This is a genomic window from Pigmentiphaga sp. MLSB6-MA01 (assembly GCF_058793475.1).
On record NZ_JBXAFV010000002.1, the window covers coordinates 223207 to 452350 of the forward strand.

Sequence of the window (229144 nt, forward strand, 5' to 3'; positions counted from 1 at the left end):
AAAAGGATGGAACGCCCGCCTGCGCGCCTGGTTCGCCGCCATGCTGGATGGACTGCTCGACCAGGTCATGCTGCACGACATGCTCTTCCACGATCCGCATCCGGCCAGCCGCGAGCTCATGAAGGACAATCCCATCATCACGCAGCTCGAAACCCTGCTGGAAGCCGGCGCCGAGGCCGGCGCCTGGCGCGTGGCCGACAGCCACGCGATGGCGATCATGATGTTCCATTCCATGCACGGACTGGCCGACGATGCCGTCGCGCGCGGCTCCACGACGGGGCGGGCGCGCATCGTGCGCCGCTTGACCGATACTTTTGCCGCGGCGTTGCGCGCCTGTTGACACCACGCATCGCCACCAATGACTCCAATACCCGCCGCCCCCGCCACGCCGATCCCGCAAACCGCTCCGGCGTTCGATTTCCGTCCCCTGCTGATCGCCTACATGACCTGCACCATGGCGATGATGGGCTTCGTCTCGGTCATCGGTCCCATCGCGCGGCTGCTGCACCTGGCGGCATGGCAGGCCGGCGCCGTCATCACCGTGGGCGGCGTGCTGTGGATGCTGCTGGCCCGGACCTGGGGCGCCGCCAGCGACCGGCTGGGCCGGCGCCGCGTGCTGCTGGCGGGCGTGGGCGGCTTCGCGGTGAGTTACTGGGCCATGTGCGCCGTCGCCATCGTCTCGCTCTACCTCCTTCCCGCGGCCAACCTGTTCTTCGCCGGCCTCGTCCTGACCCGGGGCGCGGTGGGTGCATTCTTCGCGGCCATCCCTTCGGTCAGCCAGGCCCTGGTGGCCGATCGCCTCCCCGCCGAGCGGCGGGCAGCCGCCATGGCCTCGCTGGGCGCGGCCAATGCCATCGGCCTGGTGCTGGGACCGGCCGTCGTCGCGGCGCTCACGCCGCTGGGCCTGTCGCTGCCCCTTGCCCTGATCGCGGTGCTCCCCCTGCTCGGGCTGGCGCTGCTCTGGAAAGCACTGCCCGACTCGCGCCCCGCCCACGGCACCGCCACGGCGGGACTGCGCCTGGCCGACCCCAGGCTGCGCCGGCCGATGGCCGTCGCCTTTGTCGGCATGTTCTGCGTTTCCATGGCGCAGATCACCGTGGGCTTTTTCGCCATCGATCAGTTGGGCCTCGCGCCCGAGGCCGCGGCCCGCACCGCCGGCCTGGCCCTGGCGATGGTGGGCGTAGCGCTCATCGTCGCGCAGTTGGCGGTGCGCCGGCTGGGCTGGAGCACCCGACGCCTGATCCGCGCCGGCGCGCTCATCGGCGCGGCGGGTTTCGGCGCCGTTCCCTTCGCCAGCAGCGGCGTCATGCTGGAAGCCGCGTTCTTCGTCGCCGCGGCGGGCATGGGATGGATGTTTCCGGCCTTCGCCGCGATGGCATCGAACGCCGTGGCGGCGCACGAACAAGGCGCGGCCGCCGGGTCGGTGGGCGCCGCGCAGGGCCTGGGCATCGTCCTGGGGCCGCTGGTGGGCACCCTCCTGTACGAAGCCGGCCCGGGCGTCCCTTACGCGCTGGCCGCCCTCCTGCTGGTACTGGTCGCGGCCTGGCCCGCTCGGATCAGGGCCTGACGGCCCTTCCGCGCCGCCCCATCGTTCTGCTACAGCCCGAACATCAGCGAACGGTGAACCGCGGCGCCCGCCATCGCGCCGTCGCCCACCGCCGCCGCCACCGAGCCGGCGGGCCGGCCCGTGTCGCCGCATGCGAACACACCCGGCACGCTCGTGGCCTTGGTCGCATCGGTCTTGATCGTGCTGCCCCACGGCCCTTCTTCCATCACGCAGCCCAGTTGCTCGGCCAGCCCCGACGACCGGATCCGGGCCGCGATGAACAGGCCGTCCAGCGCATGGGCCTTGCCGTCCCGCATGACCACCGCCACACCGTCGCCATCGAGCCGCGCCACCTTCCCCCGCACGATGGCCACGCCACGCCCGGCCAGCAGCGCGAGCTGCTGGGCATCGGGCTCGAAGGCATCGTTCAGGAACAGCGTCGTCGCGCCCCAGTCGGGCAACATCAGCGCCTGGTGCATGGACATCTCGGACAATGCCAGCACGCCGATGCGGCCCTGCTGCAACTCGTAGCCATGGCAATACGGGCAATGGAACACGTGGGTTCCCCAGCGCTGGGCGAGTCCCGGCAGATCCGGCAGCTCGTCTTTCACGCCCGTCGCCAGCACGAGACGCCGCGCCTTGCGCACCTGCGTTCCCACCGACACGGCGAACCCGTCGCCCGCCTGCGCCACCGCATCCGCGCGCGCATCCAGCCACGCCACGGTCTCGTACTTGCGCAACTGGTCCCGGGCAATGGCGGCGATGTCCGCCCCCGCTTCGCCGTCGCGTGTCAGGAAACCATGCGACAACGGGGCGTACCGGTTGCGACGCTCGCCGGCATCGATCACGAGCACGAGGCGCCGGGCACGGGCCAGTTGCAAGCCCGCCGACAGCCCCGCGTAGCTTCCGCCGATGATGATCACGTCGTAATCCATGCGCTCTCCTTGCTTCGCCAATTTCACGTATCTTTAAATGATACATAAAAATCCGGGACGAGGGCCCGATACCCCTTCAGGGTCCGGGGCCATCCTTATCCTGGCGTTTTCAAGGCTGCGGATGGTCCGCCAGGCCCCACGGGGCCGAGCGGCAGATCTGGTCGAATTCCCTGGCGAGGTCGGCCAGCGTCACCGCGCCCAATCGCCGGACGAGCAAGGCTTCCGCCTCTTCCAGCGCACCGGCCAGCGCGGCGTTGACGACACGTTCGACCGCGCAGTCGGGATGGACATGGTCCGCGCCGATCGCGAAGATCCTGGGCCCCCCCACCGCGCGGTGGATGTCCAGCAGCGTGACGGTGGCCAGATCGCAGTTCAGCCGCCAGCCGCCTCGATGGCCCTTCTCGGACTGCACGTAGCCCGCCTTGCGCAGGCCCGCCATGGTCCGGCGGACCACGGCGGCGTTGGTGCCCAGCATCTGGGCTATCTGGGCGGACGTCACGGACTGGCCGTCCCTGGCCATGTGCAGCAGCACGTGCAGCATCCGGGAAAGGCGGCTATCGGTTCTCACGCGTGGGTCTTGTCGGGGGCATGATCGGATTCATGCCCGGACGATAACGCATCTTTGCCACCACGCCCGCGTGGTCCTAGGCGCGGCCCTCCTGCCCGATGCCGTCCAGCTCCGCCATGGCATCTGCGGGCAGGACCAGCGCGGCGGCCGCCAGATTCTCTCGCAGATGCCCCAGCGAAGACGTCCCCGGTATCAGCAGCAGGTTGGGCGCGCGCGCCAGCAGCCAGGCGAGCGCGACCTGCATCGGCGTCGCCGCCAGCCGCTCCGCCACGCGGTCCAGGATGCCCGATTGCAGCGGCGAGAAGCCGCCCAACGGGAAGAAAGGCACGTAGGCGATGCCCTGGCTGCCCAATTGATCGATCAGCGCATCGTCCGCGCGGTGCGCCAGGTTGTAATGATTCTGCACGCATACGATGGGCGCGATGCGCCGGGCCTGGGCCACTTGCGCGGCCGTCGCATTGCTCAGGCCCAGGTGGCGGATCAGCCCCTGCCGCTGCAATTGCGCCAGCGCGGCGAACGGCGCCTCGATCGACCCTTCCGACGGCGCATGCACGTCGCCCATGATGCGCAGGTTCACCACGTCCAGCACGTCCAGGCCGAGATTGCGCAGATTGTCGTGCACGGCCCGTGTCAGCTGTTCGGGACTCTGCGCCGGGTTCCACGAGGCATCGGGCCCGCGCACCGCGCCGACCTTGGTCACGATGGTCAGGTCCCGGTAGGGATGCAGGGCTTCGCGAATCAACTGATTGGTGACGTGAGGACCGTAGAAATCGCTGGTGTCGACGTGGTCGACGCCGGCCTCGATCGCGGCGCGCAGCACGGCCAGCGCCGCGGCGCGGTCCCGGGGCGGCCCGAACACTCCCGGCCCTGCCAGTTGCATCGCGCCGTAGCCCATGCGGCGCACGGGACGGTCCCCCAGGGCAAAACTGCCCGCCTGCTTCAGATCGGTCATGGCATTTCTCCGGAAAGCGTGGATGGCTCACACTATAGACATCGCCGCGCCGATCGATAATCTGGTGTAATCAGCACAGGCCGTACGGAATTCCGCACAATGCAAGCACCGCTCCAAGACTTGTTCGCGTTCCTGGCCGTGGTTCGCGCCGGGGGCTTTCGCGAAGGCGCCCGCGCCAGCGGCTCGTCGGCCTCCAGCCTGAGCGAGGCGGTGCGGCGGCTGGAAGCCCGGCTGGGCGTCAGGCTGCTTCATCGCACCACCCGCAGCGTGACGCCGACCGAAGCCGGCGCGCGGCTGGTCGAACGGCTGGTACCCGCGCTGGGCGAAGTGGAAACCGCGCTCGACGTCGTCAACGGATTCCGCGACCGGCCTGCCGGCACCCTGCGCCTGAACGTCCCGCTCAGCGCCGCGCGCCTGGTGCTCTCTCCCCTCGTCACGCCCTTCCTGCAAGCCTATCCCGACATCAAGCTCGAGATCGTGGTCGAAGACGGTTTCGTGGACCTGCTCGCCGCCGGCTGCGACGCCGGCATCCGCTACGACGAACGACTTGAACAAGACATGATCGCGATCCCCATCGGCCCGCGCTGGCAGCGCTTCGCCACCGCCGCCGCGCCCGCCTATCTGGCGGCGCACGGCCGGCCCCGGCATCCACGCGACCTGCTCGGCCACATCTGCCTGCGCGGCCAGTTCGCCAGCGGCGCCCAGCCCGCCTGGGAATACGAACGCAAGGGGGAAGTCCTGCGCGTGGAACCCACCGGACCGCTGCTGGTCAGCCTGGGCAGCGGCGTCGATCTCGCCGTCCAGGCAGCGCGGGACGGGCTGGGCATCATCCACCTGTTCGAGGGCTGGCTGCAGCCCGACCTGGACAACGGCACGCTGGAACCCCTGCTCAAGTCCTGGTGGCGTCCGTTCACCGGCCCGTTCCTTTATTATTCCGGCCGCCGGCACCTGCCGTCGCCCCTGCGGGCCTTCATCGACTTCGTCCGCGCGCACGAAAGCGCCAGCCCGCCAACCCGAAAACCCATCCCACGATGACCACGATGCCCATCGACACGCCTCCGCCCCCTCCAGGCCGCGACGACTCGCGCCGCAGCGACGGCGCATGGCGGGTCTTCCTGGTCTTCCTGCGGCTGGGGCTGACCTCGTTCGGCGGCCCTGTCGCGCACCTGGGCTATTTCCGCGCCGAATTCGTCGAGCGCCGCCGCTGGCTGGACGACCGCAGCTATTCGGACCTCGTGGCCTTGTGCCAATTCCTGCCGGGGCCAGCCAGCAGCCAGGTCGGCATGGCGCTGGGGCTGCGGCGCGCCGGGTGGCCCGGCCTGCTCGCCGCGTGGTCGGGCTTTACCCTGCCTTCGGCCCTCGTCCTGGTCCTGTTCGCCTACGGCATGGCCGGCTACCGCGACATGGCCGCCTCCGGCTGGGTGCACGGCTTGAAGATCGTGGCCGTGGCGGTGGTCGCGCAGGCGGTCTGGGGCATGGCCCGGTCGCTGTGTCCCGACCGGGCGCGGGCGGGGCTGGCCATGCTGGCCGCGCTGGCGACACTGGCTGCCCCCTCGGCTGCGGGACAGGTCGCCACCATCGCGGCCTGCGGCCTCCTCGGCCGGTGGTTGCTGGACCTGCCCGCGCCTGCCCCGGCTCCCGCCCATCCCTACCCGATCTCCCCCCGTGCCGGTGTCGCGGCCCTGTTGCTGTTCGCGCTGCCGCTGGCCCTGCTGCCGGCCTGGGCCGCCGCGAGTGCGTCCGCGCTCGTCGCGTTCTTCGATGGCGTCTATCGCGCCGGCGCGCTGGTCTTCGGCGGCGGGCACGTGGTCCTGCCGCTGCTGCAAGCCACGGTCGTGCCCACCGGCCTCGTCGACAATGCGGATTTCCTCGCGGGCTACGGCGCGGCGCAGGCCGTGCCCGGGCCGCTGTTCACCTTCGCCGCCTATCTGGGTGCCGTGGCGCAGGGGCCGCTGCATGGCTGGGCCGGCGGCCTGGCCGCGCTGGCCGCGATTTTCCTGCCCGCGCTGCTGGTGCTCGTGGGCGTATTGCCTTTCTGGGAGCGCCTGCGCCAGCGGCGCGACATCCAGACCGCATTGGCGGGCGTCAACGCGGGCGTGGTCGGCATCCTGCTGGCGGCCCTTTACGATCCTGTCTGGACCAGCGCCATCCAGGGCCGCGCCGATTTCGCGCTGGCGCTGGCCGCCTTCGGGCTGCTGGTCGTGGGCCGCGTGCCGCCCGTCGCGGTCGTGGCGCTGGCGGCACTGGGAGGCTGGCTGCTGGCGGGCTGAGGGCCCGGGGTCAGGTCCCCGCTGGCTGCCCCCCTTCCATCGCCACGCGCACCGGCGGTGCCTCGCCCTGCTTGTCCTGCCCGAAATAGACCACCATGTGCGGGTAAGGCAACTCGATGCCGGCGGCGTGGAAATGCTGCTTCACCAGGCGGTTGTAGCCCCGCTGCACCGCCCACTGCATGCCCGGCCGGGTCTTGATCAACACGCGTATGGTCACGCCCTTCTCGTTGACGGCCGTGACGCCCGGAATACTGATCTCCTCCAGGATTTCCGGCGCCAGCACCTCGTCGGTCATCAGCTCCGCAAAGGCATTGCGCAGGTGCTGCATGGCGTCGTCGACGCTTTCCCGGTGCGAGACCGTGTATTCGCCCAGGTGGTAGGAGAAGTCCCGCATATGGTTGGACACCACGTCCACCGACGAGAACGGCACCAGGTGGTAGCCGCCGTCCAGGGTCCTGATGCCCACCGAGCGAATGGTCATCTTCTCGACCGTGCCGAATACGCCGGCCACCTGGACGACGTCGTTCTCGTTCATGCCGTTCTCGAGCTGGATGAAAACGCCGGTGATGATGTCCTGGACGAGCTTCTGCGCGCCAAAGCCCACGGCAAGCCCGACCACGCCGGCGCCCGCGATCAGGGGCGCCACGTCGATGCCGATCTGCGACAACACCACCATGACCGTCATGGCCACGATCACGATCAACGCCGCATTGCGGAACAGCGACAACAGCGTCTTCTCGCGCGCGGTAGGCATGCGTCCACCCTCGCGCAGATTCAGCCTGTGCTCGATGATGCTGGCCACCACCGTCCACGCCAGCGCCGCCGCCAGCAGCACGATGGCCACGTTCACCGCCACGCCTATCGCCGCCGCGCCGGCATCCGAGGCGATCCAGCGCGACAGGTTGAACGCGCGCCAGGCATCCAGTACCAGCAGCACCACCACGATGCGGACCGCCCAGCCCGCGAAGCGGATTGTCGCCGGCACATAGGAATTCAGGCGGCTCTCCAGCATGGGCAGGCGGGCGCGCAACTCGTCGGAAACGCGGACAGGCCTGGCCAGCAGCGCGTTCAGCAGCACGATGACCAGGCTGCCCAGGCCCGTGGCCAGCAAGGTCTGCAGCGTGGCCGCCACCATGAAGGGCAGCGCGTTGGCGGGATCGATCTGGCTGACCACCAGCAGCACGGTGAAATACCCGATGCCCAGCCAGTGCCAGACCCGCGCCAGCAGGCGCGGCGAGGTACCCAGGAAAGTCGTCCTGCGGGAGCCGCTGTGCTCCAGCTTCTCGCGCACCCGCTGGCGGTTGCGCCAGATCACGCCCACCGCATAGACGTAGACCCCCAGCATGATCACCAGCGCGGCCAGCCGGCCCAGCGCGGGAGACAGGGCCGCCGCCAGCACCGGGTCGACCAGCATGGTGCCGTAGCCCGCCGCCATGACCAGCACGATCAGCCAGCGGTTCCAATACCGGGCCATCTCGTTCGACATGGGCAGGAGACGCAGGTGCGGATAACGCGTCGAGAACACGGTACGAACCAGGACCTTGGTGATCTCGACCGCCAGGAAGGCCTTCAGGAACACGGCCACCAGCGGGTCGACGGCAACGCCCTCCGGCCCGCCCCGGACGCCGGCCGCATACGCCGCCGCGGCGGCAAGCACCACCACCAGCGCATCGATGACCACCGCGCCGATGATCGCGCCCGCCCGCCGGTACAAGACCGGCATGCCCAAGGGCGTGTCGGTCCGGGGCGATGCCGTCGCGTCCCATCCCAGGCCGGCCACCCAATCGTCGATACGCCGATAGATCCACAACGCCACCAGCCGCAGCAAGACAAAGGCGACGATGGCCGTCACGACCGACATGGCCAGCGGTTGCAAGGCCCGCGCCTCGTCGCTATCCATGGACGGGCCATCGCCCGCGGCCATGGCCCGCAGGTCCGCGGTACCCTGCCCCAGGTCGGACACCAGGCTGGACAGGAAGCGCTGCGTGCCATCCGCCAGCCGCGCGCGCAGCGTCGGCGGCTCGTGCCCCGGCGGCGCCTCGGCGGCGGCCCCACCTTTCTTGGCCGAGGATGCGGAGTCATGCGCGCGCAGTTGGTCGATCAGCGCCTGCCGGCTGGCCGGGTTTTCCAGCAAGTCCGCCAGCGCGGCCGGCGTGGGCGCCGGTGCCGCGGCGGCCGCCGCGGCCACTGCCGCACGAGCCGACACCAGTGTCGCCAGCAGCAGTATCAGGAATGCGAGGTGGGTCAACCAGGGCTTCGACAGCCTGCGACGGCTCAGCGAGACGTCGCGGTGGGATTGCAGGGGAAGCGTGCATGCCGTCGTTGCGAGTCGAACCACTAGGGGGTCTCCTGGAGGGAAGAAACGGTAAAAGACGCGGGCTGGCGCCCGCTCATGACGCAACAGGGTAAAACACCCGGGGGCCGCAGACAAATCGCCACGCCCAGGCCGGCCGCGCGAAAACCGGCCGGCCCTCGTGCCGGCTACGCCCCGGCCAGGGTGTTCTTGTGGATCATGCCGGCCTTCATGATGAGCATCATGTTCCGGTCCGGATCACCGATGAGATCGATGTTCCGCAGCGGATCGCCGTCTAGCACCAGCAGGTCGGCGTGGGCGCCTGCCTCGATCACGCCCAGCCTGCCGGGGTAGGGATTGCGCGGCCCCGACAGGGCCAGCAGTTCGGCGCTGAGGCTGGTGGCCATGCGCAGCACCTCGGCGGCATCGATCCAGCGCGCGAGTTTGGCAAGCTGCCTGCCCTGGCCCGCGGTGCCGGCCGGGTTGAACAGGATGTCGGTTCCCCAGGCCATCCTGACCTTGTGCTTCTGCCCCCATTCGAAGCAGCGCACGGTACCTTCGGCGATCATCTTGCGCTGGGCCTGCGCCGCGGGGCTGCCATGCGGATTGGCATCCTCGTCGGCCAGGAAGGGCTGGATGCTCCACCACGCGCCCTGGTCGGCCATGCGCCGCACGGTGTCCTCGTCCGCCAACTGGCCATGTTCGATGGATTTCACGCCGCACGCCAGCGCGCGCCGGATGCCCGCGGGCGTATAGACATGGGCGCAGACATAGGTGCCCCAATCGGCGGCCGCCGCCACCGCGGCCCGCATCTCCGCCTCGGAATACTGGATGCTGTCCAGGGGATCGAAATCCGACGATACGCCGCCGCCCGCCATGATCTTGATCTGGCTCGCCCCCAGCATCAATTGTTCGCGCACGCGCCGCAGGACCTCGGCCTCGCCGTCGGCAATGGCCGAGATGCCCGCCTGTTCGGCCGTGCTGAGCGTGGTACCCGCCGTTCGCGGCAGGTCCGAACGCTGGCGGAAGTCCCCGTGTCCGGACGTCTGCGAGATCATTGCGCCGCTGGGATAGATGCGCGGCCCGGGCAGGCGCCCCTCGTCGATCGCGCGCTTCAGCGCGAAGGCTGGCCCGCCCACGTCGCGTATCGTGGTGAAACCGCGCATCACCGTGCGCTCGGCCTCTTGCGCCGCGACCAGATGCACATAGGGAATGTCGGCGGTCAGCGCGACCAGTTGCGGAATGCCGGCCAGGATCGCGTGCCAGTGCGCATCGATCAGGCCCGGCATCAGCGTGCGGCCGCCGCAATCGATGACGTCGGCCCCGGCCACCGGCTCCGAGGCCGGCGGCATGGCCTTGATCATCGCGCCCTCGACCAGCACGCCGCGGCCCTCGATCAGCCGGCCTCCCCGGCCGTCGAAAATCCGCGCGTTCCGCAGCAGCACGGGGCGGCCCGCCGGTTGCGCGAAGGCGGGCGCCGCCAGCCCCAGGGCCGGCGCGGCCAGGCTCGCGGCGATGCCACACAGGACCGAGCGCCGGGTCATTCCCTGGTCGATGCGCCGGAACAGGCCGAGCGCGTCGGGACCATGGCAGGCGCAGCGCAGGCCATGGGCGATGTTGTGCCTGGGCGGACGAGACGGCATGGGATTTCCTCCAAGAGCGAGACGCGTTGCATGGTTGCCCCCGCCAGCCGGCGAATTCCGGCGCAAGGAGCGGAGTGTCGACGATCGCGCGGTGGACGTAGACTGGACCGATCCCCGTCAACCGGACGCACGCGATGCACACCTTATCCTGCTCCCCGCCCCGCCACAACTTCCCGGCACTGGACACCCCCGCCGCGCCGCCGGCCGTCCACCACGACTGGCAGGCCGTCGAGCAGGCGCTGGGCGAGCAAGGACATGCCGTCCTGCCCGCGCTGCTCGATCCGGCCGGATGCGCGCGGCTTGCCGCGCTCTACCGCCAGGACGCGCTGTTCCGCAGCCGCATCGTGATGAGCCGCCACGGATTCGGCCGCGGCGAATACAAGTACTTCGCCTATCCCCTGCCTTCCCCGCTGCACGATCTGCGTCATGCGCTGTATCCGCGGCTGGCGCCCATCGCCAATCGCTGGAGCCGCCTGATGAAGCAGGATACGCGGTACCCCGACGATCTGGACACCTTCCTGGCACGCTGCCACGGGGCCGGCCAGCTCCGCCCGACGCCGCTCATCCTGGAATACGGCGCCGGCGACTACAATTGCCTGCACCAGGATCTCTACGGTGAACGGGTCTTCCCGCTACAGGTGGCCATCCTGCTGTCCGAGCCGGGACGCGACTTCACCGGCGGCGAATTCGTCATGACGGAAACCGCCAGCGACGGCCAGCGCGCCGACGTCATCGCGCTGCGCCAGGGCGACGCGGTGGTATTCGCCGTCAACCAGCGGCCCGCGCCGGGCCGGCGCGGCGGCGTACGCAAGGTGGCGATGCGCCACGGCGTCAGCCGGATCCACAGCGGCAGGCGGTACACCGTGGGGCTGATATTCCACGACGCGCGCTAGCGCAGGACCATGCAGACACTCGATCTCTTCTCCGACCCGGCCTCTGGCCAGCCCGAGCCCATGGGACCGCGGGCGTTCCTGCTGCGCGGCTTCGCCCTGCCCCGCGTCGACCAATTGCTGCCCGCCATCGCCGGTGTCGCCGAGGCCGCGCCGTTCCGCCAGATGGTGACGCCCGGCGGCTTCACCATGTCGGTCGCGCTGACCAACTGCGGCGCGCTGGGCTGGACAACCGACCGCCACGGCTACCGGTATTCGCGCACCGACCCGGCCACCGGCCTTCCCTGGCCCGCCATGCCGGCGGTCTTCGCCACGCTGGCCCGGGAAGCCGCCGACGCCGCGGGCTTCCCGGGCTTCGAACCCGACGCCTGCCTGATCAACCGCTACCTGCCCGGCGCGCGGATGTCATTGCATCAGGACAAGAACGAACGCGACTTCGACGCCCCCATCGTCTCGGTGTCCCTGGGCATGCCGGCGGTCTTCCTGTTCGGCGGCCACCAGCGCTCGGACAAGGCGGCCCGGCTCGAACTTCATCACGGCGACATCGCGGTCTGGGGCGGCCCGGACCGCCTGCGCTACCACGGCGTGATGCCGCTGGCCGGCGTCCCCCATCCGGTCCTGGGCAGCCAGCGCGTCAACTTCACGTTCAGGAAGGCGGGGTGAGTCGCGCCGGAATTCGCGCGCAAGAAACGGAGCGCTTGCGCCCGGACTATTCTCTATCCTGAGGCCATGACCACGAACACCGGAACATCCGCCATGGATACGCGCCTTCCGCCACCAGCCGCCTACGCCACCGACGACGCCCGCTGGCGGGCGGTCCAGGCGCGCGACGCCGGCGCCGATCCCCATTTCGTCTATGCCGTGCGCACGACCGGCGTGTACTGCCGCCCCGGTTCCCGGGCGCGGCTGCCCCGCCGCGCCAACGTTGAATTTTTCGACTCGCCGCGGGACGCCGAGGCGGCCGGCTACCGCGCCAGCCGGCGGCTGCGGGACGGACCCGATGCCGCCCGCGAACGCGCGGCGCTGATCGCCCGTGCCTGCCAGCTGATCGAAAGCGCCGAAACGCCCCCCGGCCTCGCGGAGCTGGCCGCCCAGGCGGGCATGAGCCCCTACCACTTCCACCGCGTATTCAAGGCGGAAACCGGCCTGACGCCCAAGGCCTACGCGTCGGCCCGGCGCGCCCGTCGGTTGCGCGAGGAACTGGGCGAGCCCGACGCCTCGGTCACCGATGCCATCTACGAGGCGGGATTCAATTCCAACAGCCGGTTCTACGAAACGTCCGACCAGTTGCTGGGCATGCGGGCGCGCGACTACCGCGCCGGGGGCGCGGGCGCCGTCATCCGCTTCGCGGTGGGCCAGTGTTCGCTCGGCGCCATCCTGGTCGCGCAAAGCCAGCGCGGCATCTGCGCCATCCTGCTGGGCGACGATCCGGAAACATTGGTACGCGACCTGCAGGACCAATTTCCCAAGGCCACGCTGATCGGTGGCGACGCGGATTTCGAGCAACTGGTGGCCCAGGTGGTCGGGTTCATCGAAGCCCCTTCGATCGGACTGAACCTGCCGCTGGACGTGCGCGGCACCGCCTTCCAGGAACGCGTCTGGCAGGCCCTGCGCGAGATCCCGCCGGGCCGGACCGCCAGCTACGCCGAGATCGCACAGCGCATCGGCGCGCCCCGGGCCGTGCGTGCCGTCGCCCAGGCCTGCGGCGCCAACCGCATCGCCGTGGCCATCCCGTGCCACCGGGTCATCCGGCGCGACGGCGACCTGTCAGGCTACCGCTGGGGCGTGGACCGCAAACGCGCGCTGCTCGGCCGCGAAGGGAAATGACGGCGCGGTCCTAGCGCACCGGCAAGAAAGAGAACAGCATCAGGTTCTGCGCGTAGTTGATGCCCAACCGGCGCGAATTCTCGCCCAGCAGATTGGCGATCAGGTCCAGGCGGCCGATGACCGCGCCGAACTCGCGCTCGAAGCTCAGGTTGACCTGTTTGTCCGTCCACTCGTTGGCCAGCAGCAGCGGCTCGCCCTTGGCATCACGCCGGGTGCCCAGCAGCCAGGCCGCCGCCTCGACATTGCGGGCCGCGTTGTAGACCCTGCCGCCGTCCAGCAGGTCGAAGGCGTAGAAACGCGTCTTGCCGTCGTGCGCCGCGACGATGGTGTCGGCCATCCCGTAGATGAACGCGGCGACGCGGTCGCCCGTATAGGCAGGATCGAGCGACACCGCCAGGATCTCGACGTCGCCCAGTCCCTGGAGCCCGGCGGGTGGCGTGCGGGCATCGATGGACCGCCTGACCGTCTCGGCGGCGACCTCCATCGAGGGCTTGCCCGACTTGCGCCATTCGCGCGGGTTCCGCTTGTAGAGCTTGGTCATCAGCGCCATCAGGCTCGACAGGTTGTCGCGCATGGCGATGGTCAGGGTCCGGTTGAAGTCGGTCTGCATCATCTGGTCCGAGGACATGTCCTCGGTACCCCGCGACTCGTAGCCGGGGCGGGGCATCGCGGTGTACTGGGCACAGCCGGCCAGAAGGGAAAAAGCCACCGCCGCCGCGCCCGCCATCCTGAACCTGGTCATGCGGGATCCGTTCGTCGCGTTGCCGGGAGGATAACCCAACGCGCGGCGATTTCCGCGCCGTTGTGAAACAGGTTTTCACAACAATGGTGAACGGATCACGCGGGACCACGGACTCTCGATCGGAGAAATGCGCATGATGCGCAAGCCTCCTGTTAAAAGACCGGACGACAGGCATGAGCATGCGGCGCGAGCATCGCCATGCCCGCCATTCACTACTCTTGCTGTATCCCCGCTTCGCGCACGACCCTCGCCCACGCCGGCAGCTCTTCCTTCAGGATGGCGCTGACTTCCTCCGGCGTGCTCGGCGTGATTTCGATGCCAAATGCCTTCCCTTGCTCATGAGTGGCCGGCTGGCGCAGGAAATCCGCGACTTCAAGATTGATGCGGTCGATGATCGGCCTGGGGGTTCCCGCCGGCGCGAACAGGCCAACCCAGATCGATACCCCGAAACCGGGGATGGTCTCGTTGAGCGTAGGCAACTCCGGCATCGCCTCGGTACGCTTGGCACTGGTCGCGCCCAGCACGCGCAGATTGCCGGCCTTGGCCATGGGCAAGGCCGAAGCGCCCCCCTCGAACATCATGTCGACCTGCCCGCCGCGCAAATCGGTGATGGCCGGCGCGCTTCCCTTATAAGGCACGTGCAGGATATTCGTGCCGGTGCTGACCTTGAACATCTCGGCGGTGAAATGATGACCGCTGCCATGGCCGGTGGAGGCATAGGTCAACTTGCCCGGTTTCGCCTTGGCCAGCGCGATCAACTCCCCGACCGTTCTGGCGGGAACCGAATTGTTCACCACCAGGTAGAAAGGTGTTCGGAACAACAAACCGACGGGAGAAAAATCAGCGACCGGATCGTACGGCACGCTCTTCTTCGACACGACATTCAAGACCATGGCGCTTTGCGCCCCGACAAAGAACGTATAGCCATCCGGCGCGGCCTTGGCCACCGCCTCGGCGCCAATAGCCTGGCTGGCGCCCGGCTTGTTCTCGACCACGATTTGCCTGCCTAGGCGCGCCGATAGATGCCTGGCCATCGAGCGTGTAAAGGTATCGACGAGTCCGCCCGCGGTCTGGGCCACGACGAAAGTAAGCGGCCGGGTCGGATAACCGGCTTCGGCAGTGCCTTGCGCCCACGCTCCTGCCGGTACGAACGGCGTCAACGCCGACGCCAGAAATAAAATGCTGGTACGGGATCTATTCGAAGATTTTTTCTCGATGCATGCCATGGCGACTCCCCCTTTTTTAATTTGATTTTCGGCTGGGAATCATACGTGGATTAGCGCGATGCATTATTCGCTTTGTTCGATCAAGAGATAGAGTTTATTTGTTTCCCCACCCGGCGTTTACCCGCTTTAATTTCCCGGCCCCGGCCCGCATCGAGCCGGCAGATTCGGTAATCAGACAATCCAGGCATGCGATCGCAGAAACCCATGAACACCGACGAGAAATCCGCAATTCAATCGGCGGCCGATGCCGCGGCGGCCGCGTCTCGGCACCTGCCCGTCAACGAGCGCGCGGATGCCATCGAGTACGCCATGGCGGAAGCCTTGGAAAAAACCGCGGTCAAATCGACCATTTACACCTCGGGCGAATGGGACCCCACCGCGCCCCGTCCCCGGGCCTATGTCCCCGGCGAACATCTGCTGATGGACGAAGATCCCCGCTTGCAGAAAATGCCGGCCAAACCGACGTTGTCCGATTTTTTCGAAAAACGCTTCCGCCCGGCGAAACAGCATTTATTGCAGAGCGCCGCGCTTGCCAAAGAAGCTGGACACGATGAGAAAGTCATTCTGGCCTGTCTGCTGCATGACATATCCGTCGTCGGCTTCATCCAGTCCGACCATGGCTACTGGGGGGCGCAGATGGTCGAGCCCTACGTCGACGAAGAAATCGCGTGGGCCATCCGCTACCATCAGGCATTGAGATTCTTTCCGGACCCCGAGGTCGGCTACGAATATCCCGAGTTGTATGTCAAGTATTTCGGCCGTGGTTATGTACCGTCCACCGCGATGCAGGAAGCCCACGCCTACGCGCGCAAGCACAAGTGGTACATGACCGCGCGCCTGATCACCATCAACGACATCTACTCCTTCGACGACAGGAAAACCGTCGAGCTGGAAGAATTCACCGACATCATCGGCAGGAATTTCCGCCAGCCCAAGGAAGGCCTCGGCAACGACCACAGCAGTTCGGCGCATATGTGGCGCACCATCATTGCGCCGACTCGATTCCTATAGGGCATCCGGCCGTCCGCGAAGCCTCCCATCCTGCCCGCATGCCCCGCAACAGACGAGGAGACACGCTAAATCCGCGCTCATCCCGAAACTAGGTGGTGGCCACCAGCAGTTCCTCGGCATTGGCCGGCGGACGCAGGCCATCCGCGCGGTCTGAAAAATACCGCCGTGCCAGTTCGTCGGCCGAAACGTGCCGCGCCTCCTTGAACCCCTGCCCGCGGGCCAGGTCCAGGATCTCCATCGGCCGGAAGAAACTCAAGAACGGCGTCCCGCTCGCGCGCGCGCCTTTCTCCGCCATTTCCAGGCCGGGACGCACCTCGGCGTCGGCCATGCCCAGCGGCAACAGGAACGTCATCGCGAACGTGGACCCGGACGCCAGCGTCGCGATCTGGCGCAGCGTGGCGGCATTGGCCTCTTTCGTCAGATACATGCTGACCCCCGTGGACACCACGACCGCGGGCTTGCCGCCATCGAAACCGGCCGCCGTCAACCTGCCCCACCAGGACTCCCCGGCCTCGAAATCCACCGGCACGAAACGTAGCCAGTCCGGCACGCCCAACCCCAGTTCGAGCAGCCGCCGGCGCTTCCAGGCCTGCGGCCCTGGCCGGTCGATCTCGAACACCCGCAGCCGCGCCGCCACGTCCGGCCGGCGCTGCGCGAAACTGTCCAGTCCGGCTCCCAGGATGACGTACTGTTCCAGCCCACGGCCCGCCTGTTCGGCCACCAGGTCCTCGATGAAACGGGCCCGGGCCACGATGGACGCGCGGAAAGGCCGGGTGAACCCCTGGTCCATGTCCCCGCGGCGCTGCCAGCCCGGCTCCGGATCCAGCAGGCGCAGGCCGATCTCGTCGTCCAGTACGTGCGGCGGCGCGTCGACCTCGACATGCAGGGCGCGCCACAAGGCCACCCGCGCCGCGGTGCTGTCGGGTGCCACATCCCGTTCGTTGTTCATGTTCTCCACCCTCTTGCGCGACCATCGCGGCCTTGTTTGCTAGATTACTGGCAACCTGGGAATTCCGCTCCGATCCCGTCAACCTCCGCATCTGCCTGCGCGCCCTGCGCTACCTGCCGGTCACCGGGCAGGCCCGGCCCGGGACGTCGACGCCGGGCCGCCATCGCGCAAGCGCATCGTGATCGCCGCGCCCAGCGCCGCCGCCATCCCGCCCACCAGGAATACCTGGGCATGGCCGAAGTGATCGGCGATCCACCCTGCAAGCGGCCCGGTCACCCCGTAGGCCAGATCCTGGAACGCGGCAAAACCGCCTATGGCGGTCCCGCGCAAATGCATCGGCACACGCCGGACCGCTTCCAGCCCCATTGCCGGGAACACCATCGAGCATCCCATGCCCGTCAGCAGCGCGCCCGCCATCGCGACCTCCGGCCCCGGGGCCAGCCAGAGCAGCGCCTGCCCCACCGCCTCCACCAGCAGCGACGCCAGCGCCACCGGCACGCCGCCGATGCGATCGGGCAGGGAACCGAACAATATCCGGACCGCGACGAACCCCAGGCCGAAGCACGTCAGCCCATAGCCGGCGCCTTCCCAACCCTGCGCGAGGAAATACAACGGGAAGAACGCGCCCAACGCGGCGAAACCTATGCCTTGCAAGCCGACCACGACACCGGGCCGCCAGATGCGCCCGAGCACCTGCGCGAACGGCGGACGCCGGCCCGCCTGCGCCGGCACCGCGGGCGCGAGCGGCCACAGCATCAGCGCGCCCAGCAGCGGCAGCGCGATGCAGATCGCCATCAGGCCCGGGAATCCCCGCTCCTGCAACAGCCACAACCCCAGCGGACCGCCAGCCGCGAACGCGCCGTACATGCCCATGCCGAACACGGCCATTACCAGCCCGGAACGCGCCGGCCCCATCATGGCCATGCTCCAGGCCAGCATGCCGACCAGAGCGAGACTCTCGCCCAGGCCCAGCAGCAGCCGGCCCGCGAGCAGGAGCGCATAGGACACCATGCCATGGCCCAGCATCGGCAGTGATGATGCCAGGCATAGCAGCGCGGCCAACGCATACAGGGCCAGTCCGCGGAACATGCCCGACTTGCCGCCGCGCTCGTCGGCCAGCCGGCCCGCCCAGCCACGGCTCAGAATGGTGGAAAGAAACGCGATGCCAACGGCCAGGCCCGAGGCAACATTGCCCATGCCCAGCGTGTGCGAGACATGCACCGCCACGGCCGGCATCGCCATGGCCACGGCCAGATAGCTCAGGAACAGCGCCGTGGTCATCCAGACCAGCCGGCGCAAGGGGGAATACTGCAGGACGTTCGACATCGACCGCCGCTCCTTGGGAGTCAGGGCGGCACGGCGCGGAGGGATGGAGGGGAACGATGAACGACGCAGCGCCAACGCACACCGCCAGCCGGCCACGGGTGCCGCTGGTGATGCGTTGGTTGACGTAAACGCTTACGGCTGCGTCCGAAAAAACACGGAAGGACGCGTGCGATGGGTATCTTATCCCTTCCCCGTGCCTGCCGGCAACGACATGCCAGGACCCGCCGGGATTCTTGCCTGGAATTCAAATGTCTTTGGCCGGCGATGGGCTTTATCCACCCACGCAAAGCCGGCAGAATGCAAGGCATCTCACGCCATCCAGGAGTTTTCCATGAGCATCCCTTCCTTCGGCGTCGGCACTTTCCGCCTGACCGGCCAGACCGTCATCGACTCGGTGAGCAATGCCCTGGAACTGGGCTACCGCGCCATCGACACCGCGCAGATCTACGGTAATGAGGCCGAGGTCGGCCAGGCGGTTGCCCAGAGCGGCGTCAAGCGCGCCGACCTCTTCCTGACCACCAAGATCTGGACCGACAACTACGCCCGGGACAAGCTCGCGCCCAGCCTGCGCGGCAGCCTGGACAAACTGCGCACCGACTACGTGGACCTGACCCTGATCCACTGGCCGGCGCCGGGCAACGGCGTCGAGCTGCACGAAACCATGACGGCGCTGGCCGAGGCCAGGGCGCTGGGCCTGACCCGGCAGATCGGCATCTCCAACTTCAACATCGCGCTGACGAAGGAAGCCATCGCGGCGGTCGGCAAGGACCAGATCGCCACCAACCAGATCGAGCTCAGTCCCTACCTGCAGAACCGCAAGCTGACCGCGTTCCTGAAGGAACAAGGCATTACCGTGACGTCCTACATGACGCTGGCCTACGGCAAAGTGCTGAAGGATCCGGTACTGGCCGCGATCGCCGCCAGGCACCATGCCACCGTCGCGCAAGTCGCGCTGGCCTGGGCGCTGCAACTCGGCTATGCGGTGATCCCCTCTTCCACCAGGCGCGAGAACCTGGCCAGCAACCTGCTCGCCCGCGACCTCGCGCTCGATGCCGACGACATGGCACGGATCGCCGCGCTGGAACACAATGGCCGCGAAGTCGATCCCCAGGGGCTCGCGCCCGAGTGGGACTAAGGGCAACGCCGCGTATCCGCGGCCGCCCGATTGCACGATACGGCGAAGGTTCACATATACAATTGAGGCCATTTTCTTTCCCAGCCTCATGCAGAACGTCGCCAACCCGTCATCTCGGCAACCGGGCACCCGGGACGTCCGCGTCCTGGCCCGCGGACTCACGATACTCTCCGCTTTTGAGCCGGAGAACGGCTGGTTGACCAACTCCGAACTGGCCGCGCTCACCGGCCTGCCCAAGCCCACCGTCTCGCGGCTGACCTCCAATCTGCTCGAGGCGGGCTACCTGGAATATTCGGCCCAGCGGGCCGCCTACCGCCTGGGCATGCCGGTCCTCGCGCTGGGTTTCGCCGCGGCCTCCCACAGCGATTTCGTCGTGCTGGCCCGGCCGCTGATGCAACAGTTCGCCGACGAGCACCGCGTCTCGGTGGTCCTGGCCTCCCCCGACGCCAGCAGCATGGTATGCAACGAGGTCGCCCATAGCCGCGAGATGCTGTTCACGCTGCGCGTGCGCGCGGGCTCGCGCCTGCGCATCGACCGCTCGGCCTTGGGCAGGGCACTGGTCGGCGCCATGGGCGATGCCGAGCGCCTGGCCTATCTCGAGAAGCTCAGCGTTGCCGATCCGTCGGCCTGGGAGCCGCTGAACCGGGAAGTGCCTCATGCCATCGCCCAGATGGCCAGCCAGGGCTATTGCGTGGCGGCGGGCACGCTGGAGGAAGGAACCAACGGCGTAGCGCTCGTGATCGACACCCCCGAGGGGCCGCACACCTATGCGCTGGGCTGCGCCGCGCCCTCGAACGCACTGGCGATCACGCGGCTCAAGCAGGAAGTCGCCCCGGGGCTGCTGGCGCTCAAGGCCAGGCTGGAAGCCGAGCTCAGCGCCGGCCAGGCGGAGTAGGCATGGTCAGGACCCGCCAACCGGCTACCGAGCCGTCCCAGGCCACCGACATCCAGGTCGACTCGCTGCGCCGGGGCCTGGAGATCCTCCGGCTGTTCGACGTGCGCCACCGCCGCCTGTCGCTGGACGACATCTCGAACAGGCTCGGCCTGACCCGAGCGACCACCGACAAGCTCGTCCAGACCTTGCTGAACCACCATTTCCTGCAATCGCTGGGCAACGACGTCTACCAGCCGCATGTCGCCTGCCTGGCGCTGGGACGCGCGGTCAAGCGCCGCCTGCCCACCGCCCAGGCGGCACGGCCGCTGATGCTCGAACTGTCCCAGCGCCATGGCGTCCACGTGACGCTGACCACGCGCGACCGGCTGCACATGCTGGTGGTCGAGCACTGCGTTCCCTCGGGCAAGGTCCGCCTGGGGCTGACCACCGGTTCGCGCTTCTCCATGGTCGCGTCCGCGTCCGGGCGCGCCTACCTGTGGGGGCAACCCGAGGAACAGCGCCGCGTCCTGCTGGCCCAGATCGAGGACGAGGCCGGCGCGGGCATGCGGCGGCAGATCGCCGACACCCACGCGGCCTTCCAGGAACTGGACAGGAACGGCTGGTGCTATCTGGCCTCGCCGGTCGCCAACCAGACCGCCTCCATCGCCACGCCGGTGCACGCCGGTGCCAGCGTGGAGTTCGCCCTGGCGGCCATGGCCGTGGGCGCCAGCCTGACGGAAAAAAACCTGCGCCAGCAGGTGGCGCCCGAACTCTTCGCCGTGGCCCAGCGCATCGCCCTCGAGAAAGACGCCGGCCGCTAGGGTCCTGCCCGGCGTCCCTCGTCCAGCGAACCCAGCGCGTCGCGCACCGCCTGGAGATGTTCCTCCGAAGCGTGGGCGATGGCCTGGAACGCGGCCACGACGTCCAGGTGGGTCGCCAGGGTATGTTGCTCCGCATCGCGCAACAGGCGCTTGTGCATGCGCATGGCCTGCGCGGGATGCCGGGCGATGCGGCGGGCCAGGCCATCGGCCCGTGCGCGCAGTTCGTCGTCGGGCACGACATCCGACACCAGGCCGATGCGCAGGGCCTCGTCGGCATCGATGGGGTCGGCCGTGAAGGCCAGCTCCATGGCCTTGGACCGGCCGACCAGGCGGGGAAGCATCCACGCCCCGCCGTCTCCCGCGACGATACCCAGCCGCGCGAAGCTGACCGAGAAACGCGCGCTGCGCGCCGCGACGCGTATGTCGCAGAAGCAGGCAAGATCGCACCCCGCGCCATAGGCCGGCCCGTTGACCGCGGCGATGACGGGGATCTCCGTCTCGCTCAGGGCCAGCGGCACCTGATGCACCGTGTCACGGTAGCGCGCCTGCACCTGGGCCACGGAACCGGCCGAGAACATGTCGCGCCGCGCCATCTGCCTCAGGTCGCCGCCCGCGCAGAACGCCCTGCCCTGGCCGGTGATGACCAGCACGCGCGCGGCGGGATCCGCATTGGCGCGGCGGATGTGGCCGGCCAGCTCCAGGAATTGCCCGGTGCTGGAAAAACGGTTCAGCGTGTCGGGATGGCTGAGCGTCAGGGTGACGACGCCGTCCTGGTCCTCGCGCTGGACGAACCCCTGGCCCGCGGTCATGGCTAGGCTCCGATCCAGCGCGGCGGGCGCTTTTCGGCGAAGGCGCGCGGGCCCTCGACGGCATCCGCGCTGGCATAGACGCGCTCGTGGAACTTGCAGGCCGCCTCGAAGCCGCGATCGCACCCCAGGTCCATCGCCGCCCCCACGCTCTTCTTGGCCGCCCATACGGTCAACGGCGCGTTGTCGGCGATCGTACGGGCGACCGCCTGTGCCCGCTCGCGCACCGCGGCGGGCGTCGCCTCCACGTAGTTGACGAACCCCAGTTGATGGAAACGTTCGATGGGATGCAGGTCTCCCGTCATCATCATCTCCAGCAGGAAGGGCTGCGGCAGCATCCACAGCATCGGCACCCCCCACGGCGAACCCCGCCCCACCTTGGCCTCGGAGATACCCCCGCGCGTTCCCCGCAGGCCGACCCGGATGTCGCTGTTGGCCGCCAGGACCATGCCGCCCGCGGTGAAGTGGCCGGTCATCGCGGCGATGATGGGCTTGGACACCCGCCGCATCCGCTGGTGGAACGGATCACGCAGCAACTCCAGCATGTCCTTGCCCGATTCCGCGCGTACCCTTGCGGCTTCCTTCAGGTCCATGCCGGCCGAGAACGTCCCGCAATCGGCCGAGGTCAGCACGACCGCGCGCACGGCCTCGTCGCGGTCGACCTCGTCCCAGAGATCCAGCAGCCGTTCGCAGACCGCGATCGACAGCGCGTTGCGCTGGTCCGGCCGGTTGATGCGGATCGTGGCGATGCCGGATGCCAGCGCGTACTGCACGGGGGCTTCGGTGGGTGTCGTCATGTCAGGCCTCCTGGATACGGGAAAACGGCTCGAGGGATTGCGCCACGCTTGCCGCTCACTCGGGCCTGATGTCGGCGGCGTTGGTAAGCCTGGCGTAGTGCCGGCTTTCCTCGGCGATGTACTTGCCGAATTCGGCCGGTGCCATCGGGAGCAACAGTTCGTAGCCCACGCCGTCCACCTGCTTGCGCAGCTCGGGTTGTTCGAGCACGGCGCGGACCTCGCGATTGAGCCGGTCGATGATCTCGGGCGAGGTTCCCGTGGGCGCGAACAGGCCGTTCCAGTTGCCGATCTCGAAACCCGGCAGCACCTCCTTCATGGCGGGCACCCCGGGCAGCTTGGCCGAGCGGTCCGGCGTGATGGCCAGCGCCTTGAGCTTGCCCGTGGTCATGTAGGCAAGACCGGTCGAGAAATCGATGAACATCATCTGCGTCTGGCCGCCCAGCAGTTCGGCGATGGCCTGGCCGTAGGCCTTGTACGGAATGGCGTTGATCTCGGTCTTCGTCATCACGCGGAAGGTGCTGCCGGTGATGCGCGTGGTGCTGTTGGCGTAAGGAAAGGACAGCTTGCCGGGGTGCTCCTTGGCATATGCGATCAGCTCGGCCACCGAGTTGACCGGCACCGAGGGATTGACCACCAGCGCATGCGGCACGCCGCCCACGATGGCCACCGGCGCGAAGTCCTTCAGGCCGTCGTAGGACACCTTCTTGAAGAAATACTGGTTCGCTACCTGGGTCGTGTTCGTGCCGAACAACAGGGTGTAGCCGTCCGGCTGCGCGCGCGCGACGTACTCGCTGCCTATCATGCCCGTGGCACCCGGCCGGTTCTGGACCACCATGGACTGGCCCAGGCGCTTGCCCAGCGCTTCCGCGACGACGCGCGCCACGGCATCGGTCGGGCTGCCCGCGGCGAACGGCACGACGATCGTGACCGGCTTCTCGGGATAGGCGGCGCGGGCCGCCGGCAGCCCCTGTACGGCAAGGGCCAGGGTGCACAGGCCCATCGATAGCAAGGGTTTCATCATTTGTCTCCTGCGGGGGTGGAATCGTTCGGACGGGTCTTTACCATGCGCAGCGGCGAGTAGGTCAGCACGGTCTCGCCGCGCTGGTTGACCACGCGGTTGGCGGTGCGCACCAGGCCCCGGTCGGCCTTGCTCGTTGCCCTGGCCTCGACCACTTCGCATTCGACGTGGATGGTGTCGCCGGCATTGGTGGGCTTGTGCACCTTGATGTCCGCCTCCATGAACGCCATGCCCGTGCGCTGCATGGTGCTCTGCATCAGCAGGCCCTCGGCCATGCAGAAGACCAGCGAACCTGGCGCCGGGCGCGACCCGATGATGGACTGCGAGGCGATGTAGTCCAGGTTGGTGAACATTTCCTCCACCATGCCCACCGTCCCGATGAACAAGGTGATGTCCGCCTCGGTGATGGTCCGCCCCAGGGTGCGGAAGCGATAACCGATCTCGACATCGTCCCAATAGAACCCCATTCCCAGGACCTCCAGCCCGTTGGCGTCGGTCGTGATTGCTCTACGCATGCCTTTCTCCTCCTGGTTCGCTGACTGTTTTTCTGTTCAAAGCACGCCGGCTTCGCGCAGCGCCGCCAATTGTCCGGGGGTCACGCCCACCGACCGCAGGACCTCGTCGGTGTGCTCGCCCAGCAGCGGCGGCGCGCTTCCCGGCTCCAGCGGCGTGGCCGAGAAGCGCATGGGATTGCGCACCGTCGGCACCCGGCCATAGCGCGGATGCCACAGCTCGGCGCGCATGCCCCGCGCGACGACGTGTTCGTCGGCAAAGACCTGGTCCATGCGGTTGATGGGGCCGCCCGGCACCTGGGCGCGTTCGAGCAGCGAGGTCCAATCGGCCAGGCTGCGCGAACGCGTGACCGGTACCAGCCAGGCGTCCATCTCGGTCCGGTTGCGCACCCGGGCGGCAATGGTCGCGAAACGCGGATCGGTGCCGACCTCGGCGTGGCCCACCGCCTCGCACAGGCGACGGAACTGGGTGTCGTTTCCGACGGCAAGGACCAGATGACCGTCCGCCGCCGGATAGACGGCATACGGCGCGATGTTGGGATGGCCGCTGCCCATGCGCTGCGGCACCTGGCCGCTGACCAGGTAGTTCATCGACTGGTTCACCAGCGAGCCGACCATGCAGTCCAGCAGGCTGATGTCGATGTGCTGGCCGCCGTGGCCCCGGTCCCGGTGCTGCAAGGCGGCCAGGATGGCGGTGGTGGCGTACATGCCGGCCAGCAGGTCGGCCACCGCCACCCCCGCCCGCTGCGGCCCGCCGCCGGGCAGGTCGTCGCGCTCGCCCGTCACGCTCATCAGGCCGCCCATGCCCTGGATCAGGTAGTCGTAGCCCGCGCGATCCTTGTAGGGACCGGTCTGGCCGAAGCCGGTCACCGAGCAATAGACCAGTTGCGGATTGATCTCGCGCAGCGAGTCGTAATCGAGTCCGTATTTCTTCAGCCCGCCGACCTTGTAGTTCTCCACGAACACGTCGGCGCCCCGCGCCAGGTCCCGGACGATGCGCTGACCGCGCGCATCGGAGAAATCGACGGCCACCGATTTCTTGCCGCGGTTGCAACTCATGAAATAGGCGGCGTCGCCGTCTTCCCCCGTGCGCTCGTCGGCCAGGAACGGCGGCCCCATCTGCCGGGTGTCGTCGCCGACGCCCGGCTTTTCTATCTTGATGACCTCCGCCCCCAGGTCGGCCAGGTTCTGCGTGGCCCAGGGGCCGGCCAGGATGCGGGAAAGGTCCACGACGCGAAGGTGGCTCAGCGGCTTGTTCATGGTGGTCTCGGTGCGGCCGGCGCTCGCCGGCTCGGAATGGAAGGTCATGGCGCGGCGTCGTAGTCGACCTCGACGATGAGATCGCCCTCGCGAACGCTCTCTCCACGCGCATGGCGCAAGGCCCGCACGGTGCCGGCCTGATGGGCGGTAATGGCATGCTCCATCTTCATGGCCTCGATGATGGCCAGCGTGTCGCCGGGCTGGACCCGGTCGCCCGGACGCACCGACAGCGCCGCGACGACGCCCGACATCGGTGCCGTGGCCAACCGGTCCGCATCGGCGCCGTCAAGCTCGCGGATCCTGCGCGGGCGCACGGTGTAGTGATCGCCGCCCACCTGCACATGCCAGCCGGATTCGGACGGACAAGCTTCCCAGCCGCGTCCATCGGCCCGTCCTCGCAGCCCCGACGCGTCGCGCACGACGCGCGACACCTTGCCGGCCGCCGCCACGTCCACACCCTGGCCGTCGGCCGCCGCGAAACCCGCCGCGACCGGCTCCTGGTCCAGCTCGAAATGCACGCGTCCCAATGATGCGCCGGCATCGAGGCAATGCCGGTCCATCGCGCCCTGCCCGGCTCCCCGCGTCCACGGCGAACCCTGCTCAGCGATGACGGGAAAGTGCAGCGCGGCTCCCACCGCCACGGCCGCTTCGCGGCTGCGCGGCGCCAGCAGGTCCTTGCGCTCGTCCAGGTAGCGCGTATGGACATGCCCGGACCTGACCGCCGGATCGTCCAGCACGCGCGACAGATACCCCACGTTGGCGGCCACGCCCAGCAATACGGTGTCGTCCAGCCCGGCCCTGAGCGCATCCAGCGCGGCCTGGCGATCGCCGGCATGGGCGATGATCTTGGCCACCATGGGGTCATAGAAAGGCGGCACCTCACCCGAGGCGTCCAGCGCCGTGTCCACCCGCAGGCCGGCGGGCCATCGCGCGCGGGCCACCGTGCCCGGCGACGGCCGGAAGTCCTGCGCCGGATCCTCGGCGTAGACACGCGCCTCGATGGCATGGCCAAGGCATGCGATGGCGGACTGCGCCAGCGGCAAGGGTTCGCCCGCCGCCACCCGCAATTGCCATTCCACGAGATCCAGGCCCGTGACGGCCTCGGTGACCGGATGCTCGACCTGCAGGCGCGTATTCACCTCCAGGAAGTAGCACTGGAGATCGCGGCCGACGATGAACTCGAAGGTCCCGGCATTGCGGTAGTTCAGGCTGCGCGCGCCTTGCAGCGCCGCCTCCAGCAGGCGCTGGCGCGCCTCGGCCGGCAGGTCCGGCGCGGGCGCCTCTTCCACCACTTTCTGATGGCGGCGCTGGAGCGAGCATTCGCGCTCGAAAAGGTGTACCGCCCCGCCCCGGCCGTCGCCGAATATCTGCACCTCGATGTGGCGCGGCTGATCGATGTAGCGCTCGACGATCATGCGGCCGTCGCCGAAGCTGCTACGCGCCACCCGGATCGCGGACTCGATCGCGCCCGCCAGTCCTTCATGGCGCGTGATGACCTGCATGCCCTTGCCACCGCCACCGGCCGACGGCTTGAGCAAGACCGGCAGGTCGATGGCGCGCACCTGCGCCTCGATCTGCCCGGGGTCGTCGCTGGCCTCGTCGGTGCCCGGCACCACGGGGACGCCCGCGGCGCGCATCAGCGCCTTGGCCCGCGCCTTGTCACCCAGCATGGCAATGGTCTCGGGCGCGGGCCCGATGAACACCAGCCCCGCCCGCTCGACGGCGGTGGCGAATCCGCTGTTCTCGGACAGGAAGCCGTAACCGGGATGCACGGCTTCACAGTTCGTACGCAAGGCCGCTTCGACCAGTTTGTCGATGCGCAGGTAGCTGTCTCCGGCCGGCCCCGGCCCCAGGCAAACCGTTTCCACCGCACCGCCCAGATGGGCCGCGGCGGCGTCCGCCCCGGAATGGACCGCCACATACTCGATGCCCAGGCGGCGGCACGTGCGCGCGATGCGCCGGGCGATCTCGCCCCGGTTCGCGATCAGGATTCTCTTCCACATGTCCTACATCCTGAAAATGCCGAAGCGTGTCGATTCCCCGGGGCTGCCCGCCGCCAGCGCCAGGCCCAGCGTCAGCCACGCGCGCGTATCGGCGGGCTCGATCACACTGTCCACCCACAAGCGCGATGCCGCATGCAGGGCCGTGCTCTCGGCATCGTAGACGGCGCGCACCGGGGCCTTGAAGGCCTCGGCCTCGTCGGCGGAAAACGCCTTGCCCTGGCGCGCCAGTTGCTCGGCGCGCACCAGGGCCAGCACCGTGGCCGCCTGCTCGCCCCCCATCACCGAGGTCCTGGCATTCGGCCACATCGCCATCAGGCGCGGCCCGAAGGCGCGCCCGCACATCGCATAGGCGCCGGCGCCATAGCTGCCGCCTATGACCACGCTGAACTTGGGCACGCGCGCCGTGGACACCGCGTTGACCATCTTGGCGCCGTCCTTGGCGATCCCGCCCTGCTCGTACTGCACGCCGACCATGAAGCCGCTGATGTTGTGCAGGAATACCAGCGGGATGTTCTCCTGGCAGCACAGCTCGATGAAGTTGGTGGCCTTCTGCGCGCTCTGGCCGAACAGCACCCCGTCGTTGGCCAGGATGCCGACCGGATACCCGCCTATCGCGCCCGTGCCGCAGATCAGGCTGGCGCCGTAGCGTTCCCGGTAGGCCACGAACTCGCTGCCGTCCAGCAGCCGCGCAAGCACGTCCCGGATCGGGATGGCCTGCTTGGGGTTGGCGGGAATCAGCCCCGGCAGTTCGGCCGGATCGTGGCGCGGCGCAACCGGAACACGCGGCGGCGCCGGCAAGGCGCCAGCCTTGCCACGCGCCACGATGTCCCGGACCAGCGCCAGCGCGTGCAGTTCGTCGTGCGCGAAATGATCGGCGACGCCGGACAGGCGCGTATGGATGTCGGCCCCGCCCAGCGCCTGCGCATCGACCCGTTCGCCGGTGGCCGCCTGCACCAGTTGCGGCCCGCCCAGGTAGATGGTGCCGGCCTGGTCGACGATGACGGTTTCGTCGCACATCGCCGGGATGTAGGCGCCGCCCGCCGTGCATGCGCCCAGCACGGCCGCGACCTGCTTCAGGCCCAGGGCGGACATCTCGGCGATGTTGCGGAAGATCTTGCCGAAGTGGTGCTCGTCGGGAAAGATGTCCCCCTGCAGCGGCAGGTAGGCGCCGCCCGAATCCACCAGGTAGACGCACGGCAGGCCGTTCTCGCGGGCCACCGCCTGCGCGCGCAACTGCTTCTTGATGGTGAGCGGATAGTAGGTGCCGCCCTTGACCGTGGCATCGTTGGCCATGACCACGCAGGCGCGGCCGGCCACCATTCCGATGCCGGTGATCATGCCCGCGCCCGGCGACTGGCCGTCGTACAAGCCGTCGGCCGCCAGTTGCCCGATCTCCAGGAACGGCGTTGCGGGATCCAGCAAGGTATTGATCCGTTCGCGCGGCAGCAGCTTGCCGCGCGCCAGATGCGTCTGGCGCGCGCGTTCGCCGCCCCCCTCGACGGCACGCTGGCGCGCGGCATCCAGCGGCACGCGCAATTCGGCGTAGGCCGCGGCGTTGGCGGCGAACTCCTTGCCGTCGGTGCGTGTACGGGAAGACAGGATGGCCATGGCGTCGGATCGTCAGGAAGGGGTCTCGGCGCCGCGCACCGGCAGGCGCATCAAGGCATAGCCCAGCGACTTGCCGGTCTGGTCCAGCCGCAGGGTACGCGTGGCGCCGCCCCCCAGGGCGTGTCGCATCACCACGACCACCGCGCCGATGTTGTCCATGGGATGGCATTCCACCTCGCCCCGCACCCAGTCGCCGTAGATCCGCTTCACGTCGGCCGGCGTCACGCTGGCGCGCAGCCACGTATATTCCCGCGGCCCGCGGGCGACCAGGCCGACGGAGCAGACGTCCCCCTTGTCCCCGGACCGCACGTAGGCGATATCTTTCACTTGCAGTGTCATCGGCATGCTCCTCAAGCCACCAGGATCTCGGTCTTCTGTTCGACGGCGTCGCGCGGGATCAGCGTCGGCCACAGCGCGATCACGGGACGCGGCTTCATCGGCGTGCCGAACGAGGTGCCCCCAGGCCCCATGATCCACAGATTCGTCCCGGCCCGCCGCACCTTGTCGGCTTCCTCCTGGGTGCGCGTGCGCACCGCGCAGCGCAGCCCCACCTCGGGCAGTTCGTTGGCCCACTCCCGGCCGGCGAATGCCGCCGCGGGTCCATGCAGGGTGTTCAGGCCGACGAAATCGAAATGCACCTGGTCGGCCGCCAGCCCCATGCGCTCGAAACGCTCGAGCAGGGTCTCGCGCGCCTTCACGGCACGGTCGTAGGCGTTGGGCCATGGGAAAAAAGCCATCGTCTCCCCTATCCATCCATCCTGGTAACCCACCACCATCTTCCACTGGTCGGGCGCGGGCTCCCCCCGCATGCCGCTGACGCGGACGCGGTCCTGGCCTTCGTCATTCAGCGTGAGGGACGTGAAATCGGCCACCGCGTCGGGCATCAGATAGCGGCGGGGATCGCCGATTTCGTAGACGAGGTGTTCCTTGACCGTCCACTGATCGACCCGGCCGCCGCTACCAGGCAGCTTGGTGACGGTGGCATCGCCGGTCTCGTCGACCTCCAGGATGGGAAAGCCGACACGGCCCATGTGCGGCATTTCCGCAAACCGCGACGACATGCCGCCCGAGCAGCCCGCCGCGCACTCGACGATGTGCCCCAGCGTCACCGCCGCGGCATACCGGTCCACGTGCGCGGCGTCGCGGCGCCAGCCGAATTCGTGGGCCAGAGGGCCGACGTACAGCGCATTGTCCGATACCCGTCCGGCGATGACGACGTCGGCGCCGCCGGCCAGCCCCTCGCTGATTCCCGAGCTGTCGGTATACACGTTCGCGCAGACCACGCGATCGCGAATGGCCGCGAAATCCTCGTCGCCCGTATCGAGATTGCGCAGCGGCACGCCTTGCGCGACCAGCTCATCCAGCTTGCCCAGCATGTCGTCGCCCTCGACCAGGGCGATGCGGGAGCCGGCCAGTCCCGCCTGGCGGGCCCCCTCGGCGATCCGGTCGGCCGCGGCGCGCGGATTGACGCCACCGCCGTTGGAAATCAGGCGCGTGCCGGCGGCCTTCGCCTTCGGCAACAACGCGATCATGGCCTGCACCGCATCCGGCACGTAGCCGGCGTCGGGCCGCTTGAGCTTCTGCCGCTGCAGCAACGCCATGGTCAGCTCGGCCAGGTAGTCGAAGCACAGGTAGTCCAGGTTCGCCCGTTCCAGCAGTTCTTCCGCGGGGTCCAGCGCGTCGCCCCAGAAGCCCGACCCGGCACCCATCCGCACGATGCGGCCCATATCTGCCTCCATTTCTAATTTCATTTTACTTTATCTAATTTCATTATATTTTTCATTCGACGAAAACGTCAAGCACGAGATCCAGGCTCGACATCGGGCAACATCGAATTGGGGGGGTGGGGAGGGAACTGGCCGCCGGGCGAGCGGCAGGCGTACCACTGGGCCGCGCCGCAGCACCTGGGCGACGGCCGGTGCTCGGACACGCCGGTCGAAGATGGCCACGGCCTGGCGGCCGCAATGGCTGGAGGACACGCCAGGCTGAGACGCCTTGCCCGCGCGCCCTTGACCCGGCGCCCGCTACGAACGGTCGAACGCGATCCCCGTGGCCCCCTCCAGTTCGCGCAACAGCTCACCCTGGAAAGCCACGTCGCGCGCCGCGGGATGCGGGTCGAGCTGCTGCTGGTGGTGCCAGTATCCGCCGCTCTCGCCGGCCCGCGGATCGTTGCCGGCGGCCAGCCACTCCTGCGTCAGGTGGCCCAGGCGCAGGTCGTCGGGCGCGTTGGGGCCCCCCATCTTCGTCGGCACCCACCCCGGATCGACCGCGCTGGCGACGACTCCGGGCCACAACCGGGCAACCGCCATCGCCAGCGCCGTCACGAACAGCTTGCTGTCCGAATAGGACACCGACTCGCCGCGCCCGTGCCAGTCCAGGCCGCCCAGCTCCGGGCGGCCATCGAAGTGCATGCCGCTGCTCAGGTACACCAGGCGATCCGGCCGGGTGACGAGGGCCGTCAGGACATAGGGCGCGATCACATTGACCGGCAGTATCTGCCGCCCGGTATAGACCCCGGCGTTGTGGATGACCGCATCCATCCGGCCGAGCCGGTTCACCTGGGCGGCGACGTCCTCGGCCTGTCCCTGGTCGGACAGGTCGCCGACCACTGCCCGGGCGCCCCGGTTCAACAGGTCCTGGACCGCATCGAGCCGCTGGCGGCCGCGCACATGAAGCACGACCTCGTGGCCGTCTGCGAGCAGCGTGCCGGCGGCGGCCCGGCCCAGCCCGTCGGCCGAGCCCGTGATGAAGATTCGAGACATTGTCAGCTCCTATGGGAATCAGGACCTCATCGCCGCCAGCGCGTCGGCGGCCTGCTCCAGCCCGCCCAGGATGGTGTCCGCGACACGCGGCGAAAAATCCCGCGGCAGCGCCGCCTGCGCCTCGGCAATGGCCGCGGGCGTGCGGAACAGGATTTCCTCGATAAGCGCCCCGGCCGTCGGCGCGTAGCCGACCAGCCGCGCCGTGCTGTCGAAGTGGCGGCGCTGGATGCCGTGCATCTCATAGTGCCGGTTCTTGCCCAGCAGCGCCATCGCCAGCTTGATCTCGCGGGGCGACCATTGGTTGGCCCGCTCTCCCAATACCGGGTAGGCCGACATCACGTCGTACAACGGGGTCAGGCAAAAACGGCCGCGCGGCAGGAGATGGATGCTGAAGTTCTTGGCATGGCCGTCGGGCGCGCGCAGCAGCCAGAACAGGACCTGCGCGGCCATCAAGGCCTTCATGTCGGCGTCGGCGTGCACCGATTGCCGCAGCGTGGCGAACAAGGCCTTGAGCCCCGGCCCGCCCTCGTTCTCGTATTTGCGCAGCGGCGAGCATCCCGCCACCTGGCAGAAGTCCTCCTGCGGCAGCCGCATGATCCACCGGCCATCGGGCGCGATCCGCCGGTCGAAGCGTTCGACCACCAGCACGCGCTGCTTGCCGAAGGTCGCGATGTCGGCCCCGGCCACGTCCAGTCCATAGGCTTTCAGCAGCCGCAGGCACAACCATTCGTTGTCGACCGAAGTGGTGAAATCCGCCTGCCGGCCGCCCATCAATCCCAGCGGCAGCTTGAAGATGTGGCTCGTGGGCGTGGCGCCGCGCGGCGCGTGCCATTGGCCGTTCCACCGCAGGAAGGCGGTCTTCTCTTGCGCGCCCGCCAGCGAAATGCGGAAATCCGCATCCGGATCTCCCTGGGCGCCGAAGGCGCGCGGCGACACGGTTTCGATCAGATGCCGTTCGATGTCCTCGTCGGACAAGGGGACGCCGTCGATGCGATCGTGGCCGCCCGGCGACTCATGCTCGTCCAGGATCTGCACCGCCCCCACGCAGTCGCTGCCCACCGCCTTCAGCAGATCGAAGGGATCGGTCGAACCGGTCCGGAAACGCTCGGCCACACGGCGGCGGATCACGTCGCTGTCGGGCAGGAGGTTGTCGAAATAGTTGGCGACCCTCTCGCCTTTCAGCGGCAGGTTGTGCAGGTTGAACGGCAGCGACAGCGAGAGTGGCCGGCCGATGTCGGCGCCGGTCCAGTCCGCGTCGTAGTGCAGTTCCATCTCGCCCCGCGCGGGGATCGTCCAGCGGCCGACGCGGATGCCATTGGTCCAGATGTGCAGGCTGCGGCCATGCGATCGACGGCCCATGTCACCAGTCCGCGTGTACAGTGGACGGTGGCGCCTGGCCGCCGCGCGGCCCCAGGGTCAGTTCCAATCCGAGCGCGGCGCACCACGCCAACAGTTGCTCCAGGCTCAGTTCATCGGCGTGCAGCTCCAGGTGGGACACCCGCGACTGGCTCAGGCCGATGCGGCCGGCCAGGGCCGACTGGGTCATGCCCCGGGACTTGCGGGCGGCCTGCAATACCGCGCCCAGTTGCGTGGCGGTCACCAGGACTTGAGGGGGCATGGACATGGCAAAATACCTGGAATCCGAATAAATTCATAATATTTGCAATACAGATATGTGTCAAATATCTGATATCCAAATATTTCATGATCCTCCCGCCGCCATGACCGAACACGCCATCATCGCCGCCACGCCCGAGCCCCGGACCCGGGAAAGCCTGGCCAGCGGCCTGTCCCGGCTGGGCGTCACGCCCGGCATGACCCTGCTCGTGCACTGCGCCTTGAGCCGGCTCGGCTGGGTCTCGGGCGGAGCGCAAACCGTCGTGCGCGCCCTGCTCGACGCCGTGGGCCCGGCCGGCACGGTGGTGATGCCCGCGCAGTCATCGCAACTGAGCGATCCCGCCAACTGGCAGGCGCCCGCCGTCCCGCCGGCCTGGATAGCAACGATCCAGGCCACGCTGCCGCCGTTCGACCCACGCACCACGCCGACGCGCGGCATGGGCGCGGTGGCGGAACTGTTCCGGACCTGGCCCGGCGCCCGCCGCAGCCCCCATCCCCTGTGCTCCTTCGCCGCGCTGGGCCCGCTGGCCGAATCGATCACGGCCACCCAGGCGCTGGGCGATCCTTTCGGCCACGGCGGGCCGCTGGGATGCCTGTATCGGGAACGCGCCGGCATCCTTCTGCTGGGTACCGGCTTCGACGCGTGCACGGCCCTCCACATGGCCGAGGCCCTGGCCTCGCCCCCGCCGCCCAGGATCTCCGAAGGCGCCCCCGTATGGATGGACGGCCAGCGACGCTGGGTGGCCTTCGACCTGCCCGCCGGCGATGCGGACCGCTTCCCGTCCCTGGGCGAGGCACTCGTCCGGCAGGGACTGGCCAGGACCGGACAGGTCGGCTCCGCGTCCTGCCACCTGCTGGACCTGCGGGCGGTGGTGGACGCGGCGGCCCGGCTCATGACGGAAACGAACCGTTGAACCCGGGGCCAGGATTTTTTTCCAGCCGACCGATCCGTTTTCCCCGTCCGATTCGTCTTGGCGGTACCGGACACGCCCGTGCCGGTTCCAACCCTGAAGGAATCCTCGCCATGACCACCGCCGCCCAGCAAGCCGTGACCCTCGTCAACGTCCTGTCGGTCCACCCCGGCAAGCAGCAGGAACTGCTCGCCTCGCTGCGCCAGAACACGGAAACCGTCATCAGGACGCTGCCGGGCTGGATCGCGACCCGCCTGATCGCCAGCGGCGACGGCAAGCGCATCGTGATCCACTCCCAATGGGACAGCGCCGCCGACGTCGAGGCCATGCGCGCCGATCCGCGCATGCAGGCCTATTTCCCGACCATCCGCGACCTCGCCTCATTCGACTCCATCCTGGGCACGGACGTACTCTCGCACCATCGCTGACAGGAAGACCATGACCCAGGACGACTCGTTCGCTGCCCTGCTGGCCGGCATGCGGCCCCGGCTGCACCGCTATTGCGCCCGCATGACCGGCTCGACCATCGATGGCGAGGACGTCGTCCAGGAGACGCTCATCAAGGCCCTGGCCGCCCGCCCGGCCGCCGCCGGCATCGCCAACATAGAAGGCTGGCTGTTCCGCATCGCGCACAACGCCAGCCTGGACTTCCTGCGCGCCCGGGCCCGGGCCCGGGAAGTGCCCTTGACCGAAGAGATGGAACCCGGCGCCGAAGGCCCCCAACCCGACATCGTCGCGGTAGGGTTCCGGACCTTCCTGCGACTGGCGGTCCTCCAGCGCTGCGCCGTCATCCTCAAGGACGTCCTGGGCCATTCCGTCGAAGAGATCGCCCAGGTGGCGGACTGCAGCGTGCCGGCCGCCAAATCCGCGCTGCAACGCGGCAGGCAGCGGCTTCGCGAACTGGTGGCCCAGGGCGGGGACCAGCACAGTCCCGTGCCGCTGTCGGACGGCGACCACGAGCGCCTGCGGCACTATGTCGCCCACTTCCAGGCCGGCGACTTCGACGCGATACGCCGCATGCTGGCCGACGACGCCCGCCTGGATCTCGTCAACCGCCTCAAGCTGCAAGGCCGCAAGGAAGTAGACTTCTATTTCACCCGCTACGCCGAAGCGGTGCATTGGCGCTTCGCGCCGGGCGCGGTCGAAGGACGGCCGGCGATGCTGGTCTACGACGCCCGCGGCCCCATGGACCGCCCCGCCCACTTCGTGCTGCTCACGTGGCGCGCGGAAGACGTGGCCCGGATCCAGGACTACCTGTTCGCGCCCTATGTGATGGAAGCCGCCGACTGGGTGCGGCTCGACGCCCTTTCCTGAAGGCCCCGCCATGCACAAAGCCACCATCGTCTCCACCGACACCAACTACCTGCATCGCATCCAGGCCGGTCCCTTCGGCCTGGACACCGACGAACCCAAGGCCCTGGGCGGCCAGGGCGGCGCCCCGGCGCCCTTCGACTACTACCTGGCGTCGCTGTCCGCCTGCACCGCGATCACCCTGCGCATGTACGCGCAGCGCAAGGGCTGGGACCTGGGCGAATTCCGCGCCGAGCTGGCCCTGCGCTTCGACGAGCAGGGCACGGCGCACATCCACCGCAAGCTGTATTCGGACCAGCCGCTCACCGCCGAACAATGGAAACGGCTGCTGGAGATCGTGGCCAACACGCCAGTCACCAAGGTCATGCGCAACGGCGCGGTGATCACCAGCGAAGCCCCCGCGGCGGGGGCCTAGATTCCATGGCCTACCTGTGGCTCAAGGCGGCGCATCTGACCGCGCTGATGGTCTGGATAGGCGGCATGCTGGCCGTGGCGCTGGCCCTGCGCGCCACCTCGCCGCGCCGCGAGGAACTGCGCGCCGGCGGCGCCCTGCCCCTGCTGGGAACGGTGCGCCGCTGGGACCACTACGTGACGTCTCCCGCCATGCTGCTGGCCTGGGCCCTGGGCCTGGCGCTGGCGTTCCAGGGCGGCTGGTTCGGCCAGCCCTGGCTGTGGGCCAAGCTCGTCCTGGCGTTGCTGCTGGCCGCCGTGCATGGGCGGCTGGCGGGCGGCCTGCGCAAACGGCTGCGTGACGACATTCCGGTCGTGACGGCCTGGCGGCATGCACCAGGCGCGATCGTGGCGCTGGTGGCGGCCATCGTCGCGCTGGTCGTCGTCAAGCCGTTCGCGTAGCCGCCTGCGTCCTAGTCGAACTGGCCCTGGGTCTCGGGCGCGACCTTGGCGCCCACCAGATAGACCACCGCCAGCAAGGCCGAGGTGATGGCCAGGACATGGGGAATATCCTGCGGCGAACCGCTCAGGAGCGAAACCACCGTGGGCATCATGCCGCCGACGGCGAAGCCGATGTTCCAGGACAACCCCGTGCCGCTGGCGCGCATCTTGGCCGGGAAGCGTTCGTTCAGGAAGATCATGACGGGCGCGATGATGGCACCGCCCAAGAGGGCGATGGCCGAGGCGATCATCGTGATCCGCGGCAGGGACGCGGGCTTGGCGATGAGCAGGAACAGGTACGGCAGCAGCACCAGGCAGAAGACACCCAGCGCGTAGAAGGTCTTCTTGCGGCCGATGATGTCGCTCAGGGCACCGAAGGCCAGCGCGCCGACGATGGTGCCAACCGAGCTGATCATCAGGATCAGCGCCGAACTTTCGTGCGGCACGTTCGCGACCAGTTTCAGCAGCGTCGGCAGATAGCCGGCGGTGATGTAGTAGGTCGCGCCGCCGCCGAAGGTGATCAGCAGGTTGACCAGCAGCACGTTGCGGTACTCGCCCGCGAACAGCGTCTTGAGCGGCGAAGCCTGCCTGGCCGCCCCGTCTTTCTGCCTGGCGCGCTCGGCCTGGATCTTCTTGAAGGAAGGCGTTTCATCCAGCAGCCGGTACATCACCAGGCCGAAAACCGTGCTGATCAGGCCCGAGAAAAACATGACGCGCCAGCCGATCTGGTCGAAGCGGTCGCCGGGAAATACGTAGGACAGCGCGAAGTACACGATGGAGGCCATCAGCGCACCCATGCCGGCGCCGCCGCTACCCACCAGCCCCGACATCAGGCCGCGGTGGCGCGGCGCGATCGACTCCGTGCCTATCGTGTGCGTCGAGGCCACGATGCCGCCCACGAACAGGCCCTGCACGATGCGCAGCGCCAGGAAGATGACGGGCGCGGCCATCCCGGCCTGGTGGATGGTCGGCAAGAGGCCGAACGCCGCCGTGCTCAGTCCCACGCCGACCATGGAAATCATCAACGCCCGCTTGCGGCCGTGCTTGTCCGCATAGGCGCCGAACACGGCCGACCCCAGGGGCCGCACCAGCAGCGCCACCGCGAACGAAGCGTAGACCGCCGCCAGCGACAGGGTCGGCTTGTCCGAGGGAAAGAACAGCCGCCCGATGATGGGCGCCACGTACAGCAGGATGAACAGGTCGAACAGGTCCAGCGCCCACCCGAAGGTGGACGCCAGGCCCGCCATGAAGGCCTTGCGCGACTGCGCGGGATCGGCCGCGGACTCGGGGTCAGCGGCGCCGGGTACGGTATCCGTGGTGGTAGTCATGATGTCTCCATTGTTGGAATGAGGCGGCGCCCTGGTTCAGCGGCCCGTCCACTGCGGCTTGCGCTTGGCGTGGAACGCCTCGACGCCTTCCCGGAAATCCTCGGAGGTGCGCAGGCGGCTATAGCAATGGCCTTCGAGTTCGATGGCGATGGACAGCGGCGAATCTTCCGAGTCGTTCAGCAGCTTCTTGACCGTGCGCTGTGCCAGCGGCGAGAACCCGCGCAGTTCGTCCACCAGCTTGTCGGTGGCGGCCTCGAGCTGGCCGTCGGCCACGCACTCGACCACGAAGCCCCAGTCGTAGGCCTGCTGGCCCGGAATGCGGCGCGAACGCATCACGACGTCCTTGGTACGGGCGATGCCGATCATGCTTTGCAGGCGCGCCGAACCGCCCGACCCGGGAATCTGTCCCAGTTTCTGCTCGGGCAGCGCGTATTGCGCCGTCACGCTGGCGATACGGAAGTCGCAGGCGAGCGAGATCTCGAACCCCACGCCGAAGCAATAGCCGCGGTTGGCGGCGATCACGGGCTTGGCGCAGCGGGCCGGCGCGGCGATGTTCCAGGCCAGCCTGGACACATGTTCGGGCGTCGCCTCCAGGAAGCCGCGGATGTCGCCGCCGCTGGAGAAATGCTCGCCTTCGGCCCGCAACACGATCACGCGCACGCGCGGATCTTCGTCCAGCGCCTCGAACACCAGGCGCAGTTGCTCGCGCTCGGGCATGGTGATGATGTTGAAAGGCGGGCGCTTCAGGACGATGTCGGCGCGCTCGCGCTCCGCATCGACGATGACGTCGAAGCCGTCGAGTTGTTCGAGCAGGGTGTGGGCGGGATGGTTGAGCTTGGGCATGGAGATATCCTTCAGTGGGTCATGCACGGAATTTCGGGATCAGGAACGGTCGGGCTCGAACTCGCCGGCAGTGAGCTTGCGGCGCAGGATCTTCCCCACCGGGGACTTGGGAATCTCGCTGACGAAGACGTACTCGCGCGGGCGCTTGAAATTGGCAAGATCGGTGCCCCGGCAATACGCGTCCAGCGCTTCGCCGTCGACGGCGTCCTTGCGCTTGATGAACGCGACGACGCGCTGGCCCCAGCGCTCGTCGCTCAGGCCGGCGACGGCCACCTCGTCCACGGCCGGATGCAGGGACAGTACCGACTCGATGTCGACCGGCGAGATGTTCTCGCCACCGCTGATGATCATGTCGTCTACCCGGCCGGTCACGTGCAGCTCGCCGTCCTCGTCCAGGTAGCCGGTGTCCCCGGTGAAGTACCAACCGTCGTGCAGCGACTTGGCGTCGGCGTCGGGCCGGTTCCAGTAACCCTCGAACGCCTCGTCCCCGGCCAGGTCGGCGATGATCTGCCCTTCCGTTCCACGCGGCGCCAGCTCATCGGGATCGGTCGTCTCCAGCCGCACCAGGCGCAGGCGCGTATTGATGCCCGCGCGGCCCGCGCTGCCGGGCTTGCGGCGCGCATCGGGGTTGATGGCCATGGTGTAGACCTCGGAACTGCCGTAGTGGTTGACGAACAGCTCGGGCCGGAACGCCTCGTCCAGGCGCAGCAGCAGCGCGTCGTGCATGGGCGCCCCGGCGAAGCCGAGCTTGCGGATGCTGGAGATGTCGGTGCCCGCGAAGTCCGCGTGCGCCAGCAGGTCGTGATAGAGCGTCGGCACCAGGTACAGGTTGCTGACCCGCTCGCGCTGGATCACCCCGAGCGCGGCCGCCGGGGAAAAACGCGGCAGGCACACGAAGCACCCGTCCACCAGCGCCATCGCCAGCAGCGAACGCACGCCCATGGTGTGATAGAGCGGCATCACGCCCAGCGTGCATTCGCCTATCCCGTACTGGTTCTGCGCCACGTGGCCAAGCGCGGCCGCCCGCTCCTGGCGATGGCGGCGCGGCACGCCCTTGGGCTTGCCGGTCGTTCCCGACGTGTAGAGCATCAGCGAGATGTCGTCCGCCGTGGCGCGCGGGCCGGCCATCCAGGGCCCGGCGGCCAGCAGGCCGGCATACGTGTGGGTCGCCTGCCCGTCCGCGCCGACCACGATGCGCGGCACACCCGCGGCCTCGCCCGCTTGCGCCACGGCGTCGGCGCTGACTTCTTCGTAGACGATGGCCCGGGCCGAGGCGTCGATCAGGCAGTAATCGATTTCCTCGGGCTTGGCGCGCCAGTTCAGCGGCGTGACGATCACGCCCAGGAACTGGCAGGCCCAGTGCAGCGTGGCCATTTCCAGGCGGTTCTGCAACACCGCCAACAAATGGTCGCCGCGCCCGAGCCCCAACTCGTCCAAGCCTTGCGCCACGCGCAGGATCTGCTCCAGCCATGCGGCGTAGGTCAGGCGGGTATCGCCGTCCACCACCGCGATCGCGTCCGGATTGCGCTCCACGCTCTGCAAGAATGTACGTCCCAAATCCAGCATCAGATGCCTCCTATGTGTTCTTGTTGCGCGCGGCGGCCACGTCGAGGACGGCCTGCACGATGGGCGTGTATCCGGTGCACCGGCACAGGTGTCCCGACAGCATGTCCCGCACCTGCTGCTCGGTCGGATCCGGCACCCGTTCCAGGAAGTCGTCGCACGACATCAGGATGCCCGCGGTGCAGAAGCCGCATTGCAGCGCGTGGTGCCGCCGGAAGGCCTGTTGCAGGTCGCCCAGCTCGCCCTCGCGCGCCAGGCCCTCGACCGTGTCCACCTTGCGGCCATCCACCTGGACGGCCAGCGTCAGGCAGGAGCGGCCGGCCACGCCGTCGATGCGCACGGTGCAGGCGCCGCACACCCCGTGCTCGCACCCCACGTGGGTGCCGGTGGCGCCCAGCTCGTGCCGCAGGAAATCCGACAGCAGCATGCGGCTCTCGGCCGTACCCTCGCGCTGCCTGCCGTTCAGCGTGCAGCGGATGCGATGGGTCTTTTCCATGTTCATGGCGTGTCTCCTTGCGCCCGCGCCGCGGCGGCCGCGATGGCCCGGGCCGCCAGTTGCCGCACCAACCGCCGGCGGTAGGCGGCGCTGGCGTGCGCGTCGTCCTGCGCGCCCAGCGTCCAGGCGAAATCGTTGATGGCGGTTTCCAGGTCCCGTTGCTGCAGGCGCGGCCATTGCACGACGGTCGGCCGGTCCGCCACGCCTCCCACGCCCAGGCGGATGGTGTCCTTGCTGACCGCGGCCGCGCAGGCGGCGATGGCGAAATCGCCGTGGCGCAGCGAGAACTCCTCGAACGCGTAGCCCGTGCCCGCGACGCCCAGCGGATAGCGCACGCAGGCGATCAGTTCGTCGCCGGCGCGGGCCGTCGTGAGCATGCCCTGGAAGAAATCCCTGGCCGGCAAGGTCCGGCGGCCGCGCCTGGACGACAGCACCACTTCGCCGCCCAGCAGCGCCAGGCACAGCGGCAGCTCCGCGCTGGGGTCGGCGTGCGCGACCGAGCCGCACACGGTGCCCCGGTTGCGCACCTGGAAATGCGAGATGTGGGGAAAGGCGCAGGCCAGCAGCGGCACCTCGCTGGCCAGGTCCGGCCGCCACTCCACGCTGGCCTGGGTGGCCGCGGCCCCGACCTCCAGCATGCGCCCCGCCACCTTCACGTAGTCCAGCGCGTCGCAGCGCGAGACGTCCAGCAGCACCGATGGCTGCGCCAGTCGCATGTTCAGCACCGTGATCAGCGACTGCCCGCCCGCCAGGATGCGGGCCTCGTCGCCATGCCGCGCCAGCAGGTCGCAGGCCTGCGCCTCGTCGTCCAGGCGCACGTAATCGAAAACCGCCGGCTTCATGCCACCCCCTTCCATCCGAGCCGCGCCAGCAGCTTGCGCCACCAGCCGCGCGATCCGGTCTGGGTCGGCTGCCCGCTGGCCTGCCGGCCCAGTTGTTCAAACAATTGCGCCAGGACGATCTTGGCCGCTCCTTCCAGCATGCGGCTGCCCACGGCGGCCACCTTGCCGCTGACCTCGGCGCTGTAGTCGTAGAGGAGGCGCGTGCCGCCTTCGTTGGGCTCGAGCCGCACCTTGCCGCTGCCGCGCGCGGCGCCCAGCGACGAGCTGCCCGAACCGGCCAGGCGCAGGGAATGCGGCGGATCGAGTTCCGACAGCGCGATCTCGGCCGCGTAGCGGGCCTTGATCATGCCCACGCCCACCGTCACGTCGGCGCGATAGCGGTTCTCGCCGATTGCCTCCAGCGAATGACAGCCCGGTACCACCTTGGCCAGGGCCCTCGGATCGAGCAGCACGTTGAAGACGACTTCGGGCGTCGCGGCGATCTGCACACTGCCGGTGGCGGACAGGGCCTTGCCCGAACCGCTTCCCGGCGCGGCGGGGCTCGCGGACGGCGCCGAGGCCTCGCGCGCGCCGGCGCTGGGCGGCGGATCGTCGAATCCGATCAGTTCCATGACCTTGAGCGGCGTCAGCGGCAGCCGGATGTCGCAGGCGCCCCGGATCGGCGCCAGGGCATCCGCGACGGCATTGGCCACGCACACCGGCGTGCTCATGTTGTTGCCCTCGCCCAGGCCCTTGGCGCCCAGCGGCGTGAACGGCGACGGCGTTTCCAGGTGGACGATGACGGGATCGGGCACCTCGCAGGTGGTCGGCACCAGGTAATCGGCGAAGGTGCCGGACTGGAAGCTGCCGTCGCCTCCGTAGCGGAACTCCTCCATCAACGCGGCGCCCAGCCCCTGGGCGAAGGCTCCGCGGATCTGGCCGTCCGCCAGCGCCGGGTTGAGCAGCTTGCCCGCGTCATGCGTGGTGACATAGCGATCGATGCGCACGCGCCCGGTGTCGCGGTCGATCTCGACCGCGCAGATATCGAAGGCGAACCCGTAGGCGGCCGAGGTGTTGACGCGGTCCTGCTCGTCCGGAGCCGTCAGTTGGGGCGGCGTCCAGAATTCGGTCACCCGCAGTCCCGGCGACTCGCCCTCCGGCAACTGGCCCGGCGCCCAGTGCGCGCTGCTGGCCGCGCGCGCGAACGCCAGCATCTTGCCCGGCACGTCCGGCAGGCCCACCTTGCCACCGGCGAACACCACGTCGGCCGGGTCGCACGCCAGTTGATGGGCCACGATGCGCGCCACCTTGTCGCGCAGCCGGCTGGCCGCCAGATGCACGGTGCCCGCCACCGCGCCGGCGAAACGGCTGGAATAGTTGCCCGCGGCGACCGACCACGCATCCTTCTGCGTGTCGAAATCCACGTTCACGGCCACCTGCTGCGGCACGAGGCCGAACACGTCCGCGACGACCTGCGCGCACACGGTCATGTGTCCCTGCCCCGCCGGCGAGGAAGCCACCACCACCGTCACTCCGCCCAGCGGATCGATGCTGACGGTGGCGCTGGCGGTGGCGCCGTTCTTGGGGCCGGCCTTGGCGCGCTGCTCCGCCGTCATGACCGTGCTGATGTAGCCCATGTTGGAGATGGACGGCTCCACGATCGCGGCATAGCCGATGCCATACAACCGGCCCTCGGCCCGGGCGGTGTCGCGCCGTTGCAGCAGTTCGTCCAGTCCGCCCTCGCGTTCGGCCATCTCGACCGCCAGCGGATAGTTGCCGGAGTCCAGCAAGGCGCCCGCCGCGGCGCGGTAAGGAAACGCCTCGGGCTGCACGAAATTGCGCCGGTACACCGCCAGCGGATCGATGCCCAGTTGCTGCGCGATGCGCTGCACCAGGCGCTCCAGCGCGAAATACACCTGGGGGCCGCCGAAACCGCGCACCAGCCCGGCGGGCGTGCGATTGGTCAGCACCACGCGGTTGCGAACCTTCAGGTGGGGGATCGCATAGGCGCCGGTCAGGCAGCCGTGCATGCGATAGAACGTCGCCGGCTCGGGGGCGCGCAGATAGCCGCCCACGTCGTCGAACTGGTCGTAGGACAACGCGCCGATCCGCCCTTCGCCGTCCACGGCGGCCTCGATCGTGCACAGGCGGGACGTCGCCGAGGTCGCGGCCACCAGATGCTCCAGGCGATCCTCCACCCACTTCACCGGCGCGCCCGCCTTGCGGGAAGCCAGGCACATCAGCACGACGTAGGGAAAGACGCTCTGCTTCACGCCGAAGCTGCCGCCCGAGTCCCGGGGCAACTTGTGCCGCAGGCGCGTGCCGGGAATCTTCAGCGCCAGCGCCATGACCGAATGCAGCGAGAACGGTCCCATGAAATTGGAACTGACCTCGTAGCCCTCGTCGCCCGCCAGGTGTTCGGCGATCACCACCGCCCCTTCGATGGGCGTGCAGGAATTTCTCGGATAGAGGACGGTGAGCTGGATACGGTGTTCCGCCGCCTCGAAGGCGGCGTCCGGCTCGCCATAGCTGAAACTGCGGTCGCTGACGACGTTGCTGCCCACCGCCGGATGCAGCACCGGCGCGCCCTCGGCAATGGCCGCCTCGATCTCCACGGCCACGGGCAGCACCTCGTACTCGACCCGGATCAGCTCCAGCGCATCTTCGGCGACATAGCGGTCCTCGGCCACGACGACGGCGACCGGCTCGCCCACGTAGCGCACACGGTCCTGGGCCAGCGACCAATGTTCCATGGGCGACTTCACGCCCACGACGAAGGGCTGCGACCAGCGCTTCACGTCGGCCCCCGTCAACACCGACCTGACCCCCGGGAATGCCTCGGCGGCGCCCGTATCGATGCCCAGCACCCGGGCGTGGGCATGGGGCGACCGCAGGATGGCCGCGTGCAGCGTACCCGGCTTGACCGGCAGATCGTCGCCATAGGCGCCGCGCCCCGACAATAGCGCCGTGTCTTCGACCCGCTCCAGCCGGCGCCCGACGAACGGCGCATCGGCCACGGGCAGAACGCCCGCGTCACTCATGCAAGCACCACATGTGTCTTCCTCCTGTTCCGGGCATGCCGCCTTCAGGCGGTCTGCGCGAGGAGAAAGATAAGCGGCACCCTGCCCGCGGCCGTTACCGCCGCATCGGCTCACTTACCATAGAGTCTGATTTTTCAGTTTCCCGACGGGAAAACCGCCCGCCAGCCGGTGGTCAGCGCCCGTCCCTGGCCGGTTCGAGCAGGTCCACCACGCGGCGATACTCGGTGGGCGTGGTGCCCAGGTGCTCGCGGAAGAAGCGGGTGAAATGGCCGGGCGCGGAAAAGCCCATGTCGTAGGCCAGGTCCGCGATGGGCGTCTGGCCCGCGGTCAGCGCGGTGATGGCCGCTTCCATGCGCAGCACGTTGGCGTACACGCGCGGCGTCAGCTTGGTCGTCTTGCGGAACAGTTCGAAAAAATGCGCCCGGGACAGGCCGCACTCGGCCGCCAGCACGTCCATGTCCAGCGACTGCCCGATGTTCTCGCGCATGCGGCTGATCGCCTTGCGGATGCGCACGTCGCCGTGATGCTGCCGCAGGGTGCCCAGCAGCGACTGGTAACTGCGCCATTCGGAATGATGTTCGATCGTGGCGATCATCAGTTCGAACAGGCGCTCCTCCAACTGGCCGGACGGCAGCTCCGCCATCAGCAGCATGTCGCGGGCCAGCGCATCGGCCAGCTTGCGCGCCGCCGGCGACAGGGCGACACAGGGTTGCTGGAAGAAATGGGGATGCGCGCTGACCGTCAGCGCCTGCTGGATGCCAGCCAGCCAGCCGGGTTCGATGTACAGCGCCAGGATGACCGTGCGCTGCACCTCCGCGCCGTTATGGCTGTACGAATGCGGTTCCCAGGCGTTGATCAGGACGGCGCTGTCGTCCGTCAGCGGCTGCGGCTGGCCGCGCACCGAGAAATACGTGTCCGCGCCGAAGGCCTTGATCAGCACGTGGCAATGGTGATGCGCATGCGACACCAGGAGCATGTTCATGTCGAGCAATGCGACGCGCCCGAACTTTCCCTGCAGGATCCTGATCGCTGCGGACATGAGGTCCCCCCCTACGCGCTGACGCGCGCTCCCCGGGGGGCGGCACTGGCGGACCGGCGGAGCCGGATCCGCGGGGCCCTGGGCAGGGGGTGGTGTTCTGCAGGGGAAGCTGACATGGGGAATGCTCCACGTGACCGTATGCGACAGGAGGCCTGGGTGCTCCTTGTGTTACCGAGCGAGTCATTGGATTTTAATATAACCCCGCTGGAAAACCAGGCTGGGCACCGGCGTCCTAGGGGCTCAGGGCCCACTCCGCCGCGTGGAGCGCATGCAGGCGCGTGGTGTCGAACAGGGGCGCGTCCACATGTCCGGGCTCCACCAGCAGCGAGATTTCGGTGCAGCCCAGGATGATGGCCTGCGCGCCGTTGTCCCGCAGGCGGCGGATGATGGATAGATAGGCCGCGCGCGACGCGTCCAGGATGCGGCCCAGGCAAAGCTCTTCGTAGATGATGCGATGCACCGTGGCGCGGTCGGCCTCGTCCGGGACCAGGACCGTCAAGCCGTGCCGCTTTTCCAGGCGGGCCCGATAGAAATCCTGTTCCATCGTGAAACGCGTACCCAGCAGCCCGACGGTGGCATATCCTTCGGCGCCCAGGGCCTGCGCGGTCGGATCGGCGATGTGCAGCAGCGGAATGGCCACCGCCTGCTCGATCTGCGCCGCCACCTTGTGCATCGTGTTGGTACACAGCACGATGCCTGCGGCGCCGGCCCGCTCCAGCCGCTGCGCGGCGTCCGCCAGCACCGCGCCCGCCCGCTCCCACTGGCCGGCGTGCTGCAACTGCTCGATCTCGTGGAAATCCACGCTGTACAGCACCAGCCGCGCCGAGTGCAGGCCGCCCAGGCGCTGTTTGACGGCTTCGTTGATCTGCCGGTAATAGGGAATGGTGGATTCCCAGCTCATTCCGCCTATCAGGCCCAGGGTCTTCATATCTGCTCCAGCGCCGGACATCGGCGGCCCGTGGATTGCGCCAACATTTTGTAATGAATTTGTTCGGCCAGTGCAATCGACATCCCGCCCCGCGGCCGCGATCGGCCTGGCGGATTGCTTATCATAGGGGCCGTTCCCGGCATCACAACGACAACGATCCATGGGCCAAGCCTTCCAGGAGCTATCGGCATGGCAGGTCATGCTGGCAGGCCTGCTGTTCTTCGGTGGTATCTACCTGCTGTTCGGCGCCGCGACCTGGCTGCTTACCCGCCACCTGCTGCCCGCGCTGGGCCTCGGACGTCCGCTGGACCCCCGCCCGCTCGCGCCGGGCCAGTTGCGCCGCGAATTACTCCAATCGGGCATGTCCATCCTGCTGTTCGGCACCGGCATGATCTTTCCGTGGGGCCTGCTGCAACTGGGCTGGGCCCGGCTGGATCCCGCCGCCAGCGGGGGGAAGATCGCGCTGGAGATCCTGGCCCTGGTGGCCTGGAACGACGTGCACTTCTGGATCAACCACCGCCTGCTGCATACGAAGCTGCTGCGCCGCTTCCACCTTCCCCATCACCGCTCCATCGTCACGACGCCGTTCTCGACCTACAGTTTTCATCCGATCGAGGCCCTGATGCTGGGCAACGTCATCCTGCTGCCCATGGTGGTGCACGACTTCAGTTTCTGGTCGCTGGCCTCGGTGCCGCTGTTCAGCCTGTTCTTCAACTGCATCGGCCACGCCAACTACGACTTCTTCCCCCGGGTGTCCTACGCCCACTGGTTCGCCGCGAGCCGCCGGCATCATCTGCACCATGCCTGCTTCAACGGGAACTACGGGTTCCAGTTCACCTTCATGGACCGCCTGTTCCGCACGCGCCTGCGGGCGGACGCGGCGGCGCTCCTGTTGAAGGTCCATGAACGCAGGGCCGCGGACGGCCATGAATAGCGGACGCCCCCTGCTGCCCACGCTGCGCAACCGCCGCGACTGGCAAAGCCTGCTGTACCTGGCCGCCCTGCCGGCACTGGCCGCCTGGCAATGGCGCCACGGTTTTTCGCTGCCGCTCTACGCGCTGATGCTGTTCCTGACCCTGGGCATAGGCGTCATCCACCACAACCACACCCACGTGCGGATGTGGCGTGGCCGCCGGGCCAACCGCGCCACCGATTTCTGGATCACGCTATTGCAGGGACACCCGACCTTCGTGTTCCATCCCGCGCACGTGGCCAACCACCATCGCCACCGGCATGGTCCGCAAGACATCGCGCGCACTTATCGCTTCGGCGGCGACACCAATCACCTGTGGGGCTATCTGGCACACCCCGTACAGGCAGTCTGGGTGCTCTACCCCGCTTTCGTCCGCTGGCTGTGCCGCCTGTATCGGCACTGGCCCGGCGCCTGGCGCTACTGCATGGCCCAGTACGCCGCCTGGCTGGGCCTGTGGGCCGGGCTGCTGGCGCTGAACCCGGCCAAGGCCCTGGTGTTCGTGATCGTGCCGCAACTGCACGGCCTGCACTGGCTGCTGGCGACCAACTACCTGCAACACGCGCATGCCGACGGCGGCCCCGCGCGCGGCCGCGCGCTGGGCTATGCCCGCAACTTCGAAGGATTGGTCAACCCGCTGCTGTTCAACATCGGCCTGCACACCGCCCACCATGAACACTCGCGCGCCCACTGGTCCGAGCTGACCGGCCTGCACCACCGGCGCTACCGGCATCGCGTGCCGGTAGCGCTGAGCGAACGCGGCCTCGCGCCCTACATGTTCCGCGTCTTCATCCTGGGGACCTTCAGCGCGCGCTTTCGCTCGCGGCCCCTGATGACACAGGCCACGCCACGCTAGGCCGCCGCGCCCTTCAAGAGAACCCCATGCCCATCGCCTTCGACCGCGTCTACCTGCAAAGCGCCGGCTACTTCATGCCCGGCCAGCCGGTGTCCAACGATGAACTGGACCGCTACATCGCGCCCCTGAACCGCATCTCCGGACGCATCAAGCAGCGCATCCTGGCCGAGAACGGCATCAAGCAGCGCTACTACGCCATCGACGCCGAGGGCGCCACCGTGTACAGCAACGCCAGGATGGCCGTCCATGCCATCCAGGACTGCCTGCGGCGCGCCGACGCCCGCCTGGCCGACGTGTCGCTGCTGGCCAGCGGCAGCTCGGGCGGCGACGCCCTGATGCCCGGCTTCGCCAACATGATCCAGGGCGAACTGGCCGCCCACCCCATGGAAACGCTATCGGTGCACGGCATCTGCGCCGCCGGCGTCTCGGCCATCCAGGCCGCCGCCCAGGCCGTGGAAATGGGCGGCCACGACCGCGCCCTGGCGGTGGCCAGTGAACTACCCTCGCGGCTGTTCAAACGTTCACGCTTCACCGCGCGCGGCTACGATGCCGACTTCGACTCCCACTTCCTGCGCTGGATGCTGTCGGACGGCGCCGGCGCGCTGCTGCTGGGCAACGCGGGCTCGGCGCTGCCCGGCGCCTCGCGGGGCATGCGCCTGAAACTGAAATGGGTGCACCAGCGCTCGTTCTCGGGCGACTATCCGGTATGCATGCAACTGGGCCTGTCGGCGGACCGCGAACGCGTGCACCTGGACTACCCCTCGTGGACCGAGGCGGAAGCCGACGGCGCGCTGGCGCTGCGCCAGGACATCCGCCTGCTGCCCCACCTGTTCGACATCGGCATCCACGAGTACGCCCGTCTCGCGCGGGACGGCTGGGTCCGGTCCGACCGGATCGATCACTTCCTGTGCCACTACTCGTCCGAGAAATTCATCCCCGTCGTCAAGGACCTGCTGGAGAAAGCCGGCCTGGAAATCCCGCACGAACGCTGGTACAGCAACCTCGCCTGGCGCGGCAATACCGGCGCCGCGTCCATCCTGATCATGCTGGCCGAATTCCTGGAGACGCGCGCCGTGGAACCCGGCCAGCAGATCCTTTGCTACATCCCCGAGTCCGGGCGCTTCACCACCGCCTACATGCTGTGGGAAGTGGAAAGCCTGGATGCCGCGCCCGCCACGGCTACCGCTCCACGCGTGACGCGCGTGGCCGACGCGCCCGACACCGACCCCATCGCCCCGCCCCATGACCCGGCCACCGCATCGCCGGAACTGGGGCCGCTGCTGACCGAACTGGCCTCCATCTGGCACGACTACCGCTCGCGCGTCTGGCGCACTCCCGTCGTGCACAAGCTGCGCACCCGCCGCTTCCAGGCCGCCGACTACCTGACCTGGATGGAAAACTGGATTCCCCAGGTCCGCGAAGGCAGCAAATGGATGCGCGAGGGCGTGGCCTCGCTGGGGCTGGACTACCAGCCCCTGGCCGCCTTGATCGAGACCCATGCGGGAGAAGAACAGAATGACTTCAAGATCCTGTTCCAGGACTACCGGAACGCCGGCGGCCGCATCGACGACCTCGACGCCCTGCGCCGCAACCCTGGCGGCGAGGCCTTGAACGCCTACCTGCACGGTCTGGCCGCCACGCGCGATCCGATCGGTCTCCTGGGCGCCATCTACATCATCGAAGGCACCGGCCAGCGCATCATCCCCGCCCTGCTGCCGCTGCTCAAGGCCAGCCTGCCGCTGCCGCCGGACACCTACCGCTTCCTGGAATACCACGGCCACAACGACGAAAACCACCTGGCCCGCTGGCTGGCCGCCGTCGAACTGGCCCTGGACTGCGACCCCGCCGGGAACGCCGCCCGGCGCATCATCGACACCGCCCGCCACACCGCGGCCCTGTACCTGCTGCAATTCCACCACGTCATGGAGGACGAGTCCGCATGAGAAAAGACCTCCACGCTTGCCGCTTCGCGTCGGCGCGGCCCCCCGAGGGGGCGCTTTTTCATCCTGGGGCGGCCCGGCGATGAAAAAAATCCCCGACTTCCTGGCCAAGGCGCACGACCCCGCCGACCCCAATCCCTGGCTGGCCCTGTACCTGGACCGCAGCACCCCCCTGCCCGACGAGGTCAAGAAAAGCTGGCTGACCGATTCCAGCAGCAACTCGCGCCAGTACCTGTTGCCCCTGCTGCGCCCCATCGCGCGCGGCTTCATCATCCTGATCCAGGTGCTCAAGATCTTCCTGCCGCGCAGTTGGTCGCACTCCCGGCTGCTGCACCGCGTGCTGGCGTGGGGGCTCACGCGCTTCGTCTCGCCCGAGGCGAACTGGCTGATCCTGCGCCACTTCCACCTGGGGGCGCAGATCCTGGCATTCATCGCGGCGAACTCACCGGTGCCGATCACCACCACGCCGCTGGAACCGAGGAACATCGACGACCTGAAGGACGACCTGTTCGTCAAACACGATCTGAACCTGTTCAACTTCGTCATCCGCCTGAACCAGGCCCTGCGCGACACCGGTGTCGAGATGCACCCACCGGCCCGCGTGGATTTTTCCATGATCCGCGACCCGGGCCTGCGGCTGGAGGACATGCCGCGCACACGGCTGAACTTCCTGGACCTGCAAAGCGCGATCGAACTCTTCACGCCGCTGTACCAGCTGATGCTGACCGACAACGACTTCTGGCGCGCCGCCAACTCGCTGCAACTGGACGAGACCATAGGCATCTACGCCGCCAGGCTGATGGGCGCACCGGAGCATCTCATCCTGGTCAACAACAAGCATCCGCTGGTGCCGATGTCGACTTTGCGGGCGGGGTACCGGCTGGTGCTGCATGGCCTGTCGACGGAGATGCTGCACAGCCTGTTGATGGACAGGAAAGCCGCGCGTGAAGGAGACGCGTAGGCACCGCCCAGCCATCCGGCCGCCGGCGCCCGGCCTCCCGGCCTCAGTGCGTCATCCGTGCCGCGATCAGGAACCGCGACACCATGTTGTAAGCCGCCACCGTGACCAGGATGTCGACCTTCTGGTGCTCGCTCATCCCCCGCGTGGCGCGCTCGTACAGCTCGTCTGGCACCGCGATGTCGCGGGTCATCGCATCGGCCAGCTCCAGGGCAATGGCCTGCGCCTCGGTGAAGGCGGGGGAGCCCGGCTTGAAATCGCGCACCGCGTCGATCGCCTCCCGCGACACGCCGGCCTTCAAGGCATGCGGCACGTGAGCCTCGAATTCGTAGTGGGCGCCGTTCAGGATCGCCACCCGCAGGATGATCAGCTCCCGCACGCCCGGATCGATGCTGTTGCGATTGCGTACCGCCGAGAGCAGTTGCTCCCAGCCATGCGCCACTGGCGGACTGTTCAGCAGCACCTGGTACAACAACGACACCTGGCCGCGCTCCGCGATCAGTTGGGCCTCTTGCTTGGCCAGTTCGGGACGGGTACCGGGTTCGATCGGGGGGATGCGCATGCTGCGGGAACTCCTGTGGAAACGTCGGACGATGGGAGGCGCCAAGATAGCACTATCGATCGACGAGTGTTCAGGCGCTCCGCGCGTAATACCCCAGGAACATGGCGACAGCCGAATCGGCCACCCGCTCCCGGTCGGCCCGCGCCAACGGCGGCTGCCCGAGAGTGACCTGGGGCCAGAACGCGAAACTCTTCACCAAGCCTTCCAACTGGTGGCCCGCGAAGCCCGGATCCACCGGGGCCAGGCGCCCGTCATGCATGGCCGCCTGTATCCAGGCGGTCACGCCGCTTCCCTTCTCGTCCATCCGGCAAACGATGTCCTGGGCCCGATCCGGGGCATGGATGATTTCGGCCATGGCCACCCGCGCCAGCGCGATGAAATTCGGATCGCCCAGCAGTTCCAGCTTCTGCATCAATAGCTGGCGCAGTTGCTGCGTCAGGGGAAGATCGGACCGGTAGGGTAAATCGACGCTGGCGGCGCTGCTCGCCCACAGCTGTTCGAGCATCAGCGCGAACAGTTCTTCCTTGCTCGGAAAGTGGTTGTAGACAGTGCGCTTGGACACGCCCGCCGCCTGGGCGATGCGGTCCATGCTGGTCGCCTCGTAGCCGGCGGTGCGGAACTCCTCCACCGCCGCGCGCACGATGTCCTCGCGTTTACGTTCGGTCAGCCGCTTCGTCGGCCGGGAGGTGCGCGGATGTTGATCTTCGGGTGACATGCCACGAATTTTACACTGTGCAGTGTACTTTTTGAAAAATGGAAACTACACTGTGCAGTGTAATTAATGCCACGTATTCCATGAAGCGCCTGTTCCTCGTCATCCTGCTCGGAATCTTCGCCGTGACCGCCATCGCCACCTGCCATCGCCCAGCCCTGCCCAGCTACCCGGAATCGCCGCAGCACCGCGACGGACGCTTCCACAATCCGGTCCCGCGCCCCGCGATCGGCTTGTGGCAGGGACTGAAACTGGCCTGGACCTTCTTTTTCGCCAAACCGGACGGCACCGTTCCCGATACGCCCATCCCGGTGCGCGCCCTGGATCGTGCGCAGCTTGAAGCGGCGCCCGACCACAGCCTATATCGCCTGGGGCATTCGACCGTGCTGATGAAGCTGCGGGGGCGCTACTGGCTGACGGATCCCGTGTTTTCCAGGCGCGCCTCGCCGGTGCAATGGGCCGGCCCGGCACGCTTCCATGCGCCGCCCATCGCCATCGAGGATCTGCCACCGATCGCGGGCGTCATCCTCTCGCACAACCACTACGATCACCTCGACCACGCCGCGGTCGCGCAACTGGACGCCAAGACCACCCGATTCATCACCCCGCTGGGCGTCGGCGACCAGTTGATCGCCTGGGGTATCGATCCCGCCAAGGTGGAACAGTTGGACTGGTGGCAGTCGGCCGACATCGATGGCCTGCGCCTGACCGCCACGCCCGCCCAGCACTTTTCCGGCCGGGGCCTGACGGACAGCGACCGCAGCCTCTGGGCCTCCTGGGTCATCCAGGACGCCGGCCTGCGTGTCTTCTTCAGCGGCGACAGCGGCTACTTCGACGGTTTCAAGAAGATAGGCGATGCCTATGGCCCCTTCGACCTGACCTTGATGGAAACCGGCGCCTACGATGAGCGCTGGGCTTTCGTGCACATGCAGCCCGAACAGACGCTGCAGGCGCATCTCGATCTGCGCGGCCGCTGGCTGCTTCCGATCCACAACGGCACGTTCGACCTGGCATTGCATCCCTGGGAACAGCCATTCGAACGCATCCTGGCATTGGCTGCCGCGCACCGGGTGGCGCTGACCACCCCGGTCATGGGCGAGCGGATCGACATGCGTGCGCCCGGACCCGGCACGCCATGGTGGCGCAAGGCGCTGCGCGCCGAAGGTCCGACGCCATCCACATCCCAGGCGATCGTGCGCTAAAGCTCCAGTGCCTCCTTCAACAGCGCAACCCGGGGATTGGCCGGCCCCTTGCGAACGATCAACGCCACCACGCTGGCAGGCGGCTCGGGCACGACGCGTATCTGCTTGACCGAGCCCGCCCGCAACGCGCTGTGATGAAGCAGCGCCACGTCCGGCACGATGCCTATGCCCAGGCCGGCGCCCACGAACTGGACGCTGGTGGTCGGACTGGTCGACTCGATCACCGGCACGGGCACCGGGACGCCGGCATGGGTGAAGCAGTCCTCGATCAGCTTGCGGCCCATCGAGCCTTCCACCGGCATCACCCACGGCTCCTGCGACAAACGGGTCCACTCCACGCGCCGCGCGCGCGCCAGCGGGTGGCCCGGGGACGCGACCACGGCGAACTGCGCCTCGAACAACTTGATGTACTCGAAGGCATCGGTATCGGATTCCAGCATCTGTACCGGAAAAGTGGTGACCAACGCATCGAGTTCGCCCCGGGCAAGCGCGTCGATCAGCGCGGGGACGCGGTCTTCCAGCAGTTGCACCCGCACGGGTAGTTCCTGCTGCACCAGCTTCGCCACCACGCCCGGCATATAGGTCTGCGCCAGGAATGGCGGCGCGCCTATCCGCACCTGGGCCATGAAGCGATCGACCGCCACGGCCTCGCTGCGCAGGTGGTGCAACTCTTCCAGCAGCAGGGTGGCGCCGCGCAGCACGACGCTGCCCCGGTCGGTCGGCGTCAGGCCGCGCGCCGTGCGCACGAACAAGGGGAAGCCGAACGCGCTCTCGATCTCCGTCAGCGCCTTGCTGATGGCCGGTTGCGTCAGGTTGAGCGACTGGCCCGCCGCGCGCAGGCTGCCCGTGGCCTGCACCTCCTTCAACAGACGCAGGTGGCGAAAGCGCAGCTTGGCTACCAGATGGTCGGGTTCGATCACTTCGCTTCTCCGCAGACATCAAACATAAAGCTATCACTCTATGAAAATATATTACTTTTATATTTACGACAGTTCGCTATCCTTCACGCATTCCTATACCAAGCATCACAAGGAGACGACATGGAACGCCGCACCTTCTGCCTGGGCGCCCTGGGCGCCGGAATGATGCTCGACCACGCGGCGTGGGCCGCGCCCGCCTATCCTTCGAAAGCGGTGCGCATCGTCGTGCCCTACGCCGCCGGCGGCGGACCCGACATCATGATGCGGCAATTCGGCCCTTTGCTGGGCGCCGCGCTGGGCCAGCCCATCGTGGTCGACAACAAGGTCGGCGCGGGCGGCGTGCTGGCCGCCCAGCACGTCGCGCAGGCGCCGGCCGACGGCTACACCGCGCTGATGGGGTCGAACTCGCACCTGATCCAGAAGGCCTTGCAGCCCAGCCTGATGTTCGACCCGGTCAACGATTTCGCGCCGGTCACCGCCATCGCGACCTCCCCCACCGTGCTGGTCGTCTCCGCAAGCTCGCCCTACCACAGCCTGCAAGACCTCGTTGCCGCCTTGCGCGCCAGCTCCAGGAAGTTGAACTACGCCTCGGGCGGCATCGGATCGGGCGCGCATCTGGGCGGCGCCACTTTCGTGTCGTTGCTGAAGGTCGAAGCGGTGCACATTCCGTTCAAGGGTTCGGTGGAAATTCCCATCTCGCTCCAGCGCGGCGACACTGACTTCGCCTTCACCATCGCGGGCACCGCCATTCCCCAGGTCAAGAGCGGCAAGCTGCGCGCCCTGGCCGTGACCAGCCGCGAGCCCCTGGCCGAGCTGCCCGGCGTTCCCCCTCTGTACGAACTGCTGCACAGCGACCTGGCGGTCCAGGAGTTCTGGTTCGGCATCTGGCTGCCCAGGAAATCGCCCGCCGAAACGGTCGACAGGCTCTTTGCCGCGACCACGGCGGCGCTCAAGGATCCGTCGGTCAAGGGCTTGTTCGAAGCGGCCGGCAACCGCGTGATCCAGAGCGCCAGCCCACAGGCCGACGCCGCCTTCGTACGCGACGAATATCGCAAGTGGGCCGACATCATCAAACTGACCGGCATCACCGCCGGCTGAACGGAAAAGCTTCATGTCCAAGCCACTCGAAGGCGTGCGCGTGCTGGATCTGTCGCACGTGATCGCCGGCCCCCTGGCCTCGTTCTACCTGGCGCAGCTGGGCGCCGAAGTCATCAAGGTGGAGCCGCCGCTGGCGGGCGAGGTGCTGCGCTCGATGAAAGAAGGCGCCGACACCGACACGCCCACCGGCTTCGCCGCCCTGAACGCCGGCAAGCAGTCGCTGGCGCTGGACATCCGGAGCGCGCAAGGCGCCGAACTGTTGCGCACCCTGGCCGCGTCCGCCGATGTCTTCATCGAGAACTTCCGGCCCGGCGTGGTCGCGCGCCACGGACTGGACTACGCATCGATCCAGGCCGTGAAACCTGACATCGTCTACTGCTCCATCTCCGGTTTCGGCCAGCAAGGCGACTGGTCGCAGCGCGGCGCCTACGACCACGTCGTGCAGGCCCTGACCGGCATGATGATGATGTCCGGCGAAGGCCACGACGCGCCGCCGCTCAAGGTCGGCTTTCCCGTCATCGACGTCGCCGTCGGCATGCTGGGGGCGCTGTCCATCGTCTCGGCGCTGCATCGCCGGTCGCGCGACGGCAACGGCCAGTACATCGACGCCTCCATGGTGCAGGCTTCCCTGATGCTGATGTACACCAACACCTGCGCCTACCTGACCGACGGTACCCCCACGCGCCGCGTCGGCAACCGCGGCTACACGGGCAGCCCCGCGGCCGACACCTATCCGTGCGCGGACGGCTGGCTGGCGGTGGCCGCGAACACGCCGGCCCAGTTCCGCAAGCTGGCCGCCGTCCTCGGGGTCGAGGAGCTGTGCGGCGACGCGCGGGCGCTGGACCTGGCCGCGTTCAACGCTCCCAATGGCTTCGTCGTGCCGAACGACCGCGAATACGTCGCGCAGCGCCTGCGGCAGGCCTTCGCGGCCCACAGCGCGGCGCGCCTCGAGGAACGCCTGAGCCAGGTGGGCGTGCCCGCGGCCCGCGTAAGAAAGCTGGAGGAATTCCTGGACGAGGCCGATGCCACCGGCTGCGTGAACCTGCCGGACTATCGCTTCCACCAGGGCGGCGGCGAAGTCCGCACCCGGGGCATCGGTTTCCACTTCGACCAGGACGGCGGCCCCAGCCCCGACGGCGCGCCCGCGCTGGGCGAAGGCACCCACGCCGTACTGGCCGAAGCCGGCCTGGACGAAGCGTCCATCGCCGAACTGGAACGCGCCGGGATCATCCGCACACACGCCAAGGCGGCCGCGCCCCAGGCGTCCTGACAACCTCGACCAATCCGAGAACCTATGACACCTCTCCTGCAAGGCCGCATCGCCATCGTCACCGGAGCCGGCCGCGGCCTGGGCCGCTCCCATGCCCTGGAACTCGCCCGCCATGGCGCCAGGGTCCTGGTCAACGACATGGGCGCCGACCGGCCCGGCTCCGAGGCCCAGGCCGTCGTGGACGCCATTCGCGCGGCCGGCGGGCAGGCCCACACAAACGGCGCCGACGTGACGGATCCCCAGCAGGTCCAGGCCATGGTGCAACAGGCCGTGGCGCAGTGGGGCCGGGTCGACATCCTGGTGAACAACGCCGGCATCCTGCGCGACAAAAGCTTCGCCAAGATGAGCCTGGAGGATTTCCGGCTCGTCATGGAGGTCCACCTGATGGGCTCGGTCCACTGCACCCACGCCGTGTGGAACGCCATGCGCGAACAAAACTACGGGCGCATCGTGATGACGACCTCGTCCTCCGGCCTGTACGGCAACTTCGGACAGGCCAACTACGGCGCGGCGAAGATGGCCCTGGTCGGCCTGATGCAGACCCTGGCCCTGGAAGGCGAGAAGTATGGCGTGCGGGTGAACTGCCTAGCCCCCACGGCCGCCACGGCCATGACCGAAGGACTGCTGGAACAGGAAGCGCTGGACCTGCTGTCGCCCACCTCGGTCAGCCCCGCCCTGGTGGCCCTGGTCGCCGAAAACGCCCCGACCCGCACCATCCTGATGGCCGGCGCCGGCAGCTTCGAACAAGCCAACATCACCATGACCCAGGGCATCTGCCTGAGCGGCGCCGAGCTGTCGGCCAACGTCCTGGCCCGGCGGCTGGACGAAGTGGCCGACCGCCGGGGGGAAGTCGTTCCCGCCACCGGCTTCGACCAATTGCGCCATGAAATCGCCAAGGCCCAGGCGCAGCGCCAGCCCGCCCCCTCCTCGGTCTGACCGAACACCATGGCAACCCGAGAAGTCGTCGTCCTGTCGGGCGTGCGCACCCCCATAGGCAGTTTCGGCAAAAGCCTGAAGGACGTCGCGCCCGCCACGCTCGCCACCGAGGTCCTGCGCGCCGCCGTCGCGCGCGCGAATATCGAACCGGCCCAGGTCGAGCATGTCTGCTTCGGCCAGGTCATCAATACCGAACCCCGCGACCTGTACTTGTCGCGCATCGCCGCCATCGAGGGCGGCTGCGGCCAGGAAACGCCGGCCTTCAACGTCAACCGTTTATGCGGATCGGGCCTGCAGGCCATCGTGTCCGCGTCGCAGTCCATCCTGCTTGGCGACTGCGCCACGGCGGTCGCCGGCGGCGCCGAAAGCATGTCGCGCGCCCCGTACGCCAGCCAGGCCATGCGCGCAGGCGCGCGCCTGGGCGACACCCCGATGGTGGATACGCTGCTGGGCGCGCTGCACGACCCCTTCCACCGCATCCACATGGGCATGACGGCAGAGAACGTCGCCCGGCAATACGGCATCACGCGCGGGGAACAGGATGCGCTGGCCGTCGAAAGCCATCGCCGCGCGGCACGGGCCAACGCCGAAGGCCGCTTCGCCTCGCAGCTCGTCCCGGTCACGGTGCCGGGCCGCAAGGGCAGCACCACTTTCGCCCAGGACGAGCACATCCGCGGCGACGTCAGCCTGAGCGACCTGGCGGCCCTGCGGCCCGCGTTCGCGCCGGACGACGGCACCGTCACGGCCGGCAACGCCTCGGGTATCAATGACGGCGCCGCCGCGCTCGTACTGATGGAACGCGCCCGCGCGCAAGCCTGCGGCGCGCGGCCCCTGGCCCGGCTGGTGGCCTATGCCCATGCGGGCGTCGATCCGCGCTACATGGGCATGGGCCCCGTTCCCGCCACGCGCGCCGTGCTGGACAAGGCGGGCCTTTGCGTGGACGATATCGACGTCGTCGAATCCAACGAGGCCTTCGCGGCGCAGGCCTGCGCGGTCGCCCGCGAGCTTGGACTGGACCCCGCCAAGGTCAATCCCAACGGATCGGGCATCGCGCTGGGCCATCCGGTGGGCGCGACGGGCGCCATCATCACCGTCAAGGCCTTGCACGAACTCCAGCGCATCGGCGGCCGGTATGCGCTGGTCACCATGTGCATAGGTGGCGGCCAGGGCATCGCCGCCATCTTCGAACGGATCTGATCATGGCCAGCCGTCCCCCTGTTTCATTCGACTCCGTACAGGCGCTCATGCGCTTCGTGGGGAAACCCGCGATCGTCTCCGAGTCCATCGTCGTGGACCAGGAGATGATCGACCGGTTCGGACAGGTCACGCGCGACAACCAATGGATCCATATGGACCCGGCGCGCGCGCGGGCCGAGTCGCCATATGGGCAGACCATCGCCCATGGCTTCCTCGTGCTGTCCCTGCTGACGTATTGGCAAGCGAGCTGCGTCGCCTTTCCCGGCGCGGCCATGGCGTTGAACTACGGCTTCGACAAGATCCGCTTCACGGCCCCCGTGCCTTCCGGGGCCCACGTCTCGGCCCGGTTCGCCTTGGCCGACGTAAAGGAAACCCGGCCCGGCGAGGCCCGTTGTTCGTGGGACGTCACGGTCGAGGTCGAGGGTGCGCCGCGGCCGTCGGTCCATGCGGCGTGGCAGATCATGGTCCGCTACGAGGGCGGGGAGCCGGCTTGACTTCGCCAGGACCGTGGCCGAGGCCTTGAGTCGCCCGAGCGCTCAGCCTCCGGCATGCATGTCCCGGAACAACCGGGGAGACATCCCGAACCGGCGTTCGAAGGCCTCGGCAAAACGCGCCGCCGGAAACAGCCCCACCTGCACCGCCACCGACTTCAACGACAGCCCCCGGGACAGCAGCATGCGAGCGGCATCCAGCCGCGCGGTCTCGACGAAGCGGGCCGGCGTCACGCCCGTCGCCGCGACGAACCTGCGGTGGAAGGTACGTTCGGCCAGCCCCGCACGGGCCGCCAGCGCCGGCACGTCCAGCGGCTCCTGGAGATGGCCCTGTATCCACGCGATCAGCTCGCCAAAGGGGCTGTCGGCCCGGGCCTGCGCCTGGAGCACGGGACTGAACTGGGACTGATAGCCCGGACGGCGGGCGTACAGCACCAGCCGCTGCGCGACCTCGCCGGCGACCTTCGCGCCCAGGTCGGCGGCGACCATCGCCAGGGCCATGTCGATGCCGGTCGTCACGCCGGCCGAGGTCCAAAGGTGTCCGTCCACGACATACAGGGAATCGGGGTCCACCTCCACCTTGGGAAAGGCCTTGGCCAAAGGCGTGCAGGCATCCCAGTGAGTGGCGACGCGGCGGCCATCGACCAATCCAAGCGCCGCCAGGACGAAGATGCCGGAACAGATCGAGCCCCACCGCCCGGCCCTGCCGGCAAGCCGCGCGAGCAACGGCCCCAAGGCCGGATCGGCCATCGCCCGCAGCAGCGGCTCCCGCTCGGCGCCCACGACCAGCAGCGTATCGATCGACGGCGCAGCCGGCGCATCGATGCCGCGTGTCTCGACGACAATGCCGCTGCTGCTCGCCACCGGTCCACCCTGGCCCGATAGCAGTTCGATTTCATAGAACGGTGCCTCGCCGCCCAAGGCGTGGTTGGCGCCACTGAAGACGGCTCCCGGCCCGGACACATCCAGAATCTCGAACCCTGGATAGACGACGAATACGATGTGGCGCATTGGCAGAAATTAATGTATTTTTGACATTTCCGCCATGCCATGAAGCGAGTAGATTGAGACCTGACAGCCGATGCTCCCGGCTCGGAGAATCCCGATCATGCTCAACCCCCACGTCATCCGGGGTGGACTGGCACTCCTCGTGCTCGCGCTGGCGGGCGTCGCGGTTTGGCTGCTCAGCCTGCCACCGGCGCCCGCCCTGGGCGCCACGCCGCCGGTCGCGACGAGCGAAATGGACGCCCTGCTGGCCGCCTTGAAACCGCCCGGACACAAACGCCCCCTGGTGGCGGTCGTGGCCCTCAACGACGCCACCGAAACCACCGACTACCTGATGCCGACCGGCATCCTGCGGCGCGCCGGCGTGGCCGACGTCGTGACACTGGCGACCGGACAAGGTCCGGTCAGGCTTTTCCCGGCGCTGACCGTCCAGGCCGACGCCACCATCGCGCACTTCGACGCGCGGCATCCAGCGGGCGCCGACTACGTCATCGTGCCCGCCATGAGCCGCGACGACGATCCGGCCGTGCTGGCCTGGCTCAGGGAGCAGTCCCGCAAAGGCGCGATCATCCTGGGCGTGTGCGCGGGGGCCAAGGTCGTCGCCGCGGCCGGCCTGCTGGAGGGCAGGCGCGCGACCACCCATTGGTACTACCTGCGGGACATGCTGAGCAAGCACCCTGCCATCACCTATGTCGCCAACCGGCGCGTGGTGGCGGACCGGGGCGTCGCGACCAGCACCGGCATCTCCGCGTCGATGCCCATGATGCTGATCCTGATCGAGGCCATGGCCGGACGGCGGAAGGCCGAAGCGGTGGCCCGCGACCTGGGCCTGCCCTCGTGGGACCTGCGCCACGCCAGCCACGCCTTCACGCTGACCCGGCCTTTCGCGGCGACGGTGCTCGGCAACGTGCTGGCATTCTGGAACCGGGAACGGATAGGCGTGGCACTCGAGCCCGGCATGGACGAAGTTTCGCTGGCCCTGGTCGCCGACGCCTGGTCACGCACCTATCGGTCGCGGGCCGTGACGTTCGCGCAAGCCTCTCAAGCGGTCGAAACCCGCAACCAGGTTCGCGTCATTCCGGAAGCGGTGTCAGCCGACCGGCCTTCGGCCAGCCACACGGCCGCCTTCACCGACCAGCGCCCGGCACAAGCGCTGGACCAGACGCTGCGAGCCATCGCCGGACGCTACGGCGCCCGCACCGCCAACGTCGTCGCCCTGCAACTCGAATATCCCTGGAGCGCCTCGCCATGATCCCCATCCTTACCGCATTTGAACACTCGCCCGACGGCGGCCGGGGCCTGGCGCGCGACATGCGCATACGCTGGGCGCTGGAGGAAGTGGGCCAGCCCTACCATGTCCGCCTGCTTTCGTTCGAGGCGATGAAACAGCCCGAACACCTCGCGCGCCACCCCTTCGGGCAGATCCCGGCCTATGAAGAAGGCGATTTCGCGCTGTTCGAATCAGGCGGCATCGTGTTCCACATCGCCGAACGCCATGGCAGCCTGCTTCCCCGCGATCCCCATGCGCGGAGGCGCGCCATCATGTGGATGTTCGCGGCGCTCAACACGGTGGAGCCATCGGTTTTCGAGCGCGTGCTTGCCAGGATCCTCGAGCGGGACGCCCCCTGGCACGACAGCCGCCTGCGTGTACTCGAAGACCGCATCCGGGACCGGGTGGGACACCTTGCCCGCCACCTGGGCGACGCCGCCTGGCTGGACGGCGACTTCAGCGCCGGTGACCTCCTGATGGTGACGGTACTGCGCTGGCTGAACAGCTCGAACATACTGGACGATTATCCGACCATCGCCGCCTATGTCGCCCGCGGCGAAGCGCGGCCGGCCTTCCAGCGCGCCTTCGCGGCACAACTGGCGGACTTCAACAAAGGCTCCGCCCCGGCCCCCTGAACCGGGCGCGGACCCGCAACCGGGACGGCGCGGCATACACTGTCGGTCAACCCCTCTTTTCGCGGGTCTCGCGCCCCGCCCTATCGTGACCGACACGTCCTTCACCTCCCTGCCCCTTTTGCCCGCCTTGCTGGACAACCTGCAAGGCCTGGGCTTCGAACAGATGACGCCCATCCAGGCGCAGGGCCTGCCGCTCATCCTGGAGGGCCGTGATCTGATCGCCCAGGCCAAGACCGGCAGCGGCAAGACCGCGGCCTTCGGCCTGGGCATGCTGCAGAAACTGGACGTCGACCGCCTGGTTCCGCAGGCGCTGGTCGTCTGCCCCACCCGCGAACTGGCCGACCAGGTCGCCCAGGAACTGCGCCGGCTGGCCCGCCTGATCCCCAACGTCAAGATCCTGACCCTGTGCGGCGGCACCGCCGCCCGCCCCCAGGCCGAATCGCTGGCCCGCGGCACCCATCTGGTCGTGGGCACGCCCGGCCGTCTCCAGGACCACCTGGAACGCGGCACCCTGGACCTGTCCGCCCTGCACACCCTGGTGCTGGACGAGGCCGACCGCATGGTGGACATGGGCTTCTACGACGACATCGTCGCCATCGCCTCGCACTGTCCCGCCAAGCGCCAGACCCTGCTGTTCTCGGCCACCTACCCCGACAACATCCGCAAGCTCAGCGCCCGCTTCCTGCGCAATCCCGCTGAAGTCAAGGTCGAGGCCCAGCACGACGCCAGCCGCATCGAACAGGTCTTCTACGAAATCGACGAAGACGAAAGACTGGACGCCGTCGTCACCCTGCTGGCCCACTACCGACCCGTCTCCACCCTGGCCTTCTGCAACACCAAGATCCGCAGCCACGAACTGGTCGAACGCCTGCGCGCCGAAGGCATCAGCGCGCAGGCGCTCAACGGCGACCTGGAACAGCGCGAGCGCGACGAAATCCTGATCCAGTTCGGCAACCAGAGCTGCGCCGTCCTGGTCGCCACCGACGTCGCCGCCCGCGGCCTGGACATCCAGAACCTGGGCGCCGTGATCAACGTGGACGTGACCAAGGACACCGAGGTCCACATACACCGCATCGGCCGCAGCGGGCGTGGCGACCAGAAGGGGCTGGCCCTCAGCCTCTGCTCGCCCGAGGAAATGCGCTGGGCCAACCTGATCGAGCAATACCAGGGTTCGCCCCTGAAATGGGGCGATCTGAAGTCGCTGCGAACCAAGGCCGACCGGCCATTGCGGGCGCGCATGGTTACCTTGTGCATACAAGGGGGGAAGAAAGACAAGCTGCGGCCCGGGGACTTGCTGGGTGCGCTGACCGGAGATGGCGGGTTGGTATTCGATCAGGTCGGGAAAATCAACATCACCGAGTTCAATGCTTATGTGGCGCTGGACCGGCAGATAGCCAAGCAGGCGTTCTCGCGGATTTCCAATAGCAATATCAAGGGGCGGCGGTTCCGGATGCGGTTCCTGGAGGAGTTCTGAACTCCTCCGGATCGGGTGATCAGCAATCGATCAGATAGATTCCGCTATGCGGCAACGCCATCCAGAAAGCCGATCACCTCGGCGATCCGGCCGCCCTCGTCCAGCCTGACCACGTCGGTTCCCCTGGCCACCGATGCCTCGGCGCCATTGCGCAGCGTCCAGCTGAACCGGACGAAATGCCCATGCCCGTCCGGCTCCCCCTCCAACGCAAAACGATGGCCGGCAAACTGCGCCATGGCGCTGTCCATCATGGCTTGCAATGCCTCATGCCCCTTGCCCGACATGAGCGGATCGGTATAGACCGCGTCCGGACGCCATGCGGACGATAATGCGGCGGACCGCTGGCCGGGCGCTCCGTTCCAGGTTTCCAGATAGGCCTTCGCGACGATCTTCGGATCGGACATGATTTCAATCTCCTGTAGTTGGCCAGGAGAATGATGGGCCGGATGGAAAGACGAATCGATTACCTCTGAGGTAATCTCCCGCCAGCGGACCAACACCATGCAACCCGAGCACAGGAGTCACACGTGAGCACCGAGACAGTCGGCGACCTGACGCGCGCCTGGCGCAAACGCCGGGGGATCAGCCAGCTGGACCTCGCGCTCGATGCCGACGTGTCCGCGCGCCACCTGAGCTTCGTCGAAAGCGGACGTGCCAGCGCCAGCCGCGAACTGCTCTTGCGGCTGGGCGAGCAACTGACCATGCCGCTGCGCGACCGCAATCGCCTGCTCGTCGCGGGCGGCTACGCGCCGGTTTTCAACGCACGCACGCTGGACGATCCGGACATGGAACCCGCGCTGGCGGCGATTTCCTCCGTGCTCGATGCCAGCGCCCCCTACCCCGCCCTGGTGGTCGATCCATGGTGGAATCTGGTCCGCGCGAATCAACCCGCGCGGAAACTGCTCGAAGGCCTGCCGCCCCGCCTGACCACGGCGCCGATCAATGTATTGCGCGCCACGCTGGACCCCGAAGGCCTGGCACCCCGCATCGCCAACCTGACCGAGTGGCGGCATCATCTGCTTGCCCGGCTACGTGCGGACTTTACCGCCAGCGGCAACGCCGGACTCCTGGCACTGCACGATGAACTGGCCGCGATTCCGGTACCCGCCGGCAAGGCGCCGCCGGCGCAAGCGGCACGCATCGCCGTTCCGCTGATGCTGAGCATTCCCGGCGGCCCCGTGCTGTCACTGATTTCCACCACGACGGTATTCGGCACCGCGAACGACGTCACCCTTGCGGAATTGACACTGGAGAATTTCTTTCCGGCCGACCCCGCGACCCGGGATTTTTTTCTGGCCCATAAGTAAACAAAGGGAAAAACCGGCTGGCGACCGTCATTTGCCCCCTTTTTCATCATTGATTGCCACATCAACTCTTTTAGAATCAATACCTTGATGAAACCGGAATGACACCGCCGCCCACACCCTTGCCGCGCGAGAAGATCACGAATGCAGAATGAAGCTGTTTTGGATCATCGTCTTTTTGGGGGCCATGGCGTAAGCAGCTCGCTGCCGCGCCAGGGCCCGCGTGGCCGGAAAATGCCCCCCATCGTGTTCCGGCTGACCCTGGGCCTGGCCCTGGCCTGGCTGGCGCTGGTGGCCGGCCTGGGCTGGTGGACCTCGCAGCGGATCGTGAACGCGCGGCTGGACAACGTGGCCGCCAGCGCCGAATACGAAGCCAGGACCACCGCGCGCGTGGTCGACCGCCTGTTCACCGAAATGGTCAGCGTAGCCAACATGGTGGCGCGCCAGGGCCAGGTCATCCAGCTCGCCGCCCGCTACCGCACCGACCTGCCCGGCGCCGCCGAACTGACGCGCCAGCAACGCGCCGCACAGTTCACGCAAGACCCGCTGGTACGCCGGGTCGGCGACTACATGAACGCGCTGGCCAGCGATCTGCGCTATGCCCGCATCTACATGAACAACATGTCGGATGACACCGTCACCGCCAGCAACTGGGCCGAATCCGACAGCATCGTGGGCATGATCTACTCGGGCCGAACCTACCTGATCGACGCGCTGCGCCACGGCACGGGCCAGCAATTCGGCATCGCCCGCCTCAACAACAGCCCCTCGTATTTCGTCAGCAGCCGCATCGAAGACGCCAACGACGCGCCGCAGGGCTCGGTCACGGTGAAATTCGACGCGCCCGAGATGGCCGCCTACCTGGTCGGACGGCACATTGCCCTGATCGTGAACCGCCAGGGCCGCGTGATCACCGCCTCGTCCGAAGCCTTCATGCTGCGCAACCTGGCCGCGCTCCTGCCCCCCGGCACCGTGCTGCCACCCGACGGCGGCGAAGAGCCCGGCAAGCCCATGGACACGCATCCGATCGCGAACGCCGGCCCCGATGCCGGCCAATGGCTCATCGACGGCAAGCCCTACCTGATACGGCGCCAGCCGCTGACCAACCCCCAATACCAGTTGATCACCCTGGCCACGCTCGACCACGTGGCGCCCATGCGCACGCAGCACCTGTACACCGCCGGACTGGTGGCGGTGGTCGGCCTGGTCCTGATCCTGCTGTCCGGCCAGGCTGCCGGACAAATGGTGATGCGCCGCCAGGAAGAACAATACGCGGCCAACTACGACGCCCTGACCGGCCTGCCCAACCGCCGCGCCGTCCTGGCCGAACTGGACCGCCTGTTCACCCTGGCGAAAGAAACCCAGCGATGGGTACTGGTCGCCTTCATCGACCTGGATGGCTTCAAGACCATCAACGACACCTACGGACACGTGGTCGGCGACAAATTCCTGATCGAGGTCGGCCAACGCATGTCCGCCGGCCTGCGCAAGAACGACATGCTGGGCCGGCTGGGCGGCGACGAATTCGTCGTGATCGGACTGGTCGACCCGCCCCAGCCCGACGACCCGGACGGCCCGGTCGAGACCATGCGCCGCCGGCTCGCGCCGCTGCTGACCGGCACCTACACCTTTGCCGAGTGCAGCTTCGACTATCCCGGCGCCAGCTTCGGCATCGCCAGCGTCGATCCCTCCGCCAGTTCGCTGCAAGCCGTGCTCAAGGTGGCCGACCAGCTCATGTATGCCGACAAACAAGCACGCCGAACCCAACGAACGACATGATCCTGCCAACCGTGCTCGCGCTCCTCGCGGCCTTCACCTTCGCCGCGAACAACGCCACACTGCGCCGCGGGGTCGTCGATGGGACCTTGTCCCAGGCCATGGTCGTCACCCTGCTGCTCGGCACGGTACTGGTCTGGATCGCGGTGCTGGCCGCCGGGGGTACCAGCCAATTGCAGGCGCTTCCGCTACGCTCGACGCTGCTCTTCTCCGCCGCCGGCCTGCTGCACTTCGGCTTCGGCCGCTATTGCAACTACCGCGCGACGCGCGCCATGGGCACCGTGCTGGTCGGGCCCGTGCAGCAGACCAGCGTGCTGATCACGCTGGTGCTGGCCATCGTGCTTCTGGGCGAGCGGCTGACCGCGATGCATATCGTCGGCATCGTGCTGATCATGGCGGCGCCGATGCTGGCGGCCCGGGCGCATGCTCCGGCCTCCTTTCGTCCATTCAAACCAGCGCCCGACGCTGAACCGGCCAAGTCCGGAGCGAAGCCCACGGCCGGAGGCTTCCAGCCCAAGCTGGGCGAAGGCTACCTGTTCGCCACCCTTTCGGCGCTGGCGTACGGTTCAAGCCCCATCCTGGTCCGCCAGGCCATGGTAGAGGGAAGCGGGATGGCCGGAGGCCTGGCCGGCGCCGCCGTGGCCTATACCGCCGCGACCGCAGGCGTGGTGGCCCTCGTCATCTGCCAGGGCGGCCTGGGCCGGTCGCTGACCATGTCGCGCCCCACGCTCGGATGGTATTCGGTCGCGGGCGTGACCGCCGTGGCATCGCAGATCTTCGTCTACATGGCGCTTGCCATCGCGCCAGCCTCGGTCGTGATCCCGATACAGCGAACGTCGCTCGTCATGCGGGTGTGGTTCGCGCGGGTGCTGAATCCGGAGTTGGAGTCGTTCGATGGGCCGGTGTTGCTGGCGACGGTTGTGTCCTTGGTGGGGGCGGTGGCGTTGGCGGCGGATCCGGGGTGGTTTGGGATGAAATAGCGAGCGTCACGCGCGGCGCAATCGCCCGCCCAGGACTGCCAGTCCAAGCGCGGCACTCCCCATCGCGGCCCCGACCCAACCAACAGCCGGCAGTCCGTGGCCCAGCTTGATCGGCAGCCCGGCAAACAGCGGAGCCAGCGTCAGGCCAGCCTGGAAAGCGGACGAATTCGTTGCCCCGGCGAGCATCGGCGCATCGGACGCGATCGCGTAGACCCGGCCCCAAACAGCCGGATTCAACAGAAAACCCGCCACGCCAAGCAGGAACACCAACGCCACGGTTGCCGGCCAATGCGAGGCCAGCAGCGCCAACGCGGCGGATACCAGAATCACGCCAACGATGCCCGCGACAAGCGTGGCAAACGGACGAGAATCAGCGGTTCGCCCGCCTATCGTCAATCCGACGAATGCGCCAACGCCGAACAGCGTCAGCACGGCGGGCAGCCAATCAACGGGCAAACCACTCACGTCGAGCAACAACGCTCCCAGATAGCCGAACGTTCCCATGTAGGCGGCCGTGGTTGCTGCCGTCGTGGCATACGCTACCCATAGAACGGGACGCTTCATGGCCCGCAACTCGGTCTTGAGATCAGGCATGGTGGCATTGCCGGAAACATGCCTGGGCAAGGCAACGAGACAGCCCATCGCAGAAACAGCAGTGACGGCCACGACAGCCCAAAACCCTCCGCGCCAACCAATAAGATCGCTGATGAATGTCCCCGCCGGGCCCCCCAGGACCATGGCCGCGGTCAGACCGCTGACGACGATGGAAAGCGCCTTGGCTCGACGATCACGACGCGAAACCTGCACCGCAGTCGCCGCCGCAACGGCCCAGAAACAGGCATACGCCAACCCCATCGCAAAGCGGGCGACAAGAATCAACCCATAGCCCTGAGCAAACAGGCTGCATGCCGTTGCCGCAATGAAGGCCATCTGGCTGGCGAACAGCGTACCGCGCTTGGGCCAGCGCAGCGCCAGAATGGCGAATGGCGGCCCGCCGATCAACGCGCCCACGGCGAACGCGGAAATCAGGGCGCCTGCCGTAGGCAGCGTGATTTCCAAATCCGCCGCGATCATCGGGAGAATTCCTCCCATCAGGAACTCAGCACTGCCCATCGCGAACAGACTGACAGCAAGAACATAGACAGTCGAAGGAATGGCCTTGGCGCGTTTGTTCTCCTCCATGAGGTTTTCTTCGAGCAACCTGCTCATGCCCACACCTGCTTGAGCAAGGCCGCCGACAAATAAAGCCCGCACCCGAAAACCGCATGTGTTGCCAGGCCGCGCATACGGCTCTTCAACGGCGCAGGCGTGCGGGATGAGGCGACGCCCGCGCCCATAGCCGGCTGCATGACGAACCAGGGAGCCATGACCGTTGCCACGCCCACAGCCAGGGCGGGCAGCCATGCGGGATCGTGCAGCCACGCCGCACCGCAAATGCCCACCAGCAAAGCCGCGAACACGATGCCGACGGCGTAATGAATCGCCCATCCCAACGGCGATTCGCCGGGTATGGACTTGGCCTTGGCTATGCTCGCATGTGCGAACCTGCCCCGGCACAGATGCCCCGCCCACCTGCCAACCAACGCGTAGTCCAGCGTGGGAACACCCAAGCCCTTCAGGATCATGGACCAAACGTCCAGCACCACTGTCGCGCCGATCCCGACCAGAACCACCCTTGCCGCTTCGCTCGCCGATACCATGCCCATTCCTTTTCGATTGATGAAACCGTCGTTTGAAGGCATGATAGAAGTTGAAGTCAACTTCAAGTCAAGGGGTGCAGCGTGGATATCTCAGAAGTCGCCCGGCGCACCGGCGTGCCTTCCTCGACATTGCGGTTCTACGAGAAAAAGGGCTTGATCACCGCGACCCGTTCCGCCGGCGAACGCCGGAGGTTCATGCCCGGCGTGCTCGATCAGTTGGCGCTGATCGCACTCGGGCAGGCCGGAGGCCTGTCGTTGGATGAAATCGGTGCCATGCTCTCCCCTGCCGATGCGCCAAAGGTGGACAGGAAGGTTTTGTCGGCCAAGGCCGATGAGATCGACGCGACCATCAAGCGGCTACGCGCCATGAGCGAGGGCTTGCGCCATGCCGCGGAATGCCCTGCGGTCAACCATGCGCAATGTCCGACGTTTCAGCGTTTGCTCAAGGTTGCTGCGGCGGGAAGGTTGAAACAGCGCAAGGGGACGGGTCGTCTTGCGGGTCTGGGGTAGCTATCGACGTCGCAGCATACTCTTGAAATCAGGATGAATGGCACAGCTAGCGATGGTAGTGCTGCCTATCACAAGTCAAGAAAGCAATTACAAAATTGGACAAACCACTGATCACTGAGCCTGTTACCGACCAAGCGTTGGGACTAAACCAATCACTATTCATCCGCACTTCCCTCGACTCAGAGGTGCCCTCTGAAACTACGGAGGTACCTCGCCTCATCTAGTACTGTCTATCCGCGCCAATGTTTCTTCCAACAAGCCCCTATCCGCCGCACGCTTGGCATCGGTGCGCTGGGCCAGATTGTGCAGCTTGCGCCTCACGGCCGGCAAACCGGTCGCATGCGGAAGTCCTATCAAATTGAAGTCCGGCCGCTGATCCTCGACGGATCGTAGGAACGCACACGAAGGCTCATCCAACCATTCGGCTACGCGCACCAACAGGCGTCCATGAACATCCAACAAAGCTTCGGCTTTAATAGGCTCAGCCGTCATCCCCTTGAAATGCGCCTCGAAAGTCGCCGCGAAATCCGCAGGCACGCGAGGAGCAAGCACCTCCCACGCGGGCTTGGGGCTGCAAATCAGGTAGACGAGGAGGGTTCGCCAGAGCATCTGATCTGCCCGTTCGTCTGCCAGCAACAAATCAACATCGAAAAGATCGCGCGGATGCTGTCTCGACAACGCCGCAGCTAGCTTGCCAGCATAGAGATCGGCGAAGCTCAGCACTTGCATTGAGGCAAAACCAAACGCCTCCTCGACCCTCGGGCGCACCACCATATTTCGCGTCGGATGCACGGCGCCGCGCATTACCGGCGTCGTCTCGATCTGCACGCGAGCACGGCCACGACTGGCGACCAGCCGCGTGACGCCTGCGCCCTCACCCGCCGACAACTGCACCTGCAGTTGCAGGGGCCTGGCTCGCAGCACATCTGCCAAGCGCCTGAGCGCCTCGGCGATTAGTTTTGCATCTTCAGCATAGTCATGCACCGGCAGCCAGGCCAAATCGATGTCCACCGACAAGCGCGGCAAGTCATGCTCGAACAAGTTGATGGCCGTACCGCCCTTGAGCGCGAAACGCGGCTCCTGGCTAAGCACCGGCAGGATCTCGACCAATAGCCTCACGCGATCGGTGTAGCGGCGATCCCAATGATCAAGCCAGGTGCTCATCGAGGTCTCCCGGCAAAGTAATCTGGTAAGTTGGATGCAGGCGCCCGCCTGGCACCAGCGCGCGTTTGCCTCGGCCCAGATCGACACCATCCAGCGATACATGCGACAGCCACACGTGCCGGTGGCGTTCGGCCAGCGCCAGAAACAGCCGTTTGGCCTTGATACTGCGACAGTGACGCAGCATCAGGCCGACCCGCTGCGGACGCAGTGTAGTCATGGCCTGCATCAGCGCATCCACTTCATAGACTAACGTCGCATCCACAACACCGTCGCATAGCTCCAGCATGGCCCGCTCAGGTGTGGCACAGACCAGGGCCTCGGAGCCGCTCGCCGCTCGATGCCAGGCTAGCCCTTGCTCGGCCAGCGTCTTCTCGGGCATGTCCTTCGTGGGCGGCAAAGGCGAGAGATCGAAGGGGCCTCGGCCCAGGAACTCGAAACGCTGCTCCAGCGGCAATTTGCCCAGCCAGCCCGGTGGCCGCACCGGCCCATATAGGGTGATTGTTCCAGCATCGCCCAGACGTAAGTAGTGTTCGTACCCCTCCAGGCTCAGGGCGAAACGGCCGCCGACATACAGCGGCATTCCCTCCCCGGCCTGCAAGCTGCTCACCACTCCCTCCCACTGCAGGCGGCCGCCCCTACGCATGTAAACGCCGCGTGCAGGCGACACTAGCCAGCCGCTGCCCACATAGCGGGCGACGAGACTATTGGAATAGCCGTGTGCCCGCAGCCAACGGCTCGATATCAGGCGCGTGTCGCCCAGCTCGGCCAGGAGAAGGTTCAGTTTCCCATGATTTTGATCACTCATAGTGCTCAAAATACATTTTTTATGAACCCCCGACAAGTCGAAATAGTTCGATTGAGACAAAAAAAGATCACTTTTAGTGATCTTTTTTTGAGAAAATCAAACTGGTCCATATTCGGTGAGAAGTGATGCGCGAGAGTTCCCCCGATACTATGCCGGAGTCATTCACCTACCCCACTCGATCATCAATGAGCCACGTAAGTCCGCGTGGTTAAAGGGATTTGCGGTGATCGAAATAGTGCCTTACCGTCGCCTTTACCGTCTGCATCAGACACCTTTTGCTGGCGCGGGAGATGGGGCGATTGGCAGGGTGACGACGCTGGCAGCACCATCATCAATCGCCTTCTAGGATAGCGCAGATAGCTGCTTGGTGAGCAGGCCTGCCTGCTCGGCGAACTTCCTCGCATCGGCCTTCTGCAACTGCGCCAGGTTGCGCAGCTTCCAGCGAATGCCAGGCAGGTGTTCGAGGTGTGCGATGCCCAGCAGCGACCACTCCGGCGTACCGGCGGCCAGCGAGAGCAGGAAGCGCCGCTCGTCGTCGTCCAAGCCCTGCTGGATTTCGCGCACCATGCGTTCTCGCGCGGCGAGCAGCGCATCGAGCGGCACGGGCTCGGCCGTCATGCCTTGGAAGTTGTGCTCGTAGTCATGCCGGATGTCCCGCAGGGGCGTGAACAGCACTTCATGGATCGGCCGATTGCTACTGGCCAGGTAGACCACGAAGGCACGCCGGATGCCGGGCGTGATGCCCTCATGCGCAAAGAGCTGCATCACGTCGAACAGATCGCGCGGGTGTTGCCGATCCAGTGCCGCCACCAGCTTGCCGCCGTACACGTCTTCCAGGGACACCACCGGAATCTCCAGATCGGCCATCAACACGTCGCGGGCAACGGACGTCAGCACAGCGCGGCGCACCGGCTGCACCGTGCCGCGCATGACGAAGTTGACTTCGACCTTGACCTGAATCGAGCCGCGACGCACCAGCAACTTCGTCTCCCCTGCTGCTGCCGCTGGTGCGTGTGTCTGGAATCCCCGCTTCTTCAACCGCTCGGCAGCTTGCCGGATGGCCTCGTTGATGCGCGCCAATGCCTCATCGCGCGGCAGCGTGTGATCGGGAAAGACCAGATCGAGATCGACCGACAGACGCGGCATGTCGCGCACGAACAGATTGATCGCCGTGCCGCCCTTCAACGCGAAGGTGTCGTCCACGAACACCAACGGCGCCACCTGCGTCAGCAGGCGTGCAGTGTCGAGATAGGTTTGGTTCATGGCTTGAGCACCAGCAGGCCGTCGGCCGATCGAGACACCCAAGGCCGGTCGCTACCCGTCGGCAGCGTGGCCGGATCGAGCTTGGCCGCCCAAGGCAGCGACGCCTCGCGGCCGAGTTGCAAGCACAGCCGCACGGTCTTGATGTTCGTGCAGTGCTGCAACAACTCGCGCAACACGTCGGCGCGCAGGCTATAGGCGCTCTCCACCAGTTCACGGGCTTCCTGTAATGGCTGGCGCACACCAACCTCACTCAACAGTTCCAGTAACGCGCGCTCCGGCGCCGACACCTGCGGCGCCCCGCTGCGCTTCTCGAACGGGCCGACGTGCAGCAAGGCTTCCGGTTGCTCGTCGAACAGCCGCTTGCGGTGGTACTCGGCCGGGAAGCGTTCGGTGAACCAGTCCGGCAAGCGCGCTGCCTTCCAGCCATACAGGTGCTGCACCGGCTGCTGCGACACATACTGCCGCACGCCATACCAGTCCAGCGCCGACTTGCCGCCGACGTGCAATCCCCCGAATTGGCGCTGCAACAGCAATAGGCTGGGATGGAGCGCCGGGGCGTCGTTCGGACGGCAGAACACCCCGCGCGCTAGGCGCGTCAGCCACCCTGCCCGGACGTAGTGAACGGCCAGGTCGGCAGAGATGCCCAGCGCCGCCAGGTCCCCCGAGGTCAGCGGCGTTCCCGGTGCCAGCCGGGTGTAGAGCGCGTTTAGCTTGCTTGAATTAGTCGTAGCCATACTACGACTTTTACAACTTTTCCAATCTGAAGTCAATTTGATATGGCGCATCCAGTCGTAGTTTAGATACGACAATATGAACATATTCAAAACATCAACCCCTCGGTACAGCAGCGCGGGAAGACGGTTGCTTGTCGTCTCCCCTGCCCCGCCTAAATCCCCGATCCCCCGCCATGAACGCCTCCAGCATGTGCGGGATCAACGTCGCCGCATCGACTGCTTCCCCATACGCCTGTGCGTGCAAGGCGGCGTAGCGGTCGAGGTCGGCCTTCAGGCTGACCGGGCAGGCAAAGGTCAGTTTGACGTTCTCGGTCTTGGGCATCGGCCCGAGCCGCAGCTTCTTGGTCGCGCTCATTGCGAAGCTCCCCGGTGGAAGAACAGTGGCTGGTACGGCCGCAGCACCAGATCCCGGTTGACGATGATCCGTACCGGCAGGCCAGGCCGTTCGGTCAGCGTCGGCTGGATGTTCATGTTGCGCCGGGTGATCTCCTGCCCGACCTGGTTGATGCTGTCCTGCGCGCTGTCACGCCCGGCGATGATGATGCGGTTGCCATCCTGGCGGTTCTCCGGCGCGGCTAGCTCGGCGCCCACGCCCAGCAGCGTCGTCAGCACCGCTCCGGCAAAGATGCGCCCCCAGTGCCAGTCCACGTCGTCTTCCAGGCCCGCGTAGCCAGCCGGATCAGTGCCCACAAGGTTGTCGAGCGTCAGCGAGGACGTGTCTGGCAGGATGACCCGGTTCCACACCACCTGCACGCGGCTCTGCCCGTAGCTGACCTGGCTGTTGTAGCGCCCGAGGATGCGCGATCCCTGCGGGATCAGCAGGAACTTGCCCGTGGCCGTGTCATAGACCGGCTCCGTCACCGTGGCGACCACGCCGCCGGGAAGATCGGACTTGATACCCGTCACCAGCGCCCCGGCGATCACCGTCCCAGCCATCACCTGATATGGCGACACCGGCAGCGCCAAGTTGCCGGAATTGCGGGTTTCCGTAGAACCGGCTTTCAGGAACGCCTCTTTCTGGTCTTGCCGGTTCTGCACGGCGGTCGGGTCGGCGGGCTGGGCCGCCGTCGAGGCCGGCCCGGCGGCGAGCGGGTCGAAGGCCGCGAGCGCGCTTGCAGCACCAGGCGCACCCGGCGCCGCCTGCGCCACCGTTGCGGCCTGGCCTTGGCCCTGGCCGCCGGAGTGGAAGAACACCGACGAAGCCGCAGCGGCTTCCGCCTCTTTGCGCAAAGCGTCGTTCGGATCGTGGCCGGGGGCCGCGTAGGCGGCCACGGCCGGCTGCTGCGAGTTCACGATGGCTGGCCCCAGGTCGCCCGGCAGCGGCGGCCCCAGCTCGGGCACCTTCAGCGGCAGCTTTGAGTAGTCAGCCGGCAAGCCGTCCAGCCCTTCGGACTTCGAGACGCGATCGACGTTGTAAAGCTCGGCCTGCTCGTTGGCGCTGCGCCGCTGCGGCTGCAACGACCAGATCGTGGCCCCGAGCACGGCGACCGACAGGCCACCGGCGAGGATGGCCAGCGTGCGCCGGTTCAGGCGTGTGACCGGGCGCGGCTGGGCGCGCAGCGCCACCGCCTCCGGTGCGACCTTGCCCGCCTGCAGCGTGGCGAGGTCGGGGGTGTCGTCCTGGATCATGGTCAGTTCCTCCGCGCAACGCCGTCCGTGCGCTCGATCCGCACCACGTCGCCCTTGTCACCGCCCAGGCGCAGTTCGGCCGCGCCGAACAGCCGATCCACGATGTAGTACGGCGAGCGGAAACGGTAATTGACCAGTTGCCCGTCGCCTTCCGGCCCGATCACGAACAGCGGCGGCAGCTCGCCTTGCGCGATGCCGGCGGGGAACTGGATATAGACCTTCTGCCCGTCGTCGAAGGCGCGCAGCGGCTTCCACGGCGGATTGCTGCCGCTGACCGCGTAGCGGAAGCGCAGGTTCTCCAACGACAAGCCGGAATCCACCGGCGCGGCTGCGCTGGCCGCCTGCGCCTGGCGCTGTAACGCCAGCATCCGGTCGCGCGGATACTCCCAGGACACCGAAGCCATCCACGTCTTTTCCGTCGAGGCCAGCTCCAGCAGGTACGTCCTGCGGCTGGTGGTGATGACGAGATTGGTCTTGAGGCTCGAACGGATCGGCTTGACCAGCACGTTCACGCGCAGGTCGGCCCCGCTGCCGCTCGATGTGTCGCCCACGATCCAGCGCACGGTATCTCCGGCGGCGACCGTCACCAGCTCCTCGCCTGGCTGGAGCGAAACCACGGTCACGTGGCCCACGGCCGCATAGACCTGATACAGCGCGCCGTCGGTGAACGGCCAGACTTGAATCGCGTTGAGGTAGCCCTCGCGCGTGGGCGCGACGCGGGCCTCGGCATTGGCGCGCGAGACGCGCACCTTCTCGTCTGCCGGCTCCGGCGCAGGTTTGGTGTCCTCGGCTTCGGGCAACGGCTTCAACTGCGCCGGCATCGGCAGCACCTCGGGCACGGCCACCACCTCCACCGGCGCAGGCGGCTCGGGCAGCGGCTGCGCCCGCACCGGCTCATCGAGCGAGATGGTCGGCGGCGGCTTGCCCTGCGAAGCGCAGCCCGTGAACAGAGCAGTAGATGCAAGCAGGATCACCGGCAAAGCGGATTTACGGAAAAGATCATTCATGGCTTGGCTCCTTCGGAAGAATCCAGTTCGCGGCTCCACGACAGGCCGTTGACGTAGATGCCCAGGGGGTTCTTGCGCAGGCGTTCTTCGGTGCGCGGCGGCTGGAGCACGATGGACACCACGGCCGTCCACCTCTCCAGGCCCGCCGCGGCGCCGTTGACGTAGCGGCGCTCCGTCCAGCGCACGTTGAAAGACGTATCGCTGGCGCGCACGACGCTGGTGATCTGCACCGTCACCGACTCCTTGCCGATGCGCGCGAACGGATCGTTGACCCGTGCGTAGTCGTTGAGCACGGCCGCGCCCTTGTCGGTCGTGTAGTCGTAGGCGTCGAGCCAGTTCTGGCGGACGACGATGGGGTCGATGGACAGCGAGCGCACCAGCGTCACAAAGCGCGCGATGTGGTGCGCGGTCTGCGCATCGTTGGGCCGGTACGGCGTGGCGGCTTCGCCCACGGCACGCACCTGGCCCGCGTTGTCCACCTCCACGACGTAGGGTGTCACGATGGACTGCGCCGAGCGCCACACCAGGCCGCCTGCCATCAACAACGCGAGCGTGAGGCACCCGAAGGCCATCAGGCGCCAGTTCTTCGCCTGTACACGCGGCGAGCCGATGCGCTCGTCCCACACCTGGCCGGCAGCTTGGTACGGCGTGGCAGGCTGCGGCGTGTCGGCGTAGCGCACCTGCGGTCTCTTGAATCGCATGGTCGGTTCTCCTTATGAATCGGAATCGCGCAGGCTCGGCCCTTGACCGGAGCCGCCGCCATCGCCACCGCGCAGCGCGTGGGCGGTGGTCGTCGCGGCATGGGTGAGTTGCTGGCGGCGATGCAGGCGCTTGGCCCAAGCGGGCTGTTCCTGCGTCTGCGCGTTGGCGGCGCCGGATGAGGCACCCTGACCGGATGCCGTGCCCTCGCCACCATCGGCCGCAGCGCCATTCCAGCCAGCCCGGAACGGCGCGGCCATGCGCTGCCCGGCAGCGGAAGCGCGGGATGCAGCAGCGCGTCCGGCAGACTGCGCGCCGGTCTTGGCGACATTGCCCAGGCCCGCCATCGCTCCCTTGGCACCGCCGCCTGCGGCGGCGGAACCAGCCTGGAACGCCGACTTCGCGCTGCTGGCCGCCGACGTGGCAGCACGCGCGCCGCTGCCGGCGAGCTTGGCGGCAGCCGGGGCCATACGCGCACCAGCGGCCACCGCGCCGCCCACGCCCGTCGCGACAGCACCGACCGCCACTGCGGTTCCGGCTGCACCGACGGCGGCACCGGCCATCGCGCCCGCGCCGAGCTGGGGCGCACCGGACACGAGGCCCGTGGCGATGCCGGGGCCGAAGATCCCCAGCGCCAGCAAGGTGAGCGAGGCCAGCATGATGACCAGCGCGTGGTCGATGGACGGCTCAGCGGGATGGACTTGGAACTGAGCGAACAAGCCCGAGCCGATACCGACGATCACGGCCAGCACCAGAACCTTGACGCCGGAGGCCACCACGTTGCCCAAGACCTTTTCGGCGAGGAACGCGGTCTTGTTCCAGAGCGCGAATGGCACAAGCACGAATCCGGCGAGCGTAGTCAGCTTGAACTCGATCAGCGTGATGAACAGTTGGATCGCCAGTACGAAGAAGCACAAGACCACGACCAGCCATGCGAGGAACATCACCACGATGGGATCGAGGTTCACGAACACTTCGGGAAAGCCCGCCATCTCGCCGATCTGCTCCAGAATCGGCGCCCCGGCGTCGATGCCGGTTTTCGCCAGCCGGCCCGGCTGCAAGAAGTTCTCCATCGTGATGGCCGAGCCGGTGGCGGTGATGCCCAATCCCGCAAACGAGCGGAACACGATGCTGGCCAGCCAGTTGAAGTTATTGATGATGTAGGCGAACGCACCGACGTAGAGCACCTTGCGCAGCAGCTTGGCGATCACGTCCTCGCCCTGGCCGGTGGCATGGCTCATGGCCCAATACAGGCCGGCGATCGTCATGTCGATGACGATCAGCGTGGCCGTGAGGAACGCCACTTCGCCCCGCAGCAGCCCGAAACCCGAGTCGATATAAGCGGCAAAGGTGTTGAGGAACTGGTCGATGATGGTCACGTCATTCATGGCGTGTCCTCCGGTTCGGCGGGAACGGCCGGCGCCATGCCATCGGCCGGTTCCTCGAAGCTCGGCGGGATCGGCGGCAGGTCGGCCAGCGTCTGGTATTCATCCGGCCCGGCCTGACCGGAGAAGAAACGCCGCCGGAAGGCTTCGGCGGCGGCGCGGCAAGCGTCCTCGCCCGTGGCCTGTCGGTCGTCTGCGCATTGCGCGCGCAATGCCTTTAGCCGCACGGGATCGGCGGCCAGGACATCGGCAAGGTGGTCGGCCGGCTGCTCGCCGCAAGCGGCCAGCAGCGCGGCACACAGGACGAGGACGCATCGCATGGCGGCCTCTCGTCAGTTGCCGTAGAAGTTCACGGACTGCGGCGTGTATGGCGTGCCATCGCCCATGAAACGCCGCCGCACTTCGCGGGCGCGCTCGGTGGCGGCCGCCTGCCGCGCCAGTTCCAGTGAGGCCGCACGATCCTGCGTGATCTGGAGCCGTTGCGACTGGATCGACTGCTTGGCCTGCAAGGCCAGCAACTGGTTCATGACCTGCATGGCTTGGAGCGCGCCTTCGGCTGACTGGCTCTTGCCCACGAGGTCAGCCAGTACGCTTTCGTCTTCGCCAGCAGCTTCAAGGCGGTCAGGCGGCGATCACCGGCCACCACCTCGTAAGTCTCGCCATCGGTGGAAAGGATGACGATCAGGTTTTGCAGCAGGCCGATGCGGGCAATGCTCGCGGCCAGTTCGGGGATGGACAGGCGCGGCATCTTGCGGGCGTTGCGCTTGGAGCGGCGCGGCAGCAATTGCGACAGCGGAACCAAGATCAGGTTCTTGGACGGGTCGGCCATTTCCAGCGGTGCGGCGGTTTCGATAGCGGCGATTTCGGTTTTCAGGATGGCGTTCATGGTGAGACTCCTATCGGTTCGGGGATGCAGCAGCGAGAGAAGCGGCAAGGGCTGCTGCCTGCCCCTGCCGGGTTGGGAAGCAAAGGGGGATTCAGGCTTTCAACTGGCGCAGGCCATCGGCCAGCAGCCACAGGGCGCGGTTCAGGCGCACGCTTTGGTCGATGCCCTGCACGGGCCGGGTGGTCTGGCGGCGGCCATTCGCGGCGCGGGCGGGCAGGCCGCCTTTGGTCAAGTTCTCCTGCGTGCGGTTGAACACGCTCCACAGGTCGCGGCGGTCGTCGTCGTGGCGGCGCGGCATCAGGATTTGCGATTCCGTGATGGGCGCGGGCTTGTCCTCGTCGTACTTCAACGCCAGCGCAGCGCGGGCGAACACTTCCGATTCCCCGGCGTCCAGCGTGATGGCGCGCATGGCATCGCGCGATTCCTGCGCCCGGTCGAAACCGCGCAGGACTTCGTAAGCGCCTTCGATGACGTGCCCGGCTACGTCGCCCTTGTGCGGCACGCGCACGTCGGCCACGGTGTCGCCGCAGACAAGGCCATTGCTGCAGACGAAGCGGAACATCCCGGCCAGCATCTGATAGCTGCTGGTGCCGTCATGGGAGTTCAGCAGGATGATTTCGTTGGCCTCGCGGCCGTTGATCTGGCTCGCGTGGCGCAGCCGGATCATGTGCTTGGTGTAGTCGCGGCGGTCATCGTGGCGCACGCGGGTCTGCGTCACCATGAAAGGCTCGAAGCCTTTCCCGCGCAGTTCTTGCAACACCGTGGCGGTGGGGATGTAGCTGTACCGCTCGGAGCGGCTTTCGTGCGGTGCCTCCGCGAAGATGGACGGGGCCACGGCCCGGATTTGGTCATCCGACAAGGGACGTTCCGAACGCAGCACCGGGGAACGGGAAGCGAAGCGGGATGCGAGTTGCATGATCTTTCTCCTGACAAAGAAAAAAAGGTTTGCTGTTCACCGCACACCGGATTCCTAGATTCGGAGCCCAGCCTTTCGGCTGTTTGGTGCGGTCGGCACGAGGAACCCGGTTGGCCCTGTTGCCACCGTCTTTCCTGAGTTCATCGCCCGCGACGGTCAGGAGCGCGCGGACGGGGGCCGTCAAGGAGACAAGCGCAGGGTTGGTGCGGCCCGCAGCGAAGCGAGGATACGGCCCTGCGCGCCTTGACGGCACACGGCCGCGGGCTACAGTCGCGGACAAGGTGATGAGGTCAGGGAAGACGGCTGGACAAGGCAACGGCCCTCCCCTTGCGCTGACCACACGGCAAGCGAAGCGCGCAGGCCCGAAGCTGGGCCGGAGGCGTCAGCCGAGCGGAGCGAGGGAACGATGGAAGCCCGTCAGGGGCGAGACGCCGAAGGCGGCTCGATGCGCTACGCGCATGACAGTGCGGCCGGCTATCTCCCAGGTGGCCGGGGACGCCCTCTACATTTCCAGCCACGCCTTCTGACTGGCCGCTTTCGGAGCTGAGGTGCGTGCTATTAACCTTAGTTTCGGCCGTCGCACAGGCCACTTGCCCCGCCTATCGTCAGGCTTCCCTCTTCGGAGGCAGCCTATGACACCGCGGCGCAACGCCAAAGAAACTCGATGCTCAGTGCCGGGACGGGGAGGCCAGACGCTCCCCTTTGGCTGTATGCACGCAACACAGAAGCCGCGAAAGGCGGGCTGCCTCGATCACAAGAACACTATAGTGCGTAACTCTATAGGACGAATTTGCTGTAGCATCCCTAGAATCCCAAAAACTCCAGGTCGAAACAATGTCTCTACAGCATGCGCTCAGGACGATTAGAAAGTGCCGCGGCCTAAGCCAAGAGAACTTCGCCACGGTTTCGAGCCGCACATATTTAAGCGCCTTAGAGCGGGGTCTCAAAAGCCCCACTTTAAGCAAAATCGAAGAATTATGTGTCGTTCTAGGCGTGCATCCTGTGACGCTCTTAGCGTTGAGCTATGTGGAGGATGCTCGCGATCCAAGCGAAGTCCTAGAGCGCGTAAGAAAAGAACTTAACACTATTTGCCAATCCGCGGGCATTGGTTATTCCCCCTAAGGTTGCCGGCTCTGCGTCACCTTGATTCCTTTTGAGCAAACTCTTCATGATTGAAAAGAAAAAAAATCGCCAAGGCTCGCTAATTGAGTTCACCGAAACAATCAATGAGCATCCCAGCGGACGTTCAATTAAAGAATGGAGAGGATCGGACTCCCCGCAATGGAGACTGCTAAACGGGCCAGCAAAAGAATCCCTTGATTTAATTGATGACAGTACTATTGACTGCGTGATCACGTCACCACCATATTTCTGGCTTCGGGATTATAAAGTAGATGGTCAAATTGGCTTAGAAGATAGCGTCGAGGCCTACGTCGCCGCCATTAAAGAAGTAATGGAGAAAATTCGAAAAAAACTAAAGCCCGAAGGGGTTTTATTTCTTAATCTAGGCGATACCTATTACTCAGGGAAAGGTCAACCTCACGGTGATGATAAAAAGAGCTCAAAACGTAGATTCGGGCTAAGAGCGGTAGACAAAAGCGGAGGGCTTGGCATCGGTCTTCAAAGAAAATCGACGATCGGAATACCTTGGCGCGTTGCATTGGCAATGTGTCTTGATAATTGGGTATTGAGATCCCCGATTATTTGGCATAGGGAAAATTGCCTTCCCGAGCCCACCGCAAAAGACCGACCAAGTCGGAGTTACGAATTTGTATTCATGTTTGTTAAATCAAGGAAATATTTTTTTAATAAAGATAATTTACCTGAGGACAATTGGGCCGAAGACGTGTGGAACATCGCCCCGCGGCCGAAGGTTCGCGGTTCACTGGATACAGCCCCCTACCCTGACGAGCTGGTTGAACGGTGTCTTACCATAGGCTGCTCACCAGGCGGCGTAGTTCTTGATCCTTTTTGTGGGAGTGGGACGACACTGAGAGTTGCCCGCAGGCATGGCCACCCGGCAATTGGAATTGATTTAAATACTGAATTTTGTAACTACGCAAAAAATCACATTTGAGACCGGAGCCATGAGCAAATACATATCGGCTACTCAGTTACGACACGCCATGCTCAGCGTCGCGCCGTTTCATATATTCTATGGAACGACGTTTCTAGTTCTCAAGAAGAATGATGCGCCAGTCGGGAGTACCATGCATATCTCTTTGGATGCAGAAAATCGAGAGCATCTAAAGAAACATTTCAGACCCCATCCCAAGTCAGATTATTTCTTTACCCCCTTCAAGGTAAAGAAAAACGAGAGCCGCTGGCGCGATCCCAAATATGCATCGACTTCGCTTCAGGCAATAAATACTCAAGGATTCGCGGCTGCGCTACTGCATGAAAGAAACGAAAAAATATGGGGATGGAGTAACGATTATTTGACGTTCCTATCAAGCAAACTTCCCAATGGGAAGAAAATTCCATTACTGGAATTTTCATGCTGGTTTTCCAAAGAAGAATTCTTCGCCTTGGACGCCAAACCTCGCGAGGTTGCCGATAGGTTTATTAAGAAATTCAACTTAAACCCCCAAGAGCTCAACGAATTATTCGAAGATAACCGCGACAATCTCCTCAGCGATGAAAGCTTCTTCTCCACAACCGAAGCAGACTGGGAGGAGATTATCGAAGAATGCGGGGTCCCGAACGACGTCCCCCCAGAAACGGGAGCGATACTTCATTTTCTCGAATTCTCGGGACTCGGGCCCGTAAAAAAGATGAAGATTGAGCCGGGAAATAGATTCAACATAGTTACCGGAGACAATGGTCTCGGGAAATCATTTCTTCTTGATGTCGTGTGGTGGGCGCTAACACAAGAGTGGGCCGATCACATGATCGTTCCCATAGAGCCCGTTGCAACTCCTCCACAAATTAAGTTTTCGGTAGGCAGCAAACCATCAAGTCCCGTTGTCGCAGAGTTTCAGCCAAAAAATTACAAGTGGAAAGTTCCAAAATTGTCCTCAAAATCAGGACTGGTAATCTATGGTCGCGTAGACGGCTCATTTGTGGTTTGGGACCCCGCCAACTCAGAGATAGATGATTCGAAAGAGAAATTTTATAATTTCACAAGAGATAGCGTTTGGACCGGGGACAATAAAACAGAAGGCCTATTGCGAGACTGGGTCCGCTGGCAAACAAGAGCGGATGAATTTCCTGCATTTGAGACTTTTCAGAAGGTTATTCAGCGTTTAAAGCCGCCAGATTGGGGTGAGCTTTCAATTGGCAAGCCGCAACGTATAAGGGGATGGGGAATGGAAATCCCGACCCTTATACATCCTTACGGTAGCGTGCCGGTTGTTTATGAGTCCGCCGGAATTCGGAGAATACTTACGCTCACTTACCTAATTGTCTGGGCCTGGGAAGAACACAAAATACAGGCCAAGTCTTCCGGTAGGCGGGAAGAGAGACAAATGGTTATTCTCTTGGACGAAGCGGAAGCGCACCTTCACCCTCGCTGGCAGCGGGTACTTTTACGAGCCTTGCTTGGAATTTCCCAGGATCTGCATGAAGAGTTGTCAATACAATATTTCATAGCCTCACACTCACCACTCGTTTTGGCATCGGCAGAGCCAATTTGGAATGCTAAAACGGATAAGTTATTCCATCTCAATATGGATAACAGAGGAAGAGTGAGTTTCGAGGAGGTCGAGTTTGAAATTAGAGGAAGCGTCAACTCGTGGCTGGAATCTCCTTCATTCGATGAACTTCATCCTGGCTCAGAAAATGCGGAATTTGCACTCAATAAAGCAAAGGCTTTACTCAATAGCAGGCAGGTGAGCAAACGAGAGGTGGAGGAAACATCAAAACTTCTTGCAAATTATATCGCAGCAGATGATCCATTTTGGATGCGCTGGATCGTTTTTGCAGTGCAGAACGGGGTTGATCTATGATCAGAGTAGGCAACCCTCCTATTCCACGCGATTTTGACGAAAAAGTAAAAACACCTGGCATAGCATTTCTTAGTCAATGCCCTGATCCTACGAGCACGCTCTGGAAAATGCATAGATATTGGCGTCACGCCCATGAGGATCTATATGATGCGCTTGGCGGCATATGCTCTTACTGCGCATCCTTTACTCCTCGACGGAGTGATGACTCTGGGGTTGACCACACATCAATTGATCACTTTATACCCAAGAGTAAAAATAAGGCTCTCGCCTATGAGTGGAGCAATTTCAGATTGTGCAGATCTAGATTGAATCATAGAAAAGGTGATTCAGATGATGTCATTGACCCCTACATCATCGAGAATGGAAAATTTCGTATAAATTTCACCAATTTTCTAATAGCCCCTGACAGAAATTTACCAAATCCGGAAGCTGAATTAATAGAAAATTCCATCAAACGCCTTGCCTTGAACGATGACGAATCCTACATCAATGAGCGTGCCCGCGTTGTTTACTCATACGCGAACGGAACAATGGAATTTTCGGTGATTGAAAAATTCTATCCCTTCATCGCTATGGAGATAGCTTCTCAGAATTTTAACGAGATCCACATGCCATTTTTTAAGCGTGCTTTAGCGAATGAAAACGTCCGGCGAGCACTATCGCAACAAGGACTATTACAAGAGTAGCTCCATATAGAATCTTAAATCTCAAGATACAATCCAACTGGGTAGAAGCAGTTTTTTAGGGCTCGGACAAGGTGCGAACTATTGAGAAGCATCGCGTCAACTGGATGCAGTTCGCTTAGATGCGCCTCGACAAGTTGTGCCGATAGGCGCGGAGCGTCACCATATCTCCGCATCGCACAAATTCGTGGAGTCCGAGGTGAAACACCGATTGCAACCGCCCAATGCGCCCAGCATCAACGCCGATCATCACCTGCCTTTGCCAAACACGGAAGCCTATGATGCACTGCCGCAGTTCCCAAAGCGCAGCCCCCTTCCCTTCCTGCGAACGATCCGCCGCCATGAGTTGCGGCAGATCGTGCCCCTAGCCGAAACGACGATCTACGAGATGGAGCGCCGCGGCGAGTTCCCGCGCCGCTTCAACCTGACGCCACGCTGCGTGGTGTGGGATCTGGCCGAAGTGGAGGCGTGGGTCGAAGAACGAAAGCGAACGCCTCGCGGTGGCGCCTCTAGGCCGGATGTCCACCAACGAAAAACCCGCCCTGTCCGGGCGGGTTCGAGCGAGGCATGAAGCCGGGCAGCAGCTTTCAGCCAACCAATGCTTCCAGTTCCTTGGACGCCGAGCGCGGCAAGCGCCGGCCCTCCTTCGCCACGTTGACCCGCAAGGCCACTCGCGCCACCTCCAGAACATCCTTGGCCAGCGCATAGCTGCCCTTGGCCTGCAACCAGGCCAATACGTCCGCCAGATGCCAGATCGACGCACTGCCCTCATGCACCGGCGCCGGGAAGCTGCCCGGATGGGCCAGCATCAGCTTGCGCATGTTCTGCCGCGACACACCGACGATCTCGGCTACGTCGGTCAGCCCAACCAGATCGGGCGCCACCTCGATCAGCCGCGCCGATGGCACGGCGCGGCGCACGTCAGCCAACGCGCTGCGCACCGCTTCCTCCGCATCGGCCGCCTCACGGACGAACTCCAGCGCAAGGCGCCCCGGCTGCCCAATGCCGACCAGTGCATCGTCGCAGCCGGCTTCGCCGAGGTGCTCGACCAGCGCATCCATATCGCCCTCGTCGTCGGCGAGCTGGTACTTCAAGGTGAAGGTGTATTCCATCGCGCTACTCCTTGGCATCGTCACCAGCCTCTTGCTGCTACGGTGCGTGGTGCAGTTGTCCACAACGCGCCGCAAGGCACGAGCGTGGTTGCCGGGGTTTTTCAGCGTGCTCCAGATGCTGATGATGCAGAACTCGCCGCAGCGGCATTCCTCATCGTTGTACGGGCAATAAATCCGCCCCCAAGCGTGACTGCCGCCGACTTCGATGCGCCAGCCCTGCCCTTCGGCGTGCCTGAGAGCTCCCTCGACCTCTTTCTTCGGATGAGGGGAACGAGCCATCAGTGACCTCCAATATGAGGATGATTAGCAAGGTTGTCAAGCGACAACCTTGTGCGCCCGTGGTGGCCCACGCATCGGGCGGTTCGGCGATCAAGAAGTCCCGATTCCCAGTTTTTCGATCACTCAGAGTGATCGTTTTCTCGACAAGAGAACCATGATGCGGCCCTCCTACGCGATCGCGCTCAGCGTCGGCACGACCACGTTCTCCGGCATCAGCTTCGGCACATAGGTCTGTCCACCGCCCCAGGCATCGACGAGGTTGGCCCACTCTTGCAGCATGTGGCGCCGCTGCTCGGCGTACTCGGCCTTGTTGTAAACCGAGCGCGAGGAACGTCCCTCCTCGTGCGCCAGGCACTTCTCGATCCAGTCGCGGTTGAAGCCGATTTCGTTCAGCAACGTCGATCCAGTGCGGCGCAGATCGTGGACGGTGAACGGCTGTAGCGGCAGACCCTTGGCCTTGGCGCCTTCCGCCACCAGCATCGTGATGCGATTCAAGGTCGCATTGGACATGCACCGCCGTGGGTCGTAGCGGGAAGGAAAGACGAAGCTTGAGCCTGCCGCGCAGGCGTGCAGCGTGACGAAGATGTCGAGCGCCTGGCGCGACAGATAGACCACGTGCGGGTTGCGCCCCTTCATCCGCTGCTTCGGAATCGTCCACGTCTTTCTCTCGAAATCGACCTCATCCCAAGTGGCCTGGATCAGTTCGCTCTTGCGCACCAGCGTCAGCAGGATCAAGCGCAGCGCCAGCTTGATGGTCGGATAGGTCGCCACCGTCTCCAACTGCTGCACCATCAAACGGATTTCCAGCGGCGACAGGGCGCGATCCTTCGGCACGAAGGTGGCGATCGAGGACGGCCCCACGCTGTCGGCGGGGTTGACCACCTTTTCACCGTGGGCGATGGCGTAGACATAGACCTGCTTCACGATGTCCCGGATCTGCACCGCGGTGGCTGGCGCCCCGCGCTCCTTGACCTTGTTGCACAGAATCCGAAGGTCTTCGGCCTGGATTTCGGTCAGCAGCCGATTCTGGAAAACCGGCAGGATGTCCCGGTCGATGATGTGCTTGCGCACGGCGCGGGTGCTGTCGGCCCATCTCGTATGGGCAAGGTACGTCTCCATCGCCGCGCCGAAGGTCTTGATGGCACGAACCCGGCGCTTGTCGCGTTGCTTCTCCAACGCGGGCGATACGCCCTGAAGAACGGCTTTGCGCGCCTCCAGAAGCAGTTCACGCGCCATTGCCAGCGAAATGCCGCCTGCCCCGTAGCGGCCGATCGTCAAGGTCTCGCGGCGGCCGTTGAGGCGGTAGTCGTAGCGGAAGGTGACGGTATTTGCGGGCGATACCGTCACGTACATCCCATCCCGGTCAGAAACCTTATAAGTCAATGACTTAGGCTTCAGATTGCGCAGTGCTGTGTCGGTCAGCATCGAGGTTTACCTCCTGTTTTGCGACGGCTTTTACCGTCAAGGACCAGGAGACCCACTGATGCCCGGAAAGCCGCATGAAATAAGCTTTCCCGAGAAGGCTTTTACCGTCAAAGACGGTAAAAGTCTGAATAGTGAACGAGAGTGTCTTAATTCGGCCTCAGTTCTTACCGTCAGATCTACCGTCAACCTTTTTTGCTGGTCGGCGATAGCCACCGATAGCTGTCGTGACGTATTTCCTTTTAAATCAACACGTTACGGAAGTTTTTCGGATGGCTGGCGATAGTCCTCGAAGGACGTAAATTCACTCCCACTCAATCGTAGCCGGCGGCTTCCCCGAAACGTCATAAACCACCCGATTCAACCCCCGAACCTCATTGATGATCCGGTTCGAAGTCCTCCCCAGCAACGCATAAGGCAAATGCGCCCAATGCGCCGTCATGAAGTCGGTGGTCTGCACCGCCCTTAGCGCGACGACGTAGTCATACGTCCGCCCATCCCCCATCACGCCCACGGACTTCACCGGCAGGAACACGGCAAACGCCTGGCTGGTCAGGTCATACCAGTTCTTCCCGACCTCTTCCGCCGCGCACAGGCCCGCGGCGGCATCCTGCTCGGTCGCCCGCGTGCCCCGCAGCTCTTCGATGAAGATCGCATCCGCGCGACGCAGCAGGTCGGCGTATTCTTTCTTCACCTCGCCCAGGATCCGCACGCCCAGGCCCGGTCCAGGGAAGGGATGCCGATAGACCATGCCATGCGGCAGGCCCAGCGCGATACCCAGCTTGCGTACTTCGTCCTTGAACAGTTCGCGCAGCGGCTCGAGCAGCTTCAGGTGCAGCGTATCCGGCAGGCCGCCCACGTTGTGGTGCGACTTGATGGTGACGGCCTTGCCGGTCTTGGCGCCAGCCGATTCGATCACGTCGGGGTAGATGGTCCCCTGCGCCAGCCACTTGGCGCTCTTGAGCTTGCCGGACTCGCGCTGGAAGACCTCGACGAATTCCTTGCCGATGATCTTGCGCTTGGCTTCGGGATCGGTCTCACCCGCCAACTTGCCCATGAAGTCATCCGTAGCATCCACGTGGATGATCTTCAGGCCCATGTTTTCGGCGAAGGTCTGCATGACCTGTTCGCCTTCGTTCAGGCGCAGCAGGCCGTGGTCGACGAACACGCAGGTCAGTTGGTCGCCTATGGCCTTGTGGATCAGGGCGGCGGCAACGGAAGAATCGACGCCGCCGGACAGGCCCAGGATCACTTCATCGCTGCCGACCTGTTTGCGGATGGCCTCGACGGCTTCGCTGACGTAGTCGGGCATGTTCCAGTCGTCGCCGCAGCCGCAGATGTCATGCACGAAGCGCGACAGCAGGGCCTGGCCCTGGACGGTGTGGGTGACTTCGGGGTGGAACTGGACGGCGTAGTAGCCGCGGTCGACGTCGGCCATGCCGGCGATGGGACACGAGGCGGTGGAGGCCATGAGCTTGAAGCCGGGAGGCAGCTCGGTGACCTTGTCGCCGTGGCTCATCCAGACCTTGAGGATGCCATGGCCTTCGGGGGTGGCGAAGTCCTGGATGCCGTTCAGGAAGGGGGTGTGGCCGTGGGCGCGGACTTCGGCATAGCCGAATTCGCGGTGGTCGCTGAAGCTGACCTTGCCGCCCAGTTGCATGGCCATGGTCTGCATGCCGTAGCAGATGCCGAGCACGGGCACGCCGGATTCGAACACGGCCTGGGGCGCGCGCATGGAGGCTTCGTCGTAGGCCGAGGCGTGGCTGCCGGACAGGATGACGCCTTTGAGGCCCTTGGCGAGTTCCGCGCGGACGAAGTCGTCCGACACGTCGTAGGGGTGGATTTCGCAGTAGACCTGCGCTTCGCGCACTCGGCGGGCGATCAGTTGGGTGACTTGGGATCCGAAGTCTAGGATCAGGATGCGGTCGTGCACGCTTAGTCCATCCGGTAGTTGGGGGCTTCTTTGGTGATCTGCACGTCGTGGACGTGCGATTCGCGGATGCCGGCGGCGGTGATCTGGACGAATTCGCTCTTGGTGCGCATGTCGTCGATGGTGGCGCAGCCGCAGTAGCCCATGGAAGCCCGCACGCCGCCGACCAGTTGGTAGATGATGGCGAGTACGGTGCCCTTGTAGGGAACGCGGCCTTCGATGCCTTCGGGCACGAATTTGTCGGAGTTGTTGGCCGGGTCCTGGAAGTAGCGGTCGGCCGAGCCGTCGGCCATGGCGCCCAGGCTGCCCATGCCGCGGTAGGATTTGTACGAGCGGCCCTGGTACAGGACGATTTCGCCCGGGGCTTCGTCGGTGCCGGCGAACATGCCGCCCATCATGACGGTGTAGGCGCCGGCCGACAGGGCCTTGGCGATGTCGCCGGAATAGCGCACGCCGCCGTCGGCGATCAGGGGAACGCCGGTGCCTTCCAGGGCTTCGGCCACGTTGGAAATCGCGGTGATCTGTGGCACGCCCACGCCGGCCACGATGCGGGTGGTGCAGATGGAGCCGGGGCCGATGCCGACCTTGACGCCGTCGGCGCCGGCTTCGACCAGCGCGCGGGCGGCGGCGCCGGTGGCGATGTTGCCGCCGATGACCTGCAGTTGCGGGTAGTGTTTCTTGATCCAGCGCACGCGGTCGAGCACGCCGGCGGTGTGGCCGTGGGCGGTGTCGACGATCAGGACGTCGACACCGGCGGCGACGAGTTTCTCGACGCGTTCGTCGGTGCCCTCGCCCACGCCGACGGCGGCGCCGACGCGCAGCTTGCCGTGCTCGTCCTTGCTGGCGTTGGGGTTCTCGGTGGTCTTGATGATGTCCTTGACGGTCATCAGGCCGCGCAGCTCGAAGTTGTCGTTGACGACCAGCACGCGCTCCAGGCGGTGCTTGTGCATCAGGGCCTGGGCCTCTTCCAGCGAGGCGCCTTCGCGCACGGTGATGAGGCGCTCGCGGGGCGTCATGACGGTGCGGATGGGCTCGTCGTAGCGGTCTTCGAAGCGCAGGTCACGGGTGGTGACGATGCCGACCACCTGGCGGCCCTCGACCACGGGCAGGCCGGAGATGCCGTGCTGGCGCTGCAGCTCGATGACTTCGCGCACTTTCATGTGGGGCGCGATGGTGATGGGGTCGAGCACGACCCCGGCCTCGTAGCGCTTGACCCGGGCGACTTCGCGCGCCTGTTCATCGGCGGTGAGGTTCTTGTGGATGATCCCGATCCCGCCTTCCTTGGCCATGGCGATGGCCAGGCGCGATTCCGTGACGGTGTCCATGGCGGCGGACACGAGGGGAATGTTCAGCGAGATTTCACGGGTCAGGCGGGTTCGAAGACTGGTATCGCGGGGCAACACCGCAGAATATGCGGGCACCAACAACACGTCATCGAAAGTAAGCGCATTTTGTACGAGACGCATCGAGCAACCCCTGGCCGCAATAAACCTACTATTGTAAATCAGAGCGAGGGGCGGTGCTGTTCAGCCTTGCTGTCAAGAGGGTTTATATGCGGGAAAACCCACGGTCCGCCTCGCCCGGTCCGTTCAGCGGACGCGTCCGCGCGCTTTCGCACCGGCCGATGCGGCCTTGTGGGCGGCCCGCCGGCGGCGGGACTCCTTGGGGTCGAAGACCAGCGGGCGGTAGATTTCGACCCGATCGTGGTCGTGCAGCACATGGTCCAACGGCCGGCGGCGGCCATGGACGCCGGTGCCGGCCTGCCCGGGGTCGACGCCGGGGTGGGCCTGGCGAAAACCACTGGCCTCGATGGCGTCGGCCAGGGTGGCGCCCCGCGGCAGGGCAAGCTCCCGGATCCAGGGTTCCGATGCATCAACGTAACAGACACTGATGGCCACGGTATCCGCGGCGCCGCCGCCCGGCCCCGCCGGGCTATCCATAGCAGGCTTCGGCCCGCTGGGTGAAGGCGTCGATGAAGCTGGTGGCGATGCGGTTGAACACGGGGCCGACCAGGGCTTCCAGCGCGCGGCTGGAGAACTGGTACTGCATGGTGAAGACCACTTTGCAGGCATCGTCGGCCAGCGGCTGGAACTCCCAGACGCCTTCAAGCATCGAAAACGGCCCGTCCACCAGGTCGAGCTGGATGCGGTTGGGATAGTGGTGGGTATTGCGGGTGGTGAAGCGCTGGCGCAGGCCGGCGAACTGGATCACGACCGAGGCGCGCATGCCGTTCTCGTCGCGCTCGAGCACCTCGGTTCCGCCGCACCAGGGCATGAATTTGGGGTAGTCCTCGACCTTGGCCACCAGGTCGAACATCTGGGCGGCGCTATAGGGGACCAACACCGAACGTTGCACTTTATGCATGCGTAGATGATCCGATTGGGCAAATTGCTAGAATGACCTATTTTAACGGCGTGACGAATGAGCATCATTGAGAACCGCAAGGCATTCCACGACTACTTCATCGACGAGCGTTTCGAGGCCGGCCTGGTGCTCGAAGGCTGGGAGGTGAAGGCGATTCGTGCCGGGCGCGTCCAGCTCAAGGAAAGCTACGTCATCGTCCGCGATGCCGAACTCTACCTGCTGGGCATGCACATCAGCCCCCTGGAAACGGCCTCCACCCACGTCCACCCGGACCCGACCCGCACGCGCAAGCTGCTGCTGAAGGCCGAAGAGATCCACAAGCTGATCGGCAAGGTGGAACAGCGCGGCTTCGCGCTGGTGCCGCTGAACCTGCATTTCAAGAAGTCGCTGATCAAGCTGGAATTCGGGCTGGCGCGCGGCAAGAAGCAGTTCGACAAGCGCGACACCGAGCGCGAACGCGACTGGCTGCGCGAGAAGGCGCAGATCATGAAGCACGACACGCGCAAGCGCGCCTCCTGATCCCATAGACATATCAGCTTTGGCGCCGCGGTGATGAACAGCCGCGCGGCGGCTTCCTATACTCGTGCCAGCTTCCCACCGCACGAGACCGGACTCCGATCCGGCCAGGAGACGCCCCATGCCGCGCCGCACCGCCCTCTTTCCCACGGCTAGCCCCCGCCGCCGCGCCGGCCGCGCGGGCCGGCCATGAGCAGCCTCGCGGGGGTCAAGGTCCTGGACCTGAGCCGCGTATTCTCGGGTCCCTGGGCCGCGCAGATGCTGGCCGATTTCGGGGCCGACGTGATCAAGGTGGAACGCCCGGGGCGCGGCGACGACGTGCGCCACCAGGGACTGCGGGCGCGCGGCGAAGACGGCCGCGAGGAGGGAGAAACCTCGTCGTTCATGTCCATGAACCGCGGCAAGCGCTCGGTGGCCATCGACCTGTCCAGGCCGGCCGGCCAGGCGCTGGCGCGCGGGTTGGCCATGCATTCGGACATCCTGATCGAAAACTTCAAGGCCGGCGACCTGGCCCGCTACGGGCTGGATTACGCGTCCCTGGCCGCGCTGAACCCCCGGCTGGTGTATTGCTCGATCAGCGGGTTCGGGCAGACCGGCCCCTACCGCCACCTGCCGGGCTACGACCCGTTGTTCCAGTCCATGAGCGGGCTGATGAGCATCACCGGCCATGCCGACGGCGAACCCGGCGGCGGCCCGCTGCGCGTGGGCTATTCAGTGGGGGACATCACCGCCGGCTTCTATGCGGTCAGCGCCATCCTGGCCGCGCTGCGCCACCGCGATGCCGTGTCGGGGCAAGGGCAGCACATCGACCTGGCCCTGTTGGACGCCCAGGTGGCATCGATCTCGCACGTGGCCATGATGTACCTGGTATCGGGGCAACAACCGGCGCGCCTGGGCAACGTTTCGCCCATCACCTGCCCCTGGCAGTCCTTCGACTGCGCCGACGGCCAGATCGTGGTCGCGGTGGGCAACGACACGCAGTTCGCGGCCATGTGCGACGTGCTGGAGCTGCCCGGGTTGCCGGGCGATCCGCGCTACGCCACCAACCCCATGCGGGCGCGGCACCGGCTGGAGCTGGTGCCGCTGCTGGAACGGGCCATCGCCCGGCATCCCGTGGCGCGGTTGCGCGCGGCCTTCGATGCCGCCGGCGTGCCCTGCGGGCCCATCAACGATTTCGAGCAGGTGTTCGACGATCCGCAGATACGCCACCGGGAAATGCTGCTGAGCATGCCGGCCGGCGCCGGGCGCACGATTCCGCAAGTGGCCAATCCGGTCCGCTTTTCCGGCACGCCGGTGGAATACCGGCGTGCCCCGCCCGCCCTGGGCGAGCATACGGACGAGGTACTGCGCGAGGTGCTGGGCCTGGATGCGGCCGAACTGGAGGACCTGCGCCGCGACCGCATCATCCAGGCCACGCCCGCCCCATGACCGCGCCCCTGCACGGCATCCGCGTGCTGGACCTGAGCCGGGTGTTCTCGGGCCCGTTCGCGACCCAGATGCTGGCCGACCTGGGCGCCGACGTGATCAAGGTCGAGCGGCCGGGCCTGGGCGACGAAGTCCGCCAGCAGGGCTCGCCGCTGCGGGACGCCGCAGGAAGGCCCCTGGCCTGGACATCGTCCTTCCTGGCGATGAACCGCGGCAAGCGGTCCATCACCATCGACCTGGCCGCGCCCGAGGGGCAGGCCATGGTGCGCGAGCTGGCCCGGCAAAGCGATGTCTTCATCGAGAACTTCAAGACCGGCGACCTGGCGCGGCATGGGCTGGACTACGCCTCGCTGCGCGCGCTCAACCCGCGCCTGATCTACTGCTCCATCACCGGTTTCGGCCAGGACGGGCCGCGCAGCCGCCAGCCGGGCTACGACCTGGTGTTCCAGGCCATGAGCGGCATCATGGGCATGACGGGCGAGGCCGACGGCCCGCCGCAGCGCGTGGGCTATTCAGTGTCGGACATCACCGCGGCCTACCACGCCGTGATCGGCATCCTGTCGGCGCTGCACGCGCGCCAGTCGGGCCTGTGCGAAGGCCAGCACATCGACATCGCGCTGCTGGACTGCCAACTGGCCGCCGCCTCGCACGTCGCGATGGGCTATCTGCTGTCGGGCGTCCAGCCGGCGCGCATCGGCACGCGCTCGCATTTCATGGTGCCCTACCAGGCCTTCGACTGCGCGGACCAGCCGCTGGTGGTGATGTGCGGCAACGACGAGCAGTTCCGCCGGCTGGCCGCCGCGCTGGACCTGCCGGGGCTGGCCGACGACCCGCGCTACGCCGCCAACCTCCAGCGCATGCGGCACCAGGACACGCTGGTGCCCATGCTGGAAGACGCGCTGCGCGCCCACCCGCGCGCCCATTGGCTGGAAGCGCTGGACCGGGCCGGCGTCCCCTGCGCGCCCATCCAGGACTTCCGGCAGGCCTTCGACGATCCGCAGGTCCGGCACCGCGGAATGGTCACGCACCTGCCCTTCGCGCCCACGGGCACCCTGCCCCTGGTGGCCAACCCCTTGCGCCTGTCGGAAACCCCGGTCGAATACCGGCGCCCGCCGCCGGCGCTGGGCGAGCACACCGAGGAGATCTGCGCACAGCTCTTGCAGGTGCCGGTGGAGCGGCTGCGGGCGCTGCGCGAACAAGGCATTCTTTGACGGGGCATACCCCAGGGAATCTTATGATCGACACCCTCCGGGAATTTCGCGACAGCGCCGCCGGCTACCTGGGCGCGGCCGACCAACGGCAGCGCATGCGCGCCCTGGACGACAGCGCGGGCGGCCACGATCGTGAGGAATGGCGGCGTCTCGCGGAGCTGGGCTGGATGGCGGTGCTGGTGGCCGAGGCCGACGGCGGCTTGGGCCTGGGGCTGCCCGAACTCTGCGCGATCGCCCAGGAAGCGGGCCGCCACCTGCTGCCCGAGCCGCTGGCCGCGGCAGGCGCGCATCCGATGGCGCTGCTGGCCGGCCTGCCCGCCACGCCGCTGCGCGCATCCCTGCTGGAAGCTGGCATGGCGGGCACCTTGCTGGCGGGCGTGGCCTGGCAAGAGCACGCGGGCCAGTTGGACCCGGACGCCCCGCCCGGCGCGCGCGCCACGTGGGAAGCCGGTGGACTGCGGCTGGCCGGCCGCAAGCGCTGCGCCCAGCCCGGCGCCGACGTCGACGGCTGGCTGGTGACGGCCACCCTGGAAAACGAAACCGCCCTGCTGTGGCTGCCCGGCGAGCGGCTGGTCCGCGCCCCCGCCACCCGGCGCCAGGTGGACGGCAGCACGCAGGCCGACCTGGACCTGGACGGCACCGCGCTGGATGCGGGCCACGTGCTGGCAACCGGCCCGGCGGCCATCGAGGCCGTGGCGCGCGCCAACGACGCGGCGCGGCTGGTCCAGGGCGCCGAGCTGGCGGGCCTCGCCCGGCGGGCGCTGGAACTGACGCGCGACTATCTGGCGACGCGAGAACAGTTCGGCCGCCCCATCGGCAGCTTCCAGGCCTTGCAGCACCGCATGGTCGACGGACTGGTCCAGGTGGAACTGGCCGAGGCCTGCCTGCGCGAAGTGCTGGCGCAAACCGGGCCCGGCATATCCGCCGCCCGCCTCGCTCTGCTTGCCAGCCGTGCCAAGGCCCGCTGCGCCCACGCGGCCCTGGAAACGACGCGCATGGCGATCCAGTTGCACGGCGCCATCGGGACCACCTACGAATACGATATCGGCCTGTACTTCCGCCGCGCGATGGCGCTGTCCGCGCACCTGGGAAATGCCGAGGCGCACCGGGCGCGCTACGCGGCGCTGGCCGACCCGCAAGCGGATGATCGCGAGGCCGGTCCGCCGCCCACGCCCACCACCGGTTTCCCCGCCGACGCGGATTGGGCTGCCATGCCCGAAGCCGAGTTCCGCCGCCTGGTCCGCGCGCTGTTCGACGCCCACTACCCGCAGGACCGGCGCCACATGCCTTACCGCCAGACCTGGGCCGAGACCCGCGATTGGTACCTGACGCTGGCCCGTCTGGGCTGGCTCGCGCCAGCCTGGCCGCGCGAGCATGGCGGCATGGGCCTGCCGCCCGACAAACTGATCGCCTACATCGAGGAAAGCGAGGCCTACGGCGTCGCGCGGCCGCCCGACCAGGGCCTGAACATGGTCGGGCCCATCCTCATGCGCTTCGGCACCGAAGAACAGCGGGCCCGCTTCCTGCCCGCCATCCTGAAAGGCGAGCACGTCTGGATCCAGGGCTATTCAGAGCCCAACGCCGGTTCGGACCTGGCCGCCGTGCGCACGCAAGCCGTGCCGGACGGCGATCATTTCATCGTCGATGGCCAGAAGACCTGGACCACCTGGGGCTCGGACGGCACGCACATGTTCATGCTCGTGCGCACCGACAAGACGGCGAAGAAGCAAGCCGGCATCAGCTTCCTCCTGGTGGACCTGAAGACACCCGGCATCACCGTGCGCCCCATCCGCAACATCGCCGACGAGCGGGAATTCTGCGAGGTCTTCTTCGACCGCGTCCGGGTCCCGCGCGAGAATCTGGTGGGCCGCCTGAACGACGGCTGGACCGTGGCCAAGGCGCTGCTGGGCTTCGAGCGCCTGTTCACCGGCAGCCCCAAGCATTCCCAGCACACGCTGCGGCAGGTCGAGAAGCTGGCGCGCCAGCGCGGCCTGTTGGACGACCCCGCCTTCGCCGCGCGCTACACCGCCCTGCGGCTCGACACGCTGGACCTGGGCGCGGCATACGGCGGCTTCGCCGAACTGGCCAAGCGCGGGGCGGCCATCCCGCCCACCGTGTCGGTCCTGAAGATCTGGTCCACCGAGACCTACGAACGGCTGGCCCTGCTGCTGATCGAGGCCGCCGGCGAGTACGGCGCGGCGCGCGACCACGTCCGCTCGGACGAGATCGACCTGCATGTGGTGGCGCCGCTGTTCAATGCGCTGGGCGCGAAGATCTTCGCCGGCAGCAACGAGATCCAGCGCAACATCCTGGCCAAGGCCGTGCTGGAGCTGCCCTCGGGTTGAGGGCGGCGGGAATCAGCCCTGACCGGCCCGGGTACCCTTGACCACGGTCAGCGCCGAGGCGATCAGGCCGCTGATATCGCTGACGTTGGCGGGCACGATCAGCGTGTTGTTGGTCTTGGCCAGGTTGCCGAAGGCATCGACGTAGCGCTCGGCCACCTTGAGGTTGACCGCCTCCATGCCGCCCGGGTGCTTGATGGCTTCGGCCACCTGGATGATGGCCTTGGCGGTGGCGTCGGCCACGGTCACGACGGCGTTGGCCTCGCCCTGGGCCTGGTTGATCTGGGCCTGCTTCTCGCCCTCGGAACGCGCGATGGCGGCCTCGCGCTCGCCGGTGGCGATGTTGATCTGCTCCTGGCGGCGGCCTTCGGACGCCGCGATCAGCGCCCGCTTCTCGCGCTCGGCGGTGATCTGGGCCTGCATGGCGCGCAGGATCTCGGCCGGCGGCGTCAGGTCCTTGATCTCGTAGCGCAGCACCTTCACGCCCCAGTTCAGGGCAGCCTCGTCCAGCGCGCTGACGATGCTGCTGTTGATCTGCTCGCGCTCTTCGAAGGTCTTGTCCAGCTCCAGCTTGCCGATGACCGAACGCAGCGTGGTCTGGGCCAGCTGGGTGATGGCGACGATGTAGTTGGACGAGCCGTACGAGGCGCGCATCGCGTCGGTGACCTGGAAGTACAGGATGCCGTCCACCTGCAATTGCGTGTTGTCGCGCGTGATGCAGACCTGGCTGGGCACGTCCAGCGGGATTTCCTTGAGCGAGTGCTTGTAGGCCACGCGCTCGATGAACGGGATCACGAAGCCGGCGCCGGGCGCCAGCACGCGGTCGAACTTGCCCAGGCGTTCAACCACCCACGCATGCTGCTGCGGAACGATGGCGATGGCCTTGACGACGATGAGGATGGCCAGGAAAACGATGACCAGCAGGACGATGGTGGATGCGCTCATGGTGCTTCCTTGTGGGTATTGCCAGATACGGGAAGGCCGTCCGCGACGGCCTTAGCGAGTGGGCGAAAGAACGAGGCTGTTGCCGCGCATCTCGGTGATCACGAACTGCCCGGCGACCGGCTCGGCCCCGGGCGCCAGCTCGGCCTGCCAGTGCGCCCCACGATACCAGACCCGTGCGGTGCGGTCTTCGTTCCAGGCCTCGACCTTGACGGTCTGGCCGATGTCCATGTTGACGTTGGCGTTGGAAGACGGCGGCGAACCACGCTTCTTCAGGACGTTCAGGCGCTTGAGCAGCAGCGTGCACAGCACCACCGCCGCCGCGCACGACACCAGTTGCCAGGCGATGTCCACGCCCAGCCAGGCCGCGATGCCGGCCACGGCGAAACCGACGGCGACCATGAGCAGATAGAAGGTGCCGGTCATCACTTCGCCGATCAGGGCCAGGGCCATCAGACCGAACCATACCCAGGCGGGATTCATAGTTGCCTCCTTCGAGCGAGAGCGGACGCGGCCCGCCGGCACGGCCGTGCGGCGCGAAACGCGCCGCAGTGACGTATCTGCCGCTATTATGCCTGCGCGGGGGAATTGCCGCCCGGCACGCCCCCGGCAACCGGAGGAACCACTATGCGCGCACTACCCGTCCCCACGCCCGCCCACCCTCCATCCGCCAGCCGGCGGCAGTTCCTGGGCTATGGCGGTGCCGGCGTGCTGGCCGCGGTCCTGCCGGGCTGTGGCGGGGGCGACGGTCCGACGCCCGCCGCCTACGCGCAGACGATCGAATGGGGCCGCCAGGAAATCGCGCGCGCCCTGGCGGGCGATCCCGGCAACGCAGCCGCGGTCTCGATCGCCCTGCTCAAGAACGACACCGTGGTCTGGCAGCAGGCCTTCGGCCGCGCCTCGGTCCAGGACAACGTGACGGCCACCGTCCTGACGCGCTTCAACATCGGTTCGGTCAGCAAGGTGCTGGCGGCGCTGGCCGCCATGATCCTGCGGGACCGCGGGCTGCTGGACCTGGACGCGCCCGTGGCGCGCTACCTGCCCGGCTTCACCATGCTGTCGCCCGAGTACGCGCAGATCACGACCCGGCACCTGCTTTCGCATTCCTCCGGCCTGCCCGGCACCAGCATGCGCGACGCCTTCGCCTTCGAGCCCATACCGGGCTACGCGGCCCATGCCGAAGCAGCCCTGGCCGACCAGCATCTGAAGCACCTGCCCGGCGAACTGGCGGTCTATTGCAACGATGGCTTCACGATGATCGAACGTCTGGTGGCGGCCCTCGCCAGGCAGGACTACGCCAGCTTCGTCCAGGCCAACGTGCTGACGCCCCTGGACATGGCCGACTCCAGCTTCCTGACGAAGAAACCCACGGGCGGCTCGTTCGCGCTGCCTTATTCGAACGGCAGGCAGTACCCCCAGGAGTTCGTCAATCCGCTGGCCACCGGCGGCCTGACCGCCACGCCCGGCGACATGATGAAGCTCGCGCGCATGCTGCTCGAACGCGGGGTCTACCAGTCGCGGCGCATCGTGTCGGCCGACGGCATCGCGCAGATGGGTACCGACCAGACCACGGGCCTGGCCATCAATCCTTCGCCGGAATGGATGTGGGGGCTGGGCTGGGACAGCGTGCGGCACCCCGGCCTGGCCGCGGCCGGCATCCGGGCCTGGCAGAAGAACGGCGGCACCACCTTTTTCTCGAGTGACTTCTACGTGCTGCCGGACCAGCGGCTGGCCCTGATGGTGACCGGCAATACCGGCAATGCCCAGCTCGCCGACACCTATCGCGCCGGCGCGCTGGCCGAAGGCGTGCTGCTGCGCGCCCTGGTCGAGGACGGCACGATACGCGCCCTGCCGCCGCGGGTCGCCCGGGCCGCGCCGCCCGTGGCAACATCGCCCGGCCTGGCCGACGCCGTTGGCATCTACGCCAACTACAACCAGCCCACGCGGGTCACCGCCAACCAGGACGGCAGTTTCTCGCTGTCCTCCTGGAACGGCACCGCCTGGCAGCCGATGAACGGCGGCGCCACGTACCGCTACCGCGGCGACGGCTGGTGGTGGGGCAACGACGGCCCCATCAGCTACCGCTTCGAGGTCGTGTCCGGCACCGACGCGAACGGCCAGCCCACCCGCTATCGCTACCTGATGCTGCGCGGCCCCCTGTTCGGTGCCGGCTACACCGAGACAACGCTGCCCGTGGGCCAGCAAGTGCTTCCGCTGCCCCCCCTGGGCGCCGCCTGGCAGGCGCGGCTGGGCAAGACCTGGACCGTCACCAACGAGGCCGCCACGACCATGCCGTCCACCTTGAGCGGCACGCCCTACGCCACGCTGGGCGGCCTGCCCGAACTGCCGGGCTACATCCTGGTCCGCAACAGCAGCTACGACGACGGCACGCCCGAATACCAGCTCCTGGCCCCGCTGTCCGCCGACCGCGCCGGCATGGCCGTCAAGATCCCCGCCAACGCCGGCCGCGACCTGTACGAGCTGCATTTCGCCACGGCCGGCGGCAAAGAGACGCTGACCATAGGCAGTTGGACCTACGAGGCATCCGTGGGCTGAGGGCGGGCGGCACCGGCAAATATTTACCCGGGTAATATTGACGAGTTATTTTTACCCGGGTAAAATTTGCATGAATTCACCTTTGGCCGAACAGGAAGTCCTTGAACATGGCGCCGCCCACCCAACCCATTCGCTATCTGGAGCCCACGCAGCAATCCGGCCGCGCATTCGTCATGAGGAAAATGCAAGGCAACGTTGTCATGTTGAACCTGCTGCGCTTTCGCGAGATCGCCGACTACACCGCGAATCCGGAACTGGCGCCGAAAGCGCCCATCAGCGGCGCGCAAGCCTTCGATCGCTATATCCATCACACCCTCCCGTTCCTGCGCGCAAGCGGTGGGGACCTTCTGTTCCTTGGGACCGGCGGCCCGCTCTTGATCGGCCCGGAGAACGAACGCTGGGACCTCGCCATGATGGTCAGGCAAGGCAGCGTCGAGTCATTCCTGGATTTCGCGAACAACGCGGCGTATCTGGCAGGCATGGGCCATAGAACGGCTGCCATCGAAGACGCCCGGCTTCTGCCATTGACGCAGATCGGGCAGACGAGCTGAATAAAAAAACGGGACCGCGCCGCGGTCCCGCTTTTCATGGCGCCACGAAGAACGCCAAGGGCTTACTCAGCCAACTTCTTCCAGGTGTCGACCACGGTGTCCGGATTCAGCGAGATCGACTTGATGCCCTGGTCCTTCAGCCATACCGCGAAATCCGGGTGGTCGGACGGGCCCTGGCCGCAGATGCCCACGTACTTGTCCGCCTTCAGGCACGCCTCGATGGCACGCGACAGCAGCGCCTGCACGGCGGGGTCCCGTTCGTCGAAGTCGGCGGCCAGCAGTTCCAGGCCGGAATCGCGGTCCAGGCCCAGCGTGAGCTGGGTCAGGTCGTTCGAACCGATCGAGAAGCCATCGAAGAACTCCAGGAACTGCTCGGCCAGCACGGCGTTGGACGGCACTTCGCACATCATGATCAGGCGCAGGCCGTTCTCGCCGCGCTTGAGCTGGTTGTCGGCCAGGAGCCCCACCACGCGCTCGGCCTGCTTGAGCGTGCGCACGAAGGGAATCATGATCTCGACATTGGTCAGGCCCATCTCCTGGCGCACGCGGCGCAGCGCCTCGCACTCCATGCGGAAGCACTCGGCGAACTCGTCGGCGATATAGCGCGACGCGCCGCGGAAGCCCAGCATGGGATTCTCTTCCTCGGGCTCGTAGCGCGAGCCGCCGATCAGCTTGCGGTATTCGTTCGACTTGAAGTCGGACATGCGCACGATGACGGGCTTGGGATAGAACGCCGCCGCGATCGTGGCGATGCCTTCGGCCAGCTTGTCGACGAAGAATGCGCGCGGGCTGGCGTAGCCCCGGGCCACCGACTCCACCGCCTTTTTCAGGTCGCCGTCGACATTCGGATAGTCGAGGATGGCCTTGGGGTGGATGCCGATGTTGTTGTTGATGATGAATTCCAGGCGGGCCAGGCCCACGCCGCCGTTCGGGATCTGCGCGAAGTCGTAGGCCAGTTGCGGGTTGCCCACGTTCATCATGATCTTGACGTCGATGGCGGGCATCTCGCCGCGGCGGACTTCCTCGACCTCGGTTTCCAGCAGGCCGTCGTAGATCCGGCCTTCGTCGCCTTCGGCGCAGGACACGGTGACCATGGCGCCGTCGCCCAGGAGACTGGTGGCATCGCCGCTGCCCACGACCGCCGGGATGCCCAGTTCACGCGCGATGATGGCCGCGTGGCAGGTGCGGCCACCGCGGTTGGTGACGATGGCCGAGGCGCGCTTCATGACGGGCTCCCAGTTGGGATCGGTCATGTCGGTGACCAGCACGTCGCCGGGCTGGACCTTGTCCATGTCGGCGATGTCGGCCACCAGGCGCACGGGGCCCGAGCCGATCTTCTGGCCGATGGCGCGGCCCGTGACCAGCACGTTGCCGGTGGCCTTCAGGCGATAGCGCTGCTGCACATCGTTGCCGGCCTGCTGCGACTTCACGGTTTCCGGACGGGCCTGCAGGATGTAGATCTTGCCGTCGTTGCCGTCGCGGCCCCACTCGATGTCCATGGGACGGGCGTAGTGCTTCTCGATGATGACGGCATAGCGCGCCAGCTCGATCACGTCCTCGTCGGACAGCGAGAAGCGGTTGCGCAGCTCGGGCGCGACATCGACGGTGCGCACGGCGCGGCCTTCGGTGCGGGCAGGATCGAATTCCATCTTGATCAGCTTGGAGCCGATGCGGCGGCTGACGATGGGATAGTGGCCGGCTTCCAGCGTGGGCTTGAAGACGTAGAACTCGTCGGGGTTGACCGCGCCCTGCACCACCGTTTCGCCCAGGCCATAGGACGAGGTGATGAATACGACGTCGGGGAAGCCCGATTCGGTATCGATGGTGAACATGACGCCGGCCGCGCCGGTGTCGGAACGGACCATGCGCTGGATGCCGGCGGACAGGGCCACGTCGGCATGGGCAAAGCCCTTGTGCACGCGATACGAGATGGCGCGATCGTTGTACAGCGACGCGAACACATGGCGGATCTTGTCCAGCACGTCGTCGATGCCGACCACGTTCAGGAAGGTTTCCTGCTGGCCGGCGAACGAGGCGTCGGGCAGGTCTTCGGCGGTGGCGGACGAACGGACGGCGAACGAACCCTTGCCGTCGGCGTCGAGCTTGGCGAACGCGTCATGGATGTCCTTCTCGAACTTGGCCGAGAACGGAGCGTCGACGATCCATTGCCGGATTTCCGCGCCGGTTTCGGCGAGCGCGCGCACGTCTTCCGGATTCAGGGAAGACAGGCGCTCGTTGATCCGGGTATCCAGGCCCGAATCCTTCAGGAAATCGCGGAAAGCCTCTGCCGTCGTGGCAAAGCCCCCGGGCACGCGGACACCTGCGCCGGTGAGCTGGCTGATCATCTCTCCAAGTGAGGCGTTCTTTCCTCCTACCGAGTCAACATCCGTCATCCGGAGCTGCTCGAACGGCACAACATAAGACATGAAAGTCCCCTATTACAATGGCAAGAAAGCTTGTTTGGCGAGCACACGCGCCGGGCGATTCCGCGCCGTGATGCGTGGTGCGCTGGCCAAACCCGCCTCCACCGCGGCCCAGGGCTCCAAGGCCTTGGGCGTGCGCCATGCGTAATCGAGGGGTAATCCCTCGATTGTACGCCGGCCGCCGGCCTTTCTGCACCTCGTCCGTTCGTTTGCCTTTCCCACCCCCGGAAACCCCGTTTTTGCGAGATATCCATGCCCCAACCCGCCCCCGCCGCGAATTCGTACCTGCGCACCGTATTCGTGGTCTCCGACGGCACCGGCATCACCGCCGAGACCTTCGCCCACTCGGTCCTGGCCCAGTTCGAGAACGCCCGCTTCCGCCACATCAGGCTTCCTTTCATTGATTCGGTGGACAAGGCCGCCGACGTGGCGGCCCGGATCGACACCGCCTTCACGACGGACGGACAGCGCCCCATCGTCTTCAGCACCCTGGTCAATTCCGAAATCAACACCCGGGTCCGCCAGGCCAACGGCCTCTTCCTGGACCTGTTCTCGACGTTCGTGGAGCCCATCGAACAGGAGCTGAACATCAAGTCCAGCCATTCGATCGGCCGCTCGCACAACATGGCCAACACCAAGCAATACCAGAGCCGGATCGAGGCCATCAACTTCAGCCTGGCGCACGACGACGGGCAGTTCATCAAGGGACTGGAACAGGCCGACGTGATCCTGGTAGGGGTGTCGCGCTGCGGCAAGACGCCCACCAGCCTGTATCTGGCGATGCAATACGGGATCAAGGCCGCCAATGTGCCGCTGATTCCGGACGACTTCGAGCGCGACGCCCTGCCCTCGGCCATCCTGCCCCACCGCAACAAGCTGTTCGGACTGACCATCCAGCCCGACCGCCTGGCCGAGGTGCGCCACGAGCGCCGCCCCGACAGCCGCTACGCATCGCTGGAACAGTGCCGCTACGAAGTGGCCCAGGCCGAGAAGCTGATGCGCCGCGAAAGCATCCGCTGGCTGTCGACCACGACCAAATCGATAGAAGAGATCTCGACCACGGTGCTGCAGAAAATCGGGCTGGAAGGCCGGTTCTATTAAGACGAGGACCGCGCGGCGGGGCCGGACGGCGGGCGCGCCAGCGCCTCGCTCTCGGCCGCATGGGGCTGGGCCGCGACCTCCAGGCATTCCCGCAGCACATTCAACAATTCACGCCGCCTGGGCTCCCGGGGCATGACCATGCCCAGTTCGCGGTAGAAGATATCCTCGCCCAGCGAAACCGCCCGCACACCGGGCGGCAGGCAGTTCCTGCGCGTGATCGGCACCAGCGAGACGCCCAGCCCGGCCGCCACCATCGCCACCATGGCATCCACGTCCTCGATATCCAGCATCGCCTCGGCATGCAGCTCGTGCCGGCGCAGGAAGTGCTCCACCCCCCGGCCGCCGAACGAGGCACGGTCGTAGCGGATAAAGGGATGGGTGGCCAGCAGCTGGCGCCAATCGTCGCTCGGGATGTGCTGCGGCACCGCCAGCACGAATGGCTCGCGCACCAGGGGCTGCCATAGCAGTTCCCGGGGCAGCATGAAGGGCGGCGCGATCATCAGCGCGGCGTCCAGCTCCCCGCTGTCGACCTGGCCGATCAGGAACAGCGACGAACCATGCACCAGCCGCACCGACACCAGGGGATGCCGGTCCCGCAGGATGCCGAGCGCCGCCGGCAGCATACCCACCTGGGCGGTCTGGATCGCCCCCATCCTGACCGTGCCACGCAACTCCCGGCTCGTCACCCTGACCGCCAGTTCATCGAACAGGCCGACGATCTGGCGGGCCATCTCCACGGCCTCTTCGCCCGCCTCGTTCAAGATTGCCGAACGCCCGGTCCGGGTGAACAGCGGCGCGCCCAGCGCCTCCTCCAGCCGCTGCATCTGGGCACTGACCGCGGACTGCGTCAGGCCGATGCGGGCCCCTGCGGCGGCGAACGTGCCCCAGCGCACGACCGCGAGAAACGTCTTCAGTTCGCGCAGCACTCTTACGCCCCATTGATAGAAAAAATTTGACCTCAGAAGAAAAATAAAGCGTTTTCCTCTAAGAATTTTTGTTTATACCATGAACGCCATGGATGCCTGTCCGGGCATCTCTTGCCCACCGACCGATGTGCCAGACACTGATGCCCTGCAGTGGGATCAACTTCACCTAAAAACAAATAAAACAAATCAAAACTCAATAACTCACATTAATTTCAATCAACTTCATGGCACAGCACTTGCTTGGTATCACAGGAGACGGCACGCAATCCCGCGTTCGCCACCCTTCTCTCTTGAATGGAAAAGCAGGTATGAAGACCCCCTCCTCCCTCCTAGCGGCGGCCGCCCGGCGCGGCATGGGCCGCGCCTTGGCCACGCTGGCCCTGGCAGTTGCGCTCCCGGCCCATGCCTATCCGGACCGGCCTATCACCATCGTGGTGCCGTTTTCGGCCGGCGCCGGCACCGATCTGACCGCCCGCCTCCTGGCACGCACCATGGAGAAGCATGCGGGCCGCAGCGTCGTGGTGGTGAACCGCGCCGGCGCCGGTGGCGAGATCGGCATGGCCTCGGTGGCCAATGCCGCGCCCGATGGCTACACGCTGTCCATCCTGAATACACCCAATGTATTGACCATCCCCATCGAACGCCGGGCGCAATTCAGCCTGTCAAGCTTCGACGTGGTCGCCAACATCGTCGACGATCCCGGCACCCTGAGCGTGCGCGGAAACAGCCCCCTGCGCGGCGTCCAGGACCTGGTGGAAGCGGCCCGCAAGGCACCGGGGACACTGACCTACGGCACCGCCGGCGTGGGCTCGGCCGGCCATATTTCCATGCTGCTGCTGGAACAGGCCGCCGGCATACAGCTGCGGCACGTCCCCTTCAAGGGCACGGCGGACGTGGCCACGGCGCTGCTGGGCGGCCACATCGACATCGCCACCGCCAACCTGGGCGAGGCCCTCGGTTTCTCCAAGGGCAAGCAGTGGCGCATCCTGGGCCAGATGGCCCCCAGCCGCTCCCCCATGGCGGCGGACCTGCCCACCTTCGCCGAAGCCGGCTATCCCATCGAAAGCGGTTCGCTGCGCGGACTGGGCGCGCCGCGCGGCACGCCGCCCGAAACGCTCAAGGCGCTGTCCGATCTGGTGGACAAGGCCATCAACGATCCTGAATTCCGCCAGGCGGCCAAGGGAGCCGAGCAGAACGTCCGCTACCTGCCCCGTGACGACTATTCGTCCCTGCTGACGGGCATGCAGGGCCGGTTCGAGAAACTGTGGGCGGCCTCGCCCTGGAATCAATGATGCCGACCCCTTCACTCCCTCCGCACCGGACTGCCTCCATGAAAACCGCCATCCGCTTCCTCGCCTCCGCCTTCGCGCTGGCCGGCGCCTGCGCCGCGCACGCCGGCTACCCCGACCGCCCCATCACCATGATCGTGCCGTTCAGCGCCGGCGCCGGCACCGACCTGACCGCGCGCACCGTCGCCCAGTGCATGGAAGGCCAGATCAAGGGCGCCACCATCGTCGTCACCAACCGCCCCGGCGCGAGCGGCGACATCGGCCTGGCCGCGCTGGCCACGGCGGCCCCCGACGGCTACACCCTGGGCATCGTCAATACGCCCGGCGTGGTCAGCATCCCCATCGAGCGCCAGACCCGCTACACCGTCGCGAGCTTCGACTTCCTGGGCGCGGTGGCCGACGCCCCGGGCACGATCAGCGTGCACGCCGACAGCGGCATCCACACCATCCAGGACCTGGTGCGCGCGGCCAAGGCCAAGCCGGGCAGCCTCACCGTGGGCACGCAGGGCGTGGGTTCGGCCGGCCACATCGCGCTGCTGCTGCTGGAGCAGTCGGCCGGCATCGAGCTGACCCCGGTACCCTTCCAGGGCGCGGCGCCCGCCCGCACCGCGCTGCTGGGCAAGGTGATCGACACCACCATGGCCAACGTGGACGAAGCCGTGAGTTTCCGCAACGGCTCGCCCTGGCGCATCCTGGGCGTGATGAGCGACACCCGCTCGTCCGTGGCCGCCGAGCTGCCCACCTTCAAGGAAGCCGGCTACGACATCGTCGCGGGCTCCATGCGCGGCTTCGCCGGCCCCAAGGGCATGCCCCGCGAGGTGGTCAAGACACTGTCCGACGCCATCCGGACCTGCGCCGCCGACCCGGTATTCCTGGATCGCGCGCAGAAATCCTTCCTGCCGGTGCGCTACCTGCCTCCGCAAGAGTACCTGGACAGCCTGCGGCGGCTGGACGTCTCGCTGCGCGAGCTGTGGAAGGCCAAGCCCTGGAACCAATGATGCATCCACCACGCGCGATGGCCGGGCGACATTTCCCCCGGCCGCGATTTCCGGGACCGGCGCGGCCGCGCGTCCGCCTTGCCATCCGGCCCCGGGCAAGCCATCCCAACGGCGGACCTTCCGCCATCCTGAACGAGACGAACGCTTCATGAGAACCGACCACAGCACCTACGCGGACATCCGCGCCTACCTGAAGAATCACGACACCCTGCTGGTCCCGGTGGGCGCCACCGAGCAGTACGGCTCGCACCTGGCCACGGGCGCGGAGCTGCGGCTGTGCGAGATGATCGCCACCGAGGTCGGCGCGCTGACGGGCTTTGCCGTGACCCCCATCATCCCGGTCAACTACTCCGCCATGTTCCTGGACTATCCCGGCACGCTGTCGGTATCGATGGCCACTCTCGAGCGCTACCTGGATGAGATGTGCGACGGGCTGGCCGGCCAGGGTTTCCGCCACTTCATGTTCGTCAACATCCACGCCGGCTCGCTCGGGCCCATCGAAAGCGTGTGCCGCAACCTCCGCCGGCGCCATGGCGCGGTGGGCGGCACCATCGACGTCTTCTCGGTGATGCGCGACGTGGGCGGCGTGGAGTTCAAGACCAGGAAATCGCCCTCGGGCCACGCCTCGGAAATGGTGACCTCCGTGGCGCTGGCCAAGTGCCCCGAGCTGGTCTTCATGGACCGCGCCCAGGCCACCGAATCGCTGCGCCCCTTCGTGGACGGCGTCAAGACGGTGTCCAGCGGCAAGGTCAGCCTGGGCAAGTCCAGTTTCTCGGTCTTCAGCGACATCAGCGACTACGCCCCCATCGGCACCCAGGGCGACCCGACCGGCGCCACCGCCGAGCAGGGGCACCAGGTCTGGAACGCCGCGGTGGACTACCTGGCCGAGGCAGCCAGGAAGTTCAGCCAGATGTCGTTCCAGGCCTAGGAGCGGCCATGCGCACCAATCCGCTGAAAGCGCTCTGGCAGGCCGGCAAACCGGCCTTCGGCACCTGGGCCACGCTGGTCCACCATCCGCGCTTCATGAAACTGCTGGCCGTGACGGGCCTGGACTTCGTGCTGATCGAGATGGAGCACAGCGACTTCACCATCGCCGAGGTCGGCACGCTGTGCCTGGTGGCTCGCGAAGCCGGCATCGTGCCCATCGTGCGGCCGGCCGGCATGCAGCCGCACGACTACACGCGGCCGCTGGACGCCGGCGCCATGGGCCTCTTGCTGCCCAACGTGGAGACGGCTGAACAGCTCGAATCCATCCTGCGCGCCACCAAGTACCACCCGCGCGGCGAACGCATCCTGAACATGCGCGGCCCGCACACCGACTACGTCCGGCTTACCCGGCCGCTGGAGCAGATCCAGGCCATGAACGAGCACACCCTGACGGTGGCCATGATGGAGTCGCAGCGCGGCCTGGACAACCTGGACGCCATCTGCCGCGTGCCGGGGCTGGACGCCGTGATGATCGGCCCCGACGACCTGTCGCAGGCGCTGGGCGTGCCCGGCGACATGAAGCACGCGCGCATGGTCGAGGCCACCGAGCACGTCATCGCCACCTGCCAGCGCCACGACGTGCCCTGGGGCTTCAGTTGCCAGGACCCCGCCAGCGCCGCCGAATGGATAGGCCGCGGCATCCGGTGGATGCCCTATGCCAACGACGCCGCGGCGCTGTTCAACACCTTCAGCTCGGCCGCGCAGGAACTCAAGCGCGCGGCGGGCCGCTGATCCCCCATCCCTTCATACACCAGGAGTCTTCGATGAAAGCAGTCGCCATGTATAGCCCCTACGGCTGGAAGGCCAAGATCGGCCTGATCGTGCCGTCCACCAACACCGTCAACGAACCCGAGTTCTGGCGCCTCGCGCCCGAGGGCGTGACCATCCACACCGCCCGCGCCATGCTGCTGGGCCCCGCCACCGAAGAGTCCTACTACAAGATGGCCGAGGCGGTGAACGGCGCCGCCGACGAACTGGCCACGGCCGAGGTCGACGTGGTGGCGTACGGCTGCACCTCGGGCTCGATCATCTGCCCGCTGCCAGAACTGATCCGCAACATGAGCCAGCGTACCGGCACGCCCGCCATCGCCACCGCCGGCGCCGTCGTGGCGGCGCTGCGCGCGCTGGGCGCCCGCAAGATCGCGGTGGGCACGCCCTACGTCGATTTCGTCAACGAGAGCGAGGACAAATTCCTGCGCGACTACGGCTTCGACGTGCTGACGCTGCAAGGCCTGCGCCTGGGTGAGACCCAGGAAGAGCGCCGCGGCATCGGCCGCGTGCCGCCCGAGATGGTCTTCCGGCTGGCCCGCGCGATCGACCGTCCCGACGCCGACGCCATCTTCATCTCCTGCACCAACCTCGCCACTTTCGACGTCATCGCCGAGATCGAGCGCGAACTGGGCAAGCCGGTCGTGACCAGCAACCAGGCCTGCTTCTGGGCCTGCCTGCGCCTCCTGGGCCTGCGCACCGCCATCAGCGGCTACGGCACGCTGCTGGAAACCCGGCTGGATCCGATCGACGAATCCAGCTACGCGCTGCCGTCCGCCCGATGAGCATCCCGGCGCCCGACCTCGCGCTGGCCACGGCGCTGTTCGCGCAATTGCGCCGCGACAGCCACGACGGGGCCGGCATTACCCGCGATGCCTACGGCCCGGGCGAGCAGCGCGCGCATGACGAGGCCGTGCGCATCGCGCGCACGCTGGACCTGGAGATCGCGCGCGACGCCGCGCTGAACCTGTACCTGACGTTGCCCGGCCGGGACCGGCGGGCACCCCGCGTCATGACGGGTTCGCACCTGGACTCGGTGCCGGCCGGCGGCAACTACGACGGCGCCGCCGGCGTGGTGGCCGGACTGGCGGTGCTGGCGGGCTGGCGGGCGGCCGGATTCGTGCCGCCGGCGGACGTGACGGTGATGGCCGTGCGCGCCGAGGAAAGCACCTGGTTTCCCTACTCCTACCTGGGCAGCAAGGCTGCCTTCGGGCTGGTCGACCGCGACGCGCTGCAACTGCGGCGCGCCGACACCGGCCGCACGCTGGCCGAGCACCTGGCCGAATGCGGCGGCGACCCCGCCGCGTTCGGCGGCGCCTGGCTGGACCCCGCGCGCATCGCCCGCTTCGTCGAACTGCACATCGAGCAAGGCCCCGTGCTGGTGGACGAGGCGCTGCCGGTGGGCATCGTCACCGGCATACGCGGCAGCCTGCGCTATCGCGATGCCCGCATCCTGGGCAGCTACGCCCATTCGGGCGCCGTGCCGCGTACCGGCCGGCGCGACGCCGTGCGCGCCGCCGCCCTGTTGGTGGCGGCCATCGACGACGACTGGGAACAACTGGAGGCGCAGGGCCGCGACCTCGTTGTGACCTTCGGCAAGTTCTCCACCAACCCCGCCCGGCACGCGTTCAGCAAAGTGGCCGGGGAAGTGGACCTTTGCGTGGACGTGCGCAGCCAGGACCACGCCGTGCTGGACGAGGTCGATGCCCTGCTGGAAGCTCATGCGCGCAGGCTGGCGCAAGCGACCGGCACGCGCATCGAGCTGGGCCCCCGGACCGGCTCGGAGCCCGCGCTGATGGACGCGGGCATCCAGCAGGCGCTGGATGCCGCCGCGGCCCGCCACCGCATCGCCGCGCGCCGCATGGCCAGCGGCGCGGGACACGACGCGGCGGTGTTCGCCCAGCGCGGCGTGCCCACGGGCATGGTGTTCGTGCGCAACGACCACGGCTCGCACAACCCCGACGAACACATGGACATGGACGACTTCGCGCTGGGCACGCGCCTGCTGGCCGACGTCCTGGCCGCTCCCTGACTTTCTTTCCTAGGAACACGATGAACCCACCCGTCTGCCTGGTCGTCCAGCCCATCCACCCCGCCGGCATCGCCCGCCTTCAGGCCGCCGGTATCGAGGCCCGCATGGCCAGTTCGGCCGACATGGCCATCGTGGCCCGCGAGATCGCTCCGTGCCAGGCCGTGATCACGCGCAACGCCGGGCTGGATACCGCCGCCGTGGAGGCCGGCACGCAACTGGCCGTGATCGCCAACCACGGCATCGGCACCAACAAGATCGACGTGGCGCGCGCTACCGCGCTGTCCATCCCCATCGTCTACACCCCCACCGCGAATGCCCGTTCGGTGGCCGAGCACGCCATCATGCAGATGCTGGCGGTGGGCAAGCGGCTGGCCGCCTGCGACCATGCGGTGCGCGCCGGCGACTGGGACTACCGCTACCAGCCCGGGTTGCAGGAATTGCATGGCAAGACCCTGGGCATCGTCGGTTTCGGCACCATCGGCCGGCTGACCGCCGCGATCGCCTTACATGGCTTGGGCATGCGCGTCATCGTGTACTCGCCGGCCGTGCCCGCCAATGAGATCGCCGCCCAGGGAGCGCAGGCCTGCCTGGCCCTGGACGACTTGCTGACGCAGGCCGACGTCATATCGCTGCACCGGCCTTCCCGGGCCGACACCCGGCACATGATCGACGCGCCCGCGCTGGCACGCATGAAGCCGACGGCCATCCTGGTCAACACCGCGCGCGCCGACCTGATCGACACCGACGCGCTGGCCGTGGCGCTGCGCGACCGGCGCATCGCCGGCGCCGCGCTGGACGTCTTCGAGCAGGAACCCCTGCCCGCCGCGCATCCGCTATGCCGACTGGACAACGCGCTGCTGACGCCCCACACTGCCGGCAGCACGGACGAGGCCCTGCGCGCCGCCGCCGAGCAGTGCGCCGACCAGATCATCGAGGTCCTGGCGGCACGCCGGCCCGCCCATCTCGTCAACCCGCAGGTCTGGGAAGCCCGGCGCCTGCCCGTTCCGGCCTGACCCCGTCATCCTTCATCCACCGACCGCCATCATGCAATCGATTTTCCACCTGGCCTACAACGTCACCGATCTCGATCAGGCACGCCGTTTCTACGGCGACGTCCTGGGCTGCGCCGAGGGGCGCAGCACCGACACCTGGGTCGACTTCGACTTCTTCGGCCACCAGATCTCGCTACACCTGGGCACGCCCTTCAAGACCGAACGCACGGGCCATGTGGGCGACAAGCTCGTGCCCATGCCGCACCTGGGCGTGATCCTGCTGCTGGACGACTGGCAGGCGTTGGCGCGGCGCCTGCGGGAAGCCGGCACGGAATTCGTGCTGGAACCGCAGGTCCGCTTCGAGGGCCAGCCCGGCGAACAATGGACCATGTTCTTCACCGACCCGTTCGGCAACCCCATCGAGGTGAAGGGGTTCAAGTCCTTCGAATCGGTGTACGCCGCCTAGGCTCCGGGGCCTGTTCCCCTACTCCGGCGCGAAACGGCGCCGGTGCTCGAACAGGCACACCGCCACCGCCGCGCCCACGTTCAGCGACTCCGCCACGGGCTCCTGCGGGATGTGTACGCGCAGCGCCGCGGCGGCCTGCAGGTCGGCGCGCACGCCCTGCCCTTCGTTGCCGAAGACCCAGGCGCAGTGCCGTGGCAGCGCGGCCTTGTAGAGGCCGACGGCATCGTCCAGCGTGGTCGCCACCAGCGGCAGGTCCAGGCGCGGCAGCAGGGCCTGCAAATCGACCCGTTCATGGATGGTGAGCGAGAAATGCGCCCCCTGCCCCGAGCGCAGCACCTTGGGCGACCAGGCGAAGGCGGTCTCGTCCGACAGGAATACGTGGCGCACGCCGGCCGCCGCGCAGGTGCGCAGGATGGAGCCGACGTTGCCGGGATCCTGGACCCGGTCGAGCAACACGCAGCTTTCCGCCACGCGCGCGGGCAGCGGCGGCGCCGGCGTCTCGACCACGAATACCACGCCCTGGCCCGCCTGGACGTGCTCCAGATCGTCGATCAGGTTGCCGTCCAGCCAGACCTGGCGGTCGGCCGGTATCTCGTCGCGCAAGGCCGCGAGCTCGGCGCTGGCCCGCTCGCCCTCCAGCCGCCGGGCATCGAAGACGGCATGCCGGGGCAGGCCCCGCCATTGCAGGTAGGCCTGGCACAGATGCACGCCTTCCAGCACGGACAGGCCCGCCTCGCGCCGCGCCTGCGAAGCCTGCGTCAGCTTGCGCAGCGACTTGAACAGCGGGTTGTCGCGCGAAGCGATACGTTTCATGATGGGTTTTCCATGCAACGGTCCGCGCGGCTAGGCGCGCGGTTTGGCACGGCGGCGGCGCGGCGCCGGCGCCTCGGGTTCAGGCAGGTCGTCCCACGGCAGCAGGCTGTCCATCACCTGCGGAGCCGGCGCCTGCGGCTCGGGGATGCCCATGGCCCTTCGCACGGGCTCGAAGCTGCGGCGGTGTTCGGGACACGGGCCGTGTTCGAGCAGGCAACGCAGGTGGTCGGGCGTCCCGTAGCCCTTGTGCCGGTCGAAGCCGTACATGGGATAGCTGGCGTGCAGCCGGACCAGTTCGGCATCGCGCGCGGTCTTGGCCAGGATGGATGCCGCCGAGATCGCCTGTACCTGCGCATCGCCACCGATCACGGTCTGCACCCGGCAGGACAACGCCGGGGCGCGGTTGCCGTCCACCTGCACCAGGTCGGGCACGCAGCCCAGCCCCTCGACGGCCCGCCGCATGGCCAGCATGGTGGCATTCAGGATGTTCAGCGTATCGATCTCGGTCACGCTGACGCTGGCCACGCACCAGGCCAGCGCGCGCTCCTGGATCAAAGGTGCCAGCTCGTCGCGCGCACGCTCGCTCAGGATCTTGGAATCGTTCAGGCCATCGACCGGACGGGCCGGATCGAGGATAACCGCCGCCGCGTAGACCGGCCCGGCCAGCGGCCCCCGCCCGGCTTCGTCCACACCCGCCACGCGCAGGGTGAGCAATGTCTCGGCGTCGAAGGCCGACAGCAGGTCCGCCCCCGGCGATTCCACCGCGGCCCAGCCCAGCTCGGTCTGCACCCAGCCTTTCTCAGCCATGGCCAGCCACCTCCAGGATCGCCTGGCTGGCCAGGGCGGGCGTGTCGCGCACCAGGTCGTCGTGCAAGGCGGTAAAGCGCTCTTCCAGCCGGCGGATAGCCGCCTCGTCGGTCAGCGCCGTCCAGGCCGCGTCGGCCAGCGCGCGCGGCGTGGCCTCGTCCTGCAGCAGTTCGGGCACGACCGTATCGCGGCACAGCACGTTGGGCAGGCCCACCCAGGGCAGGTAGGCCTGGCGCCGCATGATCCACCAGGACAGCCTGGGCAGCACGTAGGAAATGACCATCGGGCGCTTGAACAGGGCCGCCTCCAGGGTGGCCGTGCCGCTGGCGACCAGGACCGCGTTGCAGGCGGCCAGGATGTCGTGCGTGCCGCCGATGGCCGTGTGCAGGTTGGCCAGCCCCCCCACGGCCGCGGCATGCGCCAGGAACTCGCGCTCGCGCTCGGCATTGGCCATGGGCGCCCAGAGTTGCAGGCCCGGATCGCGCGCCTGCAACAGCTTGGCGGCGGCCAGGAAGCGCGGCGCCAGGTGCCGCACCTCGCCGGCCCGGCTGCCGGGCATCAGCGCCAGCACCCGCGCATCGGCGCCGATGCCGTGCCGGGCCCGCGCGGCGGCGCGATCGGGCACGCGGTCGATCAGGCGCGCCAGCGGATGGCCCACGTAAGTCACGGGAACGCCGGCGTCGCGGTAGATCTGCTCCTCGAACGGGAACACGACCAACATGTGGGAAACGGCCTCGCGGATCTTGTTGATGCGCTCACCGCGCCAGGCCCATAGCGAGGGACCGATGAAGTGCACGGTGGGGATGCCCCCCTCGCGCAGGGCATGTTCGAGGCCGAAATTGAAATCGGGCGCATCCACGCCGACGAAAGCCGCCGGCCGCTCGGCCAGCCATCGCTCCCTCAGGGTGCGGCGGATGCTGAGCAACTCAGGCAGATGCATCAGGACGTCGGCATAGCCATTCACGGCCAGTTTCTGCATGGGATACCAGGCATCGAAGCCCTGGGCCCGCATCCTGGGGCCGCCTATGCCTGCCAGCGCCACCCCCGGCGCCCGTTCGTGCAGGGCCTCGACCACTGTGGCCGCCAGCAGGTCGCCCGAGGGCTCTCCCGCCACCATGCCGATGGACGCTCCGCCCGCCCCCCGCACGCCGGCCGCCGTCAGCGCACGATACCGCGGGTGGCGGTATCGAGGAAATTCAGCAGCGTGGACAGCGGAGCGTCGAGCTCGGAGTCCTCGGCCCGTTTCGCCTGGAGCGCCGCGCGGGCTTCGTCCAGCGTCAGGCTCTGGCGGTACAGTGTCTTGTAGGCCGCCCGCAGGCCGGCGATCTGCGCGGGCGTGAACCCGCGCCGCTTCAGGCCCTCGACGTTGATGCCGACGGCGCGGGCCGGGCTGCCCGAGGACGTGACGAAAGGCGGCAGGTCCTGCAGCAGCGTCGAGTGGACGCTGGTCATGGCATGCGCGCCGATCTTGACGAACTGGTGCACGCCGGTCATGCCGCCCAGGAATACGTGGTCGCCGATGTGCACGTGGCCGGCCAGTTGCGTGCCGTTGGCCAGGATGATGTGGCTGCCCAGCTGGCAGTCGTGCGCCACGTGCACGTAGGCCATGATCCAGTTGTCATTGCCCAGGCGCGTCACGCCCGCATCCTGCGCGGTGCCGGTATTGAGGGTGCAGCATTCGCGTATCGTGTTGCCGTCGCCGATCTCGAGGCGGGTGGGCTCGCCGGCGTACTTCTTGTCCTGCGGCTCGGCGCCGACCGAGCACGACGGGAAAAAGCGGTTGCCCCGCCCTATCGTCGTATGGCCGTCGATGACACAATGCGGCCCGACCTCGGTATCGGCGCCTATGCGCACGTTCGGCCCGACCATGCTGAACGGGCCGATCGTCACGCTATCGTCCAGCTGCGCGGCCGGATCGACGAGTGCGGTGGGATGTATCCTCGCCACGAAAACCTTCCGTCAGGGTTCAAGGATGCGCATGGTGCACATCAGGTCGGCCTCGGCCGCGATCTGCCCGTCCACCAGCGCCTTGCCGTTGTACTTCCAGATGCCGCGCGACGTACGTTCGACGTTGACTTCCAGGCGCAGCTGGTCGCCCGGAACCACGGGCCGCTTGAAGCGGGCGCCGTCGATGCCGACGAAGTAGTACACCGTGTTGTCGTCGGGCTTCTTGCCGGCCGCGGTGAACGACGTGATGGCGGCCGCCTGGGCCATGGCCTCCAGGATCAGCACGCCCGGCATGACGGGGTGATGCGGGAAATGGCCGGTGAAGAACGGCTCGTTGATCGACACGTTCTTGATCGCGAGGATCGATTCTCCCGGCTTGACGTCGATGACCCGATCGATGAGCAGCATCGGATAGCGATGCGGCAGATGGTCGAGTATCCCCTTGATGTCCATTTCCATACAGATTCCAGTATTTGATGCGTGGCGGGCCGTTGCGGCGCCCGCCCGCCTTTTACTTCTTTTCCAGCGCCTTGATCCGCTTGACCATCGTGGCGAGATGCCTGACAGCGACGGCATTGCGCTCCCACTGGGCGTGCTCGGTCATCGGGAAAAAACCCGTGTACTGCCCGGGCTTGTCGATATTGCTGTGCACCGGAGTCGCCGCCGAAATGAAGACGTCGTCGCCGATCTTCAGGTGGCCCCCTATCATCGCGGCCCCGCCGATGGAGCAGCGCTGGCCGATGGTGGTCGATCCGGCGATACCCACGCAGGCAGCCATCGCGGTATGGTCGCCGATGCGGCAGTTGTGGCCGATCATGATCTGGTTGTCGATCTTGACCCCGTTGCCGATGACCGTGTCATCCAGCGCGCCGCGATCGATGGTGGTATTGGCGCCGACCTCGACATCGTCGCCGATGCGCACACCGCCGAACTGCGGGATCTTGGTCCAGGCCCCCTTGGCCCGGGACGGATCGGGGGCGAAGCCGAAACCGTCGTCGCCGATGACGGCGCCGGACAGGATGACGCAACGCGCCCCCATGCTGACCCCCCGGTACAGCGTGACGCGCGGGTGCAGCACCGTATCGGCGCCGATGCGGCAGTTCTCGCCCACGACACAGCCCGCGCCGATACGGGCGCGCGGCCCGATCTGCACGCCGGCCTCGATGACCGCGAGCGGCCCGACATGGGCGCTGGGATCGACGGTGGCGCAGGGCGCGACCACGGCCGAGGGATGGATCGCGCCGGCGGGCTGGGGATGCAACTGCCGGTCGAACCACTGCCCGATTCGCGCGAACAGCAGATAGGGCGAATTGCAGACCACGAGCGGCAAGGCCTCGTGGGCGCGGCCGGCCTGCGCCAGGCTCTCGCGGTAGGCTTGCGCCACCTCGGCCGTGACCAGAACGACCGCCGCGCGGGCGTCGGCCAGTTGGGATTGGTAGCGGGGATTGGCGACGAAGCTCAGTTCCTGGGGCCCCGCGTGCTCGAGATTCGAGATACCCCCGACCACGATCCCGGCGCCGGGGATCGCTTGCGCGCCCCCCGGCTCGATCGCCCACGTCAACCCGGTGGTATCGGTTTCGTCGAGCAGCCTTTGCAGTGCCGGCGCCTTGGTCTTGTCAAGCAGGATAGGCATGCGAAACTCGCGCGAACGACAGGGACATGCGAGAACAGGGCAATTACTTGGCGCCGCTGTTCAGGGCCTTCAGGACCTTTTCGGTGATATCGACGCGCGGGCTGACCACGACGGCTTCCTGGAAGATCAGGTCGTAGTTTTCCTGCTCGGCGATCTGCTTGATCACGCGATTGGCACGCTCGAGGATCTGCGAGAGCTCCTCGTTGCGGCGCTGGTTCAGGTCCTCCTGGAATTCGCGGCGCTTGCGCTGGAAGTCCTTGTCGAGGTCGCTCAGGTCGCGCTGGCGGCGGGTGCGGTCGGACTCGGACAGCACGGCGCTGTCCTTGTCCAACTGCTCGGACTGGGTGCGCAGGCGATTGGCCATGTCTTGCAGCTCGGCATCGCGTTTCTTGAAGTCGGCTTCGATCTTGGCCTGGGCGGCCTTGGCCGGCGCGGCGTCGCGGAAGATACGTTCGGTATTGACGAAACCGATCTTGACCGGGGCCTGGGATGCCTGGGCATGAGCCGCGCCGACAGCGGCACTTGAAAGCACCACAGCCGCCAGCACCCGGCCGGCACCCTTGACTGCAGAGGACGCGGTCAGACTGGTAGCAGATGTCGAAAACATGCGGATCATTTATTTCTCGCTAGGAAGGTAGTCGTATATTTTGCCACTAATGGCGCCGGGCCGGGCAAGCGCCCCGGACCGGACCCTGGTAATTGGTTGTAGCAGAAAATCGCGTTATCAGAACCCCGTGCCGATCTGGAACTGGAAGCTCTGGGTCCGGTCCTGCGGCTTGGCATTGAGCGCCTTGCCGAAAGAGATCTTCAGCGGACCGATGGGCGACTGCCAGCTCAGGCCGATACCGGCCGAATAGCGAAGTTGCCCCAGGTTGATGTTCTCCTCGTCGGCGTAGACGTTACCCGCATCGGCGAACAGGAACCAGCGCAGCGTCCGGTCCTGCTGGGTGCCGGGGAACGGCAGCAGCAGTTCGGCATTGGCGATGACGCGCTTGGCGCCGCCCAGGCTGTCGCCGTTCTTGCTGTCGCGCGGGCCCAGCGAACCGCCGTCGTAGCCGCGCACCGACCCGATACCGCCGGCGTACACGTTCTTGAGCAGCGGATACGGCCGGCCGCCGAAGCCCTTGCCGTAGTCCACCTGGCCGTTCAGCGCCAGCGTCATGCTGCGCGTGATGGGCCAGTAGTACTGGTGCTGGTAGCTGGCCTTGTAGTAGCGCAGGTCGCCGAACAGCGAGCTTTCGCCAGCCGCCCGCTGATAGGTCCCGCGCGTGGGCGCCAGCGCGCTGTCGCGCCGGTCGTTGCTCCAGCCCACCGAGAAAATGACCGCGTTGCTGCGCGCACCGAACGAGTTGACGTAGTCGATAAAGCGCTGGGGGCTGCTATCGTAGATATCGATGTCGTTGGCTTCCAGCGCGGTACCGAAGAACACGCGCTGGGTTTCCGTGAAGGGCACGCCGAACGTCAGGCTCGCCCCCATGGTCTTGATACGGTAGTCGCCGGTGTTGATCGACAGCGGACGCAGCGTACGGTAGTAGAGGCTGGTCGACCGGCTGATGCCGTCCTGCGTGAAGTACGGGTTGGTCTGGCTGATGGCGATCGTGCGGTAGGTCTTGCCGGTGTTCAGCTCCAGGCCGGCGGTCGTGCCGCTGCCGAAGATGTTGTCCTGGCTGATGCCCGCCGACAGCACCACCTTGTCGGTACTGCTGAAACCGGCGCCCAGGTTGATCATGCCGGTGGGCTTTTCCTGGACGGTCACGTTCACGTCGATCTGGTCGGGCGTGCCCGGCACCGGCGGCGTCTCGATGTTGATGTTCTGGAAATAGCCCAGGCGGTCGATCCGGTCGCGCGACAGCTGGATCTTGCCGGCGTCGTACCAGGCGCTCTCGAGCTGGCGCATCTCGCGGCGGACCACGACGTCGCGGGTGCGGGTGTTGCCGCCGATGTTCACGCGGCGCACGTACACGCGGCGGTTGGGATCGACGAAGAAGGTGATGGCCGCGGTCTTCTTCTCGCGGTCGACCTGGGGCGTGGCGTTGACGTTGCTGAAGGCGTAGCCCAGCTTGCCCAGGTAGTCGGTGATGGCCTTGCTGGAGGCGTTGACCTTCTCGGCCGAGAAGGTCTCGCCCGGCTTGACCGTGATCAGCTTGTTGAGGTCTTCGTCCAGGCCCAGCAGGTCGCCGGCCAGCCTGACGTCGCTGACGGCGTACTTGTCGCCTTCCGTGATGGACAGCGTGATGAAGATGTCCTTGCGGTCGGGCGAGATCGTGACCTGCGGCGAATCGACGTTGAACTCGAGGTAACCGCGGTTCATGTAGTAGGAACGCAGGGTCTCGATGTCGCCTTGCAGCTTCTGGCGGGAATACTGGTCGGCCTTGGTGTACCAGGTCAGCCAGCCCGGGGTGGTGAGCTGCAACAGGTCCAGCAGTTCGCTTTCGCGGATGGCCTTGGCGCCGATGATCTTGATGCCGGCGATACGCGCCACGTCGCCTTCGAAGATGTCGAAGGTGATGCCGACGCGGTTGCGTTCGAGCGGCGTGATCGTCGGCACGATCTCGACCGAGTATTTGCCGCGCGCCAGGTATTGGCGCTTGAGTTCCTGCACGGCGCGGTCGAGCAAGGCGCGGTCGAAGATGCGGGCCTCGGCGAAGCCCACTTCGGCCAGCGACTTGAGTACGTTGGCGGACTCGAATTCGCGCATGCCGTTGAAGGAAATCGACGCAATCGCGGGACGCTCGTCGACGATGACCACCACCACGTCGTTCTCGACCTCGAGGCGCACGTCGCGGAAGAAGCCCGTGCCGTACAGCGCCCGCACCGCCTGCGTGGCCTGCTCTTCGGTGAAGCGCTCGCCCACCTTGACCGGCAGGTATCCGAACACCGTGCCGGCTTCGGTGCGCTGGATACCTTCCACCCGGATGTCACGGACAACGAAGGGATCGAAGGCGTAGGCCAGGGGGGTGACCGCCATGGCCAGCAAAATGGACAGCAGACGCGGCATGCGCCGGGTGCGATTGGTCATGCGTAATCCCGGAGTTTTCTTAATTGAGTGATATGCGAAAGCGCGGCGTGAGGCCCGGCTCGGCCCGGGCGGTCGAGGCACGGTCCGCGGCGGCGGCGGGCAAGGCGGCGCACATGGATTCTAGGTCAGCAGTCGCGTAAAGTCGTTGAACAAGGCAACGGCCATCAGCACCATCAGGATGCCGAACCCGGCGCGCTGCCCCACTTCCATCCAGCGTTCCGGCGGCGGACTGCCCCGGATGATCTCGACGAGATAATACAGCAGGTGCCCGCCGTCGAGCATGGGGATGGGCAGGAGATTCAGCACGCCCAGGCTGACGCTGACCAGCGCCAGGAACGCGATATAGGCGTCCAGCCCCATCCTGGCGGTCTGGCCGGCGTAGTCGGCGATGGTGACCGGCCCGCTCAGGTTGCTCAGGGCCACGTCCCCCACCAGCATCTTGCCCAGCATCCGCAGCGAGAACCAGGACACCTCGGCGGTGCGCTGGGCGCCCATCGCCAGGCTCTCGAGCGGGCCATGGCGGACCGTGATGAGCTGGATGTCGCCGCCGATCTGGGCGCCGATGCGGCCCACCAGCGTGCCGTCCGCCAGGCGTTCCTCGCGCGGCAGGACGTCGATCGCCAGCGCCGCGCCGTCGCGCACCACGGACAGGCGCAGCGGCTGGCCGGCATGGCCCTGGATCAGCGTGATCAGCTCGGTGGCCGAAGGATCCTTCTTGTCGCCCGCCGCCACCACCCGGTCGCCGGCCAGGAGGCCCGCCTGGGCCGCGGCACTCTCGGGCACGACGCCGCGGATCACCGGGCGGGGGCTGGCGAGCCCGAACCCCTCGCGGCCCAGCACGTCGCCTTCCATCTGGCCCAGTTGCGCCCCGGAGAAATCGGCCGTGCGCACCCGGCGGTCACCCGCCGCGGTCTGCACCTCGATGGCGGGACGCCCCTTGTCGGTCAGGCTCTTGAGCAACATCCACCGCGCGTCGCCCCAGGTGCCCACCTGGGCGCCGTCGATGGCCAGGACGCGGTCGCCGGCCTGAACCCCCGCCGCGAAGGCCGGCGTCCCGGCCGCCGGATCGCCCAGCACGGCCGCCGGCTCCTTGACGCCGGCCATGTTCAGCACCGCGTACAGCAGCGCCGCCAGCACCAGGTTGAATACCGGTCCGGCCGCGACGATGGCGATGCGCTTGCCCACCGGCTGGGCGTTGAACGCCCGCCCCCGCTCGGCGGCGGGCACCTCGCCCTCGCGCTCGTCCAGCATCTTCACGTAGCCGCCCAGCGGAATCGCCGACAGGGCCCATTCCGTGCCGTGGCGGTCGGTCCGCTTGCACAGCACCTTGCCGAAGCCCACCGAGAACCTCAGTATGCGTACCCCGCATGCGCGGGCCACGAGGTAGTGGCCCAGTTCATGGATCACCACCAGCACGCCCAGCGCGACGGCGAAAGCCGCCAACGTCAACAACATGGAAATCTCCTTGCTCCGGCGCCCGGCCCGGGCCGCCGAACCGACGATTTAACACGGAAATGCACGCCGGCTCCGGAAACACACGGGGAATCTCGGTAAGCGAACATGACAGGATTATCGGCCAAAGGCCTGCGGCCGGGCGGTTGGCGGCGCGGCAAGGGCGGCTCCTAGCGCACGGCCCCGGCGCCTCGGGCGGCCAGGGCCTCGCGGGCCCGCGCGCGCGCCTCTCGGTCCAGGTCGAGCAGGCCGTCCAGGCTGCCCAGCCGATCCGCCACGCGTGTCCACGCGCCATCCAGCACGGTCTCGATGATAGCCGCGATCGCCGGATAGGGGGCGGCGCCCTGCAGGAAAGCGTCCACCGCCACTTCGTTGGCCGCATTCAGGGCCACGCAGGCGCCCTGCCCGCCGCGCAGCGCCTCGAAAGCCAGGCGCAGGCACGGGAAACGGGCCAGGTCGGGGGCCTCGAAGTCCAGGCGGCCCAACCGGGCCAGGTCCAGCGGCCCCACGCCCGTCGCGATCCGCTCGGGGAACGCCAGGCCATAGGCGATGGGCGTGCGCATGTCGGGGTGGCCCAGTTGCGCCAGCACCGAGCCGTCGTCGTACTCGACCATGGAATGGATGACGCTTTGCGGATGGACCACGACGTCGATGCGCTCCGGCGGCATCGCGAACAGCCAGTGCGCCTCGATGACCTCCAGCCCCTTGTTCAGCATGGTGGCCGAATCGACGGAGATCTTGCGCCCCATGGACCAATTGGGATGGGCGCAGGCCTGATCCGGCGTCACGTCCGCCAGGCTGTCCAGCGGCCGGGTGCGGAATGGCCCGCCCGACGCGGTCAGCAGCAGCCGGCGCACGCCCGGTGCCGGCGCCTGCACCCCCGAGGCATGGGCGCCATGGGGCAGGCACTGGAAGATGGCATTGTGTTCGCTGTCGATAGGCAGGAGTTCGGCGCCATTGTCGCGCACCGCATCCATGAACAGGCGTCCCGCCACCACCAGGGCTTCCTTGTTGGCCAGCAGCACACGCTTGCCGGCCTTGGCCGCGGCCAGGGCCGACGGCAGGCCCGCCGCGCCCACGATGGCGGCCATGACCGTATCGCAGGCCTCGTCGGCCGCCGTGTCGGCCAGCGCCTGGGCACCAACCCGGATCTCGGGCAGCCGCGCCCTGCCCCGCCAGGCGTCGACGAACCGCTGGCGCGCCGCCTCGTCGGGCACCACCACGACGGCGGCCTGGCTGGCCTCCGCCTGGGCGGCAAGCTGCTCCATGCGGCTGTGGGCGCTCAGGGCATGCACGCGGTAGCGCTGTGGATGGCGCGCGATCACATCCAGCGTGCTGGCGCCGATGGAGCCAGTGGCGCCCAGTATGGTGACGGTACGAAAGGTCATGACAGCAACACGGCCAACGGCAGCACGGGGATCAGGGCATCGATGCGGTCCAGCACGCCGCCGTGGCCCGGCAACAGGCTGCTGGAGTCCTTGATGCCGGCCCGCCGCTTGATCAGCGACTCGAACAGGTCTCCCGCGATGGACAGGGCCGCCAGCACCACCGCCAGGGCCAGCGCCCCGCCCCATCCCCAGCGCTCGACCAGGGCGGCGCCGAAGGTGCCCGGAAAGGCGCCGCAGGCCAGCACGAAGACCACCACGCAGGCGATGCCCCCCAGCGCGCCCTCCCGGGTCTTGCCCGGGCTGATGTGCGGCGCCAGCTTGTTCCGTCCCAGCGCACGGCCGACGAAATAGGCGGAGATGTCGGCGATCCACACCACCGCCATCAGGGTAAGCAGGAAAAGCACGCCGCGCCCGAAGGCCGCGGTCAAGGCCGACCAGGCGGCCAGCAGCGCAAACGGTGCCAGCGCGGTCAACCATGGATTACGGGGCTCGGCCTCGGGGCTGGCGCGGAACAGCATGGGCACCAGCAGCCCCAGCCAGACCGCGGAAACGGCGACCCAGAGGCCGCGCCACACCCCCCCGGCGGGCCCGGCCGACAGGTCGGCGCCGCCGCTGTTCCAGCGCCACGCGATCAGGACCAGGCCCAGCGCCGCCCCCGCCGCGATGGCGGGCAGATGGGCACGGCCGGTGCCGCCACGGGGCGACAGCGTCAGTCGCCACCACTCCCATAGCGCGCAGCCCACGAACACCGCCATCAGTATCTCGAAGGGGCGAGGATCGGCAACCGCCAGCACGCCGGCCAGAACGATCAGCAGGACGATGGCGGTGGCGATGCGTTGCCCGAGCATGGATCTAGCCGCCGTTGGAAGAAACCGCCGCCGGCGCCCGCAGCTGGGCGCTGGTGCGGCCGAAGCGCCGCTCGCGGTTGCGATAGGACTGGCAAGCCAGATCCAGTTGTCCGGCATCGAAATCGGGCCAGAAGCAGTCGGTGAAATAAAGCTCGGTATAGGCCAGTTGCCAGACCAGGAAATTGGAGATGCGCTGTTCGCCACCCGTGCGGATGAACAGGTCCGGCTCGGGCGCGTAGGCCATCGACAGATATGGCGACAGCATGGCCTCGTCCAGTTGCTCGGGATGGGCGGCCAGGTCCGGACGCGCCACCAGCAGGCGGCGGGTCGCCTCCAGGATATCCCAGCGCCCGCCGTAGTTGGCCGCTATGGTCAGCGTCAGGCGGTCGTTGCCGCTGGTGCGGGCTTCCACGTCGGCGATCAACTCCCGCAGCCGGGGCTCAAACGCGCCGATGTCGCCCACGACCTTGAGCTTGATGCCGTTGCGCGCCAACCGGGCGACCTCGCGCTCCAGCGCATGGACGAACAGCCGCATCAGCAGCGACACCTCGTCCGCCGGCCGGCGCCAATTCTCGGAACTGAAAGCGAACAGGGTCAGGTACTCGATGCCGCGGACGGCGCAGGCCTCGACCACCGCCCGGACGGCATCCACGCCCTTCTTGTGGCCCGCCACGCGGGGCAGGAAGCGCTGCGTGGCCCAACGGCCGTTACCGTCCATGATGATCGCCACGTGCCTGGGCACGGCGTCGGTGCGGGGAACACCGAGGGTTGAACTCAAGACCATGTCAGCTCCGCTGGGACCAAATGTACATGGCGGAACTCAAACCGTCATGATCTCCGCTTCTTTCTGCGTGACGACCTTGTCGATTTCGGCGACGAAACGGTCGGTCAGCTTCTGGACGTCGTCCTGCGCGCGGCGCTCTTCGTCCTCGGAAATTTCCTTGTCCTTGACCAGGCGCTTGAGCTGCTCGTTGGCATCGCGGCGCAGGTTGCGCACGGCGACCTTGGCATCCTCGCCTTCGCCCTTGACCACCTTGGTCAGCTCGCGGCGGCGCTCTTCGGTCAGCGCGGGCATCGGCACGCGGATCAATTCACCCATGGATTGGGGGTTGAGCCCCAGATCGGATTCGCGGATGGCTTTCTCGACCACCTGGGCCATCTTCTTTTCCCACGCCTGGACGCTCAGGGTGCGCGCATCGAGCACGCTCACGTTGGCCACCTGGCTCAGCGGAACCATGGAGCCGTAGTACTCGATCTGGACATGGTCCAGTATGCCGGCATGGGCACGACCCGTACGGATCTTCGCGAGGCTGCCCTTGAGCGTCTCGATGGACTTGCCCATTTTGGTCTCGGCGTTTTTCTTGACGTCGGAAGCGCTCATTGCGGTCTCCTAAATACAGAACAATCGATCAAACGTGCACCAGCGTGCCTTCGTCGTCGCCCGAGACGACGCGCTTCAGGGCGCCAGGCTTGTTGATCGAAAAAACCTTGATAGGCAGCTTCTGGTCGCGGCACAGCGCGAACGCCGTCGCATCCATCACTTCCAGGCGGCGCACGATGGCCTCGTCGAAGCTGATGCGGCTGTAGCGCGTGGCCGTGGGATCCTTCTTGGGATCGGCCGAGTAGATGCCGTCGACCTTGGTTGCCTTCAATACGATTTCGGCACCGATCTCGGCGCCGCGCAAGGCGGCGGCCGTATCGGTGGTGAAGAACGGGTTGCCCGTGCCGGCCGCGAAGATCACGACCTTGCCTTCTTCCAGATAGCGCAGGGCCTTGGGACGGATGTAGGGCTCGACCACCTGTTCGATGGTCAGCGCGGACTGCACGCGGGCATCGATGCCGCGGCGCTTGAGCGCATCCTGCAGCGCCAGCGAGTTCATGATGGTGGCCATCATGCCCATGTAGTCGGCGGTGGCGCGGTCCATGCCCTGGGCACCCGGCGCCACGCCGCGGAAGATGTTGCCGCCGCCGATCACCAGCGCCAGCTCGACGCCCGACTCCGCCACTTCGGCGATTTCCTCGACCATGCGGCCGATGGTCGCCCGGTTGATACCGAACGCATCGTCACCCATCAGGGCTTCGCCCGACAGCTTGAGCAGGACGCGCTTGTACGCCCCCGTTTTCGTTCCAGATGCGTTCATTTCCACCGTCATACATGCTCCCGCGCAATCGCCGACATCCGGCCCATCTCCACGCCCGCAGGAGGCCCACCCCACCGCGCGACGCTACATCCTTACAACATCCCCCCAGACGAGGCACGGGGGATCCGGCTCCGCCGATCCCCCGAGGCCTCTCCAAGGCGGGCCCGAGCCCCCTGGGGGGCTGCCGCGCAGCGGCTCCGGGCCCCGCCATTCCGGACGCGCATCAGCGCGCGGGGGGCAAAGCCACAGGGGGTCAGCCCTTTGCCGCAGCCGCCTGGGCAGCGACTTCTGCGGCGAAGTCGTTGACCTTCTTCTCGATGCCTTCGCCCACGACGTACAGCACGAACTGCTGGACGGCGGAGTTCTTGGCCTTCAGCACCTGCTGGACGGTCTGCTTGTCGTCCTTGACGAACGGTTGCGACAACAGCGTAACCTCTTTCAGGAACTTCTGGACCGAACCTTCGACCATCTTGGCCACGATATCGGCGGGCTTGCCCGATTCGGCGGCCTTCTGCTCGGCAACCGAACGCTCCCGCTGGATGTCGTCCTGCGGCACGCCCGAGGCGTCCAGCGCCTTCGGCTTGGTGGCCGCGACGTGCATGGCGAGGTCCTTGCCCAGCGCTTCGTCGCCGGAGTATTCGACCAGCACGCCGATGCGGCCGCCGTGGACGTATTGGGCCAGCTTGTTCTCGGTCGCGATGCGGGTGAAGCGGCGGATGGAGATGTTCTCGCCGATCTTGCCGACCAGGGCGGTACGCACGCTTTCCACGGTACCGTCACGGAACGCCAGTTCGGACAGGACGGCGACGTCGGCCGGGTTGGCCTTGGCGATCAACTCGGCGATATCGTTGGCGAACTGGACGAAATCATCGTTCTTGGCCACGAAATCGGTTTCGCTGTTGACTTCGACGGCAACGCCGGTCTTGGCGTCGGCCGAGACATACAGGGCCACCAAGCCTTCGGCGGTGACGCGGGCGGCGGCCTTGCTGGCCTTGCTGCCCAGCTTGACGCGCAGGATTTCCTCGGCCTTGGCCAGATCGCCATCGGCCTCGGTCAACGCCTTCTTGCACTCCATCATGGGCGCGTCGGTCTTCTCGCGCAGTTCCTTGACCATTGCTGCGGTAATTTCGGCCATGATTACTCCTGACATCTTCCGCCCTCCACAAGGGCGGAAATATAGTTTGACTAAAAAGAAGGGGCACAAGGCCCCTTCAGACATTCACCTGCGAAAGCCCAGCCCCGGCCCAGACCCAGGATGCGGTGGATCCGGCTCCGCCGGCCCACCCGCATCGCCCCCTTGAGGGGGCGCCCGAAGGGCGTAGGGGTGGGTTTCCCTTCCGGTCCACCCGCATCGCCCCCTGGGGGGCGCGCGCAAGCGCGTAGGGGGGAGCTTATTCCTCGCCTTCGACTTCCACGAACTCGTCGCCGCCTTCGGCCACGGCATCCACCACGCCTTGCAGGGCCTGCTCGCGGCCTTCGGCCACGGCATCGGCCACGCCACGGGCGTACAGGGCGATCGCCTTGGACGAGTCGTCGTTGCCCGGAATGACATGGGCCACACCGTCCGGCGAGTGGTTAGTATCCACCACGGCGACGACCGGAATGTTAAGCGCCTTGGCTTCGGTGACGGTAATTTTGTGATACCCGACGTCGATGATGAAGATCGCGTCCGGCAGGCCGTTCATGTCCTTGATGCCGCCGATGGACTTGTTCAGCTTCTCGAGCTCGCGCTGGAACATCAGCGCTTCTTTCTTGCTCATGCGCTCGGTCGCGCCCTCGGCCTGCATGGCTTCCATGTCCTTCAGGCGCTTGATGGAGGTCTTGACCGTCTTGAAGTTGGTCAGCATGCCACCCAGCCAGCGGCTGTCGACGTAGGGCATGCCGCAGCGCTGCGCTTCCTCGGCGATGATCTCGCGAGCGGCTCGCTTGGTGCTGACGAACAGGATCGTGCCGCCACGGGCCGACAGTTGACGCACGAACTTCAGAGCGTCCTGGTACAGGGCCAGGGTCTTCTCGAGGTTGATGATGTGGATTTTGTTGCGATGGCCGAAGATATAGGGGGCCATCTTGGGGTTCCAGAAGCGGGTTTGGTGACCGAAGTGGACACCGGCTTCCAGCATTTCGCGCATGCTAACGGACATATTGACTCCGAGGGTTGGGTCTTGCACCGCATCAGCACCCGCCAGGCCTTGCTTGGCCCGGCCGGCACCCTGGATGACACGGCGCGCGGCTGACGATCCGGCCTGAACGTTCGGGAGAAGGCATCCCTGGAGAAACTCCAGGCTTTCTGGCATGATGGGTACACCACACGGCGCCCCGCCACCCAGGAATCACTCCTGGCCCCCCGACCCGTTCGGGCCTCTTGCTTCCTGTTTTGCTTCCTGAAATCACAGGAAGCCTATAATTCTACTATTTTCCGGGCCACCTGCTCAAGCGACCCGCCCGGCCACGCCCTGGCCTTCGTCGCGTCTTGTTACAAGAAAGCCCTCGCAGGCCGCTTCGAGCGGCGCTGGCGACCCGGAGCCATCATGGAGCGCGGATAGCGCGGGAATGCAGATCATGAGCATCACCATCAAATCGGCCGAGGACGTCGGCAAGATGCGCGAGGCCTGCCAGGCGGCGGCCAGCGTGCTGGACTTCATCGCGCCCCACGTCAAGCCCGGCGTGACCACCGGCGAACTGGACCGGCTCTGCCTGGAATACATGACCGACGAACTGAAGGTGAAGTCGGCCACCATCGGCTATGCGCCGCCGGGCTACCCGCCCTTCACCGGGGCGATCTGCACGTCGGTCAACCACCAGGTCTGCCATGGCATCCCCGGCGACAAGGTCCTGAAGAACGGCGACTCGCTCAACATCGACGTCACCATCATCAAGGACGGCTGGCACGGCGACACGAGCCGCATGTTCTTCGCCGGCGAACCGTCCATCCTGGCGCGCCGCCTCGCGCAGGTCACCTACGAATGCATGTGGCTGGGCATCGAACAGGTCCGGCCCGGCGCCCATCTGGGCGACATCGGCCATGCCATCCAGAAGCATGCCGAGGCGCACGGCTACAGCGTGGTCCGGGAGTTCTGCGGCCACGGCATCGGCCAGGTGTTCCACGAAGACCCGCAGGTGCTGCACTACGGCAAACCCGGCACCGGCATCGAGCTGCTGACGGGCATGATCTTCACGGTGGAACCCATGATCAACGCCGGGCGCCGGGAAATCCGCGAGCTGGCCGACGGCTGGACCATCGTGACGCGGGACCACAGCCTGTCCGCCCAGTGGGAGCACACGGTGGTGGTAACGGACACGGGCTACGAGACCCTGACCGTCTCGCCCGGCATGCCCGCCCCGCCCAGCTTCGTCGCCGCCAAGGCCGCCTGACCCCCTCCCCATGTCCACCGCCACGCTGACTTCGCCCGCCCTGAACGAGTTGCAGGACCTGCGCAACACCATGCGGGCGGCGCGCGAACGCGCGATCGCCACCTACCGCGAGAATCTTCGCGCCGATGGGTTGCTGACCGAGCTGCGGCGCATCGTCGACCGCACGCTGGCGGCCCTGCTGGAACGCCATCCGCTGCCCGAGGGCGCGACGCTGGCGGCCGTGGGCGGCTATGGCCGGGGCGAGCTGTACCCCTACTCCGACGTGGACGTGCTGGTATTGCTGCGGCAACCTCCGGACGACGACGATGAGGCCAGGATAGGCGCCCTGATCACGGCGCTGTGGGACATCGGCCTGGAGCCCGGGCACAGCGCCCGCACCGTCGACGAATGCATGGCCGAGGCGGCCAAGGACATTACCGTGGAAACGGCCTTGCTGGAGGCCCGCTACCTGGCGGGCAGCCGGACGCTGATGCGCCAGTTCGAGACCGCCATGCGCGGCCGGCTGGACAAGCGCGCCTTCTTCCACGACAAGCAGCTGGAGATGCAGCAGCGGCACACCAAGTACAACTACACGCCGTATGCGCTGGAACCCAATTGCAAGGAATCTCCCGGCGGCCTGCGCGACTTGCAGGTCATCCTGTGGATGGCCCGGGCGGCGGGCTTCGGCAAGACCTGGGCCCAGGTGGCCCGCGCGGGGCTGTTGACGGCCGACGAGGCCCGCCACCTGCGGCGCGCCGAGCAGGCCTTCAAGCGGCTGCGCATCGAACTTCACCTGCTGACCGGACGGCGCGAGGATCGCCTGGTGTTCGATATCCAGCCGGCCATGGCCAAGGTATACGGCATCGAGGCGGGCAGCGCGCGCCGCCCCAGCGAAATGCTGATGCAGCGGTACTACTGGGCGGCCAAGCTGGTGACCCAGCTCAACACCGTCCTGGTCCAGAACCTGGAGGAACGCCTGTTCGCGCACCCCGGCGAAGAGGCCCAGCCCATCGACGAGGATTTCCGCAGCCTGCACGAACGGCTGGACATGTTCCGGGACGACGCGTTCGAACGCAATCCGACGCTGCTGCTGCGCGCCTTCCTGGTCATGCAGCAGCAACCCGCGCTCAAGGGCATGTCGGCCCGCATGCTGCGCGCCATCTGGCACGCGCGCCGGCGCATCGACGCCCAGTTCCGGCGCAACCCGGTCAACCGCCACCTTTTCCTGTCCATCCTGCAGCAGCAGCGCGGCATCGTGCACGAACTGCGCAGGATGAACGAACTGAGCATCCTGCCCCGCTATCTGCTGCCGTTCCGCCGCATCGTCGGCCAGATGCAGCACGACTTGTTCCACGCCTACACCGTGGACCAGCACATCCTGATGGTGGTGCGCAACCTGCGCCGCTTCACCATGCCCGAGCACGCGCACGAATACCCGCTGTGCAGCCAGTTGATCGCCAATTTCGACGGCCACTGGATCCTGTATGCGGCGGCCCTGTTCCATGACATCGCCAAGGGCCGCGGTGGCGACCACTCCGAACTCGGCGCGGCGGAAGCGCGCAAATTCGCGCGCGAGCATGGCCTCGCCAAGCCCGACGCGGAGTTGCTGGAGTTCCTGGTGCGCCACCACCTGACGCTGTCCTCGGTGGCCCAGAAAAAGGATTTGTCGGACCCCCAGGTCATCCAGGAATTCGCCGCGCGGGTGGGCGACACGCGGCACCTGACCGCGCTTTACCTGCTGACCGTGGCCGACATACGCGGCACCAGCCCCAAGGTCTGGAATGCCTGGAAAGGCAAGCTGCTCGAAGACCTGTTCGTCAAGACGCGGCGGGCGCTGGGCGGCGAGATTCCCGACTCCCGGGCCATCCTGGAAAACCGCAAGGAAGAGGCGCTGGGCGCGCTGCGGCTGGCGGGGCTGACCGAGGACGCCCACGAGGCGCTGTGGAAACAGCTGGACGTGGCCTATTTCCTGCGCCACGAAGCGCCCGAGATCGCCTGGCAGACCCGGCACCTGTACAACAAGGTGAACAGCGAGGCGCCCATCGTGCGCGCCCGCCTGGCGCCCATCGGCGAAGGGCTGCAGATCGTGGTCTATGCCAAGGACCAGCCCGATCTGTTCGCCCGCATCTGCGGTTATTTCGACGAACGCCACCTGAGCATCCAGGACGCCCGCATCCACACCACCCGCCATGGGTGGGCGCTGGACAGCTTCATCGTGCTGGCCCAGGGCACGCCCAGCGAACAGCGGTCGCTGCTGAGCCTGGTCGAGCACGAACTGACCCAGCGGCTGGCCACGCCCACCGCCATCGGACCGGCCGCGGCGGGCCAATCCGTCCCGCTGGGCCCGCGCCGGTCGCGGCAATCGCGCATGTTCCCGATCACGCCCACCATCGAGTTGCGGCCCGACGAACGCGGGCAGTCCTGGATACTGAGCGTGACGGCGTCCGACCGGACCGGCCTGCTGCACGCCCTGGCGCGCGCCTTCGTCAAGCACGGCATCAACCTGAAGACGGCCAAGGTCATGACGCTGGGCGAACGGGTCGAGGACACCTTCCTGATCGATGGAGACACGCTGAACAACGCGCGCAGCCAGATCCAGTTCGAGCAGGACCTGCTGGAAGCCTTGCAGTGATCCGCCCCGGCGGAACCATCGCAGGCTTAACCAATTGAAAATGCGGCTTGCGCCGCCCGGATCCCGAAAGCAACAATAGCCGGGTCGCTCCGCCCCAGGGGCGGCGTACCGATGGGAGCCCCGCACGTGTCCGCACCCGTTCCCCCGCCTGCCAATGGCAATGACGACCGCACGTCGTTCTCCAAGGAAAGCCTGAAGCGTGCCTTCTTCGACCACCTGTTCTACACGATAGGCAAGTTTCCGAAGATTTCGGGCAAGAACGACTTCTACCTGGCCCTGGCGCACGCGATACGCGACCGCAGCCTGCAACGCTGGATCAGCAGCACGGCCCAGTACAACCGGACCGCGCCGCGCACCGTCGCCTATCTGTCGGCCGAATTCCTGATGGGCCCCCACCTGGGCAACCACCTGATCAACCTGGGCATCGTCGACAGCGTGCGCGAGGCCCTGGCCGAACTGAAGCTGGACTTCGGCGAGGTCCTGCGCCAGGAAGAAGAGCCCGGCCTGGGCAACGGCGGCCTGGGCCGCCTGGCCGCCTGCTTCCTGGATTCGCTGGCCACCGGGCAGATTCCCGCCTTCGGGTACGGCATCCGCTACGAGTACGGCATCTTTTTCCAGACCATCATCGACGGCTGGCAGGTCGAGAACACCGACAAGTGGCTGCGCTACGGCAACCCCTGGGAAATCCAGCGCGCCGAATGGGCGGTGGAGATCAAGCTGGGCGGCCACACCGAGCAGCACACCGACGAGGGCGGCTATCTGCGCGTGCGCTGGGCCCCCGAGAAAACCGTGGTGGGCGTGCCGTTCGACTCGCCCATCCCCGGCTATCGCGTCAACACCACCAACACGCTGCGCCTGTGGCGGGCCGAGGCCACGGAATCTTTCGATTTCTCGGTCTTCAACCAGGGCGACTACCTGGGCGCGGTCAACAAGAAGGTGACCTCCGAAAACCTGACCAAGGTGCTCTACCCGAACGACGAGACCGCCCAGGGCAAGGAACTGCGGCTGGAGCAGCAATACTTCTTCGTATCGTGCTCGTTGCAGGACATGATACGCATCCACCTCGCCCGCGGCGGCACCGTCGGCGATTTCGACAAGAAGTTCGCGGTCCAGCTCAACGATACCCATCCGGCCATCGCCATCGCCGAACTGATGCGGCTGCTGGTCGATGAACACTTGCTGCCGTGGGACCAGGCCTGGGGCATCACCACCCGCTGCTTCTCATACACCAATCACACGCTGCTGCCCGAGGCGCTGGAGCGCTGGCCCCTGGCCCTGTTCCAGCGCATCCTGCCGCGCCACCTGGAGCTCATCTACGAGATCAACGCGCGCTTCCTGAATGACGTCCGCATCCATTTCCTGGGAGACGAATCCCGTATCTCCCGCCTGTCCCTGATCGACGAAACCGGCGAGCGCTACGTGCGCATGGCGCATCTGGCCTGCGTGGGCAGTCACGCCATCAACGGCGTGGCCGAACTGCACTCGGACCTGCTCAAGCATGGGCTGCTGAAGGATTTCTACGAGATGTGGCCCGAGAAATTCACCAACATCACCAACGGCGTCACGCCTCGCCGCTGGCTGGTCCTGAGCAATCCGCGGCTGACCTCGCTGGTCACCGGCGCCATCGGCGACGGCTGGGTGACCGACCTGCCCCGCATCCGCCTGATCGAGGACTACATCGACGACGCAGCCTTCCGGCAGGAATGGCGAGCGGTCAAGCGCGCCAACAAGGTGGATCTGGCCGCGCTGATCCTGCGGCGCACCGGCGTGAAGGTCGACCCGGACTCGATGTTCGACGTGCTGGTCAAGCGCATCCACGAATACAAGCGCCAGCACCTGGCCATCCTGCACGTCGTCACGCTGTACCACCGGCTCAAATCGGGCCGCGCGCGCGACCTCCTGCCGCGTACGTTCATCTTCGGCGGCAAGGCCGCGCCCGGCTATCACACGGCCAAGCTGATGATCAAGCTGATCACCTCGGTAGGCGAGGTGGTCAACCACGATCCCGACGTGCGCGACCAGCTCAAGGTGGTGTTCATCCCCAACTTCAACGTCACGCAAGGCCAGTGCATCTATCCGGCCGCCGAACTGTCCGAGCAGATATCCCTGGCGGGCAAGGAAGCCTCGGGAACCGGCAACATGAAATTCGCGATGAACGGCGCGCTGACCATCGGCACCCTGGACGGCGCCAACATCGAGCTGCGCGACCAGGTCGGAGCCGAGAATTTCTTCCTGTTCGGCCATACCGCCGCGGAGGTGCGCCACATCAAGACCGCGGGCTACCATCCCGGCGACTACTACCACAGCCACAGCGAACTGCGCACCTGCCTCGACCTGGTGCGAAGCGGCTTCTTTTCGCGCGGCGACACCGGGCTGTTCCGGCCCCTGGTCGACAATCTGCTGCGGCACGATCCCTACCTGCTGCTGGCGGACTACCAGTCCTACATCGAGTGCCAGGATCTCGTGAGCCAGGCCTATCGCGACACCGAGGGCTGGACACGCATGTCCATCCTCAACACCGCGCGTTCCGGCAAATTCTCGTCGGACCGCAGCATCCGCGAGTACGCCGGGCAGATCTGGAACGTCGGGCCGGTGCCGGTCGATCTGTACGACGAGGCCGAGATGGAACACACTCTGAGGTGAGAGAATAATTGTTTTCCTCCCGTCCTTTCATCGAGGTTCCATGAAGCTCTACTACACCCCCGGCGCATGCTCCCAGGCGCCCCACATCGCCCTGCGCGAGGCAGGCATCGACTTCACGTGGGAAAAGGTCGACCTCAAGGCCAAGACCACCGAAAGCGGGCAGGATTTCCGCAAGATCAATCCCAAGGGCTACGTACCGGCGCTGGAAGTGTCGCCCGGCGTGGTGATGACCGAACTGGCCGTGCTGCTGCAGTACCTGGCCGACCTCGCGCCCGCGCGCAAGCTCGCGCCCGCGCCCGACAGCGCCGAGCGCTACGCGCTGCAAACCTGGCTGGTGTTCATCGCCACCGAGATCCACAAGGGCTTCTCGCCCATGTTCAAGCCCACGCTGAGCGAAGAAGGCAAGGACATCTTCCGCCAGATCCTGGCCACGCGCCTGGACTACCTGCAAGGCGAGCTGTCCCAGCGCGAATACCTGATGCCCGGCGGCTTTTCCGTGGCCGACATCTATCTGTTCGTGACCACCGGGTGGGCTTCGCGCCTGAACTACGACCTGTCGCGCTGGCCCGCCATCGTGGCTTTCCGCGAACGGATCGCGCAGCGCCCGGCGGTGCAGGCGGCGCTCAAGGCCGAAGGCCTGCTGGGCTGACCGCCCAGGCGGCGGGACCGATCCGCCTCAGGCGGTCCCGTCCGCGCAGCCGGCGCCCACCAGTTGCCCCAGAATGCAGTGGACATCCTGCATGCTGTCGTCCACCACCACCCGCATGCCTTGCATGGAGATCTCGCCCACGCTGGCGCGCTGGCCCGCCGCATCGTTGGTGACGAGGCACAGGGCCGCATAGTCCAGGTCGAGTTCCCGGGCCAGGGCGGCCTCGGGCATGCCGGTCATGCCCACCATGTCACAGCCATCCCGCCCCATCCGGCGGATCTCCGCGGCGGTCTCCAGCCGTGGGCCCTGCGTGCAGCCGTAGACGCCACCGTCGACCACCTCCACGCCGCACTTCCGCGCCGACTCCAGCAGGTCGTGCCGCATCGCGGCCCCATAGGGCTGCGTCATGTCCACGTGGGCCACCGGCTGGTCGCCCCCCTCGAAGAAAGTGCGGGGCCGTTCCGTGGTGTAGTCGATGATCTGGTCAGGCACGACAATGGCGCCCGGCAGGAGGGGGGCCGTGATGCCCCCCACGGTGGCCACCGAGACGATGCGCCGCACCCCCACCTCGTGCAGGGCCCACAGGTTGGCGCGATAGTTGATGCGATGCGGGGCCAGCGTATGGCCATATCCGTGGCGGGCCAGGAAGACGATCTCGGGACCGTCGCCGATACGGCCGTAGGTCAGCGCCCCCGAGGGTTCGCCATAGGGCGTGCGCACGACCTGGCGGCGCGTCACGACCAGGCCGGTCAGATGGTAGAGGCCGGTGCCTCCGATGATTGCCTGCATGGTTTTCCTTCCGGCGAAGCGGCGCTTCGCCCTGTCAAGACTGCAACAAGGCCTTCAGGCCGTCCTCGTCGAGCACGGCGATGCCGAGCTCCTGGGCCTTGGCGAGCTTGCTGCCGGCGTCGGCGCCAGCGACGACATAGTGGGTTTTCTTGGACACCGAACCGGTCACCTTGCCGCCGGCGGCACGTATCAGCTCGGCCGCGTCCTCGCGGGTGAGCGTGGGCAGCGTGCCGGTCAGCACGAAGGTCTTGCCGCCGATCGGGCCGGCGGTGCGGTCCACGACGGTTTCCGTGCCGGGCGTCACGCCGTTGCGCAACAGATCGGCCACGACCTCCCGGTTGTGCGGTTCGGCGAAAAAGCGAAAGATGGACGCGGCCACCACCGGGCCGACGTCCGGCACCGCCAGCAGCTCGCTTTCCGCCGCGTCCATGACCGCATCCAGGTTGCCGAAATGGCGCGCCAGGTCGCGGGCCGTGGATTCGCCCACGTGCCGTATCCCCAGCGCGAAAAGAAACCTTCCCAGCGGCGGCGTGCGCGTCGCGGCAATGGATTCGACCAGGTTGTGCGCGGACTTCTCGCCCATGCGATCCATCCCGGCCAGCTCTTCCGCGTTCAGCGTGTAGAGATCGGCCAGCGTGTGCACGCGGCCACGCTCGACCAGTTGATCGATCAGTTTCTCGCCCAGTCCTTCGATGTCCAGCGCCCGGCGCTGGGCGGCATGCCAAAGCGCCTGCTTGCGCTGCGCGGCGCAGAACAGGCCTCCGGTGCAGCGCGCGATGATCTCGTCCTCGGGCCGCTCGATGGCCGACCCGCACACCGGGCACTCGGTAGGCATGACGAACTTGCGCGCGTCGGCCGGACGCTTGTCCAGCACGGGCGTCACGACCTCGGGAATGACGTCCCCGGCACGGCGGACCACCACGGTATCGCCGATGCGCACGTCCTTGCGCTCGATCTCGTCTTCGTTGTGCAGCGTCGCGTTGGTGACCGTGACGCCGCCCACGAATACCGGCTTGAGCCGGGCCACGGGCGTAATGGCGCCGGTACGGCCTACCTGCACCTCGATGCCGAGCAGTTCGGTGGTCGCTTCCTCCGCCGGGAATTTGTGCGCGATGGCGAAGCGCGGCGCGCGCGAAACGTATCCCAGCCTGCGCTGCGCGTCGAGCGCATTGACCTTGTAGACCACGCCGTCGATATCGTAGGGCAGCGAGGCACGAAGCCCTTCCACCCGCCGGTAGAACGCCAGCAGGCCGGCCGCGTCCGCCGCCAGTTTGCGCTCGCGGTTGACCGGCATGCCCAGCTCCTGGAGCCAGTCCAGCATGCCCATGTGGGTATCGAAGGGAGGCGCGTCGACGAAGGCCTCTTTGCCCGGCAGGCTGCCGCGTATCTCGCCCCAGCCATAGGCGAAGAAGCGCAGCGGACGGCGGGCGGTGATGCGCGGATCAAGCTGCCGGAGGCTGCCCGCCGCGGCATTGCGAGGATTGATGAAGACTTTCTCGCCCGCTTCCCGCTGGGCGTCGTTCAGGCGCTCGAAGTCCTTGCGAAACAGCAGGACCTCGCCGCGGACCTCCAGCACCTCGGGCACGGGCCCCGCCAGCGTAAGCGGGATCGACCGGACGGTCCGGATGTTGGCGGTGATGTCCTCGCCGGTCTGGCCGTCGCCCCGGGTGGCCGCCCGGGCCAGCCGGCCCTCTTCGTAGCGCAGGCTCACCGCCAGTCCGTCCAGCTTCAGCTCACAGGCATACCCGACGCAAGAGTCCGTCTCCAGGCCGTCGCGCACGCGCTTGTCGAAGGCCTCGACGTCCTCGTCCTCGAAAGCATTGTTCAAGGACAGCATGGGTACCGCGTGGCTGACCGAACCGAAAGCCGTCAGCGGCGCCCCACCCACCCGCTGAGTGGGAGAATCGGGCGTGGCCAGGAGCGGAAACTCCTGTTCCAGCCCGACCAGTTCCGCGAACAGCGCGTCGTACTCGGCGTCGCTGATCAGCGGATCATCCATCACGTAGTAACGGGCGTTGTGCAAGGCCAGTTCCTGGCGCAACTGCGCCGCCCGTTGCATGGCCTGGTTTTCCCGATCGCCCCCCGACACCATATCCACTCCGCCCGCGTGACTTATCCAAATACCCGCAGGGCACGCACCGAACCGACCTTCAGGCCGGACTGTTCCAGCCGCGCGTACAGCGCCAGCAGTTGCTTGTCGATGGCCGCCTCGGCACCATCCGCCAGGGGCCGGCCGTTGTCGTCGACCACCGTCGCCTCCAGCCGCGCGGCGAGCCCGCGGGCGACCTGGGCCATCTGCGCGAAGGCATGCTCATGGGCGGGAGCGCGAGGCACGTCCAGGATCAGGCTGAGCTGGCCGATGGTGGCCGGGCCGGCCGAGCCCAGCGACACGCCATCGCTGCGGCCCAGCGTGAAACGTACCGCGCCATCCTGGTCCACCCAAGGCAGGCGGCCGTCGTGGATGGACGAGAAACCGGCCTCGCGCGCGGCGGTCAGCACGTCGCCCGAGGACCAGCGGCGGCTGCTGGCCACCAGGGTCAGTCCGACCTGCGCATCGAGCGCGGCGCAGACGGCATCCAGCTTGTTGGCCCGGTCCAGGACAGCCTGGGTATCACTGGCTTCCACCGTGCCGTCGAACCGATCGGCCAGCACGCGCGAGCGCGACAGTGCCTCGGCCCATTCGCCGGCGCTGAGCGGCCCGCTGCGATTGGCCAGCAGCACGGCCACCTGGACCGACGCGTAGCTCTCGCCGCTGCGGATGGCGGAGCGGTGCAGCCCCTCGGCGGTTTCGGCGAAGACGCGCAGCGATTTCTGGCCGGCGTGGCGGATGCCCTGGGTGAAGGCGGCCAGTTCGTCGCCAGGAACGGGTTCGAGGAAGGAAACGTCGATGACGGTCTCGCAGGCCTCGTCGGCCTCGTCCGCGTCATGCTGCGGCGGCGCGCCCGCGCCGGTCGCCTGGGTGTCCAGGCCTCCCACGGCGTCGGCCTCGGCGGTTTCACCCGCCCCGAGTCCGGGCTCGCGGCGCACGCCGTCCGCCTTGGGCAGGCTCGCCTCGGCCCCGTGCAGCAAGGGATCCTTGCCCGAATCGGGGAAGCCGTCCTGTATCTGCTTGCGGGCACGGCGGTCCTGCCACCAGTTCAGTCCAAGCACGACGACGATGGCCAGAACGCCAAGGGCGATGAGCCCGGTTTGTAGATCACTCATTGGTGTGTTCCCGGTGGCGGGCATGGTGGAAAGAGTGCCGGTTCGTGGACTGCCGGCTCATCAGGCGGCCTCGACGGCAAGTTGCATGGCCGAGTCGATGTCGACGGCCACGATGCGAGAGACGCCCTGCTCCTGCATGGTTACGCCGACCAGCTGGTGCGCCATCTCCATCGCGATCTTGTTGTGCGAGATGAACAAGAACTGGGTCTGCTCGCTCATCCGGCGCACCAGATTCGCGTAGCGCTCGGTGTTGGCATCGTCCAGCGGCGCATCGACCTCGTCCAACAGGCAGAACGGCGCGGGATTGAGCTTGAACATGGCGAACACGAGCGCGGTGGCGGTCAGGGCCTTTTCACCGCCGGACAGCAGATGGATGGTGCTGTTGCGCTTGCCCGGGGGCTGGGCCATGACCTGCACGCCCGCATCCAGGATTTCTTCGCCCGTCATGACGAGCTTGGCCTCGCCGCCGCCGAACAGCGACGGGAAGAGTTCGCCGAAATTGCGGTTGACCGTATCGAAGGTCTCTTGCAGCAGTTGGCGCGTCTCGCGGTCGATCTTCCTGATGGCGTCTTCCAGCGTGTCGATGGCCGATTGCAGGTCGGACTGCTGGGCATCGAGATAGGCCTTGCGCTCGCGCGACGTGTTCAGTTCGTCCAGCGCGGCCAGGTTGACCGCGCCCAGCGCGGCGATCTCGCGGGCCAGGCGCTGCACCTCGGCTTGCAGCCAATTGGGCCGCTGCCATTCCTTGGGCAGTGCATCGAGCTGTTCGCCCAGCGCCGCCATATCCAGTTCCTGGCCGGCCAATTGCTCCGCATACTGCTCCTGGGCCAGGCGGGCAGCCTGTTCCTTCAGTTGCAGCTCGGTGATGCGGGCCCGCAGCGGCTCCAGCGACCGTTCGATGGCCAGCCGCTGCTCGTCGGCCGCGCGCAGTTGCGCGGCCAGGGTATCCATTTCGATGCGGGCGCGATTGAGTACCTGCTCGCGCTCGCCGCGCAATTCGAGCGCGGACTGCAGGCCGGCCTGGGCCGCGGCATCGTCCAATACGCGCAACTCCTGCTGGACCCGTTCGGCCTCGGTGGCGGCGCGCTGGCTTTGCTCGCCCGCCAACTGCAGGCTGCGGCGCAGTTCGTCGATACGGGCGCGCAGGCCCCGCTCGGCGAAGCCGGCCTCCTGGGCCGAACGTTCGAGTTCGCGCAGGCGATCGCGCGCGCGCTGGACATCGGCCTCGCGCTGCTCCTGGGCCATCTGTGCATCTTCGAACGCCGACTGCTTGTCGCCGAGTTGGGTATCCAGGATCTCGAAGCGGCCTTCGGCCTCTTCCTTGCGGATGCGGGCTTCCTCTTCCTGGGCCTCGAGTTCGGCGCGCTCCTCCCGGATGCGCCCGGCGCGTTCCTCGGACTGCGCGGCCTGCTGCGACAACTTGGAATGTTCAAGCTGGATGGCATGCAGGCGCTGCGTGACCTCGGACAGGCGTTGCCGCGAAGCGGGCAAGGCCTGGGCCACCTGCTGGTAGGCGGCCTCGGCGCGGGCCACGGCGGAACGTGCCTCGTCGGCGATGAGATGCTGCGCCTTCAGTTGGCGCTGCAGGTTCTCGATCTCCTGCTGGCGCGCAAGCATGCCGGCCTGCTCGGAATCGGCGGCGTAGAAACGGACGCTGTTGTGCCCGATCAGGTGCCCGTCCTTGACCACGAACTGGCCACCCTCGGGCAATTGGGCGCGCGCGGCCAGCGCCTGGGGCGCGTCCGCGGCCGTGTAGACGTCCCGCAGCCAGTCCGCCATCAGGGAACGCAGGCCCGGATCGGTGATGCGCAGCAGCGAGACCAGCGGCGTCAGTGCCGCCGGCGCCTGGGCCGGCGCGGTGGCCGACGGCATCTGGTAGAAAGCGAGCCGCGCGGGCGGCGCATCGCCGAAGAAGGCCTTGGCCCATTCGAGGTTGCTGACCTCGAGCGCGGCCAGCCGCTCGCGCAGCACGGCTTCCAGGGCGGTTTCCCAGCCGGGTTCGATATGCAGCTTCTGCCACAGCCGGCCGAGTTGAGTCAGTTCATGCTTCTCCAGCCAGGGATGCAGGGCGCCCTGCTTCTGCACGTCCTGTTGCAGACGGGTCAGCGCGGAGAGCCGGGCCTCGATCTGCGACACCGAGGCGGCTTCCTTCTGCACCAGCTCCTGGGCCTGGCGGCGGCCGGCATCGACCTGCGGCAACTGGGTATCGAGGGTGGACAGCTCCTGCTGGGCATGATCGACACGCTGCCCGGTATCGGCCAGGTCGCCCGTCAGTTGCTCGAGCCGCGCCGGATCGGGGCGCTGCAGGTTGCGTTCTTCCTGCTCCAGGCGCTCGCGGCGCTGCGCCAGGGCTTGCAACTGGCGGTCGGCTTCGCGCTGTTCCTGCGCGGTCAGGGCCAGGTTCTGCTCGACCTGCGACAACGCGCCTCGCAGCTCGGACAGGCCGGAAGCGGCGTCGCGTACCTTGGCCTCGACGTCGGGCAACCGGGCCTGCGCCTCTTCGGCGACGACGCGCGCCTCCTCGGCGCGGGCCTCGCCCACGGCCAGGTCTTCCTCGGCCTGGGCCAGCTGGTCGCTGCCGGTCTCGTGCTGCTCGTTCCATTGCGCGATCTGCTGCTGCAGTTGCGCCAGTTGAACCTGCATGCGGTTGCGCGCCTCGACCACGTACTTGATCTCGGCCTCGAGCCGGCTGACCTCGGCATTCGCCTCGTAGAGCCCTCCCTGGGCGGCATGAACGGCATCGCTGGCGGCGTAGTGCGCCTGGCGCGTCCCTTCCAGGTCGGATTCCAGCTTGCGCAGGCCGGCCGTGGCCGCTTCCAGGTCGGTCTGGGCCTGCTCGATGGTCAGTGCGTGCTTCATGCGGTCGGCATCGGCCTCGCGCTTCTTCAGCAGCCAGAGGAAGCGCTGCTTCTGCTCGCTTTCCGCCTGGAACCCCTGGTAGCGCTGCGCGACCTCGGCCTGCGCCTCGAGCTTCTCGAGCTGGGTGGCCAGTTCTCGCAGGATGTCCTCGACCCGCGTCATGTTCTCGCGCGTGTCGGACAGGCGGTTCTCGGTTTCGCGGCGGCGTTCCTTGTAGCGGGACACGCCAGCGGCTTCCTCCAGGAACACGCGCAGCTCGTCGGGCCGGGCCTCGATGATGCGCGAGATCATGCCCTGGCCGATGATGGCGTAGCCACGCGCCCCCAGGCCGGTGCCCAGGAAGATGTCGTGGATGTCGCGCCGGCGGACCTGCTGGTTGTTGACGAAATAGCTGCTGGTGCCGTCGCGGGTCAGCACCCGCTTGACGGCGATTTCACCGTACTGGCTCCATTGTCCAGAGGCCCGTCCCTCGGCGTTGTCGAACACCAGCTCGACCGAGGAGCGCGCCGCCGGCTTGCGGTTGACCGACCCGTTGAAGATCACGTCCTGCATGGACTCGCCGCGCAGCTCGGAGGCCTTGGATTCGCCCAGGACCCAGCGCACGGCATCGATGATGTTGGACTTTCCGCAGCCATTGGGGCCGACCACGCCGACCAGCTGGCTCGGCACCTGGATGGAAGTGGGGTCGACGAACGACTTGAAACCTGCGAGTTTGATCTGGGTAAGTCGCACCGGAAAGGAAGCTTCGCTTAAAAAAGACTGGAAAAGGAACCGATCCACGCCCAAGCCGGTCGGATATGACGAAACGCGCCCTACCCTCCGACCCGGGGCACCGCGGATCCGGCCCCGCCGGTCCGTCAGTGCCGTCCCCCCTTCGAGGGGCCGCGCGCAGCGCGGAGGGGTGGGCCCATCAGTGCTTCGTATAATACCAAAGGGCCATCGGCAAGGTTACGCCAGGAGCCGCCGCCCAACCTGTTTTTTCATTTTCGTTACGTATAGATCGCAAGCGACATGTCCTCCCAACCCAGCAAGAGCCTAGACACCTTCGCCACCCCCAGCCCGGGGCGGGACTTCCAGATACACATCGAGGTGCCGGAATTCACCTGCCTGTGCCCGATGACCGGGCAGCCGGACTTCGCCCTGCTGGTCATCGACTACATCCCCGACCAGTTGTGCGTCGAGCTCAAAAGCCTCAAGCTCTACGCCTGGAGCTTCCGCAACGAAGGCAAGTTCCACGAAGCCGTCACCAACGAAATCCTCGACGACCTCGTGCGCGCGCTGTCCCCTCGCTTCATGCGGATCACCGCCAAGTGGTACGTGCGCGGCGGCATCTTCACCAACGTCGTCGCCGAGCATCGCCAGCCAGGCTGGACGCCGCAGCCGGCCGTGCAACTGCAGGAATTCGCACCCGGCAGCAATATCCGCGGGTAACTACCACCGGATCGGCCGGGACGCGGCTGCGGAACCTGCGCTACGATGCGCGGCACGCATCCCTGCCGTAGTGCCCCGAGTGCGGCACTCCCCGATCCACTCACAGGCACACGAGTCCACGCCTACCGATGAAACGCGGCTTTTACCTGATCATGGCGGCGCAGTTCTTTTCTTCGCTGGCCGACAATGCGCTTTTCATCGCCGCGATCGCCCTGATCCAGCAGTTGGACGGACCGGACTGGATGACGCCCATGATCAAATGGTCGTTCGCCCTGGCCTACGTCCTGCTGGCGGCCTTCGTGGGTGCGTTCGCCGACGCCTTCCCCAAGGGGCGGGTGATGTTCGCCACCAACTCGGTGAAGATCATCGGCTGCCTGACGATGTTCGCGCACGCCAGCTTCGGGCTGGCCGACCACCATCAGGTCTACACGGTATGCGCGGCCTACGCCCTGGTGGGTATCGGCGCGGCGGCCTATTCGCCCGCCAAGTACGGCATCATCACCGAGCTGCTGCCGCCCGAGCAGCTCGTCAAGGGCAACAGCTGGATCGAAGGGCTGACCGTGGTGTCCATCATCCTGGGCGTCGTCCTGGGCGGCGCGCTCATCAGCCCCAAGGTGTCGGCCTGGCTGCTGTCCCTGGACCTCAGCCCGGGCTTCGGCCCGGCCCTGCAGACGCCGGCCGAGGCGGCCATCATGGTCATCGCGGTGGTCTACCTGATCGCCGCGTTCTTCAATCTGCTCATCCCCTCCACCGGCGTCCACTACCCGCGCCAGCAACGCAACCCGATCAGGCTGCTGACCACCTTCGGCTGCTTCGTGTCCACGCTGTGGCGCGACAAGCTGGGCCAGATCTCGCTGGCGGTGACCACCCTGTTCTGGGGCGCCGGCGCGACGCTGCAACTGATCGTGATCGAATGGGGCCGCGTGCAGCTCGGGCTCCCGCTGAACAAGGCGTCCATCCTGATGGGCGTGGCTTCCGTCGGCACCATCCTGGGCGCCACACTGGCCGGCAAGGTGCCGCTGCCCCATGCGCTGATGGTGCTTCCGATGGGCGTGGTGATGGGGCTGGTCGTGATGCTGATGCCGCTGGCCTACGAACCCTGGTTCGTCTATGCGCTGTTGATCGCCATCGGCGGACTGGGCGGCTTCTTCGTCGTGCCGATGAACGCCCTGCTCCAGCATCGCGGCCATGTGCTGCTGTCGGCCGGCCACTCGATCGCGGTCCAGAACTTCAACGAGCAGCTCAACATCCTGCTGATGGTGGCCGTCTATTCGCTGATGCTGGGCATGCAGATTCCCATCAACACCATCATCATCATCTTCGGCACGCTGGTGGCATGCCTCATGCTGCTGATCATGGCCTGGAACCGCCACAACCACCGCACCCACCCCGACCTCGATCTGGTGATAGGCAGCCGCGCGCACGGCACGGCGCTGCGCGGAGAGTGACCCGGCCCTCCATGGCCCATGCCGCGGGCCATGCGGGTGATCCGAGCCAAGGCGGGCGGGGATTTGGCGTGGACAGGCCCTAGCTCGCCGACAAGGCCAGTTGCAGGTCCTGCCAGGCCTTGATTTTTTCGGCCGGGCTGCGCAACAGATAGGCCGGGTGGTAGCTCACCACGACCGGCACCTTGCGCCCCGCCACCGACAGGCTGTGCACCTTGCCCCTCAGGCTGCCGATGCGCGCATCGGTTTCGAGCAAGGTCTGCGCCGCGAACCGCCCCAGGACGAGGATCATTTCCGGATTGATCAGCGCGATCTGCCGCATCAGGTAAGGACTGCACCGCGCCACTTCCTCGGGCAGCGGATCGCGGTTGCCCGGCGGGCGGCACTTGATGACGTTGGCGATGAAGACATCGTGCTGGCGCGAACGCGCGATGGAGGCCAGCATGCTGTCCAGCAACTTGCCCGACCGCCCGACGAAAGGCGCGCCCTGTTTGTCTTCCTGCTCTCCCGGCGCCTCGCCCACCAGCAGCCACCGCGCCTTGGGCGAACCGGTGCCAAAGACTGTCTGCGTACGCCCCTGGCACAGGCCACAGGCCATGCAATCGCGCACCTCGTCCTGCAAGGCCGCCCAGGCCTGCTCGGGGTCGGCGGGCGCCGGCGCGGCCACGACGGCCTCCGGGGCCGGACCCGGCGACACCGCGGCGGACCCGGCCACAAGAGGGACCGGCGCCAGTCCGGCGCCGGCGGCGTCGGGCACGGCTGCGTCGGGCATGGCGGCCACCCCGGGCGCTTCAGGCGCGGATGCCGGCGCCACCGCGGCCGGCAGGCTCCACAACCGCTCCACGCCCAGCTCTCGCAGCCACGCGCGCCGCACCGGGTTGACGCCTTCGGCGGCTTTGCGCTCAGTTGCCATCGGTACCTCCGGACACCGGATGGACCGCCAGCATCTTGCGCATGACGATCGCGTCTTCCCGCCCCCGCATCGACGGATAGTAGCCACGGCGCAAGCCGATGCGTTCGTAGCCCGCGCGCTCGTACAGGCTCTTGGCCACCAGGTTCGAGGGTCGCACTTCCAGCAGCAGGCTTTGCGCATGGCGGGCGGCCGCGCATTGCTCGACCCAGCCCAGCAGCCGCCGGCCCAGGCCCTGGCCCTGCGCCGGCGGCGCCACGCTGATGTTCAACAGGTGCGCCTCGTCCAGCGCCACCATCACGATGCAATAACCCAGCAGCAACTCCTGGTCGCGCACCACCCAGGCGTCATAGCCCGACCGCAGCGAATCGGCGAAATTACCGCGCGTCCAGGGAAACGAATAGATCTGGCGCTCGATCTCGTCCACCTGGTCGAGATCCGCTTCAGCCATCGGACGGCAGGCCTGTCCCCAGGCCGCCAGGATGCGCGCCGCGTCGATCGGCGCCCGGCCCTGCACCGCATTCATGATTGCGCTCCCGACGATGGGGCGACACGGGGGTTGCCCCCCGCCCCGGCTTCCCTTTCCGCGGTGGTAAAGGCCACCTTGTCCCTCACGTACAACGGCGCGGCCAGCTCCGGCGCGACGGTTTCGCCCCGCAGATAGGCACCGTGGGCCAGGCGGGCGACCGCCGCGGCCGTGGGCCGCGCAACGTCCGCCCGCTCGTCCGCGCCGAAACCGGCGAACACCTCCGGATAGGCCTTCGCCGCGTCGCCGCACAGGCAGGGCGACCGCATCGCTGGCCCGCCCAGGCCGGCCAGGCTCGCGCGCAGCCATGCCTCCAGCCCCTCGCCCGCCATCAGTTGCGGCTCGATCAGGCAGGCCAGCCGGTCCGGCGATTCGCGGCGGTAGACCGCCAGGTAGATTTCCTGCATGCGCGCGTCCATGGCCACCACCAGCGGCCGCTGGCCGGCATCCTGGACCTGCTGCGCCACGGCGGCATGCGACACCACGGGTATCACCGGCCGCTCCAGGGCGAACCCCAGTCCTTGCGCCACGCCGCAGGCGACCCGCAGCCCGGTGAACCCCCCGGGCCCCTGCCCGAAGGCGATGGCATCCAGTTTCGTCCGGGCGATACCGGCCTCGTCCAGCACCTCCTGCACCATGGGCAGCAGCCGGGCCGAATGCTCCTGCACGCCCTGGTGCTCACGCACGACAAGGTCGACGGCGCCGGCGTCCGTGGCGCGCAACAAGGCGACGCCGCACCAGGCGGAGGAGGTTTCTAGAGAAAGGATATGCAGCGACATGGGCTGCGATTGTAAGACCAGACGAGAAGAAATACCGGGATGGCCGGCCGGTTTTCAGTGCTTGTGCTTGCGATAGGGCTCGTACACTTCTTCACTGGCGCGGCGGATTTCCTGCCGCAGCAAGACCCGCTCCTCGGAGGACAGCTTGCGCGGCCCGACCCGTTTTTCGTCCTGGCTGACCGGCCCGGCCCAGGGATCCATGGCGGCGCGCATCACGCCGGACTGCCCCGCCTGGGCGGCATTGGCCGCGCTGGCCTGCGCATCGGCCCGTGAAACCGCGCTTTCGACCTGGTTGGCAAAGCCGCCCGGCGCGGAGGCGGAGCGCGCCCCCTCGGCGCGAGACAGCGGCGCGCGCGGATCCCTGACCTGGCCGATCGCCGCGCCGGCGGCCAATACCGTTATCATCACGAACAGCCCGCCCAGCATGAGTGCTGCGCTGGGTCCTGCCGTACGAGTGGAGTCGAATACTTTGTTCACGTTTCAATCATACGATGTACCCATGACAGCGTCATAGATGCCTGCGTGACCAAACGGGCATTTATGTAACAACCAATGTCCCTCCCTGGATTGACACAAACTCCTCCGTTACATTCGCGCCATGTCACTAGCCAACGCCCCCAAGAAAATCCTCGTCGTCGACGACGACGTGCGGCTGCGCGATCTGCTGCGCCGCTATCTCGCAGAACAGGGCTTCTCCGTCTGGGTCGCAGAAAACGCCCAGACCATGAACAAGCTCTGGCAGCGCGAGCGTTTCGACCTGCTTGTGCTCGACCTGATGCTCCCGGGCGAGGATGGCCTGTCGATCTGCCGCCGCCTGCGTGGCGCCCGCGACAGCACTCCCATCATCATGCTGACGGCCAAGGCCGAGGACGTCGACCGCATCGTCGGGCTCGAAATGGGCGCGGACGACTACCTGCCCAAGCCCTTCAACCCCCGCGAACTGCTGGCGCGCGTCAACGCGGTGCTGCGCCGGCGCGGTCCGGAGGAGCATCCGGGCGCTCCCAGCCAGGACAACGAATCCGTTACGTTCGGCCCTTACGTGCTGAACCTGGCAACCCGCACCCTCACGCGCGACAACGAACCCGTGGCGCTGACCACCGGCGAATTCTCCGTGCTCAAGGTCTTCGCCCGCCATCCCAAGATCCCCCTGTCTCGGGACAAGCTGATGGAGCTGGCGCGCGGCCGCGAATACGAAGCTTTCGATCGAAGCCTGGACGTGCAGATCTCTCGGCTGCGCAAGCTGATCGAGCCCGACCCGGCCAAACCCGTGTTCATCCAGACGGTATGGGGCCTCGGCTACGTGTTCGTACCCGATGGGGGCAGTTGATCCGCTCGTAGGCATTCATGTCGGTCGCCCTGCGCGTTGCGTCCAGGCTGGGTTTGTTCAGCCGGACCTTTCTTTTGCTGACTGTCCTGATGACGGCAAGCCTGGCAGCGTGGCTCCAGGCCTTCCGCAGCATGGAGGTCGAGCCGCGCGCGCAGCAAGTCGCCCAGCAGATCGTCACCGTCGTCAACATCACCCGCGCCGCCCTGATCCATTCCGCGCCGCAGGAACGCCGCTACCTGCTTCTTGATCTGGCCACCAACGAAGGCATCCAGATCTACCCCCACGAAAAGGATGACCTCACCGTCCGCCTGCCCGACCGCCAGGTCCTGCAGCGGGTCGAGGAGCAGGTGATCGACCGCCTGGGGCCAGAAACCATCGTGGCCTGGGAAGTCAACCGCATCCCCGGCCTGTGGGTCAGCTTCTCCATCGACGACGACGACTACTGGATGGTGGTCGAACGCGACCGGGCCGAACGCGTTCCCGGCGTCGAATGGCTGGGCTGGGGCGCGGCCGCCCTGCTGCTGTCGCTCCTGGGCGCGGCGGTCATCGTCGGCTTCGTCAACCGGCCGCTGTCGCGCCTGTCGCGCGCCACGCTGGCCCTGTCGCGCGGCGAAACCCCGCCGCCGCTGCCGGAAAGCGGTCCCGAGGAAATCCGGCGCGTCAACACCAACTTCAACAGCATGATCGAGGAACTGGACCGCGCCGAGGCGGACCGGGCGCTGATGCTGGCCGGCATTTCCCACGACCTGCGCACCCCGCTGGCGCGGCTGCGGCTGGAAATCGAGCTGAGCGGCGTTTCCGAGGCCAGCCGCGATGCCGTGGACGAGGATCTCGCCCAGATCGACCGCACCATCGGGCAGTTCATGGAATATGCCCGGCCCGCCAGCACGCCCGACCGCAACACCAACATTTCCGAACTCGTGTCCGAGATGGTCGAGCGCGAATGCAGCCACACCGAAACGCTGGGCGGCTCGCTACAGGTCACGATCTCGCCCAACCAGTGGGCGCGCATTGCCTCGGCCGACCTGCAGCGCGTGGTCGGCAACCTGCTGGAGAACGCCCGGCGCTACGGACACAAACCGGGCGAAGCGCCCCACATCGACCTGACCGTAAGCAGCCAGGGCAGCAATGTGCTGATCGACGTTTCCGACCGCGGCCCCGGCGTCCGGCCCGAGGACGTTCCCCGGCTCACCCGCCCCTTCACCCGGGGCTCGGATGCGCGGACCAACGCCGGCGGCGCCGGGCTGGGCCTGGCCATCGTCAAGCGGCTGCTGCAACGCGCGGGGGGCACCCTGAATCTTTTGAACCGGGATGGCGGCGGCCTGACCGCCCGCATCACCCTGCCGGCCTCCACGCAGAAATCGGCCGACGCCAAATAAGCGGCCCCGGCCGCCGGCGGACACACTCCACGCCCGGCCCGCTCAGCGCCGGTCGGCCTCCAGCACGCCGGGCACTTCGCGTATGCCCGCCAACGCCCGCACCAGATGCTCGCCGTTGCCGACCTCGGCGGTGAAGACCATGCGGGCGATCGCCTGCCGGCTCTGGGTGTTGACACCGATGACGTTGATGCGTTGCCGCGCGAACACTTCCGAAATATCGCGCAGCAGTCCGTGGCGGTCATTGGCCAGCACCACGATGTCCACGGGATAGACCGCTTCGCGCGTATCGCCCCAGGTCACGTCGATGACGCGCTCGGGCTCGCGCGCGGCCAGCGAGCGGAAGCTCTTGCAATCGCAGCGGTGGATCGAGACGCCCCTGCCCCGGGTCACGAAACCAGAGATGAGGTCGGGTGGCGCCGGCCGGCAACACTTGGCCAATTGTGTCAGCAGCGAATCGACGCCCACCACGAGCACGCCGCTCTTGCCGGCATGCACCGCGCTTTCCGGACGGCTGTCGCGCGTCAGCGCGGACAGATCGGGACCGGCATCGGGCGGCGGCGCCTCGAAGGCAACGGCGACATGCCGCAGGCTGAATTCGTCCTTGGCCAGCGCGACGTACAAGTCCTCGGCGCACGCAAAGCCCAGTTGCTGGGCCAGCGATTCGAGATTGGTCGCGGTCTTGCCCAGGCGCTGGAGTTCCTTTTCCAACATGCCCTGGCCCTGGGCGATGCGCTCCTGGATGTCGATGGCGTTGAACCAGGCGCGCACCTTGGCCCGCGAGCGCTGGCTGGCCAGATAGCCCAACTGGGGGTTGATCCAGTCACGGGAGGGGCCGCCCGACTTCGCCGCGATGATCTCTACCGTCTGGCCGGTGATCAGGCGTGTGTTGAGCGGCACCATGGCGCCGTCCACCCGTGCGCCGCGGCAACGGTGCCCGAGGTCGGTATGGACCTGGTAGGCAAAGTCCACCGGCGTCGCGCCCGGGGGCAGCTCGATCACCCGCGCCTGCGGCGTCAGCACGTAGATGCTGTCGGCCAGCGTATCGAGCGCCGCCTGTCCCAACTGGTCGTCGACCTGGACATCGGCCTTCCAGGCCAGCAGTTGGCGTATCCAGCTGAGCTTGCGGTCGTATTCCGAATCGGCGCTGACCTGCCCGCCCTTGGCGCCAGCTTCCTTGTAGCGCCAGTGCGCCGCCATCCCGAACTCGGCGAACTGGTGCATCTCGCGCGTGCGGATCTGCACCTCGAAAGGCCTGCCGTCGTGGTCGTAGACCACCGTATGCAGCGAGCGGTAGCCGTTGGGCTTGGGCCGCGAGATGTAGTCGTCGAACTCATCGGGCACCGGCGTCCACAGGTGGTGCACCAGACCCAGCACCGTATAGCAGGTACGGATGTCCTCGACGATGATGCGCAGCGCGCGCAGGTCATAGAGATCGGCGAAATCCAGGCGCCGGTTGCGCATCTTGTTCCAGATGCTGTAGATGTGCTTGGGCCGGCCGGTGACATCGGCCGCGATACCCGCGCTCCCCAGGGCCTCGCGCACCCGCGCGATGGCGTCCGCGATGAAGGCTTCGCGCTCGACGCGCTTTTCCTCCAGCAGCCGGGCGATCTCCTTGTAGCGGACCGGTTCGAGGAAGCGGAAGGCCAGGTCCTCCATTTCCCACTTGACCTGCCAGATGCCCAGGCGGTTGGCCAGCGGCGCGTAGAGCTCCAGCGTCTCGCGCGACAGCGCCTCCGGCAACGGCACCTTGTGCTGGGCGTGCCAACGCAGAGTTTGCAGGCGGGAGGCCAGACGCATCAGCACGATGCGCAGGTCGGCCGCCATGGCCAGCAGCATCTTGCGCAGCATCTCGGCCTGCGCGCCGCTGCCGGCCGAGGCATCGCTGGCGTCGCGCGTGACCTGGCCCAGGCGGATCAGGGCCCGATAGCCGTGCACGAGCTTGCCGATCTCGGGACCGAACTGGAGCGTGACCGGATCCTTGTGCGGATTGGCGCTGACGTCCCGGTCGCCCACGGCGATCGCCAGCAGCGCCGCCATGCGGGTATGGCCGTCCACCTGCAACCCCGCCAGGATCGCGACCACGCCCGCGGCGTGCTGGGCCCAGCCCTCGCCCCCGGGAACGGCCGGCTCGCGCGCATAGCGGGGGAACGACCATTCGAGCGCCTTCCGCAAATCCAGTTGCGCCGCCTCCGACAGGCCGGCATTGGCCGCCTGCTCCCAATCGGGACCGAAAGTCGCCGACAGGGCCGCGGAAGTATCAGGAGCGGATTCGTTCATGGTCTTACACTTTGGGCGATGCCGGCCCGTCCTGGCCGCCGGCACGGTACTCTAGTCGCTTATCCACCAGGGAAGTTCATTGTATGTTGGGATGGCTGTTTGCCCGCGGCGCCTCGAAGCAACGCGTGGAGCGGATGCAGGCTCGCATCAATCCGGAATTATGGACCCAAACGCTGGCCTCGCATGCATTCCTCGGACGCCTGACCGGGGACGAACGCGAAGCCCTGCGGACGCGCACGGCGTGGTTCCTGGCAAGCAAGGCCATGACCGGCGCGGGCGGCCAGGTCCTGACCGACGAGATCCGCCTGTCCATCGCGGTACAAGCCTGCCTGCCCATCCTGTACCTGGATCCCGGCCTGTACGAAGGATGGTCCGAAGTCATCGTCTACCCGAGCGGGTTCCTGATCCCCCGTTCCGACGTGGACGAGGATGGTGTCGTGCACGAATATGTCCAGGAAGCCGCCGGCGAGGCCTGGGACGGCGGCCCCGTCGTCCTGTCCTGGGAGGACGCCGGCCCAGGCCTGGAACGGCCTCCGGGCTTCAACGTGGTCATCCACGAGTTCGCCCACAAGCTCGACCTGCAACATGGCCAGGCCGACGGCATGCCCAGCCTGCACGCGCATGCCGGAATCCGGCCCAGGCTGTGGCGCGCCGTCCTGGAACGCAGCTACGACGCGTTGCTGGCCCGGCTGGAGGAAGTCGAGGCGGCCATCCCGGCCGACGTGGACCCGGAATCCGAGGAGGCGGATCACTGGTATGCCCAATTGCCGCTGGATCCGTATGCGGCCACGGACGAGGCCGAGTTCTTCGCCGTCAGTTCCGAGGCCTTCTTCGTGCATCCCGAGCCGCTGTCGCGCGCGATGCCCGAATGGTATGCGCTGCTGACTCATTATTACCGGCAGGATCCGCTGGGAACCGGGCCCGCGCTGCCCCGCTGAACGGCGGCGGCCCGGCGGATCGGGATCAGGCCGCCGCGGTGACGACGATCTCGACCTTGTATTCCGGCGCGGCCAGCTTGGCCTCGACCGTGGCGCGGGCGGGCGTGTGGCCGGCCGGCACCCAGGCATCCCAGACCGAATTCATCGCGGCGAAATCGGCAATGTCGGCCAGGAAGATCTGCGCGCGCAGGATGCGGGTCTTGTCGGTGCCGGCGGCGGCCAGCAGCTTGTCGATCGCGGCCAGCACCTGGCGGGTCTGGTCCGCCGGATCCTTCGACGGATCATCGGCCACCTGTCCGGCCAGATAGGCCACGCCGCCGTGCACGACCATTTCGGACATGCGCTTGCCGACACTGAAACGCTCGATGCTCATGGAGTTTTCCTCTTTGTGGAGCAGATTCGGAGTCGCAAGCATAGCAGGCCGCGATGACCCCTAGCTGCGCAGAAAATCGTCCAGCAGATCCAGTTGCGCGGGCGTCATGAATGTAGGCGCATGCCCGACGCCGGCCACGTCGACGCGCCGCGCATGCGGGTTGCGGGCCAGCATCCCCGCCACGGTGTCTTCGGTGAGCAGGTCCGAATGTTCGCCGTGCACGATCAGGATGGGGCACTCGATGTTGGTGTAGACGTGCCAGAGCGTGGCCTCGGCCGCGATGGCCGTGGCGGGATCCATTGCGGCGAAGGCCTCGGCGATGGCCGGGTCGTAGTGCATCGTCCAGGGCCCGGCCGGGCCGTCGACCTGCCGCACCACGTGCCGCGTCAACTCGTCCCATTGTTCCTCGGTATGCGGGCCGAACGAGGCCGATACGGTGCTCACGTAGGCCCGCGCCTCGTCGAAGCTGCCAAAAGCCGGCGCCTTGCCTACGTACTGCGCGATGCGAGCCAGCGCGGCCGGATCGAGGTGCGGGCCCACGTCGTTCAGCACCAGCTTGTCGATAGGCGATGCCTGCAGGCCCGCCAGCGCCATGCCGATCAGGCCGCCCAGCGAAGTCCCGAACCAGTGCAGGGTCTCGGCCTGCACACGGGCCAGGAGGGGCATCATGTCCGCCACGTACTGCGGCACCGTGTAATAGGCCGGATTGGCGAGCCAGTCCGAACGGCCGCGGCCGACGACGTCCGGGCAGACCACCCGGTAGCGGCCGGCCAGGCGCCGCGCCAGGGTGTCGAAATCGCGGCCCGAGCGGGTCAGGCCGTGCGCGCAGACCAGCACGTGGTCGTTGGCCGGGTCCCCCCACTCCCAATACGCCATACGGTGCAGGCCCGCCGGACTCAGGCAAGTCACGAATTCCAGGCGGGGCTGAAGAGAATCGGGCGAGGCGTCGTAATTCATGAAGGCGTTCCTTGCTGGGCCGGACTCCGGATTGTAGCCAGCGCCGTCAAGGCGCGGCATGCCAATAGCGGCGCCTTGCCTCTCGCTCGCGCTCGACCCGGAGTCCCGCCGCATGCGAGGCGAATACCAGCGCGCCGTGGCTGTCGGTACGATGGAACACGGCGCCCGCCCCCCGCCACCGCCGCTCCGCGTCGGGGTGCGGGTGGCGATAGCGGTTCAGATAACCCGCCTGGGCCACCGCATGCGAGGCCCGCGTGGCGTCGACCAGCGCCTGGCTGGAAGACCCCCGCGACCCGTGATGGGGTACGGCCACCACGTCGACGGCCAGATCCGCGCCAGCCGCCAGGCCGGCTTCCTCGGCGGCGCCGATGTCGCCGGTCAGCAGCGCCGCGTGGTGGGCGCCGCGTACCCGCAGCACGCAGCTGTGCGCATTGCGCTGCCGCGGCGGGACCTCGCCTGCCGGCGAGGCCGGATGCAGAAACGCGAACTCCACGCCATCCAGCGTCCACCGCTGCCCGGCGGCACAGCGCGAGAAGGCGGCCTGCCCCAAGCCCGCGGGCACCAGGTCGTAGGATGCGTGTACCTGGAAAACGGGCAAGGCCGCGAGCACCGAACGCAGCCCGCCCGCATGATCCGCGTCCGCGTGGGACACCACCACATGCTCCAGCCTGCGGATGCCTCGCGCCCGCAGATAGGGCCAGACGACGCGCCCGCCGGCATCGGCCTGCTCGCCGTAGGGCGGACCGGTGTCGTACAGTAACGTGGCGCGCGCCGTCTCCACGACGATCGCGGTGCCCTGTCCCACGTCCAGCAGCGCCAGGCGCCATTCGCCCGGCGCCGGGCGCGCGGGCCGATAGACCAGCATCGGCACCAGCAGCACCAGCCCCAGCCAACGGCCGGGCAGGCCGCGCGGCTGCAAGGCCCACACCACGCCCGCCAACCCCAGCGCGAACAGTGGCCAGGGGGGCGCCGCAACCGAAATGGCCGCGAGATCGGTGTCGGCCAGCCATTGCAAAGGCACCATCAGACCGTCGAACACGGCATGCGCGACGGCCGCCACGATCGCGCCCGCGCCGTGCAGGCCCGGCACGACGCACAACCCCAGCGCCATCAGGGCCAGCGGCGTGACCAGCAGGCTGACCACCGGAATGGCCACGGCATTGGCCAGCGGCGAGACCAGCGACACCTGCTGGAACAACAGCGCCAGCGCGGGCAACAGGCCCACGGTCAGCGCCGCCTGCGCACGCGCGCCCTCACGCACCGACGCGGCCAGTCGTGCAGGCCACGCGGCGCCCCGGGCGGGCTCGGCACGTCGCCGCCAGCGTCCGCCGCCGCACAAGATCAGCAGGGCCACCGCGCCGAACGACAGCCAGAATCCGGCCGCCAGCGGAGCCCACGGATCCAGCGCGCAGACCAGCGCCGCCGCCAGCGCCAGCACCCGCGAACCGGACACCGGCATGCGCCATGCCGCCGCGCCCGCCACCACGGCCAGCATGAAGAAGGTCCGCCGGGCCGGCACGCCCCACCCCGCCAGCAGGCAATACAGCCACGCCACGGCCAGCGCCGCGCCGGCCGCCGCCACCTGGGCCGGATGGCGTTCGGACAGCCGGATGCCGCCCCAGTTGCAGCGTTTCCAGGCCTGCAACACCGCCCATCCCGCCAAGGCCGCCAGCATCGTCACGTGCAGGCCGCTGATGGAGACCAGATGCGTGATGCCGGTGCGGTTGAACGTGTCCCAATCGCGCCGCTCCACGCCGGCCTGGTCACCGATCGCCAGGGCGGCGAGCACGGCGCCGTAGCGCTTGTCTTCCAGCACCTGGCGCAGCGCCTCGCGGCACACGTGGCGCACGCGCTGCACCGCCACGTCGAAACTGGAAAAAGGATCGTCCGCGAGCAGGATCGGCCGCCCCCGCACCGTCCCGGTCGCACGTATGCCGCGTTCGAACAGATAGGCTTCGTAGTCGAAGCCGTGCGGATTCAACGTGCCGTGGGGCCGTTTCAGCACCACGGTTCCACGCCAGCGTTCACCCGGCACCACCGCCGCGGCCTTCCCCCACCACGACAACTGCACCTGGGCGGGCACGCCGTCCGGCGGATCCTGCACCGTCGCCTCGAAACGCTGGCCGGTCGCCGTCGACGTGGACAGGCTGGTGACGAGGTAGACCAACTCCAGCGGCACATTCTCCCGCACCGGCGACAAGCCATCCCGCAAGCGCAGGTCGATGCGTGCCAGCGCCAGGCCGGACCCCGCCGCGAAAGCCGCGATCGCCAGCAAAACAGCCAAGCCGCGAAGCCCCCGGCGCTTCCGCCACGCCCGCCCCCACACGGCGCACGCCCCCGGCACCGCCACGCCCGCGAGTACCGAGACCCAGGCCGGCGGCACCGCCGGCAGCCCATGCACCCATGCGGTGCCCAGCACGAACGCCACCAACGCGAAACGCAGCATGTCCTTCCTCCGGCCCAAGGCCAGGATGGTAGGCATGCCGGGACCGCCGCGCAGCCCCCGCTGGGATGAATCTGTCCGGAATTCGCCGCGGCGCTCAGGCCGCCAGTGCCTCGCCCAGGCGCGGCAACACCCGGCGCGCATTGGCGGACGTGGCCGCGGCGACCGCCTCCGCCGGCAGGCCGCGCAGTTCGCCCAGGACCGCCGCGATGCGCGGCAGTTCCCCCGGTTCGTTGCGCCGATCCTCGCGCGGCAGCCAGGCCGGCGGGATGTCGGGCGCATCGGTCTCCAGCACCAGCGCGGCCAGGTCCATCCCGGCCGCGAGCCGGCGGATGTTGCGTGAACGTTCGAAGGTCATTTCCCCGCCCAGGCCCAGCGCGAACCCATGCGCGACGAACAGATCGGCCTGCTGGCGGCTGCCGTTGAAAGCATGGGCGATGCCGCCCGGCACCTCCACGCGCCGCAGGTATTTCAACAGCACGTCCTGCGACCGGCGCACGTGCAGCAGCACGGGCAGCCCGAACTCGGCCGCCAGCTTGAGCTGCGCATGGTAGAAGCGCTCCTGGCGCTCGCGCTGTTCGCCCCGGGCGATGTCCTCGACGAAGAAATCCAGGCCGATCTCACCCACGGCGACGAAGCGCGGATCGCCCATGGCCTGCGCGACCGCGTCGCGCAGCCGGTCCAGGTCTTCGTCGGCGGCGTAGCGCACGTACATGGGATGAATGCCCAGCGCATAGGCGCCGCCCGGGATCGCCCGGGCAAGGTCGCGCACGGTGGAGAAATTGCCGCGCGCCACGGCCGGGATGACGATGCCAGCCACGCCTGCGGCGCGCGCCCGCTCGGCCACGTCCGGACGGTCGCGGTCGAACTCGGCCGCATCGAGATGGCAATGGGTATCGATCAGCATCGATCCACTTTACCGCCTCCGCCGTCCTAGGCGGGAGCTTCCTCGGCCAGCAGGCCGTCGGCCATCTTCAATTGCCGGTCGGCCAGCGCCGCCAGTTCGGCATCGTGGGTCACGATGACGAAGGCCATGTCCAGTTCCCGGTTCAGCCGCTTGAGCAGGCCGAACACCTCGCGCGCCGTGTGGCGGTCGAGGTTGCCGGTGGGTTCGTCGGCCAGCACGCACAGCGGCCGCGTCACCAGCGCGCGGGCCAGCGCCACGCGCTGGCGCTCGCCGCCGGACAACTGGCCGGGATGATGGCTGGCCCGCTGCGCCAGCCCGACCTGCTCGAGCATCTCGGCCGCGGCCCGACGGGCCTGCGCACGGTCCATGCGGCGCACGATCAGCGGCATCGCGACGTTGTCCAGCGCCGAAAACTCAGCCAGCAGATGGTGGAACTGGTAGACGAAACCCAGGCTGCGGTTGCGCGCCAGGCTGCGCTGCTTTTCGTTGAAGCCGGCCGCCGCCTGCCCGTCCAGCAGGACCTCGCCCGAGCTGGGCTGGTCCAGCAGTCCCAGCACATGCAGCAGCGTACTCTTGCCCGAGCCCGACGCCCCCACCAGAGCCACCATTTCGCCCTGGCGCACCCGCAGGTCCACGCCGCGCAGCACGGTGACACGCTCACCGCCTTCGGCATAGACCTTGGATATGCCTCGCCCTTCCAGCACCACGCGGCGATCAGTCATGGCGCAGCACCTCCGCCGGTTGCAGGCGCGAGGCGCGCCAACTGGGATACAAGGTGGCCAGGAACGACAGCACCAGCGACGTCACGCCGATGGTGACGATGTCGGACAGGCGCGGATCGGACGGCAGCTCGGTGATCAGGTAAATGTCGCGCGGCAGGAACTGGATGCCCAGCATATGCTCGATGGCGGGCACGATGACGTCGATGTTGTAGGCGATCAACGTGCCGCCCGCCACCCCCAGCAGGGTGCCGATGACGCCGATCAGCGCCCCCTGCACCACGAAGATGCGGGCGATCTCGGCCGGCGCGGCCCCCAGCGTGCGCAGGATGGCGATGTCCGCCTGCTTGTCGTTGACCGCCATGACCAGCGAGGACAGCAGGTTGAAGGCCGCCACGGCGATAATCAGCGCCAGGATCAGGAACATCATGCGCTTCTCGGTCTGCACGGCGGCGAACCAGGTGCGATTGTTGCGCGACCAGTCGGCCGCCGCGATGTTCGGCGGCAGCAACTGCGCCAGCTCGCGCGCCACCAGCGGCGCCTTCTGCATGTCGGCGATGCGCAGCCGCACCCCGCCGACGCCGCTGTCGCGGAACAGCCGCGCCGCGTCGTCCACGTTCACGAACGCGAGGCTGGAGTCGTATTCATAGTGTCCGGCCTCGAACACGCCCACCACGGTGAACTGCCGCATGCGGGGCGTGAAGCCGGCAGGCGTCACCGACCCCTGCGGCGCCAGCATCAGGACGGGATCGCCCAGCCCGACGCCCAGGCCCTGCGCCAGCGCACGGCCCAGTACCACGCCGTAGCTCCCGGGCTTCAAGGCGTCCAGCGAACCGGCCACCATGTTCTTGGCCACGTCGGACACATCGCGCTCGGCCTCGGGGTCGATGCCGCGCACCTGCACGCCGCGCAACACCTGGTCGCGGGCGATCATGGCCTGCGCCGCCACGTAGGGCGCCCCGGCCTGGACTTCGGGATTTTTCTTGACGAGCGCCGTGAGTTCGCGCCAGTTGGCCAACGCCGCGCCGCGCTCGCCGCCCACCGGATACAGCTCGATATGCGGCAGCACCGACAGCATGCGGTCGCGCACTTCTTTCTGGAAGCCGTTCATGACCGACAGCACGATGATCAGTGCCGCCACGCCCAGGCCTATGCCCGCCATGGAGCTGGCGGCAATGAAGGAAATGAAGCGATCGCGTCGCCGCCCGCGGCCGGCGCGCGTATAGCGCCAGCCTATCCAGAATTCGTAGGGTATCTTGAGCACGCGCGTATTATGGCAGAAGGCGACGGCCCGCACCGCACCGCCCCACCCCCTACAATACCGGCCATTCGGCCCGCCCCCCGCGGGCCCTGTATCCGGATCTGACCGCCGTGTCCGCCTCCTCCACCGCCCTGACCCTGCTGCTTCCCGGCCTGCTGACCGATGCCGCCATCGCGCCCGAGCTGGCGCGCCAGCTCTCGGACCAGCCCGCCGTGCGCACGCTGGTTGCCTGGCTGGGCGCCGCGCGGCCGGTCCAGCAGGCTTTCGACCCCTTCGAGGCCGGCTGCACCGCGCGGGAATACTGGTGGCTGCACCAGGCTGGCTATCGGCCGCCGGACGGCAGATACGGCGCGGGGCTCGCCCCCTTGCTGGCGCACGACCCGGAAGCCGGCCGGCCCGTCTGGCTGGCGGACCTGGCCCATATCCAGGTCGGCCGCGACGGCCTGGTCCTGACCGACCCCGCCGGACTGGATACCACGCGGGACGAAAGCGAGGCCTTGCTGGCCGCGGCCCGGCCGGCGCTGGATGAGCACGGGGCGACGGCCAGCGCCGTCGGCACGCGCCGCTGGCGCCTGGACCTGCCCGAGGGCGCCGCCCAGCATACCGGCACGCCAGAGGCCGTGGCCGGCGCCGCGCTGGACGCCTGGTGGCCGCGCTCGCCCCAGGCCCGCCCCTGGCGCAAGCTGGTCAACGAAATCCAGATGCACTGGCACGAGACGCCGGTCAATGCCGTCCGCGAAGCCCGGGGACTCGCCCCGGTCAACGCGTTGTGGCTGTACGGCGGCGCCGCGCCCTGGCTGCCCGACTGGCCCGCCGGCCGGCCATCCCTGCTGGCCGGCGGCGCGCCCTGGCTGCGCACGCTGGCCGAACGCGACGGGCTGCCCTGGCAGCCCGCGGCCGGGACGGCCACGGCGATCCAAGCCGGCGCGCGGGTGGAACTGGACGACCTGGCCGTGCCCGAGCGCACCGACGACTGGCGCGGCTGGCTGGACGCCGCCGCACGGCTGGACCGCGACTGGTTCGCCCCGGCCGAGGCGGCGCTGCGCGCCGGCTCGCTGCGACAACTGACCCTGGTGCTGCCGGCCCGCGAACGGCTGGTCACCCTGACAATAGAACGGCGGCCCGCCCTGCTGCGCTGGCTGCCCTCCCCCCGACATGACTGGAAACGCTGGTGGCTGCCCCAAGAATCCTGACCCGTCAGCCTGACCCGGCGGCCCTGCGCCGCCTGGAACTGGCCGGCATCCATCCCCTACTGGCCCGCCTGTGGGCGGCGCGCGGCGTGGCCGCGCCGCAGGAAACCGCGCCCGACTGGCAGGCCATGCTGGCCCCCTCGCTGCTGACCCACGCCGGCCGCGCCGCCGCCCTGCTGGCCGACGCCATCGCCACGCGCAAGCGGCTGCTGATCGTGGCCGACTACGACTGCGACGGCGCCACCGCCTGCGCCGTGGGCCTGCGCGGCCTGCGCGCCATGGGCGCCATGGTCGATTTCCTCGTGCCCAACCGTTTCGAGACCGGCTACGGCCTGTCGCCGGCGGTGGTCGACCTGGCCTGCGCCCATCCGGCCGGCAAGCCCGACATCCTGATCACGGTCGACAACGGCATCGCCAGCCTGGATGGCGTGGCGGCGGCCCGCGACGCCGGCATGCAGGTAGTGATCACCGACCACCACCTGCCCGGCGACGTCCTGCCCGACGCCCTGGCCATCGTCAATCCCAACCAGCCCGGCTGCGGCTTCCCGTCCAAGCACCTGGCCGGGGTCGGCGTCATCTTCTACCTGCTGCTGGCGCTGCGCGCCGAGCTGCGCCAGCGCGGCGCCTTCGGCGGCGACGGCGGGCCCAGGCTCGATGCCCTGACCGATCTCGTCGCCCTGGGCACCGTGGCCGACGTGGTCCGCCTGGACGCCAACAACCGCCTGCTGGTGGCGCAGGGCTTGAAGCGCATACGCGCCGGGCGCATGCAGCCCGGCCTGCGCGCGCTGTTCTCCGTAAGCGGCCGCCAGGCCCGCGAGGCCAGCACCTTCGACCTGGGCTTCGCCCTGGGCCCGCGCATCAACGCCGCCGGCCGCCTGGCCGACATGAGCCTGGGCATACGCTGCCTCGTCACCGACGACGAGGACGAAGCCCTGACGCTGGCGCGCGAACTCGACACCATGAACCGCGAGCGCCGCGAGATCGAGGCGGGCATGCGCGACCAGGCCCTGGCCTCGCTGGATGCTCTGCCCGCGGCCTCGGCGGCCAGCCTGTGCGTGTTCGACGCCTCCTGGCACCAAGGCGTGGTCGGCCTGGTGGCCTCGCGCCTGAAGGACCGTTTCTGGTGCCCGACCCTGGCCTTCGCGCCGGCCGGCGACGGCGAACTGCGCGGCTCGGGCCGCTCCGTGCCCGACGTACACCTGCGCGACGCGCTGGACCTCGTATCCAAGCGCTACCCCAGCCTGATCCGCAAGTTCGGCGGCCATGCCATGGCTGCCGGCCTGACCCTGCACGAGGCGGACTTCGCCGCCTTCGGGCCGGCCTTCGACGCCGCCGTGCGCGAACTGACGGGCCGCAGCCGCTTCGAACCGGCGCTGGAGACCGACGGTTCGCTGGAGACCGATTACGCCAACGCCGAGGTCGCCACCCTGCTGGACCAGCAGGTCTGGGGCGCGGGGTTCCCGGCCCCCGTGTTCGTCGATGCCTTCATCGTCCGCAACCAGCGCGTGGTGGGCGAAAAACACCTGAAGCTCGCCCTGGAGCGCGGCAGCCAGCGGTTCGACGCGATCTGGTTCGGCCACGCCGACGCCCTGCCGCCCGCCGTGGACCTGGCCTACCGCCTGGCCCTGAACAACTGGAACGGGATGGTGTCGGTGCAACTGGTGATCGAGCACGGCCAGGACGCCGCGCGCTGAATACCCCGCGCGGCCCGGCGGTGGGCGCCCAGCCTACGTTAAAATAATGGGTTACGCGAAAAATCACCTGGAATTCAGCATGGAAGCAGAACGCCTCAACCAACTCGAAGCCCAACTGCAGGACCTGGCTGCTCGCACCCAGGATCTACGGAGGTATCTTTGACTACGATGTCAAAGATGAACGCCTGCAGGTCGTAAACGCGGAGCTGGAAAGCGCCGACGTCTGGAACGACCCCAAGCACGCCCAGGACCTGGGCCGCGAAAAGAAGGCCCTGGAAACGATCGTCCAGACCATCAATGAGATCGACTCGGGCCTGCGCGACGCCACCGAGCTGTTCGAGATGGCCGCCGCCGACAGCGACGACGCCACGCTGGAATCCATCGTCGGCGATGCCGCGGGCATCGAGGAAAAAGTGGACGGACTGGAATTCCGCCGCATGTTCGCCAATCCGGCCGACCCGCTCAACTGCTTCCTGGACATCCAGGCCGGCGCCGGCGGCACCGAGGCGCAGGACTGGGCCTCCATGCTGCTCCGGCAGTACCTGAAGTACGCCGAGCGCAAAGGCTTCAAGGCCGAACTCATGGAAGAGTCCGAGGGCGAAGTGGCCGGCATCAAGTCCGCCACCATCAAGATCGAGGGCGAGTACGCCTTCGGCTACCTGCGCACCGAGACCGGCGTACACCGCCTGGTGCGCAAGAGCCCCTTCGACTCGTCCGGCGGCCGCCACACCTCGTTCGCCAGTGTGTTCGTCTACCCGGAAGTCGATGATTCCTTCGAGATCGAGGTCAACCCCGCCGACATCCGCGTGGACACCTTCCGCGCGTCGGGCGCGGGCGGCCAGCACATCAACAAGACCGACTCCGCGGTGCGGATGACCCACGTCCCCACGGGCATCGTCGTGCAGTGCCAGAACGATCGTTCGCAGCACCGCAACCGCGCCGAGGCGATGCAGATGCTGAAATCCAAGCTGTTCGAGCTGGAAATGCGCAAACGCATGGCCGAGCAGCAGAAGCTCGAGGACTCCAAGACCGACGTGGGCTGGGGCCATCAGATCCGTTCATACGTGCTGGACCAGAGCCGCATCAAGGATTTGCGCACCAACCTCGAAATCTCCAACACCCAGAAGGTGCTCGATGGCGACCTCGATCCCTTCATCGAAGCCAGCCTGAAACAAGGCGTCTGACCGGCCCCGGGGAGCGCGGCGACGTCGCCCCCCCGACCTCGCCGACATCCGACATTACTGACACGATAGCCATCATGACCGACAACCGGCCCACCGCCAACGAACCCGCGCAAGACGAAAACCAGATCATCGCCGAACGGCGCGCCAAGCTCGCCCGCCTGCGCGAAGCCGGGCCGGCCTTCCCCAACGACTTCGTGCCCGCCGACCGCGCGGCCGCGTTGCACGCGGCGCATGACGGCACCGAAAAAGAAGCGCTGGACGCCACCGACATCTCCGCCAGCGTCGGCGGCCGCATGATGCTCAAGCGCGTCATGGGCAAGGCCAGCTTCGCCACCCTGCAGGACGCCACCGGCCGCATCCAGATCTACCTGAGCAAGGAGCTCGTCGGCGAGGAGGTCTACAACGCCTTCAAGCACTGGGACATCGGCGACATCCTGGGCGTGCGCGGCAAGGTCTTCAAGACCAACAAGGGCGAGCTGTCGATCCAGGCCACCGAAGTGCGGCTCCTGACCAAGTCGCTGCGCCCCCTGCCCGACAAGTTCCACGGCATCTCCGACCAGGAAATGCGCTACCGCCAGCGCTACGTCGACCTCGTCATGACCGAGTCGACGCGCAACACTTTCGTGGCGCGCAGCCGCGCCATCGCCTCCATCCGCCGCCTGATGACCGAGGCCGGCTTCCTGGAGGTGGAAACGCCCATGCTGCACGCCATCCCCGGCGGCGCCGCGGCCAAGCCCTTCACGACCCACCACAACGCGCTGGACATGCCCATGTACCTGCGCATCGCGCCCGAGCTCTATCTCAAGCGCCTGATCGTGGGCGGCTTCGAGCGCGTGTTCGAGCTGAACCGCAACTTCCGCAACGAAGGCGTCAGCCCCCGGCACAACCCGGAATTCACCATGATGGAGTTCTACGCGGCCTACGGCGACTACCGCTGGCTGATGGACTTCACCGAGCAGATCATCCGCCAGGCCGCCATCGACGCCACCGGCAACGCCAAGGTGACCTACCAGGGCCGCGAAGTGGACCTGTCGCAGCCCTTCGACCGGCTGACCATCAGCGAGGCCATCCACAAGTATGCCGAGCCCGGCTACACCGACGAGCAGTTGAACGACGAAGCCTTCGTCCGCGCGGAACTCAAGCGGCTGGGCGCCCACGTGGAAGGCCCGCAACTGGCTCGTGCCGGCCTGGGCGCGCTGCAACTGGCCCTGTTCGAGGAGACGGCGGAAGCCAAGCTGTGGCAGCCGACCTACATCATCGACTATCCGGTGGAAGTGTCGCCGCTGGCGCGCGGCTCGGACACCCGCCCGGGCATCACCGAGCGCTTCGAGTTGTTCATGGTCGGGCGCGAGATCGCCAACGGGTTCTCGGAGCTGAACGATGCCGAAGACCAGGCGGAGCGATTCCGCAAGCAGGTCGAGGCCAAGGACGCCGGCGATGAAGAAGCCATGTACTACGACGCCGACTACATCCGGGCGCTGGAATACGGCATGCCTCCGACGGCCGGCTGCGGCATCGGGATCGACCGGCTGGTGATGCTGCTGACCGACAGCCCGAGCATCCGGGACGTGATCCTGTTCCCGCACTTGCGGCCGGAGGATTGAGGAACGGCGTCCTTGAATGCACCGGCCAGGCCGTTCATGCGTTTCGCATGAGCGCGCCGAACCGATCGATGTCCACGTTGCCTCCGCTGACCAGCACGCCTATGCGCTTGCCCCGCAGTTGCTGCTTCATGGACCGCGCGGCGGCGAAACCCAGGCAGCCGGTAGGTTCGACGACAAGCTTCATCCGTTCCGCCAGGAACCGCATGCATGCGGTCAGTTCTTCGTCGCGGGCCGTCAGGATGTCATCCACGTCGCGCCGGATGATGGCGAAGGTCAGCAAGCCCAGGTGCTGGGTCTGCGCGCCGTCGGCGATCGTCTGCGGCGTATCGATGTGGACGATCTCGCCCGACCGGAACGAACGCTGGCCATCATTGCCCGCCTCCGGCTCCACCCCGTAGAGCTTGCAGCCGGGCGCCAACGCACGGGTCGACAGCGCCGAGCCCGACAGCAGCCCTCCGCCGCCCAGCGGTACGAACAAGGCGTCGAGTTCGCCAGCCTCCTCGAACAGCTCCTTGACGGCCGTCCCCTGCCCGGCGATCACGTCTTCGTGGTCGTAGGGGGGGATCAGCGTGAGCCCGTGCTCGCGGGCAAGATCCTGGCCGATCTGTTCGCGGTCCTCGGTGTAGCGGTCGTAGGTCACGACGCGGCCGCCGTAGCCCCGCGTCGCATCCATCTTCGCCGCGGGCGCGTCCAGCGGCATCAGGATCGTGGCGGGAATGCCCAGCAGCCTGGCCGACAACGCAACCGCCTGCGCATGGTTGCCCGACGAAAACGCCACCACCCCCGCCTTGCGCTGCGCCTCGCTGAACTTCGATAGGGCGTTGAACGCCCCGCGGAACTTGAACGCGCCCATGCGCTGCAGGTTCTCGCACTTGAAAAACACGTCCGCCTCGAATGCCTCGTTGACCGTTCGGGAGGTCATGACCGGCGTCCTGTGCGCGTGGCCCTCGATACGCCGGGCCGCGGCTTGGACGTCTTCATAGGTGGGAAGGGCAATGGTGCTCATGGTTCCATCCAATCACGTTGCATTCAGAGGCGTTGCCAATCCAGTCGTCGCTCCGCCCCACGTCGCCTTGGCGCGCCATGCCGCACCGCGCGGTTTCTCGAACACAGCCGCATGCTCCTGGTACAGTGCGATGACGTTCCCGGCCAGTGAGGCGGACATTCCGGGCCTTGTCAGTGGCAGCCGGAACAATCTTAGCCAATGACGGGAACGGAACCAAATGGAGGTCCCATGGATACGCCACGCCGACCGCGCCTTCTCCCCCTGGCCGCCCTCCTGCTGTCCTGCCTGGCAACCTGCGCCGCCCTGGCGGCCTCCCCTGCCCCCGCCTACCCCGACGCCGACGCCAGCGACCCCGCCAGGCTCGGCTGGATGGTCGGCTCGCCCCCTCCGCCGGACCGCATCCTGCGCTTCGACGACGGCTCGTACTTCCGCTTTCCGGCCCTGCGCTGGAGCGTCTCCCATTTCCGGCAGCTCATGCCCACGGTAAACGTCTCGCGCGGCCTGGGCGCCCCCGCGCCGCTGCCGCGCGCCTTGCGCGACGACATCGACGGCGTGCGCTTCCAGCCGCTGGGTTCCAACCGGACCATGACCTGGCAGGCATCGCTGAAAGCCAACTACACCGACGGCATCGTCGTATTGCACAAGGGGCGCATCGTCTACGAGCGCTACTTCGGGGTGCTCGACCCGCAGGGCCAGCATGGCGCGATGTCGGTCACCAAATCCTTCGTCGGTACGCTGGCCGCCATGCTCGTGGCCGAGGGCACTCTGGATCCGTCGCGCCGCGTTGCCGAATACGTGCCCGAACTGGCGTCGTCCGCCTTTGGCGACGCCACGGTCCGCCAGCTCATGGACATGACCACCGGCATCCGTTTCAGCGAGGACTACGCCGATCCCGACGCCGAGGTCTGGGCCCACGCGGCCGCCGGCAATCCGCTGCCCAAGCCCCAGGACTACACCGGCCCGCGCAGCTACTACGAGTTCCTGCAAACAGTGAAGCCCGAGGGCCGGCACGGCGCGGCCTTCCACTATCGCACGGCCAACACCGACGCGTTGGGCTGGGTGCTGGCCCGCGTCAGCGGCAAATCGGTCGCGCAATTGCTGTCGGAGCGCATCTGGAGCCGGCTGGGCGCCGAACAGGACGCCTACATGACGGTCGACTCGACCGGCACGCCGTTCGCGGGCGGGGGCCTGAACACGGGCCTGCGCGATCTCGCTCGCTTCGGCGAGATGATCCGGGACAATGGCTTCTTCAACGGCAGCCAGATCCTGCCCGCCGCCGCGGTGGCCGATATCCGGCGCGGCGGCGACCAGGCGGATTTCGCCCAGGCCGGCTACACGCTGCTGGCGGGCTGGACCTATCGCGACATGTGGTGGATCACGCACAACGCGCACGGCGCCTTCGCCGCGCGCGGCGTGCACGGACAGACCATCTACATCGACCCCAAGGCGGAAATGGTGATCGCGCGCTTCGCCTCGCATCCGTTGGCGGCGAACGCCGCCAACGACCCGACGTCGCTACCGGCTTACGACGCGCTGGCACGGCACCTGATGAAAACGCGCTGACCGCGGCGCCGGCTCAGCGGCCGGCGGGCGCCTTGCCCTTGCCGGCAGGCTTCCTGGAGGGCTTGGCGGCGTTCAGCGCCACCGCCGCGCGGATGAGCGCCATCAAGGCCGCTTCATCGATCTCGTCGCCTTCGCGCCAATCGATGGCGCGCCGCGTATTGCCATCCAGGCTGGCATTGAAAAGGCCCGTGGGATCCTCCAGCGCGGCCCCCTTGGCGAAGGTCATCTTCACGACCTCTTTGTAGGTCTCGCCGGTGCAGAGGATCCCGGCATGCGACCATACCGGCACGCCACGCCATTTCCATTCCTCGACCACCTCGGGATCGGCGCGCCTGATCAGCGCCCGTATCCTGGCCAGCATCGCGCCCCGCCAATCGCCCAGCTCGCGGATCCGGGCATCGATCAGGTCCGAGGGATTGCCTTGGATCGGGGCGTCGTCCATGGCCTTCAATCCGGGATTTCCGGCTCGACCAGCTTGGCCAGCTGAAGCAGCGATTCCTGCCAACCCAGGTAGCACATCTCCGTGGGAATGACCTCGGGAATGCCGGCCTGCACGATATCCAGATCGGTGCCGCAGGCCACCTGCTTGAGCACGACCGTGACCGCCATTTCCCCCGGCAGGTTGGGATCGTCGAACTTGTCGGTGTAGCGGATCTTCTGGAACGGGACCAGTTCCTGATACTCGCCGCCGAAGGAATGCGCGTTGCCGGACGTGAAGTTCCGGAAGGACATCTTGAACGTCCCGCCCACCTTCGCTTCCAGGTGGTGGACCTGGCAGGTGAAGCCATACGGCGGCAGCCACTTCGCCAGCGCGTCGGCCTCGACGAAGGCGCGATAGACCCGCTCGGGGGTGGCGCGCAGGACACGGTGGAGTCGGACAGTACCGGTAGCCATGGTGAATCTCCTTTCGTCTGGGTGGATACATACCTGCGACGAGTGGGAAACGCGGAAATCGACATCGGATTGATCAGTGAAAACCCTAGGGTGCGGACATGCCGTCAATCCCAGGCGCTGGCCTCCTGCTCGAACCCGCCCCGGCAGGGCTTGCCCACGCAGAAGCGGGGCCCGCTACGCCCTTGCCTGCTCCCGCAGATGATCCAGTACCTCGCGCGGGTCGCCCGTGAACACGATGCGCGCCGCCTTCAGCTTGCGCTGGTAGACGTACATCGGATCGTAGTAACCGGTCAACAGTTCCTCGATCCAGGCCCGGTGCGGTTCGACGTCCCCGCTGCGCGCCTGCCCCGCCAGGGCGGCATCCATGATTGTCGCGAGGCGCTGGTGCCGCTCGCCCCCCAGCCGCTTGCGGATGTTGTCCAGGCTTTCGCGCAGGCGCTGGCCGAACGACTCCACGCCCGCCTCCTCGCCATGGATGGCCACGAACTCGGCGCACAGGTCGACCACGTAGTCGCGCAGGATGCGCTCCACGCGATTCTCCAGGCTGTCCTCCAGCCAGACCACCGGATATTCCTGCATGCCCTGGAACAGGCTGACCGGCACGCTGCAACTGCCTATCGCGTGGCTCTCGTCCTCCAGGACGAAGCGGGCATGGCCGGCCGCCCTTTTCTTCAGGATATCGATCGCCAGCTCGTTCTCGAAACCGATCTGCGGCGGTTGCCCGGTGACATGCCTGCCGAAGCTCGATCCGCGATGATGGGCATGTCCTTCCAGGTCCAGCGCATGGTCCAGTTCGCGCAACACATCGGTCTTGCCCGTGCCCGTCATGCCGCCCAGCACGACGAAGCCGCACTCGGCCACGGCCCGCTCCAGCGTGTCCATCAGGAAGCCGCGCATGGCCTTGTAGCCACCCACCACGCGCGGATAGACGATGCCCGCCTCGTCGCGCAGCCACTGCTGGACGATCTGCGAACGCAGGCCACCGCGAAAACAATACAGGCTGCCCTGGGGGTGAGCGCGGGCGAAGGCCGCCCAGGCCTCGATCCGTTCGGTCTTGGTCTGGCCGCGGACCAGTTGATGGCCCAGCGCGATCGCGGCGTCCTGGCCATGCTGCTTGTAGCAGGTGCCGACTTTCTGCCGCTCGATGTCGGTCATCAGCGGCAGGTTGACGGCCCCCGGGAAGGCGCCCTTGCGGAATTCGATGGGCGCGCGAGTGTCCATCAAGGGCACGCCCCGCAGGAACAGCGCGCGATAGTCGTCGATGTCGCCGCGCATCACACCACGTCGACCGCGTAGTCCCGCCGTTCGATCAGTTCCCCGATGGGGTCCAGCGCCAATCCGCACTCGGCGGCCGCCGCCAGGAACTCGGCTTCGCCCTCGGGCGCCACCGCCACCAGCAGGCCGCCGCTGGTCTGCGGATCGCACAAGAGATCGATGCGGTCCTGGCCGATCGGAGCGATGCGCTGGCCGTAGCTGTCGAAATTGCGGCCGGTGCCGCCCGGCACGCAGCCTTCGGCCAGATAGTGCTCCACGCCCGGCAGGCGCGGCACCCTGGCGAACTCGATGCGGGCGCTGACGCCGCTGCCGTCGGCCATCTCCACCAGATGGCCCAGCAGGCCGAAGCCAGTGACGTCGGTCATGGCCTTGACGCCGGCCAGCCGGCCGAAGCGGCTGCCCGGCCGGTTCAACGTGCACATCCAGTCCCGCGCCAGGTTCACATCCTCGCGGCGCAGCTTCGACTTCTTCTCGGCCGTGGTCAGGATGCCGATGCCCAGCGGCTTGGTCAGGTACAGCTTGCAGCCGACGGTGCCGGTATCGTTGCGCTTGAGCCGGGCCTTGTCCACCACACCGGTCACGGCCAACCCGAAAATGGGCTCGGGAGCGTCGATGGAATGCCCGCCCGCCAACGGGATGCCCGCCGCGTCGCAGGCCGCCCGGCCGCCTCGCACCACCTCGCGCGCAACCTCGGGCGGCAGCAGGTTGACCGGCCAGCCCAGGATGGCGATGGCCAGCAGCGGATCGCCGCCCATCGCGTAGATGTCGCTGATGGCGTTGGTGGCGGCGATGCGGCCGAAATCGAAGGGATCGTCGACGATGGGCATGAAGAAATCCGTGGTCGACACGACACCGCGCTCGTCATCCAGGCCGTAGACCGCCGCGTCGTCGCGCGAGGCGTTGCCGACCCACAGGCGCGGGTCGAGATTCTGCGCGCCGCTGCCGGCCAGGATCACATCCAGGACCTTGGGCGATATCTTGCAGCCGCAGCCGGCCCCGTGGCTGTACTGCGTCAGGCGTATGGGAGTGCTCATGGATCGTTCGCAATGGCTTGATGGAGGCCATTCTAGAACACCCGTCCGGGCGACCCTGCGCCGCCCGGCGCCCCTTACTTCCTTTCCGGCATTGCCGACGAGTGATGGCTGGTGATCAGCCATTGTTGCCCGTCCCAGCGATAGGTATAGGTATAGCGAGCCTTGACCGCGGCCCCCGTCCGGGCGAAGGTGAAGGTGTACAGCCCCGAATCGACCGCGGTATTGCACCCCAGCGCGATGCGGCGCTCGTCGACCCGGCCCGCCGGCCGGTCCTCCAGGAAATGATGGAAGTAGTCCTCCTTGGCCTGCGCGCTGTAGCGGGGCTGGTTGGACATGGTGGGCAGCAGCACCGAATCCGGCGCGTAGTTGGCAACCACCCGATGCGGATCCCCGGTCTGCAGCGAGCGGTTCCACCGATCGAACAGGCCGGCGATCTCCTGCTCGCTGACGCCCTTGCAGCTTTCAAGGTGCGGCGCCAGCGCGCCCCCGGACACTCCCGGATTCGTGGCACAGCCGGCCAGCGCACTGGCCAGCACCGCCATTCCCAGACGTTTCATGATCTTCCCCCTTCTTTGTTTTATGGAAGTGAACGCTCAAGCATAGCGGAGAGCCGCCCAGGCCGTGGCGCGTCTCTACTGCCTCGTGATCAGGATCCGCCCCTACCCACCGATCCCTCTGCGCCCCCCACCCCACCTCAACTCCATGCGGATGACAGGACCTACCCCGCAAGCCACGGTGCAGGCCTGCTTCCGGCCCCCGGCCGGCCTGTGCGGGCGCATACGGAGCCGCCGGCGTTTGAGCGGTTGGCGGGGAAGCAAGGGCGCAGCTGTTTGAGCGCGGCTTTCAGGATAGCCCGGGGGGCTATCCTGGCGCGAGTTCTGCGCCCGCCCCGCCAACCGCTCAAACGCCGGGTAGTCCCGGCAAAGCCGGGACCGGCTTCGCTGCGCCCGCACAGGCCGGCCGGGGGCCGGAAGCAGGTCGTCTCAAGAACCAATCCTCCACCCGGCAGTCCAACCATCACTTGCATTTTTATGTCTTATATCTTATATAAGATATAGGATCTACCCTTATAGAAAGTCATCCGCCCCCCTACATCGCAACGACGCAACATAAGTGGTAGATTTAACCGGTTTTCCTTCGGAGCCCATCATGCCGCACAACACGTTCAAAACCCTGAAAGAGTTCAAGGTCGGCAGCAAAACCGGCCAGTATTATTCGCTTCCGGCGCTCGGCAAGGCCCTGGGCGTGGCGGTGGAGCGACTGCCCGTCTCCCTGCGCATCGTGCTGGAATCCGTCCTGCGCAACTGCGACGGCAAGAAAGTCACCGAAGAACACATCAAACAACTGGCCAACTGGAAGCCCAACGCCAGGCGTGAAGAGGAAATCCCCTTTGTCGTCGCCCGCGTCGTGCTCCAGGACTTCACCGGCGTTCCCCTGTTGGCCGACCTGGCCGCCATGCGCAACGTCGCCGCCAAGCTCGACAAGAATCCCAAGGCCATCGAACCCCTGGTTCCGGTGGATCTCGTCGTCGACCACTCCGTCATGATCGACGCCTACGGCACCAAGAATGCCCTCGACATCAACATGAAACTGGAATTCAAGCGCAACCACGAGCGCTACCAGTTCATGAAATGGGGCATGCAGGCCTTCGATACCTTCGGCGTGGTGCCCCCAGGTTTCGGCATCGTCCACCAGGTGAACCTCGAATACCTGGCGCGCGGCGTGCACAAGCGAGACAAGGTCTACTACCCTGACTCGCTGGTGGGCACCGACAGCCACACCACCATGATCAATGGCATCGGCGTGGTCGGCTGGGGGGTGGGCGGCATCGAGGCCGAGGCCGCCATGCTGGGCCAGCCCGTCTATATCCTGACTCCCGATGTCGTCGGCGTGGAACTCAAGGGCAAGCTGCGCGAAGGCGTCACCGCCACCGACCTGGTCCTGACCATCACCGAGATGCTGCGCCGCGAGAAGGTCGTCGGCAAGTTCGTCGAATTCTGTGGCCCGGGCACGGCCAGCCTGACCGTTTCCGAACGCGCCACCATCGGCAACATGGCGCCCGAGTACGGCGCCACCATGGGCTTTTTCCCGGTGGACGAGCGCACCATCGACTTCTTCAAGGGCACCGGCCGCACCAAGGAAGAAATCGACGCCTTCGAAGCCTACTACCGCACCCAGAAGATGTTCGGCGTGCCCAACGCCAAGGACATCGACTACACCAAGCTGCTGACGCTGGACCTGTCCACCGTCGCGCCCTCGCTGGCCGGCCCCAAGCGTCCCCAGGACCGCATCGAGATCGGCGACGTCAAGGCCACCTTCGGCGAACTGTTCAGCAAGCCGGTCGCCGAGAACGGTTTCTCGCAACCCGCGGCCAAGCTCGACCAGGTCTTCACGACCGACAACGGCCTTCCCATCCAGAACGGCGACATCCTGATCGCCGCCATCACCTCCTGCACCAACACGTCCAACCCCAGCGTGCTGCTGGCGGCGGGCCTGCTGGCCAAGAAGGCGGTGAAGGCCGGCCTCAAGGTCAAGCCGCACATCAAGACCTCGCTCGCCCCTGGATCCCGCGTCGTCACCGAATACCTCCGCAAGACCGACCTGCTGCCCTACCTGGAGCAGCTCGGCTTCGACGTGGCGGCCTATGGCTGCACGACCTGCATCGGCAACGCCGGCGACCTCGCGCCCGAATTGAACGACGTCATCACCAAGAACGACCTGGTGTGCGCGGCCGTGCTGTCGGGCAACCGCAACTTCGAGGCCCGCATCCACCCGAACATCAAGGCGAACTTCCTGGCCTCGCCGCCGCTGGTCGTGGCCTATGCCATCGCCGGCACCATGAAGCGCGACCTGATGACCGAGCCTGTGGGCCGCGGCACCAAGGGCGACGTCTACCTGGGCGACATCTGGCCCACCCAGGCGGAAGTCGAGAAACTGATGAAGTACGCCTTGGATCCCAAGGCGTTCAAGAGCAACTATGCCCAGGTCAAGAGCAACCCCGGCAAGCTGTGGCAGGACATCCAGGGCGTGGCCGGGCAGATCTACGACTGGCCCAAGTCGACCTACATCGCCGAACCCCCGTTCTTCGAGGACTTCACGATGGAGCCGGGCGCGGCCAACGCCGTGGTCAAGAACGCCCGGGCCCTGGGCCTGTTCGGCGACTCCATCACCACCGACCACATCTCGCCCGCCGGCTCGATCAAGGAAAGCTCGCCCGCGGGCAAGTATCTGCAAGCCAACGGCGTGATGAAGGCCGACTTCAACAGCTACGGCTCGCGCCGGGGCAATCACGAGGTCATGATGCGCGGCACCTTCGCCAACGTGCGCATCAAGAACCTGATGATCCCGCCCAATGCCGACGGCACGCGCGTCGAAGGCGGCATCACCCTGCACCAGCCCAGCGGCGAACAACTGTCGATCTACGACGCGGCCATGAAGTACATCGGCGAGGGCACGCCCACGGTGATCTTCGGCGGCGAGGAGTACGGCACGGGTTCGTCGCGCGACTGGGCCGCCAAGGGCACGCAATTGCTGGGCGTGAAGGCGGTCATCGCACGCAGCTTCGAGCGCATCCACCGCAGCAACCTGGTGGGCATGGGCGTGCTGCCGCTGCAATTCAAGGCGGGCGACAGCATCCAGTCCCTGAACATCACGGGTCGCGAGACCTATGACATCACCGGACTGGAGCACGGCATCAAGCCGCAGCAGGACGTGACGCTGACCATCCACTACGAGAACGGCACCAGCAAGCAGGTCCCGCTGCTGCTGCGCATTGATACGCCCATTGAAGTGGATTACTACAACCACGGCGGTATCCTGCCCTTCGTCCTGCGCCAGTTGCTGGCAGCCTGAAGCCGGCGGCCCCCCCGGGGCCGCCCCCGAGGCCTGCGCTTGCGGTGCCCCGCGGCACCTGGCGCGGGCCTCGCCGCGTCTGCGCAAGCCACGTCCGGCCACGCTCCGCCGCGAGACGTTTCGGGCCGCACGGTTGCCAGCCCCCTCCCAACGAGACATCCATGCCACGCCAAATCCTCGAAGGCATCCGCATCCTGGAACTGGGCCAGTTGATCGCCGGTCCGTTCGCCGCCAAGACACTGGCCGACTTCGGCGCCGAAATCATCAAGATCGAACCGCCCGGCCAGGGCGACCCGCTGCGCAAGTGGCGCATGCTGCACGAAGGCACCTCGGTCTGGTGGGAAGCCCAGTCGCGCGGCAAGCAGTCCGTGTGCGTGGACCTGCGCCAGCCTGAAGGACAGGAGCTGGTGCGCAGGCTGGCCACGCAGGCCGACGTGCTGATCGAGAATTTTCGCCCCGGCGCCATGGAAAAATGGGGCCTGTCGTGGGACGCCCTGCACGCGCTCAATCCCCGCCTGATCATGCTGCGCGTGTCGGGCTACGGCCAGACCGGCACCAAACGCGACGAACCGGGTTTTGCCGCGATCGGCGAGGCCATGGCCGGCTTGCGCTACCTGACCGGCGAACCGGGACGCCCGCCCGTGCGCGCGGGTTTGTCGCTGGGCGACACGATCGCCGGCCTGCATGGCGCGATGGGCGTGCTGCTGGCGCTGTACGACCGCGACGCGCGCGGCGGCCAGGGGCAGATGATCGATACCGCGCTGTACGAAAGCGTATTCAACCTGAGCGAAAGCCTGCTGCCCGAGTATTCGGTGTTCGGCGCCGTGCGCCAGCCTGCCGGCGGCGCCCTGCCCGGCATCGCGCCCTCGAACGCCTATCCCTGCGCCGATGGCGAATACGTGCTGATCGCCGGCAACGGCGACGGCATCTTCGTGCGCCTGATGCGGCGCATGGGACGCGACGACCTGGCCCAGGACCCCGGCCTTGCCCGCAACGACGGCCGCGCGCAGCGCGCGACGGAACTGGACGAGGCCATCGGCGCCTGGACCCGCACGCTGGACAGCGGCGCGGTGCTGGCGGCGCTGCGCGAGGCCGACGTCCCCGCCGGCCGCATCTACAATGCCCGCGACATCGCCCAGGACCCGCACTACCGCGCCCGGGACATGATCCAGGAGGTCACGTCCGCCAACGGCCTGAAAGTCGAGATGCCCGGCATCGTGCCCAAGCTGTCCGCGCATCCGGGCGCCATCCGCCACCGCGCGCCGACCCTGGGCGAACACACCGATGCCGTGCTGCGCGGCGCGGGCCTGGACGACGAGGCGTTGCGGACACTGCGCGGCAAGGGAGTGATCGCATGATCGAGATCAACGAGGTCGGGCCGCGCGACGGGCTGCAGATCGAGCCAGCCTTCGTCCCCACCGACGACAAGGTCGCGCTGGTCGATGCGCTGTCCGACTGCGGCTTCGCCCGCATCGAGGTCACCAGCTTCACCTCGGCCCGGGCCATTCCCGCGCTGGCCGACGCCGAGGCCGTCATGCGGCGCATCCGCCGCCGGCCCGGCGTGATCTACACCTGCCTGGTGCCCAACCTGCGCGGCATGGAACGCGCGCTGGACAGCGGCGCCGACGCGCTCAACCTGGTGATGTCGGTCAGCGAGACCCACAACCAGGCCAACCTGCGGATGACGCGCGAGCAATCCACGGCCCAGCTGCTGGCCATGCTCGAGCGCGCCGGGCAGGCCGGCGTGCCCTGCAACGTATCGTTGTCCACCACGTTCGGCTGCCCGTTCGAGGGCGACATCGCGCCATCCGAGGCAGGTCGGCTGGCGCGGCTTTTCGCTGGCGCCGGCGCCGCCGGGATCACGCTTTGCGACACCACGGGCATGGCCTACCCCACGCAGGTGGCGGATCTGGCGGCATCGCTGGCCACCGCCCTGCCCGCCTCGGCCCCCTTGACCCTGCATCTGCACAACACCCGCGGCATGGCGCTGGCCAACGCGCTGGCGGCCTGGCAGGCCGGCATGCGCCGTTTCGACGCCGCCGTGGGCGGCCTGGGAGGCTGCCCCTACGCGCCGGGCGCCAGCGGCAACGCCAGCACCGAGGAACTCGTCCACATGTTCGCCTGCATGGGCGTGGACACCGGCGTCTCGCTCGCCCCGCTGATGGAGATCGTGGCCACGCTGCCCGGGCTGGTGAAACGCGAAGTGCCCAGCCAATTGCTGGCCGCGGGACCGCGCCTGCGCACTCATCCCGCGCCGGGGAGATAAACTAGCGGATTCACACCATCCTTTCGTCAGCCGCGACCCCTCTATGGCCCGTTCCCGCAGCACATCCTCCTCCCGCCTCAATCGCGATGCCGAAAAACTCGTCTCGCTGTCCCTGTCGCTCAACGGCTCGGGCAGCCGGGTCGAGGACCGCTACTGGGAGGGGGAACTGGGCGCGCTGCTGGAAAAGCTCATGCACGGCGGGCAGGACACCGCCATCGAGGCCGCGCTCGAAGTCCTGTACCAGCACAACGCCGGCGCCTACGAGATCCTGGTCGAGCAGGCCGAGACCCTGTCGGAATCGCTCACGCTGCAGAAGGAAGGCGCGGACCACGACGTGCTGCTGGTGGTCGCGCCGGTGGTGGCCTGGACCCGCTTCAGCATTCCCTACGGTCCCATACGCCTCGGCCTGCTGGACGCACTGAAGGCCCAGTTGCACGGCCATATCCTGGCCGCCGATGTGCGCCTGGCCATGGCGCCTGAACTCTACAGCGTGGACCAGATGCCGCGCTCGTTCAGCGCCACCCGGCTATGGCTGAACCGCCTGGGCGCCCAGGCACTGGGGCTGACGCTGCCCCGCATGCCCGCCACCGACAGCGCCACCGAGGTCGCGAACCTGCTGGCCGACACCCGCTACGTCGTGGCGGCCGTCGCCGTGCCACGGGGGGCTCCGGTATTTCGCTGGCAGGAGAACCCTGGCAAACCCGAGCACACGCGCGAAAGCTGCCTGGCGCAATGGGAGGCCCAGGCCACGCCGCTGTTCGCCGACCTGCTGCCGGGCTGCGGCTTCGAATGCCTGCTGCCCGATGCCTATTACGTCAACAACCGCGAGGCCGACCGGCGCGTGCGGCCGTTGTCGCTACGCGCGGCGGTCGCCTGGCTGGAAGCCACGCTGGAACTCGCGCCCGACCAATTGCGTGCCGTCATCGCCGCCTGCGGCGAGACCGAGGTCGAGGAATACCGGATCGGCTTCACCCAGCGCCAAAGCAACGATGTCATCTATGGCTCGGCCTGGCCGTTGTTCGGCCGGGACGACGACAATCCCGACACCCCGGCCATGGACGTGATCGCCGACCAGTTGCGGGAACTGGGCGTGACCGACCTGCGCAAGTTGCAGGGCCTGCTGCCCCTGGATTTCTGCGACGACTGCGGCGCGCCGTATTTCCCCAACCCGCTGGGGGAAATGGTCCACGCCGAGCCTCCCGAGGACGCCGACACCGGTCCCGCCCATTTCCACTGAGCGGGACACGGCAGGCGTTCAGGCCGCGCGCGGGCTCGCCTCGGACGCCTCCTCGGGACGGCTGGCATAACGCCGCGCCAGCACCGCGCACACCATCAGCTGCATCTGGTGGAAGATCATGAGGGGCAACACGATGGCACCGGCCGCGCTGCTGGACAGCAGCACCTTGGCCATGGGGATGCCTGTCGCCAGGCTTTTCTTGGATCCGCAGAAGACGATGGTGATTTCGTCTTCCTTCGAGAACCCCAGCGCGCGGCTGATGACCGTGGTGGCCAGCAGCGCCGCGGCCAGGATCACCGCGCAGGCCACCAGCACGCCAGCCAGCGTCGCGGTCGAGGTCTGGTGCCAGAGGCCGCCCACCACAGCCTCGCTGAAGGCCGAATAGACCACCAACAGGATCGAACCCTGGTCCACATATTTGAGCACCGCGCGATGCCGCGCGACCCAGCCGCCTATCCAGCGGCGCATCACCTGCCCCGCCACGAAGGGCAGCAGCAGCTGCACCAGGATCTTGCCCACCGCATCGAACGAGAAAGCCGCCTCGCCCGCGGTGCTCATCATCAGCTTGACCAGCACCGGCGTCAGGAAGATGCCCAGCAGGCTGGAGGCCGAGGCGCTGCAGATGGCCGCCGGGATGTTGCCGCGCGCGATGGACGTCAGCGCGATGGCCGACTGCACCGTGGCCGGCAAGGCGCACAGGAACAGGATACCCAGGTACAGATCGGGGGTGACCAGCGGCGCCAGGAGCGGCTTGAACGCCATCCCCAGGAGGGGAAACATGACGAAGGTAAAGGCGAAGATCAGCAGATGCAGCCGCCAGTGGGTGGCGCCCGCGACGATGGCCTCGCGCGACAACTTGGCGCCGTGCAGGAAGAACAGCAGTCCGATGGCGATATTGGTGACCCAGTCGAACACCACGGCCGTCTGCCCGGAACATGGCAGGAAGCTGGCAAGCGTGACGACGACGATGAGGCTGAGTGTGAAATTGTCTGGCAGGAAGCGTGGACGAGTCATGGGAAGGGCCGAGAAACAAAGGAAACTTGCGCCCGGCGCCGGGCATGAGGCCTCGCGGCGCCTCCGGACGAAGCCGGTCGCTGGTCCCGCCGCAGCGGCATGGCGCGCTGGCGGCCAGCGGCCGGAGGGCGGATCCGGCCAAGGGTAAACACGGATTATCGTCCTTTGTCGACCCCCTGCCCAGCCCGCAGTCGGTGCATCTGTTGTGCGCCACGGTCAAAGATCCACGCCCGTATCCCTCCCGCAACGGAGGCCTGTGGACCACGAGCGATGGTCTTTGCCGCATAATCGCAGCGAATTCGACCTCTTTCCGGAGTCCCGCATGACCGACCCGATCGCCAAGCCGGCCCAGCAGCCTATCCAGGTCTACTCGTGGCCGACGCCCAATGGCCACAAAGTGCACATCATGCTTGAGGAGTGCAAGCTTCCCTACGAGGTCACGGGAATCAACATCGGGGCCGGCGACCAGTTCAAGGAAGAATTCCTGGCCGTCAGCCCCAACAACAAGATACCCGCCATCGTCGACCCCGACGGGCCCGACGGCAAACCGATCTCGCTGTTCGAGTCGGGCGCCATCCTGGTCTACCTGGCCGGCAAGACCGGCAAGTTCCTGGGCAAGACCGACCGCGAACGCTACAACACGCTGCAATGGCTGATGTTCCAGATGGGCGGCGTCGGCCCCATGTTCGGCCAGGCCCATCATTTCCGGCTGTACGCGCCCGAGCGCATCGAATACGCCACCAACCGCTACACCAACGAAGCCCGGCGGCTGTACAGCGTCATGGACAAGCAACTGTCGCGCCAGGCCTTCCTGGCGGGACGCGCCTATACCATCGCCGACATCGCCACCTGGCCCTGGACCCGCTCGCACACCAACCAGGGCGTGGACCTGGCGGACTTCCCCAACGTCAAACGCTGGTTCGACGAGATCCACGCCCGCCCGGCCGTGCAGCGCGGCATCCAGGTCCTGGCCGACCAGCGCAAGCCGCAGGACGCCACCGCGAAGGAGAACCTGTTCGGCGCCACGCAGTACCAGCGCCGCTGATACGCCTGGGGCGCCCGGCCAGGCCGCCGCGCCGCGACCCTCAGGCCAGCCAGACGCCCAGCACCGGTGCCAGCAGCACCATCGCCAGGCCGCTGAATATCATCAGGAGGCTGGCCATCACGCCGGCCTCCTCGCCCAGTTCCCGCGCCCTGGCGGTGCCCAGCGCATGGGCCGCCGCGCCGTAGGATGCGCCACTGGCCAGTCCCGAGCGGCGCGGCATCAGGGCCAGGATCAACTCGCCGGTCAGCATGCCGGCCAGTCCGGTGAAAACCACGAACATCGCCGCCAGGTCGGCGTTGCCGCCGAAACGGTCCGCCGTGGCCAGGGCGAAAGGCGTGGACACCGAGCGCACCAGCAGACTGTGGGCGACCTCGGGCGCCAGATGGAAGGCCCGCGCCAGCCACCAGGAGCTCGCCAGGGCCGCCGTCACGCCTGCCACCGTGCCCACGGCCAGGGCCGGCCACAGCTCCCGGATCAGGCGCCGGTACTGGTAGATCGGTACCGCGAACGCGACCGTGGCCGGGCCCAGAAACCACAGCAGCACGCGCGTGTCGGCCGTGTACTCGTCCAGGGGAATGCCCGTGGCCAGCAACAGGCCCAGCAGCGCGAGGGGGGTCAGCAGGATGGGATGCGTCCAGAACCGCGGGTGGCGGGCATAGAGCAGCTTGTTCAGGTAGTACAGGGCGACCGTGGTCACCACGCACAGGACGATGATCATGGCGCCACCTTCGCCGGGGTGCCGACACGGCGCCGCCGGGCGATCCATTCCACGGTCACGGCGGTGACCAGCATGACGCAGGCATTGCCCAGCACGATGACCGCGGCCAGCTTCAATCCGTCGGTCCTGAGCAGGTCCTGGTAGCGCACCATCGCGACGACGGCAGGAATGAAGAACACCAGCATATCGGCCAGCAGCCATTGCGCGCCCTGGTCGATGCGGTGAAGCGGCAGGCGGCCGCTCAGCAGCAGCGCCAGCACGGCGAACAGGCCCACCACTCCGCCGGGGATGGGCAGGCCGGCCCAGCGCACGGCGCTATCGGCGGCCCACCAGACGGCGACCAGGGCCAGGACTTGCGAGACGCGTACGGCGAGGGAAGAAAACAGAGAACGTTGCATGGTGGATCTACGGGTATACCCGCAATTCTAGGCAAACCCCTCACATTTATAAAATGAATAAAATCCATATGGAAAATTCCAATATGGAATGATATGGATTTGCGTGCCCTGCGGTACTTCGTCGAAGTCATCCAGCGCCAGAGCTATACGGCCGCCGCGCGGGCGCTATTCGTCACCCAGCCCACGGTCAGCAAGATGATCCGGCAACTGGAGGACGAATTGGGCACCCCCGTACTGCGCAAGCTCGGCCGCCGCATCGAACCCACCGACACCGGCCGCATCGTGCTGGAACGCGGCCGGCAACTGCTGGCCTTGCATGCCCAGTTGCAGGCCGAACTGTCCGACGTGCGGCAGGCCGCCCGGGGCGAACTGGTCGTCGGCACGCCGCCGCTGGCGCACCACCTCCTGGCGCCCCTGCTTACGCGCTTCCACCAGGACTATCCCGGGGTCGAACTGAGGCTGTTCGAGCGTGGCTCGCGCTCGGTCGAGGATGAACTGAAATCGGGCACGCTCGAGATCGGCGCCATGCTGCTGCCGGCGGACGAGAAGGAATACGACACCCTGCCCATCTGCAACTTCCCCCTGCGCCTGATCGTGCCCGCATCGTCGCACTGGGCCGGCCGCGAACAGGTCCGGCTGGACGAACTGGCCGCCGAATCCTTCATCTTCTACGGCGAAGGTTTCATGCTGAACGAGGTGGTCCACGCCGCCTGCGTCCAGGCGGGCTTCACGCCGCGGATCGCCGGCCGCAGCAGCCAATGGGATTTCATTGCGTCCATGGTGGCCGCCGGCGTCGGACTCGCACTGCTGCCGGAACTGTTCAGCCGCCAGCTGGACCGCTCCCGGCTGGCCGTGGTCCCGCTGGAAGATCCCCAGTTGTGGTGGCACCTGGCCTTTGCCTGGCGCCGCGGCCGCTACCTGTCGTTCGCCGCGCGCGCCTGGCTGGACCTGGCCCGCCGCATGCTGCCCGGCGACGGCCGCGCCACGGGCGATAATGCCCGTCTTTGGGACGAGGAAAACCGCTGATGCGCGCCGACATCTTCTGCCGCGTGATCGACAACTACGGCGATATCGGCGTGTGCTGGCGCCTGGCCCGCCAACTGGCGCGGGAACACGGCTGGCGGGTGCGCCTGTGGGTGGACGACCTGCCCGTCATGGCACGGCTCGCGCCCCGCATCGATCCCAGGGCGGCGGCGCAACGCGCCGACGGCGTGGACATCGTCCATTGGACCCGCCCGGCGCCGCCGCTGGAGCCGGGCGACGCGGTCATCGAAGCCTTCGCCTGCGACCCGCCCGCCGAATTCGTCCAACGCATGCGGGACCGGGTCCGCCCGCCCGTCTGGGTCAACCTGGAATACCTCAGCGCCGAAGAGTGGGTCGAGAACTGCCACGCCCTGCCCTCGCTCCAGCCGGACGGCCTGCGCAAATACTTCTTCTTTCCCGGGTTCACGCCCGCGACCGGCGGACTGCTGCGCGAGCGCGGCCTGCTGGCCGAACGCGATGCGCTGCAGGCCGACCCGGCCATCCGGGCCGCCTTCCTGCGCGGCGCCGGCCTGCCCCAGCCCGACCCAGGCGAACGTCTGGTCACCCTGTTCTGCTATCCCGACGCTCCCGCATCCGCCCTGGCCGACAGGCTGGCCAACGGCGACACGCCCACGCTGCTGGCCATCCCGCCCGGCGTCGCCCCCTACCTGACCGAGTCCGCGCGCGGCCGCCTGCGCATCGCGCGGGCTCCTTTCCTGCCCCAGGCCGACTACGACCGCCTGCTCTGGAGCGCCGACCTGAACTTCGTCCGGGGCGAGGACTCCTTCATCCGCGCCCAATGGGCCGGCCGGCCCATGGTCTGGCACATCTACCCGCAGGCCGAGGCCGCCCATGTCGACAAGCTGCACGCCTGGCTGCGGCGCTACCCGGCGCCGGAAGCAGCCCGGGCGCTGCAGACCGCCTGGAACGGCGATGCCGGAGCGGCCCGCTTCCCGCAATCGCTGGCCGAGTCGTTGGCGCCGGCGGTTTTCGAAACCTGGCGGCAGGCCGCCCGCGGCTGGAGCGACACCCTGGCGGCCCAACCCGACCTGGCCACACAATTGGCCGATTTCTGCATGGCACGACAGGAAAACCAGGCTTGACGCTAGCTGAAATACCCAGTCCCGAGCTATACTAATTGGCTGCACAGGCCATTATGGCCGTCTTTGGACATCGCGGCGCCCGCGCCGGCTGTCACTAGCATCTCCTCCCCTAAGGTTGCTCCAGCATGAAAATCGCTCAGGAACTGCGCGTCGGCAACGTCATCATGGTCGGCAAGGATCCCCTGGTCGTCCTGAAGGCCGAATACAACAAATCCGGCCGCAACGCCGCCGTCGTCAAGATGAAGCTCAAGAACCTGCTGACCGGTTCGGGCACGGAATCCGTCTACAAGGCCGACGAAAAATTCGAGATCCTGGTGCTCGAGCGCCGCGAGTGCACCTACTCGTACTTCGCCGATCCCATGTATGTCTTCATGGACACCGAGTACAACCAGTACGAGGTCGAGGCCGAGAGCATGGGCGACGCCCTGCACTACCTGGAAGAAGGCATGCCCGTCGAGGTGGTCTTCTACGAAGGCCGCGCGATCTCGGTGGAAATGCCCACCATCGTCGTGCGCGAGATCGTCTACACCGAACCCGCCGTGCGCGGCGACACCTCGGGCAAGGTCATGAAGCCCGCCAAGGTCAACACCGGCTACGAACTGCCGGTGCCGCTGTTCTGCGAAATCGGCGACAAGATCGAGATCGACACCCGCACGGGCGAGTACCGTAGCAGGGTGAAATAACCCCCCCCTACGCGCTTACGCGCGCCCCCCAGGGGGCGTCGAAGTGGACCGGCGAAGCCGGATCCACTTCGACTCGTCTTTCTTGGGGGCCTGTGGCCCCCTCTCCCCCATAGTTTCGTCTATTGGTTTGCTTGCGCTTTTTTGGCGCAGGGCAGGCGCAGGTTCGCCCCGCTTTGCGGGACGAACAACGTCGTTATTGCAGGCGGTCGTCGTCCAGGAGGGCGGGGATGGGGGCTACGGCTATGCCTTCCTCAGTCAGGGATCGGCGCTCTTCCTGGGTGGCCACGCCGCGAATGGGGCGTTCGGGAGCGTCGCCATGGTGGATGCGGCGGGCTTCGGTGGCGAAGCGTTCGCCTACGTTTTCGGTCTGGCGCAGGGCCTCGCGCAGTTGCTGCAACATGGCGGCCTGCATGTCGGGGGACATGGGGGCCTTGCCCGGCTCACGGGAAGCCGGCGCGGCCGGCGCCTTGCTGCCCGATACATTCAGCATGGGCGCCGACAGTTTCTTGTCGATGGATTTGCTGTCGCACAACGGGCAGCTGATCAGGCCGCGTTCGCGCTGCGTGTCGAAATCGGCGTGCGAACTGAACCAGCCTTCGAATACGTGGCCGTGTTCACATTGCAGATCGAAAACCTTGAATGCCATGGATGATGCGCCTGTCGCCCCGGGGAACGCCTGGCGCGGTCTGTACCTGTAGATAGCCCTATCGTACCCCAGCCCGGGGCTAGCTGCTGCGCCGCGCCATGGCGTTCATACCGAACGCGACATCGACCCCTGCTGCGGTTCGTAGACGCAAGTGCGGTTACGCCCCTGCCGCTTGGCGGCGTACAGCGCGGCATCGGCCTGGCGGACCAGCACCGCCGCCGCCATGCCGGCGCCCGGCACCATCGCATCGACGCCGATGCTGACCGTCATCACGCCCTGCTCGCTCTTCAGATGGGGAATCCGCGCGTCCAGCGTGGCCTTGCGGATGTTCTCGGCGATCAGGTAGGCGCCATCGATGTCGGTCTTGGGCAGCAGCACCGCGAACTCCTCGCCCCCGTAGCGCGCCGCCATGTCGGCCGGGCGCCGGATATTGGCCTGGATCACCTGCGCGATGGTGCGCAGGTACTGGTCGCCGTGCTGATGGCCGTAATGGTCGTTCAGCGCCTTGAAATGGTCGGCATCGATCAGCAGCAGCGCCAGCGAGCTTTCCTCCCGTGCGGCCCGCCGCCATTCGCGCTCCAGCGCCTCGTCGAAACGACGGCGGTTCGACAGATTCGTCAGGCCGTCGGTGGCCGCCATGGCCAGCAACTGGGCGTTCTCGGCTTCCAGCGCCTCCTCGGCCTTTTTACGGCGCGAAACGTCGCGGATGTTCAGGATGCAGCGCTCGTCGCCCATCTCGGGCGGCAATCGCTTGACGCTGGCCTCCAGCCAGCTCCACGAGGAATCCCGGTGCCGCGCGGGAAAAGTCAGCATGCGCGGCCAGGACTGCTCGTCGCCGGAAAAAAGCGGGACATAATCCGCTCGCACGAAATCGTCGACATTGCGGCCTTCGATGTCTCCCGGGACCCAGCCCAGCACATCCTTGATGGCGGGCGAGATGTAGGTGACGATGCCGTCCGCCCGGCATAGCGCGATGATGTCGGCGGAGTTCTCGGCCAGCACCCGGTAGCGCGCCTCGCTGCGCAGCGCGCTGCGTTCGGCCGCCAGGCGCAGCGCGAACTCGCGGCGCAGCATCCACACCAGCACCATCGTGCCCGTGCACAACAGCAGTGTCAGGATCGCGATGATCCCCGCCTTGTTGCGCCACGCCGCGTAGATATCGCTGTCGGCCATGCCCACCAGCACGATCAGCGGCAGCGAATCGACCGCGGTGAAGGAATAGAGCCGGACCACCCCATCGGTCGCCGACATGGCCTCGTACGAACCGCTGTCCGACGCGGGATAGCGCGTGAACAGCTGGAGGTCGGTCAGTTGCTTGCCCAGCAGGCCCTGCACGGCAGGAAACCGCGCCATGACCGAACCGTCCGCCCGCAGCAGCATGATGGAGCCGTTCTGGCGCAGGTCCAGCTGGCGAAACAGGCTTTCCAGGTGAGAGATGCGCAGCGTGCTGACCACCACGCCGCCGAAGCTGCCATCGGCTTTCGTCACGCGGCGGCTGACGGCGATGGACCACAGATTGGTCAGCCGCGAGAAAAAGGGCCGGCTCACGAACAGGCCGCTGTCCTTCGATTCCTTGTGGATCCGGAAGTAATCGCGCTGCGAGAATTCGACCCCGCGCGGCTGTACCGACTTGGAGTCCGTGAGCATCCGGCCTTCGGTGTCCAGCACCACCATGGTCCCCACGCCCCGCATCTGCGGCAGGCTGCCGAACAGCAATTGGTGGCGGCGATAGGGGTCCAGCCCTTCGGCTTCGGCAAGCCGCAGGCCGTTCAGCATGGATTGCAGAGAAAGGTCGACCAGCTCGATGTCGCGGCCGATGCCGTCGGCGACCACACGGCCCAGGTTGACCGTGGCTTCCCTGGCCGCTCGCCTGGCATCCTGGCGGGTGTCGTATAGCGCGGCCGCGCATACCAGGCCGAAACACGCGACCACCAAGGTGGCCCATAACGTTAGCCAGCGCATGGACCGAACTACACAGGTTACAAAAATTAACCGGGACTATACATCCAATGGGTGGCCGGCGGCACGCGTCTTGACGGTGATTTGCATTCTGGAGGTCCGGGGATGTCCCGCTCCCCTCCCGCGCCCCCTTTCCGCCATCGGATAAAGGTCCCGGTGTTCGCCGGCCTGTGGCTGGAACACGCGCGGGGGCGGAATAGTCCGGGTGGAACGAGAGGAATGGTGCGCCCGGCCGGAATCGAACCGGCACGCCTCACGGCCGCGGATTTTCTTACCCGCTACTGCTCGCGCAGCCGGATTGCGCAAAGCAATGCCGTTTGGGGTCTGGACTCTGCCTTGACCATCGCGTCGCGCGGCAAGCTTGCCGCGCCAGCCTTAGGTCCCCGCCGTCGAGTCTCTACACACGCCCAGCGGCCAACCTCGGCCGCCTGCTTGGCTCGGCGTTCCCGTGCCAGGGGTTCACCGAATTTGACGGGTTCTACTCCCGGACTTTCGTCCAGGGCACTCCACTTTGTACGGAAGTCCGCTACGTCTACCTGTTTCGTCACGGGCGCACGGGCGGTATTGTAGCCCATGCGCCCCGGCGCCCTCGCCCGCGCCAGCCGCGTTACGAATAGCTCTGGCGCAGCACGTTCTTCTGGACCTTGCCCATGGTGTTGCGGGGCAGTTCTGACACCACGTGGATGCGCTTGGGCACCTTGAAGTTGGCGATCCTGGCCTTGAGTTCGGCGATCATGGCCGCCTCGTCCAGGCTGGCGCCCGGCTTGGGCACGACCACCGCCATCACCGCCTCGCCGAAGTCGGGATGCGGCACGCCGATAACGGCGCTTTCCTCCACGCCCGGCATGTCATCCAGGAAGCTCTCGATTTCCTTCGGGTAGACGTTGAAGCCACCCGAGATGATGAGATCCTTGCTGCGGCCCACGATGGACAGATAGCCGTCGGGCACGCTGGCGCCGCCGGACTCCCCGCCCCAGCGGCCGACGTCGCCGGTCTTGAACCAGCCGTCCGGCGTGAACTCCTCCCTCGTTTTCTCGGGCATGCGCCAATAGCCCTTGAAGACGTTGGGGCCGCGAACCTGGATATTGCCGATCTGGCCCGGCGGGCACGTCTCGCCGGCGTCGTCGACCACCCGCGCCGACACGCCCGGCAGCGGCTGGCCCACGGTACCGCCCAGGCGCTCGCCCAGGGCGGGATCGTAGGGGTTCGAGACCAGCATGACGGTCTCGCTCATGCCGTAGCGCTCGAGAATGGTGTGGCCCGTGCGCTCCCGGAAGGCGTTGAAGGTTTCCATCAGGAGCGGCGCCGACCCTGACACGAAAAGCCGCATGTTGCGGCAGGTATCCCGCCCGAACGCCGGCTCGGCCAGCAGCCGCACGTAGTAGGTCGGCACGCCCATCATGACCGTGCAACGCGGCAGCAGGCGCAGCGCGGCGGCCACGTCCAGCCTGGGCAGCCAGATCATCCTGGCGCCGGCCAGCAGCGCGCCGTGCGCGGCCACGAACAGCCCGTGCACATGGAAGATGGGCAGCATGTGCAACAGCACGTCGTCGGCGCGCCAGCCCCAGTATTCGTGCAGCACGCGAGCGTTGGAAGCCAGGTTGCCGTGGGTCAGCATCGCCCCCTTGCTGCGCCCCGTCGTGCCCGAGGTGTACAGGATGGCCGCGAGGTCGTCCGCGGCGCGCGCGGCCACCGCCGGCTCGGCCGAGGCCTGGGCGGCGGCATCCAGCAGCGTGCCGGTGCGATCGTCATCCAGCGTGTAGACATGACGCGTTCCGGCGCGCCGTGCGCAGCGCTGCACCCATTCCAGGTTCTTGCTGGCGCAGACCACCACCGAAGGCTCGGCATCCCCCAGGAAGTAATCGATCTCGGCTTCCTGGTAGGCGGTATTCAACGGCAGGTAGACATAGCCCGCGCGCAGGGTCGCCAGGTAGAACAGCAGCGCCTCCGGGGATTTCTCGGCATGGACCGCCACGCGGGCGCCCTGGGGTAGATCCAGTGAACGCAACAGGTTCGCCATGCGCGCCGTATGGGTCTCGACATCGCGCCAGGTATAGTCGCCGGCACCGGGCGCCTCGATGCAGACCGCATCGCGGTCGGCGGGAAAACCGGAAGCCAGCAGGGTGTAGAGATTTTCGTCTTTCATCTATCTTCTTCGATACGGGAAGGTGAAGCGTCGCCGCCGAACACGGGGGGGCGCCCTTCGAGGAACGCCGCCACGCCTTCGCGGTGATCGCGGGTATCGCTATAGGAAAAGAATGCCGCCAGTTCAGCCTCCTGCAGCGGCTCCGGCCGCTGCAGGCGCCGCACCATGCGCTTGTTGAGGGTCGCCGCCAGCGGCGCGCCCGCGGCGATCCGGGCCAGGGTGCGCGCCAACTCGGCCTCCAGTTCGGCATCGTCCACCACGCGGGTCAGGAGCCCCTTGGCAAGGGCCTCGGCGGCATCCAGGATGCGGCCTTCCAGCAACAACTCCAGCGCCACCGCGCGGCCGGCCACCGCCAGCAGGCCGGCAAGCTCGGCCGGCGCCATGGGAAAGCCCAGCCGCGCGATGGGTGCGCCCACCCGGGTACTCCGGGCGGCGATGCGCAGGTCGCAGCAGCATGCGATTTCAAGGCCGCCGCCCACGCAGGCGCCCTGCACCAGCGCCACCGTGGGCCACGGGCAATCGTCGATCGCCCGCAGCGCCGGCGCGATGACCTGCTCGTGGTAGCGGCGCACCGCCTCGACGCCGCTGCGCTCCACCGGGAATTCGCCGATGTCGGCGCCGGCCGCGAAATGGCCGCCGGCGCCCCGGATGACGACGGCGCGCAGGGCCGGCAGGTTGGCCGCGTCCCGCATCGCCGTGGCCAGCGCGCGCCACATCCCGGCGGTCAGCGCATTGAGCTTGCCCGCGTGCGCGAGGGTCAGCGTCAGGACACCGCCCGCTCTCGACACGTCGATCCGGCCCCGCGCGGGCGCAGGATTCATGGCTGCGGCCTCGTCCATCAATCGGCCTTGATGCCCGCGTCCCTGGAGACCTTGGCCCAGCGCTGCACTTCCTCGTGCAGATACTTGCCGAACTCGGCGCTGGTATAGCGCGGCACCTCGGAACCGTTGCTCAGCCAAACCTTCTTGATCTCGGGCGAGCCAAGCGCCTTCTGGACCTCGGCGTACATGCGCTCGACGATGGGCTGGGGGGTGCCCTTGGGCGCCCACATCGCATACCAGGTCGAGACCTCGTAGCCCGGCAAGCCGGCCTCGGCAGCGGTGGGCACGTCGGGAAAGGCGGACGACCGCTGCGATGCCGCCACCGCCAGCGGCTTGATCTTGCCGCCCCGGATATGCTGGGCCGACGACCCCAGGCCGTCGAAGGCCAGGTCGACCTGGCTGCCCATCAGCGCGAGCAGCATGGGGCCGGCGCCGGTGTACGGCACGTGCGCGATGTCCACGCCGGCCTGGAGCTTGAACAATTCCCCGGCCAGGTGATGGGAGGTCCCGTTGCCCGCCGACCCGAAATTGAGCTTGCCCGGCTGGCTGCGCGCCTGGGCGATCAGCCCTTTCAGGTCATTGAAGGGTGCGGTCGGCGCCGCGACGATGATCTGCGGTGGCTGCGCGATGAGCGTGACAGGCACGAAATCCTTCTCGATATCGTAGGTCAGCCCCTTGTAGAACGACGGCGCGATGGCATGATGCGCCCCGCCCACGAAAAAAGTGTAGCCATCCGGCTGGGCACGCGCGGCGATCGCCGCCCCCACTGTGCCACCCGCGCCCCCCCGGTTGTCCACCACCACGCTGTGCCCCAGCTGCGCGCCCAACTGCTGCGCCAGCGGCCGGACGAAGGCATCGGTGCCCCCTCCCGCCGGGAACGGGACGATGACGGTCACGGCCCTGGACGGCCAGGCCTCCGCTCCCTCCGCATGGCCACCCGCGGCCGCGCCCACCATGCAGGCGATCAAGGCAATGCTGCGTTTCATCTCCTGTCTCCTCTTTTGGTATGAAGGTACTACACGCTGGCTGGTGCCAGTTCTGATTGAAGTCTTGCGGTGCGCGTCCAGGGGTCAGAGCAGCCGGGCCACCCCCCTGCTCGTCTCGGGCTTGCCCTCGCCCAGCCGGGCCAGGTTGTCGTCGAGCGCATCCAATTCGTAGGCGTAGTTCACCATCATGCCGCATGACTGGGCGCGGCCCTTGCGCGACGTGTCCGCCTTCCAGTTCAGCCGTTCGATGCGGGCACCGTTGCCAAGGTGGAACCGCGCCACCGGATCGAGCGGCAGCGACCCCTTGCGTTCCACCAGATAGCGGGCCGCCAGTCTCATGGCCACGGCCTGCACGGCCGGCGGCGCCGCATCGTCGTCCACCGCCTGCTGGATGGCGGCCAGCACCTGGGCCCCGGTGGCCGCGTCCATGCCGGCCTTCTCCTTGCGGACGATGGCGGCGAGGTCCTCGGCGCTGCGTTTCCTGACCCAGTCGCAAAAACCCGGGATGGGCGACAACGTGGCGAAACGCTTGATCTTGGGCAGTTCGCCGTTCAGTTCCTCGATCACCCGCTTGAGCAGGAAGTTGCCGAAGCTGACGCCGCGCAATCCTTGCTGCGTGTTGGAGATCGAATAGAAGATGGCCCAGCGCGCCTTGTCGAGGTTCTCCATGGGAGCGCCTTCGTCCAGCAGGCTCTGCACGTTGCCGGCCATGTCGGCGCAGAACGCGACTTCGACGAAGATCAGCGGTTCATTCGGCATGCGCGGATGGAAGAACGCATAGCAGCGGCGGTCGGAATCCAGGCGATTGCGCAGATCCGTCCACGAGGCGATCTCGTGCACCGCTTCGTAGATGATGAGTTTTTCAAGCAGCGACGCGGGCGAGTCCCAGGTAATGCGGCGCATTTCCAACAGCCCCACGTCGAACCAGTTCGACAGCAGCCCCTCCAGGTCGCCATCCAGCCCCTGCAGGGTGGGGATCCTGGCGCGCCAGGCCAGCATGTCGGTCCGCAGCTCCAGCAGGAAAGGCAGGCCCTCGGGCAGGGCGTTCAGGCGCTTGAAGAATCGGACCCGGGCATTCGAAAGCGCGCGGGACAAGTCGGAAGGCGTCTCCTTGCCGCCCGGCTCGGACGGCCCCGCCGCCGACGCGCCCACCTCGGCCAGGAGGCCCAGCATGGCGCCGCGGCGCTGGGCATCGGCGGCGCGATACTGCTCTTGCCAGGTCAACGCGGCACGATTGGCCGCCACATCGGTCAGGCGCGCCTGGAAGCACGGCAGCAGCAGCGCACGCTGGCGGTTGGCCTCGCGCGTGGACAAGGGAACGGCCTCGGCGGCCTCGCCAGGCTCCGCGGCCGCCTGGGGCCGCCCTCCCAGCCATTTGCTCCAGCGGGCCAGCAGCGACTGGGCCGGCTGCGGATCGGGGGCCGGCGCGGCGGGCCGCGCATCGGCGATATCGTGACGATCGCTGTTCAACATGTCGTTCATGTCCCTTCTGAAAGACTCAACCCGATTGCCTGGACAGCGAGGCCATCAGGTCCGCGAAGCGCTGCCCCTGCACCACCACGTGGTCGCGCGCGCGCTCGGCCGCGAGCCCGGCATCGCCCGCCAGCAAGGCTTCGACGATGCCCTCGTGTTCGTCATAGGAGGTGGCGATGCGGTCGCGCACGCGCAATTGCAGCCGGCGATACGGCCCCAGCCGGCGATGCAGCTTGATGGCCTCCTCGTTCAGGAAACCGTTGCAGCCCAGGCCGTAGATGGTCCGATGGAAAGTTTCGTTCAGGTAGTAGTAGGCGTTGGCGTCACCCGCGTCGCGCGAGGCCTGGCAGGCGCGATGGGCGTCGAGCAGGCGGCGGTGATCGTCGGCGGTCATGCGCCGCGCGGCCAGCCGCGCGCACATGGCTTCGATCTCGCCCATCACATCGAACATCTCGATCAGGCGCTGGGGCCCGATCTGCGCCACCAGCGCCCCCTTGCGCGGCCGCATTTCCACCAGCCCGGCCGAAGCCAGCTGGATCAGGGCCTCGCGTATGGGCGTGCGGGACACCCCGAAACGGTTGGCCAGCACGGTCTCGTCCAGCGGATCCCCCGGCGACAGTTCGCCGACGGCGATCAACTCTTCGATGGTCTCGCGTAGCGTTTCGGAGCGCTTCTTCTCGTTGCCGAGGGAAAGGGGGCGGGATGACATGAAGCCATCTTGCCCCAGCTTTCTCTTGTATACAAGATATTTTTATAAATACACAAAATGAGCGTCTAGTTACACACCACTTGCCTGCCGCCGCTCCAGCCACAGCGTGGCCAGCAGCATCACCGTCGTGGTCAAGGCCACGGTGACAAGGCTCATCGCCATGCCCTGCCCCACCGAGCCCTGCTCGAATTGGCGCCAGATGAACAGCGACACGGTCTGCACACCCGTGGGCGCGAGCAGCAGCGAGGCCACCAGTTCGCGCGAGGCCACCGCGAACACCAGCAACATGGCGGCAGCCAGGCTGGGTGCCAGCAGCGGCAGCAGGATGCGCGCCAGCGCCGTGACGGTGCCGGCGCCGTGGACCCGGGCCGCGGCTTCCAGGTTGTCGCCGATCTGCATGAGCGCGGCGTGGGAATAGCGCACCGGATACGGCAGCAGCAGGCAGCAGTAGGCCAGCAGCAGGATGCCCCAGGTGTTGTAGGGCGTGGCCGGCCAGAACGCCTGGTTCCAGGCCAGGATCAGGCCCACGCCGACCACCACGCCCGGCATGGTGTTGGGCAGCACGGCCAGGGCGTCGAGCACCACGCGGCCGCGCGTGCGGGTCTTTACCACGCAGTAGGCGACCAGAACACCCGTCAGGCCCGTCACGATGGCCGCGCCGAGCCCCAGCAGCAGGCTCGTGGCCAGTGCGCCCGAGGCTTCGCTGCCGCCCGCCGCGATGGCCTGGAAATGCGCCAGCGACAGATTGTCGATGGCCAGGCCGCCCGACAGCGTGCGGCTGAAGGCCGTCGCGGCAATGGCGAACAGGGGCGCGAAAGTGGCCACCGCCACGATCACGGCGAACAGGGCGGCGATGGGCCAGCGCCAATTGCCCAGCGGCAGGCTTTCGCCGCGCGCGGGCTTGCCCGTGGTGGTCTCGTAGCCCCTGCCCTTGAGCATGCGCCGCTGCCAGACGAAGGCCAGCATGGCCAGCGCCACCAGGATCAGCGACAGCACCGAAGCCCCGGGCAGGTCGATCGGCCATTCGGAGAAGCGCCGCTCGATGCCCGTCACCAGCACGAAGAACCCGGCATTGGCCGCCAGCGCCGCGGGCGTGCCATATTCCTCGATCGCCATCGCGAACACCAGCAGCAGGCTCGCGGCGATACCCGGCAGGGCCAGCGGCAGCGTGATGCGCCAGAAACAGCGCCAGGCCCCCGCGCCGCACACCCGCCCCACCAGCGCCAGGCGGGAGCCGGACGCGGCCATGGTGCGGGAGACGGCGAAATAGACCACGGGCACCACGTTCAGCGTCATCACGAACACGACGCCGCCGAACGAGAACAGCGCCGGCCCGGCATGGATGCCCAGCAGTTGCTGCAAATATCCACGCGGCTGCAGCAGCATGATCCAGCCCAGCGCGCTGATGTAAGGCGGGATCATGAAGGGCACCAGCATCAGCACGTCCCAGAGCTTGGCACCGGGCAGGTCGAACAACCCGCGCAGTGTTCCCAGCGGGATGCCGATGGCCGCCGCGGCCAGCACCACGCAGGCGCCCAGCTTCAGCGTGTTGATCGTCAGTTCGACCAGCTTGGGATCGGCCAGGACACCCGCCAGATGGGCCAACGGCCGCGCCAGCGAGCCCTGGGCGAGTTCTGGAAAGATGGCTTGCAGCAGGACGAAGCCCAGCGGCATGACCACCAGGATGCACAAGGCGGACACCGCGGCCCCCACCAACAACGTGTTCGCGCGCATGAATGCCCGCCTCTTGCTCGACGAAGGTCTAGATATGGGAAGTCATGCCTGGCCGGCGCCCCGATGGGCGCCGGCCAGGTCTGGTCACTTGCGGCCGAACAACGTCGTGAACCGCTCCAGCAGGGCCTGGCGGCCGGCGCGCTGGGACTCGTTCTCCATCGGCAGCGCCTTGATGTCCTTGATCACCGGACGCTTGGCCTGCACGTCCTGGCGGGCCGGGATCAGGTAGGTCGCGGCCACCCGCGCCTGCCCGGCGTCGGACAGCACGAAGTCGATGAAGCGCTTGGCGTCCTGCTGCTGGCGGCTGGACTTGAGGATCATCATCGGCCGGCCGGCGATCACCGTGCCGCTCGCGGGGAAGATGACTTCGATGCTCTCGCCCTTGGCCTGGTTGTCCAACGCCACGTAATCGACCGCGCCGAAGACGGCGGCCTTGGCGCCCTGCAGGACGGGGTTCATCGCCTGCGCATTGGCGCCGGCGATGGCCATGTCATTGCGCTTCAGATCGGCGAACAACCTCCACGCGTCGGCGCCGCGCGCCGATTGCAGGCCGGACAGCAGCTCCAGCGCCGTGCCCGACTGGGCCGGATCAGGCATGTTGACCAGCCCCTTGAACTCGGGCCTGGCCAGGTCTGCCCAGTCCGCCGGACGCGGCGTGCCGCTCTTGGTGTTCCAGGCAATGGCCAGCGCCGACAGGCCTTGCGCCACATAGCTCGGTCCCTTGAATTCGGCCGGCACCTTCGCGGCATTGGGACTGGTGTAGGACAGCAGCCAACCGCGCTTGTGCAGGTCCAGCGCGCTGTCCCACGACGCCGAGATCACCACATCGGCCTTCGGGTTCGAGGCTTCCGCCTCCAGCCGCGCCATCACCTTGCCCGTGTCGGCCTGGAACACGTCGACCGATACGCCGGTCTGCTTCTTGAAGTCGTCGGCCAGTTGCTTGATCAGTCCGGCCGGGCCGGCGGTGTAGACCGTCAGGGCCTGGGCCTGGCCGGCGGCCAGCATCGCGCCGAACGCCAGCGCGCCGATCAGAGGCTTGATTTTCATCATCGAGATTCCTGAGTCGAGAAACGGCATATCGCCGAGGGAAAAGTCACGCCGCCTGCGGAAACCAGCGCAGCCGGCTCCAATCGAGGTCCAGCCCCACCGGGTGCTGGACGGGCATGCGTTGATCGGTCAGCCACGCGAGTTCGAAAGCATGGTGGTCGCTGCCCACGCGCACCGTCGTCGCGTAGTGCCCGCCGCGGAACCGCTGGGCGACCACATGGCCACGCAGCGTTTGGCGCTCGCCTGCTTTCAGCGCGGCATGGGGAATGAAGAGATGACCGGGCCCCGCCGGGCCATCGGCCAGGGGCTCGGGGCAGACCAGTTCCAGGCCGCCGGCCAGTTGCCAGCCTCGTTCGGTACGCACGCCGCTGCGCAGGGCGCCCAGCTTCAGGAACTCCACCACGTCGGGGCTGGCGGGTTCGTTCACCAGCAGTTCGGGGGCGGCGACCTGGCACACCTTGCCGGCCCGCATAACCGCCACCGTGTCGGCCAGCACGAAAGCTTCCTCGTGGTCGTGGGTGACGTACACCGCGGTGGTGCCCAGCTCGCGCAGCAGCAGCCCGATCTCGCCGCACAGCGTCTCGCGCAGGTCCCGGTCAAGGTTGGACAGCGGCTCGTCGAACAGCAGCACCCGGGGCCGCGCGACCACCGCCCGCGCCAGCGCGACGCGCTGCTGCTGGCCGCCCGACAGGCTGCCCGGCGATCGGTCTTCGTAGCCCGCCAGTCCCACCATGTCGAGCGCGCTCGCCACCCGCCCTGCCCGTTCGTGCCTGGGCACGCCGCGCACCTCCAGCGGGAAGGCCACGTTGGCGCCCACGGTCATGTGCGGCCACAACGCGTAGTCCTGGAACACCATGCCCAGGCCGCGCCGCTCGGGAGGAACGAAAGTCCGGCCGTCGACGACGGTGGCGCCGCCAATGGCGATGCGCCCCGCCACCGGACGGCTCAGGCCGGCCAGCAGCCTGAGCAGCGTGGTCTTGCCGCAGCCCGACGGCCCCAGCAAGGCCAGCACCTTGCCCGGTTCGAGCCGGATGTCGATGCCGTCCAGGATGGTGTTGCCGGACAAACGCTGTACCAGGCCCTCGATATCGATCGCGGCGCCGGGCAAAGTAGAAACGGAATGGGAAGCGGAATCAGACACGGATGGACACGAGCAGAAAACGCCGCCGTTCGCCGGCTCGCAAGAGCCCGGCCACGGCGCCGCAGGATCGTGTAAATACTATGTCCGCCCGATGACCGGATCATGACAGCCGGCCGCCGCCCCCGCAGGGGCCGGTTCAAAAGATGGAACTGATCGCGAAATGCTCCAGCACCGTCGGGCATAGCGCCCCAAGCTTCGTGACCAGCCACATGAAGCCGAAAGAAAAACCGGCCAGCAGGGCCAGATCGCGCAAGCGCTTGAGAAATACCGTCCTGGGCCGATACTCCACGCCGTGGTATTCCATGATTGTCAAACCCCTCATGATTGCGAAGATCCCCGACGTGAGTCTATTCGCCTCTGCCACGTATCGCCATATCCGGAAGGTCGTACTCTAAAAACGTGAAAAAACGGCCGGTTCACAACCCCGCCGGACGCACGTAGCCCGGGAAGTCCTTGTCCAGCACGGACTTGAAAAACGGCGATTTGAACGCGGCGGCCAGGTCCCTTGCCCAGGGCTTGCCCTGATCGGCACGGCGGATCGCCACGACCTGCTGGAATTGCACCGGCGGCGTTTCCAGCGCCACCGCGGCGGTCAGCTTCAGCCCCGAGGCGATGGCGAAGTTGCCCGGCACCACCGCGAACTCGGCGTCGCCCACGGTGCGCGGCAGTTGCGCGGCTTCGACCGGCTGCAGCTTGACCTTCTTGGGATTGCTGGCCAGGTCCTTCTCGGTGACGCGCAGCGGATCCACATCCGCCTTCACCGTGATCACCCGGTTCTGCTGCAGCAGCAACAGGGCCCGCGCCAGGTTGCTCGGATCGTTGGGCAGCGTGAAGCGGTCGCCCTCCTTCAGATCGGCCAGGCTCTTGCGCGACTTCGAATAGATGCCCATGGGCGCGGTCGTGCTCTGCACCAGGTCCACCAGGTCCAGTTTCTGGTCCGCCTTGAACCGGTTCAGGTAGGCGATGTGCTGGAACAGGTTGGCGTCCAGCGAGCCTTGCGCCAGCGCCAGGTTGGGCTGCACATAATCGTTGAACTCGACCAGCTTGACCTTGTAGCCCTGCTTCTCGAGCTGGGGCACGATGCCGAGCTTGAGCACGTCGTAGTTGTAGCCGGCGGTCGCGCCGAACACGAGGTCCTTCTTGGCGGGATCGGCGGCTTGGGCGGCGGCGCCCAGCGCCAGGACGGCGGCGGCGGTACCGAGGAGGAAAGTGCGGCGTAGGGTCATGATGAGTCCCGGAGTGAAAACCGGCACGGCCAACCGTGCCTTCGACGGAAAGAAAGGATCAGCGTTTGTCCAGCCGGTGGGCCAGCGCATTGCCGCCGAACTGGATGATCTGCACCAGCACGATCAGCAGCGCGACGGTCAGCAGCATGACGTCGGTCTGGAAGCGGTAGTAGCCGTAGCGGATGGCCAGGTCGCCGATGCCGCCCCCGCCCACCACGCCGGCAATGGCCGAATAGGACAGGAAGCTGACCGCCAGCACGGTCAGCGCCAGGATCAGCCCGGACCGGGCCTCCCGCACCAGCACGCGCCAGACGATCTGCAACTCGGAGGCGCCCATGGCGTGCGCGGCTTCGATCACGCCGCGCGGCACCTCGCGGATGCTCTGCTCCACCAGGCGCGCGAAATACGGAATGGCGGCCACGGACAGCGGCACCGACGCCGCCAGCGGGCCGATGGACGTGCCCACCACCACGCGCGTGATGGGCACGAGCGCAACCAGCAGGATGATGAATGGAAAGGACCGCACGGTATTGACGATCCAGCTCAGCACCAGATAGGCCGGCCGGTTCTCCAGCGACTGCCCGGGCCCCAGCAGGAACAGCAGCACGCCCAGCGGGCCGCCCAGCAGGATCGCGGCGGCCAGGCCGATGCCCAGCATCATGAAGGTCTGGCCGATGGCGATCCAGAGCTCGGGAAGAATGGCGAGGATATTGTCGGACATGGTCAGGCGGCCCGGGTAGTTGGTTCGGCCGCCTGGGCGATACGGGCGGCGTGTTCTTTGAGGATGTCTTCGCGCACCTGTTCCTGGGCCAGCTCGCGGCCCAGCGCGCTCAGGCGCGGCGTGGCCTGGTCGCCCACGTCGAAGCGTTCGACCAGTTGGCCGTTCTCGAGCACCGCGACGTGGTCGCACAAGGCATGGACTACATGCAGTTCGTGGGTGACGATGATGATGGTCACACCGAGCCGCTGGTTGATCTCGCGCAGCGTGTCCAGCACCGAGCGCGTGGTCTCGGTGTCCAGCGCCGAGGTGGGCTCGTCGCACAGCAGCACCTTGGGGTGCGGCGCCAGCGCGCGCGCGATCGCCACCCGTTGCTTCTGCCCGCCGGACAACTGCGCGGGATAGCTGTGCAGCTTGTCGGTCAGCCCCACCACCGCCAGGCATTCCCGCACGCGGGCTTCGATCTCGGCCCGGCTCCGGTTGCCGTGCAGCTTCAGCGGAAAGGCCACGTTCTCGTAGACGCTGGCATTCTGCAGCAGGTTGAACTGCTGGAAGATCATGCCTATGCCCTGCCGCGTCTCGCGCAGCTCGCGCTTGGAAAGCCGGGTCAGGTCGCGGCCGTCGACCAGCACCTGGCCGGCGTCCGGACGCTCCAGCAGGTTGATCATGCGCAGCAGCGTCGACTTGCCGGCGCCGCTCTTGCCGATCAGGCCGAAGATGCGCCCTTCGGCCATGTCCAGCGACACGGACCTCACGGCCTCGAACACCCGCCCGTCGGGCAGCTTGAACGTCTTGCTGACCGCTTCGAGCCGGATCAGCGGTGGCGCGGAAGGAGAAGAAGAATTCGGAGTCATAGAAAAAGACGCGGCGGCGGGCCCCCGCCCGACATGGCGCGGAACACGGCAGCCGCCACAGTAACCTTGCAGTATGGGGCAAATGCCCTGCACCAGGAACGATGCGTTTTTCCTATGTATATTCTATTTCCTTATTAAACCTTCCGCCTCTTCGACAAAAAACACATAAAGATCAGACTCAGAACGTCAGCGTCATTCCCAGGGTCAGCGCGCGCGGATAACCCGGCTTCACATAGTCCGCATACTGGAATTCCCAATAGCGCTTGTCGGCCAGGTTGGTGACGGCCGCGCGGAAGATCGTGTCATAGCCCCCCAGGCGGGTTTCATAGCTGGCGCCCACATTCACGACCGTATAGCCCGAGGTCTTCACGTCATTGGCCGGACGCAGCATCGTGCTGCCGGTGTACTTGAAATCGGCCCGCAGCTTGAGCCCCTGCACCTGCGGCACGCGGTAGACCACCTGTCCGGCGGCGACCAGGCGCGGCGCGCCGGCGACGCGCTTGCCGTCATAGTCCGAGCCCTTGCGATATTCGGTATCCAGCAGCATCAGGTTGCCGCCCACCGTCCAGGCCCCGGCCCTTTTCGAGGCACCCAATTCCAGGCCCTGGTAGACCGACAGGCCGTCCTGCACCAGCACGTTGCCGGCATTGGCATACTCGGCGCCGCGCTCGATGCGGAACAAGGCCGCGGTAGCGGCCCAGCCTTGGCGTTCGGTCTTGATCCCGACTTCGTACTGCTTGCTCGTGAGCGGCCCCAGCGTCTGCCCGCGATTCTCGTAGACATTGCCCACCGTCGCCCCTTGCTCCAGGGATTCGACGTAGCTCGCATACGCCATGGTCCGCGCATCGGGCTTGAACATCACCGCCAGCGTGGGCGTCACGCTGCCCTTGTCGTAGCGCGCGGACGTGGCACCCGCGGGGGTATAGCCCTCCTGGCTGAACTTGGTGTAGCGCACACCGGCCAACACCGACCAACGATCCGACAGCTTGACGGTATCGCTGGCGAACAGCGCCTTCTGGGTGATCTCCCCCGCCCGGTACAGATCGAGCCCCCCCTGCGGATAATAGGAAATGCCGTTCTGCGACCCGAGCGAACCCGTTCCCATCAGCTGGTACACGCTGTTCAGGCTGTAGTCGTTCTTCTGCTGCTGCCAGGACGTGCCCAGCACTACCTGGTGCTCCAGCGCGCCCGTCGCGAAACTGCCCTGCACCATGGCCTGCCACTGGTCATAGGCGTAACGCTCCGCATAGTCCGACCGGTAGTCTTCGTAATTGCCGCTGCCGTCGGTCAGGAACAGCACCGACTCGCTGCGGCGGGTCCGGGTCGAACTGTGGCTGTACGTCGTACTGAGCTTCCAGTCGGGCGCCAACCGATACGTCAGCCCGGTCGAATGGAACTGGAACTCGTTGTTCACGAAGGTGCCGTTCCCGACCAGCGTGCGGTCGTTGTCGCGCAGGGGCCGCGGCAGCACCGTCCCGGCCATCTTCGACGTATTGATGGTCGGTTCCTGCCCGACGACTTTCTTGTTCTGGTAAAGAGACTGGAAATCCCAGGTCAGGCGATCGGTCAGCTTCAGGTCCAGCGCCAGCGACACGGCATTGCGCTTCAGCGAACCGTCGTTGTAGAGGTCGCCCTCTTCATGCGTCGCGTTCAGCCGATAGCCGAAACGATCGTCCTCGCCCGCCCTGCCACCCAGGTCCACATGCTGGCGCCAGATGTTGCCGGACGAGAACCCCAGGCTCACGCTGCGCACCGGCTGGGCCGTCGGCCGCTTCGTCACGTAGTTGACGACGCCGCCCGGCGACCCAAAACCGTACATGAAACCCGAAGCGCCCTTGAGCAGTTCGACCTGCTCGAAGTGCTCGTAGGGCGGGGTCGTGGCGTAGCTCAGGAAAGGCTTGCCATCGATGCGGAAGGCATTCTGCCAGTCCAGTTGCAGTCCGCGCACCGTCAGGTAGCTGGCCCATGCGCCGTGGGCGCCGCTGTTGTCGGACACCGACGCATCGGTGGCGAACAGGTCCCCCAGCTTGACGATGGGCCGGTCATCCAGGTCGCCGCGAGTGACCACGGTGGTCGAGAACGGCGTCTCGAGCTGGGTCAGGTTGCCCAGCGCACCGGCATTGACCGGGGCTTCGAGGTCATGGAGCGTGGCGGGCTCGCTGGTCGCGGTGACCGAGATGGCGGGGAGCTGCCGGGGGGCCTCGGGTTTCTCGTCCTGTTCGGAGGCGGCGGCCCGGGCTGCGAAGGCCAGGAATAGCGCGAGGGCGAGGACGGAACGGACCGGGCTTGCCGGGTGGGCGTGATCGACGCGGTGATCTTGGTGGGCGGAGGTGTGCAACGTGGCTCTCGGACGATGAAGACAGGATATGAAGCATGCAAATAATAATGATAAACGTTATTATTTACAAAACCTGGCCGCACAATTTATCGAACAGACCCGTTGCGAGCACTGCAAAAAAATCGCCGCCCCTTTCGGGAGCGGCGATTTTCTGATGAACCTGGAGGCGCGTGCCGGAGTCGAACCGACCTACACGGATTTGCAATCCGGTGCATAACCGCTTTGCTAACGCGCCATGGCGAACGAAGTTCGCATCTTTCCGCCCAAGAAAGGGCTTTTGCTGGAAAGAGCCCGCTATTCTACACGAAGCCGCGCTTCTTCGCGAGGCGCCTCCCTGCCCCCGTGCCTGCACGAACCGCCGGCCCGGCAGGAGGCCGGGGCAATCCCCGGCAGCCGGTGAGCTGCCGGCGTTTCATTGCAACCGGATCCCGCTGCCTCTGATCCTCACTACCTCGTTGAACTCCCCACCCTGCTCGACGCTGGCGGAGACCACCCGCGGCGGGATCCTGGCGCGCATGTCCGGCCACGATCTCTGCGCGCTCGTGGTCGCCGCGGCGGCTTTCGGATCACGTGCGGCGGACGGCGGCGGAAAGGCGGGCAGGATATCCGCCGCCAACCCCGCCGTCGGCTGGATCAGCGTGTAGTTCGAGGCGTCCGTCCCGTCCAGTCCGAAACTGCCGTGCAGCGCCACCGGTTTGCCTGCGCCGACCTCGGCATCGACGAACGAAGCCGTCACGGCGCGCTGGTCCAGCCCCACCTCGTCGCCCGCCACCACGCCGGACAAGGCCGCGCCCGCCCACGTGGCCCTGGTGGTGCCGTCGTAGATCTTGTCCTCGGCCGCCAGACCCGTAATGTCCAGCGCCTTTGGCGTCACCTGGTAGCTGGCTCCAACGACACTGATGTCGTAGCCCCGCTGGTCTCCGGAGTACAGGCCGGACACATTCAACGTGCGGCTGCCCGCATTCTTGTCGTCCAGCGCGTAGACAGCCGTACCGTCCAGGCTCGCGGAAGCGTCCGACTGGGTATATGTACCGCTCGCCGACGTATTGCCATCGTAGACCTTGCTGCCACCGTCGGCGACAGTCACCGTGATCGGTGTCAGGAACGTTCTCAGCCAGGGCCCGGTGTTGCCGTCGTAAATGCGCCAGGCGGTACCGTCGCCTCCCCGGTCGGAAATACTCCAGCCGGCATCGGCGAACGTGGAGAGTTGCCGCAGCTCATCGAACCTCTTGCCGGTCACGCCATCTGGACTGCCCCCTCCCGCGCGGCTGTTGATGGCGTTGCCGCCGGCATCGGTGGTGGCGTAGAAACTGCCGGTTACCGTGCCGTCGTTCCAGCCCACCAAGCCACCGCTGGTGCCGCCGCTCGTCGCTTCTCCCGTCGCATAGACGTTGGAGATCTCGCCGTTCAAGTTATGGCCCACCAAGCCGCCGGTGTTGTCGCTGCCTTCCACCGTGGCGGCTGCATAGGCGTTGGTGATCGTGCCCTGGTTGACACCCACCAGGCCCCCCGTGTCGGCCCCTCCCTTTACCACGCCCGTCGCATACGCGTTGGCGATCGCGCCTTGGCTGCCCCCCACCAAGCCACCGGTGTAACGGCCGCCGGAGACGGCCGCATTGGCCAGACCGACGTTGCGCACGGTACCGCCATTGCCCACGTAGCCGAACAGGCCGACGTAGTCAGTTGTCCGATCGATCGTCAGGCCGCCTATGACATGGCCCAACCCATCGAAGGTGCCGGTGAAAGCGCCGGCCGGGTCATCGTGACCGTAGGCGCCGATCGGACTGAAACCCTGGCTGCTCCACATGCCCGATGCGCGCGCGCCGTCGGCCACGGACATATCGATGTCGTGAGCCAGCGTATAGCTGGCCGACGGATCGATGTTGACCAGTTGCAACTGGTGGGCGTTGCCGATGGAGGTGGCGTACTCGAACCGCAGGAAGGGACGGGTCGCGCCCTCCGCCATGTACCAGTCGTTGCCGAAGTTGAAGAACCCGTAGCTGTCCTGGCGGAAGGCATCCGCCGTGCGCAGGCCGATCGGTTCGGCGCCGGCTGCGCTGGAACAGTATGCGGTGCCCCAGCCGCCGCAGGCCTGCGCCTGGCCGGTGCTGTCCATGTCCCAATAGCCACGGATAACCGTGACGTAGTCGCTGTCCCCGATCAGGCCACCGGTCGTCCCGCCCGTCACTTTGCCGGTGGCATAGGAATACCACAAGGTGCCGTGGTCATGTTCACCCACCAGGCCGCCAGCCGAAGAGGTTCCGGTGACATCTCCGGTCGCGTAGGTGTACCAGGGTGAGAACGAATCGGCGGCCCCCACCAGCCCACCGGCAGTGCGGCCGCGGACGTTACCGCTCGCGTAGGCATACCGGAGGCTGGTGTTCGCACCATATCCAAGCAATCCGCCGACGCTGCCGCTGCCTTCGACATCGCCGGTGGCATATACATGGTCCGCCCTGCCATTGAAGGAACCCATCAGCCCGCCAACGTTGTCCCGGCCCCATACGCCGCCGGTCGAGTAGGCATGGGATACCAGGCCGCCGTCGACGACTCCCACCAGGGCGCCCGTATTGTTGCCGCCATGCGTCGAACCACCTCGCAGGCCCACGTTGCGGACGATGCTGTCGTCAACGAGATAGCCGAACAAACCCACGTTCTCGGCATCTGGGCGATTGATGGTCAGTCCGTCGACGGTGTGGCCCAGGCCATCGAAGACCCCCGAGAAGCCCAGGCCTCTGCCCGCCGCTCCGATGGGGTTGAAGCCGGCGAAGCCGCCGCTGCCGTCCGGGTTCCAGCCGGCCGTGGCCGTGGCGTCGATATCGCCGCCCAAGGCGTAGTGGCCGCCCAGGCCACCTCCTATTCCCTGCAGTTGGGCCAGGCTGGTGACGATGGTGTAGGGCGTGCCGTTGATGCTCAGGCTGTTGCCGGTGCCGGTGAAATCCACCCGGCCCAGGCCGGGCATGACGTTCACGGTGCCCGCGGCAACGGCCGCGTCGGCGCCATTGGCGGTGGCCGGATTCATCGCCAGGCCGGCGGTGCCGCCGGCGGTCAGCGTCGCGTTGATGTTGACGTTGTTGGCGGCGGTAAGCGTGAGGGTGTTGGCGCTCCAGTCGACCGTGTCGTTGACGTTGAGGTTGCCACTGCCGGTGGCGGCGCCGGCACTGGATTCGATCGTGACGTTGCCGCTGCCCAACTGGGCGCCGAGCACGGCTCCCGTCATGTCGCCGCCGCTGGCGGCAATGGTGAAGTCCACCGGATCGATCAACCAGGTGCCGCTCTTGCCGCCGGCCGCCTGGGTGGTCACGCGGACGTCGTCGGCGATCTGCACCCGCGCCGCGCTGGTTTCGATGAAACCACCGTCGCCGTGGGTGGGCGCGCTGGCGTCAAGCGTGCCGGCAACCACGATGCGATCCTTTTCCATGCCGCCCAGGAGCACGATCTTGCCGCCTTCGCCCGTGGACAGGGTTCGTGCTTCCGTCACGCCCGTGTGATTGATGACCGTGGACGTCAACGCGTCGGCCGAGGCTGCCGTCATGTACACCTGCCCACCGTCGGCGCGGATCGCGCCGCCCTGCCCGACCAACGCGTCGATCGCGCCTTCGTCCACCTTGATCTTCACCGGCCCGCCCAGGTCCAGCGTGACCTTGCTGCCCGCGCCCAACAGCACGTTGCCTTTCGTGGCCTCGATACTGCCCTGGTTGACCACGCGCGCCGCCACCAGCGCCACCGTGCCGCCGTCCGCGGCGCGGATCGCGCCCGCGTTGACGACGCCGGCCCCGCTGTGGCCTTGCAGCACGTACTTGCCGTCTTTCTCGGTAATGGCGTGCGTGGTCGCCACCAATCCACCCACGTCCACCTGCGCGGTAGGACTGAACACGACGCCGTTGGGGTTGGACAGGAACACCTGTCCGTTGGCCTTGAGCGCCCCCTGGATCGAACTGACGTCGCTACCCGTGACGCGGTTGACGGCCACCGAGCTTGCGTCCGGCTGCACGAATCGGACTGAATTGCCCTGGCCGATGGAGAAACTCGCCCAGTCTATCCCCAGCCTGCCGCTGGACTGGGTAATGGTCATGTCAGGACCGCTCTGGTGGATGACGCCCGCGCCCGAGGTGACCTGCCCACCCGTGGGCAGGGGCCCCGCCCATGACGGCGCGGCCCCCGCAGCCAACAGGCCCACCATCAGGCCCGCCTCGGCCAGCCGGCGCAGCCGCTGCCCGCCGCGCTTGCCGTGCGATCTCTCGATCTCCGATACCGCCACCCAGGCCCCCCGGACCTCGCTCCAGACCAGGCGATACGTAGTGTTCAGGCTTGCGCGCTTCATATGTCTCTCTCGAGCTCGTGCGTATACGGGTTTTCTTGAGGGATGGCCTGCCGGCCCGGGTCAAAAACGATAAGCCAGGCTGGCCCATGCCAACGGCTGCGCGTCATGCGTATCCGATTGCGGCTTGCCCCCCTGCGTGCGCCAGGCCAGGCTCACGTCCAGCAGCCACTGGGTCTGTACCGACACCCGCACGCCAAAGCCCACGCCCGACAGCGTCCGGTTATTGTCGCCCGGCGCCCACGGATCCTGGTTGATCTTCACCCGGCCGATATCGAAGAAACCGTAAGGCGTGACGTTGCCGATCGGGTAGCGCAGTTCGGTCTGCAACAGCCACCCCGCATCGCCATAGCCCTCGCCCAGCGGATACGCCCGTACCCCGCCCTGCCCCCCCAGTCCGAAGCTTTCGGACGAATGCAGGTTCTTGTTCGCCCACTGCGCCGCGAAGCGCGCGTACAGATTGAGATTCGCCGGCAATTGCTGCAAGCGGGCCACATCCAGATTCAGCTTGTGAAAAGAACCATTGGTGCGCGCCGTCGCCTGGTCCGCCGCCGTCAGCGTCGGGCCCAGATGCAGCTTGCCCGGCGTCCAGCTCAGTTGTCCATAGGTCAGTCCACCCATTCCGGCCAGGGTGTCACGCGCGTCGAAGCGCAGGCTGAGCGGCACGCTGTCGCTGTAGGCCTTGGTGTGGCTGCCAGCCGCGCCCAGGTTGTCCCTCAGTTCCTTGTGCTGATAGAGCAACCCGGCCGTCACTCCGCCCCAGGCCGCCCGCCACAGCGGATACGACAACCCGGCCGAGGCGATGTCGGCTCTCCCGTAGGCGTCGAGCGAGGAAAACTCCTTGCCCAGTTCGTAGCGGGTGTGGGCAAAACGAGCCTCCGCGCGCAAGCCGCTGGCGCCCAGCGGGGCCTCGTAGCCGAGGGCGCCCAACCACATGGTCTCAGTGGTGAGCAAGGCGTCGAGGGTGGCGCGGTCGCCGAAGGTGAACAGGCTGTTGCCCCACAGGCCCAGACCGGCACGCCCGGCGCCGGTGTAGCGGTTGCCGTAGTTGTCGATGCTGGCCCGGCCGCCCCATTTCCGGGCCATGCGCACACCGACGTCGAGGTCGCCTTCCCCCACGGCCGAACCAGGTCCCATGACAGGATCGACCGCCACGCCGGGCAGGTCGGACAACAGGTAAATGCTGCGTTCGAGCTCGCGGCCGCCGATGACCTGCCCCGGCTTCAAGGCCGACAGCCAGGGCTGAGCCTGGTCCGCCAACTCGCCGGAGGCCGCGACCCGGCCGTAGCGGCCTTCGAGCACCTGGATGCGCAGGACGCCCCGGTCGAGCGTCTGGGCGGGAATGAGCGCGCGGGCAAAAGGGTAGCCGGCGCGACGGTAGTAGTCGGTGATGCGATCAGCCAGGGCCTTCAGGCCGGAGAGATCGTGGCGATGCCCGAGAGCATCGGCCACCAGCGCCTGGAGTTGCTCGGACGGAACCGCGGTATTGCCGTCGATGGCAATGGACGCAATGGCGACCTGCGGCCCGCCGGGGGGAACGGATTCGACCGCCGGCACATCGAGCTTGAAAGCAGGAGGCGCGGTCGGCTGCGGCAGGCTCGGCCGCAACTCTTGCAGGGTCCGGCCCGCGTCGGGCGCTTGCTGGGCGCTGGCCGGACTGGCCAGCAGAATGGCGGAAAGAGTAGCTGCCAGCGGCAGTACGGCGACAAGACAGCGGGGATGGATATGCATTGCTTCCGAGACACTCCGTGAGGTCTACGCGTGACCACCGCCGGGTTCGAAAGGAATTGGTGTTTTATCCCAGCAGGGTATAACCATCGAATCATGGTAACCCTTATTTCAAATCCCTTCAAAACCCCATCCACGCACACCGTATCGCCCCCCGCCCCGCCTAGAACGCGGCTTGCAGCGCGATCTCGCCACGCGTGCCCGCCATGCCCGGAAACAGCCGCCGGGCCGCCGCATCGGTTCCATGCAAGGTCAGCCGCAACTCGAAGGGAGGCTTGAACGCCCACACCGCGCCGACCGAAGCGTGGGTGTAGCTGTCGGCATACGCATCGTCCAGGAAATAGCGGGCCAGCGTGGCTTCGACACGCCACGCCTCGCCCAGGGAGTGACGCGCCCCCAGCAGCGCATACGTGCCCGTCGTGCGGCTGGCCATGGCGTTGCTCGAATGTCCCACGGCCAGCCAGTAACGGTCGCGCCAGGTCACGGCGACGTTGGCTTCGTTCCAGTTCGGATGGCCTTGCGTCGAGGGATACTGATAACGCAGGAAATAGGCATCGAGCGCCCAATCCGGCGCCAGCTTTCCCGCCCAGCCGGCGGCAAGATCGAATTCCGCGTAGGCGCCGTTGTCAGGCTTGAATTTCACCGTGGATCCCCACGCCGAGGCATACAGCCCCGACTCGTGGGCGTATCGGACGCCCGCCTGCACGGCGGGACGTTCCCGCGTTTGCGACGAACCTCGCCACACATAGTCGGAGGTCAGGGCCGCGCTGCCCGACAACTGCGCGCGGGCCTCGCCCGACGCGGCGGCCAGCAAGGCCGCGGAACCCAGCGCGGCAAGGCCGCCGCGGGAAAGAACAGGAATAGGGATGAGCCGCATGTTTTCCACTTGAAAGGAATGATCGACATGACCGGCCACCAGTATTCCGAAAGGCGTATAAATTCCCCGTTCAAAAACCAGGGGGCGCCGTATATTTTCCGTAAACGCGTGTGCCCGCGACCGCAAGGCAACCGTCGCGAGCCAGGGAGACATGAAAGGGGTGGAATAGAAAAAGGGGCACAAGGCCCCTTTTGTCTGATATTCAACGGGCAGCGGAATTGCCCTATGAATCGAATTCTGGAGCGGGAAACGAGTCTCGAACTCGCGACCTCAACCTTGGCAAGGTTGCGCTCTACCAACTGAGCTATTCCCGCGTGATTCCGGCGTTCGCGCTGCCAAAAAACCGGCGCGCAAAGCGAAGAAGCGAGACTATACACGATTTTTTTCCTCGCTGTCGCATTGCCCGCCGGCCCCCCTGTCAGATCGCCACCAGCAGCGTTTCCCTGGCTGCCGAGAGCCGTTCATCGTCGAGAAAGGCCGTCGCCTGCAAGGGCAGGAAATGCAGCGTGTTCAAGCCTATGCAGCCGAGCGCCGCCCGCAGGTAGGGCGTGAGGAAATCCGGCTGGTTGGCCCGCTCGCCCGTGAATACCCCTCCCGAGGCGATACCGATGAAGACCGGCCTGTCTCGCAGCAGGCCCGTCTTTCCCGCGGCCGAGGACGAAAACGTACGGCCGATGCGCAGGATCTGGTCGATCCATGCCTTGAGCACCGAAGGCACCGCGAAATTGTTCATGGGCGTGCCGATGACCAGGATGTCGGCGGCTTCCAGCTCCTGGATCAGTTGTTCCGACAAGCGCGCCGCTCCGCTCGCCAGCCCCGCCGCCAACGCTGCCGGGGACGACAAGGCGGCCGCGTAGCCGGGATCGGCATGCGGCAAAGGGTCCCGGCCCAGATCGCGGCGCACGATGGTCGCATCGGGATACCTGGCGCGCAGGCGCGCGACGATGGCGGCCGAGAGCCGGCGGCTGTGCGACACCGGCCTCGGACTGCAATCGATATGCAGTATTTTCATGCCATGCCCCGGCGCCCCTTATTGCCGCATGCCAATGGCCAGCCGGTTGAACGCACTCATCAACGCGATGGCAAAACACAGGTCGGCGATCTCGACGTCGCTGAAGTGCTGCTTGAGCGGCTCGTAGTCTTGGTCCGGCGCATGGGTGCGGTCCACATGCGTGAGCGACTCCGTCCAGGCCAGCACGGCACGTTCGCGATCGCTAAAACGGCCGCTTACGCGCCAGCCGGCCAGGGCATCCAGCTTGGCCTCCGGCATACCGTCGGCGCGCAGCGCCTTCGCATGCATTTCCAGGCAGAATGCGCAGCCGTTGATCTGCGACATGCGCAGCCAGACCAGGTCGATCAACGACTTGCCGAGGCTGCTCTTCTCCAGTGCCTTCTTGGTGGCCATCAGGCCCTGGTAGGCCTCGGGGGAAAGGGTCCAATAGGACAGACGAAGGGTGCTCATGAAAGGTCTCCGGTAGAAAAAAGAAGGACGGCGCGGCGTTCAGGCACGCGCCGCCAGCGGCTGGCAGAAATGCATGCCCTTGGCCAACAGCCCCTGGCGGAAATAGAACCGCTGCCCCAGCGCGTTGCCCAGCCCCGTATCGAGCACGAAATGCGCGCAGCCTTGCCGCCGGGCCTCTTCGCGCGCGGCCTCGATCAGTTGGCCGCCCACGCCGTGGCGCCGGGCATCGGCCGTCACCACCAGATCGTCGACGTAGAGGAAACGTCCATATATCAGGTTCTCCTGCAAGCGGTAACCCGCCAGCCCCTTGACCTCGCTGCCTTGCCAGGCGGCCAGCAGGCGATAGCCCTGCTCGCCCTGGCGGCGCGCCTGCGCGGCAAAGGTGGCGGCATCGGCCAGGTGCGGACGCAGTTCGCGCATGACGGAAAAACCGGCCTGGTAGTCCTGGTCGCTGTCCAGGAGGCGTAATCGAAACGTGCTCATGGGGATGTCCTTGTCGTACAGCCACCAATTTAGGAGAATCATGCCCCATGGAACAGGTGCAAGAACTGATCAAATGAGTGGGACATCTCGCGCGGATCCGCTACACCTCAAGCCGAACCGGGAACAGGATGCGCCGATCTATCTCCAGTTGTACCGGCGCTACCAGGAGGCGATCGCCAGCGGCCGGCTGCGGCCGGGAGACCGGGTGCCATCGGTACGCAGCCTCGCCAGCGAGCTCGGCCTGGCGCGCGGCACGGTCGAAGTGGCCTACCAGATGCTGGTCGGCGAAGGCTATTTCGTGGCCCGCGGCGCCGCGGGCACGGTCGTCTCCCCGCGCCTGGGAAACCTGGCGGACGCAAGCCGCGCCAAGACCTCGACGCCGCCTCCCGGTCCCTCCCCCCGTCCACAAGCCCCGGACCATGGCGCGCAGCCCTTCCAGCTTGGCGTGCCCGCGCTGGATGCATTCCCCCGCAAGACCTGGACGCGCCTGGCCGGTCACACGCTGCGTACCCTGGAAACCGTAGCCATGTCCTATCCCGACCCGGCAGGCTACGGCCCGCTGCGCCGCGCCATCGCCGCGTACCTGGGCATTGCACGCGGCATCGCCTGCACGGCCGAGCAGGTATTCGTGACGGCGGGCTATCGGGGAGCGCTGGAACTGGTGCGCCGCACCCTGCTGCGGACGGGAGACCTCGGCTGGTACGAGGATCCCGGGTACATCTTTGCCCGGCAATTCCTGGAACGCGCGGGCATGCGGCTGGCGCCGGTGCCCGTCGACGAGGAAGGATTGAACGTCCGCCTCGGCCGGCAACGCGCGGCCGAGGCGCGATTCGCCGTCGTGACGCCCACCCACCAGAGCCCGACCGGCGTGGCGCTCTCGCTGCCGCGTCGGCTGGAGCTGCTCGAATGGGCCCGCCACCGTCGCGCCTGGATCGTCGAGGACGACTATGACAGCGAATTCCGCTACCAGGGCCGGCCCCTGCCGGCGCTCAAGAGCCTGGATCGCAACGAACGAGTGCTCTATACCGGCACCTTCAGCAAGGTGCTGTTCCCCGGGCTGCGGCTGGCCTATCTGGTCGTGCCCGCTTCTCAGGCGGGCAAGTTCAGGGACATGGTGAACCACCTTCCCGATCCGGGCTCGGCCCTGCCCCAGGCCATGGTGGCCGATTTCATGGAACAGGGCCACTTCACCCGGCATCTGCGCAGGATGCGTCCGCTCTACGCGACCAGGCGTGGTTATCTGGCCGACGCGCTGGCGCGCATGCCGGGAGGACGCCTGCATGTCCAGCCGCAGGCGGGCGGCATCCACATCTTGGCTCGCCTGCTCACCCGGCAAGGCGACAAGAGGCTGGCCCTGGCCGCCCAGGCCGACGGGCTTGCCGTTCAGGCCCTGAGCGACTGGCGGATGCGCAAATCGTCGCAGGGGGGCTTGTTGATGGGGTTCGCCAATTTCGTGACCGCAGAAGACGCGGCGGCGGCGGTCCGGCGGCTGGAGGCGGTACTGGAAAGGGGCTAGCGCGAGCTTGCGGCAGTCATGCAACCGCGGCGACTTTTTCCCGCCACCGCCGCGACGAGCCAACCCCCACCCTCACGGTCTGCCCGGATGCCTGGGCGCATTGCTCCAGGGCCTGGCGCAGCGTCGTGTCCACATTGCGCAATGAAATGCGATACCAGTCCGCGACTTCCTGGCGGGTTTTCTCCTCGATTCGCAGGGCGACGAGCACCAGGCGATGCCGATGCGGAAGTCGCTGCATCGCGCGCTCGACGGCTTGCACATCCGACCGCGCCTCGGCGATGACATCCGGGCCGGGCGCATGGTCCACCATATGCTCCAGCCCGGCATCGGCCGCGTCCTGCCACGGGCGCCGATTGCGCAGATGATCCATCGCCAGGTTGAACGCAATCCGGTAGACATAGGCGTCCGGATTCTGCACGACGGCGCGAAGAGGTATCTCGCCCAGACGCAGCCAGGCCTCGTGCAGGCACTCGCTGGCCAGGTCGGGACAGCCCAGGTGGCGTTGCAGGCGCCGGTGCAGGCGCGCGTAGTTTGCGGCCAGGAAGTCTCGCAGCACAACGCCGCCAGCGTCTTCGGCGAACGAATCCCCGGCGACCCCATCGACAGCATCGGGCGCCTCCAGGCAATCCACAGCACTCAGGGTCATGACACGATCACCTCTGTCGAAGGCAAAACCGTCCCCGGCCGGCTCCCCCAGGCGCGGGGAACCGGCGAGAAACACTTGCCTTGGACGGTTTTGGCCTAGCGGTCCTGCTTCAAGAGGCGCAGTTGCTCCGGGGTCAAACGCGAGAGCAGTTCGGGATTGAAGTTCTGCCCATGTCCCACGACCTGCACGCGATGCCTGGGGTCATAGCGTGTCGCATCGGATCGCGCGCCTGGCGCGGGCGACGGCGGTCGCTCGCCTCCGGTCGACGGCTCGTTGCCGAAACCCACCACGCGTACCGTGAATATCGACGGCAGGTTCTGGCGGACCGCGGCGCGCTCGCGCTGCATCACGTCCTGAGCCGCCGTGGCCGACGCGCTGGCCGCCTGGCTGGCGTTGGTCAACGCCGAGACATTCACCGTGGCCGCCACCGGCAAGCCCGTCGCCTTGCCCTGCACTTGAATGTTTTCCGCATTGACGACCCGCAGCGCCGCCAGGTTCGCGTTGCCCGACACTCGGATCCCCGCCTCGCCGGCGTCGATCGTGCCGAGCGGCGCGATCAGATCGACGTCGCCGGGCGGCACTTCCGGAATCGGATTGAGCGTGGCGATACCGGCACCGGTGCTGGGTACCTGCGGCGAGAGCACGACGTTGCCCACGTCGTCGTACACGCGCTTGGGTGGCGTGTAGACCAGCGTGGTCTTGCTGCCGCGTCCCGCGTTGATGTCACCCTCGGCCGACCACGCCAGGATGCCGCCACCGAAAGTGGTCATGATCCGCGAGAGACCCAGCAGGATGCTGCCCTGGCTGTAGAGCTGGATGTCGCCATCCCCCTGGGTGATCAAACCCGAGGTCGCAGGCGGCGGTTCCCCCTGCACGCCCACGATGATCTGCCCGCCGGGCACCAGTGCCTGGATGCCGCCGCCGAACTGCGTCTGGATGCCGGCCGCACCGAAAGCGGTGTAGTCGCCACGGCGCGCGATGGCCCTCCCCTCGGCATCGGCTTCCGGGAACAACGTGGCGATCGCCTGGCGGCCGCGCAGGTAGCTCTGGAAGCGCGGGCCTTCCTTGTCGTTGTACTCGCGGCCGCCGGCCAGCAGCTCGGCGTAGTAGACCTCGCGCAGGAAGATGCGCTGCTGCTCGGCCGGCAGCGCGGCGAAATAGGCCAGCGCGTCAGTGCTGTCCGCCGCGGCGTAGCCGAAGCGTTCGCCAAGCCAGTTGGCCAGTTCTTTCTGGTAGGTGTGCGCCACTTTGCCCGGCTGGCTGGCCAGCGGCAGGCCGGAAACGATGTCGGCCTGTCTGGACGGGTCGAGATACAGCGCGGCCAGGGCCGCCCAGTCCGCCCCGGTCGCATTGAAACCCACCTGCGCCACGATGCCCGCGCCCGGGCGAGTGTCGCCGGGAATCACCGAGCCGATGCTCTGGATACTGCCCTGGTTGCCTTGGTAGAAGTTGCCGCCGGTGGTGATTTCCAGTGTGCCGGGGCCGGCCATCTTGACGTTGGCGTAGAAGATGTCGCCCCCCGCCTCGATGATCGACACGTCGGTGGCATTGGCGTTCATGAGATAACTGCCGACGCCTTCGTAGACGCCGGTACCCCACACGCCGAAGCCCACGATGTCCTCGCCTGCGCGCACTTGCGTGGCCTTGGCCAGCAGCCAGGAAGCGGCGGTCCCGGTCTGCCGGTTGCCGGCCTGATAGCCGCCCAGCACCAGGCCGATGATGTCGCCTCCGACCGCGTACAAGCGCACAGGGTCCGGATCCGCCGCGTGCAGCGCGCCGGTGGGCGCATCGGCGGCCTGGAAGGCAAAGTAGCCGCTCTTGGGAAAGTAGCGGCTGGGCCCCCCCTCATAGGCAGGGGGGCCGATGGAGACCAGCGTGTTGGTGCCGCAGACGCAGGCCGGATCAAGGGGGAAGTTGACCAAATCGCCGGTGAAGCCGAGGGGGGCCATTACCCAGCCCGGCTTGAAAGGGTTGGGCAGTTCGTTGACGCCGGTGCGCGCGCCGGAGAGACCTAGCCTGGCGCCGGCGCTGCGGGCGGCCGCGTGGATCGAGTCCGCGGCCAGGAGCTCCAGTTGGCCGGTGGGCGCAGGCAGCAACTCATAGGTAAGGACGCTGTTGCTCAGTTCCGAGCCATAGTAGATGCTGCCGCTGCCGGCCACTGCCCGGAACTGGCCAGGCAGGTAGGACACCTGGGAATAGGTCATCCCCTGGTTCTGGTTACCGTTGAACGGCACGAGCTGCCCCCCCGCCGAGAACAGCGCGACGGCGGTGTCCGGCGTCCAGAGCGAGAACCAGGTGCGGTCAACGCCGGTCCTGGCCGGATTGTCGAGCAGGCTGCCCGCGAAGCTGTAGATGTCGGGACTGGCGAAGCTGCCTCCTTGCAGATAAGTGGCCTGGACCATGCCGGCATCCTGCCAGCCGGACAGCACCAGATCGCCACGGGTCCGCACGCTGACCGTACCGTCGCCCGGCACCAGCACGGGCCCCGTGATGAGGTTGCGCACGGCATAGGCCGTGTAGTTGTCGGCCGCACGCGGATCGAGCCCGTTCGTGGTGCCCCAGGTCCGGGCCAGGCTGCCGATCTGCGCGGCACTGATGCGGATGTCGCCGCGCAGATCGACCAGCTTGCCGTTCATGCTGCCGGCGCTGGAGACACTGGCCTGCGCCGCGTTGAGGCCGCCGCCGATTTTCAGGGTCAGGTCGCCGCCGCCGGTTTGTACCAACGTGCCACCGGTCACGCCGCCGTCGGCGTTTTTGGTCACCTCGGTGACACGGCCCGTGGCGCCCACGGCCAACACGAGGCCGCCGCTGACGGTGTCCACATACGGATTGGACGGCGACAGCAGACCGGCATCACCGCCAGCGAGCAGGGTGACATTGCCTCCACCCAACGCGCCGAACCCCTGGAAGCCGACCACGCCGGCGTGAGGGATGGTCGTGCGTGTGTCGGCGTCGTAGTGGGCGCCGAAGGCCGCATAGGTGCCGAAATTGACACCCCAGGCGGTGGCATGGCCCATGCCGTCGGCGCCTTGGCGCCAGAGCCAGGCGGCCACGTCGTTCTGCACCAGGCCGCCGCTGCTGCTCGTTGTCCACTGATAGCCGGACACATCGCCCTGGGCCACCAGCAGGAAGTCGCCGCCGTGATCGGGGAACCACAACACCTGTTGCTCCAGCGCGGCGTCGTAGTCCGGCAGACCGGTCAGGCTGGCGCGCGGCAGCATGTAGGCCTCGTTGCCTGAAGCCAGGTTGCTTTGGGTGCCGGCGGTGTACACGCCGAAGGGCGAGCCTTGCGAAAAACTCCCGCCGGCGAGGATGTCCAGGTCGCCGGTGCCGGTTCGCAGCACGCTGAAGATGGGGAGGCTGGTGCTGGCGGAGATGCGCTCGTCGCTCAAGGTGACGTTGCCCCTGCCCGCCAAGGCCTCGGAGGATGCCAGGGCGCGGGTATCGGCCGCGGCCAGGTCGGCGCCGCCGACCAACCGCAGGGACGCCGACTCGCTACCGGCCGCCAGCATCGGCGCCACCGCCCATACCGGACGACGGCTGGTGGCATACACGTTGCCGGCGGCCATGGTGCCGGCAGGCAGCACCGTGCCGGCGGCCAGCGCAAGGCCGCTGCCCAGGGTATAGCCACCGGCCAGCACCAGCGGATTGCCCGCCTGCCAGGTGATCGCGTCGATATAGAAATCGAAAGGCAGCGCCGCGCCCGCGCCGATCGTGCTGCCGCTGGGCAGCGCCGTACCGGCCGGGATCAGATCGCCGATCTCGAAGGTGCGGCCGGGGGTGACGATGCGCCCGGTCGCCGTCATCGCGGCGGCCAGCGCATAGTCGGCCCCCAGTTTCACCGGCTGCGGCAGCGCCCGGTTGGCCATGATCTTGGCGCCGTCCTTGAGCAACAGATCGGCGTAGCCGGAGCTCGCGGCGCTCAGGATGGTGCCGGCATGAATGGTGGCGCCCGCGCCCAGCGGATAGTAGAAGGTCTCGCCCGGGCCGAAGGTCCAGCCGTTGTAGTTCCAGTCGTCGACCCGGCCGGCCACGACCGTGACCGGTTGGAGCAGTTCACCCCAGGCGTTCAGGCCACCGAAGATGGAGCCGATCTGCGATCCCCACTGGTCGACATAGTTCACCCCCAGAATGATGGTTTCCGGCGCGGCCTGCCCCTGCGGAAGCACCTGGGCGCGCCGCAGCTCCACATCCATCGGCAGGATCGCCCCCGCGCCCAGTTTGCTGCCGGTGGCCAGCGTCACGCCCTCGGGCAGGGTGTAGTCGCCGGTCAAGGCCTTGCCGGCTTGCAACAGCAGTGGACTGTCGTCCGGCGTCCGCTTCGGCAGGCCAAAGCCGTCCGTGATGCTGCCGTGGATGGCGAGATCGCCCTCGGCACGCACCACCAGCGCCAGCGGTTCGCCCGCGCCATAATCGGCGGCGTCGGGGTTGCGCACGGCCCGCGGGCCGTAGCGATAGCCGGCAAGATTGAGATCTCCCTTCACCGTCAGCTTGCCGCCCGAAGCCTCGCTGCTGATGATTTCCACACCCGGGCGCAGGTGGTAGGCATCGCCGTAGGCCTTGAGACCGGCAAGGCGCGCCTGCAAGACCGTGCTGGCCTGCGCGTTGGCGTAGAAAACCCGGTTCTGCGCATCGATCTGGTCCAGGCCCAGCGCACCGGCCGGTACATTGTCGGCGGTGTTGTCCTGCACGATGCTGCCGGCGGCATCGGTGGGCGCATAGGTCCAGAAGCCATTGACGGCGATGCTCCTGGCACCCCGCACGTTCACGCGGCCGGCGGCGTCGATCAGCACCTCGCCGCCGGTTTCGCTGGCGCGGCGCGCGTTCAACGTAACGCGACCGTCGCCCACGCCCGGCGCCGACACGTCCAGCGTGCTGCCATCGTCCAGCCGCAGCCAACCCTGGGCCGAGGTCAGCTCGACGATGCCGCGATTCTTCGCCTCGATGGCCTGGCCATGGCTGTCCACCTGCAGGACCGTACCGTGGGCGTCGAGCACGGCGCCGCCGGTCAGGCGTAGATCGTCGCGGGCGGCCAGGCGGATGCTGCCGGGTTTCTGGCCCGAGGCATCGATCCTGCCGTTGACGGTCAGACTGCCGCCGTCGACCGAAAGGGTGACGGCCTGCGCCTTGATTTCGTCACCCACGCTCAGGTTGCCCTGCTTGAGGGCAAAGGCGCGCTCACCGGTGAAGCCGGCGGCGGTCAGCATGGTGTTGAGCGCGGCGAAGTCGGCACTGAGATCCGTGGCCCGGTCGCCGATATGCTGCGCGGCCAATTGAAAACCGCCGTTGGCGTGGCCTTCGCCCCCCGCGCCCGCGAGCGTGCCTTGGAGCTGGATCCGCCCCTTGGCCGCATCCAGCGCGGTGACGCGCAGGCTGCCGGCGTCGGCGCCGACTGTCTCGTCCGCCGAGACGTCGATGGTCGAACCGGCGTGCTGCACGATGTTGCCATGCAGGGACACGATGTCCACGTCGCCCCCCCAACTGTCGCGGGTCACGTCAAAGAAAGTGAGGCGGCGGCCGGAGACGTCCAGCAGGCTGCCTCCGGCCAGGGTCACGTCCTGGTCGGCCGTGAGGGTGAGCTTGCCGCTGGGCAGCAGCACATCGGACGCCACCTCCACCGCATGGCCGCGCAGCGCGAGCGTGGCGCCGATGTCGATGCCGGCGTTCGCCGCCGGAGCGGAGCCTGCCGGCGCCGTGACATCCAGCGCGCCGCCCGCGCGGTAGGCGATGACGGAACCCGCCTCGCCCGTAAGCAAAGGGGTATTGAGATGTAGATTGCCGCCGTTGCCCTCGTAGGTCTCGGGGTCGAACCTGCCAGCACCGGGGTCGGCGCCACCTTGATAGACGGAGAGCGTGCCCTTGGCATTGCCGGTGATGCGTTCGGCCGCATTGAAGTTCACATCGGCAAAACCAAGCAGCAGGCGGTGATAGGCAATGCTGGTGTCCGGCTTGGCGGGGGTCGGATTGCCGAGCACGATGGCATTGGCGTCGATCTGGAACATGCCCGCCCCGGTGCCGCCGGCCAGCAGCGCGCCCGGATTGGCCGAGAAATAACGCGTGTCGTTGCCAATGCTGCTGCTGTTGGCGGTATCCACGACTTTCTGGGTGTTGTTCCAGACCAGGGTGTCGGCGGTCAGGCGCACCACGTCGCCTGTTTCGCCGTAGCCGTAGATGGCCGGGCTGTTGAGTACGAGCTGGCCGAGCCGGAACCGGCCCGTGGCCGGATCCAGCGTGTCCAGTTCCACACTGCCGAAGAAATTGATGCTCTGGGCGGCGGAGAGGGAAAGGCTCTGTACCGAAGGCACGCCGGCGGCCGGGTTGCCGGCGAACAGTGTGTCCAGCATGCGCTGGTTCAGGTTCATGCCCGCCGGGAGTGGACCCCGGTCGGCAAGGACGGCGGCCAGCACTTCGTCCGTGCCGATGTTGAAGGACGGCACCGCCAGCGACAGGTTGCGCGTGCCCAGCGTGGGGGTGCCGGTGATGGAAACGCCAAGATCCGAGTAGAAGCCTATGCTCCCTTCGGAGTACAGCTTCACGCCATCGGCCAGTTCGATGTTGCTGCCGAACAGGCCGGAGGGGGCATCCAGCATGAACTCGCCGTTGCTGACCAGCAGCGTGGCGTAGCTGCCGAACGTCGAGGCGACGGCGCCGAAGAACAGGCCGTTGCGGCTGTCCAGCCAGGACCTGCCCTGCCCCAGCGTGTTCAGCGTCACGCCTTCCCGCAGGCTGATCCGGTTGTTGGCCCCCAGCACGATCTGGCCCGCGGTCAGGTTCACCCCTTCTTCGAGCACCAATTGCTGGACCATGGCGGCGCTATTGCCAACGTTGCCGCGCAAAGAGATATTGGGCGCGTTGTAGTCCTTCACGGGGGTGCCGCCCAGCCACAGATTGGGGGCGGCCAATGCATCGAGATCACGAGCGGCGACGGTGATGGTGTTGGCGTCGTTGCCAGTGCCGCCGGACTCGCCGGTGATGACGAGCCTGCCCTGCGGCCACGGCGAGAAAGCGCCCCCCGGGGCCGCGGTGAGCATGAAGTGGCCGGCATAGCCGCCTTCGGCGGCGCTGAAATCGGTCGCGCCATGCCAGACCAGCGCGCTGTTGGCCGGAGCGTCCGCCTTCGCGCGGGCGGTGAACCGGAACTGGCCGCCGTCGGCCTCCAGTTGCGGGCGCAAGGTGCCGAAGAGCGCCGTCCGCCTCTGCTGGAAGGCGCTGTAGCCGGTTTCGTTGTAGTTGGACCAGGTGCGCAGCGTGGCACCGTCGGTCAACGTGACAGCGGTGTTGAGGCTGTCCGCCAGGCCGGTCAGCGCATTGCCCTGGCTGCCGGAAACCGTATACGAGCCATTGGGCAGCTTGACCGGATCGGCATGCCTGGCGCCGGTGGCGCCCAGTTCTACACGCCAGGCGCCGGGCAGCAATGCGTAGTTGGCCGGCATCAGCGTGTAGATGCCGGCCGGCAGGCCGGCCACTCCTTCGGGAATGGTGATCTGCTGGCCCGGCTCAGGCACGGCACCGGTCCACGCGGCATAGTAGCCGCCGGCCGGCGGGGCAACGGCCGCCTGCGCGCCCGGCACGATCGCATAGACCCGGCCGCCGGGGTTCAGCGGGGCAAGCAGCGTGTCCACCGAACCACCACGGCCGGTAACGAAGGCACCGCCCGCGAAATAGCCGCCACCGGACACGTCGAGCAGCGATCCGGCTTCGCTGGTGAGCGAAGGCGTGTCGATGTTCAGGCCAAGCGTGCCGCTTATCTGCGGCTGGCCGCCAAAAGTGAAAGGCGCGGCGTACTGGCCGGTAATGAGATCGGCCGGTGGGATGTCGGCGCCGTTCAACTGGTAGCTGACGCCATCCACGGTACCGCCCATGGGAATGACGAGATCGCGGGTACTGATGGAGGTGACGCTGCCGGGCAGCAGGCGCACGCTTTTTCCGGCGACCAGGGTGAGGTTGCCGAAGGGCGCGCGCAGCACGCCGCCCTGCTCGATGATGGCGGCATTCAGGTTGAGCGCACCGAAAACGGAATACGGCAGCGCGGGCAATTCCACGGTGCTGCGGGACAGCGAGAGCGTGGCCGGCGCGCTGGCGCTGCCAGCGGCGATCTCGGCGACGGCGTTGGTCACGGGGTAGATCTGCGCGGCGACGATGCCGAGGTTGCCCTGTGCGCGCAAGGCGGTCAGGCGAGTGGAGCTGCCATTCAACCCCGCATCGAGCGGAGCGCCGGTGGCCGGGAGCAGGCGCAGGTCGCCGGCGCTGTCGAGTACGGTGTCCGCATAGAAAATGCGAGTGGTGTCTTCCGCGTCGATCAGGCGAGCCGCGACGTCGAGGCGGCTGCCGGTCTGGAGCAGGCCCTCGGTGCCGCCGGTGGGCAGTCCCCAGCGCTGGCTGTTGTAATCACCGACGAACAGGACGCCACCATCGAAGAACACATGTGGGGCGCTCAACGAGACACGACCGTCTTCGCGACTGTTGTGGAGCGCGCCCTGGGAAAGCGTGAGGGACTTGCCCAGATCGAGGGTGACGTCGCCGTCGAACACGATGGCGCTGCGCCCCATGAGAGTGAGGCTGTCGAAACCGCCCGCCTGGATCTGCGCCGCGCTGACGCGGGCGCGACCGGGAGTGAAGGCCGGGGCTTCCTGGCCGACTTGCAGGTCGGCCGACAGTTGCGGTGTCCAGTCCTGGGTAAGGGTAAGAATGCGTGCAGGGCGAGCGTTCAGGTCCGTGACATTGGGGTAGAAAGCGGATTCGAGCAGCAGGTCCAGCGCGCCACCACGGGTGCCCGAGCCCCCTGCCCTGGCGTGCAGGTTCCCGTCGAGGAAAAACCCCGAGTAGCTGCTGATGGTGATGGAACCGCCATCGGTGGCGACCTCTTTGCGCTCCCGGCCGGTGGCGACCCCTACGCCGATGATGGCGCTGGCTCCGTCGGCGTTGATTTCCGCGCCGTCGCGCACGACCACATAGGTGCTGCTGGAGAGAACGCCGGTGCTGAACGGGTCATCGGCGTTGCTGCCGCCCAACTGGATGTGGCCCCCCCCGAACACGACACCGTAGGGATTGCCCGCCGCGTCCAGCGCGGTATAGGCGCGACCGGCGGCATCGAGCACGGCGTGCTCGCCGATCCACACCGACACGCCATCGGTGGGGTCGAGGGGCATGTAGCCGTAGTCATTGGGATGAGCGGCGCGATAGGAGTCGAACACATTCATCAACGTGCGCGTGTTGATGATGCCGATATGTCCGCCAGGCGCGGACAGCGTCCCTTCGACCTGGATCTGGCCCCGGGAAGTCAGGTCGATGCCGCGGCCCGGATCGACGCTGATGCGGGCGTTCTCTCCGACGATGAGGGCGCCGCTGGTCAGCGGATCGACCGGCCTGCCGGAAAGGGGAAGGCCGGGAAGGCCGCCGGTCAGAGCGACATCGGCGCCTGCGCGCTGCCTGAGCGTGCCCTTGGCCTGGTTTTCCGCGAACAGCGGCGGCAGCGCGAGTTCCGCCGCCCTGGCCAGCGCGTCGCCGGCCAGGGACTGCGCCTGCGCCGTATCGTTGAAACGGTAGACCGGCATGGCCACGTCCATCTGCGTGCCGGGCTGCACGATCAGGCCCGCGGCGCCGCTCAGGTCGTACGCCGAAAAGCCCTGCTGGAAGAAGGCGTTGGCGTCGACGATGTCGAAGGTCGGCAAGACTTTGGCCTGGACCGGCAACACGGTGCCGCGCGAAAGCACCGTGCCTGAACGCACGCGCAGATCGGCCGTGAGCGTGGTGCCGGCGGCATAGGTGGCGGTGCGCGGATACGGAATGTAGAGCGGTCCGGTGAAAGCATCGCGCGGCAGCACGTAGCCCGCAGGAAAGGCGCCCTGGAAAGAGGTGACGATGAACCCGGCCGGCACCCGCTCGCCGGTCAAGTACCCCTTCTGGACGTTGGTGACCGGATCGATGGCCCATACGTTGCCACCATAGGGTGAAGCGAGCGGCACCACCCAACCATTGGGACCGATCACGGGGCGGTGTTGCGGCACGACCCCGATCAAGTCGAGGACGCTCCCGGGGATTTCTTCACCCAGCGGCACCCACTGGCCGGAGGAGACATTCAAGGTGACCGGCAGCGTGTAGCCCGCGGGAAGGGTGAAGGCCTCGGACACCGTCAACTCGAACGGTGCGGTTTCTCCCGGGGCGAGCAGGCCGCGGGTTTCGGTCAGGGTGCCGCCGATGGAAATGGCCGCCGGGGTGACGACGCGGAGCTTGCCGCCCTTGCCGAAGCCATACGAGGCGATCTCGCCGCCGCCATCGATCACCAGACCGCCCGCGCTGAGGCTGATGTCGCCGCCATTGCCGCCCAGCGTGGAACCGCCGGTCCGCAGCGCGCCGCCGCCTGAGGCGTCGATGCGCGAGCCGGACTCCAGCGCCAGCTCGCCGAACGTGGACAGGCTGACCGAGCCGCCGTTGCGGAAGGCGATGCCCCACGCGCCGGCCGGGTCGAGCACGGCATTGGTCCACAGACCGCGCGTGTCGATGGTAATGCCGTCGGCCACGGTCAAGGGCAGCGCATCGCCGTACGCCGAGACACCGACATCGATCTTGACCGTTCCCCCGCGCGCGGTAATGGAGCCTTGCAGATCGACGGCGCCGGCGAAGTTGAGCGCGCCGCCGGGCGCCAGCGCGAGGTCGTCGCCGAGGACGATGCGCCCTCGTGTATCGACCTTCAGGCCCCCCAGGCCCGCGGCGTTGATACGGGCCAGATCCGCCCAGAACAGCTTGACGCCCGCGTCCGAGGGCGCGTCGGGCGCGGACGCCGCCAGGCTGACGTCGGCCTGCCGCTGGAGGCGCGCAATGCCGGCGATTTGCGGATCCAGGGTCGGATCCCAGGTCTGGAAGACCAGCCGGCCCGCCAACGCTGCCTGGGTCTGACTCAGTTTGTAGCCGTCGCTGACCGTGGCCGGACGGACATCGGTCTGGCGCATGCCATTGAACACGGAGGCATCGATGTCGCCGGCAAGCGAGGCCGCCTGTGCCCAGATTTCCAGCTTGCCGGCGTCGCGACCGACGGTGTAGCCGTTTTCCAGGCGCTGCTGCGGGGCGATGATCGGGCTGTAGTAGTTCTGGGTAACGCCCCAACGTTCGCTCGTGCTCTCGAACCCCACGTAGACCCCGCGATAGACGAAGCTGGCAGGCGCAAGTCCCGCCGTGTAGAGCTTGCCGTCCGCCCCCTGGAGCCAGCTTTGCCGCACGTAGCCGGTGGCCACGTCAACCGAGCCGCCGGCGATGTTGACCAGGGACCCGGCCGCGGTGACGATGCTGTCGGTGACGAGGTTGATGCTGCCTCCCTGCGCCATCCACTCTCCGATACCGTGGCCGGCGTTGCCCAGATAGCCGGAGACTTCGAGCAATCCGCCCGCGGTGTAGTAGCGGTCGCTTTCGTAGCCGTCGGTGCCGGCAGGCACCAGCACGAGATCGCGACGGTCGACCCAGAGATTGCGGTTGAACAGCCTGCCGGCGTCACGGTTCAAAGGCGCATCGCGTAGTTCGTTGCCCTGCACGTTGACCTTGATGTTGTTGCTTTCCATGGCGACGTTGACGCCCACGGCGCCGGAAACATCGAGGATGGCTCCCGTATCGGCCGCGATGGCACCCGGGTTGTAGACGGGAGTCTGTTTCGTGCCAGACCCACTGTTGCCGGAGGTGACGGCAAGCTGGCCGCCGGTGGCCAGCGTGAGGCTGCCTCCCCCGAAGCCGACCATGCCGCCGCCGACGATCTCGATGCGCGAAAGATCGCGGCGATCAGCCAGCGCGGAGTAGTTGTCGAAACTCCCCGTAGTGCCCGCAACGGCGGCGGCACTGATGCGCTGCTGGTCCAGCGCGGCGGACTCCTTGATGAGCGCATCGCGCTGCGCGTCGAGCGCCGTGGCTCCGCCGTCGTCCTCGAGCAGCACGGCCGTCGTCGCGCCCTCGCCCAGCGTCACGCGGGCGCGCGCGTCGGTCGCCGAGTTCAGCAAGTGGATGCTGCCGCGCGCATTCACCGTGGAGCTGCTGACCGCGACACCATCCTGCCGCACCTCGCGCCCGGCCAGCGTGATGTCGCCTTCGCGCGCCGCGATCAGGCCGCTGTTGGCGACCCGGCCCGCCGGATTCGGCACGGGCCTGCCTTCGCCATCCACGACGTCGGCGTTGAACTGCGGCATGATCTCGCTGCCGCGCACGGTGGAGAACGAATTGGCGTCGGAACTCGCCCCCTTGCGGATGACGAACCTGTCACCGGCGGCGAGCAGGGCCTGGCCCTTGCGAGTGACGATCTCTCCGGCGTTCTCCACTTGCGTGCCGAGCAGCATCACATAGCCTCCCCCATCGGTCACGGATCGAGGCTCGTCGGTGGTGATCTGCGCGCCCCGCTCCACCCTCACGGCACCGTGGGCATCGGTGAAGGTCGGCGTCGTGGCGGTTGCGCCGTACACGCCGTTGATCTGGAACTGCGTGTCGGTGATGGTGGCGGCGGCCGCCACCAGATTGCGGACATTGACCTGGCTGCTTCCCTCGAACACGACGCCGTTCCGGTTCGCGATCAGCACCGTGCCGTCGGCCTTGATCCGGCCCTGGATCTGCGAGGGCCGCGCCAGCGGGTCGTTGACCTTGTTGAGGATCGCCCAATCCTTCTGTTGCTGGAACTCCACCGTGGTGTTCTTGCCCACATTGAAGGTCTCCCAGTTCAGGATCGCCTTGTCGGCGGTCTGCTGAATGCCTACCGTGGTACGCCCGTTGGCAACGGTCTGCGCCGGTGCCTGCGCGTTGAGCCACCCCGCCGTGAGCGAGTTCCCATCGACCTTCAGGCCGCCTTCGGCCAGGCCATCCGGCACGGACTCGCCATTGGCCAGCGCCTCGGCGCGCATTTGCGCCTGGAGCGCCTGCTGGGCGGCAATGGCCCGCGCCGCCATGTTCAGGTTGTTGATCGAGGTTTGCAGTTTCTGCCGTGCCGCCACCGACTGCTGCGACGGATTCGCCAGGCTGGACGCCGGCATGCCGTTGGGCAGCTTGCCGGTTGCGGCCGCACCCGCCTGCGCGGCCCCCTTGGCGGCGAACCATGCCGGGCTGAACGCCTGTTGCGCCTGCGCGCCGCCAGCCATGCCACCCGCCGCCAATGCCAGCGCGATCGGCGCCATCGCAAAACGCCGTTCGGATCCACGGGGAGTCGCTGTACGTTTGAGGTCAGGGTGACTGCCGCGATGCGCGTGCTTCATGGGAGATATCCGCCAGTAGGTTGGAATCGATGCCGTCAGACTGTCGGCGCAGCACGCCCACAGAGATCGGTCCGTCTATCTGGAAGACACGCAGCAACCGCGCAACCCGCTAAATATTTTCGACGGCTTCCGGAATCAGCGCGGCCATGCGGCCACTCAACTGAGAACCAGCACCCCGGCGGGAAACGTCCGCGCTTGCAAGTCGAAAGTATGCTGGAGCTGGACGATGGCCTCGTCCAGGACAGCGATGCGAAAGCGTCCGCTTACCGGCTGCTCGCGCTTGGACACCGCCATCAGCACTATCCTGCCGGGTCGATAACGATTGATCTCGTCCACCACCTGTGCCAGGGGCCTCTGCCTGAACAACAGCTCGCCACGGCGCCATGC

At 67.1% G+C, this 229144-nt stretch carries 197 protein-coding genes, 2 tRNA genes and 3 pseudogenes (2 of these 202 running past the window's edge); 76 read left to right on the top strand and 126 right to left on the bottom strand.

All coding sequences use genetic code 11. From position 1 onward, the window contains the following. Positions 1 to 340, top strand: partial view of a TetR/AcrR family transcriptional regulator gene (locus AC1Q6E_RS04315; RefSeq protein ID WP_152796671.1) — the 3' portion only. The gene continues 290 nt to the left of window position 1, outside the view; 340 of the gene's 630 nt are visible here — the last part of the coding sequence; its start codon lies beyond the left edge, outside the window; its stop codon occupies positions 338 to 340. Positions 341 to 358: 18 nt separating this feature from the next. Further along, positions 359 to 1567 (top strand): MFS transporter, encoded by a 1209-nt coding sequence (locus tag AC1Q6E_RS04320; RefSeq protein ID WP_492572263.1) that lies wholly within the window; start codon positions 359 to 361, stop codon positions 1565 to 1567. A gap of 29 nt (positions 1568 to 1596) precedes the next feature. On the opposite strand, the gene AC1Q6E_RS04325 is transcribed toward AC1Q6E_RS04320, so the two are convergent. The 3 genes from AC1Q6E_RS04325 to AC1Q6E_RS04335 form a co-directional block, all read right to left on the bottom strand. Then, positions 1597 to 2481: an NAD(P)/FAD-dependent oxidoreductase gene (locus AC1Q6E_RS04325; RefSeq protein ID WP_152796675.1), complete on the bottom strand. Its 885-nt coding sequence runs from the start codon at positions 2479 to 2481 to the stop codon at positions 1597 to 1599. Between the two features lie 109 nt (positions 2482 to 2590). Beyond that, a complete protein-coding gene (locus AC1Q6E_RS04330; protein ID WP_296559312.1) occupies positions 2591 to 3049 on the bottom strand; it encodes an Rrf2 family transcriptional regulator in 459 nt (152 codons plus the stop codon). 76 nt (positions 3050 to 3125) lie between these two features. Then, positions 3126 to 4001 carry an aldo/keto reductase family oxidoreductase gene (locus tag AC1Q6E_RS04335; protein ID WP_492572264.1) on the bottom strand — a complete coding sequence of 292 codons (876 nt, stop codon included), beginning with the start codon at positions 3999 to 4001 and terminating at the stop codon, positions 3126 to 3128. A 99-nt stretch (positions 4002 to 4100) separates the two neighbouring features. On the opposite strand from AC1Q6E_RS04335, the gene AC1Q6E_RS04340 reads away from it, so the two are divergent. Together AC1Q6E_RS04340 and chrA are read left to right on the top strand one after the other, a co-directional pair. Continuing rightward, the gene (locus AC1Q6E_RS04340) at positions 4101 to 5036 is read left to right on the top strand and encodes a LysR family transcriptional regulator (RefSeq protein ID WP_152796678.1); all 936 of its coding nucleotides are present in this window, start codon (positions 4101 to 4103) and stop codon (positions 5034 to 5036) included. A 5-nt stretch (positions 5037 to 5041) separates the two neighbouring features. Next, positions 5042 to 6271: a chromate efflux transporter gene (gene chrA / locus AC1Q6E_RS04345; protein WP_492572352.1), complete on the top strand. Its 1230-nt coding sequence runs from the start codon at positions 5042 to 5044 to the stop codon at positions 6269 to 6271. 10 nt (positions 6272 to 6281) lie between these two features. On the opposite strand, the gene AC1Q6E_RS04350 is transcribed toward chrA, so the two are convergent. Both AC1Q6E_RS04350 and AC1Q6E_RS04355 read right to left on the bottom strand, forming a co-directional pair. After that, positions 6282 to 8609: a mechanosensitive ion channel domain-containing protein gene (locus AC1Q6E_RS04350; RefSeq protein WP_492572265.1), complete on the bottom strand. Its 2328-nt coding sequence runs from the start codon at positions 8607 to 8609 to the stop codon at positions 6282 to 6284. 143 nt (positions 8610 to 8752) lie between these two features. Then, positions 8753 to 10207: an amidohydrolase family protein gene (locus AC1Q6E_RS04355; RefSeq protein WP_152796870.1), complete on the bottom strand. Its 1455-nt coding sequence runs from the start codon at positions 10205 to 10207 to the stop codon at positions 8753 to 8755. A 134-nt stretch (positions 10208 to 10341) separates the two neighbouring features. Here AC1Q6E_RS04355 and AC1Q6E_RS04360 point away from each other — a divergent pair, with 134 nt between their 5' ends. The 3 genes from AC1Q6E_RS04360 to ada all read left to right on the top strand — a co-directional run bounded on the left by AC1Q6E_RS04360 (position 10342) and on the right by ada (position 12924). Next, positions 10342 to 11100 carry a 2OG-Fe(II) oxygenase gene (locus AC1Q6E_RS04360; protein WP_492572266.1) on the top strand — a complete coding sequence of 253 codons (759 nt, stop codon included), beginning with the start codon at positions 10342 to 10344 and terminating at the stop codon, positions 11098 to 11100. Positions 11101 to 11109: 9 nt separating this feature from the next. Next, the gene (gene alkB, locus AC1Q6E_RS04365) at positions 11110 to 11760 is read left to right on the top strand and encodes a DNA oxidative demethylase AlkB (RefSeq protein ID WP_152796874.1); all 651 of its coding nucleotides are present in this window, start codon (positions 11110 to 11112) and stop codon (positions 11758 to 11760) included. Positions 11761 to 11853: 93 nt separating this feature from the next. After that, a complete protein-coding gene (gene ada / locus AC1Q6E_RS04370; protein WP_492572267.1) occupies positions 11854 to 12924 on the top strand; it encodes a bifunctional DNA-binding transcriptional regulator/O6-methylguanine-DNA methyltransferase Ada in 1071 nt (356 codons plus the stop codon). A gap of 10 nt (positions 12925 to 12934) precedes the next feature. Here the strand turns inward: ada and AC1Q6E_RS04375 are convergent, their stop codons facing one another. Continuing rightward, on the bottom strand, positions 12935 to 13666 hold the full coding sequence (locus AC1Q6E_RS04375; RefSeq protein ID WP_152796878.1) for a hypothetical protein: 732 nt from the start codon (positions 13664 to 13666) through the stop codon (positions 12935 to 12937). A 212-nt stretch (positions 13667 to 13878) separates the two neighbouring features. Continuing rightward, positions 13879 to 14892: a Bug family tripartite tricarboxylate transporter substrate binding protein gene (locus tag AC1Q6E_RS04380; protein ID WP_492572268.1), complete on the bottom strand. Its 1014-nt coding sequence runs from the start codon at positions 14890 to 14892 to the stop codon at positions 13879 to 13881. Positions 14893 to 15096: 204 nt separating this feature from the next. Between AC1Q6E_RS04380 and AC1Q6E_RS04385 the strand changes: the two genes are divergently transcribed. Continuing rightward, complete coding sequence (locus tag AC1Q6E_RS04385; RefSeq protein WP_152796881.1) at positions 15097 to 15903, top strand: HD domain-containing protein; 807 nt, start codon at positions 15097 to 15099, stop codon at positions 15901 to 15903. Between the two features lie 88 nt (positions 15904 to 15991). Here the strand turns inward: AC1Q6E_RS04385 and AC1Q6E_RS04390 are convergent, their stop codons facing one another. Continuing rightward, positions 15992 to 16852: a class I SAM-dependent methyltransferase gene (locus tag AC1Q6E_RS04390; protein ID WP_152796883.1), complete on the bottom strand. Its 861-nt coding sequence runs from the start codon at positions 16850 to 16852 to the stop codon at positions 15992 to 15994. A gap of 120 nt (positions 16853 to 16972) precedes the next feature. After that, entirely contained in the window at positions 16973 to 18178 is a 1206-nt protein-coding gene (locus AC1Q6E_RS04395) for an arabinose transporter (protein ID WP_152796885.1), read from the bottom strand. Positions 18179 to 18509: 331 nt separating this feature from the next. Here AC1Q6E_RS04395 and dkgB point away from each other — a divergent pair, with 331 nt between their 5' ends. The 3 genes from dkgB to AC1Q6E_RS04410 all read left to right on the top strand — a co-directional run bounded on the left by dkgB (position 18510) and on the right by AC1Q6E_RS04410 (position 21008). Further along, positions 18510 to 19313, top strand: a complete 804-nt coding sequence (dkgB, locus tag AC1Q6E_RS04400) for a 2,5-didehydrogluconate reductase DkgB (protein WP_152796887.1) — start codon at positions 18510 to 18512, stop codon at positions 19311 to 19313. A 196-nt stretch (positions 19314 to 19509) separates the two neighbouring features. Continuing rightward, positions 19510 to 20208, top strand: coding sequence for an IclR family transcriptional regulator (locus AC1Q6E_RS04405; protein WP_492572269.1), 699 nt, complete (start codon positions 19510 to 19512; stop codon positions 20206 to 20208). Positions 20209 to 20210: 2 nt separating this feature from the next. Further along, positions 20211 to 21008 (top strand): IclR family transcriptional regulator, encoded by a 798-nt coding sequence (locus tag AC1Q6E_RS04410; protein ID WP_492572270.1) that lies wholly within the window; start codon positions 20211 to 20213, stop codon positions 21006 to 21008. Here the strand turns inward: AC1Q6E_RS04410 and AC1Q6E_RS04415 are convergent. From AC1Q6E_RS04415 to AC1Q6E_RS04470, 12 genes are all read right to left on the bottom strand, one after another. Beyond that, entirely contained in the window at positions 21005 to 21817 is an 813-nt protein-coding gene (locus AC1Q6E_RS04415; protein ID WP_152796893.1) for an enoyl-CoA hydratase-related protein, read from the bottom strand. The two genes, AC1Q6E_RS04410 and AC1Q6E_RS04415, sit on opposite strands and share 4 nt — an antisense overlap. Positions 21818 to 21819: 2 nt before the next feature. Next, on the bottom strand, positions 21820 to 22611 hold the full coding sequence (locus AC1Q6E_RS04420) for an enoyl-CoA hydratase/isomerase family protein (protein WP_492572271.1): 792 nt from the start codon (positions 22609 to 22611) through the stop codon (positions 21820 to 21822). Positions 22612 to 22666: 55 nt separating this feature from the next. Beyond that, positions 22667 to 23629 carry a Bug family tripartite tricarboxylate transporter substrate binding protein gene (locus AC1Q6E_RS04425; RefSeq protein WP_492572272.1) on the bottom strand — a complete coding sequence of 321 codons (963 nt, stop codon included), beginning with the start codon at positions 23627 to 23629 and terminating at the stop codon, positions 22667 to 22669. Beyond that, positions 23629 to 24144, bottom strand: coding sequence for an FAS1-like dehydratase domain-containing protein (locus AC1Q6E_RS04430; protein ID WP_152796896.1), 516 nt, complete (start codon positions 24142 to 24144; stop codon positions 23629 to 23631). The genes AC1Q6E_RS04425 and AC1Q6E_RS04430 overlap by 1 nt, the downstream gene beginning before the upstream one ends. A gap of 36 nt (positions 24145 to 24180) precedes the next feature. Further along, positions 24181 to 25449, bottom strand: a complete 1269-nt coding sequence (locus AC1Q6E_RS04435; RefSeq protein ID WP_296559292.1) for a CaiB/BaiF CoA transferase family protein — start codon at positions 25447 to 25449, stop codon at positions 24181 to 24183. Beyond that, on the bottom strand, positions 25446 to 27404 hold the full coding sequence (locus AC1Q6E_RS04440; RefSeq protein ID WP_296559290.1) for an acetyl/propionyl/methylcrotonyl-CoA carboxylase subunit alpha: 1959 nt from the start codon (positions 27402 to 27404) through the stop codon (positions 25446 to 25448). Before AC1Q6E_RS04440 ends, AC1Q6E_RS04435 begins: the two co-directional genes overlap by 4 nt. Positions 27405 to 27407: 3 nt before the next feature. Beyond that, positions 27408 to 29012 (bottom strand): carboxyl transferase domain-containing protein, encoded by a 1605-nt coding sequence (locus tag AC1Q6E_RS04445; protein WP_492572273.1) that lies wholly within the window; start codon positions 29010 to 29012, stop codon positions 27408 to 27410. A 12-nt stretch (positions 29013 to 29024) separates the two neighbouring features. Beyond that, a complete protein-coding gene (locus AC1Q6E_RS04450; RefSeq protein WP_492572274.1) occupies positions 29025 to 29351 on the bottom strand; it encodes an AtuA-related protein in 327 nt (108 codons plus the stop codon). Between the two features lie 11 nt (positions 29352 to 29362). Further along, positions 29363 to 30751 carry an acyclic terpene utilization AtuA family protein gene (locus AC1Q6E_RS04455; protein WP_492572275.1) on the bottom strand — a complete coding sequence of 463 codons (1389 nt, stop codon included), beginning with the start codon at positions 30749 to 30751 and terminating at the stop codon, positions 29363 to 29365. A 285-nt stretch (positions 30752 to 31036) separates the two neighbouring features. After that, on the bottom strand, positions 31037 to 31774 hold the full coding sequence (locus AC1Q6E_RS04460; RefSeq protein WP_296559282.1) for an SDR family NAD(P)-dependent oxidoreductase: 738 nt from the start codon (positions 31772 to 31774) through the stop codon (positions 31037 to 31039). Between the two features lie 18 nt (positions 31775 to 31792). Beyond that, complete coding sequence (locus AC1Q6E_RS04465; protein ID WP_296559280.1) at positions 31793 to 33133, bottom strand: type II toxin-antitoxin system HipA family toxin; 1341 nt, start codon at positions 33131 to 33133, stop codon at positions 31793 to 31795. Position 33134: 1 nt separating this feature from the next. Further along, positions 33135 to 33398, bottom strand: a complete 264-nt coding sequence (locus AC1Q6E_RS04470; RefSeq protein ID WP_152796909.1) for a helix-turn-helix domain-containing protein — start codon at positions 33396 to 33398, stop codon at positions 33135 to 33137. A gap of 97 nt (positions 33399 to 33495) precedes the next feature. On the opposite strand from AC1Q6E_RS04470, the gene AC1Q6E_RS04475 reads away from it, so the two are divergent. The 5 genes from AC1Q6E_RS04475 to AC1Q6E_RS04495 all read left to right on the top strand — a co-directional run bounded on the left by AC1Q6E_RS04475 (position 33496) and on the right by AC1Q6E_RS04495 (position 36465). Next, entirely contained in the window at positions 33496 to 34305 is an 810-nt protein-coding gene (locus AC1Q6E_RS04475; RefSeq protein ID WP_152796911.1) for an AAC(3) family N-acetyltransferase, read from the top strand. Between the two features lie 110 nt (positions 34306 to 34415). Beyond that, the gene (locus AC1Q6E_RS04480) at positions 34416 to 34730 is read left to right on the top strand and encodes a putative quinol monooxygenase (RefSeq protein WP_152796913.1); all 315 of its coding nucleotides are present in this window, start codon (positions 34416 to 34418) and stop codon (positions 34728 to 34730) included. 10 nt (positions 34731 to 34740) lie between these two features. Continuing rightward, entirely contained in the window at positions 34741 to 35616 is an 876-nt protein-coding gene (locus tag AC1Q6E_RS04485) for a sigma-70 family RNA polymerase sigma factor (RefSeq protein WP_492572276.1), read from the top strand. A 10-nt stretch (positions 35617 to 35626) separates the two neighbouring features. Further along, on the top strand, positions 35627 to 36028 hold the full coding sequence (locus AC1Q6E_RS04490) for an OsmC family protein (protein WP_152796917.1): 402 nt from the start codon (positions 35627 to 35629) through the stop codon (positions 36026 to 36028). Positions 36029 to 36033: 5 nt separating this feature from the next. After that, the gene (locus AC1Q6E_RS04495; protein ID WP_296559275.1) at positions 36034 to 36465 is read left to right on the top strand and encodes a HemJ family protein; all 432 of its coding nucleotides are present in this window, start codon (positions 36034 to 36036) and stop codon (positions 36463 to 36465) included. Between the two features lie 11 nt (positions 36466 to 36476). Here AC1Q6E_RS04495 and AC1Q6E_RS04500 read toward each other — a convergent pair whose 3' ends face one another. The 8 genes from AC1Q6E_RS04500 to AC1Q6E_RS04535 all read right to left on the bottom strand — a co-directional run bounded on the left by AC1Q6E_RS04500 (position 36477) and on the right by AC1Q6E_RS04535 (position 46563). After that, a complete protein-coding gene (locus AC1Q6E_RS04500) occupies positions 36477 to 37832 on the bottom strand; it encodes an MFS transporter (RefSeq protein WP_492572277.1) in 1356 nt (451 codons plus the stop codon). Between the two features lie 36 nt (positions 37833 to 37868). Continuing rightward, complete coding sequence (locus tag AC1Q6E_RS04505; protein WP_492572278.1) at positions 37869 to 38675, bottom strand: enoyl-CoA hydratase/isomerase family protein; 807 nt, start codon at positions 38673 to 38675, stop codon at positions 37869 to 37871. Between the two features lie 39 nt (positions 38676 to 38714). Continuing rightward, the gene (locus tag AC1Q6E_RS04510) at positions 38715 to 40241 is read right to left on the bottom strand and encodes an AMP-binding protein (RefSeq protein WP_492572279.1); all 1527 of its coding nucleotides are present in this window, start codon (positions 40239 to 40241) and stop codon (positions 38715 to 38717) included. Positions 40242 to 40251: 10 nt separating this feature from the next. Continuing rightward, positions 40252 to 40740 carry a (2Fe-2S)-binding protein gene (locus AC1Q6E_RS04515; protein ID WP_152796928.1) on the bottom strand — a complete coding sequence of 163 codons (489 nt, stop codon included), beginning with the start codon at positions 40738 to 40740 and terminating at the stop codon, positions 40252 to 40254. Further along, positions 40737 to 41576 (bottom strand): FAD binding domain-containing protein, encoded by an 840-nt coding sequence (locus AC1Q6E_RS04520; RefSeq protein ID WP_152796930.1) that lies wholly within the window; start codon positions 41574 to 41576, stop codon positions 40737 to 40739. The genes AC1Q6E_RS04515 and AC1Q6E_RS04520 overlap by 4 nt, the downstream gene beginning before the upstream one ends. Continuing rightward, complete coding sequence (locus AC1Q6E_RS04525; protein ID WP_492572280.1) at positions 41573 to 44596, bottom strand: xanthine dehydrogenase family protein molybdopterin-binding subunit; 3024 nt, start codon at positions 44594 to 44596, stop codon at positions 41573 to 41575. Before AC1Q6E_RS04525 ends, AC1Q6E_RS04520 begins: the two co-directional genes overlap by 4 nt. 172 nt (positions 44597 to 44768) lie before the next feature. Continuing rightward, entirely contained in the window at positions 44769 to 45635 is an 867-nt protein-coding gene (locus AC1Q6E_RS04530) for an AraC family transcriptional regulator (RefSeq protein ID WP_152796934.1), read from the bottom strand. 232 nt (positions 45636 to 45867) lie between these two features. After that, positions 45868 to 46563 carry an aspartate/glutamate racemase family protein gene (locus tag AC1Q6E_RS04535; RefSeq protein WP_152796936.1) on the bottom strand — a complete coding sequence of 232 codons (696 nt, stop codon included), beginning with the start codon at positions 46561 to 46563 and terminating at the stop codon, positions 45868 to 45870. A gap of 160 nt (positions 46564 to 46723) precedes the next feature. Here AC1Q6E_RS04535 and AC1Q6E_RS04540 point away from each other — a divergent pair, with 160 nt between their 5' ends. The 4 genes from AC1Q6E_RS04540 to AC1Q6E_RS04555 all read left to right on the top strand — a co-directional run bounded on the left by AC1Q6E_RS04540 (position 46724) and on the right by AC1Q6E_RS04555 (position 51290). After that, positions 46724 to 47497 carry a sterol desaturase family protein gene (locus AC1Q6E_RS04540; RefSeq protein ID WP_152796938.1) on the top strand — a complete coding sequence of 258 codons (774 nt, stop codon included), beginning with the start codon at positions 46724 to 46726 and terminating at the stop codon, positions 47495 to 47497. Then, positions 47490 to 48389: a fatty acid desaturase gene (locus AC1Q6E_RS04545; RefSeq protein WP_152796940.1), complete on the top strand. Its 900-nt coding sequence runs from the start codon at positions 47490 to 47492 to the stop codon at positions 48387 to 48389. Before AC1Q6E_RS04540 ends, AC1Q6E_RS04545 begins: the two co-directional genes overlap by 8 nt. 26 nt (positions 48390 to 48415) lie before the next feature. Next, complete coding sequence (locus tag AC1Q6E_RS04550; protein WP_492572281.1) at positions 48416 to 50332, top strand: iron-containing redox enzyme family protein; 1917 nt, start codon at positions 48416 to 48418, stop codon at positions 50330 to 50332. Positions 50333 to 50411: 79 nt separating this feature from the next. Further along, a complete protein-coding gene (locus AC1Q6E_RS04555; protein WP_492572282.1) occupies positions 50412 to 51290 on the top strand; it encodes a DUF6999 family protein in 879 nt (292 codons plus the stop codon). A gap of 43 nt (positions 51291 to 51333) precedes the next feature. Here the strand turns inward: AC1Q6E_RS04555 and AC1Q6E_RS04560 are convergent, their stop codons facing one another. Both AC1Q6E_RS04560 and AC1Q6E_RS04565 read right to left on the bottom strand, forming a co-directional pair. Beyond that, positions 51334 to 51849 carry a carboxymuconolactone decarboxylase family protein gene (locus tag AC1Q6E_RS04560; protein ID WP_152796945.1) on the bottom strand — a complete coding sequence of 172 codons (516 nt, stop codon included), beginning with the start codon at positions 51847 to 51849 and terminating at the stop codon, positions 51334 to 51336. Positions 51850 to 51919: 70 nt separating this feature from the next. Beyond that, positions 51920 to 52564, bottom strand: a complete 645-nt coding sequence (locus AC1Q6E_RS04565) for a TetR/AcrR family transcriptional regulator (RefSeq protein WP_152796947.1) — start codon at positions 52562 to 52564, stop codon at positions 51920 to 51922. Between the two features lie 80 nt (positions 52565 to 52644). On the opposite strand from AC1Q6E_RS04565, the gene AC1Q6E_RS04570 reads away from it, so the two are divergent. Further along, positions 52645 to 53763, top strand: coding sequence for an MBL fold metallo-hydrolase (locus tag AC1Q6E_RS04570; protein WP_152796949.1), 1119 nt, complete (start codon positions 52645 to 52647; stop codon positions 53761 to 53763). On the opposite strand, the gene AC1Q6E_RS04575 is transcribed toward AC1Q6E_RS04570, so the two are convergent. Then, positions 53760 to 54683 carry a LysR family transcriptional regulator gene (locus tag AC1Q6E_RS04575; RefSeq protein WP_296559251.1) on the bottom strand — a complete coding sequence of 308 codons (924 nt, stop codon included), beginning with the start codon at positions 54681 to 54683 and terminating at the stop codon, positions 53760 to 53762. The two genes, AC1Q6E_RS04570 and AC1Q6E_RS04575, sit on opposite strands and share 4 nt — an antisense overlap. A 120-nt stretch (positions 54684 to 54803) precedes the next feature. Here AC1Q6E_RS04575 and AC1Q6E_RS04580 point away from each other — a divergent pair, with 120 nt between their 5' ends. The 5 genes from AC1Q6E_RS04580 to AC1Q6E_RS04600 are packed head-to-tail and all read left to right on the top strand — an operon-like array spanning position 54804 to position 59678. Continuing rightward, entirely contained in the window at positions 54804 to 55781 is a 978-nt protein-coding gene (locus AC1Q6E_RS04580) for a Bug family tripartite tricarboxylate transporter substrate binding protein (RefSeq protein ID WP_296559250.1), read from the top strand. A gap of 13 nt (positions 55782 to 55794) precedes the next feature. Further along, entirely contained in the window at positions 55795 to 57051 is a 1257-nt protein-coding gene (locus AC1Q6E_RS04585) for a CaiB/BaiF CoA transferase family protein (RefSeq protein ID WP_296559249.1), read from the top strand. Positions 57052 to 57075: 24 nt separating this feature from the next. Continuing rightward, positions 57076 to 57987, top strand: coding sequence for an SDR family NAD(P)-dependent oxidoreductase (locus AC1Q6E_RS04590; protein WP_492572283.1), 912 nt, complete (start codon positions 57076 to 57078; stop codon positions 57985 to 57987). 9 nt (positions 57988 to 57996) lie between these two features. Then, on the top strand, positions 57997 to 59184 hold the full coding sequence (locus AC1Q6E_RS04595) for an acetyl-CoA C-acyltransferase family protein (protein ID WP_492572284.1): 1188 nt from the start codon (positions 57997 to 57999) through the stop codon (positions 59182 to 59184). A gap of 2 nt (positions 59185 to 59186) precedes the next feature. Continuing rightward, complete coding sequence (locus tag AC1Q6E_RS04600) at positions 59187 to 59678, top strand: MaoC family dehydratase (protein WP_492572285.1); 492 nt, start codon at positions 59187 to 59189, stop codon at positions 59676 to 59678. 42 nt (positions 59679 to 59720) lie between these two features. Here AC1Q6E_RS04600 and AC1Q6E_RS04605 read toward each other — a convergent pair whose 3' ends face one another. Then, entirely contained in the window at positions 59721 to 60686 is a 966-nt protein-coding gene (locus tag AC1Q6E_RS04605) for a GlxA family transcriptional regulator (RefSeq protein WP_492572286.1), read from the bottom strand. A gap of 97 nt (positions 60687 to 60783) precedes the next feature. Here AC1Q6E_RS04605 and AC1Q6E_RS04610 point away from each other — a divergent pair, with 97 nt between their 5' ends. From AC1Q6E_RS04610 to dbpA, 3 genes are all read left to right on the top strand, one after another. Beyond that, positions 60784 to 61932, top strand: a complete 1149-nt coding sequence (locus tag AC1Q6E_RS04610) for a DJ-1/PfpI family protein (RefSeq protein ID WP_492572287.1) — start codon at positions 60784 to 60786, stop codon at positions 61930 to 61932. Then, positions 61929 to 62585, top strand: coding sequence for a glutathione S-transferase family protein (locus AC1Q6E_RS04615; RefSeq protein WP_296559241.1), 657 nt, complete (start codon positions 61929 to 61931; stop codon positions 62583 to 62585). Before AC1Q6E_RS04610 ends, AC1Q6E_RS04615 begins: the two co-directional genes overlap by 4 nt. A gap of 85 nt (positions 62586 to 62670) precedes the next feature. Next, on the top strand, positions 62671 to 64059 hold the full coding sequence (dbpA, locus tag AC1Q6E_RS04620; RefSeq protein WP_492572288.1) for an ATP-dependent RNA helicase DbpA: 1389 nt from the start codon (positions 62671 to 62673) through the stop codon (positions 64057 to 64059). A 44-nt stretch (positions 64060 to 64103) separates the two neighbouring features. Here the strand turns inward: dbpA and AC1Q6E_RS04625 are convergent, their stop codons facing one another. Further along, on the bottom strand, positions 64104 to 64463 hold the full coding sequence (locus AC1Q6E_RS04625; RefSeq protein WP_492572289.1) for a nuclear transport factor 2 family protein: 360 nt from the start codon (positions 64461 to 64463) through the stop codon (positions 64104 to 64106). 123 nt (positions 64464 to 64586) lie between these two features. Here AC1Q6E_RS04625 and AC1Q6E_RS04630 point away from each other — a divergent pair, with 123 nt between their 5' ends. The 3 genes from AC1Q6E_RS04630 (at position 64587) to AC1Q6E_RS04640 (ending at position 68119) form a co-directional block, all read left to right on the top strand. Further along, entirely contained in the window at positions 64587 to 65366 is a 780-nt protein-coding gene (locus tag AC1Q6E_RS04630; RefSeq protein ID WP_296559238.1) for a helix-turn-helix domain-containing protein, read from the top strand. Between the two features lie 141 nt (positions 65367 to 65507). Beyond that, positions 65508 to 67142, top strand: a complete 1635-nt coding sequence (locus AC1Q6E_RS04635; protein ID WP_492572290.1) for a sensor domain-containing diguanylate cyclase — start codon at positions 65508 to 65510, stop codon at positions 67140 to 67142. Next, positions 67139 to 68119 (top strand): EamA family transporter, encoded by a 981-nt coding sequence (locus AC1Q6E_RS04640; protein WP_492572291.1) that lies wholly within the window; start codon positions 67139 to 67141, stop codon positions 68117 to 68119. The genes AC1Q6E_RS04635 and AC1Q6E_RS04640 overlap by 4 nt, the downstream gene beginning before the upstream one ends. A 6-nt stretch (positions 68120 to 68125) precedes the next feature. Here the strand turns inward: AC1Q6E_RS04640 and AC1Q6E_RS04645 are convergent, their stop codons facing one another. Beyond that, complete coding sequence (locus AC1Q6E_RS04645; protein WP_492572292.1) at positions 68126 to 69328, bottom strand: MFS transporter; 1203 nt, start codon at positions 69326 to 69328, stop codon at positions 68126 to 68128. Next, complete coding sequence (locus AC1Q6E_RS04650; protein ID WP_492572353.1) at positions 69325 to 69819, bottom strand: DUF2938 domain-containing protein; 495 nt, start codon at positions 69817 to 69819, stop codon at positions 69325 to 69327. Before AC1Q6E_RS04650 ends, AC1Q6E_RS04645 begins: the two co-directional genes overlap by 4 nt. Positions 69820 to 69900: 81 nt before the next feature. Here AC1Q6E_RS04650 and AC1Q6E_RS04655 point away from each other — a divergent pair, with 81 nt between their 5' ends. Beyond that, positions 69901 to 70329 carry a helix-turn-helix domain-containing protein gene (locus AC1Q6E_RS04655; RefSeq protein WP_152796972.1) on the top strand — a complete coding sequence of 143 codons (429 nt, stop codon included), beginning with the start codon at positions 69901 to 69903 and terminating at the stop codon, positions 70327 to 70329. Between the two features lie 216 nt (positions 70330 to 70545). On the opposite strand, the gene AC1Q6E_RS04660 is transcribed toward AC1Q6E_RS04655, so the two are convergent. From AC1Q6E_RS04660 to AC1Q6E_RS04720, 13 genes and pseudogenes are all read right to left on the bottom strand, one after another. After that, complete coding sequence (locus AC1Q6E_RS04660) at positions 70546 to 71493, bottom strand: nucleotidyl transferase AbiEii/AbiGii toxin family protein (RefSeq protein ID WP_492572293.1); 948 nt, start codon at positions 71491 to 71493, stop codon at positions 70546 to 70548. Then, on the bottom strand, positions 71477 to 72298 hold the full coding sequence (locus tag AC1Q6E_RS04665; RefSeq protein ID WP_152797794.1) for a type IV toxin-antitoxin system AbiEi family antitoxin domain-containing protein: 822 nt from the start codon (positions 72296 to 72298) through the stop codon (positions 71477 to 71479). Before AC1Q6E_RS04665 ends, AC1Q6E_RS04660 begins: the two co-directional genes overlap by 17 nt. Before the next feature lie 342 nt (positions 72299 to 72640). Continuing rightward, a complete protein-coding gene (locus AC1Q6E_RS04670) occupies positions 72641 to 73561 on the bottom strand; it encodes a nucleotidyl transferase AbiEii/AbiGii toxin family protein (protein ID WP_492572294.1) in 921 nt (306 codons plus the stop codon). Then, a complete protein-coding gene (locus AC1Q6E_RS04675) occupies positions 73558 to 74295 on the bottom strand; it encodes a type IV toxin-antitoxin system AbiEi family antitoxin domain-containing protein (RefSeq protein WP_492572296.1) in 738 nt (245 codons plus the stop codon). The genes AC1Q6E_RS04670 and AC1Q6E_RS04675 overlap by 4 nt, the downstream gene beginning before the upstream one ends. A gap of 94 nt (positions 74296 to 74389) precedes the next feature. Beyond that, positions 74390 to 74650, bottom strand: a complete 261-nt coding sequence (locus AC1Q6E_RS04680; protein ID WP_492572298.1) for a DUF2274 domain-containing protein — start codon at positions 74648 to 74650, stop codon at positions 74390 to 74392. After that, the gene (locus AC1Q6E_RS04685; RefSeq protein WP_492572299.1) at positions 74647 to 75924 is read right to left on the bottom strand and encodes a TraB/TrbI/VirB10 family type IV secretion system protein; all 1278 of its coding nucleotides are present in this window, start codon (positions 75922 to 75924) and stop codon (positions 74647 to 74649) included. The genes AC1Q6E_RS04680 and AC1Q6E_RS04685 overlap by 4 nt, the downstream gene beginning before the upstream one ends. 2 nt (positions 75925 to 75926) lie before the next feature. Beyond that, entirely contained in the window at positions 75927 to 76931 is a 1005-nt protein-coding gene (gene trbG, locus AC1Q6E_RS04690; RefSeq protein ID WP_492572300.1) for a P-type conjugative transfer protein TrbG, read from the bottom strand. Further along, positions 76928 to 77632: a conjugal transfer protein TrbF gene (trbF, locus tag AC1Q6E_RS04695; protein ID WP_128622484.1), complete on the bottom strand. Its 705-nt coding sequence runs from the start codon at positions 77630 to 77632 to the stop codon at positions 76928 to 76930. Before trbF ends, trbG begins: the two co-directional genes overlap by 4 nt. A gap of 12 nt (positions 77633 to 77644) precedes the next feature. Beyond that, positions 77645 to 79018, bottom strand: a complete 1374-nt coding sequence (gene trbL, locus AC1Q6E_RS04700) for a P-type conjugative transfer protein TrbL (protein WP_492572301.1) — start codon at positions 79016 to 79018, stop codon at positions 77645 to 77647. After that, on the bottom strand, positions 79015 to 79335 hold the full coding sequence (locus tag AC1Q6E_RS04705; protein WP_492572302.1) for a hypothetical protein: 321 nt from the start codon (positions 79333 to 79335) through the stop codon (positions 79015 to 79017). Before AC1Q6E_RS04705 ends, trbL begins: the two co-directional genes overlap by 4 nt. Positions 79336 to 79347: 12 nt before the next feature. Further along, positions 79348 to 79620: pseudogene (locus tag AC1Q6E_RS04710) on the bottom strand (P-type conjugative transfer protein TrbJ); the annotation flags it as partial. Next, positions 79608 to 79901, bottom strand: a pseudogene (locus AC1Q6E_RS04715) (ParB/Srx family N-terminal domain-containing protein); the annotation flags it as partial. The pseudogenes AC1Q6E_RS04715 and AC1Q6E_RS04710, both read right to left, overlap by 13 nt. Positions 79902 to 79992: 91 nt before the next feature. Next, on the bottom strand, positions 79993 to 80817 hold the full coding sequence (locus AC1Q6E_RS04720) for a DUF932 domain-containing protein (protein ID WP_492572303.1): 825 nt from the start codon (positions 80815 to 80817) through the stop codon (positions 79993 to 79995). 834 nt (positions 80818 to 81651) lie between these two features. Here AC1Q6E_RS04720 and AC1Q6E_RS04725 point away from each other — a divergent pair. The 5 genes from AC1Q6E_RS04725 (at position 81652) to AC1Q6E_RS04745 (ending at position 86018) form a co-directional block, all read left to right on the top strand. Continuing rightward, complete coding sequence (locus AC1Q6E_RS04725; RefSeq protein ID WP_492572304.1) at positions 81652 to 81939, top strand: helix-turn-helix domain-containing protein; 288 nt, start codon at positions 81652 to 81654, stop codon at positions 81937 to 81939. Between the two features lie 46 nt (positions 81940 to 81985). Further along, positions 81986 to 82894, top strand: coding sequence for a DNA-methyltransferase (locus tag AC1Q6E_RS04730; protein ID WP_492572305.1), 909 nt, complete (start codon positions 81986 to 81988; stop codon positions 82892 to 82894). Between the two features lie 10 nt (positions 82895 to 82904). Next, positions 82905 to 84764, top strand: a complete 1860-nt coding sequence (locus AC1Q6E_RS04735; protein WP_492572306.1) for an AAA family ATPase — start codon at positions 82905 to 82907, stop codon at positions 84762 to 84764. After that, the gene (locus AC1Q6E_RS04740; RefSeq protein ID WP_492572307.1) at positions 84761 to 85450 is read left to right on the top strand and encodes an HNH endonuclease family protein; all 690 of its coding nucleotides are present in this window, start codon (positions 84761 to 84763) and stop codon (positions 85448 to 85450) included. The genes AC1Q6E_RS04735 and AC1Q6E_RS04740 overlap by 4 nt, the downstream gene beginning before the upstream one ends. Positions 85451 to 85646: 196 nt before the next feature. Further along, positions 85647 to 86018, top strand: a complete 372-nt coding sequence (locus AC1Q6E_RS04745; protein ID WP_492572309.1) for a helix-turn-helix transcriptional regulator — start codon at positions 85647 to 85649, stop codon at positions 86016 to 86018. Positions 86019 to 86034: 16 nt separating this feature from the next. On the opposite strand, the gene AC1Q6E_RS04750 is transcribed toward AC1Q6E_RS04745, so the two are convergent. From AC1Q6E_RS04750 to AC1Q6E_RS04780, 7 genes and pseudogenes are all read right to left on the bottom strand, one after another. Next, a complete protein-coding gene (locus AC1Q6E_RS04750; RefSeq protein ID WP_492572310.1) occupies positions 86035 to 86559 on the bottom strand; it encodes a helix-turn-helix transcriptional regulator in 525 nt (174 codons plus the stop codon). Positions 86560 to 86563: 4 nt separating this feature from the next. Then, positions 86564 to 86838, bottom strand: a pseudogene (locus AC1Q6E_RS04755) (hypothetical protein). 168 nt (positions 86839 to 87006) lie between these two features. Next, positions 87007 to 88263, bottom strand: coding sequence for a tyrosine-type recombinase/integrase (locus AC1Q6E_RS04760; RefSeq protein ID WP_492572311.1), 1257 nt, complete (start codon positions 88261 to 88263; stop codon positions 87007 to 87009). A 301-nt stretch (positions 88264 to 88564) separates the two neighbouring features. Continuing rightward, the gene (gene guaA / locus AC1Q6E_RS04765; protein WP_296560983.1) at positions 88565 to 90193 is read right to left on the bottom strand and encodes a glutamine-hydrolyzing GMP synthase; all 1629 of its coding nucleotides are present in this window, start codon (positions 90191 to 90193) and stop codon (positions 88565 to 88567) included. A gap of 2 nt (positions 90194 to 90195) precedes the next feature. Then, entirely contained in the window at positions 90196 to 91656 is a 1461-nt protein-coding gene (gene guaB, locus AC1Q6E_RS04770; protein WP_152796976.1) for an IMP dehydrogenase, read from the bottom strand. Between the two features lie 123 nt (positions 91657 to 91779). Then, positions 91780 to 92130, bottom strand: a complete 351-nt coding sequence (locus AC1Q6E_RS04775; protein ID WP_152796978.1) for an RnfH family protein — start codon at positions 92128 to 92130, stop codon at positions 91780 to 91782. Next, positions 92123 to 92554 carry a type II toxin-antitoxin system RatA family toxin gene (locus AC1Q6E_RS04780; protein ID WP_152796980.1) on the bottom strand — a complete coding sequence of 144 codons (432 nt, stop codon included), beginning with the start codon at positions 92552 to 92554 and terminating at the stop codon, positions 92123 to 92125. Before AC1Q6E_RS04780 ends, AC1Q6E_RS04775 begins: the two co-directional genes overlap by 8 nt. 57 nt (positions 92555 to 92611) lie before the next feature. Between AC1Q6E_RS04780 and smpB the strand changes: the two genes are divergently transcribed. The 4 genes from smpB (at position 92612) to AC1Q6E_RS04800 (ending at position 98051) form a co-directional block, all read left to right on the top strand. Next, a complete protein-coding gene (smpB, locus tag AC1Q6E_RS04785) occupies positions 92612 to 93073 on the top strand; it encodes an SsrA-binding protein SmpB (protein WP_152796982.1) in 462 nt (153 codons plus the stop codon). Between the two features lie 186 nt (positions 93074 to 93259). Further along, on the top strand, positions 93260 to 94498 hold the full coding sequence (locus AC1Q6E_RS04790) for a CaiB/BaiF CoA transferase family protein (protein ID WP_492572312.1): 1239 nt from the start codon (positions 93260 to 93262) through the stop codon (positions 94496 to 94498). After that, positions 94495 to 95706: a CaiB/BaiF CoA transferase family protein gene (locus AC1Q6E_RS04795; protein ID WP_492572313.1), complete on the top strand. Its 1212-nt coding sequence runs from the start codon at positions 94495 to 94497 to the stop codon at positions 95704 to 95706. The genes AC1Q6E_RS04790 and AC1Q6E_RS04795 overlap by 4 nt, the downstream gene beginning before the upstream one ends. A 23-nt stretch (positions 95707 to 95729) precedes the next feature. Beyond that, complete coding sequence (locus tag AC1Q6E_RS04800; protein WP_492572314.1) at positions 95730 to 98051, top strand: acyl-CoA dehydrogenase family protein; 2322 nt, start codon at positions 95730 to 95732, stop codon at positions 98049 to 98051. A 12-nt stretch (positions 98052 to 98063) separates the two neighbouring features. Here AC1Q6E_RS04800 and AC1Q6E_RS04805 read toward each other — a convergent pair whose 3' ends face one another. Continuing rightward, positions 98064 to 98993, bottom strand: a complete 930-nt coding sequence (locus AC1Q6E_RS04805) for an SPFH domain-containing protein (RefSeq protein ID WP_152796989.1) — start codon at positions 98991 to 98993, stop codon at positions 98064 to 98066. Positions 98994 to 99044: 51 nt separating this feature from the next. Next, positions 99045 to 99473, bottom strand: a complete 429-nt coding sequence (locus AC1Q6E_RS04810; RefSeq protein WP_152796992.1) for an NfeD family protein — start codon at positions 99471 to 99473, stop codon at positions 99045 to 99047. 144 nt (positions 99474 to 99617) lie between these two features. Here AC1Q6E_RS04810 and AC1Q6E_RS04815 point away from each other — a divergent pair, with 144 nt between their 5' ends. Together AC1Q6E_RS04815 and AC1Q6E_RS04820 are read left to right on the top strand one after the other, a co-directional pair. Continuing rightward, positions 99618 to 101546, top strand: a complete 1929-nt coding sequence (locus AC1Q6E_RS04815; protein WP_492572315.1) for a serine hydrolase domain-containing protein — start codon at positions 99618 to 99620, stop codon at positions 101544 to 101546. Positions 101547 to 101653: 107 nt separating this feature from the next. Beyond that, on the top strand, positions 101654 to 102097 hold the full coding sequence (locus tag AC1Q6E_RS04820; protein ID WP_152796864.1) for a DUF1330 domain-containing protein: 444 nt from the start codon (positions 101654 to 101656) through the stop codon (positions 102095 to 102097). A 62-nt stretch (positions 102098 to 102159) separates the two neighbouring features. On the opposite strand, the gene ppsA is transcribed toward AC1Q6E_RS04820, so the two are convergent. Continuing rightward, entirely contained in the window at positions 102160 to 104523 is a 2364-nt protein-coding gene (gene ppsA, locus AC1Q6E_RS04825; RefSeq protein WP_152796866.1) for a phosphoenolpyruvate synthase, read from the bottom strand. Between the two features lie 249 nt (positions 104524 to 104772). Here ppsA and ppsR point away from each other — a divergent pair, with 249 nt between their 5' ends. Continuing rightward, entirely contained in the window at positions 104773 to 105621 is an 849-nt protein-coding gene (ppsR, locus tag AC1Q6E_RS04830) for a posphoenolpyruvate synthetase regulatory kinase/phosphorylase PpsR (protein ID WP_152800023.1), read from the top strand. Here ppsR and AC1Q6E_RS04835 read toward each other — a convergent pair. Beyond that, positions 105618 to 106547 carry a LysR substrate-binding domain-containing protein gene (locus AC1Q6E_RS04835; protein ID WP_492572316.1) on the bottom strand — a complete coding sequence of 310 codons (930 nt, stop codon included), beginning with the start codon at positions 106545 to 106547 and terminating at the stop codon, positions 105618 to 105620. The genes ppsR and AC1Q6E_RS04835 overlap by 4 nt on opposite strands. A 308-nt stretch (positions 106548 to 106855) precedes the next feature. Here AC1Q6E_RS04835 and AC1Q6E_RS04840 point away from each other — a divergent pair, with 308 nt between their 5' ends. The 8 genes from AC1Q6E_RS04840 (at position 106856) to AC1Q6E_RS04875 (ending at position 114079) form a co-directional block, all read left to right on the top strand. Then, positions 106856 to 107839: a tripartite tricarboxylate transporter substrate binding protein gene (locus tag AC1Q6E_RS04840; RefSeq protein WP_296561005.1), complete on the top strand. Its 984-nt coding sequence runs from the start codon at positions 106856 to 106858 to the stop codon at positions 107837 to 107839. A gap of 38 nt (positions 107840 to 107877) precedes the next feature. Beyond that, entirely contained in the window at positions 107878 to 108834 is a 957-nt protein-coding gene (locus AC1Q6E_RS04845; protein ID WP_296561008.1) for a tripartite tricarboxylate transporter substrate binding protein, read from the top strand. Between the two features lie 148 nt (positions 108835 to 108982). After that, positions 108983 to 109762: a creatininase family protein gene (locus AC1Q6E_RS04850; protein ID WP_152800017.1), complete on the top strand. Its 780-nt coding sequence runs from the start codon at positions 108983 to 108985 to the stop codon at positions 109760 to 109762. 8 nt (positions 109763 to 109770) lie between these two features. Then, entirely contained in the window at positions 109771 to 110553 is a 783-nt protein-coding gene (locus AC1Q6E_RS04855; RefSeq protein WP_130358378.1) for an HpcH/HpaI aldolase family protein, read from the top strand. Between the two features lie 32 nt (positions 110554 to 110585). Then, on the top strand, positions 110586 to 111374 hold the full coding sequence (locus tag AC1Q6E_RS04860) for a maleate cis-trans isomerase family protein (RefSeq protein WP_296561012.1): 789 nt from the start codon (positions 110586 to 110588) through the stop codon (positions 111372 to 111374). Next, entirely contained in the window at positions 111371 to 112621 is a 1251-nt protein-coding gene (locus AC1Q6E_RS04865) for a Zn-dependent hydrolase (RefSeq protein WP_492572317.1), read from the top strand. Before AC1Q6E_RS04860 ends, AC1Q6E_RS04865 begins: the two co-directional genes overlap by 4 nt. A gap of 20 nt (positions 112622 to 112641) precedes the next feature. Beyond that, entirely contained in the window at positions 112642 to 113634 is a 993-nt protein-coding gene (locus AC1Q6E_RS04870; RefSeq protein WP_152800011.1) for a hydroxyacid dehydrogenase, read from the top strand. Between the two features lie 31 nt (positions 113635 to 113665). Further along, positions 113666 to 114079, top strand: coding sequence for a VOC family protein (locus AC1Q6E_RS04875; protein ID WP_152800009.1), 414 nt, complete (start codon positions 113666 to 113668; stop codon positions 114077 to 114079). An 18-nt stretch (positions 114080 to 114097) separates the two neighbouring features. Here AC1Q6E_RS04875 and AC1Q6E_RS04880 read toward each other — a convergent pair whose 3' ends face one another. The 16 genes from AC1Q6E_RS04880 to rpsB form a co-directional block, all read right to left on the bottom strand. After that, positions 114098 to 114892: a TrmH family RNA methyltransferase gene (locus tag AC1Q6E_RS04880; protein ID WP_152800007.1), complete on the bottom strand. Its 795-nt coding sequence runs from the start codon at positions 114890 to 114892 to the stop codon at positions 114098 to 114100. Positions 114893 to 114922: 30 nt separating this feature from the next. Then, on the bottom strand, positions 114923 to 115699 hold the full coding sequence (gene rnhB / locus AC1Q6E_RS04885) for a ribonuclease HII (protein WP_152800005.1): 777 nt from the start codon (positions 115697 to 115699) through the stop codon (positions 114923 to 114925). Then, the gene (gene lpxB / locus AC1Q6E_RS04890) at positions 115692 to 116816 is read right to left on the bottom strand and encodes a lipid-A-disaccharide synthase (protein WP_152800003.1); all 1125 of its coding nucleotides are present in this window, start codon (positions 116814 to 116816) and stop codon (positions 115692 to 115694) included. Before lpxB ends, rnhB begins: the two co-directional genes overlap by 8 nt. 41 nt (positions 116817 to 116857) lie before the next feature. Then, positions 116858 to 117646 (bottom strand): acyl-ACP--UDP-N-acetylglucosamine O-acyltransferase, encoded by a 789-nt coding sequence (gene lpxA / locus AC1Q6E_RS04895; protein WP_296561022.1) that lies wholly within the window; start codon positions 117644 to 117646, stop codon positions 116858 to 116860. A 12-nt stretch (positions 117647 to 117658) separates the two neighbouring features. Next, entirely contained in the window at positions 117659 to 118105 is a 447-nt protein-coding gene (gene fabZ, locus AC1Q6E_RS04900; RefSeq protein WP_152800001.1) for a 3-hydroxyacyl-ACP dehydratase FabZ, read from the bottom strand. A gap of 52 nt (positions 118106 to 118157) precedes the next feature. After that, complete coding sequence (gene lpxD, locus AC1Q6E_RS04905) at positions 118158 to 119279, bottom strand: UDP-3-O-(3-hydroxymyristoyl)glucosamine N-acyltransferase (RefSeq protein WP_296561026.1); 1122 nt, start codon at positions 119277 to 119279, stop codon at positions 118158 to 118160. Positions 119280 to 119322: 43 nt separating this feature from the next. After that, positions 119323 to 119886, bottom strand: a complete 564-nt coding sequence (locus tag AC1Q6E_RS04910; protein ID WP_152799998.1) for an OmpH/Skp family outer membrane protein — start codon at positions 119884 to 119886, stop codon at positions 119323 to 119325. A 117-nt stretch (positions 119887 to 120003) separates the two neighbouring features. Continuing rightward, complete coding sequence (bamA, locus tag AC1Q6E_RS04915) at positions 120004 to 122298, bottom strand: outer membrane protein assembly factor BamA (RefSeq protein WP_296561028.1); 2295 nt, start codon at positions 122296 to 122298, stop codon at positions 120004 to 120006. 120 nt (positions 122299 to 122418) lie between these two features. Further along, a complete protein-coding gene (gene rseP, locus AC1Q6E_RS04920; RefSeq protein WP_492572318.1) occupies positions 122419 to 123753 on the bottom strand; it encodes an RIP metalloprotease RseP in 1335 nt (444 codons plus the stop codon). A 167-nt stretch (positions 123754 to 123920) separates the two neighbouring features. Continuing rightward, positions 123921 to 125138: a 1-deoxy-D-xylulose-5-phosphate reductoisomerase gene (ispC, locus tag AC1Q6E_RS04925; RefSeq protein WP_296561031.1), complete on the bottom strand. Its 1218-nt coding sequence runs from the start codon at positions 125136 to 125138 to the stop codon at positions 123921 to 123923. After that, positions 125135 to 125986, bottom strand: a complete 852-nt coding sequence (locus tag AC1Q6E_RS04930; RefSeq protein WP_152799992.1) for a phosphatidate cytidylyltransferase — start codon at positions 125984 to 125986, stop codon at positions 125135 to 125137. Before AC1Q6E_RS04930 ends, ispC begins: the two co-directional genes overlap by 4 nt. Positions 125987 to 125990: 4 nt before the next feature. Next, a complete protein-coding gene (uppS, locus tag AC1Q6E_RS04935; RefSeq protein ID WP_152799990.1) occupies positions 125991 to 126770 on the bottom strand; it encodes a polyprenyl diphosphate synthase in 780 nt (259 codons plus the stop codon). Between the two features lie 36 nt (positions 126771 to 126806). Next, positions 126807 to 127367, bottom strand: coding sequence for a ribosome recycling factor (gene frr / locus AC1Q6E_RS04940; RefSeq protein WP_152799988.1), 561 nt, complete (start codon positions 127365 to 127367; stop codon positions 126807 to 126809). Between the two features lie 28 nt (positions 127368 to 127395). Next, positions 127396 to 128127 (bottom strand): UMP kinase, encoded by a 732-nt coding sequence (gene pyrH, locus AC1Q6E_RS04945; protein WP_152799986.1) that lies wholly within the window; start codon positions 128125 to 128127, stop codon positions 127396 to 127398. Positions 128128 to 128380: 253 nt separating this feature from the next. Next, positions 128381 to 129262, bottom strand: coding sequence for a translation elongation factor Ts (gene tsf, locus AC1Q6E_RS04950; RefSeq protein ID WP_492572319.1), 882 nt, complete (start codon positions 129260 to 129262; stop codon positions 128381 to 128383). Positions 129263 to 129518: 256 nt separating this feature from the next. Continuing rightward, positions 129519 to 130268: a 30S ribosomal protein S2 gene (rpsB, locus tag AC1Q6E_RS04955; protein ID WP_152799982.1), complete on the bottom strand. Its 750-nt coding sequence runs from the start codon at positions 130266 to 130268 to the stop codon at positions 129519 to 129521. A 418-nt stretch (positions 130269 to 130686) separates the two neighbouring features. Here rpsB and map point away from each other — a divergent pair, with 418 nt between their 5' ends. From map to gstA, 4 genes are all read left to right on the top strand, one after another. Next, positions 130687 to 131499 (top strand): type I methionyl aminopeptidase, encoded by an 813-nt coding sequence (gene map / locus AC1Q6E_RS04960; protein WP_296561036.1) that lies wholly within the window; start codon positions 130687 to 130689, stop codon positions 131497 to 131499. Between the two features lie 10 nt (positions 131500 to 131509). Further along, positions 131510 to 134110, top strand: a complete 2601-nt coding sequence (locus AC1Q6E_RS04965; RefSeq protein WP_492572320.1) for a [protein-PII] uridylyltransferase — start codon at positions 131510 to 131512, stop codon at positions 134108 to 134110. Between the two features lie 126 nt (positions 134111 to 134236). Beyond that, positions 134237 to 136753, top strand: a complete 2517-nt coding sequence (locus AC1Q6E_RS04970; RefSeq protein WP_492572321.1) for a glycogen/starch/alpha-glucan phosphorylase — start codon at positions 134237 to 134239, stop codon at positions 136751 to 136753. Between the two features lie 40 nt (positions 136754 to 136793). Then, a complete protein-coding gene (gstA, locus tag AC1Q6E_RS04975) occupies positions 136794 to 137402 on the top strand; it encodes a glutathione transferase GstA (RefSeq protein ID WP_152795022.1) in 609 nt (202 codons plus the stop codon). Positions 137403 to 137429: 27 nt separating this feature from the next. Here gstA and AC1Q6E_RS04980 read toward each other — a convergent pair whose 3' ends face one another. The 4 genes from AC1Q6E_RS04980 to smc are packed head-to-tail and all read right to left on the bottom strand — an operon-like array spanning position 137430 to position 144986. Further along, complete coding sequence (locus tag AC1Q6E_RS04980; protein ID WP_152795024.1) at positions 137430 to 138191, bottom strand: S-methyl-5'-thioinosine phosphorylase; 762 nt, start codon at positions 138189 to 138191, stop codon at positions 137430 to 137432. Between the two features lie 34 nt (positions 138192 to 138225). Further along, positions 138226 to 140250, bottom strand: a complete 2025-nt coding sequence (gene ligA / locus AC1Q6E_RS04985; protein WP_492572322.1) for an NAD-dependent DNA ligase LigA — start codon at positions 140248 to 140250, stop codon at positions 138226 to 138228. 53 nt (positions 140251 to 140303) lie between these two features. Further along, positions 140304 to 141395: a cell division protein ZipA C-terminal FtsZ-binding domain-containing protein gene (locus tag AC1Q6E_RS04990; RefSeq protein WP_152795028.1), complete on the bottom strand. Its 1092-nt coding sequence runs from the start codon at positions 141393 to 141395 to the stop codon at positions 140304 to 140306. A 60-nt stretch (positions 141396 to 141455) separates the two neighbouring features. Continuing rightward, positions 141456 to 144986, bottom strand: a complete 3531-nt coding sequence (smc, locus tag AC1Q6E_RS04995; protein WP_296561041.1) for a chromosome segregation protein SMC — start codon at positions 144984 to 144986, stop codon at positions 141456 to 141458. 279 nt (positions 144987 to 145265) lie between these two features. On the opposite strand from smc, the gene queF reads away from it, so the two are divergent. Together queF and lplT are read left to right on the top strand one after the other, a co-directional pair. Further along, on the top strand, positions 145266 to 145685 hold the full coding sequence (queF, locus tag AC1Q6E_RS05000) for a preQ(1) synthase (RefSeq protein ID WP_152795032.1): 420 nt from the start codon (positions 145266 to 145268) through the stop codon (positions 145683 to 145685). A 128-nt stretch (positions 145686 to 145813) separates the two neighbouring features. Further along, on the top strand, positions 145814 to 147133 hold the full coding sequence (gene lplT / locus AC1Q6E_RS05005; protein WP_152795034.1) for a lysophospholipid transporter LplT: 1320 nt from the start codon (positions 145814 to 145816) through the stop codon (positions 147131 to 147133). Between the two features lie 79 nt (positions 147134 to 147212). On the opposite strand, the gene AC1Q6E_RS05010 is transcribed toward lplT, so the two are convergent. Genes AC1Q6E_RS05010 through AC1Q6E_RS05025 form a run of 4 tightly spaced genes read right to left on the bottom strand, consistent with a single transcriptional unit; the run spans position 147213 to position 149822 of the window. Then, positions 147213 to 148043: a uracil-DNA glycosylase gene (locus AC1Q6E_RS05010; RefSeq protein WP_152795036.1), complete on the bottom strand. Its 831-nt coding sequence runs from the start codon at positions 148041 to 148043 to the stop codon at positions 147213 to 147215. Next, entirely contained in the window at positions 148033 to 148566 is a 534-nt protein-coding gene (rimI, locus tag AC1Q6E_RS05015) for a ribosomal protein S18-alanine N-acetyltransferase (protein ID WP_492572323.1), read from the bottom strand. Before rimI ends, AC1Q6E_RS05010 begins: the two co-directional genes overlap by 11 nt. Beyond that, positions 148563 to 149345 carry a tRNA (adenosine(37)-N6)-threonylcarbamoyltransferase complex dimerization subunit type 1 TsaB gene (gene tsaB, locus AC1Q6E_RS05020; protein WP_152795038.1) on the bottom strand — a complete coding sequence of 261 codons (783 nt, stop codon included), beginning with the start codon at positions 149343 to 149345 and terminating at the stop codon, positions 148563 to 148565. Before tsaB ends, rimI begins: the two co-directional genes overlap by 4 nt. Before the next feature lie 54 nt (positions 149346 to 149399). Then, the gene (locus AC1Q6E_RS05025) at positions 149400 to 149822 is read right to left on the bottom strand and encodes a hypothetical protein (protein ID WP_152795040.1); all 423 of its coding nucleotides are present in this window, start codon (positions 149820 to 149822) and stop codon (positions 149400 to 149402) included. A gap of 121 nt (positions 149823 to 149943) precedes the next feature. Between AC1Q6E_RS05025 and ompR the strand changes: the two genes are divergently transcribed. After that, positions 149944 to 150672 (top strand): osmolarity response regulator transcription factor OmpR, encoded by a 729-nt coding sequence (gene ompR, locus AC1Q6E_RS05030; protein WP_087779290.1) that lies wholly within the window; start codon positions 149944 to 149946, stop codon positions 150670 to 150672. 17 nt (positions 150673 to 150689) lie between these two features. Next, positions 150690 to 152051 carry an ATP-binding protein gene (locus AC1Q6E_RS05035; RefSeq protein WP_152795042.1) on the top strand — a complete coding sequence of 454 codons (1362 nt, stop codon included), beginning with the start codon at positions 150690 to 150692 and terminating at the stop codon, positions 152049 to 152051. 42 nt (positions 152052 to 152093) lie between these two features. On the opposite strand, the gene AC1Q6E_RS05040 is transcribed toward AC1Q6E_RS05035, so the two are convergent. After that, a complete protein-coding gene (locus tag AC1Q6E_RS05040; RefSeq protein WP_152795044.1) occupies positions 152094 to 154328 on the bottom strand; it encodes a RelA/SpoT family protein in 2235 nt (744 codons plus the stop codon). Between the two features lie 83 nt (positions 154329 to 154411). Between AC1Q6E_RS05040 and AC1Q6E_RS05045 the strand changes: the two genes are divergently transcribed. Continuing rightward, positions 154412 to 155266: a M90 family metallopeptidase gene (locus tag AC1Q6E_RS05045; protein WP_152795046.1), complete on the top strand. Its 855-nt coding sequence runs from the start codon at positions 154412 to 154414 to the stop codon at positions 155264 to 155266. A gap of 25 nt (positions 155267 to 155291) precedes the next feature. On the opposite strand, the gene AC1Q6E_RS05050 is transcribed toward AC1Q6E_RS05045, so the two are convergent. From AC1Q6E_RS05050 to AC1Q6E_RS05075, 6 genes are read right to left on the bottom strand one after another with little or no spacing between them, the layout of a single operon-like run. Continuing rightward, on the bottom strand, positions 155292 to 155639 hold the full coding sequence (locus AC1Q6E_RS05050; protein WP_152795049.1) for a RidA family protein: 348 nt from the start codon (positions 155637 to 155639) through the stop codon (positions 155292 to 155294). A 60-nt stretch (positions 155640 to 155699) separates the two neighbouring features. Further along, the gene (locus AC1Q6E_RS05055; RefSeq protein ID WP_152795051.1) at positions 155700 to 156596 is read right to left on the bottom strand and encodes an alpha/beta fold hydrolase; all 897 of its coding nucleotides are present in this window, start codon (positions 156594 to 156596) and stop codon (positions 155700 to 155702) included. A gap of 46 nt (positions 156597 to 156642) precedes the next feature. Continuing rightward, on the bottom strand, positions 156643 to 159078 hold the full coding sequence (locus AC1Q6E_RS05060; RefSeq protein WP_492572324.1) for a DNA internalization-related competence protein ComEC/Rec2: 2436 nt from the start codon (positions 159076 to 159078) through the stop codon (positions 156643 to 156645). A gap of 58 nt (positions 159079 to 159136) precedes the next feature. Next, positions 159137 to 159946, bottom strand: coding sequence for a TatD family hydrolase (locus AC1Q6E_RS05065; protein WP_492572325.1), 810 nt, complete (start codon positions 159944 to 159946; stop codon positions 159137 to 159139). Between the two features lie 26 nt (positions 159947 to 159972). Beyond that, positions 159973 to 160668: an ABC transporter ATP-binding protein gene (locus AC1Q6E_RS05070; RefSeq protein WP_152792333.1), complete on the bottom strand. Its 696-nt coding sequence runs from the start codon at positions 160666 to 160668 to the stop codon at positions 159973 to 159975. After that, positions 160661 to 161929 (bottom strand): lipoprotein-releasing ABC transporter permease subunit, encoded by a 1269-nt coding sequence (locus AC1Q6E_RS05075; protein WP_296561058.1) that lies wholly within the window; start codon positions 161927 to 161929, stop codon positions 160661 to 160663. The genes AC1Q6E_RS05070 and AC1Q6E_RS05075 overlap by 8 nt, the downstream gene beginning before the upstream one ends. Before the next feature lie 107 nt (positions 161930 to 162036). Between AC1Q6E_RS05075 and AC1Q6E_RS05080 the strand changes: the two genes are divergently transcribed. The 4 genes from AC1Q6E_RS05080 (at position 162037) to lysS (ending at position 167598) form a co-directional block, all read left to right on the top strand. Further along, a complete protein-coding gene (locus tag AC1Q6E_RS05080; RefSeq protein ID WP_492572326.1) occupies positions 162037 to 163119 on the top strand; it encodes a hypothetical protein in 1083 nt (360 codons plus the stop codon). After that, complete coding sequence (gene recJ / locus AC1Q6E_RS05085; protein ID WP_492572327.1) at positions 163098 to 164810, top strand: single-stranded-DNA-specific exonuclease RecJ; 1713 nt, start codon at positions 163098 to 163100, stop codon at positions 164808 to 164810. The genes AC1Q6E_RS05080 and recJ overlap by 22 nt, the downstream gene beginning before the upstream one ends. Before the next feature lie 79 nt (positions 164811 to 164889). Next, positions 164890 to 165994 (top strand): peptide chain release factor 2 gene (gene prfB, locus AC1Q6E_RS05090; protein WP_152797269.1). Its coding sequence is split into 2 segments (ribosomal slippage): positions 164890 to 164970 and positions 164972 to 165994, totalling 1104 coding nucleotides; the frame shifts between segments, so codons are not numbered across the junction. A gap of 74 nt (positions 165995 to 166068) precedes the next feature. Continuing rightward, on the top strand, positions 166069 to 167598 hold the full coding sequence (gene lysS, locus AC1Q6E_RS05095; RefSeq protein WP_152797267.1) for a lysine--tRNA ligase: 1530 nt from the start codon (positions 166069 to 166071) through the stop codon (positions 167596 to 167598). Positions 167599 to 167632: 34 nt separating this feature from the next. Here lysS and AC1Q6E_RS05100 read toward each other — a convergent pair whose 3' ends face one another. Beyond that, complete coding sequence (locus tag AC1Q6E_RS05100) at positions 167633 to 168604, bottom strand: threo-3-hydroxy-L-aspartate ammonia-lyase (RefSeq protein WP_152797265.1); 972 nt, start codon at positions 168602 to 168604, stop codon at positions 167633 to 167635. 369 nt (positions 168605 to 168973) lie between these two features. Between AC1Q6E_RS05100 and AC1Q6E_RS05105 the strand changes: the two genes are divergently transcribed. Then, complete coding sequence (locus tag AC1Q6E_RS05105) at positions 168974 to 170167, top strand: serine hydrolase domain-containing protein (RefSeq protein WP_492572354.1); 1194 nt, start codon at positions 168974 to 168976, stop codon at positions 170165 to 170167. 13 nt (positions 170168 to 170180) lie between these two features. Here AC1Q6E_RS05105 and AC1Q6E_RS05110 read toward each other — a convergent pair whose 3' ends face one another. The 5 genes from AC1Q6E_RS05110 to AC1Q6E_RS05130 all read right to left on the bottom strand — a co-directional run bounded on the left by AC1Q6E_RS05110 (position 170181) and on the right by AC1Q6E_RS05130 (position 173927). Then, complete coding sequence (locus AC1Q6E_RS05110; protein ID WP_492572328.1) at positions 170181 to 170609, bottom strand: DUF1801 domain-containing protein; 429 nt, start codon at positions 170607 to 170609, stop codon at positions 170181 to 170183. Positions 170610 to 170614: 5 nt separating this feature from the next. Next, a complete protein-coding gene (locus AC1Q6E_RS05115; RefSeq protein ID WP_152794366.1) occupies positions 170615 to 171061 on the bottom strand; it encodes an SRPBCC family protein in 447 nt (148 codons plus the stop codon). Positions 171062 to 171235: 174 nt separating this feature from the next. Next, positions 171236 to 172336, bottom strand: a complete 1101-nt coding sequence (gene mnmH, locus AC1Q6E_RS05120; RefSeq protein ID WP_296560445.1) for a tRNA 2-selenouridine(34) synthase MnmH — start codon at positions 172334 to 172336, stop codon at positions 171236 to 171238. Next, positions 172336 to 173370 (bottom strand): selenide, water dikinase SelD, encoded by a 1035-nt coding sequence (selD, locus tag AC1Q6E_RS05125; protein ID WP_296560443.1) that lies wholly within the window; start codon positions 173368 to 173370, stop codon positions 172336 to 172338. The genes mnmH and selD overlap by 1 nt, the downstream gene beginning before the upstream one ends. A gap of 74 nt (positions 173371 to 173444) precedes the next feature. After that, on the bottom strand, positions 173445 to 173927 hold the full coding sequence (locus AC1Q6E_RS05130) for an SgcJ/EcaC family oxidoreductase (protein ID WP_296560441.1): 483 nt from the start codon (positions 173925 to 173927) through the stop codon (positions 173445 to 173447). A gap of 592 nt (positions 173928 to 174519) precedes the next feature. On the opposite strand from AC1Q6E_RS05130, the gene acnA reads away from it, so the two are divergent. The 4 genes from acnA to AC1Q6E_RS05150 all read left to right on the top strand — a co-directional run bounded on the left by acnA (position 174520) and on the right by AC1Q6E_RS05150 (position 180725). Beyond that, positions 174520 to 177222 (top strand): aconitate hydratase AcnA, encoded by a 2703-nt coding sequence (gene acnA, locus AC1Q6E_RS05135; protein WP_152797581.1) that lies wholly within the window; start codon positions 174520 to 174522, stop codon positions 177220 to 177222. Positions 177223 to 177383: 161 nt separating this feature from the next. Continuing rightward, positions 177384 to 178580 (top strand): CaiB/BaiF CoA transferase family protein, encoded by a 1197-nt coding sequence (locus AC1Q6E_RS05140; RefSeq protein WP_296556812.1) that lies wholly within the window; start codon positions 177384 to 177386, stop codon positions 178578 to 178580. Beyond that, complete coding sequence (locus AC1Q6E_RS05145) at positions 178577 to 179488, top strand: hydroxymethylglutaryl-CoA lyase (protein WP_152797579.1); 912 nt, start codon at positions 178577 to 178579, stop codon at positions 179486 to 179488. Before AC1Q6E_RS05140 ends, AC1Q6E_RS05145 begins: the two co-directional genes overlap by 4 nt. A 43-nt stretch (positions 179489 to 179531) precedes the next feature. Next, positions 179532 to 180725 carry a DUF2863 family protein gene (locus AC1Q6E_RS05150; protein WP_152797578.1) on the top strand — a complete coding sequence of 398 codons (1194 nt, stop codon included), beginning with the start codon at positions 179532 to 179534 and terminating at the stop codon, positions 180723 to 180725. An 18-nt stretch (positions 180726 to 180743) separates the two neighbouring features. Here AC1Q6E_RS05150 and AC1Q6E_RS05155 read toward each other — a convergent pair whose 3' ends face one another. Beyond that, positions 180744 to 181739 carry a bile acid:sodium symporter family protein gene (locus AC1Q6E_RS05155; RefSeq protein ID WP_152797577.1) on the bottom strand — a complete coding sequence of 332 codons (996 nt, stop codon included), beginning with the start codon at positions 181737 to 181739 and terminating at the stop codon, positions 180744 to 180746. A 322-nt stretch (positions 181740 to 182061) separates the two neighbouring features. Here AC1Q6E_RS05155 and AC1Q6E_RS05160 point away from each other — a divergent pair, with 322 nt between their 5' ends. Then, positions 182062 to 182784 (top strand): glutathione binding-like protein, encoded by a 723-nt coding sequence (locus AC1Q6E_RS05160; protein WP_152797576.1) that lies wholly within the window; start codon positions 182062 to 182064, stop codon positions 182782 to 182784. A gap of 40 nt (positions 182785 to 182824) precedes the next feature. Here the strand turns inward: AC1Q6E_RS05160 and AC1Q6E_RS05165 are convergent, their stop codons facing one another. Both AC1Q6E_RS05165 and AC1Q6E_RS05170 read right to left on the bottom strand, forming a co-directional pair. Further along, the gene (locus AC1Q6E_RS05165) at positions 182825 to 183502 is read right to left on the bottom strand and encodes an LrgB family protein (protein ID WP_492572329.1); all 678 of its coding nucleotides are present in this window, start codon (positions 183500 to 183502) and stop codon (positions 182825 to 182827) included. After that, positions 183499 to 183900 carry a CidA/LrgA family protein gene (locus tag AC1Q6E_RS05170; protein WP_492572330.1) on the bottom strand — a complete coding sequence of 134 codons (402 nt, stop codon included), beginning with the start codon at positions 183898 to 183900 and terminating at the stop codon, positions 183499 to 183501. Before AC1Q6E_RS05170 ends, AC1Q6E_RS05165 begins: the two co-directional genes overlap by 4 nt. A 93-nt stretch (positions 183901 to 183993) precedes the next feature. On the opposite strand from AC1Q6E_RS05170, the gene AC1Q6E_RS05175 reads away from it, so the two are divergent. The 3 genes from AC1Q6E_RS05175 (at position 183994) to efp (ending at position 186709) form a co-directional block, all read left to right on the top strand. Next, the gene (locus tag AC1Q6E_RS05175) at positions 183994 to 184926 is read left to right on the top strand and encodes a LysR family transcriptional regulator (protein WP_492572331.1); all 933 of its coding nucleotides are present in this window, start codon (positions 183994 to 183996) and stop codon (positions 184924 to 184926) included. Further along, on the top strand, positions 184926 to 186026 hold the full coding sequence (gene earP, locus AC1Q6E_RS05180; RefSeq protein ID WP_492572332.1) for an elongation factor P maturation arginine rhamnosyltransferase EarP: 1101 nt from the start codon (positions 184926 to 184928) through the stop codon (positions 186024 to 186026). The genes AC1Q6E_RS05175 and earP overlap by 1 nt, the downstream gene beginning before the upstream one ends. A 125-nt stretch (positions 186027 to 186151) precedes the next feature. Further along, positions 186152 to 186709 carry an elongation factor P gene (gene efp, locus AC1Q6E_RS05185; RefSeq protein WP_124689762.1) on the top strand — a complete coding sequence of 186 codons (558 nt, stop codon included), beginning with the start codon at positions 186152 to 186154 and terminating at the stop codon, positions 186707 to 186709. Positions 186710 to 186902: 193 nt separating this feature from the next. Here efp and AC1Q6E_RS05190 read toward each other — a convergent pair whose 3' ends face one another. The 23 genes from AC1Q6E_RS05190 to AC1Q6E_RS05300 form a co-directional block, all read right to left on the bottom strand. Next, positions 186903 to 187355: a DUF1178 family protein gene (locus AC1Q6E_RS05190; protein ID WP_152797571.1), complete on the bottom strand. Its 453-nt coding sequence runs from the start codon at positions 187353 to 187355 to the stop codon at positions 186903 to 186905. A gap of 105 nt (positions 187356 to 187460) precedes the next feature. After that, positions 187461 to 189317, bottom strand: a complete 1857-nt coding sequence (locus AC1Q6E_RS05195; protein WP_152797570.1) for a diguanylate cyclase — start codon at positions 189315 to 189317, stop codon at positions 187461 to 187463. A 604-nt stretch (positions 189318 to 189921) separates the two neighbouring features. Next, complete coding sequence (locus AC1Q6E_RS05200; protein ID WP_296556807.1) at positions 189922 to 191460, bottom strand: malonate--CoA ligase; 1539 nt, start codon at positions 191458 to 191460, stop codon at positions 189922 to 189924. Further along, the gene (locus AC1Q6E_RS05205) at positions 191457 to 192281 is read right to left on the bottom strand and encodes an enoyl-CoA hydratase-related protein (protein WP_152797568.1); all 825 of its coding nucleotides are present in this window, start codon (positions 192279 to 192281) and stop codon (positions 191457 to 191459) included. Before AC1Q6E_RS05205 ends, AC1Q6E_RS05200 begins: the two co-directional genes overlap by 4 nt. Before the next feature lie 17 nt (positions 192282 to 192298). Beyond that, positions 192299 to 193267: a Bug family tripartite tricarboxylate transporter substrate binding protein gene (locus AC1Q6E_RS05210; protein WP_492572333.1), complete on the bottom strand. Its 969-nt coding sequence runs from the start codon at positions 193265 to 193267 to the stop codon at positions 192299 to 192301. 84 nt (positions 193268 to 193351) lie between these two features. Beyond that, complete coding sequence (locus AC1Q6E_RS05215; RefSeq protein ID WP_492572334.1) at positions 193352 to 194749, bottom strand: malonyl-CoA decarboxylase domain-containing protein; 1398 nt, start codon at positions 194747 to 194749, stop codon at positions 193352 to 193354. Between the two features lie 16 nt (positions 194750 to 194765). Beyond that, complete coding sequence (locus AC1Q6E_RS05220) at positions 194766 to 195449, bottom strand: GntR family transcriptional regulator (protein WP_152799886.1); 684 nt, start codon at positions 195447 to 195449, stop codon at positions 194766 to 194768. 69 nt (positions 195450 to 195518) lie between these two features. Then, on the bottom strand, positions 195519 to 197183 hold the full coding sequence (locus AC1Q6E_RS05225; protein ID WP_492572335.1) for an ABC transporter permease: 1665 nt from the start codon (positions 197181 to 197183) through the stop codon (positions 195519 to 195521). Positions 197184 to 197267: 84 nt separating this feature from the next. Further along, complete coding sequence (locus AC1Q6E_RS05230) at positions 197268 to 198230, bottom strand: ABC transporter substrate-binding protein (RefSeq protein WP_296556805.1); 963 nt, start codon at positions 198228 to 198230, stop codon at positions 197268 to 197270. Positions 198231 to 198276: 46 nt separating this feature from the next. Next, positions 198277 to 199371, bottom strand: a complete 1095-nt coding sequence (locus tag AC1Q6E_RS05235; RefSeq protein WP_152799892.1) for an ABC transporter ATP-binding protein — start codon at positions 199369 to 199371, stop codon at positions 198277 to 198279. Positions 199372 to 199507: 136 nt separating this feature from the next. Next, positions 199508 to 199675 carry a hypothetical protein gene (locus AC1Q6E_RS05240; protein ID WP_296556804.1) on the bottom strand — a complete coding sequence of 56 codons (168 nt, stop codon included), beginning with the start codon at positions 199673 to 199675 and terminating at the stop codon, positions 199508 to 199510. 112 nt (positions 199676 to 199787) lie between these two features. Next, positions 199788 to 200597 carry a MetQ/NlpA family ABC transporter substrate-binding protein gene (locus tag AC1Q6E_RS05245; RefSeq protein WP_152799893.1) on the bottom strand — a complete coding sequence of 270 codons (810 nt, stop codon included), beginning with the start codon at positions 200595 to 200597 and terminating at the stop codon, positions 199788 to 199790. Between the two features lie 58 nt (positions 200598 to 200655). Continuing rightward, positions 200656 to 201318, bottom strand: coding sequence for a methionine ABC transporter permease (locus AC1Q6E_RS05250; RefSeq protein ID WP_152799895.1), 663 nt, complete (start codon positions 201316 to 201318; stop codon positions 200656 to 200658). A gap of 2 nt (positions 201319 to 201320) precedes the next feature. Further along, positions 201321 to 202169 carry a methionine ABC transporter ATP-binding protein gene (locus AC1Q6E_RS05255; RefSeq protein ID WP_296556803.1) on the bottom strand — a complete coding sequence of 283 codons (849 nt, stop codon included), beginning with the start codon at positions 202167 to 202169 and terminating at the stop codon, positions 201321 to 201323. 178 nt (positions 202170 to 202347) lie between these two features. Further along, positions 202348 to 204507, bottom strand: coding sequence for a TonB-dependent siderophore receptor (locus AC1Q6E_RS05260; RefSeq protein WP_492572336.1), 2160 nt, complete (start codon positions 204505 to 204507; stop codon positions 202348 to 202350). A 161-nt stretch (positions 204508 to 204668) separates the two neighbouring features. After that, a tRNA-Cys gene (locus AC1Q6E_RS05265) sits at positions 204669 to 204742 on the bottom strand. Between the two features lie 177 nt (positions 204743 to 204919). Beyond that, positions 204920 to 208831 carry a two-partner secretion domain-containing protein gene (locus tag AC1Q6E_RS05270; RefSeq protein ID WP_492572337.1) on the bottom strand — a complete coding sequence of 1304 codons (3912 nt, stop codon included), beginning with the start codon at positions 208829 to 208831 and terminating at the stop codon, positions 204920 to 204922. A gap of 60 nt (positions 208832 to 208891) precedes the next feature. Beyond that, positions 208892 to 210559, bottom strand: a complete 1668-nt coding sequence (locus AC1Q6E_RS05275; protein WP_492572338.1) for a ShlB/FhaC/HecB family hemolysin secretion/activation protein — start codon at positions 210557 to 210559, stop codon at positions 208892 to 208894. 160 nt (positions 210560 to 210719) lie between these two features. Next, positions 210720 to 211433, bottom strand: coding sequence for a TorF family putative porin (locus AC1Q6E_RS05280; protein WP_152797496.1), 714 nt, complete (start codon positions 211431 to 211433; stop codon positions 210720 to 210722). Between the two features lie 238 nt (positions 211434 to 211671). After that, a tRNA-Gly gene (locus AC1Q6E_RS05285) sits at positions 211672 to 211747 on the bottom strand. A 104-nt stretch (positions 211748 to 211851) separates the two neighbouring features. Further along, positions 211852 to 212445 carry an FMN-dependent NADH-azoreductase gene (locus AC1Q6E_RS05290; RefSeq protein WP_296561220.1) on the bottom strand — a complete coding sequence of 198 codons (594 nt, stop codon included), beginning with the start codon at positions 212443 to 212445 and terminating at the stop codon, positions 211852 to 211854. 18 nt (positions 212446 to 212463) lie between these two features. Continuing rightward, a complete protein-coding gene (locus tag AC1Q6E_RS05295) occupies positions 212464 to 212895 on the bottom strand; it encodes a carboxymuconolactone decarboxylase family protein (RefSeq protein ID WP_152797494.1) in 432 nt (143 codons plus the stop codon). 39 nt (positions 212896 to 212934) lie between these two features. Further along, positions 212935 to 213378, bottom strand: a complete 444-nt coding sequence (locus AC1Q6E_RS05300; RefSeq protein WP_296561221.1) for a GNAT family N-acetyltransferase — start codon at positions 213376 to 213378, stop codon at positions 212935 to 212937. A 73-nt stretch (positions 213379 to 213451) separates the two neighbouring features. Here AC1Q6E_RS05300 and pdxR point away from each other — a divergent pair, with 73 nt between their 5' ends. Continuing rightward, positions 213452 to 214894, top strand: coding sequence for a MocR-like pyridoxine biosynthesis transcription factor PdxR (pdxR, locus tag AC1Q6E_RS05305; RefSeq protein WP_152797492.1), 1443 nt, complete (start codon positions 213452 to 213454; stop codon positions 214892 to 214894). Between the two features lie 16 nt (positions 214895 to 214910). Here the strand turns inward: pdxR and AC1Q6E_RS05310 are convergent, their stop codons facing one another. The 3 genes from AC1Q6E_RS05310 to AC1Q6E_RS05320 form a co-directional block, all read right to left on the bottom strand. Continuing rightward, complete coding sequence (locus AC1Q6E_RS05310; RefSeq protein ID WP_152797491.1) at positions 214911 to 215540, bottom strand: RNA polymerase sigma factor; 630 nt, start codon at positions 215538 to 215540, stop codon at positions 214911 to 214913. A gap of 95 nt (positions 215541 to 215635) precedes the next feature. Then, entirely contained in the window at positions 215636 to 228679 is a 13044-nt protein-coding gene (locus AC1Q6E_RS05315) for a filamentous hemagglutinin family protein (protein ID WP_492572339.1), read from the bottom strand. Between the two features lie 234 nt (positions 228680 to 228913). After that, positions 228914 to 229144: the 3' portion of a FecR family protein gene (locus tag AC1Q6E_RS05320; RefSeq protein WP_492572340.1), read on the bottom strand. The gene runs 759 nt beyond the window's last position; only the last 231 of its 990 coding nucleotides appear in the window; its start codon lies off the right edge, out of view; the stop codon is at positions 228914 to 228916.

Coding starts and splice junctions, on each gene's coding strand:
- AC1Q6E_RS05205 (WP_152797568.1), bottom strand. CDS start 192,281: ATGAATCCTGCGCCCGCGCGGGGCCGGATCGACGTGTCGAGAGCGGGC.
- AC1Q6E_RS05290 (WP_296561220.1), bottom strand. CDS start 212,445: ATGAAAATACTGCATATCGATTGCAGTCCGAGGCCGGTGTCGCACAGC.
- AC1Q6E_RS05100 (WP_152797265.1), bottom strand. CDS start 168,604: ATGAGCACCATTGCCCTTCCCACCTATGAAGACGTCCAAGCCGCGGCC.
- AC1Q6E_RS04460 (WP_296559282.1), bottom strand. CDS start 31,774: ATGTCTCGAATCTTCATCACGGGCTCGGCCGACGGGCTGGGCCGGGCC.
- AC1Q6E_RS04490 (WP_152796917.1), top strand. CDS start 35,627: ATGCACAAAGCCACCATCGTCTCCACCGACACCAACTACCTGCATCGC.
- lpxD (WP_296561026.1), bottom strand. CDS start 119,279: ATGCCTATCCTGCTTGACAAGACCAAGGCGCCGGCACTGCAAAGGCTG.
- AC1Q6E_RS05110 (WP_492572328.1), bottom strand. CDS start 170,609: ATGGACGACGCCCCGATCCAAGGCAATCCCTCGGACCTGATCGATGCC.
- AC1Q6E_RS04470 (WP_152796909.1), bottom strand. CDS start 33,398: ATGTCCATGCCCCCTCAAGTCCTGGTGACCGCCACGCAACTGGGCGCG.
- AC1Q6E_RS04335 (WP_492572264.1), bottom strand. CDS start 4,001: ATGACCGATCTGAAGCAGGCGGGCAGTTTTGCCCTGGGGGACCGTCCC.
- AC1Q6E_RS04790 (WP_492572312.1), top strand. CDS start 93,260: ATGAGCAGCCTCGCGGGGGTCAAGGTCCTGGACCTGAGCCGCGTATTC.
- AC1Q6E_RS05210 (WP_492572333.1), bottom strand. CDS start 193,267: ATGAAACGCAGCATTGCCTTGATCGCCTGCATGGTGGGCGCGGCCGCG.
- AC1Q6E_RS05055 (WP_152795051.1), bottom strand. CDS start 156,596: ATGAATTACGACGCCTCGCCCGATTCTCTTCAGCCCCGCCTGGAATTC.
- rnhB (WP_152800005.1), bottom strand. CDS start 115,699: ATGGCTGAGAAAGGCTGGGTGCAGACCGAGCTGGGCTGGGCCGCGGTG.
- AC1Q6E_RS04480 (WP_152796913.1), top strand. CDS start 34,416: ATGACCACCGCCGCCCAGCAAGCCGTGACCCTCGTCAACGTCCTGTCG.
- AC1Q6E_RS05295 (WP_152797494.1), bottom strand. CDS start 212,895: ATGAGCACCCTTCGTCTGTCCTATTGGACCCTTTCCCCCGAGGCCTAC.
- AC1Q6E_RS05230 (WP_296556805.1), bottom strand. CDS start 198,230: ATGAAAATCAAGCCTCTGATCGGCGCGCTGGCGTTCGGCGCGATGCTG.
- AC1Q6E_RS04430 (WP_152796896.1), bottom strand. CDS start 24,144: ATGCGTAGAGCAATCACGACCGACGCCAACGGGCTGGAGGTCCTGGGA.
- AC1Q6E_RS04340 (WP_152796678.1), top strand. CDS start 4,101: ATGCAAGCACCGCTCCAAGACTTGTTCGCGTTCCTGGCCGTGGTTCGC.
- AC1Q6E_RS04810 (WP_152796992.1), bottom strand. CDS start 99,473: ATGAATCCCGCCTGGGTATGGTTCGGTCTGATGGCCCTGGCCCTGATC.
- AC1Q6E_RS05170 (WP_492572330.1), bottom strand. CDS start 183,900: ATGCAACGTTCTCTGTTTTCTTCCCTCGCCGTACGCGTCTCGCAAGTC.
- AC1Q6E_RS04640 (WP_492572291.1), top strand. CDS start 67,139: ATGATCCTGCCAACCGTGCTCGCGCTCCTCGCGGCCTTCACCTTCGCC.
- AC1Q6E_RS04320 (WP_492572263.1), top strand. CDS start 359: ATGACTCCAATACCCGCCGCCCCCGCCACGCCGATCCCGCAAACCGCT.
- AC1Q6E_RS05245 (WP_152799893.1), bottom strand. CDS start 200,597: ATGACCCTACGCCGCACTTTCCTCCTCGGTACCGCCGCCGCCGTCCTG.
- AC1Q6E_RS04580 (WP_296559250.1), top strand. CDS start 54,804: ATGGAACGCCGCACCTTCTGCCTGGGCGCCCTGGGCGCCGGAATGATG.
- AC1Q6E_RS04375 (WP_152796878.1), bottom strand. CDS start 13,666: ATGACCAGGTTCAGGATGGCGGGCGCGGCGGCGGTGGCTTTTTCCCTT.
- lysS (WP_152797267.1), top strand. CDS start 166,069: ATGACCGACAACCGGCCCACCGCCAACGAACCCGCGCAAGACGAAAAC.
- AC1Q6E_RS04505 (WP_492572278.1), bottom strand. CDS start 38,675: ATGCCCAAGCTCAACCATCCCGCCCACACCCTGCTCGAACAACTCGAC.
- AC1Q6E_RS04850 (WP_152800017.1), top strand. CDS start 108,983: ATGAGAACCGACCACAGCACCTACGCGGACATCCGCGCCTACCTGAAG.
- AC1Q6E_RS04515 (WP_152796928.1), bottom strand. CDS start 40,740: ATGAACATGGAAAAGACCCATCGCATCCGCTGCACGCTGAACGGCAGG.
- AC1Q6E_RS04780 (WP_152796980.1), bottom strand. CDS start 92,554: ATGCATAAAGTGCAACGTTCGGTGTTGGTCCCCTATAGCGCCGCCCAG.
- AC1Q6E_RS04775 (WP_152796978.1), bottom strand. CDS start 92,130: ATGGATAGCCCGGCGGGGCCGGGCGGCGGCGCCGCGGATACCGTGGCC.
- AC1Q6E_RS04500 (WP_492572277.1), bottom strand. CDS start 37,832: ATGACTACCACCACGGATACCGTACCCGGCGCCGCTGACCCCGAGTCC.
- AC1Q6E_RS04485 (WP_492572276.1), top strand. CDS start 34,741: ATGACCCAGGACGACTCGTTCGCTGCCCTGCTGGCCGGCATGCGGCCC.
- AC1Q6E_RS04725 (WP_492572304.1), top strand. CDS start 81,652: ATGTCTCTACAGCATGCGCTCAGGACGATTAGAAAGTGCCGCGGCCTA.
- rpsB (WP_152799982.1), bottom strand. CDS start 130,268: ATGTCCGTTAGCATGCGCGAAATGCTGGAAGCCGGTGTCCACTTCGGT.
- lpxB (WP_152800003.1), bottom strand. CDS start 116,816: ATGGTGGCGGGAGAGCCCTCGGGCGACCTGCTGGCGGCCACAGTGGTC.
- AC1Q6E_RS04410 (WP_492572270.1), top strand. CDS start 20,211: ATGGTCAGGACCCGCCAACCGGCTACCGAGCCGTCCCAGGCCACCGAC.
- AC1Q6E_RS05280 (WP_152797496.1), bottom strand. CDS start 211,433: ATGCGGCTCATCCCTATTCCTGTTCTTTCCCGCGGCGGCCTTGCCGCG.
- AC1Q6E_RS05195 (WP_152797570.1), bottom strand. CDS start 189,317: ATGCGCTGGCTAACGTTATGGGCCACCTTGGTGGTCGCGTGTTTCGGC.
- AC1Q6E_RS04395 (WP_152796885.1), bottom strand. CDS start 18,178: ATGTCGAACGTCCTGCAGTATTCCCCCTTGCGCCGGCTGGTCTGGATG.
- AC1Q6E_RS04860 (WP_296561012.1), top strand. CDS start 110,586: ATGAAAGCAGTCGCCATGTATAGCCCCTACGGCTGGAAGGCCAAGATC.
- AC1Q6E_RS04705 (WP_492572302.1), bottom strand. CDS start 79,335: ATGCGATGCGTCCTCGTCCTGTGTGCCGCGCTGCTGGCCGCTTGCGGC.
- dkgB (WP_152796887.1), top strand. CDS start 18,510: ATGAGCATCCCTTCCTTCGGCGTCGGCACTTTCCGCCTGACCGGCCAG.
- AC1Q6E_RS04865 (WP_492572317.1), top strand. CDS start 111,371: ATGAGCATCCCGGCGCCCGACCTCGCGCTGGCCACGGCGCTGTTCGCG.
- AC1Q6E_RS04635 (WP_492572290.1), top strand. CDS start 65,508: ATGCAGAATGAAGCTGTTTTGGATCATCGTCTTTTTGGGGGCCATGGC.
- AC1Q6E_RS04550 (WP_492572281.1), top strand. CDS start 48,416: ATGCCCATCGCCTTCGACCGCGTCTACCTGCAAAGCGCCGGCTACTTC.
- frr (WP_152799988.1), bottom strand. CDS start 127,367: ATGAGCGCTTCCGACGTCAAGAAAAACGCCGAGACCAAAATGGGCAAG.
- AC1Q6E_RS04685 (WP_492572299.1), bottom strand. CDS start 75,924: ATGATCCAGGACGACACCCCCGACCTCGCCACGCTGCAGGCGGGCAAG.
- queF (WP_152795032.1), top strand. CDS start 145,266: ATGTCCTCCCAACCCAGCAAGAGCCTAGACACCTTCGCCACCCCCAGC.
- AC1Q6E_RS04675 (WP_492572296.1), bottom strand. CDS start 74,295: ATGGCTACGACTAATTCAAGCAAGCTAAACGCGCTCTACACCCGGCTG.
- ppsR (WP_152800023.1), top strand. CDS start 104,773: ATGCCCCAACCCGCCCCCGCCGCGAATTCGTACCTGCGCACCGTATTC.
- AC1Q6E_RS04510 (WP_492572279.1), bottom strand. CDS start 40,241: ATGCTGGATTTGGGACGTACATTCTTGCAGAGCGTGGAGCGCAATCCG.
- AC1Q6E_RS05300 (WP_296561221.1), bottom strand. CDS start 213,378: ATGAGCACGTTTCGATTACGCCTCCTGGACAGCGACCAGGACTACCAG.
- AC1Q6E_RS05155 (WP_152797577.1), bottom strand. CDS start 181,739: ATGACTCGTCCACGCTTCCTGCCAGACAATTTCACACTCAGCCTCATC.
- AC1Q6E_RS04605 (WP_492572286.1), bottom strand. CDS start 60,686: ATGCGCCACATCGTATTCGTCGTCTATCCAGGGTTCGAGATTCTGGAT.
- AC1Q6E_RS04555 (WP_492572282.1), top strand. CDS start 50,412: ATGAAAAAAATCCCCGACTTCCTGGCCAAGGCGCACGACCCCGCCGAC.
- AC1Q6E_RS04450 (WP_492572274.1), bottom strand. CDS start 29,351: ATGACACTGCAAGTGAAAGATATCGCCTACGTGCGGTCCGGGGACAAG.
- AC1Q6E_RS04600 (WP_492572285.1), top strand. CDS start 59,187: ATGGCCAGCCGTCCCCCTGTTTCATTCGACTCCGTACAGGCGCTCATG.
- AC1Q6E_RS04880 (WP_152800007.1), bottom strand. CDS start 114,892: ATGAAACGTATCGCTTCGCGCGACAACCCGCTGTTCAAGTCGCTGCGC.
- guaB (WP_152796976.1), bottom strand. CDS start 91,656: ATGCGTCTCGTACAAAATGCGCTTACTTTCGATGACGTGTTGTTGGTG.
- AC1Q6E_RS05065 (WP_492572325.1), bottom strand. CDS start 159,946: ATGCTGATCGATACCCATTGCCATCTCGATGCGGCCGAGTTCGACCGC.
- map (WP_296561036.1), top strand. CDS start 130,687: ATGAGCATCACCATCAAATCGGCCGAGGACGTCGGCAAGATGCGCGAG.
- selD (WP_296560443.1), bottom strand. CDS start 173,370: ATGAGCACTCCCATACGCCTGACGCAGTACAGCCACGGGGCCGGCTGC.
- AC1Q6E_RS04815 (WP_492572315.1), top strand. CDS start 99,618: ATGCGCGCACTACCCGTCCCCACGCCCGCCCACCCTCCATCCGCCAGC.
- AC1Q6E_RS04875 (WP_152800009.1), top strand. CDS start 113,666: ATGCAATCGATTTTCCACCTGGCCTACAACGTCACCGATCTCGATCAG.
- chrA (WP_492572352.1), top strand. CDS start 5,042: ATGCCCATCGACACGCCTCCGCCCCCTCCAGGCCGCGACGACTCGCGC.
- efp (WP_124689762.1), top strand. CDS start 186,152: ATGAAAATCGCTCAGGAACTGCGCGTCGGCAACGTCATCATGGTCGGC.
- AC1Q6E_RS05255 (WP_296556803.1), bottom strand. CDS start 202,169: ATGACTCCGAATTCTTCTTCTCCTTCCGCGCCACCGCTGATCCGGCTC.
- AC1Q6E_RS05130 (WP_296560441.1), bottom strand. CDS start 173,927: ATGAAACGTCTGGGAATGGCGGTGCTGGCCAGTGCGCTGGCCGGCTGT.
- AC1Q6E_RS04560 (WP_152796945.1), bottom strand. CDS start 51,849: ATGCGCATCCCCCCGATCGAACCCGGTACCCGTCCCGAACTGGCCAAG.
- pyrH (WP_152799986.1), bottom strand. CDS start 128,127: ATGAACGCATCTGGAACGAAAACGGGGGCGTACAAGCGCGTCCTGCTC.
- AC1Q6E_RS05115 (WP_152794366.1), bottom strand. CDS start 171,061: ATGGCTACCGGTACTGTCCGACTCCACCGTGTCCTGCGCGCCACCCCC.
- AC1Q6E_RS04820 (WP_152796864.1), top strand. CDS start 101,654: ATGGCGCCGCCCACCCAACCCATTCGCTATCTGGAGCCCACGCAGCAA.
- AC1Q6E_RS04530 (WP_152796934.1), bottom strand. CDS start 45,635: ATGTCCGCAGCGATCAGGATCCTGCAGGGAAAGTTCGGGCGCGTCGCA.
- AC1Q6E_RS04680 (WP_492572298.1), bottom strand. CDS start 74,650: ATGAGCGCGACCAAGAAGCTGCGGCTCGGGCCGATGCCCAAGACCGAG.
- AC1Q6E_RS04625 (WP_492572289.1), bottom strand. CDS start 64,463: ATGTCCGATCCGAAGATCGTCGCGAAGGCCTATCTGGAAACCTGGAAC.
- AC1Q6E_RS04590 (WP_492572283.1), top strand. CDS start 57,076: ATGACACCTCTCCTGCAAGGCCGCATCGCCATCGTCACCGGAGCCGGC.
- ppsA (WP_152796866.1), bottom strand. CDS start 104,523: ATGTCTTATGTTGTGCCGTTCGAGCAGCTCCGGATGACGGATGTTGAC.
- AC1Q6E_RS04855 (WP_130358378.1), top strand. CDS start 109,771: ATGCGCACCAATCCGCTGAAAGCGCTCTGGCAGGCCGGCAAACCGGCC.
- AC1Q6E_RS04565 (WP_152796947.1), bottom strand. CDS start 52,564: ATGTCACCCGAAGATCAACATCCGCGCACCTCCCGGCCGACGAAGCGG.
- AC1Q6E_RS05200 (WP_296556807.1), bottom strand. CDS start 191,460: ATGAAAGACGAAAATCTCTACACCCTGCTGGCTTCCGGTTTTCCCGCC.
- mnmH (WP_296560445.1), bottom strand. CDS start 172,336: ATGCGCGGCGACATCGACGACTATCGCGCGCTGTTCCTGCGGGGCGTG.
- AC1Q6E_RS05275 (WP_492572338.1), bottom strand. CDS start 210,559: ATGCATATCCATCCCCGCTGTCTTGTCGCCGTACTGCCGCTGGCAGCT.
- AC1Q6E_RS04435 (WP_296559292.1), bottom strand. CDS start 25,449: ATGACCTTCCATTCCGAGCCGGCGAGCGCCGGCCGCACCGAGACCACC.
- AC1Q6E_RS05060 (WP_492572324.1), bottom strand. CDS start 159,078: ATGCCTACCATCCTGGCCTTGGGCCGGAGGAAGGACATGCTGCGTTTC.
- AC1Q6E_RS05215 (WP_492572334.1), bottom strand. CDS start 194,749: ATGAACGACATGTTGAACAGCGATCGTCACGATATCGCCGATGCGCGG.
- AC1Q6E_RS04355 (WP_152796870.1), bottom strand. CDS start 10,207: ATGCCGTCTCGTCCGCCCAGGCACAACATCGCCCATGGCCTGCGCTGC.
- gstA (WP_152795022.1), top strand. CDS start 136,794: ATGAAGCTCTACTACACCCCCGGCGCATGCTCCCAGGCGCCCCACATC.
- AC1Q6E_RS04840 (WP_296561005.1), top strand. CDS start 106,856: ATGAAGACCCCCTCCTCCCTCCTAGCGGCGGCCGCCCGGCGCGGCATG.
- acnA (WP_152797581.1), top strand. CDS start 174,520: ATGCCGCACAACACGTTCAAAACCCTGAAAGAGTTCAAGGTCGGCAGC.
- AC1Q6E_RS04965 (WP_492572320.1), top strand. CDS start 131,510: ATGTCCACCGCCACGCTGACTTCGCCCGCCCTGAACGAGTTGCAGGAC.
- AC1Q6E_RS04670 (WP_492572294.1), bottom strand. CDS start 73,561: ATGAACCAAACCTATCTCGACACTGCACGCCTGCTGACGCAGGTGGCG.
- AC1Q6E_RS05045 (WP_152795046.1), top strand. CDS start 154,412: ATGTTGGGATGGCTGTTTGCCCGCGGCGCCTCGAAGCAACGCGTGGAG.
- lplT (WP_152795034.1), top strand. CDS start 145,814: ATGAAACGCGGCTTTTACCTGATCATGGCGGCGCAGTTCTTTTCTTCG.
- AC1Q6E_RS04910 (WP_152799998.1), bottom strand. CDS start 119,886: ATGTTTTCGACATCTGCTACCAGTCTGACCGCGTCCTCTGCAGTCAAG.
- AC1Q6E_RS04980 (WP_152795024.1), bottom strand. CDS start 138,191: ATGCAGGCAATCATCGGAGGCACCGGCCTCTACCATCTGACCGGCCTG.
- AC1Q6E_RS04385 (WP_152796881.1), top strand. CDS start 15,097: ATGAACACCGACGAGAAATCCGCAATTCAATCGGCGGCCGATGCCGCG.
- AC1Q6E_RS05225 (WP_492572335.1), bottom strand. CDS start 197,183: ATGCGCGCGAACACGTTGTTGGTGGGGGCCGCGGTGTCCGCCTTGTGC.
- AC1Q6E_RS04495 (WP_296559275.1), top strand. CDS start 36,034: ATGGCCTACCTGTGGCTCAAGGCGGCGCATCTGACCGCGCTGATGGTC.
- AC1Q6E_RS04535 (WP_152796936.1), bottom strand. CDS start 46,563: ATGAAGACCCTGGGCCTGATAGGCGGAATGAGCTGGGAATCCACCATT.
- tsf (WP_492572319.1), bottom strand. CDS start 129,262: ATGGCCGAAATTACCGCAGCAATGGTCAAGGAACTGCGCGAGAAGACC.
- AC1Q6E_RS04735 (WP_492572306.1), top strand. CDS start 82,905: ATGAGCAAATACATATCGGCTACTCAGTTACGACACGCCATGCTCAGC.
- AC1Q6E_RS04665 (WP_152797794.1), bottom strand. CDS start 72,298: ATGAGTGATCAAAATCATGGGAAACTGAACCTTCTCCTGGCCGAGCTG.
- AC1Q6E_RS04465 (WP_296559280.1), bottom strand. CDS start 33,133: ATGGGCCGTCGATCGCATGGCCGCAGCCTGCACATCTGGACCAATGGC.
- AC1Q6E_RS05010 (WP_152795036.1), bottom strand. CDS start 148,043: ATGGCAACTGAGCGCAAAGCCGCCGAAGGCGTCAACCCGGTGCGGCGC.
- AC1Q6E_RS04805 (WP_152796989.1), bottom strand. CDS start 98,993: ATGAGCGCATCCACCATCGTCCTGCTGGTCATCGTTTTCCTGGCCATC.
- AC1Q6E_RS04475 (WP_152796911.1), top strand. CDS start 33,496: ATGACCGAACACGCCATCATCGCCGCCACGCCCGAGCCCCGGACCCGG.
- AC1Q6E_RS05240 (WP_296556804.1), bottom strand. CDS start 199,675: ATGGAATACCACGGCGTGGAGTATCGGCCCAGGACGGTATTTCTCAAG.
- AC1Q6E_RS04615 (WP_296559241.1), top strand. CDS start 61,929: ATGATCCCCATCCTTACCGCATTTGAACACTCGCCCGACGGCGGCCGG.
- AC1Q6E_RS05315 (WP_492572339.1), bottom strand. CDS start 228,679: ATGGCGCCGATCGCGCTGGCATTGGCGGCGGGTGGCATGGCTGGCGGC.
- AC1Q6E_RS04445 (WP_492572273.1), bottom strand. CDS start 29,012: ATGGCCATCCTGTCTTCCCGTACACGCACCGACGGCAAGGAGTTCGCC.
- rimI (WP_492572323.1), bottom strand. CDS start 148,566: ATGAATGCGGTGCAGGGCCGGGCGCCGATCGACGCGGCGCGCATCCTG.
- AC1Q6E_RS04440 (WP_296559290.1), bottom strand. CDS start 27,404: ATGTGGAAGAGAATCCTGATCGCGAACCGGGGCGAGATCGCCCGGCGC.
- AC1Q6E_RS04645 (WP_492572292.1), bottom strand. CDS start 69,328: ATGAGCAGGTTGCTCGAAGAAAACCTCATGGAGGAGAACAAACGCGCC.
- AC1Q6E_RS04360 (WP_492572266.1), top strand. CDS start 10,342: ATGCACACCTTATCCTGCTCCCCGCCCCGCCACAACTTCCCGGCACTG.
- AC1Q6E_RS04455 (WP_492572275.1), bottom strand. CDS start 30,751: ATGGAGGCAGATATGGGCCGCATCGTGCGGATGGGTGCCGGGTCGGGC.
- AC1Q6E_RS05270 (WP_492572337.1), bottom strand. CDS start 208,831: ATGAAGCGCGCAAGCCTGAACACTACGTATCGCCTGGTCTGGAGCGAG.
- AC1Q6E_RS04650 (WP_492572353.1), bottom strand. CDS start 69,819: ATGGTATCGGCGAGCGAAGCGGCAAGGGTGGTTCTGGTCGGGATCGGC.
- AC1Q6E_RS04570 (WP_152796949.1), top strand. CDS start 52,645: ATGAAGCGCCTGTTCCTCGTCATCCTGCTCGGAATCTTCGCCGTGACC.
- AC1Q6E_RS05070 (WP_152792333.1), bottom strand. CDS start 160,668: ATGACTGATCGCCGCGTGGTGCTGGAAGGGCGAGGCATATCCAAGGTC.
- AC1Q6E_RS04845 (WP_296561008.1), top strand. CDS start 107,878: ATGAAAACCGCCATCCGCTTCCTCGCCTCCGCCTTCGCGCTGGCCGGC.
- AC1Q6E_RS04870 (WP_152800011.1), top strand. CDS start 112,642: ATGAACCCACCCGTCTGCCTGGTCGTCCAGCCCATCCACCCCGCCGGC.
- AC1Q6E_RS04800 (WP_492572314.1), top strand. CDS start 95,730: ATGATCGACACCCTCCGGGAATTTCGCGACAGCGCCGCCGGCTACCTG.
- AC1Q6E_RS04730 (WP_492572305.1), top strand. CDS start 81,986: ATGATTGAAAAGAAAAAAAATCGCCAAGGCTCGCTAATTGAGTTCACC.
- AC1Q6E_RS05150 (WP_152797578.1), top strand. CDS start 179,532: ATGGCCCGTTCCCGCAGCACATCCTCCTCCCGCCTCAATCGCGATGCC.
- AC1Q6E_RS04660 (WP_492572293.1), bottom strand. CDS start 71,493: ATGAGCACCTGGCTTGATCATTGGGATCGCCGCTACACCGATCGCGTG.
- earP (WP_492572332.1), top strand. CDS start 184,926: ATGCGCGCCGACATCTTCTGCCGCGTGATCGACAACTACGGCGATATC.
- AC1Q6E_RS05145 (WP_152797579.1), top strand. CDS start 178,577: ATGATCGAGATCAACGAGGTCGGGCCGCGCGACGGGCTGCAGATCGAG.
- AC1Q6E_RS05165 (WP_492572329.1), bottom strand. CDS start 183,502: ATGATCATCGTCCTGTGCGTGGTGACCACGGTCGCCCTGTACTACCTG.
- AC1Q6E_RS04585 (WP_296559249.1), top strand. CDS start 55,795: ATGTCCAAGCCACTCGAAGGCGTGCGCGTGCTGGATCTGTCGCACGTG.
- AC1Q6E_RS04795 (WP_492572313.1), top strand. CDS start 94,495: ATGACCGCGCCCCTGCACGGCATCCGCGTGCTGGACCTGAGCCGGGTG.
- AC1Q6E_RS05050 (WP_152795049.1), bottom strand. CDS start 155,639: ATGAGCATCGAGCGTTTCAGTGTCGGCAAGCGCATGTCCGAAATGGTC.
- rseP (WP_492572318.1), bottom strand. CDS start 123,753: ATGTTGTTGACGTTGGCGGCTTTCGCCGTCGCGCTGGGCGTGCTGGTG.
- AC1Q6E_RS04740 (WP_492572307.1), top strand. CDS start 84,761: ATGATCAGAGTAGGCAACCCTCCTATTCCACGCGATTTTGACGAAAAA.
- ada (WP_492572267.1), top strand. CDS start 11,854: ATGGATACGCGCCTTCCGCCACCAGCCGCCTACGCCACCGACGACGCC.
- ispC (WP_296561031.1), bottom strand. CDS start 125,138: ATGACCTTTCGTACCGTCACCATACTGGGCGCCACTGGCTCCATCGGC.
- AC1Q6E_RS05175 (WP_492572331.1), top strand. CDS start 183,994: ATGGATTTGCGTGCCCTGCGGTACTTCGTCGAAGTCATCCAGCGCCAG.
- ligA (WP_492572322.1), bottom strand. CDS start 140,250: ATGCAACGGGCGGCGCAGTTGCGCCAGGAACTGGCCTTGCACAACGCC.
- smpB (WP_152796982.1), top strand. CDS start 92,612: ATGAGCATCATTGAGAACCGCAAGGCATTCCACGACTACTTCATCGAC.
- trbG (WP_492572300.1), bottom strand. CDS start 76,931: ATGAATGATCTTTTCCGTAAATCCGCTTTGCCGGTGATCCTGCTTGCA.
- AC1Q6E_RS04520 (WP_152796930.1), bottom strand. CDS start 41,576: ATGAAGCCGGCGGTTTTCGATTACGTGCGCCTGGACGACGAGGCGCAG.
- AC1Q6E_RS04415 (WP_152796893.1), bottom strand. CDS start 21,817: ATGACCGCGGGCCAGGGGTTCGTCCAGCGCGAGGACCAGGACGGCGTC.
- AC1Q6E_RS05190 (WP_152797571.1), bottom strand. CDS start 187,355: ATGGCATTCAAGGTTTTCGATCTGCAATGTGAACACGGCCACGTATTC.
- bamA (WP_296561028.1), bottom strand. CDS start 122,298: ATGACCAATCGCACCCGGCGCATGCCGCGTCTGCTGTCCATTTTGCTG.
- alkB (WP_152796874.1), top strand. CDS start 11,110: ATGCAGACACTCGATCTCTTCTCCGACCCGGCCTCTGGCCAGCCCGAG.
- AC1Q6E_RS04750 (WP_492572310.1), bottom strand. CDS start 86,559: ATGGAATACACCTTCACCTTGAAGTACCAGCTCGCCGACGACGAGGGC.
- AC1Q6E_RS04540 (WP_152796938.1), top strand. CDS start 46,724: ATGGGCCAAGCCTTCCAGGAGCTATCGGCATGGCAGGTCATGCTGGCA.
- AC1Q6E_RS04760 (WP_492572311.1), bottom strand. CDS start 88,263: ATGCTGACCGACACAGCACTGCGCAATCTGAAGCCTAAGTCATTGACT.
- AC1Q6E_RS04420 (WP_492572271.1), bottom strand. CDS start 22,611: ATGACGACACCCACCGAAGCCCCCGTGCAGTACGCGCTGGCATCCGGC.
- AC1Q6E_RS04545 (WP_152796940.1), top strand. CDS start 47,490: ATGAATAGCGGACGCCCCCTGCTGCCCACGCTGCGCAACCGCCGCGAC.
- pdxR (WP_152797492.1), top strand. CDS start 213,452: ATGAGTGGGACATCTCGCGCGGATCCGCTACACCTCAAGCCGAACCGG.
- AC1Q6E_RS05140 (WP_296556812.1), top strand. CDS start 177,384: ATGCCACGCCAAATCCTCGAAGGCATCCGCATCCTGGAACTGGGCCAG.
- AC1Q6E_RS05250 (WP_152799895.1), bottom strand. CDS start 201,318: ATGTCCGACAATATCCTCGCCATTCTTCCCGAGCTCTGGATCGCCATC.
- fabZ (WP_152800001.1), bottom strand. CDS start 118,105: ATGGAAATGGACATCAAGGGGATACTCGACCATCTGCCGCATCGCTAT.
- AC1Q6E_RS04610 (WP_492572287.1), top strand. CDS start 60,784: ATGCTCAACCCCCACGTCATCCGGGGTGGACTGGCACTCCTCGTGCTC.
- AC1Q6E_RS04380 (WP_492572268.1), bottom strand. CDS start 14,892: ATGGCATGCATCGAGAAAAAATCTTCGAATAGATCCCGTACCAGCATT.
- AC1Q6E_RS04720 (WP_492572303.1), bottom strand. CDS start 80,817: ATGCAACTCGCATCCCGCTTCGCTTCCCGTTCCCCGGTGCTGCGTTCG.
- AC1Q6E_RS04390 (WP_152796883.1), bottom strand. CDS start 16,852: ATGAACAACGAACGGGATGTGGCACCCGACAGCACCGCGGCGCGGGTG.
- AC1Q6E_RS04425 (WP_492572272.1), bottom strand. CDS start 23,629: ATGAAACCCTTGCTATCGATGGGCCTGTGCACCCTGGCCCTTGCCGTA.
- AC1Q6E_RS04525 (WP_492572280.1), bottom strand. CDS start 44,596: ATGAGTGACGCGGGCGTTCTGCCCGTGGCCGATGCGCCGTTCGTCGGG.
- tsaB (WP_152795038.1), bottom strand. CDS start 149,345: ATGTCGCTGCATATCCTTTCTCTAGAAACCTCCTCCGCCTGGTGCGGC.
- trbF (WP_128622484.1), bottom strand. CDS start 77,632: ATGCGATTCAAGAGACCGCAGGTGCGCTACGCCGACACGCCGCAGCCT.
- AC1Q6E_RS05220 (WP_152799886.1), bottom strand. CDS start 195,449: ATGTCATCCCGCCCCCTTTCCCTCGGCAACGAGAAGAAGCGCTCCGAA.
- AC1Q6E_RS05310 (WP_152797491.1), bottom strand. CDS start 215,540: ATGACCCTGAGTGCTGTGGATTGCCTGGAGGCGCCCGATGCTGTCGAT.
- AC1Q6E_RS04595 (WP_492572284.1), top strand. CDS start 57,997: ATGGCAACCCGAGAAGTCGTCGTCCTGTCGGGCGTGCGCACCCCCATA.
- AC1Q6E_RS05035 (WP_152795042.1), top strand. CDS start 150,690: ATGTCGGTCGCCCTGCGCGTTGCGTCCAGGCTGGGTTTGTTCAGCCGG.
- AC1Q6E_RS05040 (WP_152795044.1), bottom strand. CDS start 154,328: ATGAACGAATCCGCTCCTGATACTTCCGCGGCCCTGTCGGCGACTTTC.
- trbL (WP_492572301.1), bottom strand. CDS start 79,018: ATGAATGACGTGACCATCATCGACCAGTTCCTCAACACCTTTGCCGCT.
- AC1Q6E_RS05105 (WP_492572354.1), top strand. CDS start 168,974: ATGGTCGGCTCGCCCCCTCCGCCGGACCGCATCCTGCGCTTCGACGAC.
- AC1Q6E_RS04990 (WP_152795028.1), bottom strand. CDS start 141,395: ATGAGTGATCTACAAACCGGGCTCATCGCCCTTGGCGTTCTGGCCATC.
- AC1Q6E_RS04325 (WP_152796675.1), bottom strand. CDS start 2,481: ATGGATTACGACGTGATCATCATCGGCGGAAGCTACGCGGGGCTGTCG.
- AC1Q6E_RS04930 (WP_152799992.1), bottom strand. CDS start 125,986: ATGCTCGGGCAACGCATCGCCACCGCCATCGTCCTGCTGATCGTTCTG.
- uppS (WP_152799990.1), bottom strand. CDS start 126,770: ATGGTCTTGAGTTCAACCCTCGGTGTTCCCCGCACCGACGCCGTGCCC.
- AC1Q6E_RS05160 (WP_152797576.1), top strand. CDS start 182,062: ATGACCGACCCGATCGCCAAGCCGGCCCAGCAGCCTATCCAGGTCTAC.
- ompR (WP_087779290.1), top strand. CDS start 149,944: ATGTCACTAGCCAACGCCCCCAAGAAAATCCTCGTCGTCGACGACGAC.